Here is a 165,030-nt window from a genome sequence, read left to right on the forward strand (position 1 = left end):
GCCGGCCGTCACGGCAACAAGGGTGTTATCTCCAAGATCCTCCCGATCGAGGACATGCCCTTCCTTGCCGACGGCACCCCCGTTGACATCGTCCTGAACCCGCTGGGTGTTCCGGGCCGTATGAACGTGGGCCAGGTGCTCGAAACGCACCTCGGCTGGGTTGCCAAGACCGGTTGGAAGATCGAAGGCGAGCCCGAGTGGGTCAAGCAGCTGCCGAACCTGCCGCGCGAGAGTGGTCCCACCACTGTTGCCACGCCGGTGTTCGACGGTGCCCGCGAAGAAGAAATCACGGGCCTGCTCGATTCCACCAACGTGACCCGCGACGGTGACCGCCTGATCAACTCCTCGGGCAAGACCCGCCTGTTTGACGGCCGCTCCGGCGAGCCGTTCCCGGATCCGATCTCGGTCGGCTACATGTACATCCTGAAGCTCCACCACCTGGTGGACGACAAGATCCACGCCCGCTCCACCGGCCCGTACTCCATGATCACGCAGCAGCCGCTGGGTGGTAAGGCACAGTTCGGTGGCCAGCGGTTCGGTGAAATGGAAGTGTGGGCGCTCGAAGCTTACGGCGCCGCCTACACGCTCCAGGAACTCCTCACGATCAAGTCCGATGACATCCACGGCCGCGTGAAGGTCTACGAGGCGATCGTCAAGGGCGAGAACATCCCCGAGCCAGGCGTTCCCGAATCCTTCAAGGTCTTGATCAAGGAAATGCAGTCGCTGTGCCTGAACGTGGAAGTTCTTTCCACGGACGGAACCACAATTGAAATGCGTGACTCTGATGACGCAGTCTTCACGGCTGCGGAAGAACTGGGCATCGATCTGTCTCGCGCAGAGCCCAGCTCCGTAGAAGAGGTTTAGCAGGCGGGCGTACGACGACGGGTGACCACCCGCCGTCGTACCCCACCTCCCTCATCCCGCACCAAGACTTCAGAATTTAGAGAACAAGAGAGAACAGGGACCATATGTCCAGCGAATCCTCCTTCGGCCTCATGCAGATCGGCCTCGCCACCGCGGAAGACATCCGCGGCTGGTCGTACGGCGAGGTTAAGAAGCCGGAAACCATCAACTACCGCACGCTCAAGCCCGAGAAGGACGGCCTCTTCTGCGAGAAGATCTTCGGCCCGTCCCGCGACTGGGAATGCTACTGCGGCAAGTACAAGCGCGTGCGCTTCAAGGGCATCATCTGTGAGCGCTGTGGCGTTGAAGTCACCCGCGCCAAGGTCCGCCGTGAGCGCATGGGCCACATCGAACTGGCCGCCCCCGTCACGCACATCTGGTACTTCAAGGGTGTCCCGTCCCGCCTGGGCTACCTCCTTGACCTGGCCCCGAAGGACCTCGAAAAGGTCATCTACTTCGCTGCCTACATGATCACCAGCGTCGACGAGGCTGCACGCCACGAGGAACTGCCCAACCTGCAGGTTGAGCACGACATCGAGAAGAAGCAGCTGATCGACAACCGCGATGCCGACATCGCCGCGATCGCCCGCGACCTCGAAGGCGAAATCGCACGCCTTGAGGGCGAAGGCGCCAAGGCTGCCGACAAGAAGAAGGCCCGCGACTCCGCCGACCGCCAGATGGCCAACGTGCGCAAGCGTGCCGACGCCGACATCGAGCGCCTCGAGCAGGTCTGGGACCGCTTCAAGAACCTGAAGGTCGCTGACCTCGAAGGTGACGAAGGCCTGTACCGCGAACTGCGCGACCGCTACGGCATGTACTTCGAGGGCTCCATGGGTGCCGAGGCCATCAAGAAGCGCCTCGAGAACTTCGACATGCAGGCCGAGTCCGACCTGCTGCGCGACATCATTGCCAACGGCAAGGGCCAGCGCAAGACCCGTGCCCTGAAGCGCCTGAAGGTGGTCAACGCGTTCCTGACCACCAACAACAGCCCGCTCGGCATGGTCCTCGACGCCGTCCCGGTGATCCCGCCGGAACTGCGCCCCATGGTCCAGCTGGACGGTGGCCGCTTCGCGACCTCCGACCTCAACGACCTGTACCGCCGTGTGATCAACCGCAACAACCGCCTCAAGCGACTGCTTGACCTGGGTGCTCCGGAGATCATCGTCAACAACGAGAAGCGCATGCTTCAGGAAGCTGTTGACAGCCTCTTCGACAACGGCCGCCGCGGCCGCCCAGTCACCGGACCGGGCAACCGCCCGCTGAAGTCACTGAGCGACATGCTCAAGGGCAAGCAGGGCCGGTTCCGCCAGAACCTCCTCGGCAAGCGCGTCGACTACTCGGGCCGTTCGGTCATCGTCGTCGGCCCGCAGCTGAAGCTGCACCAGTGCGGCCTGCCCAAGCAGATGGCCCTGGAGCTCTTCAAGCCGTTCGTGATGAAGCGCCTGGTTGACCTCAACCACGCCCAGAACATCAAGTCCGCCAAGCGGATGGTGGAGCGCTACCGCCCGCAGGTCTGGGACGTGCTCGAAGAGATCATCACCGAACACCCGGTGCTGCTCAACCGTGCACCTACCCTGCACCGCCTGGGCATCCAGGCGTTCGAGCCGCAGCTCGTTGAAGGCAAGGCAATCCAGCTGCACCCGCTGGTTTGTGGCGCCTTCAACGCCGACTTCGACGGCGACCAGATGGCAGTCCACCTGCCGCTGAGCCCCGAAGCCCAGGCTGAGGCCCGCATCCTGATGCTGTCCTCGAACAACATCCTGAAGCCCTCTGACGGACGCCCGGTCACCCTGCCTTCGCAGGATATGATCATCGGCCTGTACCACCTGACCACCAAGCGGAAGGGTTCCGCCGGCGAAGGCAGGATCTTCTCCTCCGTCTCGGAAGCCATCATGGCGTTCGATGCACGCGAGCTGCACCTGAACTCGCAGGTCAAGATCCGGCTCGAAGGGTTCGTCCCCTACGCCGGTTGGGAAGCCCCGGAAGGCTGGGAGCCCGGTCAGCCGGCACTCGTCCAGACCTCCCTGGGCCAGGTTGTGTTCAACCAGACCCTCCCCGAGGACTACCCGTGGGTTGAAGCCGTTGCCGACAAGGGCGAACTCTCCCGGATCGTCAACGACCTCGCCGAGCGCTACCCCAAGGTTGTCACCGCGGCAACCCTGGACAACCTGAAGGATGCCGGTTTCTACTGGGCCACCCGCTCGGGCGTCACCGTCGCCATCTCCGACATTGAAGTTCCTGCTGCCAAGCCGGAAATCCTTGCCGGGTACGAGGAACGCGCCGCCAAGATCCAGGGCCAGTACGACAAGGGCCTGATCGACGACGACGAGCGCCGCCAGGAACTGATCGAGATCTGGAACAAGGCAACCAACGACATCGCTTCGGTGATGCGCGAAAGCCTGTCCCCGATGAACACCATCAACCGCATGGTGTCCTCCGGTGCACGTGGTAACTGGATGCAGGTCCGCCAGATCGCGGGTATCCGTGGCCTGGTGGCCAACCCGAAGGGTGAAATCATCCCGCGCCCCATCAAGTCTTCGTACCGCGAAGGCCTGTCGGTGCTGGAATACTTCATCGCTACGCACGGTGCCCGTAAGGGCCTGGCCGATACCGCTCTGCGTACCGCCAACTCGGGTTACCTGACCCGTCGTCTGGTGGACGTCTCGCAGGACGTCATCGTCCGTGAAGAGGACTGCGGCACTGAGCGTGGCCTGGTCACGCCCATCGCCGTCGCCGACTCCAACGGTGAACTGGTTCTGGACGAGAACGTCGAGAACAGCGCCTACGCACGGACGCTGGCCGTCGACGTCGTGGACTCCGAGGGCGACGTCCTCGCAGCCGCCGGCACCGACTGCGGCGACGTCGTCATCGACGAGCTCTTCAAGGCCGGCATCACCGAGGTCAAGGTCCGCTCCGTACTCACCTGTGAGTCCAGCGTCGGAACCTGTGCCCTGTGCTATGGCCGTTCACTGGCCACCGGCAAGACCGTGGACATCGGCGAGGCCGTGGGCATCATCGCCGCACAGTCCATCGGTGAGCCCGGTACCCAGCTGACCATGCGTACGTTCCACACCGGTGGTGCTGTTTCCGCCGGCGGTGGCGACGACATCACCCAGGGTCTGCCCCGTATCCAGGAGCTCTTCGAAGCCCGTACTCCGAAGGGTGTCGCACCGATTGCTGAAGCAGCCGGCCGCATCACCATCGAAGAGTCCGAGCGCCAGATGCGCCTGGTCATCACCCCCGATGACGGAACGGAAGAGATCGCCTACCCGGTCCTCCGCCGTTCACGCCTGCTGATCGAGGACGGCGACCACGTCGCTGTTGGCCAGAAGCTGATCAACGGGCCGGTCGACCCCAAGCAGGTCCTGCGCATCATGGGTCCGCGTGCGGCACAGAAGTTCCTCGTGGACGAAGTGCAGGGCGTGTACCGCAGCCAGGGCATCGGTATCCACGACAAGCACGTCGAGGTTATCGTCCGCCAGATGCTGCGCCGCGTCACGGTCATCGAGTCCGGCGAATCGGACCTGCTGCCCGGCGAGCTCGCCGAGCGCAGCCGCTTCGAGGATGCCAACCGCCGCGTTGTGTCCGAGGGCAAGACTCCGGCTTCCGGACGTCCTGAGCTCATGGGCATCACCAAGGCGTCGCTGGCCACCGAGTCCTGGCTGTCCGCAGCTTCCTTCCAGGAGACCACCCGCGTCCTGACGCAGGCGGCCATGGAAGGCAAGAGCGATCCGCTGCTCGGCCTCAAGGAGAACGTCATCATCGGTAAGCTGATCCCGGCCGGCACGGGCCTCCCGCGCTACACCGAGGTCACCGTGGAGCCCACTGAGGAAGCAAAGGCCAACCTGTTCACCGGCCCCAGCGCGTTCAGTGACTTCTCGTACGACACCCTGGGCGGTGACGGAGCTCCCGAGTTCCACGCCATCCCGCTGGATGACTACGACCTGGGCAGCGACTTCCGGTAACCAGCCCTGCGAAGGCCCCGTTTCTCTTCGGCAGTTTGCCGGGGAGGGGCGGGGCCTTTCGTATACACCCGATTAAGCCCCGGGATCAAGCCGTGCTAGACTTGTGTGTAATTGTTCTGAGTGGCAGTGGATGAAGGCCGCCGCAGCATCATTTTGGTTTTGTTCTCATGATGCTGGGTGTGAGCTTGTTTCCGGGTTGCGGGTAAGGTGCGCAACGAATGCCACCATTTTGCACGCCTAGGCAAGATTCAAGATCCCAGGGCTGCAGGGACAACGCCAAAACCGGAGCAGAGACGGCTGACGCCTGAATGTTCCGGTAGAGATCAAACCAACGGAGAACACGAGAGTGCCTACGATTAACCAGCTGGTCCGTAAGGGCCGCACGCCTAAGGTCTCAAAGACCAAGGCTCCCGCGCTTAAGGGCAGCCCCATGCGCCGCGGTGTTTGCACCCGCGTCTACACCACCACCCCGAAGAAGCCGAACTCGGCTCTGCGTAAGGTGGCGCGTGTGCGCCTCAACGGCGGCGTGGAAGTTACCGCCTACATCCCCGGTGTTGGCCACAACCTGCAGGAGCACTCCATTGTGCTCGTTCGCGGTGGTCGTGTTAAGGACCTTCCGGGTGTCCGCTACAAGATCGTCCGTGGCGCCCTTGATACCCAGGGTGTGAAGAACCGTAAGCAGGCCCGGAGCCGCTACGGCGCAAAGATGGAGAAGAAGTAATATGCCTCGCAAGGGTCCGGCCCCCAAGCGGCCGCTCGTCTCGGATCCGGTATACGGTTCCCCGCTGGTAACCCAGCTCATCAACAAGGTGCTTGTTGACGGCAAGAAGTCCACTGCAGAGCGCATCGTCTACGGTGCACTCGAAGGCGCACGCGCCAAGTCCGGTGGCGACCCCGTCGCAGCCCTGAAGAAGGCCATGGACAACGTCAAGCCTTCTCTCGAGGTCCGCTCACGCCGCGTTGGTGGCGCTACCTACCAGGTTCCGGTTGAGGTCAAGCCGGGCCGCTCCACCGCACTCGCCCTGCGGTGGCTGGTTGGCTACTCCAAGGCCCGCCGTGAGAAGACGATGACCGAACGCCTCCAGAACGAAATCCTGGACGCGTCCAACGGTCTCGGTGCCGCTGTGAAGCGTCGCGAAGACACCCACAAGATGGCCGAGTCCAACAAGGCCTTCGCACACTACCGCTGGTAATACTCCCGGGCGCCGCCGGCTCAACCGAGCCGGCGGCGAACGTGTAGTCCATCCCAAAAGGAGACCCCGTGGCACAGGACGTGCTTACCGACCTTAGTAAGGTCCGCAACATCGGCATCATGGCCCACATTGATGCCGGCAAGACCACCACCACCGAGCGCATCCTGTTCTACACGGGTGTGAACCACAAGATCGGCGAAACGCACGACGGCGCTTCGACCACCGACTGGATGGAACAGGAAAAGGAACGCGGCATCACCATCACGTCTGCCGCCGTGACCTGCTTCTGGGAAAACAACCAGATCAACATCATCGACACCCCCGGCCACGTGGACTTCACGGTTGAGGTTGAGCGCTCCCTGCGCGTCCTCGACGGTGCAGTTGCCGTCTTCGATGGCAAGGAAGGCGTTGAGCCGCAGTCCGAGACTGTTTGGCGCCAGGCGGACAAGTACAACGTTCCGCGTATCTGCTTCGTCAACAAGATGGACAAGCTCGGTGCTGACTTCTACTTCACCGTAGACACCATCATCAGCCGCCTCGGTGCCAAGCCGCTGGTCATGCAGCTGCCCATCGGCGCTGAGAACGACTTCATCGGCGTCGTGGACCTGCTCTACATGCGTGCACTGGTGTGGCCCGGCGACGCCAAGGGCGACGTGACCATGGGTGCCAAGTACGAGATCCGCGAGATCCCGGCTGACCTCCAGGAAAAGGCCGAGGAGTACCGCGCGAACCTCGTTGAGACGGTCGCCGAGTCCTCCGAGGAACTCATGGAGAAGTACCTCGAGGGCGAAGAGATCTCGATCGACGAGCTCAAGGCCGGCATCCGCAAGATGACCATCAACTCCGAGCTCTACCCGATCTTCTGCGGTTCCGCCTTCAAGAACCGTGGCGTTCAGCCGATGCTCGACGCTGTTGTGGACTACCTGCCGAACCCGCTGGACGTTCCCCCGATGGTGGGCCACGATCCCCGCGACGAGGAGAAGGAACTGACCCGCAAGCCTTCCGCTGAAGAGCCGTTCTCGGCCCTGGCGTTCAAGATTGCGGCACACCCCTTCTTCGGCCAGCTCACCTTCATCCGCGTGTACTCCGGTCACGTGGAAGCAGGCGCCCAGGTGGTCAACTCCACCAAGGGCAAGAAGGAGCGCATCGGCAAGCTGTTCCAGATGCACGCCAACAAGGAAATGCCCGTTGAGGGCGCTACCGCCGGCCACATCTACGCAGCCATCGGTCTGAAGGACACCACCACGGGCGACACGCTGTGCGATGCCAACAACCAGATCGTGCTCGAGTCCATGAGCTTCCCGGAGCCCGTGATCTCGGTTGCCATCGAGCCGAACACCAAGGGTGACCAGGAGAAGCTCTCCACGGCCATCCAGAAGCTCTCCGCTGAGGACCCCACCTTCCAGGTGTCCCTCAACGAAGACACCGGCCAGACCATCATCGCCGGCATGGGCGAGCTCCACCTGGACATCCTGGTGGACCGCATGCGCCGCGAATTCAAGGTCGAGGCAAACGTGGGCAAGCCCCAGGTTGCGTACCGCGAAACCATCAAGCGCGCCGTGGAACGCCACGACTACACGCACAAGAAGCAGACCGGTGGTTCGGGTCAGTTCGCAAAGATCCAGATTGCCATCGAGCCGCTGGACACCGCCGAGGGCGAGCTGTACGAGTTCGAGAACAAGGTCACTGGTGGCCGCGTTCCGCGCGAGTACATCCCGTCTGTTGACGCGGGCATCCAGGATGCACTGAACGACGGCGTCCTGGCCGGTTACCCGGTTGTCGGCATCAAGGCCACGCTGATCGACGGCGCGTACCACGATGTTGACTCTTCGGAAATGGCGTTCAAGATCGCCGGCCGTATGGCTTTCAAGGAAGCTGCACGCAAGGCGAACCCGGTTCTGCTCGAACCGCTGATGGATGTCGAGGTCCGCACCCCTGAGGAATACATGGGTGAAGTTATCGGTGACCTCAACTCCCGCCGTGGCCAGATGCAGTCCATGGAAGATGCCCAGGGCGTCAAGGTCATCCGTGCGCACGTTCCGCTGTCCGGCATGTTCGGCTACATCGGTGACCTGCGTTCCAAGACCCAGGGCCGCGCTGTGTACTCCATGACGTTCAACAGCTACGCCGAGGTCCCGAAGGCAGTTGCCGACGAGATCATCCAGAAGTCCCGCGGCGAGTAGTCCTTCCGGACTTTCGAAGCGAACACCTCGGTCGCACCGTCCGCCAGCGGACAGCGTGGCCGGTGCAGGTGGCCGGTCCGGCCGGAGTTGATCCGGCCGGACCGGCGCCTGCACGAACAGGCTCAGGGGATTAGTATTAGTTCCTGAATCTGCAAATTTCACCAATCCAAAGCCCCCAAGTAGACTTGCCTGAGTTCTACCGCGATAAGCGCGGCTGGAGGGCAAGCTATTTGAAAACGTTCTAGGAGGAACCTGTGGCAAAGGCAAAGTTCGAGCGGACTAAGCCGCACGTCAACATCGGCACCATTGGTCACGTTGACCACGGTAAGACGACGCTGACGGCCGCCATTTCCAAGGTGCTGTACGACAAGTACCCGGATCTCAACGAGAAGCGTGACTTCGCGTCGATTGACTCTGCACCCGAAGAGCGTCAGCGCGGTATTACCATCAACATCTCCCACGTGGAGTACCAGACCGAGAAGCGTCACTACGCACACGTTGACGCCCCCGGCCACGCTGACTACATCAAGAACATGATCACCGGTGCTGCTCAGATGGACGGCGCAATCCTCGTGGTTGCCGCTACTGACGGCCCGATGGCTCAGACCCGTGAGCACGTTCTGCTCGCCCGCCAGGTTGGTGTTCCCTACCTGCTGGTCGCGCTGAACAAGGCTGACATGGTCGATGACGAGGAACTCCTCGACCTGGTCGAAATGGAAGTTCGTGAGCTCCTCAGCTCGCAGGGCTTCGATGGCGACAACGCTCCGGTTGTCCGCGTTTCCGGCCTGAAGGCCCTGGAAGGCGACCCCGAGTGGGTCAAGTCCGTTGAGGACCTGATGGCTGCTGTCGACGAGTCCGTTCCGGACCCCGTACGTGACCGCGACAAGCCGTTCCTGATGCCGATCGAAGACGTCTTCACGATCACCGGCCGTGGCACCGTTGTTACGGGCCGCGCCGAGCGTGGAACCCTCGCCATCAACTCCGAGGTCGAGATCGTCGGCATCCGCCCGGTCCAGAAGACCACGGTTACCGGTATCGAGATGTTCCACAAGCAGCTCGACGAAGCATGGGCCGGCGAGAACTGTGGCCTCCTGCTCCGCGGTCTGAAGCGCGACGATGTCGAGCGTGGCCAGGTTGTCGTCAAGCCGGGTTCCATCACCCCGCACACCGACTTCGAGGCCAACGTCTACATCCTCTCCAAGGACGAAGGCGGACGTCACAACCCGTTCTACTCCAACTACCGCCCGCAGTTCTACTTCCGTACCACGGACGTAACCGGCGTTATCACCCTGCCCGAGGGCACGGAAATGGTTATGCCTGGCGACAACACTGAGATGACCGTTGCGCTCATCCAGCCCATCGCTATGGAAGAGGGCCTCGGCTTCGCTATCCGCGAAGGCGGCCGCACCGTTGGTTCGGGACGCGTTACCAAGATCATCAAGTAGTACTTGCTGATCATGGATCCAGCCGGCCCCGGCCGGCAATGAATCCGAAGAAAGCCCCGCTGCCCCAGGCAGCGGGGCTTTCTTTTTGCCCTTTTATGCCCTGCCCTGCCAAGGATGCCGGCACGGGCCGCTGGTACTGTTGCAGGACTGAAAGGAGATCACCATGGGGTGGCTTATTTTCCTGATCATCGCGGTGGCCGTCGTGGCCGGGGTGTTCTGGGTGAGACGGAACTTCCGGCATGAAATTGACCGGGCCAAGCGGATCAACAGGGCTAACAAAAACCAGTAGGGGAGCGGGCCCCCGGTTTTGCTGGTGGTCCTTATTCCTACTTTTCGGTATACCTAAATTCGCGCTATCCTCGTCTTACTGACGCCGCAACGACGAGGACACAACATGGCTGCTTCAACCATGGCCGTAGAGGCCGGCTCCGCCAGGATGTGGTCCCGCCTGCTGCTGCTCGGGCCGGCGTTTGTAGCAGCCATCGCGTACGTGGATCCGGGAAACGTGGCGGCGAACCTGACTGCAGGCGCAAACTTCGGATACCTGCTCGTCTGGGTACTGGTTGCCGCGAATGCCATGGCCGTGCTGATCCAGTACCAGTCAGCAAAGCTCGGACTCGCCACCGGAATGAGCCTGCCGGAAATCCTCGGCGCACGCCTGGGCACCCGCCGGCGGCGTGCCTACTGGGTCCAGGCTGAGGTCGTAGCCGGAGCTACGGATATGGCTGAAGTCATCGGTGGTGCTGTTGCCCTCAACCTGCTCTTCGGCCTTCCGCTGTTGACGGGTGGAGTTATCATCGGGCTGGCGTCCATGCTGCTGCTGACGCTCCAGTCACGCCGGAGCCAGAAGTCCTTCGAGGCGGCCATCCTGGCCCTGCTTGGCGTCATCGCCGTCGGATTTGTCTCCGGCCTGTTCGTGGCACCGCCGGATGCCGGTGGTGCACTGGCAGGCCTGGTGCCACGGTTCGAAGGAACCGACACCGTCCTGCTGGCCGCCAGCATGCTCGGGGCCACGGTGATGCCCCATGCGATCTACCTGCACTCCGCCCTGGCCCGGGACCGGCATGGCTTCTCCGAAGATCCGGCCGTCAGGACGCGGCTGATCCGCGCCACCCGCGTGGATGTGGCCGGAGCCTTGCTCCTGGCCGGAATCGTCAACATCGCCATGCTGCTCCTTGCGGCCACAAGTCTCCGGGGCGTGGAGGGTACGGACACCATCGCCGGGGCCCACGCGGCGGTGACGTCGGCTCTGGGGCCGGTCATCGGCGTCGCCTTCGCTGTGGGGCTCCTGGCCTCAGGCCTGGCGTCCACGTCGGTGGGCTGCTACGCGGGGGCCACCATCATGGGCGGCCTGCTGAAGGTGAGGATTCCACTGCTGGTCCGGCGGACACTGACGCTGGTACCCGCCCTGCTGGTCCTTGGTGCCGGAATTGAACCGACGCTGGCCCTGGTCCTCAGCCAGGTGCTCCTGAGTTTTGGCATCCCGTTCGCGCTTATTCCCCTGATCCGGCTCACCGGCAGCCGGAAAGTAATGGGCATCCATGCGGATTCAACGGCACTTCGCATCGCCGGATGGACCAGTGCCACCCTGATCGTGGGACTGAACTGCGTGCTGATCTTCCTCACGGTGCTGGGGCACCAATGACCTGCCGCCGGTGGGCCGCCGTCGTGCCCGCCGCTTAGTCCTGCCGCTGGTCCCGCGCCCGGGACAGTCCCTGGTACCAGTAGAAGGACCGCTTGGGGGTGCGCTCCAGCGAATCGAAGTCCACATGCACCAGTCCGAACCGCTGGGAGTAGCCCGCTGCCCACTCGAAGTTGTCCATGAGTGTCCACACGTAGTAGCCGCGCAGGTCCACACCCTCCGCAATGCCTCCCGGCGCGGTCGCATCAAGGGCAGCCCCCAGATGGCCTGCAAGGTAGTCCACCCGGTCAGCATCTTCCAGGGTGTCTGAAACCTTGTCAGGTTCAGGGAAGCTGGCGCCGCCCTCAGTGATGTAGACGGGCGGAAGCGCCTCTCCGTAGCGGTCCCGCATTTCCCTCAGCACGACGCCCAGATGCTCCGGCGCCACGGGCCACCCGAAGCCGGTGCTGCCGTACTCCGGGTAGCCCACTTCGTGGAAGGGAAGCTTGGCCAGCTCTTGGTGCATATCCGCGGGCAAGGGGGTGATGCCCGGTCCCAGTGCCACCTTGACCGGGAAGTAGTAATTCAGCCCGTAGAAGTCCAGTGGCTGGTGGATGGTCTTGAGGTCGGCGTCGGAGATCCGGCCAATGGAGCGCAGCCAGGGCTTGGCGTAAAGGGGAAGCGTGGGGTACCGGCCCAGCAGCACGGGATCGGCGTAGAGCCTGTTCATCAGCAGGTCGTACAGGTGTGCGACCAGCCGGTCACCGATCTTCCGGCTGGCGGGCCTGACCGGGGAGTGCAGGTTGGTCAGGCCAATGCCGCCCTTGACACCGGCGGCCCGCAGCGTCTGCACGCCAAGCCCATGCGCCAGGAGCTGGTTGTGGATGGCGGGGAGCGCGTCGAACATAAGACGGCGCCCCGGGGCATGCACTCCCAGTGCGTAGCCGTTGAGGGTGACGGAGACCGGTTCGTTGAGGGTCACCCACTGGTCCACGCGGTCGCCGAACCGGTCACCGGCAGCGCGGGCGTATTCCCCGAACCGTTCGGCAGTGTCGCGGTTGAGCCAGCCGCCACGCTGCTCCAGCGGCAGGGGAGTGTCCCAGTGGTACAGCGTGGCCATGGGGGAGATCCCGGCGTCCAGGAGCTGGTCGATCAGGCGGTCATAGAAGTCCAGGCCCTCGGCATTGAAACCGCCCCGGCCGTCGGGTTGGATGCGGGGCCAGGAAAGCGAGAACCGGTAGGAGTCCACACCGAGTTCCTTCAGCAGCGCAACGTCCTCCGGCAGCCGGTTGTAGTGGTCGCATGCCACCGAGGGGGAGTGGCCATCCATGATGGCACCCGGTTTCTCCGCGAAGGCATCCCACCCGGATGGTCCGCGGCCCCCGGCCTTGAGTGCGCCTTCGATCTGGAACGCCGCGGCAGCAACACCCAGGGTGAACGACGGCGGTACGCGCCCGGCCAGGTCCGTCACCGATTCAGTACCTTCCAAGGTCATTCCCCTATCATCCAACCGGTTTCTTTTCGCTGCAACGGCCGCCCGGAGGCCTGAAAGGATGCCAATTCGCATCTGCCAGGCTTTTCCGGCATACTAGATGAGTTGTTCAAGCGCTTCTTCGCGTCCCGATCCGGATAATGCCGGGTGCAGGGTCCAAGTTGAAGACCAAACATAACCCACCCCAATGGAATTGCGGATTTGTATGCGTGTTCAGCGCGACACGCCCGACCGCGGGGGTCGGTTGCGCCGGCAAGGTGAGGAACCCGGATTTATCCGGATTCAGTTTGTGCGGCGGATGGTGGTTACGACCTCAAATGCTTCGGCAGCCATACAACGAGTAAGTGAACAGGGCAGCCCTAAACCGGGGAAGCACAGACTGAAAGAGAGTCAGGCGACATGGCGGGACAAAAAATCCGCATCCGGCTGAAGTCATACGACCACGAGGTCATTGACGTTTCAGCACGGAAGATCGTTGAGACGGTCACGCGCGCAGGCGCAACGGTAGTTGGCCCCGTGCCGCTGCCTACGGAGAAGAACGTGTACTGCGTTATCCGCTCTCCGCACAAGTACAAGGACAGCCGCGAGCACTTTGAAATGCGCACGCACAAGCGTCTTATCGACATCATCGATCCCACGCCGAAGGCTGTTGATTCGCTCATGCGTCTCGACCTGCCGGCTGACGTGAACATCGAAATCAAGCTGTAGGGAGGTGCTGAGAGACTATGACCGCAACCCGTAACGTAAAGGGCCTGCTGGGCACGAAGCTCGGCATGACCCAGGTCTGGGACGAGAACAACAAGCTCATCCCCGTCACTGTGGTCCAGGCAGATTCGAACGTCATCACCCAGCTGCGCAACGCAGATGTTGATGGCTACGTCGCCGTTCAGATCGGCTACGGCCAGATCGATCCCCGCAAGGTCACCAAGCCGCTGGCTGGTCACTTTGAAAAGGCAGGCGTCACGCCTCGCCGCCACGTCGTCGAACTTCGTACCGCAGATGCTGCAGAGTACGAGCTGGGCCAGGAGCTCTCCGTAGAGGTCTTCGAAGCCGGCCAGAAGATCGACGTCGTCGGGACCACCAAGGGTAAGGGCTTCGCCGGTGTTATGAAGCGTCACGGCTTCCACGGCGTTGGCGCTTCCCACGGTGCCCACAAAAACCACCGTAAGCCCGGTTCAATCGGTGGCGCATCCACCCCGAGCCGCGTCTTCAAGGGCATGAAAATGGCCGGCCGCATGGGCGCCGTTCGTCACACCACGCTGAACCTCACGGTCCACGCGGTTGACGTCGAGAAGTCGCTGCTCCTGATCAAGGGTGCCGTCCCCGGCGCCCGCGGCCAGGTCGTCTTCGTACGCACCGCCGTGAAGGGAGCCTAGTTCAATGGCTAACACTGTCCAGGTTGACCTGCCTGCAGAGATCTTCGACGTTCAGACCAACGTGCCGCTGCTGCACCAGGTCGTCGTTGCCCAGCTCGCTGCTGCACGCCAGGGTACCCACAAGACCAAGACCCGCGCTGAAGTTTCCGGTGCAGGACGCAAGCCGTTCAAGCAGAAGGGCACCGGCCGCGCCCGTCAGGGTTCAATCCGTGCTCCCCACATGACCGGCGGTGGCGTTGTCCACGGTCCCACCCCGCGTGACTACAGCCAGCGCACCCCCAAGAAGATGATTGCTGCTGCACTGCGCGGCGCACTGTCTGACCGGGCCCGTAACGGTCGTATCCATGTTGTTGCCGATCTGGTTGAAGGCACCAAGCCCTCCGCCAAGAACGCTCTGGCAACGCTCCGCGGTGTTTCCGACCGCAAGAACCTGCTGGTAGTCATCGAGCGCGATAACGACGTTGCTGCACTGTCCGTGCGCAACCTCGCCGGCGTTCACGTTCTGTACGCAGACCAGCTGAACACCTACGACGTTCTCGTCTCTGATGACGTTGTCTTCACCAAGGCTGCCTACGACGCATTCGTTGCCGCTAAGGCAGCTAAGAACGAGGAGGATGCCAAGTGAGTGCAGCCACCATCAAGGATCCCCGCGACGTCGTGCTTGCACCCGTCGTGTCGGAAAAGAGCTACGGCCTGATCGACGAGGGCAAGTACACCTTCCTGGTGGACCCCCGTTCGAACAAGACCGAGATCAAGCTGGCCGTGGAGAAGATTTTCTCCGTCAAGGTCGAATCGATCAACACCATCAACCGTGCCGGTAAGCGCAAGCGCACCAAATTCGGATGGGGTACCCGCAAGAACACCAAGCGTGCGATTGTCACCCTCAAAGAAGGCACCATCGACATCTTCGGCGGTCCGCTCGCGTAGCGGAGACCACTTTAACGAGGAAATAAATTATGGGAATCCGTAAGTACAAGCCGACTACCCCGGGCCGTCGTGGCTCGAGCGTAGCGGACTTCACCGAAATTACGCGGTCGACGCCGGAAAAGTCGTTGGTACGTCCGCTGCCCAAAAAGGGCGGCCGTAACAACTCCGGTAAGATCACCACCCGTCACAAGGGTGGCGGACACAAGCGCCAGTACCGTCTGATCGACTTCCGTCGCCACGACAAGGACGGCGTTAACGCCCGCGTTGCCGAAATCGAGTACGATCCGAACCGCACGGCTCGCATCGCCCTCCTGCACTACGTTGATGGCACCAAGCGTTACATCATCGCTCCCAACAAGCTCTCCCAGGGTGACGTTGTCGAGGCAGGTGCCGGTGCTGACATCAAGCCCGGTAACAACCTGCCCCTGCTCAACATCCCGGTGGGTACTGTCATCCACGCAGTTGAACTGCGCCCGGGTGGCGGCGCCAAGATGGGCCGCTCCGCCGGCGCATCCATCCAGCTTGTTGCCAAGGAAGGCCGCTTCGCCCAGCTGCGTCTGCCTTCCGGCGAAATCCGCAACGTTGACGTGCGCTGCCGCGCAACCGTCGGCGAGGTCGGCAACGCCGAGCAGTCCAACATCAACTGGGGCAAGGCGGGCCGTATGCGGTGGAAGGGCGTTCGCCCGACTGTCCGTGGTGTCGCCATGAACCCGGTTGACCACCCGCACGGTGGTGGCGAGGGCAAGACGTCCGGTGGACGTAACCCCGTCAACCCGAACGGTAAGCGGGAAGGCCGCACCCGCCGCCCCAACAAAGAGAGCGACAAGCTTATTGTGCGTCGCCGTCGTACTGGCAAGAACAAGCGATAGGAGCCTGGACACATGCCACGCAGCCTGAAAAAAGGTCCTTTCGTTGACCAGCACCTCTTTGTGAAGGTAGCCAGGGAAAACGAAAAGGGCACCAAGAACGTCATCAAGACCTGGTCCCGCCGTTCGATGATCATCCCCGACATGCTCGGACACACGATCGCCGTACACGACGGACGCAAGCACATCCCGGTGTTTGTCACTGAGTCGATGGTCGGGCACAAGCTCGGCGAATTCGCTCCCACGCGGACATTCCGCGGCCATGTCAAGGACGACCGTAAGGGCAAGCGCCGCTAGGCGCCTGCGTTTACGTCAAAGACGAGAGAAGGAAAGCAATGGAAGCCAAGGCAATTGCGCGCCACATCCGCGTAACGCCTATGAAGGCCCGGCGCGTCGTCAACCTTGTTCGTGGATTGCAAGCGAATGAGGCTCTGGCAATTCTGAAGTTTGCCCCGCAGGCAGCTTCGGAGCCGGTATTCAAGGTAGTTCAGTCAGCAATCTCCAACGCCCGGGTCCTCGCGGACCGCGACGGCGTGGCGTTTGACGAAGGCGACCTCATCATCAGCGAAGCGTTTGTTGATGAAGGCCCGACCATGAAGCGGTTCCAGCCGCGTGCCCAGGGTCGTGCATTTCAGATCAAGAAGCGCACCAGCCACATCACCGTGGTAGTCGCTACCCCGGAGAAAGAGGAGGCTCGCTAAGTGGGACAGAAAGTAAACCCGCACGGGTTCCGACTCGGCATCACCACCGATCACGTATCGCACTGGTTCGCTGACAGCACCAAGGCCGGACAGCGGTACAAGGACTTCGTTCGCGAAGACATCCGCATCCGCCAGCTCATGTCCACGGGCATGGAGCGCGCCGGCATCGCCAAGGTCGAAATCGAGCGCACCCGTGACCGTGTCCGCGTGGACATCCACACGGCCCGCCCGGGTATCGTCATCGGCCGCCGTGGAGCAGAAGCAGACCGCATCCGCGGCGAGCTCGAAAAGCTCACCGGCAAGCAGGTCCAGCTGAACATCCTCGAGGTCAAGAACCCCGAGATGGAAGCACAGCTGGTTGCCCAGGGTGTTGCAGAGCAGCTGACCTCACGTGTGGCTTTCCGCCGCGCGATGAAGAAGGCCATGCAGTCCGCACAGCGTGCCGGTGCCAAGGGTATCCGTATCGCTTGCTCGGGCCGCCTGGGTGGCGCTGAAATGTCCCGCTCGGAGTTCTACCGCGAAGGCCGTGTGCCCCTGCACACCCTCCGCGCGAACATCGACTACGGCTTCTACGAAGCCAAGACCACCTTCGGCCGCATCGGCGTGAAGGTCTGGATCTACAAGGGCGACGTCACCGCCAAGGAACTGGCCGCACAGGCTGCTTCGGCACCGTCCCGCGGACCCCGTTCCGACCGTGGCGGACGTCCGGGTGGCGCTGACCGTGGTGACCGCCGTCGTCGCAACGACCGCCCGGCCGCTGACGCAGCTCCTGCTGCTGAGGCTCCGGCAGTTGAGGCTGCACCTGCAGCAGCAGAAGGAGGACAGGCTTAAATGCTTATCCCACGTCGAGTCAAGCACCGTAAGCAGCACCACCCGGGTCGCTCCGGCGCTGCTACGGGCGGCACCGAGGTCTCGTTCGGTGAGTGGGGTATCCAGGCTCTGAGCCCGGCATACGTCACCAACCGTCAGATCGAATCTGCCCGTATTGCGATGACCCGCCACATCAAGCGTGGCGGTAAGGTCTGGATCAACATTTACCCGGACCGTCCCCTGACCAAGAAGCCTGCCGAAACCCGCATGGGTTCCGGTAAGGGTTCACCGGAATGGTGGGTCGCCAACGTCAAGCCGGGCCGGGTTCTTTTCGAACTCTCCGGTGTCAATGAAGAGGTAGCTCGCGAGGCCCTGCGCCTGGCAATCCACAAGCTGCCGTTGAAGGCACGCATTGTGCGTCGCGAAGGTGGTGAGTAGAAATGGCAGTAGGATCCAAGGATCTGGCTCCCGCACAGCTGGACGGTTTCGACAACGAGCGTCTCGTTGAAGAACTCCGCAAGGCCAAGGAAGAGCTGTTCAACCTGCGTTTCCAGTCCGCCACCGGACAGCTGGAGAACCACGGCCGCCTGCGTGCAGTAAAGAAGGACATTGCACGCATCTACACCGTTCTCCGCGAACGCGAGCTGGGCATTCGTGCCGAGGTTGCCGCACCGGTTGTGGAAGCCAAGGAAGAGAAGAAGTCCAAGAAGGCTTCAACCAAGAAGGCCGACAAGGCTGAAAAGGCTGAGACCGAGGAGGACGCCAAGTGAGTGAAAAGGACCAGAACGTGACCGAAACTGCTACCGAAGCCAAGGCTGGGCAGCGCGGTTACCGCAAGACCCGCCGCGGTTACGTGGTCTCCGACAAGATGGAAAAGACCATCGTTGTCGAGGTTGAGGACCGCGTGAAGCACGCACTGTACGGCAAGGTCATCCGCCGTACCTCCAAGGTCAAGGCACACGACGAAGAGAACACCGCCGGCATCGGCGACCTCGTTGTCATCGCCGAGACCCGTCCACTGTCCGCCACCAAGAACTGGCGGCTCGTGGAAATCCTCGAAAAGGCCAAGTAGCCCCTGCTGCTTCGCTGGAGGCCCCTGTTCCCGTTCCGGGAGCGGGGGCTTCCTCGTTTAACGCACACGTCCCACCAGGCTGCTTCCGGCCGCAGCGGACGACGGCGTCGCCAGGCCCGCGGGGGAGCGGCACCCCAGGTGGGCCAACAGGCTGCCGTGCCCCACGCCGTCGTCCGTCTTGCGGGCAGGGGGAGGCGGTGATATGGGTACAGGCGGAAAACGTGCTAGGATATTGAGTTTGTATGGCGCCTTTCGCGCGCCATCATCAACCTCGTAAACAAGCGTGCCACAGCATAGTGCCCCTGTGCGCCCGGGATTCGTCCCGGACCGGGTGGGAGCAACTGCTTCTGGCACGGGCGTTTAGGCCTGGTCTGGCAAAATCCAGGCAGGTCAAGAGACACCCCGATCAACCGTTCCGCAAGGCTCATTCCGTAGCAACACCACGGCCTGAGAACCGGCGCGACGCAAGGAGTAAATAGTGATTCAGCAGGAGTCGCGACTCAAGGTCGCCGACAACACGGGTGCTAAGGAAATCCTTACCATTCGCGTTCTCGGTGGATCTGGCCGTCGCTACGCAGGCATCGGTGACGTCATTGTCGCCACCGTCAAGGATGCAATCCCGGGCGGCAACGTAAAGAAGGGCGATGTGGTCAAGGCCGTCATCGTCCGTACCAAGAAGGAACGCCGCCGTGCGGATGGTTCCTACATCAAGTTTGACGAGAACGCAGCTGTGATCCTGAAGAACGACGGTGACCCCCGCGGTACCCGTATCTTCGGACCGGTTGGTCGTGAACTGCGTGACAAGAAGTTCATGAAGATCGTTTCTCTGGCTCCGGAGGTGCTCTAGTCCATGGCTGCAAAGATCAAGAAGGGTGACCTGGTTCAGGTCATCACTGGCGCCAAGGCTGAGCGCGGCGGCGACCGTGGCAAGCAGGGCAAGGTTCTGCGCGTCTTCACCGACACCAACCGCGTGCTGGTTGAAGGTATCAACCGCGTCACCAAGCACACCCGTGTTGGACAGTCGCAGCGCGGCACCAAGACCGGCGGTATTGAGGTCGTAGAGGCCCCGATCCACATTTCCAACGTGGCCCTGGTTGACCCGTCGACCAAGAAGCCGACCCGTGTGGGCTTCCGCCTCGACACTGTGGAGAAGAACGGTGTCAAGAAGACCGTCCGTATCCGCGTGTCCAAGAGCTCCGGGAAGGACATCTAATGACTGAGACTCTCGAGACTCCGGCAACGAAGATCGTTCCTCGTCTGAAGACCAAGTACGCCGAATCCATCAAGGCAACGCTCCAGGATGAATTCAAGTACGAGAACGTGAACCAGGTACCCCGTCTGGTGAAGGTTGTTGTGAACATGGGTGTTGGAGATGCCGCCAAGGACTCCAAGCTGATCGACGGCGCTGTCCGCGACCTCACCCAGATCACCGGCCAGAAGCCGCAGGTTACCAAGGCCCGCAAGTCGATCGCACAGTTCAAGCTGCGCGAAGGCATGCCCATCGGTGCACACGCTACCCTGCGTGGCGACCGCATGTGGGAATTCGTGGACCGCCTGGTCACCCTGGCACTGCCCCGTATCCGCGACTTCCGCGGCCTCAGTGGCAAGCAGTTCGATGGCAACGGCAACTACACCTTCGGTCTGACCGAGCAGGTTATGTTCCACGAAATCGACCAGGACAAGATCGACCGCGTCCGCGGTATGGACATCACGGTTGTGACCACTGCCAAGACCGATGACGAAGGCCGCGCGCTGCTCAAGGCGCTTGGTTTCCCGTTCAAAACCGAAGCTTAATTAACTACGTAAAAGGTCCGGCCGCTCCGCTCCATCAGGGACGGGACGGCGGAAACCGTTATGAGGAAGGGCATGAGCCCACATGACAATGACAGATCCTGTCGCAGATATGCTTACGCGCCTGCGTAACGCAAACTCGGCATACCACGACTCCGTGTCTATGCCTTACAGCAAGCTCAAGGCACGCGTTGCCGACATCCTCAAGGCCGAAGGTTTCATCGCCGGCTGGAAGGAAGAGGACGCCGAGGTTGGCAAGAAGCTGACCCTGGACCTCAAGTTCGGTCCGAACCGCGAGCGTTCCATCGCCGGTGTACGCCGCATCTCCAAGCCGGGTCTCCGCGTTTACGCGAAGTCCACCAACCTCCCGCACGTGCTCGGTGGCCTGGGTATCGCTATCCTGTCCACCTCTTCCGGCCTCCTGACTGATAAGCAGGCCGGCAAGAAGGGCGTGGGCGGCGAAGTCCTCGCGTACGTCTGGTAACGGGAAAGGAAGAGAATAATGTCACGTATTGGACGTCTCCCCATCACCGTTCCTGCCGGCGTTGAGGTCAAGGTTGACGGCTCTGTCGTCAGCGTCAAGGGTTCCAAGGGGGAGCTGACCCACACTGTGGCCAGCCCCATCGAGGTTGCCCTGGACGAGAACACCCTGACCGTCAGCCGCCCGAACGACGAGCGCGCCTCCCGTTCGCTCCACGGCCTGACCCGCACCCTGATCGCCAACATGATCCAGGGCGTCACCGCAGGCTACGAGAAGAAGCTTGAAATCGTCGGTACCGGTTACCGCGTTCAGGCCAAGGGATCTGACCTTGAGTTCGCTCTCGGCTACAGCCACCCGGTCAACGTTTCGGCTCCGGCCGGCATCACCTTTGCAGTAGAGGGACCGACCAAGCTCTCTGTCTCAGGTATCAACAAGCAGCAGGTCGGCGAGGTTGCTGCCAACATTCGCAAGCTGCGGAAGCCTGACCCGTACAAGGGCAAGGGCATCCGTTACGCCGGCGAAGTCATCCGCCGCAAGGTCGGAAAGGCTGGTAAGTAACCATGGCCATCTCCATTAACAAGAAGCGTACGAACAAGAGCAAGGCTGCTGGTCGCAGCCGCCGCCAGCTTCGTATCCGCAAGCGCATTTCCGGCACGGCTGTCCGCCCCCGTCTGGTGGTCAACCGCTCCGCACGCCACGTATTTGTCCAGGTTGTCGACGACACCATTGGCCAGACCGTAGCAAGCGCGTCCACCCTGGAAGCTGACCTCCGTGCATTCGACGGTGACAAGACTGCCAAGGCCAAGCGCGTCGGCGAGCTCGTTGCCGAACGTGCCAAGGCTGCCGGCGTCGAGGCTGTTGTCTTCGACCGTGGTGGTAACAAGTACCACGGCCGGATTGCCGCCGTCGCTGACGGTGCACGCGAAGGTGGGCTGTCACTGTGACCGAAGCAAACAAGGAAAAGGACACTGTGTCTGCAGATCAGAAGGCCCCCGAAGCCGCAGCTGCTGAGACCACTGCCCCCGCTGCCGACGACCGCCGTGGTGGCGCCCGTCGTGGCGAGCGTGGCGACCGTGGCCAGGGCCGCGGCGACCGCGGTGGCCGTGGCGGCCGCGACGGTGGCCGTGAAGCCGAAAAGAACCAGTTCGTAGAGCGCGTTGTCACCATCAACCGCGTTTCCAAGGTCGTCAAGGGTGGTCGTCGCTTCAGCTTCACCGCACTGGTCGTCGTTGGTGACGGTAACGGCATGGTCGGCGTGGGCTATGGCAAGGCCAAGGAAGTTCCCGCTGCGATCGCCAAGGGCGTTGAAGAGGCCAAGAAGTCCTTCTTCCGCGTTCCCCGCGTTGGCAGCACCATCCCTCACCGCGTTCAGGGTGAAGCCGCTGCCGGCGTCGTAATGCTGCGTCCGGCTTCCGCCGGTACCGGTGTTATCGCCGGTGGTCCGGTCCGTGCAGTACTGGAGTGCGTGGGCATCCACGACATCCTCTCCAAGTCGCTCGGTTCCTCCAACGCCATCAACATCGTTCACGCGACCGTTGATGCCCTGAAGCGCCTCGAAGAGCCGGCATCCGTGGCAGCACGCCGCGGCCTGCCGCTGGACGAGGTTGCCCCGGCGGCACTGGTGAAGGCTCTCCTCAGCCCGAAGGCAGGTGCCTAGTCATGGCTAAGAACCTGGTCCCCTCCGACGCTCAGTTGGAGATCACTCAGATCAAGTCCGCCATTGGCGGCAAGCAGAACCAGCGCGACACCCTGCGGTCCCTCGGCCTGAAGCGGATCGGACACACCGTTGTCCGCACCGCCGACGCCGTGACCGTTGGAATGCTCAACACGGTTCCGCACCTGGTAAAGGTAGAGGAGGCGAAGTAAATGGCAGAGAACACTGCTGATAAGGCTCAGGCTGCTGAGAAGCAGAACGCCCTGAAGGTTCACCACCTGCGTCCCGCTCCGGGTGCCAAGACCGCCAAGACCCGTGTGGGTCGTGGTGAGGCATCCAAGGGTAAGACCGCCGGTCGCGGTACCAAGGGTACTGCTGCCCGCTACCAGGTAAAGGCTGGCTTTGCCGGCGGCCAGCTGCCGCTGCACATGCGCCTGCCCAAGCTGCGTGGCTTCAAGAACCCGTTCCGGGTTGAGTTCCAGGTGGTAAACCTGGACAAGCTCAACGAGCTGTTCCCGGAAGGTGGCGCAGTCACCGTGGAGAACCTGGTCGAAAAGGGTGCCGTTCGCAAGAACCAGCCTGTCAAGGTGCTGGGCACCGGCGACATCACCGTCAAGGTTGACGTCACCGCCCACGCATTCTCGGCCAGCGCCGCTGAAAAGATTGCTGCAGCAGGCGGAAGCACCACCGCCCTGTAAGGGACGGCGCCAGCTGTTGAACTCCCGGTATCCGAGGGCATTCGCCCCGGATACCGGGAGTTTTTCTTATCCGCTAGGCGAAGAAATCGGGCCATCCGGCGCACGCGGACCCGCCAGGATTGTTCGCTCGGCACATAGAACCGTTAGACTCGGTTGTCGGGATTTATCAAATTCCATCACCCCACCCTTATTGACACCACAGGAGGACGCTTGCTTAGCGCATTTGGCCGGGCCTTTCGCACGCCTGATCTGCGACGCAAGTTGTTGTTCACGCTGGGAATCATCACCATCTTCCGCTTGGGTGCTTTCATTCCCTCGCCCGGTGTGAACTACCAGAATGTCCAGCAATGCTTGCAGAACGGTCAGACCGCCGGCGGGCTGTACCAGCTCGTTAACCTCTTCAGCGGCGGCGCGTTGCTCCAGGTGTCCATTTTTGCCCTGGGCATCATGCCCTACATCACGGCCAGCATCATCGTGCAGCTGCTCCGGGTGGTCATTCCCCGGTTCCAGCAGCTGTACGAAGAGGGCGCGTCGGGACAGTCCAAGCTGACCCAGTACACCCGCTACCTCACCATCGCGCTGGGCCTGCTCAACGCGACCACCCTGGTATCCCTGGCCCGCTCCGGGCAGCTGCTCCCCGGCTGCCAGCTGCCGGTGATCCCCGATGCCAGCATTATCACCACCATCCTGATCATCATCACCCTCACGGCCGGCACCGGCCTGATCATGTGGATGGGCGAGCTCGTCACGGAGAAGGGCGTGGGCAACGGCATGTCGCTGCTCATCTTCACGTCCATTGCCGCCCAGTTCCCCACCTCGCTCGGCGCCATCTGGACCTCCCAGGGACCGGGGACCTTCTTCCTCGTCCTGGTGGTCGGCCTGCTGACCGTGGCCCTGGTGGTCTTCGTGGAGCAGTCACAGCGCCGCATTCCGGTGCAGTACGCCAAACGGATGATCGGACGCCGCACTGTCGGCGGAACCAGCACTTACATTCCCATCAAGGTGAACATGGCCGGTGTCATTCCGGTGATCTTCGCTTCCTCCATGCTCTACATTCCCGGGCTGATCGCACAGTTCAACCAGCCCCGGAACGGCGAGCCACTGCAACCGTGGGTTGAATGGATCAACAACAACCTGACCCGCGGTGACCACCCGATCTACATGGCGGTTTATTTCCTCCTGATCGTGTTCTTCACCTACTTCTATGTCGCGATCACCTTCAACCCTGAAGAGGTCTCGGACAACATGAAGAAGTACGGCGGCTTCATCCCAGGTATCCGCGCCGGCCGGCCGACCGCGGATTACCTGCAGTACGTGCTCTCTCGGATCACCCTGCCCGGCGCCCTCTACCTGGGCTTCGTGGCACTGATTCCGCTGGTGGCACTCGTGCTGATCAACGCAAACCAGAACTTCCCGTTCGGTGGCACCTCGATCCTGATCATGGTGGGCGTTGGGTTGGAGACCGTAAAGCAGATTGATGCGCAGCTACAACAACGTCACTACGAAGGGCTTTTGCGATGACGAGAATGCTGATTATTGGACCTCCCGGTTCCGGAAAAGGAACGCAGGCGGAGCGGATTTCAGAACGCCTCGGCGTTGTGGCCATCTCCACCGGCGACATCTTCCGTGCCAACGTAAAGGGCGAAACTCCGCTGGGGGTCGAAGCCAAGAAGTACATGGACAACGGTGACTTCGTTCCGGACAGCGTGACCAACAAGATGGTCCGCGACCGCCTGAACGAGTCCGACGTCGAGAACGGCTTCCTGCTGGACGGCTACCCGCGCACCACCGCGCAGGTGGACTACCTTGACGAGATCCTCGCCGACGGCGACGAGAAGCTCGACGTGGTGCTCCAGTTGACCGCCGACGACGAGGAACTGGTGCACCGCCTCCTGGGCCGCGCCAAGGAGACGGGCCGGAGTGACGACAACGAAGCCGTCATCCGCCACCGCCTCGACCTTTACCACGAGCAGACCGAAGCGGTGGTGGCCAAGTACGCCGACCGTGGCATCCTCACCAAGGTTGACGGCATCGGACCCATTGACGAAGTCACCAACCGCGTCATGGAGGCCATCAAGGCCGCACAGGCAGCCTGACCCCAGGCGCCCGGTTTTATCGAGGCTCCTCCCGGCATCCGGGAGGAGCCTCAGCCATTTGAAAGGACACACCATGGCCTTCGGCCAGCCCCGCATCGAATTCAAGAACAATGCCCAGATGCGCACCATGCAGGAGGCAGGCCTGGTCCTCAGCCGAGCGCTGGATGCCGCCGTCGCAGCTGCGGTGCCCGGCGTCACCACCAAGCACCTGGACGATGTCTTCGCCGCCGTCCTGAACGGTGCCGGCGCCAAATCCAACTTCCTGGGCTACCACGGTTTTCCTGCCACCATCTGCACGTCCGTCAATGAAGAAGTGGTGCACGGAATCCCCGGCAGCCGGGTTCTCCAGGACGGCGACATTATTTCCATCGACGGCGGCGCTATCGTCAACGGCTGGCACTCGGACTCCGCGCGCACGGTCATCGTCGGGACGGCGGACCCAGAGGACCAGAGGCTGTCCGACGTCACGGAGGCTGCCATGTGGCGGGGAATCGCCGCCCTGGCCACCGGCACGCACGTCGGGGACATCGGGGCCGCCATCGATGACTACGTCTCCTCGGTCCCCGGCAAGCCCCTGGGCATCCTGGAGGACTACGTGGGCCACGGCATCGGCTCCGAGATGCACATGGCGCCGGATGTCCTGAACTACCGGACCAACCACCGCGGCCCCAAGATCAAGCCGGGCCTGTGCCTTGCCATTGAGCCCATGCTGGTGCGGGGCGGCATCGAGACAGCAGTCCTGGAGGACGACTGGACCGTTGTGACCACCGACGGCAAGCGGTCCTGCCAGTGGGAGCACTCCGTGGCAGTCCACGAAAAGGGCATCTGGGTTCTTTCAGCGCCCGACGGCGGGGCGGAGCACCTGGAGCCCCTCGGCGTCACCCCGGTGCCGGTCCCGTAGGGGACGCACCGACGCCGGCGACATGCAAAAGCCCTGGCGACTCCTGCAATCAGGAGTCGCCAGGGCTTTTGCGCGTCCGAAACCGCTAGGACTTCAGCTTCGGCTTCACGTCCCGGTCGTAGATGCCCTGCAGCGTGGACTTCAGGTCCGTCATAGTGGATTTGACGTCGCCCTGCTGGGTGAGGATCTTCGCGGCTGCCTTGGCCATTTCCTGGTCGGCGCCCGGCAGGAACACCCGGGCGTTGTCCTGGACCTTGGTCACGGCCAGCTGGTCCACGGCGGTCTGGATCTGCGGAGTCTTGGCCAGCACCGCCTTCATGTCCGCCGACTTCCGGGTGGGCATGTAGCCGGTGGCCGCCGAGAATTCCGCGGTGCTCTCGGGCTGCGTGACGAAGTCCAGGAACATCCCTGCGGCCAGCTGTTCTTCCTTGGTGATGCCGCTGGGGATGCCCAGGCCCGCGCCGCCCGTGGGGCATACGTTGGTCGTTGCCTTGGGACCGCCCGGCAGGAAACCAACGCCCACGTTGAACTTTGCCGACTTGAGGATCCCCAGCAGGGAGCCCGTGGAAGCGATGGTCGCGGAGGTCAGCCCTGCGGAGAAGTCGTCGGCGGCTTCCTTGGATGACACGCCCGCCCACTTGTCCTTGTAGATCGAATCCTGGGCCCACTGCAGGGCCGCGACGGATTCGGCGGAGTCGCAGGTGATGTCCCATTCGTTGGACCAGCCACCGCCCCAGCCCCATAGCATGTTCTGCAGGGTCCAGCCTGCGTAGCCGGCCAGTGCCGGGTAGATGTAGGCGTACTGCGCACCGGAACTGGCCTTGAGCTTGGGGGCCCAGTCACCGAACTCCTGCCAGGTCTTGGGCGCGCGGTCCGGAACCCCTGCGGCCGCGAAGTGGTCCTTGTTGTAGTAGAACAGCGGGGTTGAGCGGCCGTAGGGGAGCGCCCACTGTTTGCCGTCGTACTTGTAGTCATTGACCAGGGATTGCTGGAAGTCGTCCATTTTCATGTCCAGCTGCTTGGTCAGGCTGTCCACCGGGATGATGCTGCCGTTGGTGTAGTAGCGGAACCACCATACGTCGGACAGGACAACGACGCCGGGGAGGCCGGACTTGGCTGCCTGGGCCGTCTGGAACTTCTGCGCGATCTCCTCATAGTTCGCTCCGGCCGTGACGAGGTTGACGGTGATGCCCGGGTTCTTGGCCTCGAATTTCTCGATCAGGCTCTTTTCCACGTCCTGCGACTGGCCGGGGTGGCTGGACCAGAAATCGATCTTGGCCGCCGGCTTCACGCCGCTGAAGTCGATATCGGCCGCCTGGGAGGTGGCCTGCCCGCCGCCGGTTGTTGAGGGTCCGCCGCATGCGGCCAGGGCAGCGGCAGAGGCGGTAACCCCTGCCAGGCCCAGGAAGTGCCTCCGGTCCAGGTGAAGTGTCATGACAGTTCCTTTCGGTTGTTGCCTGCGGAAGAGTAGGAGTACTGGAAGGTGGAGAAGTACGACGGCGGCCGGCGGCTTAGCCGGTCACGCTGCCTTGGGTGAGGCCTGCCACGATGTAGCGCTGCAGGGCGGCGAAGATGATCAGGATGGGAACAATGACCAGGACTGCGCCGGCCATGAGGACGCCCCACCCGGCGGCGTTGCTCTCGTTGTTCTGCAGCAGGGTCAGCCCTACCGGCAGGGTCATGGTTTCCGGCCGGTCGGTGATGATCAGCGGCCAGATGTAGTCGTTCCATTCGGTCACGATGGTCACCAGGGCCACGGTGGCGATGGAGGGCACGGATACGGGGACCACGATCTGCCATAGCCGGCGCCAGTGACCGGCACCGTCCATCTCTGCCGATTCGAGGATGGACGCGGGCAGGGTACGGAAGTGCTGCCGCAGCAGGAACGTGCCGAACGCGGTGCCCAGGCCGGGCAGGATGATGCCCCACAGGGTGTTCTTCCCGCCGATCCCCGCGATCAAAATGAAGTTGGGCAGGATGGACACCTGCGGCGGCACCATCAGGGCCACCAGGATCAGCAGGAAAATGAAGTTCCGGAACGGGAAGCGGACAAAGACCAGGGCGTACGCCGTCAGGATGGCCAGGAGGACCTTGACGGTGGCACCTGCCAGGGTGACGATGGTGCTGTTCAGGAAGAACTGGCCGAACGGGACCGTGGTCATTGCCGTCCGGTAGTTCTCCAGGTTCAGGCTTTCCGGAAGGATCTTCAGGTCCGTGGTGACGATTTCGCCTGACTGTTTGAAGGAGCTGAGCACCATCCACAGCAGGGGCAGGAACACCACCAGCGTGGCCACCAGCAGCGGCAGGTAACCGCCCACCACGGTCTTGAGCAGGTTCCGGCGGGAAAACGGCCGGTCGCGGCGGAGGCCGGGATCAGGCTCGGCGATGGCGGGGTCCGGACTCACCGGTGAGAGGGAGGTCACGAGTAATGCACCTTTCGTTCCACGAACCGCAGCTGGAGCACGGTGATCACCAGGAGGATGGCGAAGAGGACCACGGAGATGGCCGCCGAGTAGCCAGCCCTGTTGTAGGCGCCGAATGCCTGGAGGTATGCCTCGTAAATCAGGGTGCTGGTGCCGGTGCCCAGCGGCGTCATGATCCTGATCAGGTCGAAGGCCTGCAGTGAGCTGAGCAGGGTGGTGATCAGGAGGAAGAACGTGGTGGGTGAGAGCAGCGGCAGCGAGATACTGAGGAAGCGCCGGAATCCGTTGGCACCGTCCAGGGACGCCGCTTCCATGACTTCCTGCGGCAGGGACTGGAGCCCGGCGAGGTAGACCACCGCGCAGTAACCCAGGTTCTTCCAGACATAGACCAGGATCACCATGACCAGTGACAGCTGCGGATCATTGATCCATTGCGGGCTCTGCTGCCCGATGCCGCGGAGCAGCCAGGCCAGGACGCCGTAGCCGGGATCGAAGATGAACAGCCAGACCAGTCCCACGCCGACGCCGGAGAGGATGTAGGGGGCGAAGACGGCGGACCGGGCGAAGGTGGTGCCGCGGACCTTGGCATTCAATGCCAGCGCCACCAGCAGCCCCAGGATCATGGAGCCGCCCACGGTGACCAGGGTGAACACGGCCGTGGTGCCCAGGACTTTCGGGGCATCGTTGCTGGTAAAGAACGTGACGTAGTTGGCGAGGCCAACCACGGAAGCGGTGGGGGAGCCCAGCGTCCAGTCCAGGGTGGAGTAGTACATGTTGCTGAACAGCGGACGGTACGTGAAGACGGCGATCAGCACCAGGTTGGGCAACGCCATGGCGAGGAAGACAAAGAAGTCACGGCGCGTGCGCGCGGTCCACCGGCGTCGTGGGACTTTTGCCGAACGCCCCGGCGGCCGCTTTGGTTTTGCGGAGGGGTGCGGGGCGAGTTGACGGGTCATGCGTGTCTCTCCCGGGTTTGGGAGCCTGCTCGTGGCCGGCCCTGGCTTGATCTAGGGACTACTACACCAGACCGTCAGGGGGCTGAAACCCGCATATGCCCTTGTCAGGGGACTGTTATCCAAGGCTTCGTTGCCCGTTAACGCTGTGTTGATTGCAGTCTCGCATAAAGTTTGCCGATGCGGCAGGGGCGCGCCAGCGGAGGGGACAATAGGGGTATGGGAAGCATTGTTGATGTGACAGGCATCCGTGTAGGCCACGTCCAGAAGGACACGGATGGCTGGCTGTCGGGTGTCACCGTTGTCCTGCCGCCGCCGGGCACGGTGGGTTCGGTGGATGTCCAGGGCGGCGGGCCGGCCACGCACGAAACGGACGCCCTCGATCCCACCACCCTGGTCAGCAGCGTGGATGCGGTGGTCCTTACGGGCGGCAGCGCGTACGGGCTGGCGTCCGCTGCGGGCGCGCAACGCTGGTGCGAGGAGAACGGCCGCGGCTTCGCCGTTCCCGGGGGAGTGGTGCCGATCGTCCCCGCCGCCGCCATTTTCGACCTGGGCCGGGGAGGGAATTTCTCGGCACGGCCGACGCCGGAGATGGGCTACCAGGCTGCCGCCGCAGCGGCAGCACACAAGGATGGGCACGACGTCGAACGCGGCAACGTCGGGGCCGGCACCGGGGCGCTCATCGGCAGGGGACAGTTCAAGGGCGGCGTAGGCACGGCCTCCATCACGCTGGACAACGGGGTGGTAGTCGGCGCGCTGGCCATAGTCAACGCACTCGGTCTCCCGTTTGGCACGACGGCCCAGCTGGCGGAGCCCGGCAGCGTGCGTCTAAGCGAGGAACGAGCGAGCACGCCGAGGGCTTCGGCTGGTGGGCCGGAAGCCAGCCACGGCGAGCCCCTCAACACCACCCTCGTGGTGGTGGCCACCAACGCCGTCCTTGACGTGGCCGAATGTAAACGGACAGCCTCCGCTTCGCATGCCGGGCTTGCCCGGGCCCTGAATCCTTCCCACACCCTGGCCGACGGGGATACTGTTTTCTGCCTGGCAACCGGTGCGGTGGCACTGGACCGTTCGGACGATGGTGCCCGGCAGACCAGCCTCATCATGCTCCAAAGCGCGGCAGCCGACGTCGTCCGTTTGGCCATTCTCGACGGCGTGGCCGCAGCGGGTCCCGTGAGCACTCCTGCCGGCGAATATGGTGCGTACCGCACCGCGTAGGCTACGATGGCCGATTTAACTTTTACCGGCCAACGGGGTAGTGTTGTTTGTTGGTTGTCTGGACTGCCACGCCCTTTTGGGTCTGGAGGCGGCAATCGATCCAACAAAAACGTTCGTAGTCATGCCCGGTGCTATCCGGCGGGGCTGCGGCAACAACAGTTAGCGGAGGGTATGGCCAAGAAGGACGGGGTCATTGAGATCGAAGGCGTTGTGACCGAGGCGCTGCCTAACGCGATGTTTCGCGTTGAGCTCACCAACAAGCACATCGTTCTGGCACACATCTCTGGAAAGATGCGTCAGCACTACATCCGAATCCTCCCTGAGGACCGCGTAGTGGTGGAGCTGAGCCCGTACGACCTCACCCGTGGTCGTATCGTCTACCGCTACAAGTAAATTGCTGGGCAGCGCAGCGCAAGCTGACTGCTGCTCCAGTTGACCAAACTGCTACGCAAAGGAACGCCATGAAGGTCAAGCCGAGCGTCAAGCAGATCTGCGAAAAGTGCAAAGTGATCCGCCGTAATGGCCGGGTCATGGTGATCTGCGAGAACCCGCGCCACAAGCAGCGCCAGGGCTAATTTCCTTCCCTGAAGGAAATCCTGGGTTGCTAACCCACGCAAGTAAATAAAGGCAGCACAAGCTGATCTGGAACATTGAGCTCGAAAGAGTCCGGACAGCTAACCCCCGGTCGGAGGCTGGGGCCGCACGGAACGTGCGGGTGTACTGCCTACGACCTCCGGTTTATCAAGGAGTACTGCCACTATGGCTCGTCTCGCTGGCGTAGACATTCCCCGCGAAAAGCGGCTGGAAATTGCGCTTACTTACATCTACGGCGTGGGCAAGACCCGTGCACACGAAACCCTGGCTGCCACTGGCATCAGCGCTGACGTCCGCGTCAAGGACCTGACTGATGCCCAGCTGGTTGAGCTGCGTGACTACATTGAAGGCAACTACAAGGTTGAGGGTGACCTTCGCCGCGAAGTAGCAGCAGATATCCGCCGCAAGGTTGAAATCGGCAGCTACGAAGGCCTGCGCCACCGCAAGGGCCTGCCCGTACGCGGTCAGCGTACGAAGACCAACGCACGTACCCGCAAGGGCCCGAAGCGTACCGTCGCCGGCAAGAAGAAGGCCCGTTAAAATTCCCGCCCGGGATTTACGGACTTTCCCCAATAACTTTCTGTAGGAGAAAAAATGCCCCCGAAGACTCGTGGCGCGGTTCGCAAGCCGCGTAAGAAGGACAAGAAGAATATCGCGCTTGGCCAGGCGCACATCAAGAGCACCTTTAACAACACCATCGTTTCCATCACGGATCCGACCGGCGCTGTTATCTCTTGGGCTTCCTCCGGTGAGGTTGGCTTCAAGGGCTCGCGCAAGTCCACCCCGTTCGCTGCCCAGATGGCTGCCGAAGCCGCTGCCAAGCGTGCGCAGGAGCACGGCATGCGCAAGGTAGACGTTTTCGTCAAGGGACCGGGTTCCGGACGCGAAACCGCCATCCGTTCGCTGCAGGCCGCTGGCCTCGAGGTTGGCTCCATCCAGGACGTCACCCCCGCAGCACACAACGGCTGCCGCCCGCCGAAGCGCCGCCGCGTCTAATTCTTTTCCGCAGCAGGAGCTTGCCCGGACCAGTGATGGTCCGGGCAAGCCCAGCGCGTTAAGTCTTCAGACCGAATTTCCACCACCTGTGTTGCGTCATATAGCGGATGCTCGCCGAAAGGAAACCTAAGTGCTCATTGCACAGCGCCCCACCCTCTCCGAAGAGGTAGTCTCCGAAAACCGTTCGCGTTTCATCATTGAACCGCTGGAACCGGGCTTCGGCTACACCCTCGGAAACTCCCTCCGCCGTACCCTGCTCTCCTCCATCCCCGGTGCTGCCGTAACCAGCATCCGGATCGATGGTGTGCTGCACGAGTTCACCACGGTTCCGGGTGTCAAGGAAGATGTCACCGAGATCATCCTTAACATCAAGAGCCTGTCGGTTTCCTCCGAGCACGACGAGCCTGTCGTGGCTTACCTGCGCAAGCAGGGCCCCGGAGTCGTCACCGCCGCGGACATCGCTCCGCCGGCCGGCGTCGAATTCCACAACCCGGATCTGCACATCGCCACGCTGAACTCGAAGGGCAAGTTCGAACTGGAACTGACCATCGAGCGCGGCCGTGGCTACGTTTCGGCAGCTCAGAACAAGTCCGGCGATGCAGAGATCGGCCGTATCCCGGTCGATTCCATCTACTCGCCGGTGCTGAAGGTTACTTTCCGCGTGGAAGCAACCCGTGTTGAGCAGCGCACTGACTTCGACAAGCTTATTGTCGACGTCGAGACCAAGCAGGCCATCGCCCCGCGCGATGCTGTTGCTTCCGCAGGCACCACCCTGGTGGAACTGTTCGGTCTGGCCCGTGAGCTGAACACCGCAGCTGAAGGTATCGAGATCGGCCCGTCGCCCACCGACGCTGCCCTGGCAGCCGACATGGCACTGCCGATCGAGGATCTGGACCTCACCGTCCGTTCCTACAACTGCCTCAAGCGTGAGGGCATCCACACCGTGGGTGAACTCGTTGCCCGCTCCGAGGCTGACCTGATGGACATCCGCAACTTCGGTGCCAAGTCCATTGACGAGGTCAAGGCAAAGCTGGTTGAACTGGGCCTGTCCCTCAAGGACTCGCCTCCCGGTTTTGACCTCGCAGCACGCGCCGCAGCAATCGAAGAGGACGACGCCGCTTTCGGCGACGACGAACTCTAAACCAGACCTTGGCCGGCGGGCAGCACCATGGTGTGCCGCCCTCGGCTTCCACATGAGGAGAAACAATTATGCCTACCCCCACTAAGGGTCCGCGCCTCGGCGGCGGCCCGGCTCACGAGCGCCTGATGCTCGCGAACCTGGCCTCATCCCTGTTCGAGCACAAGCGGATCACCACCACGGTGACCAAGGCCAAGCGCCTGAAGCCGTACGCAGAGCGCCTGGTGACCTTCGCCAAGCGCGGTGACCTCGCGTCCCGCCGCCGCGTTCTCGGCCTGATCAGCAACAAGGGCATCGTCCACGAGCTGTTCACCGATATCGCGCAGGCTGTGGAGAACCGCGACGGCGGCTACACCCGCATCACCAAGATCGGCAACCGCAAGGGCGACAACGCTCCCATGGCTGTCATTGAACTGGTTCTCGAGCCGGTTTCCGCCAAGCAGGCTGTCGTAGCCGAGGCTACCCAGGCTGCTGCCAAGGCTGCTCCGGCCGCCGAGGAAGCTCCCGCTGAAGAGGCTCCGGCCGCTGAGGATGCTGCCGCAACCGAAGAGGCACCTGCTGCTGAGGAAGCTGCAACCGAAGAGGCTCCGGCCGCTGAGGAAGCTGCCGAGGCTCCCGCAGCCGAGGAGAAGGACGCGAAGTAATTCGCTGATTCTCTTCGCATAGACTTAGGTCTGTGAACCACCAAAAACCCGCGGCCCCCGTTTCAGGGGGCGGCGGGTTTTTGCGTATCCGGCTTGATCTTTCGTACGACGGCGGCCCGTTCAGCGGGTGGGCGCTTCAGCCCGGGCGGCGGACCGTCCAGGGCGTCCTGGAGGAAGCGATTGCCCTCCTGGTCCGGCGCCAGGTGCGGGTCACCGTCGCAGGACGGACCGACGCCGGCGTCCACGCCCGCGGCCAGGTGGTCCACCTGGACCTCACCGAAGCCGAGTGGCTGGGACTGCCGCGGGGGCACGAGCTGGATCCCGCCGTCGCCATGCTGCGCCGCCTCCGCGGGGCCCTGAGCCGTGCGCTCGGGGACCTGACCGGTGCCGTGGAGGTCCACCGCATCACCCTGGCACCGGAGGGCTTCGACGCGCGCTTCTCAGCGTTGTGGCGGCGCTACAGTTACCGGATTGCGGACGGTCCGGAGCGCTGGGATCCGCTGGAACGGTATTTCACGCTGTGGCACAAGCAGGCGCTGGACGTGGAACTGCTCAACCAGGGCGCATCCCGGCTTCTGGGCCTGCAGAACTTCATGTCGTTCTGCAAGCCGCGCGAAGGCGCCACCACCATCCGCGAACTGCAGCGGTTCGAGTTCCGGCGTGGTGCGGACGGCGTCATCGTGGCCACTGTCCAAGCCGATGCGTTCTGCCACAACATGGTGCGGGCCCTGATCGGCTCAGCCCTGTATGTGGGGGAGGGCGTCCAGGAGCCGGGCTGGCTGCATGAGCGGCTGCTCCTGCAAAAGCGGGACGCCAAATCAGTCCTTGCGGCCCCGCACCCCCTGGTACTGGAGGAAGTGTCCTACCCTTCCGACAGCGAACTGCTGGCCCGCGCTGAACAGACCCGGGCTGTGCGGGAGCACTGACCTGGTGGTTGCTAGAACGCCGGTGGCGGGCCCTCTGCAGGGAGCGTCATGGTGAACGTGCTGCCCTGGCCTTCCCCGCTCTCGCACACGATGCTCCCGCCGTGCCGCTCCACGATCATCCGCGTGATGGACAGGCCCAGCCCCGCCCCGGGGATGGCAGCCTGTTGGGCCGACTCGGCACGGAAGAAGCGGTTGAAGACCTTAGCGGCATCGTCGGGGGACATGCCCATGCCGGTGTCCGTGACGCTCAGCCGGATCCACTGCCGGTCCGCCGTCGCACTGATCCGGATAGACCCGCCGTCCGGGGAGTACTTGATGGCGTTGGACACCAGGTTGTCCAGGACCTGCCCAATCCGGAGCGGGTCCGCGTAAGCCCAGAGCGGCGAGGGGACATCGGTGGCGATCTCCACATGGGACCGCTGTGCGGAGGCCTGGGCCGAACTGAGGCTCGTTTCCACCAGGCTGGCCAGGTCGGTCCGCTTGGGGTGGACATTCAGGGTGGTGGAGGCGGACGCCGTGAGGTCAGCCACCAGGTCCAGCAGCCGCTCCGCGTTCCGCTGGACCACTTGGAGGCGCTGGGCTAGATGGGGTGGCAGCATGTCCACGTCGTCCAGCACCAGGTCCACGTTGCCGATGATCGAATTCAGCGGGTTCTTGAATTCGTGCGAGACGTTGGAGACCAGTTCGTGGTTAGCGGCTACGGATTCCACCCAGCCGGTCACGTCGGTGTAGACCACCACGGCCCCGGTGAGGCGGCCGTCGTCGCTGACCAACGGACGCGCCGCCGTGGACACTGCACGCTGCTCAGGGCCTTCGCCGGCCCACACCAGATAGTCGGCAAAGGATTCGCCTGCCATGGCGCGGCTGATGGGCCTGCGGTCCGGAGGGAGCAGGGTGTGCCTGTCCTGGCCGTAGATGAGCTGGTGACCCTGGCCGGGGACGGCTTCGTCAGCGCCCGTGGCCCGGCGGAAATTGCGCTGGCGGCTGTTCGATACCAGGAAGTGGCCGGAGCTGTCGACGGCGGCAATTCCGACGTCCGTAGCGTCCAGGACGGTTTCCAGCAGCTTTTCCCTATCAGTACTCGCTGCCAGCAGCTCACGGAGCTCGCGGTCTTTCTCCGCCAGCTCACGTTGTTGCAGCCGGAGGTTCACACTGGCGAAACGGATAGCCAGTGACACGGCCAGCATCATGACGGGAAAGAGCACCACCGTGGTGAGGTCCGAGGAGGTCATGGCGGCCAGGTGGTCCATGGATGAAGGGACCATGACGAAGAATGGACCCAGGAAGCTGAGTGCCAGGCTGCTGCGCGAAAGCATTCCGGAGGCGGAGATCCAAATGACGGGAAAGACTGCCAGGACGGCCAAACCCGGCAGCAACGGTGCTGCGCCGTTCCGGAGAAGTCCAATGGCGGCGAAGTCCAGTACGGGAACCAACAGGTAGGCCCTGTGGGGCAGGCGCTCCCACGGGACCAGCAAGCATGCAACGAAAAGGACGCCGTGGAGGACAAGGCCGGCCCCGTACAACGGCCTCTGGAGGAGGGCGGGCCAAGCGAACGGAGTGATCACGGCAAGCGCCGCCACCAGGACGGCCAGGGGGGCACAGGGCCACCTGGGTGCGGGGTCCCAGGCGGCGGAAGATCCGGCCGGCCCCGCGGTGGAACAATGGCTCAGCCATGATTCTGACTCGCACCTTTCACAACTGGATTAGCGGCCCCCCGTGGTCCTCGAATTGCTTTCCGTGCCCCGTTAACTACCCATTTCCGATCGTAGTTCACATGTATTGTCATAATAATTGAATTTTCAATTTTTAGGTCAATACAGCTGTGATCAGCGGGGCTTACTAGTAGCGTATAAATGGTTGGAGCGGGAATGGCATTGGCGCTGGGCCAATGGGGGGCCATCTCCGCCTGGCGCAGGGATAGCAATGGACGATCTTGGTGTGGCTGTAGTAATCGAAGATGACGTGGACGTACGCAACCTCCTCGAAGGTGTGCTGACCCAAGCGGGCTTCGAAGTGCATACGGCTGTTGATGGGCGGGCCGGCGTTGAGGCGGTTCGCAGCAGGCAGGCCAATGTTGTGACGCTCGATATCGGCCTGCCGGATATTGACGGGTTCGAAGTTTTGCGCCGCATCCGGAACTTCAGCAATGCCTATGTGGTGATGCTGACGGGCCGGACTGATGAACCCGACCTGCTGTCCGCACTGCATGCAGGTGCTGACGACTACATCGCCAAACCGTTCCGGCCACGGGAGCTCCGGGCCCGGGTTGCCGCAATGATGCGCAGGCCCAGGCACGGGGCTGACGGGGAAGCGCCGTCAGCTGCCCTATGGGGACAGGTTGCGGTGCAGGCGGGCGACGGCGGTGGGGAGGTTTTTCGGCATAACGGCCTTTTGCTGGACCACAGGACACGCACCGTGGAAGTCAGGGGCGAGCCGCTGGGATTGACCCGCAGTGAATTCGACCTGCTGCACGTGCTGTTGAAGGGTGGCGGTGCCGTCTGTACCAGGGCTGACCTGGTGCGGGCCGTGCGCGGCGATTTTTATGACCGGGATGCGTACATCAGTGAAGCTGACGAACGGGCCGTTGAGGTCCATGTAGGAAACCTGCGGCGCAAGCTCAAGGAAGACCAACTGGCACCACGCTGGCTGCAAACGGTCCGCGGTGTTGGGTACCGGTTGGCGCCCCGGCGGCCCGACGACGCTTGAGCGTCAGCCCGTTTCCAGGATGTAGGTTGTCTGCAGCGCGGAGACGGTGCGCGCGCCGTCCTCCGCCACGCCTGGCATCATGGCCTGGCCCCGGACAAAGTCCCCGCGCCGGATGAGCGCTTCCAGGAGTTCTGCGAGCTTGGCCAACCGGATGCCGCCCACCATGGCGGAGCTGATCTTCAAGCTGATAACTGCGTCCAGGGCGGAGGCCCTGTCCTGGCTGTCAACGGCTGTTCCCAGCCGGGTCAGGCGAAGCTCCCACATGGCGGCGTAGTCGCGGGCAAAGCGCTGGGCAAGTCCCGATCCGGCCAGCTCATCGTCCAGTTCGTCCAGCACTGCTGTGTCAATTAAAGGCAAGAGGGCCGCCGCTTCCAGGGAGGGGGGTGCTGCCGCGGCTGGACCGGGTGCTGCAGGCGCCGCAACCCCGGCCGGCGGGGAGTCCGCAGCGGGGCTCTCTCCGCTGGAACCGGGCTCTTGACTCTGCATTGTCCAAGGCTACTTCCTGCAGTTCTGTCGGGGTCCTATTTCTTAGTATTCTGTGTAAACCTTGAGGCAACCTTGCCGCCGCCCTGAGTTTCGTTTATTGCCCGCTGAAGGTCATCACCGTGTTGATGACAGCCGGTCCCAGGATGGCGATGAAAAGAACCGGGAAGATAAAGAACAGCAGGGGGAAAAGAATCATGACCGGCAGCTTCATGGCCTTTTCCTCCGCCCGCTGGCGGCGTTTGACCCGCATGACCTTGGCCTGGACGCGCAACACCCGGCTGATGGCGATGCCGTATGTGTCAGCCTGGACGACGGCCTGCACGAAGCTGCGAAGTTCGGGGATGCTGGTCCGCTCCGCCAGCGCGATGTAGGACTCGCGCCGGCTGCGTCCCACCTGCATGTCCTGCAGGGTGCGGACCAGTTCCTCGGCCAGCGGTCCTTTTCCGTTTTCTCCTGCCCGTGCCATGGCGCCTTCGAACCCCAGCCCGGCCTCCACGGAGATCAGCATTTGGTCCAGGGTGTTGGCCAGTTCCAGCTGCATCGCCTTCTGCCGCTCCTGTCCCTTGCTGTAGAGGAGGAGGTCCGGGATGAAATACCCAAGGAACAGGACGAAGATCCCGGCGAGCTTCATCAACGGGCTGCTTCCGATTCCCGCCAGGTAGCCGCCCATTGCCACGCCGGCCAGGCCCAGGGCGAGCTTGGAGCCCAGCACCTTTCCCAGCGGCATGGCGGCGGGCCGCCCGGCGAGGGACAGGAGGCGGTCCAAGAATGCGACGTAGGCCGGGGGAGTGAGGCGCCGGCCCAGGGCTTCGAGCCGTGCCGGCGCCCCCGGCGCCACCGCGGCGGTGGCCGGTGCGCCGCGGGAGAGCAGGTCGCTGACTGCGGCGCGGCCCTGCTTGTCCACGGCCAGGACGGACCACGCCAGCGCCGCCATGGGGACACAGACCAGCACTATGGCGAGGGGAATGATAAGGCTCATGGGTCCTCAGAACTTCAGGTCGATGATCTTGCGCATCCACAGCGCACCGATGGTCACCAGGACAAAGGACGCACCGATCATCACCCAGCCCAGGGGGTTGGTGAACATGGAGTTCATGTAGCTGGGGCTGACCGCCAGCAGCATGGCCACGATGCCGAACGGCATGGCAATCAGGATGTAGGCGGAGAACTTCCCTTCCGCGGCCAAGGCCTTGATGTGGCCCTTGATCTCAGCGCGCTCGCGGATGGTTTCGTTGACCTGGTCCAGGACCTCCGCCAGGTTGCCGCCCACCTCGCGGTTGATCTGGATAGCCTGCGAAATCCAGACGAAGTCCTCGTTCTTCATCCGGTCCGCGGTGTCATTGAGGGCGGCGAGCAGGTCACGGCCCAGGCTGGTTTCTGTGATCACCCGCCGCATCTCCTCGGAGGTGGGTTTCTGTGATTCGGCAGCGGCGGCGTCGATGGCGCGCAGGATGCTGTGCCCTGCGCGCAGCCCGCCGGAGAGCAGCTGCAGGGTGTCGCCCAGCTGGCTGTCGAAGGCGGTGCGGCGCTTGCCGGCCAGGAATCCGAGGAACAATTTGCCCACGAAGGGCGATAGCAGGGCGAGCAGCAGTCCCATGAAGGGGCCAACGGTGACCAGGCCCACCAGCATGCCGACGCACGCCCCGATCCCCACGAGCAGGAAGAACTCCGCCTGGCTGAGCCGCAGGCCTGCATTCTCCAGTTCCGCCCTGGAGAAGAGCTTGACGTTGCGGCCGGCGAGCAGCTTCTCGAAGGACTTCACTCCGGAGAGTGCCACACGGGACAGCGAAGACGGCGGCTCGGGTTCAAACGGACGACGCCGGTCCAGCGGCACGGGGGGCGTGCCCGGCAGGAGCACGGCTACGCCGAGCAGGCAGATGGCTGCGAACAGGATGGCACTTCCCATGGCGATGATCATGGCTGCCCGCCTACTTTGCGCCCGGCCCCAGCGGCGTGGCGAACACCGCGGGGGACACATGGATGCCCAGGTCTTCGAACCGGTCAATGAAGCGGGGCCGGATGCCGGTGGCCACCGGCCGGCCCAGGAACCGGCCGTGGGCGTCCACGCCTGCGGAGTAGTCGAAGACAAACGCGTCCTGGAGGGTGACGATGTCCCCTTCCATGCCCTGGACCTCCGTGACGTGGGTGATCCGCCGGGAGCCGTCCCGCAGACGCGAGATCTGGACGATGAGGTTCACGGCGGATGCGATCTGTTCGCGGATGGCGCGCAGCGGCAGGTCCATCCCGGCCATGAGCACCAGGGTTTCCAGGCGGGCCACGGCATCGCGGGGCGAGTTGGAGTGCACGGTGGAGAGGGAGCCGTCGTGGCCGGTGTTCATGGCCTGGAGCATGTCCAGTGATTCACCGCCGCGGACCTCGCCCACCACGATCCGGTCCGGGCGCATGCGGAGGGAGTTGCGGAGGAGCTCGCGGATGGTGACTTCGCCCTTGCCCTCGGTGTTGGGCGGGCGGCTTTCCAGCCGGACCACGTGGTCCTGCTGGATCTGCAGTTCCACGGCGTCCTCGATGGTGACGATCCGCTCGTCGTGGGGCAGGAACGAGGACAGGACGTTCAGGAGCGTGGTCTTGCCCGTGCCGGTACCGCCGGAGACGATGATGTTCAGCTTGGCCTTGACGCAGGCGTTCAGCAGCTCGGCCATCTCGGGAGTCAGGGTGCCGTAGTCGATGAGGTTACGGACGGTCAGCGGGGTTTTGCTGAACTTTCGGATGGTGAGCGATGAGCCGCCCACGGCCAGCGGCGGAATGACCGCGTTTACACGGGAACCGTCCTCCAGGCGGGCATCCACCAGCGGGGAGGACTCATCGATGCGGCGGCCTACCTTGGACACGATCCGTTCGATGACCTTGCGCAGGTGCTCCTCGGAGCTGAAGCGCGACTCGGTGAGCGTCAGCTTGCCCTTCCGTTCCACGTAGATCTGGTCCATGCGGTTGACCATGATTTCGGTAACGGCGGGATCGTCCAGGAGGCGCTGCAGGGGGCCGTAACCCAGCACGTCGTCGGCCACGTCCTGGACCAGGCGGGTGCGTTCCTCCGGGGTCAACGGCACCTGCTCGGCGTCGACGATGCGGGTGAGTTCCTCCTTGGCGGTGGTCCGCAGTTCCCGTTCACTTACGGCTGCGTCGTTGAAGCGCGTCCCCATCCGTTCGAACAGAGCGGTGGCCGCCCTGTCCTTCATGGCTGCGAAGACATCCACCCGCGGTGCCGTGGGCACCAAGGAGGTGCCGGCGTCGTGCGTTGAATGCACGACGGCGGCGTGCGCCGGCTGGTGCCGCTCCGTGCTTTCCGAGGGGGAAGGCGAAGGCGCGGGGGCCGGGCGGGGCGGCTCCAGCAGCGCGGTGCCCGACGCCTGGTTGCGCGACTGGACCGCGTTGATGCGTTCGGAGAGTTTCATCAGATGACCACCCTTCGGTGAAGTTTCCGCTGGGCCTGCGTGCGCCATGCCGGGTTGAAGCGCTCCACCAGCTGGCGGAGGCTCTTGACGGCGGGGTCCTTCTTGGATTCCTGGAGGACGGGGATGCCGCGGTTGGTGGACAGGGCCACGGCGCGGGAGCGGGGGACGCTGACGTCCACGGGCGCGCCGATGGTGGATTCGACGTCCCGGACGTTCAGGCCGGATTTCGCATCGGCCATGTTCAGGACCACGTGGCGGGATTCGGGCATGATGTCCAGTTGGCGCAGGACCTCAAGGCCGGAGCGGAGGCCGCGGAGGCTGGGGATGTCCATGGCGCTGACCCAGACCACGTCGGTGCACTGTTCCATGGCGGCGAGGCCGATTTCGGGCATCCCGGGGGCGGTGTCGATGACCACATACTGGAATTCCTGGGCAAGCTGTTCGAGCAGGTGGCCGATCTGTTCCGGGGTGATGTGGTCCGCGTCCACGGGGTTGGGCGGGGCGCACAGGGCGTAGATGCCTGCCGGGTGGACCGTGAGGAAGGCCTTCAGGACCAGGGAGTCCTGGGCGGCGGCAGGGGAGACGGCGTCAGTGACGGTGTGCTGCGGATTGAGGTAGAGGCCGGAGGCGACGTCCCCGAACTGCAGGTCAAGGTCCACGATGACCACGCTCATGGGCGCGATCTGGCCAAGGCCGATGGCGATGTTGGTGGCCAGCGTGGTCTTGCCGACGCCGCCCTTGGGGGAGAAGACGCCGATGACCAGGCCGCTGCCGCTCTCCGCCTGCTGTGCCTCCGGGCCGCGGTGGCGCGTGGTGAAGGATTGGCAGGCGCGCTCCAGCAGCACCCTGATTTCCGCGGCGTCGGCCTGCGGGCTGAGGATGTCGCGGATGCCGGCGCGCATGGCGTGGAGGAGGTAATCGGGGTCCACGTCACTGACCAGGACCAGGCTGAGGCCTGGCAGTTGGACGTCGAATACCTTGGCGAACCGCAGGGCCTCTTCATACGGGACGTCCGGTCCGATGATGAGGACCTCGGGCTGTTCCTGGTTGAGGAGGGCGAACAGCTCCGCGGGACCTGCGGGGAGGATGTCGCTGGCGATGGTCTGGACGGTGCCGCGCAGCCCGTTGGCGACGGCGGCGCGCAGCTTCTGGTCGAAGTCGCCGTTGGGGGAGAGGAGGACGAAGCGGCTCATTTGTACACGTTGTCCTTCCTGGCGATGAAGCCGCCGTTGTCCTGCGCGTCGAGGGGTTCCTTGGTGAGCCAAAGGCTGCCGTTGAGGTTCGTGTAGATGATCTTGCTTGCATCCACGTCACTCACCGCCACGGTCACCATGAAAGAGCCTTGGGGAAGGGTGGTGTCCTGCGGGTTTGTGCCGTCGGTGGGCTTGGCAGTTGGTTGCGCGGCGCGCTGGACGGCGGTGACAAGGACTTTACGCAGGGAGAGCTGCGTGGTGGGCTCACCGGGCTTGTTCTTGTCCGCGCCGCCCGCAAAGCTGAATCCGATGGCCACATGGTCCCCGGCTTCAAGCCGGCCACCGACAACCATCTTGGGTTCCAGCTCGAAGGTCACTTCCTGCAAGCCGTCGGGCACTTTGGCGGCACTGCTGCTCTTGGCGTCTTGAGGGGCGATGAGGCGTTCGGCGAGGAGCTGTTCGCCGGGGACCAGATCGACGGCGGCCACGGTCCCGCCCTTGCCATCCAGCGAGGTGAGCGCAGTGGCGGCTACACCGGCTGCGGGCACGTCCTCGATGACGAGCGAAGCCGTCATGTCATTCACCGGGGTTCCGGCGGGGATGGCCTTTTGGACGACCAGCACTTTCTTGGGGTTCGTGGTGGCCATCGCCCGTGCGTCGGCGCCGTTCGCGTAAACGATGATGAGAAGGGCTCCCACAAGCGCCAGGGCTACGGCGGCCGCGCCAGCGAGCATGCGAGATTTCACTTTTTCTCCTGATGGGATAGCGCTAGAGGGTCGGGCGGACGATGGTTGCACCGTAAGGGCTGACGGGGCCCAGGGTGTAGCCGTCCGCGAGGGAAACGTAGGTGACGAACTTGCCGATGATGCCGCGGCAGTTTCCGGTACATTGGGTAGCCGTGGTAACCCCTGTAGCTGTGGACTTGGTGCTTTGGAATTCATAGGGCAGGCCTGTGCCGCCGCTGAACTTCCAGCCGGTGACGTCGAAGGCTGCAAAGGAGACCAGGCTGTAGATCGCTCCCGATCCAGTGCCGGTGATTTTGTTGAAGACGGGAAGCAGCACGATGACCTTCTTGCCGGCTGCGATGTCTGCACCCCAGCCGTTAAGCGTGGCATCGCAGTTGCCAGGCGCGTTGTTGCCCGGGTCGCTGCCGCCCTCGCTCACTGCCAGGTCGATGGTGCCGCCGCATTTTCCGGCATCCTGGACAAGCCATCCGTAGCCGCCGGACACCGCCGCTCCTGAGGGCCCATAATTGCACGAGGCATTGGCATTCTGGCCATGGTCCTGGAGAAGCTGCAGGCCGCCGTCGACATAGCCCTTGACCTGGCAGATGGAAAAGGCAAGCGGGAAAGCAGTGCGTCCGGCTTTGGGGCTGCCCCAAACAGCCGACGCCTTCGCACCAACCTCTTTGGATGGGATGCCCAGCACTCCGGCAAAGAAGAGGGAGACCGAATTGTCCGGAGCTCCCTTTTCCCTGGATGTGGTGGTGACCGAAACAGTCCTGGCCGTTGTGTCTAACTGGATGTTGTTGACGTTGCTCATGCCGTCCAGCGCGTTTTGGTTCGCCAGGCTGCCGGCGAGCGTGGACGTCGTCGAACACAGCGGGTCTGCTGCATTGCGCGCGCACTTTTGTGCGACGGCGATTGCGGAAGCGTCCGCACCGTTCTGCAGCTGCGCACGCTCGGAATAGATCACCCCGACGTCGACTGCGATGGCCACGAAGCCGAGGAGGGTCACCAGGAGGATGGCAACGATGACGCTGATGGCGCCGCGCTCGCCGTGCTCAGTGGCGCGGTTGTTCCTACTCAGCCGCCGCACAGCATTACCCCTTTGCCTGTCATCGGGAACGGGCCGGCGATGCCGGTGATGGTTGAGAGCGTGTACTTGATGGTCAGCGTTATCTGGTTCCCCGTGCTGCAGGTGGTGCTGCTGAGCGTGATGTCTGAGACGGGAATGGTGCTGCTGACGGATGCGGCCGCGTTTTGCGCTGCTTTCTTGGCGGCGGTGGGATCGTTGTTGATCGCCATGACCCGCACCCCGTCGCGGGCTGCGTTGGTCAGGGTGATCTGGGCGTTGTACGCCCGGCCGAATTCGATAGTTCCCAGCACAAGCATCAAGAGGAGGGGCAGCAGGATCGCGAATTCGACGGCGGCCGCGCCGCGCTCCGAATCACGTTTCACCTGCTGCACCTCCTCTTATTTTGCTTGTTTCCGCCGGGCAGAGTGCCGCCGTTCCAATATGGGGTCCGGAACGGTTGGCGGGGGGTGCTACGGGGAGGGGATGGCGGTGGAGGTGGGGTGCGCAATGTCCTTGGTAACACCGCTGAAGAGGGTGCCGAGCTGGCCGCCGAGCGTGCTGACCGCGACGATGATGACGACTGCGATGAGGGCGACCATGATGCCGTATTCAACGGCGGTTGCGCCCTTTTCGCTGCGAAGACGGATCATGATGTTGGTGTAGAGAGAAAGCATCTGAGACTCCTGTGCGAGACGGATTGGCTGGCCCTGCACCAGCACTGGATCGAAGTTAGCAACGCTTGATCCGGTGTTGACCCGATCTTGCAACATCCTGCGCAAAGCCTTTACGCAGGGCCTTTTTCCTGCGCTTTTGGTGGGTTTTTCCTGCGTCAGCGGTGGGCTACCGGACCTTGGCACGCAAAAGGACCCCCTCGGTTCTGGGTGCCGAGGGGGTCCGGTTCTTGGAGCGCCGCAAAGTGCGATGGGCGGGCGTCCCCTAGGGGAGGCCGAGCGCGGCCTTGAGCCCGGTGGTGAGGTGGTCGAAGAAACCGTTGAGCGATAGCCCGAACAGGCCCACTCCGGCCACGATCACAATGGCAATAAAACCGACCGTGATTCCATATTCCGTGGCGGTTGCGCCGTCTTCCTCAGCCCTTAGGCGTTGCGTAAAACTTCGGATCAGCCACAAGGCCTGTACTAGTTGCGTCATGGTTCCTCCTAGGAGAACGCAGCGATGATGTTCATGACTGCCGGCCCCAGCAAGATGATGAAGAGGGTCGGGAAGATAAAGAAGATCAGCGGGAAGAGAATCTTCACCGGAATCTTCATGGCGTGTTCCTCGGCACGCTGGCGGCGCTTCATCCGCATTTCGTGGGCTTGGACTTTCAGTACCTTGGCGATCGCGATTCCGTATGCATCCGCTTGAACAATGGCCCGGATGAATGAGCGTAGGTCGGGAACGTCAACACGGTCGGACATGGCCAGATAGGCTTCCTTGCGGGAGCGGCCGACCTGCATGTCTTGCAGAGTTCGCATCATCTCATCAGCTAAGGGGCCGCCTCCGTTTTGCGCTGTGCGGGCCATAGCGGCTTCAAATCCGAGACCCGCTTGGACAGAGATCAACATCTGGTCCAGAGTGTTCGGCAGTTCCTGTCGGATTTTGTCCCGCCGCTTCTCAGCATTACTGCGGATTAAGAGGTCCGGTGCAAAATAGCCAAATGCAAGAGCGGCAATGAGAATCGCGAAACGTGCTGGCTCTGGCGAAGCGAGAAAATAAAACAGCGCCATAAGTCCGGCACCGAGAGCGAGCAGCGGTTTCACCACCAATAGTCGCTCAAGGGGCCACTCCTTGGGTCGTCCCAGGGCAGCGAGCTGCTTGTCCAGCCAAGCGACATAGCGAACTGGCGTGACCTTGCGAGCAGCGGCGCTGCATTCGAGGGTCAAGCTTTGCGGAGCAGCGTTCCTGGCTCGTTGTCCTAGGTTCGCCTGAATGTTGCGAAGGGCAACTCTATCTGTGGCTGTAACTGACCACACAAGATAGGTTATGGGCAGAATGATGGCGAATATGGCTCCGAGAGCAGTGGGTGACATGTCGCGCTCCTAGTACTTCGGCTTAATCAGCCGGCTAAGCCAAAAGCCGCCGGCAGTGAGCATTACGGCCGCAGCGCCTAGCATCAGGAACCCGGGAACTGTAGTCGTGAACGTTTTCGCATATTGACCGTTGATCAAGATCAGTGCGAAGAACAAAACCACCGGCAGTCCCATGAGAACAGCAGCTGACATCTTTCCTTCGGCACTTAGCGCCTTCACCTGACGGCGAATCTGGTTGCGGTCGCGGATAGTTTCGCCGACATGATCAAGTACTTCCGCCAAATCTCCGCCCACCTCCCGGTGGATCTCGATGGCCTGGGAGATCCAGCTGAAGTCTTCGCTTCCCGTGCGGATAGACACTTCTGTCATTGATTCCCCCAAGTCGCGGCCGATCCTGGTTTCATTGACGATCCTGCTCAGTTCTTCCGACATTGGCGCGTCACTTTCACGTGCTGACGCGTCGATAGCCCGCAAGAGGGAATGACCGGCTCGCATGCTTCCCGTAAGCATTTGCAGGGTGTCGGGCAGTTGCTCGTCGAACTTACTCTTGCGCCTGGCGATAAGGACCGAAAGATAGGCGAGCATCCCGGCGGGAACAACTGCAAGCAGAACGATCGCGAAGAAGAGTCCCCCAAGGAGGAAACCGAATACGCTACCTGCCAGCGCTCCTGCGCCCATCATGAGCAGAAAGTCCGCGGGCTGGGCCTTCAGCCCGGCCCGTTCCAGCTTCTCGCGAGTAATCAGGAAGTTGTTCTTTCCCTTAAGTCGCTTGTTGATGGCGCCAACGGCGGTGTCGGTCAGCACGGTAAGCCTGGAAGCGCTTGCGGGCACATCAGGGCGGCGGCGTGAGAGCGGGATTGTATTTCCGGGTTTCAGAACGACTACGAAAGTGACGATGATCGATGTGAAGATCATTAACACCCCCGCCACCAGGATCATGATCGGGGCTTCTGGAGTTTCCATCTACCGGCTCCTCGGCCCTTGGGCTCCGAATACGGAGGGAGAAATCCTGATTCCCAGTTCTTCGAACCTGTCCGTAAACCGCGGACGAACCCCCGTCGGAACGGGCTTCCCAAGGAACCTTCCGTTCGCGTCAATGCCGGCGGAGTAGTCGAAGACGAAAGCGTCCTGAAGCGTGACGATGTCGCCCTCCATCCCCTGGACTTCAGTTATGTGTGTCACCCTCCGGGTTCCGTCGCGGAGCCGGGAGATATGGACAATCAGGTTGACCGCGGATGCAATTTGCTCGCGGATTGCCCTGAGTGGGAGGTCCATCCCTGCCATAAGGACGAGGGTCTCCAGTCGGGCCACGGCGTCACGAGGTGAGTTTGCGTGGACCGTTGATATCGAGCCGTCGTGACCGGTGTTCATCGCCTGGAGCATATCTAGCGATTCGCCCCCACGGACCTCGCCGACAACGATGCGGTCAGGCCTCATCCGGAGGGAGTTGCGAACCAGGTCACGTATGGAGACTTCACCTTTGCCCTCAATATTCGCTGGCCGGCTCTCCAACCTGACCACGTGGTCTTGTTGGAGCTGCAGTTCGACGGCATCCTCAATGGTGACAATGCGGTCTGTGGCAGGGATGAATGACGAAAGGACATTCAGCATCGTCGTTTTTCCCGTGCCCGTACCGCCGGAAACGATGATGTTCATTCGGGCCAGGACACAAGCCTGGAGCAGTTCGGCCATTTCGGGAGACAGGCTTCCAAAGCTGATCAGTTTCTGTACCGTCAGCGCCTCCCGCCCGAACTTTCGGATTGTCAGAGAGGCACCGTTGACGGCCAACGGAGGGATGATGGCGTTTACGCGCGATCCATCAGCCAGGCGCGCATCCACGAGGGGGGAGGATTCGTCGATCCGTCGACCTATCCGGGTGACGATCCGTTCGATTACTCTACGCAGCGCCTCCTCGTTGCTGAACTTAGTGTCAGTGAGAAACAGGTGGCCGTTGCGCTCCACGTAGATCTGGTCTGCCCTGTTGACCATGATCTCTGTGACTGACGGGTCATCGAGGTACCGCTGCAGCGGCCCATGTCCCAGGACATCGTCGATGATCTCCCGTGTCAGTCGTTGCCGCTCACCCTGTGACAGAGGGACCTGTTCCTCATCAACCACGGCCTTCAGCTCGTCCTTCACGAACTGATGGAGTTCGGCCTCCTCAAGGGATGAGTCTGTAATTCGGGAGCCAAGCCTCTCGTAGAGTGCCTGGCTGGCACGTTCCTTGAGCCCTGTGAGTGCCTCACTCGCAGTCCCACCGGTAACTTCAACTGTCACGGGGATTTGGGCTTGCTCTGCTGCCTGGGCCTGCTGGATAGCGCCCAGAGTCGAGGCGGCATGTGGGGAGATTGCGGGTGCAACGGGATCGGACTCGCCACGCATCTTCGCAAAACGGTTAGAGAGACTCACTGCACTACCGCCCTTCTGTGGACCTTCTTCCGCGGCGCTTCCCAGTTAGGTTTGAAACGCTCGACCAACTTCCGCAGCCCCTTGGCTGCTCCGTCCCGGCTCCCGTCCTGAAGCAGGGGGACTCCCTTGTTTGTTGAGAACGGCACCGCACGGGATTTGGGAAGAACTACATCAACGGGAGCGCCGATGGTGGCCTCCACGTCCTGGACCGTAAGACCTGTTCGCCGATCAGCCATGTTGAGGACAACGTGCCGGTTATCGGGTAGCAGGTCGAGCTCGGACAAGATCTGGAAGCCGGTTCGCAATCCACGAATGCTGGGCACATCCATGCCGCACACCCAGACGGCGTCCGTGGCTTGCTCAAGCGTGGCGAGCACGTGCTCGCCCAGACCGGGTGCGGTGTCGACCACCACATATTGGAACTCGGCTCGCAGCTGGCGCAGCAGGTGGCTGATATTTTCCCCGGTTATACGGTCCATATCGATGGGATTGCGGGGCGCACAGAGGACGTAAATGTTGCTGGGGTGCAGCGACAAATATGTCTTGAGCACCATTGCGTCCTGGCTAGCGGCGCCAACAACAGCCTCTGTGATCGTGAATTCAGGTTCAAGCATCAGCCCGCTTGCAATGTCGCCAAACTGGAGATCCAGATCGACGACCACCACGCTCATTGGTGAGACCTGTCCCAAGCCGATCGCAAGGTTGCTTGCCACCGTCGTCTTGCCGACGCCGCCTTTGGGAGACATGACAGCGATGACCCGCCCCCCTTCAGCGGCTGGACGCTCAGCAGTGTTAGGAGCCAAACCACGCCGACGTCCGGCGGCGGCAAGGCTGGCCCGTTCCACCAATGCCCGGACCTGGTCCATATCTGCTGCCGGCGGGATGAGGTCGCGAATACCGGAACGCATGGCGTTCAAAGCAAGCTCGCCGTCGTCTTCCGCGGCCAGAACGATGCTAATTTCCGGGTACTGGAGGTCCATTACCGCTGCGAACTTGAGAGCTTCGTCCTGCGGAAGGCCAGGTCCGAGAATCAGTACCTCAGGAGGTTCGCCCGCTTGTTGCCGAAGGATATCGTCAGGGGATTCGGGGAGATAGGCGGCTTGAAAGAACTGCAATGAGCCACTGAGGGGTGCTACAGACGCCCGGACTTTTCGTTCGTAGTCGGTGGACGGCGAGATCAGAATGAAGCGGCTCATTTGAATACCTTTGTCTGGTTGACGACACCTTGGGTGCCTTCGGTGGCGTCGGCCGGCTCTTTCGAGAGGTAGACCTTTCCAAACTCAGCGGCGTAGACCAGCTTTTCGGTATCAACGGCGTCTCTGGCAAATGTAATCAGGTAAGAGTCGCTGGTTGCCGGCTTGTTCTCGCTGGCGGCGTTGAGGGCACTCGAAGAGCTGCCTTGAGTTGATTGCGCCTGCGTCTGCGCCGCGGCCCCTGAGCTAAACTGAACAGCCGTGACCAGAACCTTGTGGAACGTCAGTTGGGTTCCGTTTCCACCGCCCGCGGAGTCGGCCATGGAGATAAAGACGCCTACTGTGTCGCCGGCTTGGATCTTGCCGCCGACCACCCGCTCAATCCCCAAGCGAAGAGTGATCTCCTGGAGCCCGGCAGGAACTGCCACTCGGGAGGGCCCGAGGTAGGCATTTGCATCCACAAGGCGGCTGCTGAGGAGCTGCTCGCCGGGCACCAATGCTACTGACGTGACCGTTGATCCCAACGAGCCCAGATCGTGGACCCCATCGGCTGCGACGGCAGTACGTGGCACGGCTTTGGTAGTCACGTATTGGGCGAGTTGACTAGCCGGCGTTCCGGCAGGGATGTTCTGTTTTACAACTAATACGTCTTCTGTTTCCGTGTTCGCCAATGCGCGTCGGTCCGCGCCTTGGACGTAGTTGAAAAGAAGGACCGTGCCAATGACTGCAACAACCAGCGCGGCGATGCCTCCCAGTAGGCGTGCTTTCATTACTTTCCCCTTAGATTTTTACTTGACCAGATGTGGCGGCAGATCGACCCCGCCACCGTCATAGCCGCCGCCACCGTAAAGCGTCGGGTCGGCTACCCATTCGACGAACTTGCCTCGGACGCCGCGATTGCTACCACCAAGGCCTGTCAAATCGCCGCCCTCAGCTCCGGGGAAGCTGTATCCGAGGAGAAGGAACGCGGCATAGCCCTTGATGTAGTACTTGCCACCCGCGCCAGTGCCACTGGCAGGCGTGAAGACCGGAAACAGAACCACCTTGTTCAAATAGGTGGGAATGAGTGGTTTACAGTCCGATGGGATGCTCAATCCGGTATTCGTCTTGGCATATGGGTCCGTAACGCCAGCCGTTGTTGGGTCGTCCGGATATACGGTGGCTTGGCACTTGCCCGGGTCCGGCATTAACCATTCAAATCCGCCAGGTATTACCGCACCCGAAGGGCTGTCACTCGTACAGGTTTCACTGCCGTGAGTCAGGATCGTGTGAACCGATCCATCGACATCGAACTGGCATGGAGCGAACGTGATAGGCAACGTAGCAGGGCCCGACCCTGGCGACCCCCAGGCAGCCGTTGAGGTAGCACCTACTGTGACCGGTCCTGAGTTCAGCGCGCTTGCAAACATTTTTGCCAAGAAACTGTTGGAGCCGTTCCGTGTGGATGTCGTCACCGTGACCTGCCCGGCGACACTCAGGTCCACTGCCGCGTCGCTGGCACCGTCGTTGGAGTTTGCGTTCGCAAGAGGGCCAGCGAGTGTGGCCACACACGGTCCCGGAGAGCAGCTCTTGGCCACGGCAAGTGCACCGGCGTCCGCGCCGTTCTGCAGTTGTGCGCGCTCCGCGTAGATCTGTCCGACGTCAACAGCCATGGCGCCGGCACCGATGAGGACCAGCATCATGACGGCCACCATGACGCCGGCCACACCGCTTTCACGGGATCCTGGATCATCCTGGATTCTGGTTAGCCACCGCATTGCATGGCTCCTTTGCCTTGAAGAACCAATGAGGACCCGAAAAAGCCTGTGAGGGAAGTACCGGAGTACGTAACGGTTACGGACGCAGTTGGCGTTGGAGTCACCGCCGGGCACATAGCTGCCGAATAATCGAAACTCAGCAGGGCGGTGTTTATGGAGGGTGCGCCTGTCTTTCCGGCCGCAGTTGCCTTCGCGGCATCGTGGGTGATCGCCATGGTTCGTGCCGCCTCGCGAGATGCCTGCGTGACAGACACCTGGATGTTGTATGCGTTCGAGAACTCGACAATGGCGATAATCAGTGCAATTAGAATCGGGGCGACGAGCGCGAATTCGACTGCAACGGCACCCCGCTCACCGTTATCTGGAGTCCTGTGGCTGCGTTTCAAAGGGTCCCCCTGGACGGTTGCAGCGTGAAAATGATGTGGTGTGCCGCGCTGATGAGCGCGGCACACCGGGTGCATCTCGAACTACCAACCGCCGACCGTGGTCGCGAGACTGCTGAAGAAGGTCTGAAGGTTCGTTCCAAAGAGCGTTACCCCAGCGACGATGACGAGAGCAATGAGGCCAACCAAAAGCGAATATTCGGTTGCCGTCGCGCCCTTCTCCGTGGTGAGAACAGCGCGAAACGCGGTTATCACTTGTCGGACGTATGCATTGAGATTGCGCATCGCTTTTGTTCCCTTCAATTTGGGGCTGTTACCAGCCGCCAACCTTCGTAGCAAGGCTGCTGAAGAAGGTCTGAAGGTTGGTACCGAAGAGCGTGACGCCGGCGACGATCACCAGTGCGATGAGCCCTACAAGAAGCGAGTACTCGGTAGCTGTTGCACCCTTTTCCGAAGAGAATCGATCCTTGACGCCGGCGATGAACGCAGTCATTGAGACCATAAGAGAAGTCATTGTATTTTCCTTTAATTCGGTGAAATGGGTTCTTTTTTATTCCAACGAATTTCCAGCTGCCCCCATAAATATTTAGCGGCTGGACTTCGCTAAGAAGAGATTGTCACTGGGGGGTATGGGGCAACAATGCGTAGTGGTACTCGACTTTTGGGGCAGACACCAAAAGTACGTACTCGAATACGGGGTCGAGTACTCAGTCGCCGTTCATATGTATCAGGCTGGCTACTTGCTGTTGTTGATGAAGCGGCCGGGGTGCGGCCGGATAATCGGCTGGGTTTGCTAGCCGATGAAGAACGTGACTGCGGCGACGGCTCCGAGCATCGAGGGGCCGTGGGGTACTTCGGTGGCCTTATTCCGGCCTTTTCGACTGAGCACAAGCACTGTGACGATGCCATTCAAGACGAAGCCAATGAGGCCGCCGTAGAGCAGTTGGCTCCAACCTAGGTACCCCAGGTAAAGGCCGACAGGCGCGGCGAGCTTCACGTCGCCCATCCCGATGCCGCCGGGGGAAACGAGTCCCAAAATCAGGTAGGCAGCGAACAAAATAACCGCTCCCAGGGATGCGCGGAGCAGATCGTCAGATTGCTTACCAAATAGTCCCGGCAATAAAAGCAGTGAAAGACCGCCGGCCAGCAGTATTAACACGAGGGGATTTGGCAGCAAATGGAGCGCCATGTCTATCCGTGCCAGCTGGGTGCCCAATACGGAAAGTAAAAGGAAGGCTGGAAGGCTCAATGCGTTGCCGAAATGCGCGGCAAAGGCCGCACATGCGATGCCGGTGAGCGTCGCCGTCGTAATTCTTGCCTGCAGTCCCGGCGTCTCGCCGAGCCTCGGAAGAAGCTTCGCAATCAGGAGTTCGGCGATGGGGGAGAGGATGCCTCCCAGAATCCCGGCGCCAACGACTAGCAGTGTGCTGGTGGGATCCCCATTCGCCGCTGACAGCACTGCATCCCCCTGCGTTGATTGGGCCGGCGTGGCCCCAGCGGCCTCCGGCTACCTCATTTTGACCCCGAACCACCTGACGCGCTAATCTTGGTAGTCGTTGTGCGTGTCCTATTCCGATGGTGCGTGCCCGCTTGAGGATCCGGTTGCAGGATAACTACTCAACGTGCACATTCGGAACTTCAGGATGACTGGTTACATGGAGCCCTCACCTCTGTTCCGGTAGCGCGCAGACAGTAGGTGCGCGAGCTAGCGACACCTAAACAAGAACGCCAGAACAAGAACGAGGCAAACACCGTGCGTACGTACACCCCGAAGCCCGGCGATATCAACCGCCAGTGGCACGTCATTGACGCCACCGACGTTGTCCTTGGTCGTCTTGCAAGCCAGACCGCAATCCTGCTGCGCGGCAAGCACAAGGCCACTTTCGCATCCCACATGGACATGGGCGACTTTGTCATCATCATCAACGCTGAAAAGGTAGCCCTGACCGGCGCCAAGCTGGAGCAGAAGCGGGCATACCGCCACTCCGGCTACCCGGGCGGCCTGACCTCCGTCAACTACGCGGAACTGTTGGAATCCAACCCGGTGCGCGCCGTTGAGAAGGCCATCAAGGGCATGCTCCCCAAGAACTCCCTCGCTGCCCAGCAGCTCGGCAAGCTGAAGGTGTACCGCGGTGCTGAGCACCCGCACGCTGCCCAGCAGCCCAAGACTTTCGAAATCACCCAGGTCGCCCAGTAGTCCTGGCCACCAAACAACTTATCTATACAAGGAGAACCGTGGCTCAGAACGAAGAGACCACCGAGGCTGTCGAAGCCGAGGAAAACCTGACCAGCTACACCTCTGAGAGCTCCGCTGCTGAAGCTGCTCCCAAGAAGGAACGCCCGGCCCTGACCGTTGCCGGCGCAGCTGTTGGCCGCCGCAAGGAAGCCGTTGCACGCGTCCGCGTGGTGCCCGGCTCCGGCAAGTGGACCATCAACGGCCGCGAGCTGGCGAACTACTTCCCGAACAAGCTGCACCAGCAGGACGTCAACGAGCCTTTCAAGATCCTCGATCTCGAAGGCGCCTACGACGTCATCGCCCGCATCCACGGCGGCGGCATCTCCGGCCAGGCCGGTGCCCTGCGCCTCGGCATCGCCCGGTCGCTGAACGAGATCGACGTCGAGAACAACCGCCCGACCCTGAAGAAGGCCGGTTACCTGTCCCGCGACGCCCGTGTCATCGAGCGTAAGAAGGCCGGTCTCAAGAAGGCCCGTAAGGCTCAGCAGTACTCCAAGCGCTAAATCCGCTTGCACAGAAGCCCGTCTCGCCATTGGCGGGGCGGGCTTCTTGCGTTACTGGTTACATGAACAATTTGAGAGGCGGGCATTACCGTCCTCCAGCCTTCATCTGTATGCCTTCTGCTGCGCCTTCAGGTCGTAGACGGTCGCACCGTCTATTAGGGTGGATGAAAACCTGGATTTGACCCAGCGAGATATTTCGAGAAGGTCAGAGCTCCGGCCGGGAAGGTCCAAATGGTCCTGGTGCCAGACGAGTAGGCATATCCTTCCCTCTTGGACGAGCAATTGAAATTGCTCCAGTGTCGGTGCAGGGTCTGTGCCGTTGAAACCGCCAAGCGGTAGCACCGCCTTGGAGCTAGCCAGCTGAAGCTTCGCTGCTGATTGTGACGGGTACGTAGCCGCTCCCCAATCGCATGAAGAAGTATCACGAGTTAGCGCAGTCAATGCCGGTGATGGATCAAACCCGAAACCCAGATCGTAGGACCACCCTGCTCCCTTAGCTTCTACATTTGCCAGGAATCGACTAATCGAGGTGCTGCTTTTGGTGAGTGGGCCCGAAACTGGGTTTGAACCTTGGTGAGCCACTGACGTCGTGTACACAGACGTTGCTACGGGACCGGCTATTAAACCGCCAGCCGCACAGGCACACGCGACGACGTTTATCCACTTTGCGGGCGGCCTGATTGCCAGGAGCGCGGCACCCACAAGGCCCAAGACCAGTGACGCACTGATGAAAGCAGCATGCCAGCCTTCGACTCCACTCAGGAGTGCCCACTCCACCAGGGACCCAATTAGTACGCTACATGAGGCTAGGATCCGGCCGAGTGTCCTAGACTTCATAGCCAAGATTGACTCGAGGCCCATGCCAATCATGAGTGCCATGGGAGGGGCCAATGTCGCAGTGTAATACGTGTGAATGCCATCTCCCATGAACGACAGCATGATGTAAGCGGTCAGGAACCAGACCAGAGAGATAACAGCGGTAGCCCGACGTGCCGGAGTGTTGGCCACACCCCGCCATGCGAGCAGCAGCCATACGCACGAGAACAATCCGACGACGAGCAGCCAGCCTATCTCCTGTGAAAAGTTGCCGTTGAGCAACCGCAGAAAACCAGCGTCGCTTTCCGCAGATTTGAAAGCCTCCGGAATCAAACCAACGGTTGGGTCCTTCTGCGTCGGAAAGAGTCGACCTAGGCCGTTATAAGCGAGTGTGAGTTCAACTGCACTGTTATTAGTCGAACCCCCGACAAATGGTCTGCTGTTGGGCGGTATCAGTTCAACTGCTGCTGTCCACAACCCACCAAGAAGCACCAGGGAGACGGCCCCACACGTGTAGGCTCGAAGTTTCTTTGTCCATACACAAGTGGCCGAAACCATGAAGGCTACCCCGAGTGCGGGCACATTAAGGAGTGCCTGGAGCTGCTTAGTCATGAAGGCAAGCCCCAGCAGGGCGCCTGCAAACGCAAAAGGTATACAGTTTCCGGATTCTACCGCCCGTATCACAAAATAGGTCGCCGCGACCATAAGCAGCAACATCAAAGGGTCAGGATTGTTGTATCGGGAGAGAAGGGTGATGATTGGGGTCGTGAAGAATGTCGTTGCTGCCACTAAAGCGGTAACAGCCGAAAAGTTACGGCGGACAATCACGTAGATCAAAAGCGTTGTTGTAACTCCCATGACTGCTTGGGGGATCAGTATGCTTGTGGGCGATAATCCAAACAATCTGGCCGATGCCCCCATTATCCATAAGCTAAGAGGGGGTTTGTCCACCGTGATTGCGTTTCCCCAATCGGACGAGCCAAAGAAAAATGCTTTCCAATTCATTGTCCCGGATTGGACTGCTGCTGAATAAAAAGAGTTGGCCCACCCATTTATGCCGATGTTGGTGAAATAGAGGCCCGTATTCGTGAGGAGCAGTAGAAGAAGAGCAGGTCGCTCCCAAGCCGAGCCTTCCCTGGTGCCTCGAAAGAGTTGCCGTGCAAAGGAAGCCCAACGTTTTGCCCCACTTCTATATTTCGGTCGCGATGACAACTTTTCGCCGTTAGGAACCGAGGTCAAAGATCGTGACGCCATCAACGTTCTGCTCCCTAAAGTTTTCCTGCACCCATCGTGAGATATCAATCGTGTTCTGGCTCAGTTCGCCCCGGTCCAGAAGGTCCTGTTGCCAGATGAAGTAGCCAACTCTTCTTTCAGCCACAAGTGCCTCGAACTGAGCTAGAGTCGGAGCCGGGTCCGTTCCGAGCCAACCGCCCACAGCGATCACAGGCTGGCCTGATTCAAGTTGGTACAGGGCTGCATTCTGGGCTGAGAAAGTGGCTGCGGCCCAGGTGCTTTTGCCTCTGGTCAGGCTAAGCATTTCTGTTATGGATTCAACTGGTGTCGAACCGTAGGCGGTTTGTAGAGCCCAAGCTGGGGATCCGGCCTTTGCCATCAACAGGAGCCGGGACATGGCCATTGGATCGTTGGCTATGGGGCCGGACTGGGGGTTGGTGCCGTTTTGCGTAGTGGAAATGGTGTAGACATCAGCTCCAAAGGGGGGTATCACTAGGGCCGCTGCGACGGCAGTGGAGGCGATTAGTGCTTGTTTTTGGTCTTTACTCACTAACCATCCACCCGCGGCGGCGATCCCCGTTATGACAACGAGCACCCGGAACCACGTTGGCCACTGATCGCTGTAATTGAGAACTCTGACGCACATATACGTGGACGAACCAACAACCAGAGCGCCAATCATCCGAAGGGCGAACCTGTCCCGCTGTTGCCAGAGAACGGCGAGTCCGACTGGAATCACCAGAGCGACCGGCGCGGCTAGTGAGTAGGTGTAGTAGGTGTGGATCATGGATCCCATGAAACAGAGCAAAAGGAACGTGATCGCAAACCAACTGGTGGATACCACGACCAGGCACTTTTGCAGTCGTGCAAGTCTCAAGGTTCGATACAAAACCACCAGTACGATCGTCAAAGCTATTGCCGTGAACGTAAGCCACGCTATCTCAGGGGCGAAGTTGCCATCGAAGATTCGCGTGAAGCCGCCGTTGTAGGGTGCAAGTTCATCCTTCGAAGTAGCTCGATTCCCGCTTATTTGGGTCGGGATGCGAATAAATCTAGCGAGGCCGTTGTAGTCGAGAGTGAGTTCCAGGATGCTGTTCGTTGCTGATCCTCCGACGAATGGTCGATTTGCCGCCGGCGTAAGTTCGACGAGGGCCATCCACCAGCCGCCACTGATGACCAAAGCGACAAACGATCCGACGAGCCGGAGGAGTCGTGATGAGATGGTCCCTGCGCCGAAAATCAGGACCACGAGCACTAGAGCCGGGATGGGGAGAAGTGCTTGGATTTGCTTGGCCATGAAGCCCAGGCCCAGTGATACACCTGCGATCAGGTACCAGTGCCAGAGGTTGCTTTCGACGGCCCGGAGCATGAAATAGACCGCTGCAACAGTCAGCAGCCCCATGAGCGGTTCCGGATTGTTGTACCGGGACATGAGGACGACCACGGGTGTGGTTGCGTAGATAAGGCCGCCCAGAAGTGCCGGTGCAGCGGTGTGGCTTCTGCGGATGATTCTATAAATCAGCCAGGTAGTGGTGACGCCCATGAGCGCCTGGGGGACCAGCAATGCCCAGGAGTTTAGTCCGAATAGTCGGACTGAGAGGGACATGATCCAGATGCTGAGAGGCGGTTTGTCCACCGTAATAAGATTTCCGGCGTCTAGGGAACCGTAAAGAAAGGCCTTCCAGTCTTGTGAGCCGGCTTGTGCAGCCGCCGAATAGTACGGGTTAGCCCACCCGTTGCGGTCCAGCCCCCAAAGGAACATTGCAGCCGTGGCGGTTAGGAGGACGGCAAGCCCAACTTTCTCCCAAGGCCAAGGTCCGCGACCGTCAACGCCTAGTGGGGAAGCCGCGCCGCGGCTCATCTCTGCCACACTCATTGTGCGGATTCCGCAAAGGGCTGCAGCGCAACCAGGCCTGACCGTTGATCATTACCGCGGGCCCGGAAGACCCAGAGGCGCAGCAATACGAACCGCATTAAGGTCGCAAGGACATTGGCGCCTGTTAGCGTCAGTAGTTCCATGCTCGGCAGTGCATCCGGGTTGGCGGCATGGAGGATGAGCAGGGCCGAAGAAGTGATGCCCCATGCGAGCAGGAAGACAATCAGTCCTTGAATCTGCTGGGTTACTAGTCTCGAAGGCCCGATGATCCCGAAAGTGAAGCGCCGGTTCGCTGCGGTGTTGCCAACAGCGGTCAGAAGTAAGGCCAGAAAATTAGCCTCTTGAGAACTGAACGGACCCTGAAGCAACAAATAAAGCACGGCGAACGCCACGGTGGAGGCAATCCCCACAAGCCCGAACCGGAGCACTTGACCAAAGAAGCTTGGACGGCCCAGGGGCACGATCGGTCGACGCCCCAGCTCCGCGTAAAGAGCCTGAACGGGAATCACACCATTTACCAGCGAGCCCGCTACGCGCACCATCCCTCTGAGGTCATCTAGAGCCGTCTGCTTGATGTCCACCCGGCTGTCCGGATCGTCCACCCAGTCGACAGGAATCTCGTGAATGCGAAGCCCTGAACGCTCAGCGATAATCAAAAGCTCCGTGTCAAAAAACCAACCGTTGTCCTCAACGTGGGGAAGCAACCGTTTTGCCACGTCGGTTCGAATGGCTTTGAACCCGCACTGGGCGTCGGAAAACCTGACCTGCATCGTGCGCCGCAGCAGGAAATTGTAGGACCTGGAAATAAACTCCCTTTTGGGACCGCGGCTCACCCTGGAACTCTGGCCCAAACGGGTGCCGATGGAAATATCAGAATGCCCGGACAGCAGGGGGGCCACCAAAGGTGGAAGCGCTGCAAGATCCGTGGAGAGGTCGACGTCCAGGTAGGCCAGCACTTTTGCATCGGAGGCAGACCAGGCGTCCCTTAGCGCGTACCCGCGTCCTTTGACCTCGAGACGCCGATACTCAACGTTTGGCAGGTGCTCGCTAAGTCGAGCGGCAATCACCGGTGTCCGGTCAGTGCTTGCATTATCGGCGATGGTGATTTTCCACGTCGACGGCATTTCATTCGTCAGATATTCGGCGAGCCTTGTGATGCTTCGTTCCAGTACCGCTTCTTCGTTGTAGACCGGTACTACAATTTCGAGCGCCAAGCCCCCATAGCTAGGTGTCATGCATGGATCGTAGGGGCCGCCAAATAGGCGTGGCGAGGGTTTCGAGTAAAGACAGGTAGCAGGCAAAAAAACCAAGTAGTCCCAGTAATGCGCCCAGACCGTCAGCAGGTACTCGACAGGTAGGGCCAGCTGCGGAACGCCGACTACGCAGATCTTGGCAGCACCCATCCTCTACACTTGACCGGTGTCTAGATTATTTGGAACTGATGGTGTCCGGGGGCTGGCCAATGGCCTGCTGACAGCAGAGCTGGCCCTGCAGCTGGCCCAGGCGGCCGCCGTCGTGCTTGGTCACGACCGCAACTCCAACGGCTCCCGGCCCCGCGCTGTGCTGGCCCGGGACCCGCGCGCCAGCGGTGAATTCATCGCCGCTGCCGTGGAAGCCGGGCTCTCCAGCTCCGGCATCGACGTCTATGACGCCGGCGTCCTGCCGACCCCCGCCGCCGCCTACCTGGTCGCGGACCTGGACGCCGACTTCGGCGTCATGATCTCCGCCTCCCACAACCCGGCGCCGGACAACGGCATCAAATTCTTCGCCCGCGGCGGCCAGAAGCTGCCGGACGACGTCGAGGACGCCATCGAGGCCCAGATGACCAAGGAAGCCGTCCGCCCCACCGGGCCCGACGTCGGCCGCATCCAGCGCTTCTCCGACGCAGAGGACCGCTACATCGTCCACCTGCTCCGCACCCTCCCGCACCGCCTGGACGGCCTCACCGTCGTCCTGGACTGCGCCAACGGTGCCGCCAGCGGCTGCTCACCCCAGCTCTTCAAGGACGCCGGCGCCGACGTCATCGTCATCGGCGCCGACCCTGACGGCCTGAACATCAACGACGGCGTGGGCTCCACCCACCTGGGCCCCCTCAAGGAGGCCGTGGTCAAGTACGGCGCGAACCTGGGCATCGCCCACGACGGCGACGCCGACCGCTGCCTGGCCGTGGACCACGAGGGCAACGAGGTGGACGGTGACCAGATCATGGCTATCCTCGCCATCGCGCTCAAGCAGTCCGGCAAGCTCAAGGACGACGTCCTGGTGGCCACCGTCATGAGCAACCTCGGCCTGAAGCTCGCCCTCCGCGACGCCGGCATCACCATTATGGAAACAGCCGTGGGGGACCGGTACGTCCTGGAAGGCATGCGCGACGGCGGCTACAACCTGGGCGGCGAACAGTCCGGCCACGTGATCTTCTCCGACCACGCCACCACCGGCGACGGCCTCCTCACCGGGCTTCAGCTCGCCGCACAGGTGGCCCTGACCGGGAAGCCGCTCAAGGAGCTCGCCACGGTCATGACCAAGCTCCCGCAGGTACTCATCAACGTCAAGGGTGTTGACCGCAGCAGGGTGGGCAGCAGCGAGGTACTGGCCCAGGCCGTGGCGGCAGCGGAAGCCGATCTGGGTGACACCGGACGCGTCCTGCTCCGCCCCTCCGGCACCGAGCCCGTGGTCCGTGTCATGGTGGAGGCGGCGGACGAAGAAACCGCCCAGTCCATCGCCGAACACCTCGCACAGGTGGTCCGGACGGAGCTCGCCCTGGAGCTCGCCTCCAACTAGAAATTAAAGAAATGTGGCCCGCCTCCATCAGGAGACGGGCCACAGTTGTGGGGCGGATACGGGGTCAGATATTCCGGCTCTGGAGGGAGTCACGGATTTCGGTCAGCAGGGCGATCTGCGGGTCCTCGGCAGATTCTTCCTTGACGTCCTGGTTGATGCCGAGACGGCGGTTGCGGCGCTCGATCATGTGGTTCATGGGCATGACCACCACAAAGTAGATGGCGGCGGCAATCAGCAGGAAGTTGACTATCGCGGTTAGCAGGACGCCAAACTCCACGGCGTTGCCGTTGAAGTCCACCTTGGCGAAGCTGTCAAAGTTCGGCGATCCCACAAGCCCTGCAATGAACGGCATGAGCACCTTGTTCACCAGCGCGGTTACAACCGCGCCGAAGGCAGTACCCATGACAACAGCGACGGCAAGGTCGACGACGTTGCCCTTCATAATGAAATTCTTGAATCCTGTCAGCATGGGACCCACGCTAGCCCACGGAGGTACTGCTTCAGATAACGCGGCGGTAAATATTTATCGCGTCTTGGGAACCGGATTGGCGTGCGGAACGTTCAGGAGTAGCCCGGTGCCGCTTCCAGTCCGAAGTATTCCTCCAGCGTCCCGATGCCGCGGTTCAGCATGTCCGTTGCCGCCTCAACCCCTACGTACCGCAGGTGCCACGGCTCGTAGTAGTACCCCGTGATGGGGTGCAGCATCCACTGGTACCGGACCACGAAGCCGAAGCGGTGCCCGTTGGCCTTCACCCAGGTGGCCGCCGGCTGCTCCGCGAAGCACGGCTGGAAGCTGCAGGCGCCCCCGCCATCGCCGATGTCGAACGCCCACCCGGTCTGGTGCTCGGAATGGCCGGGCCGCGCACTGGCGGTGTCGGCGTCGGCCTGTCCACGCGCCGCCACGTACCCGTTGTAGGTGGTCACCTGCGTGTTGTATGAGCGGTAGCCGCTGGCCAGGACCACGGCCACGCCGTCCCGGGCGGCGGCCGCGAACATCTCTTCGGCGGCTGCCGCGGTGGTGCTGTTGAGCAGCGCGGCTTCACCTGCAGCGGAGATAGCGACGGCGGGGCGCACCAGATCGGCCGGCACATAGTCCGCCGGGTTCAGGGCGCGGTGCTTGTTGACGATGACCCAGGGGCCGGCCGGATCATCGAGCGAGAACTGCCGCGCCAAAGCGGCCGACGCCGACGGCGCGGGGGACGGCGCCTCCGGTGACGGGGCCGCCGTGGTGGCGTCCGCCGTCGGGCTTGCTGCCGCAGTGGCGGCTGCGGGGGAGGGGGACGGAGCAGCGGACGACGGCGACACAGGATTGGGTGCCTCCGGTGTGCAGGCTGCCAGGACAGTCAGCCCGGCCCCCGCCGCGAGGAAGCGCGTGAAGCTGCGCCGGCTGGCGGAACCGCATTGGTAGCACACCTGTGCTACACCTTCCGGAGCAGCATGCGGCGGATGGAGTGGTCCGCCTCTTTGGTCAGCACCAGCTGCGCCCGGCCGCGGGTAGGCAGCACGTTCTCCTCCAGGTTGGGTTCGTTGATCCGCTTCCAGATGTCCCGGGCCGTATTCTCGGCTTCCTCATCGGACAGTGTGGCGTACCGGTGGAAGTAGGACTCCGGCTGCGCGAACGCGGTGCTCCGCAGCTTCCGGAACCGGTCCACGTACCACTCTTCAATGTAGGAGGTCTTGGCGTCCACATAGATGGAGAAGTCAAAGAAATCGCTCAGGGCCAGGCCCTGGCGGCCGTCATGCCGGGGACGGGCCGGGGCCAGCACGTTCAGGCCTTCCACGATCAGCACGTCCGGGCGGCGGACCACCACTTCCTTGCCGGGCACAATGTCGTACGTGACGTGGGAGTACCAGGGCGCCCGGACTTCCTCGGCGCCGCCCTTGATTTCACTCACGAAGCGCAGCAGCGCCCGCCGGTCGTAGGACTCAGGGAAGCCCTTCCGGTCCAGCAGCTGCCGGCGCTTGAGCTCGGCCAGGGGGTAGAGGAAGCCGTCAGTGGTGATGAGCTCAACGTTGGGGGTGCCCGGCCAGCGGCGAAGCATCTCGCGCAGCACGCGGGCAATGGTGGACTTGCCGACCGCGACGGAGCCGGCCACGCCGATCACAAACGGGGTGCGCTGCGTCTGTTCACCCAGGAACGTGGTGGTGGCCGCGTGCAGCTGCCCGGCAGCCTCCACGTAGAGGTGCAGCAGCCGGGACAACGGCAGGTAGACGTCCCGGACTTCGTTCATGTCCAGGGGGTCGCCAAGCCCGCGAAGGCGCAGCACGTCCTCTTCGTTAAGGGGCTGTTCCATCTGGGCTGCGAGCCGGGACCAGGTATGCCTGTCCAGCTCCACGAACGGCGAGGCACCCTCCCCGTTCGCTTCATTGCGTTGCGAAGTCACGCTAAAGATTCTGCCCCGCGCCCGGCCCATCGCGAAATGACGCCCCTGCTCAGCGCGGCGGCACCCGCCACGGAGGCTCCACCCGGCAGCCGTCCGGTTTAGAGCAAGGGGCACGCTGCCGATAGTCTTGTGCCTATGTGTGGAATCGTGGGTTACGTAGGCCGTTCGGTTGACGGTGCAATTAATGGTCACAGTGCGTTGGATGTGGTCCTGGAGGGGCTGCGGCGCCTGGAGTACCGCGGTTATGACTCTGCCGGTGTGGCTGTGGTGTCCGGAGGGGCTATCGAGTCGCGGAAGAAGTCCGGGAAGCTGAGCAACCTGATTGGTGAGCTGGAGGCCCGGCCGTTGCCGGAGGCCCTGACCGGTATTGGCCACACGCGGTGGGCCACGCACGGCGGCCCGACGGACCGTAACGCGCACCCGCACCTGGCTGATGGCGGCAAGCTCGCCGTGATCCATAACGGCATTATCGAAAACTTCGCCGAACTCAAGGTCGAGCTGCTGGAAAAGGGTGTGACCTTCCTGTCCGAGACGGACACCGAGGTCGCTGCCGCGCTGCTGGCGGACATCCTGCGCAACCAGTTGGGCGGGGACACCGCCAACGGTGGCCTGACCAAGGCCATGGAGCTGGCCTGCCAGCGCCTTGAGGGTGCTTTCACCCTGCTGGCCGTGCACGCGGACCAGCCCGACGTCGTCGTGGCCGCCCGCCGCAACTCACCGCTGGTGGTGGGCCTGGGCGAGGGCGAGAACTTCCTGGGCTCGGACGTGTCCGGGTTCATCGATTACACCCGCCGCGCGGTGGAGCTGGGCCAGGACCAGATCGTCACGATCACCGCCGACTCCGTGGAAATCACCGATTTCTACGGCAACCCGGCCCAGGGCAAGGAATACCACGTGGACTGGGATCCGGCCTCGGCGGAAAAGGGCGGCTTCTCCTCGTTCATGGAGAAGGAAATCAATGACCAGCCCGACGCCGTCGCCCAGACGCTGCTGGGCCGCTCGGACATCAAGGGCAACCTGACCCTGGATGAGCTGCGGATCGACCCGGAGCTGCTCAAGCAGGTCAACAAGATCATCGTCCTGGCCTGCGGCACCGCCGCGTATGCGGGCATGGTGGCGAAGTACGCGATCGAGAACTGGTGCCGGATCCCCACCGAGGTGGAACTCGCCCACGAGTTCCGTTACCGGGACCCGATCCTGGACGAGAAGACCCTGGTGGTCTCCATCTCCCAGTCAGGGGAGACCATGGACACCCTGATGGCTGTCCGGTACGCCCGGGAACAGGGTGCGAAGACCATCTCGATCTGCAACACCAACGGCTCCACCATCCCGCGTGAGTCCGACGCTGTGCTGTACACGCACGCCGGCCCGGAGATCGCGGTGGCCTCCACCAAGGCGTTCCTGGCCCAGATCACGGCCGCGTACCTGCTGGGCCTGTACCTGGCGCAGCTGCGCGGGAACATCTTCTCGGGCCAGATCAAGGACGTCCTGGCGGACCTGAACAAGATCCCCGCCAAGATCCAGACCATCCTGGACAACGCCGGCCCGCTGCGTGAGCTGGCCCGGTCCATGGCCCAGGAGAAGTCCGTCCTGTTCCTGGGCCGGCACGTGGGCTACCCCGTGGCCCTTGAAGGCGCGCTCAAGCTCAAGGAAATCGCGTACATCCACGCTGAAGGGTTCGCCGCCGGTGAGCTCAAGCACGGCCCGATCGCCCTGATCGATGAAGGCCAGCCGGTGTTCGTGGTGGTCCCGTCCCCGCGCGGACGCGATTCCCTCCACGCCAAGGTGGTTTCCAACATCCAGGAAGTCCGTGCCCGCGGCGCCCGGACCCTGGTCATCGCCGAGGAAGGCGACGAGGCCGTGAAGGCCTACGCCGAGTATGTCTTCTACGTCCCCGAGACCCCCACCCTGCTGATGCCCCTGCTGACCACCGTCCCGCTGCAGATCTTCGCCGCGGAACTCGCAGCAGCCAAGGGCTATGACGTGGACCAGCCCCGCAACCTCGCCAAGAGCGTCACCGTCGAATAAGCGGCACACTGCAGGACACTGAAGCCCCGGGCCCCACGGCCCGGGGCTTTTGCGTTATTGCCTCCGGCCGAACAGGTTTGCGTCACTTTTGTGCCGCCTCGGGTACAGAAGTCCCGGGGTATCGGGGTGCGCTCCGCCCGGCCAGCCTGAAAACCGCGCATTTCCGCTGTTGGCGGACAGCGTGGGTGACCGGCGCGCGGCGGCTTCCCGGCGGGGACCGCAACCGTAGAATTGCACCCATGATCGTTGGCATTGGGGTAGACGTAGTAGACATTGAGCGCTTCGGCCGCCAGCTGGAACGGACGCCGGGCCTGAGGGACCGCCTGTTCGTGCCTGCGGAACGTGAGCTGAACACCCGCTCGCTGGCCGCCCGGTTCGCCGCCAAGGAGGCGGTGGCCAAGGTCCTCGGCGCGCCCGCCGGCATGAACTGGCAGGACTGCTGGATCGGCCTCGACCGGAACGGGCCCACCGTCCAGGTCAAGGGAACCGTCCTTGCCGTTGCCGAAGCCAAGGGCGTCAAGCGCTGGCACCTGTCCATCAGCCACGACGGCGGCATTGCCACCGCCACGGTCGTGGCCGAGGGCTGACCAGGCCTCCGCCGCATGATCAGCGCCTACACCGGAACACAGGTCCGGGCCGCCGAGGAGCCACTCCTGGCGGCCGGGCAGGGGGACGTGCTGATGCAGCGCGCCGCGCACGGGCTGGCCACCGCCGTCGTCAATGAACTCAAGTCCCGTGGCAGGCGCCTGAACGGTTCGCACGTGGTGGTGCTGGCCGGCAAAGGCAACAACGGCGGGGACGGCCTGTTCGCCGGCGCCTTCCTGGCGGCCCGTGGAATGCGGACGACGGCGGTCCTCACCGGAGAGGCGGCCCACCCTGCAGGCCTCGCCGCCTTTGAGCGCGCCGGCGGGCGGGTGCAGCGGCTCACCGGCGACTCCCTTCCGGGACTGGCGGCGGAAGCTGCCGGTGCCGACGTCGTCATCGATGCGCTGCTGGGAACCGGCGCCAGGGGAGGGCTGCGGGGGAGTGCCGCGGACCTGGTCCGGGCTCTGGCTGATGCACACCGCTTTGGGCTTGTGGTGGCCTGCGACCTCCCCAGCGGCGTGGACGCAGATACCGGCGCGGCTGCCTTGCCGGTCCTGCCCGCCGACGTGACCGTCACCTTCGGAGGCGTCAAGAGCGGGCTGCTGGCCGACCCCGGCGCGGACTTCGCCGGCCGCGTGCACGTGGTGCCTATTGGCATCGAGGAACATCTGCCGCAGCCATCCCTGCGCCGGCTCGAAGGAGCTGACATGGCGCACCTCCTGCCGCACCCGGCCCGGCGGGCGCACAAGTACTCCCGCGGTGTCCTGGGCGTGGTGGCAGGCTCGGAAGACTACCCCGGCGCAGCCGTCCTTGCATGCCGCGGAGCGCTTGCCGCCGGCGTCGGCATGGTCAGGTACCTGGGCCCGCCGTCCGTGGCCGGCCTGGTCCGCCAGTTCTGCCCGGAAGTTGTCTGCAGCACCGGAACAGTCGCTGAAAACCGCGTTCAGGCATGGCTGGTGGGCTCGGGCATAGGGCCCCATGACCACGAGCAGCTGACCCGGGCGCGTGACGCTGTCGCATCGGACCTTCCGGTTGTAGCTGATGCCGGCGCGCTGCCGGCCCTGCCGGCCATCCTTGCCCCCCACATGGTGCTGACGCCGCACGCAGGGGAGCTCGCCTCGCTGTTCCACCGCCTGGGCCGCGGGGAAGACCGGGAGGCTGTTGAGGCCGGCACCCTGGCCGCCGTCCGCCATGCCGCCGAGCGCACCGGCGCCACGGTCCTGCTCAAGGGGGCAACGACGCTCGTGGCCGCCCCCTGGGGCACCACCTTCACCCAGGCGGACGGCACGCCCTGGCTCGCCACCGCCGGCAGCGGGGACGTCCTGGCCGGCGTCATCGGTGCGCTGCTCGCGCAGGCGGGGCCCGACGTCGGACGCTTCAGTGAGCTCGGAATCGCTCCGGAGGGGCGGTGGGCCGCCCTCGCCGCGCTGGGTGCTGCGCTGCACGGCCAGGCCGGGAAGGCGGCGTCGGAGGCAGCATCCGGAGGCCCGGTCACCGCAGGACGCGTGGCGGAAGCCATACCCGAAATTTGGGGTAAAGTCAGCATGCTTAGTAACTATGGAGCCTGGAAACGTAATAGTCACAGCCAACCACTACGGTAGGCATTAGTTCGCACCAGCAGCAGGGGCGTTCCAATGCCGTCTGCTGCTGACAAAATAATGAGGAGCACGATGGAAGTCTGGCCTGGAAATGCCTACCCGCTGGGAGCTACCTTTGACGGCACCGGCACCAATTTCGCCCTGTTCAGCGAACGGGCGGAGCGGGTCGAACTCTGCCTCCTGGCCGACGACTTGACCGAAACCCGGATCGAGCTGACCGAGGTGGATGGCTACGTGTGGCACTGCTACCTGCCGCACATCCAGCCCGGCCAGAAGTACGGCTACCGGGTGCACGGCCCGTACGACCCCGCCGCCGGCAACCGCTTCAACGCGAACAAGCTGCTGATGGACCCCTACGCCAAGGCCATCCAGGGCCAGATCGACTGGGACCCGGCCCTGTTCTCCTACGAATTCGGGGACCCCGATTCCCGCAATGACGCCGACTCGGCCCCGCACACCATGCACGGCGTGGTCATCAACCCGTTCTTCGAATGGGACGGCGACCGCCAGCTGAAGATTCCCTACCACGAATCGGTGATTTACGAAGCCCACGTGAAGGGCCTCACCGAGCTGCACCCGGAGATCCCCGAAGAGCAGCGCGGCACGTATGCCGGCGTGGCACACCCCGCGGTCATCGACCACATGAAGAAGCTCGGCGTCACCGCCATTGAGCTGATGCCCGTCCACCAGTTCGTCAACGACGGCACCCTGGAAGAGAAGGGCCTCAACAACTACTGGGGCTACAACACCATCGGCTTCTTCGCCCCGCAGAACAGCTACAGCTCCACGGGCGATGTGGGACACCAGGTCCAGGAATTCAAGGCGATGGTCCGCGACCTGCACCGCGCCGGCATCGAAGTGATCCTGGACGTCGTGTACAACCACACCGCAGAGGGCAACCACCTGGGCCCCACGCTGTCCTTCAAGGGCATCGACAACCAGGCCTACTACCGCCTGGTGGACAATGACCTCAAGCACTACATGGACTACACCGGCACCGGCAACTCGCTGAACGTGCGCCACCCGCACTCCCTGCAGCTGCTCATGGATTCCCTGCGCTACTGGGTCACCGAGATGCACGTGGACGGGTTCCGCTTCGACCTCGCCTCCACCCTGGCCCGCGAGTTCTACGACGTGGACAAGCTGTCCACCTTCTTCGAACTCATCCAGCAGGACCCGGTAGTCTCCCAGGTCAAACTGATCGCCGAGCCGTGGGACGTTGGCCCCGGCGGCTACCAGGTGGGCAACTTCCCGCCGCAGTGGACGGAATGGAACGGCAAGTACCGCGACACGGTCCGCGACTTCTGGCGCGGCGAGCCCTCCACCCTGGGCGAGTTCGCGTCCCGCCTGACCGGCTCCGCGGACCTGTACGAAAGCTCCGCCAGGCGCCCGGTGGCGTCCATCAACTTCGTCACCGCCCACGACGGCTTCACCATGCGGGACCTGGTCTCCTACAACGAGAAGCACAACGATGCCAACGGTGAAGGCAACAACGACGGCGAATCCCACAACCGCTCCTGGAACTGCGGCGTGGAAGGGGACACCGACGACGCGAAGGTCCTGACCCTCCGTGCCCGCCAGCAACGGAACTTCATCGCCACGCTGCTGCTCTCCCAGGGCGTTCCCATGCTGCTCCACGGTGACGAGCTGGGCCGCACACAGCAGGGCAACAACAACACATACTGCCAGGACTCCGAACTGAGCTGGGTGCACTGGGAAGCCATGGACCAGCCGCTGGTCGAGTTCACGGCTTTCGTCAACAAGCTCCGGCACGACCACCCCACGTTCCGCCGCAGCCGCTTCTTCGACGGCCGCCCCGTGCGCCGTGGCGAAGGCGAGAAGCTGCCCGACATCGTGTGGCTGAAGACCGACGGCACCGAAATGCTGCCGGAAGACTGGGGCAGCGGCTTCGGCCGGACCATCGGTGTGTTCTACAACGGCGACGGCATCCAGGAACAGGACTCCCGTGGCCGCCGGATCACCGATGACAGCTTCCTCATGGCCTTCAACGCCCACGACGACGCCGTGGACTTCTGCGTCCCCTCCGACGAGTACTCGCAGTACTGGGAGGTCCTGATCGACACCGCAGCCCAGGCTGACGCCTACGAGCCGCTCCAGGCCGGCGCCACGCTGACGCTGGACGCCAAGTCCATGGTGGTTCTGCGCGCCTACTCCGGCCCCGAAGCCGAAGTGGACACCTCCGCAGCCGCGTCCCTGGCCTCCATGGCCGAGCATGAGGAAGCCCAGGAGGAGATGGTGGAGGCCCAGACCAAGGCCGCAGAAGCCAGCGAAGCACGGGCAACCGGCGCCGACGAGGAAGCCACGGCATGAGGACTCCTGTCTCCACCTACCGGCTGCAGATCCGCAGCAGCTTCACCCTGTTCGACGCCGCCGAGAAGGTCCCCTACCTGAAGGACCTCGGTGTGGACTGGGTCTACCTCTCGCCCATCCTCACCGCTGAGAAGGGCTCGGACCACGGTTACGACGTGACCGATCCTTCCGCCGTGGACCCGGACCGTGGCGGCCCCGAAGGCCTGCTGGCCCTGTCCAAGGCGGCCCGCGAGCACGGCATGGGCGTCCTGGTGGACATTGTGCCCAACCACGTGGGCGTGGCCACCCCGGCGCAGAACCCGTGGTGGTGGTCCCTGCTCAAGGAAGGCCGCGGCTCACCGTACGCCGAAGCGTTCGACGTCGACTGGGACCTTGGCGGAGGAAAGGTCCGGCTGCCCATGCTGGGCTCGGATGACGACCTGGACAAGCTCGAAGTCAAGGATGGCGAACTCCACTACTACGACCACCGGTTCCCGCTGGCCGAAGGAACGTACAGCGAGGGAGACTCCCCGCAGGACGTGCACAGCCGCCAGCACTACCAGCTGATGGATTGGCGCCGCGCGGACGCCGAGCTGAACTACCGGCGCTTCTTTGCGGTCACCACCCTGGCGGGCATCCGGGTGGAGGAAGCCTCCGTTTTCGAGAAGGCCCATGCCGAGGTGGGCCGCTGGTTCACCGATGGCCTGGTGGACGGGCTCCGGGTGGACCACCCGGACGGGCTGGCCGACCCGGCCGGCTACCTTCGCTGGCTCAAGGACCTCAGCGGCGGCGCGTACGTCCTGGTGGAGAAGATCCTGGAGCCGGGCGAAGTCCTGCCCCAGGACTTCGCCTGCGAAGGAACCACCGGCTACGACGCACTTGCTGACGTGGACCGGGTGTTTGTTGACCCTGCCGGGCAGCAGGCCCTGGACGCCCTGGATGCTTCCCTGCGGGGAACGTCCGGACCAGCCGATTACGCGGAGATGATCCGCGGCACCAAGCGCATGATCGCCGACGGCATCCTGCGCTCCGAGGTGCTGCGCCTGGCCAGGCTTGTCCCGGAGTCCCACGGCATCACCGTGGACCAGGCGGCCGACGCCATCGCCGAGATCATTGCGTCCTTCCCGGTCTACCGGTCCTACCTGCCGGTGGGAGCGGACGTCCTCAAGGAAGCCTGCGAATCCGCTGCCGCGCACCGGCCGGACCTGGACGTCGCGGTGGGAACCCTCCTGCCGCTGCTGCTGGATCCGGCCAATCCGATCGCCATCCGTTTCCAGCAGACCTCCGGCATGGTCATGGCCAAGGGCGTGGAAGACACCGCGTTCTACCGCTACACCCGCCTGGGCACCTTGACCGAAGTGGGTGCCGAGCCCACCGAGTTCGCGGTGGCACCGGAGGAATTCCACCAGCGCATGCAGCGGCGCCAGCAGGACCTCCCGCTGTCCATGACCACCCTCTCCACCCACGACACCAAGCGCAGCGAGGATGCCCGGGCCCGGATCTCGGTCATCGCCGAACTGCCGCAGGAGTGGGCAAAAACGCTGGAGACGCTCCGCGGACTGGCGCCGATTCCGGACGGTCCGTACGAGAACCTGCTGTGGCAGGCCATCGTGGGCGCCTGGCCGGCAAGCCGGGAGCGGCTGCAGGGCTATGCGGAAAAGGCGGCCCGGGAGGCCGGCAACTCCACCATGTGGACCGATCCCAACGAGGACTTCGAAGCCAAGGTCAAGGCTGCCGTTGACGCAGTGTTCGACGACGCCGAGGTGGCCAAGGTGGTTGGCGATTTCGTGGCCCGCATCGATGCCTTCTCCGCCGCGAACTCGGTGTCCGCCAAGCTGGTCCAGCTGACCATGCCGGGCGTTCCGGACGTGTACCAGGGCAGCGAGTTCTGGGAACGGTCGCTCACGGACCCGGACAACCGCCGCCCCGTGGACTTCGCCGCACGGCAGGCAGAACTGGCAAAGCTCGACGCCGGATCGTTGCCGGAGGCGGGCACAGAGGCCAGCAAGCTGCTGGTCACCTCACGGGCACTGCGCCTGCGCCGGGACCGGCCGGAACTGTTCGAGGGCTACACCCCGGTGGCAGCCACCGGGGCCGCGGCAGGTCACCTGCTCGCGTTTTCCCGCGGCACCTCGGCGTCGACCGGCGCGGTGACCCTTGCTACCCGGCTCCCCGCCGGACTGGAAGCCGCAGGCGGGTGGCGGGACACCGCCGTCGAACTTTCCACGGCCATGCGGGACGAACTGACCGGAGCCGGCTTCGGTCCGGGCCGGGTTTCGGTCGCAGAGGTGCTGGGTACCTACCCCGTGGCTTTGCTGGTACCTGTGGATGGAGAAAAAGCATGACCCTGGTCAACGTTGGATCCGAGCGCTTCGATGTGTGGGCGCCGGACGCTGCATCGGTGGTGCTGCTGGCCGGCGGCAGGCAGTACCCCATGCAGAAGAAGGACACGGCGCCCGGATCCGAAGGCTGGTGGAATGCCCCCGACGCCCCCGCTGAAGGGGACGTGGACTACGGCTACCTGCTGGACGGGGACACCACCCCGGTTCCGGATCCCCGGTCCCGCCGGCTCCCTGCCGGCGTCCACGAACAGTCGCGGACCTACGACCCCGCCTCCTACGCGTGGCAGGATTCCGGCTGGGGCGGCAAGGACCTGCAGGGTGCTGTCATCTACGAACTGCACGTGGGCACCTTCACCCCCGACGGCACCCTGGACGCGGCCGCGGAGAAGCTGGACTACCTGGCGGACCTGGGCGTCGACTTCGTGGAACTGCTGCCGGTCAACGGCTTCAACGGCACCCACAACTGGGGCTACGACGGCGTCCAGTGGTACGCCGTGCACGAAGGCTACGGCGGCCCTGCTGCCTACCAACGGTTCGTTGATGCCGCCCACGCGGCAGGACTCGGGGTCATCCAGGACGTGGTCTACAACCACCTGGGACCCAGCGGCAACTACCTGCCCAAGTTCGGCCCCTACATGAAACAGGGCGACGCGAACACCTGGGGTGACTCCGTGAACCTCGATGGGCCCGGCTCGGACGTGGTGCGCGAATACATCCTGGACAACGCTGCACTGTGGCTGCGTGACTACCACGTGGACGGGTTGCGCCTGGATGCGGTGCACGCGCTGCGGGACGAGCGGGCCGTGCACATCCTGGAGGAGCTCGGGGCTTTGTGTGACGCCATTGCGGCTGAATCCGGGCTGCCCAAGACCCTCGTCGCCGAATCGGACCTCAACAATCCGCGCCTTATCTACCCTCGGAATACCAACGGATACGGTCTGGCCGGGCAGTGGAGCGACGACTTTCACCACGCGGTCCACGTGAACGTCAGCGGCGAAACCACCGGCTACTACTCCGACTTCGAATCCCTGGCCGTGCTGGCCAAGGTCCTCAAGGACGGGTTCCTCCACGACGGCAGCTACTCCAGCTTCCGCGGACGGCACCACGGGCGCCCCATCAACGCCTCGCTGGCGCACCCGGCGGCGCTGGTGGTCTGCAACCAGAACCACGACCAGATCGGCAACCGGGCAACGGGGGACAGGCTCTCCCAATCGCTGTCCCACGGGCAGCTGGCCGTGGCCGCGGTGCTCACGCTGACCTCGCCGTTCACGCCCATGTTGTTCATGGGGGAGGAATACGGCGCCACCACACCGTGGCAGTTCTTCACCTCCCACCCCGAACCCGAGCTCGGGAAGGCCACCGCGGAAGGACGCATCAAGGAGTTTGAGCGCATGGGGTGGGATCCCGCCGTCGTGCCCGATCCCCAGGACCCCGAAACCTTCCGTCGGTCCAAGCTGGACTGGGCCGAAGCTGCTACGGGCGACCATGCGCGGCTCCTGGACCTGTACCGGTCCCTGACGGCGCTGCGCCGCTCCCATCCGGACCTGGCTTCGCTTGGTTTCGGTGAGACCGAGGTTTCCTTCGACGACGACGCCGGGTGGCTGCGCTTCCGACGCGGCTCCGTGGAGGTACTGGTCAACTTCTCCGACGCTAAAGTCCGGCTGGACGGCGCCACCGGCAGCGTCCTGCTGGCCACTGACGACGGCACCGGGCTGGACGGCGACGCCCTGTCCATGGCGCCCTGGAGCGCCGCAATCATCGCAACCCAACAGGAGGGACAGAACGCATGACGTATGCAGCAGCGGACAACCGCTACGAAACGATGCCCTACCGCCGGGTGGGCCGCAGCGGGCTCAAGCTCCCGGCCATCTCCCTGGGTCTCTGGCACAACTTCGGCGACGACAAGCGCTTCGAGGAACAGCGGGACATCCTCCGCCGTGCCTTCGACCTTGGCGTGAACCACTTCGACCTCGCCAACAACTACGGCCCGCCGGACGGATCCGCGGAAACGAACTTCGGCCGGCACCTGCGGGACGACTTCAGGCCCTACCGTGACGAGCTGGTCATCTCCACCAAGGCCGGCTACTACATGTGGCCCGGCCCGTACGGCGAATGGGGTTCGCGCAAGTACCTGATCTCCAGCCTGGACCAGTCGCTGCAGCGGATGGGCCTGGACTACGTGGACATCTTCTACAGCCACCGCCCGGATCCCGAAACACCCATGGAGGAAACCATGGGCGCCCTGGATCATGCCGTCCGGTCCGGCAAGGCACTCTACGCCGGGATTTCCTCCTACACCCCCGAACAGACCCTCGAGGCTGCCCGCATCCTCAAGGAACTCGGCACCCCGCTCCTGATCCACCAGCCCAGCTACTCCATGCTGAACCGCTGGACCGAGGACGGCTCGCCGAACCTGTACGAGGTGCTGGACCAGGTAGGTGCCGGGTCCATCGCCTTCTCGCCCCTGGCGCAGGGCATGCTCACGGACCGCTACCTCCACGGCATCCCGGAAGACTCCCGGGCGGCCAAAGCACGGTTCCTCTCCGAGGACTCCATCACGGACGAGAAGCTGGACCGGGTCCGCGGACTGCGGAAGATCGCCGAAGGCCGCGGGCAGTCCCTCGCGCAGATGGCCATCGCCTGGATCCTGCGCGACCAGCCCAAGGGCTCACCCGTCACCTCGGCCCTGGTGGGCGCCTCCAGCGTCCGGCAGCTGGAGGACACCCTGTCCGCCATCAACAACCTCGACTTCTCCGGCGAGGAACTGACCGCCATCGACGAGTTCGCCGTCGAGTCCGATATCAACCTCTGGAAACAGGACGCCTAAGGCACCTTGTTTTCATTACACAGCGGGACCGGCGGAACAACGGCCGGTCCCGCTGTGTTGGGTAGTATGAAATGGCGCCGTGCGGCGCCAAGCCAGCCGGCCGTCGTCGTCCATTCCCTGGAGGCTTACCGGGCCGGCTGACGTTTGTCCCCAAAGGAGTTCTGTGTCTTCACATCCCATCCGTGTTGCAATCGTTGGCGTGGGCAACTGCGCCGCCTCGCTGGTGCAGGGCGTCCACTATTACAAGGATGCCGACCCTGCAGAGACCATTCCCGGCCTGATGCACGTTGAGTTCGGCCAGTACCACGTGGGTGACGTTGAGTTCGTCGCCGCGTTCGATGTGGACGGCAAGAAGGTCGGCGTTGACCTCTCCGATGCCATCCTTGCCAGCGAAAACAACACCATCAAGATCGCCGACGTACCGCCCACCGGCGTCACCGTCCAGCGCGGCCACACCCTGGACGGCCTGGGCAAGTACTACCTCGAGACCATCGAGCAGTCCACCGAAGAGCCCGTCGACGTGGTCCAGGCCCTCAAGAACGCCAAAGCCGACGTCCTGGTCTGCTACCTGCCCGTCGGCTCGCAGCAGGCTGCCGAGTTTTACGCCCAGGCTGCGATCGACGCCGGCGTGGCCTTCGTCAACGCGCTGCCCGTGTTCATCGCCGGCACCAAGGAGTGGGCTGACAAGTTCACCGCCGCCGGTGTCCCGATCGTTGGCGACGACATCAAGAGCCAGATCGGCGCCACCATCACCCACCGCGTCATGGCCAAGCTGTTCGAGGACCGCGGCGTGACCCTGGACCGGACCTACCAGCTGAACGTCGGCGGCAACATGGACTTCAAGAACATGCTGGAGCGTGACCGGCTGGAGTCCAAGAAGATCTCCAAGACCCAGGCCGTGACCTCCAACGTGGAAGCCGAACTGGCCGCCAAGGACGTGCACATCGGCCCGTCCGACTACGTCCAGTGGCTGGATGACCGCAAGTGGGCGTTCGTGCGCCTCGAAGGCCGCAACTTTGGTGACGCCCCGGTGTCCCTGGAGTACAAGCTGGAGGTCTGGGATTCCCCCAACTCCGCCGGCGTGATCATCGATGCGATCCGTGCCGCCAAGATCGGCCTGGACCGCGGCATCGGCGGCCCGCTGCTCTCCGCGTCCAGCTACTTCATGAAGTCCCCGCCGGAGCAGTTCAACGACGACCTCGCCCGCGAGAAGGTCGAAGCCTTCATCCGCGGCGACCTGGAGCGCTAAACGCGTCTCTTAGGTACCTGAACGCTCCCTCACCTTCGTCGGGTGGGGGAGCGTTTCCCTTAAACACGCCCGCTCACTTTTGACTGTTGTCTCCCAACGCCCGCTCACTTTTGGCGTGTTTTTCTTGACCCCTCGCTCGCTTTTGACGAATAGGCATCAGTCCCGTTCGGGCTAAGCTTCTTCCGCGAAGCCGGCGGCGACCGTTGAGTCGCTCACCGAGGCCCTGAGGGCTTTTTTGATTTTCTTGATCGCGGCAGTGAAACCATCTTCCATATCTGTCTTATCGACAATGATGACTGCCCATCCGGCCGCTTCGAAAGCCTTGTCGCGGCGATGGTCACTTAGCCGCTGCGGTTCGAAAAGATGATGGCCGCCGTCGTACTGGACAGCAACTTTTCGCTGTCTGAAGCCCAGATCGGCGGACGGTGGTCGCGGATCCGCGGGTCGAAGTCCAACCTGCAATTCGGGCTCGGGAAGGCCGGCATCCAGAATGGACAGTCGGAGGAAAGTCTCTGGCGCAGAGTCAGATCCAACCCGCATCAGGTCCAGTGCTTGCCTGGCACGCACAACGCCCTGAAGGTTGGGATGCCGGCCGACCAGCCCCCGCAAATCCTCTACGGTTGAGTACGCGCGCTCCCGGCCCTCAAGTTCTGGGCGGGGTACACGGATGATTTGGTCTCCCATAGCTACCAGGTCGTTCAAAGGCAGTTACCGTGCCAGATCCAGCCACGTTCGTTCCCAGGTGCTCAGCCACATTCCCTCGACGAACTCAACCTCGCCGGGCTTCACAATGACCCGATGGCCATGAATTCCTTTTCTCCGAGCGCCGGGAAAAGCAGTGGGTTTGCTGAGATGCAGCTCGTTGGAGTCGGAGAGCCACGGAGGCAGGATCGAACCTCGAAGCCTGGCTGCGGTTACGTGCGAAATCCACGCACCCGGCGTGGCCTCCGACAAAGCCCTGGCGGCGTCCTCCAAACAGAAGTCCCAGCCAGCGGGCCGGTATAGTCCCCGGCTGATGTGCTGGACGTCCTTAAGCCGCAAACGATTGCGGTGGATCCCGGCGCTCCTCGAAGTCTCGAGCGTGAAAGGCCTGTTGGCTAAGTGACCGGGTAAAGGCGGGCGGGATTGCATAATGCATTCTCATACAAGCACGTGAGGTTCGTCCGAACTTATCCACAGCGCCGTGCCGGTGGCTGCCCGGCAAGCAGGATCTCTTCGAAATGTGCTGCAGGAGGTGAGCGGGGGTTGGGTGAAGTGCTGCAGGAGGTGAGCGGGGGTTGGGAGAAGTGCTGCAGGAGGTGAGCGGGGGTGTTAGGTGAGGCCCACGGGGTTGCCGTCCGCGTCCACATCCATCCGCAGCGCAGCCGGGACGGCCGGAAGGCCGGGCATGGTCATCACGGCACCGGTCAGCGCCACGATGAAGCCCGCACCGGTCTTGGGCAGCAGTTCCCGGACGTGGATGGTGAAGCCCTTGGGCGCGCCGAGCCGGGAGGCATCGTCCGTGAACGAGTACTGCGTCTTGGCCATGCACACCGGCAATGAACCCCAGCCGTTCCGCTCGATATCGGCAAGCCGTTTCAGGGCGGGCACGGAGAAATCCACGCCATCGGCACCGTAGATCTCCTGGGCGATGGTGCGGATCTTCTCCTCCACAGACAGCTCCAGGGGATAGAGGTGCCGGAAGTTGCTGGGTGCCTCCACCGCCTGTGCCACCAGGGCCGCGAGTTCATCACCGCCGTCGCCCCCGCCGCCCCGGCCCCAGACATCGGCGACGGCGGCGCGCACGCCCTCCGCAGCGCACCACGCCAGCAGCCAGTCGAGTTCTTCCGGCACGTCGGCGGAGAACCTGTTGATGGCCACCACGGGGGTGACCCCGAACTTCTCCACGTTGTGGATGTGCCGGCGCAGGTTGGCCACACCGGCCTCCAGCGCCGCCATGTCAGGCCGTCCCAGCTGGTCTTTCGCCACCCCGCCCTGCATTTTCAGGGCGCGGACCGTAGCCACCACCACGACGGCGGACGGTGCAATGCCGCCGTACCGTGCCTTGATGTCCATGAATTTTTCGGCCCCCAGGTCGGCCCCGAAACCGGCTTCCGTCACCACGATGTCCGCCAACCGGCGGGCGGTCTGCGTGGCAATGAGCGAATTGCAGCCGTGGGCGATATTCGCGAACGGACCGCCGTGGACCAGCGCCGGGGTGCCGGCGATGGTCTGCACCAGGTTGGGTTTGACCGCTTCCTTCAGCAGCAGCGTCAAGGCCCCTTCCACCCCGAGGTCCGCCACAGTCACGGGAGTCCGGTCGTAGGTGTAGCCGAACGTCATCCGGCCAAGCCGCGAACGGAGGTCTGCCAAGTCGGTCGCAAGGCAGAAAACCGCCATGATCTCGGACGCCACGGTGATGTCGAAGCCGTCCTGGCGCGGCACGCCCTGCGTGGGGCCACCCAGTCCGATGACCACCTCCCGCAGGGCCCGGTCGTTCATGTCCAGGACGCGTTTGAAGGTCATCCTGCGCGGATCGATGTTCAGCGCGTTGCCCTGGTAAATGTGATTGTCCACCAGCGCCATCAGCGCGTTGTTGGCCGAGGTGATGGCATGGAAGTCGCCGGTGAAGTGCAGGTTGATCTCGTCCATCGGCAGCACCTGCGAATAGCCGCCGCCGGTGGCACCCCCCTTCATGCCCAGCACGGGGCCCAGGGACGGTTCCCGCAGGGCAATCATCACCTTGTGGCCGGCGCGGGCCAGCGAGTCCGCCAGGCCAACGGTGGTGGTGGATTTGCCCTCGCCCGCCGGGGTGGGGGACATGGCCGAGACCAGCACCACCTTGCCGTGTGGAGCCGGGGCCGCGAGCCGGGCAGGATCGATCTTCGCCTTGTACCGACCGTACTGTTCCAGCGCATCGGGATTGATCCCGGCAGCGGCCGCGATCTCCCCAATGGGACGGATCCGGGCTGCGCGGGCTATCTCAAGATCAGAGGGAAGCGAAGACATCCTTGTCCTTTCCGGCTCAGTGTTCCCCGCACCGTCATCCGGCGCGGAGACCTGCCCCTAAGCTAACAGCCCCGACCCCAACGGCACGCCATTCCAGAGGCACGCGGGCGCGCCCATGCGAAGGACAATCAGGACGCCGGCACCACCGGGGCCAGGCGGCGGACCACGAAACTGTCTACGGCGGCGTGGTAGCTCTCCAGCGTGATGGCGGCAGTGCGCTGCCAGCCGGAGTTCTGGGCCCGGATGGCGGCGGCGCGGCCAAGGTCCTCCCGGGTTGCGGGGTCGTCGTACAGGGCCTCGAGGGCGTCGGCCCAGTCCGCAGCATGGTGCCCGTCCACCAGGAGGCCGGTCCGGCCGTGGAAAATGGCGCGGGACAGCCCGCCCACCCGCGTGGCGACCACCGGGGTCCCGCAGGCCTGCGCCTCCAGCGCCACCAGTCCGAAGGACTCGCTGAAGGAAGGCATCACCACGACGTCCGCCGCGCGGAACCAGGAGGCAAGCTCAGATGCCTTCACCGGCGGAAGCTGCGTGACGACGTCGTCCATGCCCAATTCCGCCACCAGGCAGCGGAGGTTGAATTCCTTGTTGCCGCTCAACGCGCCCAGGATGGTGACGCGCAGGTCGATGTCCGGGCGGCGTTTGCGCAGCAGCGCGGCAGCCTTGACCAGCACCTGCGGGCCCTTCAGCCGCTGGATCCGGCCCGCGAACACCAGGTGGAACGTCTCCGGGCTGACGCCGTGCTCCGCCCTGGACCGTGCGCGGAACGCGGGGGTGAAGGTTGCCAGGTCCACGCCGGGCGGTGCGATGTCGATGCGGTCAAAGGTGGCGCCGTAGTGGGAAACCAGTTCGGCGGCTTCGGAGCTGGTGTTGGCGATGAGCCGGGATGCGCCCTCGACGATGCGGTGCTCGCCCAGTTCGCGGCGCCGGGGCTCCGGCTGTTCACCGGATTCCAGCAGCAGGTTCTTGACCTTGGCCATGGTGTGCATGGTGTGCACCAGCGGAACACCCCATAGCCGGGACAATTCCAGCCCGGCGATCCCGGACACCCAGTAATGGGAATGGATGACGTCGTACCGGCCGTGGGGCTGGCGGCGGCGGATCTGCTCGATCTCGGCGACCATGGCGTGCAGGAGTCCGGGAAGCTCCTCTTTCGGGATCTTCCGGGGCGGCCCGGCCAGGACGTTGTGCACGCACACGCCCGGGTCCGGATGTTCGACGGCGGGCTGGTCGGCTGAGGTGGCGCGGGTGAAGATCTCCACCTCTACACCTGCCTCGGCCAGCGCCGACGCCAGTTCCCGGATGTAGACGTTCATGCCACCGGCATCACCGGAACCCGGCTGTTCCATGGGGGAGGTGTGGAGGGAAAGCAAAGCGACCCTGCGGATCAGTGCCACGGGACCTCCTTCCGGCGGCCGGCATGTCAGGGAGCCGGCTCAGAGCGCATTCGATAAAACACTACTCCTTCCCCTAACGCCCACCGCCCTCCCACATCTTCCCCAGGTGCGGGAACGCCTGCTCATAGCCGGCCATGAGCCTCGCACCGAGCTCCGCCGAATCCACGAGCGGGTGCCGCGCAAAGGCCTCGACGGCGGCCTGCCGGTTGCCGGTGCCCGCGGCCAGGACAACGAGCCGTTCCACCTCCTTGACCCGCCGGAGCAGGTCCAGCTGTGGTTCCCCGGGGGCCTGCTGGGGCAGCGGAACAGCGCCGGCCGGGGTGACAGTGCAGGGGACCTCGACGACGGCGTCCGCCGGCAGGCCGGGAATGGCGGGTTGGGGAGGGGCAGGGGGAGCACCGGTGGGCCCCGGTGCCCGGGCTGCCGGCAATGCGTTGACAGTATTGAGGACCAGTTGGGTGGCCCCGCCGCCGGACAGCGCCTGCATGGCCGCCAGCGCCACGCGCTCGTAGCCGCCGCCTGCCAGGTCCTCCTCATCCCGGCTCCCGCCATCGCGCCGGGCCTCGGCCAGGTACCCCTCTTCGCGGGAGCGCCGTGCCTCCTCCCACAGCCGGTAAGCGTCCGGTCCGGCAGCGGCCAGCCGGGGGTACAGGTCCTGCTGCTGGTGGTGGATGGTCTGCCCACGGGTGCGTTCCATGGCCCGCATTGCCTGCCGGGCCGAATCGGCCTGGTAGTAGTAATACAAGTATTCGTTGGGTAGCAGGCCCAGGCCGGTGAGGAATTCCTGCGGGAAGAGCCTGCCTTCCTCGAAAGACTGGAGCGCCCCGGTGTCGGCAAGCAGGCCGGGCAGCACGTCCTGTCCGCCGGACTCCAGCCGGTACAGCCAGCCCAGGTGGTTCAGCCCGTAGTATCCCACGTCGTCGAGCCGTCCCTCGGACAAAGGCACGCCTGCCGCACGCGCCGCCCGCTGCACCAGCCCGCCCGCGGAGTCGCAGATCCCGACGACGCGGTGCCCCAGGACGGGGAGCAGGGCCTCGGTCACCATGCCGGCCGGATTGGTGAAGTTGATCAGCCACGCGTCCGGGCAGCGCTCGCGCATCAGCCGGGCAAGGCCCACCATGTGCGGGATGGTCCGCAGCGCGTAGGAGATGCCGCCGGCCCCGGTGGTTTCCTGTCCCAGCAGCCCGAGGTTCTGCGCCACGGTCTCGTCCACCACCCGGCCCGCGGTGCCGCCGGGCCGGATGGCGGCGAAGACCATGGCGGTGCCGGCCAGGGCTGCGGAAAGATCCGTGGTGGCCTGCACCGGAAGATGCGCGTTCCCGGGGGCGGGCATACTGCGCAGTACGGCGGTGACAGCGTCAAGGCGGGCAGGATCGACGTCGTGCAGCACCAGCTCGGTCACCAACCCGGAGAACCGGCCGGACACCAGCGCCCGGTAGATGAGCGGCACCCGGAAACCCCCGCCGCCGGCAATCAGAAGCCGCATGGTTGCAGTCTAGGACCAGCCTCCGACACGTTGTCCAGACCGGATCCAAAGCCCCTACCGGAGCATTGCGGCGCGGCGTATCCTGCGCACTATGGACGCGATGCCAGCCCGCCCCTTCGATCCGCTGGCTGCCGTCCGCCCGCCGGGGGGACCTGGTTTAGACCTCCTGCTGGCCGGCACTGTTTTCCAGGACATTATCTTTACCGGCCTCCCGCACGGGCCCGAACCCGGCACGGAAATCTGGAGTGACGGCATGGGCAGCTGCCCGGGCGGCGTGGCCAACCAGGCCATCGCCGCCGCGAGGCTGGGTCTGCGCACGGGACTGGCGGCGGCCTTCGGCGATGACGGCTACGGCGACTTCAACTGGAAAATCCTCTCCAGCCAGGAACATGTGGACCTCAGCCTCTCCCGCCGTGTCCCGGGCTGGCACTCCCCGGTGACCGTGTCCCTCTGCGTGGACCAGGACCGCTCCATGGTCACCCACGGTCACTCCGCGCCGGTGACCAATTCCGAACTGATCGGAGATCCGCCCAGAACACTCGCCGGCATCGCGGAGGTGGGCCTGGAAATGGAACCGTGGGCCCGGGCCGCTTATGCGGCCGGCGTCAAGCTGTTCGGCGACGTGGGGTGGGACCCCAGCGGGGAATGGGCGCCGGTGCGGCTCGAGAACCTGAAATATTTCTACGCTTTCCTGCCCAACCAGCGCGAGGCCATGGCGTTCACCGGCAAGGACAATCCGTGGAGTGCGCTCTATGCCCTGGCTGACCGGGTGCCGGTGGCCGTGGTGACGTTGGGGCCGCAGGGCGCCATGGCCGTCGATTCGGAAACCGGGGAGGAAGAATGGGTGCCGTCGCTTCCGGTCAAGGCGCACGACCCTACCGGCGCCGGTGACTGTTTCGACGCGGCGTTTATCGTGGGCACCCTGGCCGGGTGGCCGCTGGGGGACAGGCTGCGGTTCGCCAACCTGTGCGCCTCCCTGGCCGTGCAGGAAGTGGGTGGTTCCCTGGCCGCCCCCGGATGGGGAGACATCGCGGACTGGTGGAAACGCGCCAACGCCCGCCCGGAACGGCAGATGAGCCAGTGGCTGCGGCGCTTCGGATTCCTTGCCGACATCATCGACGACGTCCCGCTTGCGGCCCAGCGACGGGCGGCCGCCACCATCGCGCATCTGTCCGACGCCTGACCGTCCCCGATTATCCGGCGCGAAGTGCCCGCACTAGAATCGGTTAGGTGACCTACCCCGACGCAACCGGTGAATTCAGTGCTGCCCCCGGGCCGGACCCGCGCAATGAGCGGTCTGCCGTGATCGACCTGGAAGCGATCCGGCACAACGTCCGCCGGCTTGCCTCCGCCGCTTCGCCCGCGAAAGTCATGGCCGTGGTCAAGGCCGATGCGTACGGACACGGTGCCGTTCCCGTAGCCCGCGCTGCCTTGCAGGCCGGCGCATCCTGGCTGGGCGTGGCGCACATTTCCGAGGCACTCGCGCTCCGTGCCGCCGGCATCGATGCGCCCCTTCTCGCCTGGCTGCACACCACCGACAGCAACTTCGGCGCCGCCGTGGCTGCCGGCGTCGACATCGGCTGTTCCGGCTGGGAGCTGGAACGCATCGTCGCCGCCGCCCGCGAACAGGAACGTCCGGCGCGGGTGCACCTCAAGGTGGACACCGGGCTGGGCCGCAATGGCGCGACCCCCGCGGCCTGGGACCGCCTGGTGGGGGAGGCCATGGAGTACCAGGACCAGGGACTGCTGCGCGTGGTGGGCATCTTCTCCCACCTGGCCGTCGCGGACGAACCGGAGCGGCCCGAAACGGATGAGCAGGTAGCCGCCTTCCGTGAAGCCCTGGCCATTGCCGAAGACGCCGGCGTGGACCCTGAGGTCCGGCACCTGGCCAACACCCCTGCCACCCTGTCCCGGCCGGACACCCACTTTGACATGGTCCGCGCCGGCCTGGGCATCTACGGTCTTTCGCCGTTCGACGGGACCACATCCGCCGAACTGGGCCTCCGCCCGGCCATGACGCTGCGCACCCTGGTGTCCCAGTGCAAGGAAGTTCCCGCGGGGCAGGGCGTCTCCTATGGGCTGCACTACCGCACCAGGACCGCGAGCACCCTGGCGCTGATCCCGATGGGCTATGCCGACGGCGTTCCGCGCGTGGCCACGGGAGGTCCCGTCCGCGTTGCCGGAAAGACCTACCCCGTGGTGGGGCGGATCGCCATGGACCAGATGGTCATCGACCTCGGTCCGGAGGCATCCGGCGCGGCGCTGCAGGGCGTGGAAGCCGAGCTCTTCGGGGAAGGTTCCGACGGCGGGCCCACGGTTGACGACTGGGCGCACGCCGCCGGCACCATCAACTACGAGGTAGTGACCAGGATCAGCCCCCGCGTACCCCGCCGCTTCATCAACGAAGACGAACCGGCGCGCAGCAGCCATCCACTTGTGGGCGTGCCCGGCAAGGCGGGAGCCGCATGAGCACGCCCCAAGAGCTGCCCGCCAACTGGGAAAAGACCTTCACGGCGACGACGGCGGAACAGACCCACGCGTTCGGCGCCCGGCTGGCGGAGGTGCTGCAGGCCGGGGACCTGCTGGTGCTGTCCGGCGAGCTGGGTGCCGGGAAAACCACCTTCACCCAGGGCCTGGGCGAAGGCCTGGGTGTCCGTCCGGGCATCATCTCACCCACATTCGTCCTGGTCCGGATCCATCCCAACCTGCCGGATGGTCCGCGGCCGGGCGGCCCGGACCTGGTGCACGTGGACGCCTACCGGCTGGGATCGGCGGCGGAAATTGATGACATCGACCTCGAAAACACCATGGATTCAGCAGTGACGGTCGTGGAGTGGGGGCATGAACGGGTGGAACACCTGAGCGACAGCCGGCTGGAGATCGACCTGCACCGCGCGATCGGCCTGGACGGCTCCGCGGAAGCCTCCCGGGACGCCCTGGACTTCGACGCCGAAGACACCGACGAGCCACGCACCATCGCGATGCGCGGCTACGGCCCCCGCTGGGCGAACCTTCCCGCGCTGGCCGGGCCGGACGGGGGAGCGGCATGCTGATCCTCGCCATCGACACCTCGGCGGTGGCCAGCGCAGCCCTGGTCACCGATGATGCCCCGGAGAGCGTGCTGGCCAGCTTTGCCACGGAGGACACCCGCAGCCATGCCGAGGTGCTGGCCCCCGGTATCCACGCCATGCTGGCCGAGGCGGGAGTGACCGGCCAGGACGTGGACGCCCTGGTGGTGGGTGTTGGTCCCGGCCCGTTCACCGGGCTCCGCTCCGGCATCGCGACAGCGCGCACCCTGGCCTACGTCTGGGGCAAACCGCTGCACGGACTGGTGAGCCTCGACGCAATGGCGCTGGAAGTCGCCGAGTCCACCGCCGCCGTCGCCGAATTCCTGGTGGTGACGGACGCCCGGCGCAAGGAGGTTTACTGGGCCAGGTACACCCTGGACGATGGCCAGCTGCCCGCGCTGGCGGACGGCCCGCACGTCAGCTTCGCATCGGACCTCCCGGACCTGCCTGCGTTCGGCGCCGGCGCGGGACTCTACGCCGACGTGCTCCAGGCCCACCCGGACTTCACCGGGGAGCAGCCGGATGCCCTCTACCTTGGCAAGTTCGCCCTGGCACGGTTGGCAGCAGGAGATACCCTGCTGGACTCCACCCCCCTCTACCTGCGCGAATCCGACGCCCAGGTTCCCGGACCACGGAAGCGGGCATTGTGAGCAGCACTCCGGACCCACGCACGGCGGACGTCACCGTCCGCGACATGACGCTGGACGATGTGCCCGCCGTCGGCGCCCTGGAACATCAGCTCTTCCCCATTGACGCGTGGCCCGTGCAAATGTTCCTGGACGAACTCTCCCAGCCGGAGACCCGCCGCTACCTGGTGGCGGAGACCAGCGAAGGCATCGTGGGCTACGCCGGCCTGATGTGCATCGAGCCCATTGCCGACGTCCAGACCATCGCCGTGGTCCCTGGGCACGAGGGGCGGGGCATCGGCAGTACGCTGCTCACGCAGCTGATCGACGAGGCCCGGCACCGCGGCGCCGCTGATGTCCTGCTCGAGGTCCGGGCGGACAACCCCCGGGCGCAGCAGCTCTACGTGCGGTTTGGCTTCGAACAGATCCACGTCCGCCCGCGCTACTACCGCGACGGCGTGGACGCCCTCATCATGCGCCTCCATCTGCCGGCCGCGCACCCTGACGGACACGAAGCAACGGAAGCAGGCCAGGTATGAACCGTACGCAGCCCCTGGTGCTGGGCATCGAATCATCCTGCGACGAAACCGGCGTGGGCATCGTCCGCGGCAGCACCCTCCTGGCCAACACGGTCTCGTCCTCCATGGACGAGCACGTCCGCTTCGGCGGAGTGATCCCCGAGATCGCCTCCCGTGCACACCTCGATGCGTTCGTCCCCACCCTGGACCAGGCCCTTGCCGACGCCGGCGTGACCCTGGACCAGGTGGACGCCATCGCCGTCACCTCCGGGCCCGGGCTTGCCGGCGCGCTGATGGTGGGGGTGTGCGCCGCCAAGGCGCTCGCCGTGGCCACCGGAAAGCCGCTGTACGCCATCAACCACCTGGTGGCGCATGTGGGCGTAGGGCTCCTGGACGACCTTGCCACCGGCCGCAGGCAGGAACTGCCGGAGAACCTCGGAGCCCTGCTGGTCTCCGGCGGCCACACCGAGATCCTGCGGATCAACAGCATCACCAGCGACGTGGAGCTCCTAGGCTCCACCATCGACGACGCCGCGGGCGAGGCCTACGACAAAGTGGCCCGGATCCTGGGGCTCGGCTACCCGGGCGGCCCCGCCATCGACAGGATGGCCCGCACCGGCAACCCCAAGGCTATCCGCTTCCCCCGTGGCCTCAGCCAGCCCAAATACATGGGCACAGCCGATGAACCCGGCCCGCACCGTTACGACTGGTCCTTCAGCGGACTGAAGACGGCGGTGGCCCGGTGCGTGGAGCAGTTCGAGGCCCGCGGCGAAGAGATCCCCGTGGCCGACATTGCCGCGGCCTTCCAGGAGGCTGTGGTGGACGTGATCTCTTCGAAGGCGGTGTTGGCCTGCCGTGAGCACGGCATCAAGGATGTCCTGCTGGGTGGCGGCGTGGCGGCAAACTCCCGCCTGCGCGAGTTGACCGGGCAACGCTGCGCCTCGGCCGGCATCCGCCTGCACGTTCCGCCGCTGGACCTGTGCACGGACAACGGCGCCATGGTGGCCGCCCTCGGTGCGCAACTGGTCATGGCCGGAGCCAGCCCCAGCGGCATCGGCTTCGCCCCGGACTCCTCCATGCCCGTCACCTCGGTGTCGCTCCCGGCCTGAAAGCCCTGACACCCGGCACACCCTGTGGTGCCCTATCAGATATGGCTCCTAAACCACCGGTTTAGGAGCCATATCTGATTGAGCAAGGAGGGGGCAGGTCAGGCGGTGGGGCCGTTCCGCATCTGCTTGACCAGATCCAGCACCACGGCCTGCAGGTTTCCGCCGTTCTCCGCAGCCACCCGGCGCTGCCGCTGGTAGCCGGCACCGCGGCGGATGATCTTTTCCACGTCGGCCAGTTCGTCGGAGCAGCGCAGCTTCGCCGCCACTGGTTCCAGCCGGTTCAGGGTGTCCAGCAGGTGGTCGGTGACCAGCTGTTCCTTGCCAGCGGCGTCGAGGATGATGATGGCGTCCAGGCCGTACCGGGCGGCGCGCCACTTGTTCTCCTGGACGTGCCACGGCGGCATGGTGGGGATGGTGCCGCCGTTGTCCAGGGTGGTGGAGAACTCGTCCACCAGGCACTGGGTGAGTGCTGCAATGGCCCCCACTTCCTCCAGGGTGGCCAACCCGTCGCAGATCCGCATCTCGATGGTGCCCAGGGCCGGCACGGGCCGGATGTCCCACCGGATCTCGGAAATGGTGTCGATCACACCCGTGGTGAACATGTCCTGGACGTACGACTCGTACTCCGCCCAGGACTTGAACTGGAAAGGCAGCCCCGCGGTGGGGAGCTGCTGGAACATGAGGGCACGCTGCGAGGCGTACCCGGTGTCCTCGCCGCCCCAGAACGGGCTGGATGCGGAGAGCGCCTGGAAGTGCGGGAAGTAGTTGACCAGCCCGTCCAGGACGGGGAGCGCTTTGTCCCGGCTGTCCAGTCCCACATGGACATGGACGCCGTAGATGACCATTTGCCGCCCCCACCACTGGGTCCGGTCGATGAGCTTTGCGTAGCGCTCCTTGTCCGTCACGGGCTGCAGCTGCGGCGGACTGAACGGGTGGCTGCCGGCGCAGAACAGCTCCACGCCCATGGGATCGGTGATTTCGCGGACCGCGGCGACGGACCGGCTGAGGTCCTCCTTGGCTTCGGCGGCCGTTTCGCAGATCCCGGTCACCAGTTCCACCGTATTCAGCAGCAGTTCCTGCTTGATGTGTGGATGTTCGTCGTCTTCGTTGAGCTCGGGATGGCGTGCCGCAACACCCCGGAGCACCTGGTTGGCCACGGAAGCGAGTTCGCCCGTCTTCCCGTCCACCAGGGCGAGCTCCCACTCAACTCCGAGGGTCGATTGCCTCGATGACGCGAAGTCGATCTTCACACGTTTCCTTACTGTCCGGTTTGCCGCTGGCTGATGCCGCTCACAGGCTGCTGCCGGCAGGCGAACGGGTGGTTCAAGTCTAGTGCAGGGGTAGCATCGTAGTGATGGCACCGTTCCCCCTGCGTCACACCCCTGCCAAATCTCTTCCCCTCCTACTGGTCCTGTCCGGAATGGCCCTGGCCTCCTGTTCGGCGTCCCCAAGCGCACCCCCGCCGTCGTCCTCCACGCCGCCCGCGGAAGCGTCCCCCTCCGCCCCGGAAACTACGACGCCAGCACCTCCGCCGGCGTCTCCGTCACCTGACCCTGGCTCCCGGGCGTTGGGGTGGGGTCCGGAGCAGCGGGACCAGGACGCCGCCGCCGCGGCCGTTGCGGCCATGTCGCCGGAGCAGAAGGCCGGGCAGGTCCTGCTCCCGTTCTTCAAGGGCAACCAGGTGGAAGCCCAGGCCGCGCTGATCCAGCGCCTCCACCTGGCCGGGTCCATCATCATGGGTGACAACGTGCCGCGCGATCCGCAGGGCGGTGTGGACGTGGCGGCCATGGGTGCGGTGAACCAGCGCCTGCAGCAGGCTGTTGCCGCGGACGGCCGGCCCTGGCCCGGAATCATGAGCGTGGACCAGGAAGGGGGCGCGGTGGCGCGCCTTGGGGCGCCCCTCACCGAGTGGCCCACCCCCATGAGTTACGGCGCCGCCGGCAACCTGGAGCTCACCCGCAGCGCCGGCAAAGGCGTGGCAGGGGAGCTGGTGCCCCTGGGCTTCGACCTCGATTTCGCTCCGGACACGGATGTCACCATGGGCCCGGCGGACCCCACCATCGGTGCGCGTTCCATGTCCGGAGACCCCGCCGCGGCGGCAGCCCAGGGGGTTGCATTCTCCCGGGGCATGCTGGACGCCGGCGTTCTCCCCACTGTCAAGCACTTTCCTGGGCACGGCTCGGTGAGCACGGATTCCCACCTCAGCCTCCCCGTCCAGCCGGCATCCATTGACGTTCTCAGGGGCCGGGACTGGAAACCCTTCGAGGCTGCCATCGCGGCAGGCCTCCCGATGATCATGACGGGGCACATTGCCGTTCCCGCACTGCAACCCGGGGTGCCGGCGTCGCTTTCCGCCCAGAGCTACGCGGCGCTGAGGGGTTTGGGCTTCAAGGGCGTGGCCGTGACGGATGCCCTCAACATGGGTGCCGTGGACAATCAGTACCCGGCCGGCGCGGCTGCGGTGAAGGCGCTGTCCGCCGGCGCCGACCTGCTGTTGATGCCGGCGGATGTGGAGCAGGCGCACGCGGCCATCGTCCAGGCCGCGGCCTCCGGCGCGCTTCCGGCCGCCCGCCTGGATGAGGCAGCGCAGCGCGTGGCCACCATGATGGTCTGGCATGCCCGGACCGCGCCGGCCGCCGCAGCCGCGGGAACGCCGGCCGGTAGCGGGGCAGCGCTGTCGGCCCAGGTGTCGGCGTCGGCCGTGACCATTGTCTCCGGCCCCTGCAGCGGGCCATTGGTACCCGGTTCGGTGCGGGTTGCCGGCGGTGGACCGGGGGACCGGGAACGCTTCGAAGCCGCCGCTGCCCGCGCCGGCCTCGCGGTGGGATCCGGGCCGCTGGTCACCCTGATCGGCTTCGGCGGGAAGCCCGTGGGCGGGGACATCGCCGTGGCCCTCGACGCTCCCTGGCCGCTCCAGGGCTCCAGCGCACCGGTGAAGGTAGCGCTCTACGGCCGCACCGACGCTGCCTTCGACGCCCTGGCCGCCGTCCTGGCCGGCAAGGCGCCGGCTCCGGGAAAGCTGCCCGCCGACGTCGGGCCGTTCCCAGCGGGCACCGGCTGCCCCTGAGTCCCTGGACGCCCACGCAGGCGGGAACGCGTTTAATGGTCTGGTGCCCATTCTGAATAAAGACATGACCCTCTGCATCTCGCTCTCGGCCCGCCCCAGCAACAACGGGACCCGGTTCCACAACCACCTTTACGGGCAGCTGGACCTGAACTGGATCTACAAGGCCTTCGCGCCCACCAACCTGGAACAGGCCATCGCGGGTGTCCGCGGGCTGGGCATCAGGGGCTGTGCCATCTCCATGCCGTACAAGGAAGACGTCATTGCGCTGGTGGACGAGATGGACCCGTCCGCCAAGGCCATCGACTCCGTGAACACCATCGTGAACACGGACGGGCACCTCAAGGCGTACAACACCGACTACACCGCCATCGAACAGCTCCTGGCCAGCAACTCAGTCCGCACGGACTACTCGGTGCTGGTGCAGGGCGCCGGCGGCATGGCCAAGGCCACCGTCGCCGCGCTCCGTGATGCCGGCTTCAAGGACGTCACCGTCATCGCCCGCAACGAGGCCGCCGGGCGTGCGCTCGCGGACCAGTACGGTTTCCAGTGGCGGGCAGCGCTCGACGGCGGCACAGCGGACCTGATCATCAACGTCACCCCCATCGGCATGGCGGGCGGCGCCGAAGCGGACAGCCTGTCCTACCCTGCGGAAACCATCGACGCCGCACGCCTGGTCTTCGATGTGGTGGCGCTGCCCGCCGAGACGCCGCTGATCCGTGCGGCCCGTGCCGCGGGCAAGCCGGTCATCACCGGCGCCGAGGTTGCCACCATCCAGGCGCTGGAGCAGTTCGTCCTGTACACGGGAGTGCGTCCCACCCCGGACCAGGTGCGGGCGGCCGAGGAGTTCATGCGCGCCCAGTAGGGGCAGCTAGGCAGGTTCCACCACGATGGCCACCCGGTCCGCGCCGATGCGCGTCAGGACCAAGGTGGCCGTCTTGCCGCCTTTTTTCGCGTTCTTTCCGCCGGGCAGCAACTGCTTCCGCAGCTCCTCCGGGGTGACTGCGGTGCCGCGCTTCTTGATGTCCAGCACGGTGATGCCTTCGCTTTTCACCCAGGCCTTGAGCGCCTTGACGTTGTACGGCATGACGTCCACAACCCGGTAGGCCCTGGCAAACGGGGTGTCCAGGAGTTCCGGTGCGCAGATATAGGCGATGTGTTCATCAACCAGGTGGCCGCCGAGCTGCAGCGCCACGTCCGCCACGAGTCCGGCGCGGATCACGGCGCCGTCGGGTTCGTAGAGGTACCCCTCCACCGGTCCCACCGGGGCAGCCGGGCCGGCGCCGAAGTCCTCGGCGCTGGTCAGCTCCGCCGGTGCCTGTGGACCCAGGACCAGCGCGGCGCGGCGCACTCCCGGCCTGCGGACGGCGTTGAACCACAGGGTCACTTCCGTAACGTCACCGGCCACCGACACCCACTGCGCCTCACAGCCCGCCGGGACCGATTCATGCGGCATGCCGGGGCCCATTTTCACGCCCACTGCCTTGCCCTGGGCGGCCAATGATTCCACGAAGGACAACGGCGGGGAGAACGCCTCAGGATCCCAGATCCGCTTGGTGCCGGAGGTTGAGGTGACCCGCCGGGCGGGGTCCAACCAGACGCCGTCCACTTCATCCAGCGGAACGGAGGCGGCGTCAGCGTGGACCACCTTGGCATTGGGGAAGGGAATGAGGTTCACGGTGGCGCAGGCCGCCGTGGTTTCGTCCATCTCGACCGCGGTGACGTTGAGGTCGAGGGAGGCCAGGGCCAGGGAGTCCGCGCCGAGGCCGCAACCAAGGTCCGCCACCTGGCTGATCCCGGCAGCGGCGAACCGCTGGGCGTGGTGTGCGGCGACGTTCAGGCGCGTTGCCTGTTCCAGTCCGGCCTGGGTAAAGAGCATCTGGCTGGCGAACTCGCCGAATTTTGCCTGCGCCCTGGTGCGCAGGCGGGACTGCGTCAGCACGGCGGCCACGAGCCCGGCGGGGTGGCCGGCTTTCCGCAGGTTGGCGTTGAGCTCGAACGAGTCCTCATCCCGGTAGGGGCCCAGGGACGCCAGCAGCTTCCAGCCTTCCGGGGTCAGCAGCGGGGCGATCTGGTCCTGCGCAGCCTGGTCCTGTGGTGTCCGGTCCTGCGAAGTCTGGTCCTGGGGAGCGTGAGCCATGGGTTCCAGCCTAGTGGAGGAGCGCACGGCCGGGATGCGGATACTGTTGAATCCATGGATGAGACCGCAGCACCCAGCGAGACCGGCGGCCGCGGGCCCGGGCACCACGGCCCGGCCAGGTACGCCCGGCCCGTCCTGATCACGGCGGCCGTGGTGGCCGTGGTCTGCATCGCGCTGCTGGTGATCATCTTCCTGCTGGACACGTTCAACGCCACCGTTTATTCGGTGGGCGGCAACGACATCCAGGACAACACCCAGGAAGCCCGGGATATCCGCGGGCTTTACGACGGCGCGCGGGCAGGCAGCATCGCCTTCCTGGTTGCAGCGCTGCTCGCCGCCGCCGGGTCCGGCTGGGTGCTTTTCAGGGCACACCGGCAGGCCGGCGACGTCGACCCCGACGGCGGCGAGGATGTCGACTTCGAGGACCTCGGGCTGTAAGCAGCGGGCCGCATGAAGCAGGGCTTCCGCAGCAGCCCCGGCCGCCCGCCGTCGTGAGGTCCAGGTGTACGCCCACGACGAAACGTTGGCACTCGCCTTGACCGAGTGCTAACTCATACATAGAGTCTTCATTAGCACTCTCCATAGGAGGGTGCTAACACATGAAGAGCTGCCAGCCAGGCTGCTGCCGGCACCGCGACGACGGTTTGCCAGCTACGGCGGAAAGCTTTCCAGTCCACGAATTTGCTGACGAAAAGGAGAGGTCCGAGTGTCGGTCTCTATTAAGCCTCTTGAGGATCGTATTGTTGTCCGCCCGCTCGAAGCCGAGCAGACCACGGCTTCCGGCCTGGTTATCCCGGACTCCGCACAGGAGAAGCCGCAGGAAGGCGAAGTTGTCGCAGTTGGCCCCGGCCGCTTCGAAGATGGCAACCGCGTTCCCGTTGACGTAGCAGTTGGCGACGTCGTCATCTACTCCAAGTACGGTGGAACCGAAGTCAAGACCGGCGGCACCGAGTACCTCGTGCTGTCCGCCCGCGACGTCCTGGCCATCGTCGTAAAGTAACTCTTCCGGATCCCCGTGCCGCCGGCCATGCTCACGCTGGCCGGCAGCGCGGGGTTCTGTCTTTGAAAGGACACAACCATGGCAAAGCAGCTTGCGTTTAACGACGCTGCCCGCCGGTCCCTTGAGGCCGGCATCGATAAGCTCGCGAACACCGTCAAGGTGACGCTCGGCCCCCGCGGCCGCAACGTCGTCCTGGACAAGAAGTGGGGTGCCCCCACCATCACGAACGACGGCGTCACCATCGCCCGCGAAGTCGAGCTGGACGACCCCTACGAGAACCTTGGCGCACAGCTGGCCAAGGAAGTAGCCACCAAGACCAACGACGTTGCCGGCGACGGCACCACCACCGCCACGGTCCTGGCACAGGCACTGGTCAAGGAAGGCCTGCGCAACGTTGCAGCCGGCGCTGCCCCGGGCCAGATCAAGCGTGGCATCGAGGTTGCGGTTGAGGCCGTGGCCGCCCGCCTGCTGGAGAACGCCCGCCCGGTCGAAGGCACCCAGGTTGCCAACGTTGCCGCCATCTCGGCGCAGAGCGACGAAATTGGCGAACTCCTCGCCGAGGCTTTCGGCAAGGTGGGCAAGGATGGCGTTATCACCATCGAAGAGTCCTCCACCACCCAGACCGAACTGGTCCTCACCGAGGGCATGCAGTTCGACAAGGGCTACCTGTCCCCATACTTCGTCACCGACGCGGAGCGCCAGGAAGCAGTCCTTGAGGACGCACTCATCCTGATCAACCAGGGCAAGATCTCCTCGATCCAGGAATTCCTGCCGCTGCTGGAAAAGGCGCTGCAGAGCTCCAAGCCGCTGTTCGTCATCGCCGAGGACGTTGACGGCGAGGCCCTGTCCACGCTGATCGTCAACCGTATCCGCGGCACCCTGAACGTCGTGGCCGTCAAGGCTCCCGGCTTCGGCGACCGCCGCAAGGCCATGCTGCAGGACATCGCCACCCTCACCGGTGCGCAGGTTGTCTCCCCGGAACTGGGCCTCAGCCTGGACTCCGTGGGCCTGGAGGTGCTGGGTACTGCCCGCCGCATCACCGTCACCAAGGACAACACCACCATCGTGGACGGCGCCGGTTCGGCCGAGGACGTCGCTGCCCGCGTGGCCCAGCTGCGTGCCGAGCTGACCCGCACCGACTCCGACTGGGACCGCGAAAAGCTCCAGGAACGCCTGGCCAAGCTGGCCGGCGGCATCGGTGTCATCAAGGTTGGCGCTGCCACCGAGGTTGAGCTCAAGGAAAAGAAGCACCGCATCGAGGACGCCGTGTCCTCCACCCGCGCTGCCCTCGAAGAAGGCATCGTGGCCGGTGGCGGCACCGCCCTCATCCACGCCCTCAAGGCACTGGACGAGGACGCCTCCGTCAAGGCCCTCGAAGGCGACGCCGCCGCAGCGGTGGGCATCGTCCGCCGCGCGCTGGTGCAGCCGCTGCGCTGGATCGCCCAGAACGCCGGCTTCGACGGCTACGTTGTGACCTCCAAGGTTGCCGACCTGGAGATCAACAACGGCTTCAACGCCAAGTCCGGCGAGTACGAGGACCTGATCGCCGCGGGCGTCATCGACCCCGTCAAGGTCACCCGTGCGGCCCTCCGCAACGCGGCCTCCATCGCCGCCCTGGTTCTCACCACCGAGACCCTGGTCGTGGAGAAGCCGGCCGAAGAGGACGAGCACGCAGGCCACAGCCACTGATCCCACAGGATCCACGTGGGCCCACTGACGGCCGCAACAGGAAACCGGTCCAGCATCCGCTGGGCCGGTTTTTTGTATGCAAGGAGACGGTGGGGACTAAGTGGCCGCCATCTCTTGGGTCACGACGCCGCCTGCAGGCTCATAAACGAGTGACACCGCGCCCTTGGGGAAGCTGCGCACCGGCTCTGCGAGGCGGAACGTTGAAGGCTGCGTTCCGGCGTCGAACAGGCGCTTTCCCTGGCCCAGGACCACGGGGTACAACCAGAGGTGCAGGCGGTCCAGCGTTCCTGCTGCAAGCAGTGACCGGATCAGGGCCCCGCTGCCGAACAGGTGCACCTGGCCGTACTCGTCCCGGAGCCTGCCCGCCGCCAAGGCATCCGGCAGCACCGTGGTTCCGGCCCAGCCAGGGTCCGTTAGGGAGCCGGACACGACGAATTTGGGAACACGGTTCAGGGCGTTGGCAATGTCACCGCTCTGGTGCGGCCAGTAGGACGCGAAGATGTCATACGTCTTCCGGCCGAGCAGCAGGGCATCCATCCGGCTGATCTCGGCCGCAATCGAGGCCCCGGATTCGTCGTCGGACACGGGTGCCTGCCAGCCGCCGAAGTCGAATGCGCCCTCGGGGTCCTCCTCCCGGCCGCCCGGTGCCTGGTAAACGCCGTCGAGGGTGATGAACAGGTTCGCCTTGATGATTCCCACGCGCCCATTCTGGGACGGCGCCGGGACCGTGTCCAGAGCCATGGCAGGATGGTGCCATGCTGCTCCTTGAGCTTGTGGACACCGCCAAAGCCGTCGCCTCAACCCGCTCCCGGCTGGCAAAGGTGGATGCCCTCGCCGGCCTGCTGCGCCGGCTGGAACCGGCGGAGATCCCGACGGCGGTGGGCCTGCTCAGTGCCAAGCCCCGCCAAGGCCGGGTGGGGGTGGGGTGGAGCGCCGTGGCCGCGGCCAAGGAAGAGCCGGCCGCGGAGCCCACCCTCACCGTGGCCGATGTGGATGCCGCGCTGGACCGGCTCCTCGCCACAGCGGGCAGCGGCTCGGGCGCGGAACGGGCTGCCATCCTCCGGACGCTCCTGGCGGCCGGCACCGAACCGGAGCAGTCATTCATCGCCGGCGTCCTGCTCGGGGAACTGCGCACGGGTGCCCTGGAAGGGGTGCTGACGGACGCCGTCGCCCGCGCCGCCGACCGGCCCGTCGATGCCGTCCGGCGTGCGGCCATGCTGTCCGGAGACCTTGGTGCGACCGCAGTCCTGGCGCTCACGGGCACCCCGGCGGAGCTTGACGCCGTCGGTCTGGTGGTGGGCCGTCCCGTGCAGCCCATGCTCGCGGCAACCGCCGGGAGCGCCGCGGCCGCCCTGGAAGCCACGGGGAAGGCTTCGGTGGAATACAAGCTCGACGGCGCCCGTATCCAGGTGCACCGCTCCGGCGACGACGTCCGCATCTACACCCGGAACCTTGCGGACGTGACGCACCGCCTGCCAGAGGTGGCGGAGCTGGTGCGCGGGCTGCCGGTGCAGGAGGTGATCCTCGATGGCGAGACCCTTGCCCTGGATGAAGAGGGCGCTCCGCGGCCCTTCCAGGAGACCATGTCCCGCTTTGGCGCCGATGCGGTCCGGGAAACCCTGCTCCACCCCTGGTTCTTCGACGTGCTTCACCTCGACGGCCGTGACCTGCTGGACGAACCGCTGGCCACCCGCATCGACATCCTGGAGCGCGTGGCCCCGGCCCACCGGATCCCGGGGGAGATCACCGCCGACCCGGCCGTGGCCGAACGCGTGTCCCAGGACGCCCTCGCCGCGGGCCACGAGGGCGTGGTGGTGAAGGCGATCGACTCGGTCTATGCAGCCGGCCGGCGCGGCTCCAATTGGGTGAAGGTGAAACCGGTACACACGTATGACCTGGTGGTCCTCGCGTGCGAATGGGGATCCGGGCGCCGCACCGGAATGCTCTCCAACCTGCACCTGGGGGCACTGGATCCCGCCGGCGAGTTTGGCGAACCCGGCGGTTACGTCATGGTGGGCAAGACCTTCAAGGGGCTCACCGATGAATTGCTGCGCTGGCAGACAGCACGGTTCCAGGAGCTTGAGGTGCGGCGCACGGCCGCTACCGTGTGGGTTGAGCCGGTCACCGTCGTTGAGATAGCGATCGACGGCGTCCAGCAGTCCCCGCGCTACCCGGGCGGGATCGCGCTGAGGTTTGCCCGCGTCAAGCGCTACCGGGACGATAAGGGCCCGGCGGAAGCGGACACCATCCAGACACTGCGCGCACTCCTGCGGCCATAACGCAGTGGGGCGGGTCAGGCGCGGCCGCGGGTCCGCTGGCGTGTCAGGCTCCGCGCCACTCCGGCCGGCAGGCTCCTGGTCACCATTCGGTAGAAGAGCAGCACCGCCACGGCGGCCACCACGATTCCCACCAGGTTGAGCAGCAGTTGGAGGGCCGAGCCGGCTGCTTTCTGGTATTCGCCCAGCACCAGGGCCACCGCCACGTACCCAGCGGCGGGCACGGTAGTGACGGAGATGAACACCCCGATCAGCGCCGCCGAACGCCGGCCAATGATGGACAGCATCCCGGCGATTCCGGCCAACACGGCAACAATCAGCGAATATGGGCCGGGGTGGTAGATGAACTCCACCGCCGAGCCCTTGTCCAGGGCATCGCGCGGGAAAAGGCCAAGGGGCACCGAAAGCCATGCCGTGAGCGCCGCCAGCAGCATGGCCACGGGGAAGCCAACGCCCAGCGCAACCGCGGCCCGGCGGCCAAGCGTCCACTTCCTGGTGGCCAGCGAGACGGCGAGGGCCGCCAGTGGACCGAACTCGGGTCCCACGGCCATGGCGCCCACAATGGCGATGGGGGAGTCCGTCACGATTCCTATCCCGGCCAGCTGGGTTGCCAGCACCAGGAAGGCGAGGAAGTTCCAGGTCAGCCGCGAGTCCTCCCCGGTTTGCCGGGTCACGTCCTCCCAGATCACCGCGTCGGCACCGTCGCCGGGCGCGGCACGCTCCGCCCGGTCGGCGTTCCTGGACAGCACCAGTTCCGGGGTGGCCATGGAAATGGACCCCACGTCCGGAACCTTCAGGACTTCGAGTTTTTCGAGAAGTTCCTCCACAGCCTCGCGTGCCACCAGGACGTCGATGACATCGCCCTGCGGCATCACGGCTGCGCCCCGGGCCACGGCAACTTCCGCCGTTCCCTGCTGGTCGCGGCAGGTCTTCACGGTGACGGCTGACAGCTCTTCAGGCACGCATATCCGCAGCTGGACAACCACGGCCCCTCCCTTCCACGACTTGGGCCAGCATAGTCCGGCCGGGACCGTTGATTAGCCGATGCAGACGCCGTTGGCTAGGCTTAATGCTTTGGCTGGCCGGCGTCCTGAGAGGTTCTTGTGTCGAAAACGGATACCCGGAAGGCACCGGAACCCGGCACCCAGACCGTGCCCCGCCACAGGAAACCCACCTTCCGCCCGGAGGTCCAGGGCCTCCGCGCGTTGGCCGTCCTGATGGTGGTGGCCTACCACGTATGGCTGGGCCGGGTCTCCGGTGGCGTGGACATTTTCCTGCTGATCTCCGCTTTCCTGCTCACCTTGTCGTTTGTCCGCAAAGCAGAATCAGGCCAGCCCTTCGGGCTGTTGGCGCACTGGCTGCACCTGTTCAAGCGCCTGCTGCCCGCCGCCGTCGTGGTGATCCTCGGAGTGCTGGCCGGCACCTGGCTGATCCTGCCGCAGGGACGCTGGCCACAGGTGCTTGACCAGGCCTGGGCGTCCCTGCTGTACAGCCAGAACTGGCTCCTGGCAGACCTGTCCGTGGACTACTACGCCCAGGACCACGCCGGAGCCAGCCCCCTGCAGCACTTCTGGTCCCTGTCCATCCAGGGGCAGGTCTTCATCCTGTGGCCCCTGGTCTTTGCCGGCGCGGCTGCCGTGCTGGCCGGGCTCCGCAGGATTCCCCGCCTGCGCTGGCTGACATACCGCGCCCTGCTGGCGGTGGTATTCGGCACGGTATTCGCAGTGTCCCTGGCCTACTCCATTGACCAGACCGCCACCAACCAGGCGTACGCCTACTTCGACACCCGCGCGCGGCTGTGGGAGTTCGCGCTGGGCTCCCTGCTGGCACTGGCGCTGCCCTATCTGCGCCCCGGGCGCGTCCTGCGCGTAGCCCTCGGCTGGGCCGGGCTGGCAGCGATGATCTCCTGTGGGCTGGTCCTGACCGTTGACCGTTCCTTCCCGGGCTACGTCGCACTGTGGCCCACGCTCGCCGCAGCCGCGATCATCGTGGCCGGACAAACCGGGAGCCGGTTCGGCGTGGACCGGCTCCTCAGCAGCCGGCCCGCCGTCGCCCTGGGAGACAACTCCTACGCCCTGTACCTGTGGCACTGGCCCGTCCTGGTGCTGGCGCTCGCCGCCACCGGCGTGGAAACACCGAACCTCAAGCAGGGTCTGGGCATCGTCGCAGCCTCCGTGGTGCTCGCTGTCCTGACCACGCGTTTCGTCGAAAAGCCGTTGCGTGACTGGCGCTGGCCCAAGCTCCGTGCCTGGCGTACCGCCGTCGTCATCATTGCCTGCGGCGCCGTCCTGGCCGGGCCCGTCGCGGTCTGGCAGACGACGCTCACCGCGGAGGAAAGCGCGACGGCGGCTCAGCCGCGCGAGCTGACGCCCGGGGCGTTGGCGCTCACGCCCGAGAATGAGAATTCACCGGCGCCGCGGGCCCGCACCATCCCCGGACCCACCGCGCTGGACAACGACTGGGCGGGAATCGACACGCCGTGCTCCGGTGCCAACGCCACCAGCGATCCCATCCTGGAGGGCTGCCGGCAGGCACTGCCGGAGGAACCGTCCACCAGGCGCATCGTGGTCCTGGGGGACTCGCATGCCCAGCAGTACCTTGCCGCCCTTGCCCCGGTAGCCGCTGCCCGCGGCTGGGAAATCGTCACGCTGCTGATGCCCGCCTGCCGGTTTGGCGCCGAATCAGACACGCGGAACGCCGAATGCAACGCCTACAACCGGGCCAGTTCCGCCTATGTCCTGGAACACCGGCCGGACGCTGTCTTCACCGTGGCATCGCTGACCCACGAGGAAGACCCCTACGAGACCGAAGTGCCCGGATACCTCGACGGCGTGCGGCTGTTCGCGGATGCGGGAATCGAAATCGTGGGGATCCGGGACAATCCGCGGTTCACCTTCAACATGCCGCAGTGCGCCCAGCGGAACGGAGCCGACGCACCGGCCTGCAACCCGTCGCTGGCCGAGTCCCTGGTGGACCCGTCGCCGCTGGAGAACTACCGCGGCAAGCTGCCTGGGCTGCATCTGATGGACATGAGCGACTTCATTTGCGCGCGCGGTGTCTGCCCTGCCGTGGTGGGAAACGTCTACGTCTATAAGGACGACAACCACCTCACCAGGACCTATGTGGAAACCATGATTCCCATGTTTGAACAGCGGCTGCTGGCCGCCACCGGCTGGAGCTGAGCCGCACCACCGGCGCGGCCGTGGGTTTGCTCACATTGCCCGCACGGAATAGGGGGATTGGCGCCGAGGTTCTAATATTTACTCAATACTTTCTGCCCCCGGAGCGCCGACCTGCGCGGTGCTCCTGCAGGATCATCTGCACAGGCCAGTTCCGTAATTACGGGCTGGTCATCGGCTGCAACCCCTACCCGTGACCCAGCAACCAAGGTAAGAGGCGCACTCATGACCGAGCCCGAACACAACCCCTTTGGCCTGATCGGCCTGACCTATGACGACGTCCTGCTCCTGCCGGGCCACACCGACGTCATTCCCTCGGAAGCCGACACGTCTTCGCGGATCTCCAAGCGCATTTCCGTGCAGACCCCGCTGCTCTCTGCCGCCATGGACACCGTGACGGAGTCCCGCATGGCCATCGCCATGGCCCGCCAAGGCGGCCTGGGCGTGGTGCACCGTAACCTGTCCATCGCTGACCAGGCCGACCAGGTGGACCGGGTCAAGCGCAGCGAGTCCGGAATGATCACCAACCCCCTGACCATCCGCCCCGAGGCAACGCTGCGCGAACTGGATGATCTTTGCGCGCATTACCGCGTCTCCGGCCTCCCCGTGGTGGATGAGGACAACCGGCTGCTGGGCATTGTCACCAACCGCGACACCCGGTTTGTGCCGGAGGCTGACTTCCCGCTGCGGCTTGTCAGCGACGTCATGACCAAGATGCCCCTGGTTACCGGGCACGTGGGCATCAGCCGCGAGGAAGCCTCGCACAAACTGGCCACGAACAAGATCGAAAAGCTTCCGCTCGTGGACGAGCAGGGCCGGCTCAAGGGCCTGATCACCACCAAGGACTTCACCAAGGCCGAGCAGTACCCACTGGCCACCAAGGACGATGAGGGCCGGCTCCGCGTGGGTGCCGCCATCGGCTTCTTCGGTGACGGCTGGGAACGCGCCATGACCCTGATCGACGCCGGTGTGGACGCACTGTTCGTGGACACCGCCAACGGCCACTCCCAGGGCGTGCTGGACATGATCCGCAGGCTGAAGTCCGATCCCGTTGCCGCCCACGTGGACATCATCGGCGGCCAGGCTGCCACCCGCGAAGGCGCCCAGGCACTGATCGACGCCGGCGCCGACGGCATCAAGGTGGGCGTTGGCCCGGGATCCATCTGCACCACCCGCGTGGTGGCCGGCGTTGGCGTCCCGCAGATCACGGCCATCTACGAATCGGCCAAGGCTGCCATCCCGGCCGGCGTGCCGCTGATCGCCGACGGCGGCCTCCAGTACTCGGGCGACATCGGCAAGGCCCTGGTGGCCGGCGCCGACACCGTCATGCTGGGCTCGCTCCTGGCCGGCTGCGACGAGTCCCCGGGCGACCTCATCTTCGTCAACGGCAAGCAGTTCAAGTCCTACCGCGGCATGGGCTCCCTGGGCGCCATGCAGTCCCGCGGCAAGAACACCTCCTACTCCAAGGACCGCTACTTCCAGGCGGACGTCTCCGGTGACGACAAGCTGATCCCCGAAGGCATCGAAGGCCGCGTGGCGTACCGTGGCCCGCTGTCCTCCGTGGCATACCAGCTGGTGGGTGGCCTGCGCCAGACCATGTTCTACACCGGCGCCCCCACCATCCCGGAACTGAAGGTCCGCGGCAAGTTCGTCCGGATCACCTCCGCCGGCCTGAAGGAATCGCACCCGCACGACATCCAGATGACCGTCGAGGCGCCGAACTACGGCTCTCGCTAGCCGGTAGCCAACACAGGCGTGCATGAAGAGGAGGCGGGGTCACCCCGCCTCCTCTTGTTTTAAACCTCCGGAGGGTGGGCACAGGCCTGAACGTCGGTGCCCACCCACACGACGCCACTGCAACCCCGAACACCACTAGAACCAACGCACTGGCCGGCGGGGCCAGGTCCGGCTACATCAGCGCCACCCAGCATTAGGCTGATTCCATGTCCCAACCGCGCCATCCGGCGGAACTGACCCCCAAACGCGACCCGCAGAAGCGCCTCGCCCTGCGCCCCTATGCCAAGGCGGTTGCGCAGGTGCTCAGGGTGAGCTTCCGTGCCTCCCCGGGCGCCGTGGTCATGAAGGTGCTCGGGTCCCTGATCTCCGCTGTGTTGCCGCTGGTCACCACTTTCTACGCGTCCCTGACCACGACGGCATTGGCGGCAGCCTATGCGGGGGACGCCGAGGCGGGGCGCCTTGCCATCCTTTACGTCATCGTTACGGCCGCGCTGGGCCTGTTCTGGGGCGCCTTCAACAGCGTGGACCGCTACATCCAGCAGCTGATGAGTTTCAAAGTAGGCGCCATCGTGGGGGACCAGATGTATGAGCGCTTCCTGTCCCTGGAATTCTGGCGCTACGACGACAAAGAAACCGTGGACCTCTATGACCGCGCCAAACGGTTCTCCGACTCCTATGCCCGCGTGCTGGACAGGATTGCCGCGATTTTTACCCAGCTGGTCTCGGTCGTCCTGGCTGTGGGCGCGCTGCTGCTGGTCAGCTGGTGGATCGCCGTCATCGTCCTGGTGGCCATCGTGCCCAGCGTCTACCTGCAGTTCAAGCTGTCGAGGGAACAGATTGCGCACTGGAACACGCAGGTGGACTCCCGCCGCCAGCGCCGCATGATTGAAACCAACCTCCTCCGCCCCCAGCACATCGCCGAGATGCGGCTGTACGGCATCGTTGGCTTCCTGATGGATTTGCGGTCCCGCCTCCGGGACGCCGACGAACGGCGGCGGCTTGATTACCAGCGCCGATACATCCCCAAGCAGCTCGCCGCAGACGCACTGCAGTACGGCGCGGAAGTGGTGTCATTGATCTGGGTGGTGGGCCAGATCATCGCCCGGGCGGCCCCGGTGGGCCAGTTCCTCTACGTCCAGCAGATCGTCAGCCGTGCCCTCTCCACGGCCAACAACCTGGTGTCCTCGCTCAGTTCCATTGATGAAGACCTGGCCAACCTGAAGGACTACGAGCTGTTCATGGCCATGCCCGTGCACTCCGAGCATGCCCCACCCCTCCAGGAGGCCCCACGGGAAGTGGAACTGAAAGACATCCGCTTCACGTACACCGGCAGCGACATCGAAGTCATCAGGGGCATCAGCCTGACCATCCGACAGGGACAGCACATCGCCATCGTGGGGGAAAACGGCGCAGGCAAGTCCACGCTGATCCGGATCCTCGCCGGGCTGTACCGGCCTGATTCGGGACAGGTGCTGCTCGACGGCGTGGACCTCGCCGCCGTCGACGTCACCTCATGGCACCGACACCTGGCCGTGCTCAGCCAGGAATTCCTGAAGTACGAGTTCGCCACGGCGGCCGAGAACATCTACTTCGGTGACGTCGACTCACCTCGGGACGATTCCCGCGTCCGCAAGGCTGCCGCCGACGCCGAGGCGCTCGACTTCATCAACAAACTGCCCAACGGCCTGGACAACCACGTCAGCAACTGGATGGAAGATCCACGCGGCCGGAAGGGCAGCGGTTTGTCCGGTGGCCAGTGGCAGCGCCTGGCCATGGCAAGAAACTTCTACCGGGACGCGTCCTTCATGGTGATGGATGAACCCACGTCCGCCATTGATGCCCTCGCCGAGCACCGCATCTTCACCCGCCTGTTCGCGGACCGCAGCAGCACCATCATCGCCATCAGCCACCGGCTCGCCACCATCGAGAAGGCGGATGTTGTCTACATGCTGGAGGACGGCCGCATCGTGGAGCAGGGCACGCACAAGGAACTGGTTGCCCTGCGCGGCAGGTACTACCGGATGTTCGAGTCGCAGCTGACCGTGGAGGAGCCGTCGGAAACCTAGGTTTCCCTCACCGTGGTGCGCACCTTCGCCACGCTGGGCCGTGGCGGGACGCTGCTGAACCCGAACGTCACGGCGGGTTGGATCGGGGCCAGGGTGCCGGCGTCGGAGCCTTCCCAGCTGACGACGGCGGAGGTTATGTGGTGGAGGTCGGTCACCCCGTAAAACTCCGCCCTTCCACTTCCGGCAGTTCCATACGTTTGGGCACCGGGTGCTGCGAGGGAAGCGACTGGATTGACCGCAGCGAGCCACCGGGGATGGACGGCGACGCGCCGGGGCACTGCCCGCAGCGCTGTTCCCAGCAAGGTCCTGGCTCCCGTGACCGCCCGGACTGCCAGCGGGCCGGCGTCGACATGCAACAGCCCGTCCGCCAACCGTGCCCGGACATCCGCCACGCGCACCTCGTCGAAGCTGTACGTGGCTGCGATGAAACCGGCGACGTCGGCTGTGGGTGCCAGCAGCACGCGATGCCCGGACGGTTGCTGCACCATCACGTCGGCGAACGATCCAAAGGGGGACTCCTGCCACACGCCCACCACGGCGCGCAGCCCGGAGGCAGTGCCGATGCCGGCGATGTGCCCGTCGAAAATCCAGTCTCTGCCCATCACGCCACTGTAGCGGGGAGCGTCCGCCTCACAGCGGCCCGTACGCCGCGTTGCCATGGGGGTCGCGCCAGCCGGCCAGGTCCTCCTCGACTGCCCTCCGAAGCCCTGGGTTGTTCTGCACCCGCAGGCGGAACGACTGCCGGGCCCGGCCCATGACCGTGGCCGGGACGATGATGCACGCGGTCAGGAGGGCCAGCGTCAGTACGTAGCTACCCACCAGGACGGTGACCTCACCGGCGCCCTTCGAAGCGGCAGAGGGCAGGGTGGGAAAAAGGAACGCGCCGACAATGGCCGCCAGGAACGACACCATGCCGATGCCTCCGCGGGCAGATCCGGGGCCACGGGTGATCAGGACCTTGTCGGTCTTGGGCAGGATGGATCGGACCCGATTCCACCCGAAGAGGCCCAACAGCGTGAGGACGGCACCCAGCGGGACAAGGATGAGCGCTGTCGCGGGGTTCCCCGACAAGACGGAGAAGAACGCGCCCGCCAGGGCCAGGACCGGTCCGCCGGCGATCGCCCCGCTCCAGCCGGCAGCCAGGGCGCCTTGGTCATCCGCCAGCTGGCGCAGCCGGGACGGGGCCTCCGGTGGGCTGACCCGGGCCAGTTCGGGGGAAAGCCAATGGTCCAGCGGGTGGACAGGTGCGTCGGCGGGAAAAGGAATGGAATGCGTCATAAGGGAGGGAAACCCAATCGTGAAGTCCGGTCACGGGAGCAATCACGTAAATGCCCCTGGCCAAGGCTACGCGCCAGCTTCGCACCGCCGCCACGGGCAGGGCTGCATGTCGGGACCCGGCCCAGGCAAAGCCACCGAAGCCACTGGGATAACCTAGAGCAGTGACTTATGAGATCGAGATCGGCCGTGGCAAGCGTGGGCGTCGTGCCTACTCCCTGGATGACATTGCAATCGTCCCCAACCGTCGTACCCGCGACCCCAAGGACGTCTCCGTCTCGTGGCAGATTGACGCCTACCAGTTCGACATGCCCGTGATCGCAGCTCCGATGGACTCGGCCATGTCTCCAGCCACCGCCATTGCCCTTGGCAAGCTGGGCGGCCTTGGCGTCCTGGACCTGGAAGGCCTCTGGACCCGGTATGAGGATCCGCAGGCAGTCCTTGACGAAATTGCGGCCCTGGAGGACGAGACCAACAGCCCCGCCGTGACCGGACGGATGCAGGAGCTGTACCGGGCACCCATCCAGCCTGAACTCATCACCTCCCGCCTGGCGGAAATCCGCGAGGCCGGGGTCACCGTGGCCGGGTCCCTGACCCCGCAGCGCACCCAGGAGCACTACAAAACGGTGCTGGCGGCCGGCGTCGACATCTTCGTCATCCGCGGCACCACTGTCTCTGCCGAGCACGTTTCCAAGGACCACGAACCGCTGAACCTCAAGCAGTTCATCTACGAACTCGACGTCCCCGTCATCGTCGGCGGTGCGGCCGGCTACACCCCCGCCCTGCACCTCATGCGCACCGGCGCGGCCGGCGTCCTGGTGGGCTTCGGCGGCGGCGCCACCACCACCACCCGCCGCGCACTGGGCATCCACTCGCCCATGGCCTCCGCCATTTCCGACGTCGCCGCGGCCCGCCGCGACTACATGGACGAGTCCGGCGGCCGGTACGTCCACGTGATTGCCGACGGCGGCATGGGAACCTCCGGTGACATCGTCAAGGCGATCGCCATGGGCGCCGACGCCGTCATGCTGGGCAGCGCCCTGGCCAGGGCAGAAGAAGCACCCGGCAAGGGCTGGCACTGGGGCCAGGAGGCCCACCACACGGAACTGCCGCGCGGCGACCGCGCCAATGTTGGCACCGTCGGCCCGCTGGAGGAAGTCCTCTTCGGACCAGGCCACCACACCAACGGCACATCCAACCTCATTGGCGCCCTGCGCCGTTCCATGGCCACCACGGGTTATTCGGACCTGAAGGAATTCCAGCGGGTCGACGTCGTGGTTTCGCCGTACGCGGGTAACTGACCTGCCGGGGCAGGGCGGGACGGCCGGCGCCGGCCCGCCCTGCCCAAAGCACGCCACGAGCAAGTAGTGTGGGTTTACTACCGGCACTAGAGGCACTGGAGGCGTTCAATGAAGAGTGTTCCTGTAAACGGCGGGGTCCTTGGCCCCGAGGCCAGGGAAGCATCCATCCAGCGGCTGCGCGCCACGACGGAACCCGGCCAGGAACTGGACATCCTGATTGTGGGCGGCGGCATCGTCGGCACGGGGGCGGCGCTTGACGCCGTGACCCGGGGCTTGAGCGTTGGCATCGTCGAGGCCAGCGACTGGGCGGCAGGCACGTCGTCACGCTCTTCCAAACTCATCCACGGCGGCTTGCGCTACCTGGAAATGCTCGACTTCGCCCTGGTCAAGGAGGCACTGCAGGAACGCGGTCTGCTCCTCTCCGAGATTGCCCCCCACCTGGCCCGGCCGGTGCCATTCCTGTATCCGCTCACCAAGCCGTTTATCGAACGCCCCTACGTGGGCGCCGGCATCGCCCTCTATGACGCCATGTCAGTCTCCGCCGGCCACAGCCGCGGCGTCCCGTTCCACAAGCACCTCAGCCGCCGGGGAACCCTCCGGGCCGCCCCCAGCCTCAAGAACGACGCCTTCGTAGGGTCCATCCGGTACTACGACGGCCAGGTGGATGACGCCAAGTACTGCGCCAACCTGATTCGCACCGCCGCGTACTACGGCGCCCATGCCCTGAACCAGATGAAGGTGGTGGATTTCCTCCGCGAAGGCGAACGCGTGGTGGGCGCCAAGGTGGAAAACCGCGAGGACGGGACGCAGTTCAACGTCCGCGCCAAGCAGGTCATCAACGCCACCGGAGTGTGGACCGACGAAACCCAGGCCATGGTGACCGACCGCGGCCAGCTCAAGGTCCGCGCCTCCAAGGGCATCCACCTGGTGGTTCCCCGCGACCGCTTCCAGTCCACGGTGGGCCTGATCCTGCGCACCGAGAAGTCAGTGCTGTTCGTCATCCCCTGGGGACGGCACTGGATCATCGGCACCACCGATACCGACTGGCACCTGGACAAAGCCCACCCCGCCGCTTCCAGCAAGGACATCGACTACGTCCTGGAACACGTCAACCAGGTGCTCAAGCGGCCCCTCACCCGGGAAGACGTCGAAGGCGTCTACGCGGGGCTCCGCCCGCTGCTGGCAGGCGAAAACGACTCCACCGCAAAGCTGTCCCGCGAGCACGTGGTGGCGCATCCCGTCCCCGGGCTGGTGGTCGTGGCAGGGGGGAAGTGGACCACCTACCGGGTCATGGCCAAGGACGCCGTGGATGAGGCCACCCGCACCATGGACGAACGCGTCCCGCCAAGCTGCACCGAAACCATCCCGCTCCTGGGTGCCAGCGGCTTCCGGGCCGCCTGGAACCGCCGCAACCGCACCGCCGAGGAATCCGGGGTCCACGTGGCACGGATCGAGCACCTGCTCAACCGGTACGGATCCATGACTCCCGAGGTCCTGGACATCATCAAGCAGAACCCGGAGCTGGCAGAGCCGCTTCCCGGCGCGGACGACTACCTGCAGGCCGAAGCCGTCTACGCCGCAAGCCATGAGGGTGCCCGCCATGTCCAGGACGTCCTGACCCGGCGCACAAGGATTTCCATCGAAGCCTGGGACCGCGGCGTGTCCGCCGCCCCGGTTGTCGCTAAACTAATGGGTGACGTCCTTGGCTGGAGTGACACGCAGCGTGAAAACGAAGTCCGCCACTACCTTGCCCGCGTGGAGGCCGAACGCCTTAGCCAGCAACAGCCGGACGACGAATCCGCAGACGCCGCCCGCCTGGGCGCGGAAGATATCGTGCCCTTGCGTTGAGGGGCCGTTTGCCCCACTGCTGACCGAAGGGAAACGCCTTGGCGGAACCACTGGACCCGTATGACGCCCACCTGACCACCGCTGACATGGTGATCCTGGAAATGGAGGCGAAGGACAAGACCGACGCCACCAACCAGTTGGCAGAGCGGCTCCACGCTGCCGGGCGCATCTCGGATCTTGACGGGTTCATGAAGAACGTGAACGCCCGGGAGCACCAGCTGGCCACAGGTCTCCCGGGCGGCGTCGGGCTGCCGCACGCGCGCAGCGAATTCGTCTCCCAGACCTCCATCGCGGTCGGTATCACCAAATATGGCCACGCCCTGGACTTTGGGGCCGCCGACGGGCCGGCCACCGTCATCCTGCTGATCGCCACCCCGGCGAGCTCTTTCTCCGACCACCTTGAGGTCCTGGCTACCCTGGCCCGGTCGCTGTCCAAGGAATCATTCCGGGAATCGCTGCGGCGCGCCTACGACGCCGAAGTGATTGCCGAGCTCATCAACTCTAGCCTGGTGTTCTTCGACCACTAGTCAGGTACCCGGGATGGACTCCATGACCGGGAACCACGGCGTTTAGTTGTTCTACAGAAGTACGAAGTACGGTTAAGACGTGTGGAAAACAGCCCTTAAGCCCCGATGGATCGCAGGCTTTATTTTTGCGATCGCGCTCTCCGGGGTCTTCGTGCTGCTAAGCCAGTGGCAGTTCGGCCGCTCCACCCAACCCGAGGTTCCGGTCAATCCCGCCACCGAACAGGTCCAGCCGCTCACCAGTACGCTGCAGCCGGGCGAATTCTTCCGCGGCAGTGTCGCGGACCAGATGGTCACGGCCCGGGGAACATACAGTCCCGACAAGCAGGTCCTGGTTCCGCGCAGGCTCCATGACGGAAAAGCCGGCTACTGGGTCGTTTCTGCCTTCGCGGTGGACGGTGCGCCGGTTCTGGCCGGAGCAGGCGCCTCACCCCAGACCTGGATCCCCGTGGCCCGCGGCTGGGTGTCGCAGCCCGGCGATGCGGCAGCACCGCCGTCGGGCCCTGTGGAACTGACCGGGCGGCTGCTGCCGTCCGAAGCGCCGGTAGCCGGCAAGGCAGCCAAAGCCGGTGAGGCTACGGCCGTCTCAGTGGCGGAACTCATCAACTACTGGGAAGTCAGCAGCTACCCCGGCTTCGTATCCGCCACTGCGGAAGTGGTGGGCGGCCAGGACGTCAGTGCCGCAGCCATACCCGGCAAGCTCCTGCCCCTGGACATCGGCCCGCAGCCGCCGGCGCAGCAGATCAACTGGCTCAACCTGTTCTATTCCATCGAGTGGGTTGTCTTCGCCGGGTTCGCCCTCTTCATCTGGTGGCGGTTGGTCAAGGACGACTACCACCGGGACCTCGAGGAGGCGCTTGACGACGCCGACAGTGACGGCGGCGACGGCCATGACGGACAGCCCCAGCCTCCACAGCAGGCCGAACACGAGCACACTGACCAGCACCAGCAGCCTGACCAGCACCAGCAGCCTGACCAGCACCAGCAGAAGGTACAGCCATGATTGATCCGAAACCGGCCACCCCCTCACAGGCATCGGGCAAGACCTCCGGGAAGAAACGGCGCTTCGGCGGCACTGAGGCCCAGATCCGGTCTGCCTTGAAGTTTTACAAGGTGATGGCGTACCTCACCGGCACCATGCTCCTTCTGTTGTGCGCTGAACTCGTGGCACGGTACGGCTTCGGGCAGTACCTGTTCGCCGGCGGGACCAACGCAGTGACCGGCCAGCCGTTCGGCCTGGGCTTCGCCGACGCGGAACCGCCGGGCGTGCTCAACGGCATGAACGTCTCCGTAACGGTCCTGATCGTGCACGGCTGGATGTACGTGGTCTACCTGATTTCCAACTTCCGGCTGTGGTCCCTGATGCGCTGGCCGTTCCTGAAACTCGTGCTGCTGGCACTGGGCGGGGTGGTGCCGTTCCTGTCCTTCATCGTCGAGAAGAAATTCCACGCCGAGGTTGAGGCCGAGCTGGTCGCCAACCCGCAGGCCCCCCAGCGCTACTGAACGCTGGGCCGGGCCTGGTGCCGGCGCGGCCACCCGCCGTCGAACGTCTGGTGCGTCACAGCGCGGCGTCTCAAGGTGCGCCGGTGCAAGGGCTCAAAGTAGGCTAGTGGGGTGACTACTCCCACTGCATCCCAGACTTCCCAGAAGCCGGTGCTGGTTGTTGACTATGGAGCCCAGTACGCGCAGCTGATTGCCCGCCGCGTGAGGGAAGCGAATGTGTATTCGGAAGTGGTTCCGCATACGTACTCCACCGAGCAGCTCCTGGCCAAGAACCCCGCCGCGATCATCCTGTCCGGCGGACCTTCCAGCGTTTATGCCGACGGCGCCCCCAGCGTGGGTGCCGACCTCTTCGAGGCAGGCGTCCCCGTCTTTGGCATTTGCTACGGGTTCCAGGCCATGGCCAACGCCCTGGGCGGCAAGGTGGACAAGACCGGCCTGCGGGAGTACGGATCCACGGAAACCACCATCCTCGGTGACGGCCGCTCGGTGCTTGAAGGCATGCCCCAGCACCAGAAGACCTGGATGAGCCACGGCGACTCCGTGCACGAAGCACCTGCCGGGTTCGACGTCCTCGCCACCACGGCGGGCGCCGAGGTGGCGGCATTCGCCAACGAGGAAAAGGGCCTCTTCGGCGTGCAGTGGCACCCCGAAGTCAAGCACTCCGCCTACGGCCAGCAGGTACTGGAAAATTTCCTGTTCAAGGGCGCCAAGCTGGAACCCAATTGGACCACCGGCAACATCCTCGAAGAGCAGGTGGAACGCATCCGCCAGCAGGTGGGGGATGCCCGCGTCATCTGCGGCCTCTCCGGCGGCGTGGATTCCGCCGTGGCGGCAGCACTGGTCCAGCGCGCCGTGGGCGATCAGCTCACCTGCGTGTTCGTTGACCACGGACTGCTGCGTGAAGGCGAAGCCGAGCAGGTTGAACGTGATTTCGTGGCGGCCACCGGCGTGAAGCTGTACGTTGCCAACGAACAGGAGCGCTTCCTGTCCGCTCTGGCCGGCGTCAGTGACCCCGAGACCAAGCGCAAGATCATCGGCCGGGAATTCATCCGCGCCTTCGAAGAAGCCGAGCTGGCCATCATTGCCGAGGCCGCAGCCCACGGTGAGAAGATCAAGTTCCTGGTCCAGGGCACCCTCTACCCGGACGTCGTCGAATCCGGCGGCGGCGAAGGTGCGGCCAACATCAAGAGCCACCACAACGTGGGCGGCCTCCCGGAGGACCTGCAGTTTGAGCTTGTTGAGCCGCTGCGGGCACTGTTCAAGGACGAGGTCCGTGCCGTGGGCGCCCAGCTGGGCCTGCCCCAGGAAATCGTCGGCCGGCAGCCGTTCCCGGGCCCCGGCCTGGGCATCCGGATCGTTGGCGAGGTCACCAAGGAGCGGCTGGACCTGCTGCGCAAGGCAGATGCCATCGCCCGTGCAGAGCTGACAGCCGCCGGCCTGGACAACGAGGTGTGGCAGATGCCCGTGGTCCTGCTCGCGGACGTTCGCAGCGTCGGCGTCATGGGCGATGGCCGCACCTACGGCCACCCCATCGTGCTCCGCCCGGTGTCCTCGGAAGACGCCATGACGGCCGACTGGTCGCGGTTGCCCTACGACCTGCTGGCACGGATTTCCAACCGGATTACCAACGAGGTGGACGGCGTCAACCGGGTGGTGCTGGACGTCACCAGCAAGCCGCCGGGAACCATCGAGTGGGAATAGCATCCTAGTGGCCGGCCTCCTTCAACGGGGGCCGGCCGCTGCTTTTTCCCAGCCAATTACTCCGCAATTTCGGGTGCCCCAGTGTTGCGGTCGCTCAAGTCCGGCGCCGAAGCAGCTACTCTCGAAAGTATGCCGGTTTGGTCCAGGACGTCACGTGCAAGCGCAGAAAAGAAGGCAGAAGTGTCAGTTGGTCAAGGCCACCCGGAAGGCTCGGAAGAGCTTCGTAAATGGCTGTCCGGGCTCAAACCCGTCACCGGCGCGGACACCATGCTGCGCTTCACCAAGACGCCCGAAGGTTCCATCGACCTCACCTCGGCGCACCCCTCGGGCCTGGCCCAGCTCATGGCTGGGCGCCGCACACGGCTGTCCACGCTGATCCGTGACCGCCAGCAATATGTGGTGGCTGCCAGGGCGTCGCGCAACATCCGCTCCAAGATCTTCGAGCTCGCCAACGACCGTGGCATCGACGCCGGGTACCTGTCAGCGGGCACCGTGGTGTGGACATCTGCTGTTGGCGGCAAGCCCCAGCGCGTATCCGCGCCGGTCATGCTCACCGCCATTTCCCTCACGGTGCGCCCGGGGGAGGACGACTTCGAACTGCAGCTCACCGAGCAGGCGCAAATCAACCCCGCCCTGGTGCGGCACCTGAAGAACATCCACGGAATCGTCTTCGACGTCAACGCCGTCACCCGCCTGGCCTACAGCACCGCCCGGTTCGATCCGCAGCCCGTCCTGGACCGCCTGGCCACCCTGATCCGGCCCATCCATGGCGCTGAAACCCAGCACAACCTGCTGGTCTCCACCTTTGCAGACCTTTCCGGGAACCTTGACGATCCCTGGATCAACGACTCCCACCCCATCGTCTCCGCGCTGGCCACAGCCGCCGGCGGCGAGGTGGTGGAGGTCCAGGATCCGGACCCGGCCCGCTTCCCGCACCTGGATGAGAGGGACCCCAAGGACGAGCTGCTGCTGCTGGACGCTGACACGGACCAGCAGTACGTGGTCGATGCCGCCCGGGCCGGGGACTCGCTGGTGGTCAGCAGCCCGCCGGGTACCGGCCAGACCCAGACCGCCATCAACACCATCGGCGCCTTGGTGGATGCCGGCAAGACCGTCCTGGTGGTGGGCGATCGCCGCGCCAGCCTGAACGAGGTGTCCGGCCACCTGGAGTCGCTGGGGCTTGAGTCCATCCTTTTCCAGCTGACGGGCAACGTCACAGCGCAGCAGCTGAAGGGCCAGCTGGTCCGGGCAATCGTGCGCAATGAGAAGTCCCTGGAACCGCAGTTGGGGAACCTCCACACCACCCTGACCGAACACCGGCACGCCCTCATGGACCACGTGGCATCGCTGCACAACGTCCGTGAACGCTGGGGCTGCTCGCCGTACCAGGCCATGCAGTCGCTGGCCGAACTCACCTCCATCCACCCCGCCCCGGCCACCACCGTCCGGCTCAAGCGGAGCGTCCTGGACAATATCCGGGACCGGGAAGAGCTGGCCGGGAGGCTCCGGCGGGCCGCCGAACTGGGCAGCTTCAGCCAGGCCGCCACCACCAGCCCCTGGCACGGCGCCAGGCTGCTGACGCGCAAGGAGACGGAGGAAGCCCAGGACCTGGTCCGCTCCGTGGCGAAGAGCCTTCCCGCCCTGCGCGCCCGGATGGACGCTGTTGCCGAACATGCCGAAATCCGCTTGGGCGGATCCTTCGCTGAGTGGGGTGAGCAGCTGGAGTTGCTGGTTGCCGTCCGCGGCAGCCTGGACAAGTTCACCCCGGACATCTTCGACCGGCCCGTGACGGACCTGATCTCAGCCACCGCGCCGTCGTCCTGGCGGCGTGAGCGCGGCATTGAGCTGACCGCCATGCAGCGCTCCAGGCTGCGCCGGGTGGCCAAGGAATACGTCCGCCCGGGCGTCCACATCGCGGACCTGCACTCGTCCCTGGTGCTGGTCCAGGAACAGCGCGCCCTGTGGGCTGGCTATGCCACCACCCAGCGCCATCCCGCCGTGCCCTCCGGGCTGGCCGAGATGAACGCCATGTACCGGTCCCTGGACCAGGAGCTGGCACAGCTGGGAGAAGCGCTGCGGCATACCGCGGACGGCGGGGATCTCGCCACCGTTCCGTACGCTCAGCTGATGGACCGGCTGGAACGCCTGGTGGCGGACACCGACACGCTCAAGACCCTGCCCGAGCGCACGCTGCTCATCGAGAACATGCGCGAACACGGCCTGGGTGAGCTCCTGGCCGACCTCGCCGACCGGGAGGTTCCGGAAGGATCCGTCGCCGCGGAGCTGGACCTGGCGTGGTGGCAGTCCGCGCTGGAGGCGATGATCAGCGGCGACGATTACCTGGCCATGTCCGACGGTGACGCCCTTCGCCAGCTGGAGGCCGAGTACCGGCTGGCGGACAATGCACACATCGCCAGCGGCGCCGCCCGCCTGCGGTGGGATCTCGCCGAGCGGTGGCGCACGGCCATTGCAGCCCAGCCACGCCAGGCTGACCTCCTGCGCAGCCTGCTCAAGGACGGCCGGGTCTCATTGGCTTCCCTCACCGCGCAGGCGCCCGAGCTGATCGGCACTCTGGTTCCCGTCTGGTCGGTCAGCCCCTACCTGATGACGGGCCTGCTTCCCGCCGAACAGCACTTTGACGCCGTGGTCATCCTTGATGCCGAGGCCACATCCCTGCAGGCCGTCCTGCCGTCGATTGCCCGCGCGCGCCAGGTCATTGCCTTCGGTGACCCGCGCATTGCCACCCCCCGGACCTTCACTGTGGGAGTTGAACGGCTTGCACCCGGTGAGTCGGCACACCACCGCGTCGAGAGTGCATACACCGCACTGTCCGCCGTGCTGCCCGTATGGCGGCTCAACGTGGTGTACCGCGCGGTGGACGAGGACCTGGTACTGCAGCTCAGCAAGAACTTCTACGACGGCGGACTGCGCCGGCTGCCGGAGGGCCAGTCCGCGACAGGCCTGGACCGGTCCCTGCTGGTGGAGTACTTGCCGGACGGCACCGGCCTGCCCAGTGCCGATCACGAGGGCGTCGAGTCTGTGGTGGCCGAGGTCAACCGGGTGGTGGAGCTGGTGTTTGAGCACGCCCGCCTGCGTCCCCGGACCTCCTTGGCGGTGGTCACTGCCAGCCTTCGGCACGCCGCCAGGATCGGTGAGTCCATCAGGCTGCAGCTCTCCAACCAGCCAGGGCTGGCCGGCTTCTTTGGCGCCGGCCCGGAGTCCTTCCGCGTGGTGGACCTGGAACGCGCCCAGGGCCTGGTCCGTGATCACGTCATCTTCTCGCCTGGATTCGGACGGACCCCGCACGGCCGTGCGCTGCACAACTTCGGGCCGCTGTCTGCTGACGGCGGCCGGGAGAAGTTCGCCCTGGCCATGACCCGTGCCCGCCGCTCCCTGCACGTGCTCACGTGCTTCCGCCCCGAGGACCTGGACCACACCCGCCTCACCCATGGGGCCGTGGACCTCTACGCTCTGCTGGACCGGGAGCTCTCCGGCAACACGGATCTGGGTACCCCCGCGTCCCGGGCCGCTGCCAGCGAACAGGCTCTCGGAGCGGACCCTCTGGTGGCTGACCTCGGGGACAGGCTGCGTGCCCGCGGCGCCAGGGTCTGGCACCAATACGACGGCGCCATCGATGTGGTTGCTGCTGCCGATCCGTTGAACACCATGGGCCAGGACGACTCCGACATTCCACGGCCCGTCGCCATCGAGTCCGATGGCACTGCGCAATACCGCACCATGAGCGTGCGGGAACGCAGCAGGCTGCGGCCGCAACTGCTGGAACGCCTGGGCTGGCGGTACATGCCGCTGTGGACCATCGAAGTGTTCACGGATCCCTCCTCCTGCGCAGACCGCATTGCCGGTTACCTGGGCCTGGAGAAGATGGTGCTGCCCGGCAGGTCCAGCCACTCCGCCGGCTTCCTTGACGACGACGTTGACCAGGCGCTCAATGGAATCGGCGCCGCACCCGCTGCCGGGGCTTCCTACCAGCACGGTACCTCCGGCACGGAAAAGGACGCTGACGGTGAAAGCCAGGAGGCGGAGCCCGTGACCCAGGATGAGGAGCCTGCAGAAGACAGGCGCGAGGATGAAGCCCACGAGGAAGACATGACCCAGGACGAGACCAAGAGCGGCCCGACGGAGACTGCCGGTGGCAGCGATGTGTCCGAAGCGGCTCCGACATCTGCTTCGGCATCCCGAACGGCTGCCGCCGGCGCCGGTGGCATCCTGCCGAGCAAGGCCGCCGAGGATGATGCCCGCACCTGGGGTGACCGGGAAGACGACCACGATGCGTGGCTGAAGGAACAGAAGCCCCCGCACTGGGGCTGACCGGCGGCTGGTCATTGAGGTCCCACCAGGACGAAGAAGAGCTTGCCCTGGGTGGAGGCTCCGGCCAGGCGCGCTGACTGTTCAGCGGTGGCCGCCACCACGATCAGGCCGTCGGTCTCCGTGGTACCGAGCCACTGTCCGCCTTGTCCGCCTTTGTGGGAGGTCCACAACACGGGGACGGCTGATGCCAGTACCTGGGAGGGGGCCTGCTGGTCGAACCCGTTGGCCGAGGTGAGCACCACGTTGACCAGCTGTCCGGGGGAGACCAGCTGGATGGACGAGGCGTCAGCCATGCGCAGCGGAACCGCCGCAGAACCGGGCGGTGCACCCGCCAGGAGCCCCGGACCCACCAGCTGGGCGTCGGTGAGGAGCTGGCCCTTGCGCATGGGTGCGGCCAGTTGCTTGCCCGTGGCAGCGCCATGGTTTCTGAGGAAGCCGTCGGCCAGCATGCCAGGGGGCACTTCGACGCGGACCACGTCCGCTTCAGCCAAGGCGGCCCCGGCAGGGAGATCCCGGGCCGCGGCCAGGGCCTGGGCCGTAGCGGGCGGGGCGGGCGTGAGTTGGTGGACGGCCACGGCGGCGGCCGCGCACAACAGCAGGGCAGCGGCGAGCCGGCGGTTGCGGCTCAGCCAGCCGGCAACGCGGGCGTGCAGGGGGCGGCTGCTGTGGTTGCGGCCGGTGCCTGGACGGCGCCGGCGTTGAAGTAGGGGCATGCCCCCACGCTAAATTCGGACCGCCCCACAGCGGAGCCGGAAAATGCCCTATGTGGACAAAAGCGGCCGGACGCTGGAACGCGCCGGCCGCCGTCGTGAAGACTGGCCTGTTTCAGCCCGCGGCGGGCGCCGAAGCGGCAGGTGCTGCAGCAGGGGCAGCCGGTGCGGCAGCGGGTGTGGCCGGGGCGGGGGAGACGGAGCTGCCCTTGGAGTCGCGGGAGTCCGTGCGGTAGAAGCCCGAGCCCTTGAAGACGACGCCGACGCTGTTGAACTTCTTGCGCAGCGTGCCCTGGCATTCAGGGCAGGATGTCAGGCTGCTGTCCGAGAACGACTGGACGATGTCGAAGGCGTGGCCGCAATCCTTGCAGGCGTAAGCATATGTGGGCACTGGTGCTCCTCCTCATGGGCAAACGAGAGGTCCCGCGCTGCCACCTGGTAAACCATTAGCAGTCACAGGGCCTGAGTGCTAATTCTATCACTGCGCCCGGGGTGCCCCGGAGTCAGGCGCCACCCGCGAGCGGCAGGTATCCGGACGGCGCAAGGACCGCCGGAACCGGCCGGTCGAATTCCTCCGCGGGAATCCGGCCCGCGGGCAGCAATTCATCGTCGTAGATAACAGCGGCCAACGGAATTTCCTTCCCGGCGGCAGCAAGGTGTCGCAGGAATTTGTCGTAATAGCCGCCCCCTTGGCCGATCCTGTTGCCGGCGCGGTCCACCGCCGTGGCGGGAATGAACAGCACGGCAGCGTCGCCGGCTGTTTCGGGACCATACCGGCGCCCCGCCGGCTCCAGGATGGGGGCGTACTTACTGGGCTCGAAGCCGGTGTCCGGAGTCCAGAACACCCAGCTCAACTCCCTGCCGGGTTCGCACACCGGAAGCAGGACCTGGTGCCCACTGTGGTGGAGGGCATGGATAAGCGGGAGGGTAGGAGGTTCCTTTCCCACGCCCAGGTAGACGCAGGCTATCCCGGGACGGCCTTCGGTTACCGATTCCGCCCAGGCGGCGCCATGGGTTGCCAGGGCCACGCCCGCAGCGTCCAGCTGGTCCGGTGCCAGGACCGCCCGCCGGGCCCGGTGTGTACTCCGGATATGGTCCTTGGCGGCGATTGCCTCTGGCAGCATGTTGTCCTTTCCGGGGCGCTCCTGCGCTACACCTTGGACACCGGAGCAGTCCTTCCGCCGCGGTGGTTACTGAATACTTGACGCTGACGTTAGATTAGTCCGGTGAGCACCAGTAAACCCAGAGTCCGCAAAGCCGTCATTCCCGCAGCGGGCCTGGGCACCAGGTTCCTTCCTGCCACCAAGGCCATGCCCAAGGAAATGTTGCCCGTCGTGGACAAGCCTGCCATCCAGTACGTGGTGGAGGAAGCCGTCCATGTGGGCCTCAACGACGTGCTGATGATTACCGGCCGTAACAAGCGGGCCCTCGAGGACCACTTCGACCGGGTGCCGTCCCTCGAATCAACCCTTGAAGACAAGGGCGACACCGAGAAGCTAGCCTCCATCCAGGCGGCCAGCCAGCTCGGTGACATCCACTATGTCCGGCAGGGCGACCCCCATGGCCTGGGGCATGCCGTGCTGCGGGCCAAGCAGCACGTAGGCAATGAAGCCTTCGCGGTCCTGCTGGGCGACGACCTCATCGATGCCCGCGACGAACTGCTCAGCATCATGATCGACGTGCAGGCGAAAACCGGCGGGTCCGTCGTCGCCCTCATTGAAGTGGATCCGTCCCAGATCAGCGCCTACGGCTGCGCTGACGTGGAGGCGATCGACGGCGAGGAGTACGTCCGCGTCAACCGGCTGGTCGAGAAGCCCTCGCCTGAGGAAGCCCCGTCAAACCTGGCCCTGATCGGGCGTTACGTCCTGCACCCCGCAGTCTTCGAGGTCCTCGAGCACACCGCACCTGGCCGTGGCGGCGAAATCCAGCTGACCGATGCCCTGCAGGAACTCGCCTCCGGTGACGGCGAAGGACACGGCGTGTACGGCGTCGTGTTCCGCGGCCGCCGGTACGACACCGGGGACAAGCTCAGCTACCTCAAGGCCTGCGTGCAGCTGGCCATCGACAGTGATGACCTGGGCCCGGGCCTGCGGGAATGGCTGCCGGGCTTCACCGCCGGCCTCTCCCGGTAGCGCCGTGCGCACTGGTCCCATCTGGCCAGCCACCCTTGAGTGCGGCGACCTGGTCCTGCGGCCCATCAGGTACCGCGACAAGAACGAATGGACGGAAGTCCGCTCGCGGAACAGCGAGTGGCTGGCGCCGTGGGAGGCCTCCAACCCGGATCCGGCCGGCGGGCTTCCCAGCTACCGGCACATGGTCCGCTCGCTCAATAGGCAGGCCGCGCAGGCCACCGCACTGCCTTTCCTCATTACCGAATGGCGGCCAGGCCTGCGGAACCCCGCCATTGTGGGCCAGCTGACGGTGTCCTCCATAGTCTGGGGCTCTGCCATGATGGCCACCCTGGGCTACTGGGTGGACCAATCCCGTGCCGGCCACGGGATCGCCCCCACCTCCGTGGCACTGGTGACGGACCACTGCTTCCGGACGCTTGGCCTGCACCGGATGGAAATCAACATCAGGCCCCAAAACGGACCCAGCCTGCGGGTAGTGGAAAAGCTGGGGTTCCGCGACGAAGGGTACCGCCCCCGCTACCTGCACATTAACGGCCAATGGGCGGACCACCGGTCATTCGCGTTGACATCGGAAGAGGTGCCGGAAGGCCTGCTGGGCCCGTGGCTGGCGGCTCGCCGGTCATAAATCCATCGGTTTGCCAGAGGGGACACGACACACCGCACCTAATGCGGCCTGAGCAGGCATGATGCTCATACGGTTTTGAGTGTGGACTTCCCCCTTAGCAGCTCAGTGATCCTTGTGGTTGCCGTCGCGCTCTGGATTGTATGGGTTGCCCCCTACGTCCTCCGGAACCGCAGGCGCCAGTTCCGGCCCGCCGGCGACTTCCTGGCAGACGCCCCCGCCGATGAGGGGCCGGATGCACATGCCGGCCAGGTCCTGAACATCGCCGCCCAGCAGGAGAACGCCATGGAACCCAGGAAGAGTGCGGCACCCACCGCCGGCACTGCAAACACCCCACCGGCGGCGCCGTTCCGCATCCGGTACAGCCGAACCGCCTTGGCCCTCGTGGGACTTCTCTCCCTGGTGACCGCGTTCATCTCCGGCGTCCTGGTTCCTTTCGGTATCGGATCCGCTGCCCTTCCGCTTACCTGCACTCTGGTGACCGTCGCGTCGGTGGCATTGCTGCGCTGGCTCGCCCTCCGCGACCGCAAAGCGAAGGTAGACGCCGCCTTCCGCTCGGCCATGAGCGCTCCGGCGCGCCGCCCGGAATATGCCGCCGCCACGCCGTCAGCACCTGACGCCGCCCCGGCGCGCCCGGACAACCCTCTTTTCGATGCCGAAGCAACCGAACCAAAGGCGAAGCCGCTGACGGTCATGGAGCTCCGTGAAGCAGCGCTCGCCGTCGCTGCAGCCGCCGGTGACACCAGCGCAGCCGCAGCCGCCCCGGTCGTCCCCGCCGGAACCCCCTGGGAACCGGTGGAGGTCCCCAAGCCCGTTTATGTGGAAGCTCCCAAGGCTGAGCGCCCCGAGCCGCAGCCATTGGAACTTCCCGAAGCGCCGAAAGCTGCCGGCAAGCCTTCCCTGAAGCAGGGCGCGTCGGCGCCGGCGGCAGGTTCGGCTGCTGCCGCCGAGGCGCAGCAGCTGTCCAAGGCACAAAGCGCACTCAGCAACCTCGACGACGTCCTGCAGCGCCGCCGCGCGTAAGGGGCACCCGCCCAGGCCGCAGGGGGCGCCCGGAAGCCCCCGCGCGCCAATTGGCGTTAGGCCGGGAAAATTTGTAGCCTAAGGGCACCGGTTCCGCGCCGGCGGGCACCAGCCCGGCAGACCGCGGGATATCCGGGGCTATAGCTCAGTTGGTAGAGCGCTTCGTTCGCATCGAAGAGGTCAGGAGTTCGAATCTCCTTAGCTCCACAGAAGTTGGTCGGCGAATCGCTGGCGAATGCCCAATCCATTCCACGGGGGCAGGCCTAGAGTTGGGCCCATGGGAATCATCATCGGCCTTCTGGTCATCTGGCTCATCCTGTCCATCGTCGGCTTCGTGGTGAAGGGCCTCCTCTGGCTCGCCATCATCGGCCTGGTCCTCTTCGTCGCCACCGGCGTCTGGGGCTGGCTGAAGCGTAAAACCAACGCCTGACACCATCCGCGCCGGCCTGCCCAACCTTATGTTGGGCAGGCCGGCGCTGTTTTCCCAGCTGCCAAAGGACCCTGTCCTGCCGGGATCCGCGGATCCATGCTGTCTGCATGAGCCTCACAGAGCCGGCCGCCGGTCCCACCCCGCTGGTCCCGCCGGTCCGCCGGAACAATGCCGCCAACCGCGTACTGCATCCGGACCGGCCCTGGATTCGGACCGTCCGGATCCTCGCCGGGCTTTACATGCTCGCGGCGCTCGTCCAGAAGACCGTGGACGCCACCCTTCCCGGCAACGATGTGGACATTCCCCAGCTGTACTCAGAGTTCACTGTCCAGGCAAACCTTGCCCTGGCGCTTGTCTGGATTGTTTCGGGGAGCCGCCGGCGGAACCTGTTGCCGCGCTGGTGGGACCATCTCTTCGGCGCCCTGGTCCCTGGTCATGACGGGATTGATCTATGTGGTGCTGGTGGCTCCGCCGGGGGAGCCGTGGTGGAGCTGGGATCTGTACTGGCCACAGATGGTCCACCACCGCCTCGCCCCGCTGCTGGTGGCCCTCGACTGGCTCCTGGTGACGCGGACGGTGCAGGGTACCTGGGGACGCCCCTTGGCTTGGCTGGTCTACCCGGGGGCCTTCCTGGCGTTTTCCTGGGGCCGCGGCGCCCTGGATGGATGGTACGTCTACGACTTCCTGGATCCCACGCTCGACGGCGGCTGGGCGAGGGTCTTTGTTGCCACCGCCCAGGTGCTGGTTGCGTTCCTGGTTGTCTCGGTGCTTGTCCACGCAGCGGGAAACGCCCGGTCAGCGCTGGCGGCCGGCAAGGGCGGCCGGGTGCGAGACCCCTAGAGCCAGCCCTTCTTCTTGAAGATTCCATACATCAGGGCCCCGGCAGCAACCATGAGAATCAAGGCGTAGGGATAACCGAGGGCCCAGTGGAGCTCGGGCATGCTGTCGAAGTTCATTCCGTAGATGCCGGCCACGAACGACGGCGCGAACAGGATGGCTGCCCAGGACGAGATCTTCTTGACCTGCTCGTTCTGCTCGGCGCTGGCCTCATTCTGCCGGTTGGCTGTCAGGGTGCCATCCAGGGTCAGGGCGTTCTGCAGCAAATCCCGGAACGAGTCAGCCCGGGAAATGACCCGTTCCACGTGGTCCTCCACGTCGCGCAGGTTGTGGCGCAGTTCGGTTTCCACCTGGTACTTCTCGAAACCCCGCTTCAGCTGGTCCAGCATTTCGGGCAGCGGGTGGATGGCGCGCTGGAACTGGATCACTTCACGGGCCAGTTCATAGATACGCCGCGAGACTGAAGAATCGCCGCTGAAGAGCTGATCCTCGATTTCGTCGATGTCGTTCTCCAGGCCGGCCACCACAGGCGCATAATCATCCACCACGCGGTCCAACAGGGCGTACAGAACCGCCTCGGGTCCGTGCTGGAGGAGGTCCGGGCGTGCTTCCAGCCGCTGCCTGACCCGGGCGACGCCGGCCGTTTCCGCGTGCCGTACCGTCACCACAAAGTTCTTCCCGGTAAAGACGTGGAGTTCACCGAACTCCACGGTCTCATCCACGTCCAGGTACCGGGCCGGCCGCAGGACGGTGAACAGGTTGTCGTCATAACGCTCCAGCTTGGGCCGCTGGTGGGCCGAGACGGCGTCCTCCACGGCCAGGGCATGGAGCCCGAATTCGTTGGCTACTGCCGCCATTTCCTGTTCGGTGGGGCGGTAGAGCCCAATCCATGCCATGCCGCCGTGCCGGGCCAGCGTCTCGAAGGTCTGCTCAAGGCTGTCCGGCTCGGCGTGGCGGACGCCGTTGACGTAGACGGCGTTATCGATGATGGTCATTCAGGAAATCTTATCCGGGTCGGCAGTACCGCTAAGGCCACTGATGAGCGGCTCGGTGCGGTAGGGGATATGCGTGTGCAGGGCCAGGACGGTCTCTGTCCGGATAACCCCCTTGATCCTCAGGACCTTCCGAAGGGACGACTGGAGGTTGTGGGTGTCGGTGGCCACCACGCGGCACCACACGTCGCCGCGGCCGGAAATCTCGTGGACTTCGAGGACCTGCGGGATGAGCCGCAGGGCCGCCACCACGCCGTCGAGTTCGCGGTGGGAGACCTCAATGGTCACAAACGCCACCACGTCGTAGCCCACTGCCTCAAGGTCGACTTCACGGCCGCCAGGGCTCAGGACGCCTGTGCGGAGCAGGCGGCGCACCCTTGACTGGGCCGTGTTGCGGGCGATGCCCAGGGAGTCGCTGAGCTCTCCGATCTGGATCCGGGGATCCCTGATGAGGGCCAGGAGAATCTTCAGGTCCAGTGGGTCCAAGGTGTTCAAGATCGTCACTTTCCATCACGCGAGCATCCGCAAATTGATGATTTTGCGCAATTACCCGCCGGATAAATGTTGGATCGCGCAGCCGTGCCGCACTCTTGAATCATCATAGTTATATCCGCGCCGGGCTCCCACAAGGACCACCCGCCGCGGCAACCCTAAGGCGGCACGATGACGGTCTTCAGCGAACTGCGCATGCGCCCGGCAATGGCCACGCCCCGCGGGTGGAATGCTTCCACCACCGCGCGGCTGGTAATTTCCGGGGCGGTGATCTTCATGCTGCTGGTGGGTGCCAACCTGGCCACGCCGCTCTACCCGCTGCTGCAGGCAAACCTGGGACTGTCCAGCCTGGAAGTGACCGCGGCCTTTGCCAGCTACGTCCTGGCGCTGGTGGGGACGCTGCTCCTGGCGGGCCACTGGTCCGACCATATCGGCAGGCGCGCAGCGCTCCTGGTCGCGGTGCTGACCGGGCTGGCGGGTGGCGGAATCTTTGCCGAAGCCCATTCGCTCGCCGGCCTCTGCGCCGGACGGGCCCTGCAGGGCATCGCTGTTGCGCTTGCCACCGGAGCCAGTGCAGCCGCCCTGCGTGAGCTGCTTCCCTCCCGGCCGGAATGGGCATCGCGCTTCACCCTGCTGGCATCCTCAGGCGGAGTGGCGGCCGGCCCGGTCATCGGCGGCCTCCTGTCCCTACTTCCCGGTGCCACGACAGCCCCGTATGCCGTCCATTCCCTGCTGCTCGCCGGCCTCCTGCTCCCGCTGTACCTGATCCGTGCCCGCCCGGCCATCATGGTGCCCGCCGCGTCCCGGCCCCTGCATGCCCTTGCCCCGCGGCGGCCTTCCGTGTCACGCCAGGCGCGGGGCCCCTTCTGGCTCGCATCCGGCGTCGGCTTCCTCAGCTTTGCCGTGTTTGGCTTCTCCCTGTCACTCGCTCCGGGCTACTTCGCCCAGGTGCTGGGCACGGACTCCCGGCCGCTGATCGGCGTCCTTGCGGGACTGCCGCTGGGCGCATCGGCATTGAGCCAGCTGGTGACTGTGCGCGGGCGCCTGACCGTGCCGGCCGGCTTGGCGGTCCTGGGCGTCTCCGTCCTGCTGCTGGGGGCCGCAGGGGCATGGCACAGCCCCGTAATGCTGGTCAGCGCGGCCATCGCCGCCGGGGTTGGCCAGGGGCTGGCGTTCAGGACCGTCTTCAACGATGTGGCAGCCAGGGTGGAACCAGCCCGGCACGCGCAAATCATCAGCACCGTCTACGTCATCACGTATCTGGGAAGCGCGGTGCCGGTCCTGGGCCTGGGCTGGGCCGGCGCGGCTTTCGGCATGGCGGCGGCTGTGCAGGGCTTCGTCCTGGTGTGCGGCGCAGCGGCGCTCCTGCTGGCAGCCGCGACCATGGTGCAGGCGGCACGGCGGCAGTCCGCCGCCTAATCAGTTCCCCGGACGCCAAGCCCCTGGCCGGGGACTGGAAGCGGCCTTGGAAGCGGCCCTGGACGCCCGCCCTGTCCTAGTCCGGAAGCGGGCCGTGATTGCCTTGGATGTGTTCGAAGACGAGGGTGGTTTCGGTGTGGCCCACCACGGGGTCGGTGGCCAGGTTGTCCAGCACCCAGTCCCGCAGGTCCTCGGTGCTTCCGACGGCGATGTGCAGCAGATAGTCCACCGAACCCGAGGTGTGGAACGTGGAGAGCACGGCAGGCAGGTGCGGCACGCGCGCGGTGAAACGGTCGATCTGGTCCCTGTCGTGGGCGCGGAGCCGGACGGCCACCAGTGCCTGCACGGACCTCCCGATGGCTGACAGGCTCAGCTTCGCTTCATAGCCCTGGACAATGCCGCGCTCCGACAGGGCACGGGTCCGCATGAGGGCTGTGGATGGCGCGATGCCCACCATTTCGGCAAGCTGTTTGTTGGAGATCCGCGCATCCGCCACCAAGGCCGCCAGCAGGCGCTCGTCGATGGCGTCCAGCGGCTCCACATGCCCTCCGGGGCGGGCGTTCCTTGCGTTCGTGCTCACTGCGGTTCCTTCCAAATGGTCTTGGTTCATCCTAGACCGCAGAATCATTGCGGCACGGTCAGTAGGCGCCCGTTTTGCCGAACATCCACACGCTGGAGGCCGCGGAGGAAGCCGGTTAATTCGCCACGGAGACGATTCAGGGGGCGTGCTCTCTTGTGGGATGGACGACGGCGACAGTTGCGGCGGTCAGGCATGCCAAGACCATGACGGCTCCCGCAAGTGCGTTCCAGCCCCAGGCCTGGAAGACCAGGCCGCCGGCCCAGCCCAGCAGGCTGGAACCCAGGTAGTAGGCGAGGTTGTACAGGGACGCGGCCTGTGCCCGGCCCTGCCTGGCGATGGCACCCGTCCAGCCGGAACCGATGCTGTGGGCGGCGAAGAAGCCGCCTGTGAAGACCACCAGCCCGGCGAGAATCAGGACCAAGGACGGGGTGAGGGTCAGGGCCAGGCCGGCGAGGGCCAAAGCAAGTCCTGCCAGGAGCACGTTCCGGCGGCCGTACCGCGTGGTCATCCCCGCGGCCCAGCGGGAGGAGAAGGTGCCGGACAGGTAGGCCAGGAAGATCAGGCTGATCACCGTTGCCGGAAGGCCGAAGGGCTCGCCGGACAGCCGGAAGCCCAAGTAGTTGTACACGGCCACGAACCCGCCCATCATCAGGAACGCCTGGGCGTACAGGGCCAGCAGCCTGACATTGCGCAGGTGGGCGCCAAGCGTCCGGACCGCGCTGCGGAGGCCGGCGGCCGGGGCAGGGATGAAGCCCCGTGCGCGGGGAACAAGGGCAAGGAAGGCGACGGCGGCAGCGGTCGCCAGCAGTGACACGGCCAGCGCTGCCGACCGCCATCCCCAGAGCTCGCCCACCGGGCCCGCCACCAGCCGCCCGGACAGTCCCCCCAGGGTGGTGCCGGCAACGTAGCTTCCCGCGGCGATGGCGGCGTGGGCTTTGCTGACCTCCTCATTCAAGTAGGCAATGGCGACGGCGGGTATGCCGCCCAGGGCCATTCCTTCCAGCAGGCGCAGGACCAGGAGCATGGTGAAGCTGGTGGACATCGGGACCAGCAGCCCCAGGAGGGTTGCCGCGGTGATGCCCCACATCATGGCCTTCACCCGGCCAATCCGGTCCGCCAGGAAGGACCAGGGGATCACCGTGGCGGCAAGGCCCATGGTGGCGAGGGAGATCGTGAGTGCTGCCTCGGCTGCAGAGATGCGCAGGTCTGCCGCCAGGAGGGGGAGGACCGCCTGGGTGGAGTAGAGCTGGGCGAAGGTGGCCACGCCCGCGCAGGACAGCCCGGCCAGGATGCGTCCATAGGCCCTGGATCCCTTGGCATGGCCGGTCCAGAGGTGCGGCGCGTCCGTTCCGGCGCTTGCGTGCTGAGGCATCGTGTCAGCGTAGTGCGGCCCTGATGAATGCTTCCAATGCATGCCTCATGCGAAACTGATAGCAAAAATGGATCCTTGGCACAGGGAGGCCACCATGGAACCGGACCGTAAACAGCTGGCCCAGCTGCTGCCCCTGCTGCCGGTGCTTGCCGAGCTGGGCCGGACGGAGCACGTCACGGAAACGGCGGAACTGCTCGGAGTACCCCAGTCGACGGTGAGCCGGGCGTTGGCGAGGGCCAGCACCGCCGTCGGTACCGAACTCCTGGTCCGGGACGGCCGGGGAGTGCGCCTGACTCCCGCCGCCCGCACCCTGTTGCCCTACATCGAACAGGCGCTCGCGGAGTTCCAGGCCGGCCTGGACCTGGTGCGCAGTGAGTCCGAGGTGGTCCGGGGCACCGTGGCCGTGTCCTTCCAGCACACTTTCGGTGAGGCCACGCTCCCTTTGCTGATCAGTGCCTTCCGTGCCCGGCATCCGGGAACCGGCTTCCGGCTCAGCCAGGGCGCCCGGAATTCCTGCCTCGAGGAGCTGTCTGCGGGGGAAGCGGACCTGGCCCTCACGGCACCGGTGGCCCCGCCCGGCAAGAACCTCGACTCGGCGCCGCTGTACCGCGAACCGCTGCGCCTTGTGGTGCATCATTCCCATCCGCTCGCGCGGCAGCGGCTGGCCCGGGTGGCTGACATCCGGACGGAGCCCGTGGTGGTCCTGGGGCCTGGCTACGGGCTGCGTTCCCTGACCGACGCGCTGTTCCGCGAAGCCGGGTACCGCCCGCGGATAGCCTTCGAAAGCCAGGATTCGCACACCGTCCGTGGCCTGGTCTCTGCGGGCCTGGGCGTCAGCATCCTTCCCCCCGGTGGCGACGCTCCCGGCCGGACTCCGCGTCCTGAGACCGGAGACCTTGGGTGGGTGGAGGTCCCGCTGGATTCAGAACTCGCCTTCCGGGAAGTCGGGGTCAGCTGGCGGCGCCGGAAACCGGAAAGCGAGCCGGTTCCTGCCAGGCTGTTCCGTGAGCTGGTGGTGGGGCAAGGTCCGCGACTCCTCGCCGGGCTGGTCACCGGGGCCGGGCGCTGACTACAGGACAACGTCCGACGGGGGGGCTGCCGCGCTTCCGGTGCGGCGTCAACCATCGCGCGGCAAGTACCCTTGTGACGTGGCAAACACCCAGAACCCTTCAGTCGCCCCTCCCGCCCACGCAGCAGGCCCAGGCCATCCCCTGCACGGCATCACCATCGGGCTGGACATCGGCGGAACCAAGACGCACGGCATCCGGTTCGAAAACGGCCTCCCCGTGGCTGACGAGTCTGCCGGAAGCTCCAACGTCCAGAACGTCAGCCGTGAGCAGGCGGCACACAACCTGGCGGACCTGTTCGCCAGGATCGGCGGAGGGCACGTGGACCGGGTGTACGCGGGGTCCGGCGGCATCGACACCGACGAGGACGCCGCCGCCCTGGCCGCACTGATCCAGCCCCTGGCTCCCGAAGCACGCATCACCGTTGTCCATGACTCCCGCCTCCTGCTGGCCGCCGGCCGTGCCGCCACGGGAGTGGCGGTCATTGCGGGCACCGGCTCGGCCGCCTGGGGACGCAATGCCGACGGCGGCGAGGCCAGGGCCGGTGGCTGGGGCTACCTGCTGGGGGATGAAGGCAGCGGCTACTGGCTGGGCAGGGAAGCGGTGCGGCACAGCCTGCGCAGGATGAACCAGGGCCTGCCCGTCGACCAGCTCACGGCTGCCCTCCTGGTGTCCTGCGGGCTGGACCACCCCAACAAGCTCATCGCCTTGTTCCACTCCCCGGACACCGGGAGGCGCTTCTGGGCACAGCAGGCCAGGCACGTCGTGGAAGCCGCCGCCTCCGGGCACGGGGACAGCGCAGCACTGCTGGACCAGGCGGGGAAGGACTTGGCTGACCTGGCCGGCCAGGTGCTGGGCCAGCTGAAGATCGCCGGTCCGGTGATCCTGGGTGGCGGCCTTGGCATGAACGTGGCGCCCCTGCAGGAGTCCTTCCGCCGGAACCTTGCCGAAACCGGTGTCACGGACGTCCGGGTGCTGGACCAGGAGCCGGTGTTCGGCGTACTGCAGTTGGTGGCAGAACCCGCTTAGCCCGCGGAACGTTTCCGCGGCGTCAGCCGGACGCCCGGGAGGGGGGGAGCCGGGATGCGGCCGGCTTCCGCCCCCGCGTCCGGGCCGTGGCCCGACACCAGGCCGTAGCGGGCTGCCGCCGCATGAGCATTTGGAAGGCCGGCCTGCGCTTCCCAGTCCTCCCGGGCCTGCTCCACCTCGTCATGGGTGCGGCCCACAAAGTTCCACCACATCAGCAGCTCCTCACCAAACGGTTCTCCGCCGATCAGCAGGAACCTGGTGCCAGGGAGGGCCTCAACCCTGAGTTCGCTGCGGCCCGTGCCCAGGTAGCCCAGCGGCCCCGCCGGCAGGTCCAGCCCGTCCACCGCCAGGCCGCCGTCGAGCACCAGGATGCCGTGCTCAAAGCCGGGGTTCAACGGCAGCAACGCCTCCCCTGCGCAGGAAATGTCCGCGCCAACGATGGGTGAAAACATGGTTGCGGGGGACACTACCCCTGCCAGCTCTCCCACCATGACCGTTGCTGTGAAGCCCGGACCGGAGGCGTGCGGCAGTTCTCGGTGCTGTTCGAATGCCGGTTCCCGGTGGCGGTCACCGTCAGGAAGGGCCACCCACAGCTGCAGGCCCCGTTGCAGCGGCAGCTCCCCGCCGTCGGCAGGAAGCACGGCGAATTCGGAGTGCGAGACGCCGCGGCCCGCTGTCATGATGTTCAGCTCCCCAGGGCGTACCACCACGTCGCTGCCCACGCTGTCCCGGTGGTGGATGTGCCCCGCCAGCGGCCAGGTCACCGTCTGCAGGCCGATGTGGGGATGCGGAAGGACGGACATGGCAGTGCGGTCCGGGCCAAAACTGTCCAGGAAACACCAGGCCCCGATCGTGGGCAGGCCACGCTGCGGCAGCGTCCGCTTGACGTTCATGGCGCGCACCCCGCCCAGCGGCACCTCACGTTCAGGCCACAGCTGCAGGCAGGGGCCGGACGTCCCTCCTGCGGGGGCGGGTGGGCAAACTTCCTGCTGCGGCGAAACTTCCAAGTTGGTCACGCCTCCACTGTAGGCCCGGCCGCGGCGGCCCTGCAGGAGAAGTTGTAGGTCCGGATGCAGGAAAACCCATCCACCCAGGCCGGGGTTCCGAATGGTTACAGTAGGGATTCCTTTGCGCGGATTAGGGCCTCACCTGCTGAAGCCCGCCACGGTTTGGGCTACCGTAACTATCAGCGTGCTTATGGCAGTGTCGCGGTGCTGGGAACAGCCCGTCCAAGAGAACAGGTAAGTCCGCACCATGGACCAGGCGATGATCGAGTTCCAGAGCGTTACCAAGCAGTATCCGGGTGGCCAGCCGGCTGTGGACGGGTTGTCCATGTCCATCGCCAAGGGAAGCGTGACCGTCTTCGTGGGTCCGTCCGGCTGTGGCAAGACGACGTCCCTGCGGATGATCAACCGCATGGTGGAGCCGACGTCCGGGACCATCACGGTGGACGGCCGGGACGTGACCTCCGTTCCAGCGGCGGAACTGCGCCGGTCCATGGGCTACGTGATGCAGTCGGCCGGCCTGCTGCCGCACCGCTCGGTCCTGGACAACGTCGCCACCGTCCCTCGGCTGAACGGCGTGTCAAAGGCCGAGTCCCGCAAGCGCGCCCGGGAACTCCTGGACGTGGTGGGCCTGGCGGCGTCCCTGGCCGGGCGATACCCATCGCAGCTTTCCGGCGGCCAGCAGCAGCGCGTCGGCGTGGCGCGCGCCCTCGCGGCAGACCCGCCCGTGCTCCTCATGGACGAGCCGTTCAGTGCAGTGGACCCCGTGGTCCGCGACGAACTGCAGCAGGAGCTGCTGCGGCTGCAAAAGGACCTGGCGAAAACCATTGTGTTCGTGACCCACGATATTGACGAAGCCACCATCCTGGGTGACAAGGTGGCCGTCTTCGCTACCGGAGGAAAGCTGGCCCAGTACGCCTCGCCGGAGGAGATCCTGCGGGCCCCGGCCAACAACTTCGTGGCCTCCTTCGTGGGCCGGGACCGCGGCTTCCGCCACCTGGGTTTTTCCCCGTCCGACGGCGTGGCGATCCATCCGGTGCCCACGATTGTCCGGGCGTCCGGAGGGTACGAATCGGATTCCAGCGCCGCCGGCGGCTGGCAGCTGGTGGTGGACGCGGACAAGCGCCCGCTGGGCTGGTCCGCGCCGGGCACCGAAACCGAACTCGTTCCCGGCGGTTCGCTGTTCCGCCCGGGGGAGAGCCTGCGCCGCGCCCTGGACTCTGCGCTCTCCTCGCCCTCCGGCCTGGGCGTCGCCGTGGATGCCGACGGCGTGGTTCTCGGCGTGGTCCGCGGCGGCGAGGTCCTGGCACTGATCGAAGAAGCACGCCAGGTACGGCAGGCTGCCCTCTGATGGAATGGTTTCTGGCCAACACCGGCATGATCCTGGAGCGCGGCGGGCAGCACCTGGTGCTGGCACTCGTTCCCATGGTCCTGGGGCTGATCATTGCCATTCCGCTGGCGCAGTTGGCCCGTCGGAACAATGCCCTCCGCTCCGTGGTGCTGACAGCATCCTCCCTGCTGTACACCATCCCGTCGCTGGCGTTGTTCATCATCCTCCCCACCATCCTGGGGACGCGGATCCTGGACCCGCTCAATGTGGTGGTGGCATTGACCATTTATGCCGTTGCCCTGCTGGTACGGGCGGCCCTGGACGCTTTCGACTCCGTGGACAAGGACGTCAGCCAGGCAGCCCAGGCCATGGGGTTCAAGGCCCTGGCCCGGTTCCTGCAGGTGGACCTCCCGCTCTCGCTGCCCGTCATGTTCGCCGGCCTGCGGGTGGTGTCCGTCAGCAACATTTCGCTGGTCAGCGTCGCGGCACTCCTGGGCGTCGGCAACCTGGGCATGCTTTTCACCGACGGGCTCCAGCGCGACTTCATCACCGAGGTGATAGTGGGCATCATCGCCATCCTGGTCCTCGCACTGCTGATGGACGCCATCCTCGTCCTCCTGGAGCGCCTCCTCACCCCGTGGGAACGGGCCGGCAAACTTCCGGCCCGCGGAGCGCAGGGCGCCGGCGCCGCGACGCCTGGCCCTGGCATGCGGGCCTCGAAAGTGGGAGACGCCGTATGAGCAACGTCTTCGCAGACACCTTCGCCTGGCTCGCCGACCCGGTGCATTGGTCCGGCAGCATGGGCATCCCCGTCCGGCTGGTGGAGCACCTGCAGTACACAGGACTGGTCATGCTGATCGCCACCGCCATCGCTGTGCCGGTGGGGCTGTTCGTGGGCCATACGGGGAAAGGCCGGGTTGCCGTGGTGGCACTGGCCGGTGCCCTGCGCGCGCTGCCGACGCTGGGCCTGCTGATCCTGTTCGTGCTGCTGGCGGGCATTGGGTTAATGCCCCCTGTCTGGGCCCTGGTGATCCTGACAGTGCCCCCACTCCTCGCGGGAACCTATGCGGGCATCTCAAGCGTGGACCGGAACGTGGTAGACGCCGCCCGCGCCATGGGCATGACGGAACTGCAGGTCCTGTTCCGCGCCGAGCTGCCCAACGCGCTCACCGTCATGTTCGGGGGTTTCCGGACCGGCGTGCTGCAGGTGATCGCCACCGTGTCCGTGGTGGCGTACATCAACCTGGGCGGACTGGGCCGCTACCTGTTCGACGGACTGGTCCTCAGCGACTTCCCCCAGATGCTGGGAGGTTCCCTCCTCATCGCGGTGCTCGCCATCGCCGTGGACCTTGTCCTGTCCCTGTTCCAGAGGCTGTTCCTGACCCCAGGGGCCTCGAAGCTGTCCTTCCGCAGCCAGGAGGCTGCGGTTGATCTCACAGACCCCGCTGTTGCGGAGACTGTTGTCCAAGGAGGTAAGTCATGAAAGATAGCCGTCCCCAGCGCCTTGGCAGGCGGGCGTTCAGCGGCCTTGCCGCCGGGCTTGGCCTGGCAGTGGCGCTGTCAGCGTGCGGCGGATCATCCGATCCCCTGAAGAACCCGCCGGCGTCAAGCGCCGGCGCATCCGGGGGATCCGCATCCCTGGTGGTGGGTTCTGCCGATTTCCCGGAGAGCCAGATCATTGCCGAGCTCTATGCCGGTGCCCTCAACGCCAACGGAATCACCGCTACAACTAAGCCGAACATCGGTTCCCGCGAGGTCTACTACAAGGCCGTCGAAGACGGTTCAGTGGACGTAGTGCCGGACTACAGCGGCAATCTGTTGCTGTACGTGGACAAGGAAGCCAAGGAGGTCTCTGCAGCGGACATCGTCAAGGCGCTGCCGGGCAAGCTGCCGGACACCCTTGCCGTCGGCGACGCCTCCAAGGCCGAAGACAAGGACGCCATGGTGGTCACCAAGGCAACCGCGGAGAAGTACCAGCTGAAGTCCATCGAGGACCTGGCCAAGGTGTGCAGCGAGATCGTCGTGGGGGCCCCGGCCACCTTCGCCGAGCGTGCCTACGGCCTTCCCGGTCTGAAGAAGAACTACAACTGCGAGCCCAAGAAGCTGGAACCGTTCAGCGACGGCGGTGGTCCGGTGACGCTCAAGGCGCTGCTGGAGGACCAGGTGCAGGTGGCTGACATCTACACCACCACGCCGTCCATCGCGGACAACGACCTCGTGGTGCTGGAGGATCCGAAGAACAACTTCATCGCCCAGCAGGTCCTGCCGCTGTACAACAAGGCCAAGGTGACGGACCAGGCCAAGCAGGCGCTGAACTCGGTGTCCAGCATCCTCACCACTGATGACCTGATCAACCTGAACCGCGCAGTCAGCGGCAGCCAGAAGCAGGATGCCAAGACGGCGGCAAGCAACTGGCTCAAGGAAAAGGGGATCGTCAAGTAACCCTCCCCGTCCCGCCCAACCGGGCAGGACCACGCTGGTGACAACGACGGCGGCTGCCGGACTTTCCAAGGTCCGGCAGCCGCCGTCGGCCATGTGGCGGACGTCTCAACGGCCATTCATCCTTCCTGTGGCATATTTGAGGAATGGCAAAATTCAGGCAGTCCACGAAGCTCAACAACGTCCTTTATGACATCCGTGGACCGATCCTCGAAGCCGCCCAGCAGATGGAGGCGGAGGGCCACCGGATCCTGAAGCTGAACATCGGAAACCCGGCGCCTTTTGGCTTTGAAGCACCGGACGCCATCCTGGTGGACATGATCCGCCACCTGCCCCACGCCCAGGGCTACAGCGACTCCCGCGGCATCTTCTCGGCGCGCACCGCCGTCTCGCAGTACTACCAGACCCGTGGCATCCAGAACATCCATGTCGACGACATCTACCTGGGCAACGGCGTCAGCGAGCTCATCACCATGTCCCTGATGGCGCTGCTGGATTCAGGGGACGAAGTACTCATCCCCACTCCTGACTACCCGCTGTGGACGGCATCCGTGGCGCTCGCCGGCGGCAATCCGGTGCATTACCTTTGCGATGAAGAGTCCGGCTGGCAGCCCGACCTGGATGACATGGAAGCCAAGATCACGCCCCGGACCAAGGGCATCGTGGTCATTAACCCGAACAACCCCACGGGCGCGGTGTACCCGGAAGAGACCCTGAAGCGCATCGTGGCGCTGGCTGAAAAGCATGGTTTGGTGGTCTTCGCCGACGAAATCTACGAGAAAATCCTTTACGAGGACGCGGTCCACGTGAACCTCGCAGGCCTCACCGGCGACGACGTCCTGTGCCTGACCTTCAGCGGCCTGTCCAAGGCCTACCGGGTCTGCGGCTACCGGGCCGGCTGGATGGCCATCTCAGGGCCCAAAAAGGATGCCGCCGACTATCTCGAAGGCATCAACCTCCTGGCCAACATGCGCCTGTGCGCCAATGTGCCGGCCCAGCACGCCATCCAGACGGCGTTGGGCGGTTACCAAAGCATCAACGACCTCATCCTCCCGGGGGGCCGGCTGCTGGAGCAGCGCAACAAGGCCTACGACATGCTGAACTCCATTCCCGGCGTCAGCACACAGCAGGCCAGAGGCGCCCTTTACCTCTTTCCCAAGCTCGACCCTGAGGTTTACCACATCCGGGATGACGAGAAGTTCGTCCTGGACCTTCTGCGGGAGCAGAAAATCCTGGTCTCGCACGGGCGTGCCTTCAACTGGGTGCGGCCGGACCACTTCCGAATGGTGACGCTGCCCAACGTCAAGGACATCGAGGAAGCCATCGGGCGCATGGGGGACTTCCTAAGCAGGTACCAGGGGAACTAGCCTGTGCACACGGGCCACCAGGGCCCGTGTATCCCCTGCGGAGAGGAACCCCATGGCCCGCGTCGTTGGCTTCGACCAGCATCCCTCTGAAACGTTGCGTGTTGGAAAGGGATTTTCCCTGGCGTCTGTTGACCCTGATGCCACCCCGGGCTACAGCGGCAACAAGGCAGACGGTGAAGCCCTGCTGGCGGAAATGGACGGAACACTCTCCGGTCTCCAGGAGCAGTTGTTCGCCGAATCACGGGCCGGCGGAAAGAAACGGATCCTCCTGGTCCTGCAGGCCATGGACACGGCGGGCAAAGGCGGAATCGTCAACCACGTCATGGCCACCATGGATCCCCAGGGCGTCCAGTTCAAGGCGTTCAAGGCCCCCACAGAGCAGGAGAAATCCTACGACTTCCTGTGGCGCATCGAGAAAGAGGTCCCCGCAGCCGGCATGGTGGGGATCTTCGACCGCTCACACTACGAGGACGTCCTCATCCACCGCGTCCACAACTGGGCCACGCCGGAAGAAATCAGCCGGCGCTACCGGGCCATCAACGAATTCGAGGCCCGCCAAACCGACGCCGGCACCAGGATCATCAAGGTGATGCTCAACATCAGCAAGGATGAGCAGAAATCCCGGCTCCTGGCCCGTCTCGATAACCCGGCCAAGCACTGGAAATACAGCAACGGCGACCTGAAGGAGCGCGCTTTCTGGGATGACTACATGTCGGCCTATCAAGCCGCTTTCGACGAGACCAGCTCAGCCGCTGCGCCCTGGTATGTGGTCCCGGCCAACAAGAAATGGTTTGCCCGCATCGCCGTGCAGCAGCTGGTGATGTCGGCGCTGTCCGATCTCCGGCTGGAGTGGCCCAAGGCTGAATTCGACGTAGACATCGAACGGGAGCTCGTCGCCCGTTCGTAACTCCCGGGTCCTGCGCCGGCGCAGCATGCCCAGGTTATGCAGCCCGGTTAGAGCGGCTGGTCGCGGGCAGCGGCCAGCCGCTTCCGTGCTCCCTCGAGCCACTCCTCGCACCGTGCGGCCAATGCCTCGCCACGCTCCCACAGCGCCAGCGATTCCTCCAGGCTTGCCCCGCCTGCTTCGAGCCTGCCCACCACTGCGATGAGCTGCTCCCTGGCGTCCTCGTAGCTCAGGGCTGCGACGTCTGATTCAGGCTTCTGTTCGGTCATGCGTTGTGTTCCATTTCCTGGTGCTGGTCTGGGTTTCCCGGGTGCTGCGCCCCGGTGGCTGGCGGGGTCCCGGGCAATTGCGCAGGACCGGTGGAGGTGGCGCCGAAGCGGCCCTCTGCCACCCGGATGGACAGGGCGGCACCGGCAGGCGCCTCGGAGGGCCTGCGCACCACCGCGTGGCCCGCCTCTGCGATCCGTGCGGCCTGGTCTCCGGAGAGTTCGACGACGGCGTACCCCCGGTCCAAGGTTTTCTGCGGTGACAGCGCGCGCACCTGGGCCTTCAAGTGTTCCAGCTGGTCCGCTGCCCTGACCACCGTGGAGCTCACCGCAGCCGAAGAGCGGCGCAGCAGCCGCTCGATCTCCTCGCCGCGGACGGAAACCATACCCTCGGGCGCAGCCATGACGGGCCGCGAATGCAGTGCCGCCAGCCGGTCCGACTCCCGGTCCACCAGCCGCTCCACGCAGCGCCGCAGCTGCTCCCGCGCCTGACGGACACCGGCGAGTTCCTCGGATACCTCCGGAACAATCCGTTTGGCGGCATCAGTGGGGGTGGAGGCCCGCAGATCAGCGACGTCATCAAGCAGCGGACGGTCCGCCTCGTGGCCGATGGCGCTCACCACCGGAGTGCTGGCGGCCGCCACGGCACGGACCAGTTCCTCACTGTTGAACGGCAGCAGGTCTTCCAGTGCGCCGCCGCCCCGGGCAAACACGATCACATCCACTTCTGGGCGGGCGTCCAGCTCGCGGAGGGCGCGCACCATCTGGGACACGGCCGTGTTTCCTTGGACGGCAACCTCGCGGACCTCGAACTCCACCGCCGGCCACCGCAGGGCGGCGTTGCGCAGGACGTCCTTCTTGGCGTCCGAGTCCCGGCCCGTGATCAGGCCGATGCGGTGCGGCAACAGTGGCAGCCGCTTCTTGCGGGAGTCGGCGAACAGCCCTTCAGACGCAAGGGCCTGGCGCAGCCGCTCAATCCGGGCCAGGAGGTCGCCCAGGCCAACCGGCCGGATATCCCGGACCTGCATGTTCAGCCTGCCGGTCTTCATCCAGAATTCAGGTTTCAGCAGCGCCACCACCCGGGAACCTCGCTCCAGCGGGAGGTTCTGCCGCTCCAGGACCTTGGTCCAGACCGAAGCCGGCAGCGACACCTCCGCATCCACGTCGCGAAGAGTGATGTAGGCGTTGGTGCCCCGGCGGTTCAATTCAATGACCTGGCCTTCAACCCACGCCGACGGTGTGCGGTCGATATGGGCCTTCAGTTTCTGGGACAGCAGCTGCAACGGCCACGGGTTGTCCGGACTGGTCTCCGCTGCGGTGGCCGGCAGGGTGGTGGGCGCTGTACCCGGAAGCGACGCCTGGTCAGACATGGGAACGCCGATGGGAGGCTGGTGCTGCGGGCATACGGTCCTTTATCAGTGGCGGGCGGTCAATCAACCTTATCCATAAGGTGTAGCACCGGGCACTGACAGGAAGGGGCCATCAAGCCTGCCTAGGATGGATGGAGGCCCCCAACCCCGAAGGACCTGTTGTGCGAACTTTTGTCTCTGCCATCGCCACCGTGCTGGCCATCCTCCTCGCCGCCGTTGCGGTACCCGCCATCTGGGTGGACCGGAACATCGTCCAGGAAGACGGATTCGTCCGCTTGGCGGCGCCGCTTGGCAAAGACCCCGAGTTCCAACGCAAGCTGGCCGCGGCGGCCGTGGGAACCATCGATACCGGTTCGGTTCCCGGGTTCCTGTCAGATTTGGTGGAGCCCATGCTTGAGAAGGCGGCGGAATCGCTGACCGGGCTGCCAGGGTATCCGGCAGCCTGGGAGGAAACCCTCCGCAGAAGCCACCGCCTCAGCTTCGCCGATCCTGCCGCAGCCTCCCAGGGAGGAGCGCCGGCGTCGTCGCTGACCCTCGACGTTGCCCCCTTGGTTGCACTGGGCGCGGAAGAGATCTCCCGCGCCACCCAGCTTCCCCTCGATCCGCCGGAGCAGACACTGATCAATGTGGGCCAGCCCGCGCAGAGGGAATGGACTGAACGGCTGGCCACGTACGCGCCCATGGGCTACATCCTGGCGATCAGTTCCGCCGTCGCACTCCTGCTGGCCCTGGTGGCCGCACGCCGCCGGGGGACTGTGCTGCTGGCCGCCGGCCTGGGCGGCCTGGCCCTTGCCGGGCTGTGGGCCCTGGGCTTGCAGCTGGGCTCATCCCGCGCCCAGGCCACGGACACCGGCAACGCCGTGGCCAATATGTTCCGTGACCAGTTCCTGGCCGCCGCGGGCAGCGACTTCCAGGGATGGATCGCGACAGCCGCGGCCACCGGCGGCGTCCTGGTGGCTGCGGGCATTGTGACGTTGTTCGCATCCCGGAAACGCGTCGGGGCCAGCCGGTAACATGGAGGGATGACCACCTCGGCTGTATCCCTTTCGATGCCAACCATTCCCCGCAGGCGCCGCTCGCCTGAGGAGGTGGCAGCTGCAGCCCCCGTGAACGGCGACAAGAAGGTGTTGTTGGCCGCACCGCGTGGTTACTGTGCCGGTGTTGACCGTGCCGTGATCGCCGTCGAAAAGGCGCTGGAACACTACGGGCCGCCCGTGTACGTCCGCAAGCAGATCGTGCACAACGTCCACGTGGTGAGCTCGCTGGAGGAAAAAGGCGCCATCTTCGTGGACGAAACGGATGAAGTGCCCGAAGGCGCCCTGGTGATCTTTTCCGCCCACGGTGTTTCCCCGGCAGTTGTCGAATCCGCTGAGAGCCGGGGCCTGCGCACCATCGACGCCACGTGTCCATTGGTCACCAAGGTTCACAAGGAAGCTGTCCGCTTCGCCAAGGATGACTTCGATATCCTCCTGATCGGCCATGACGGCCATGAGGAAGTGGAAGGTACCTCCGGGGAAGCGCCGGAGCACATCCAGATCATCAACGGCCCGCACGAAGTGGACCAGGTTACCGTCCGCGATCCTGAAAAAGTCATTTGGCTGTCCCAGACCACCCTGAGCGTTGACGAAACCATGGAGACCGTCCGGCTGCTCAAGGAACGCTTCCCCACCCTGCAGGACCCGCCCAGCGACGACATTTGCTACGCCACCACCAACCGCCAGGTGGCCATCAAGAAGATCGCTCCGAAGGCGGACCTGGTGATCGTGGTGGGTTCGGCCAACTCGTCCAACTCCGTCCGGCTGGTGGAGGTGGCGCTCGAATACGGTGCCAAAGCCTCCTACCGGGTTGACTTCGCCAACGAGGTTGACGAAGCCTGGTTCGAAGGCGTCGCCACGGTGGGCGTTACGTCCGGGGCCTCCGTTCCGGAGGTATTGGTGCAGGATGTTCTGCGGCTGCTGGCCGATTACGGCTACGGTGCCGTGGAGGAAGTCGTGACCGCGGAGGAAGACCTCCTTTTCTCGCTTCCCAAGGAGCTTCGGGCCACGCTCAAGGAAGCCGGGGATGTCAGTCGGGCCCTGGGCGGCCGGCGCCCCCGCGACTAGGACCGGCACTTCAATCCATACGGAAGGGGCCGGGCAGCCTGAACTGGTCCCCTAAAGCTGGACTCGTTAATGTGCGGGTTCCACTTTAGCGGCCAGAGATCGGCCCTTCGAAGAAGTCCCCGTCCCATTTGGGACGGGGACTTCTGTCGTTGCTGAAAACGTCCGAACAAGGTTCCCGGATAGGGCTTCCCCGCTAATAGCCAGGGCCCCGGTGCTAACAAGGTTGAAAACAACTCGGTGTCGTTCTACCAACTTCGATGTACGTTGGGTCTGTGTCTTAGTCTTCATCCGACCTCAAGGGTGTGCACGTGTGGAATGAGTTTTCAGCCAAGCCCCCGCAAGCCGGCTTCGTATTACTTCCTGAGAATGGGTGGGAAGCGCTCGTACTTGCCGTCGCTGGCCCTGGCCATGGTGCCCGTAGTTCCAAACACAGCGTTCAGAAGGAGATCCCGGTTGTTACGACAACTGCAGGCTCCACAACGGTCAAGAACGTCCCTTTCACGGACCAGGACCAAGAGATAATCGACGATTTCCTGGATGAGTACCTTGTGGCAGCAGGGTTTGAGCCTCGGCCAAGGGGCTATGACTGGTACTTGCGGTTGCCCAATGGAATCACGTCATTCGACGAACTAAGCGTTCTCCTCAACGCCGCCCTAGCTGAGGAAGATGCTGGCGGGCACCCAGCCAAATTACGTCCTGTATTTGAACGAGTAATCGCAAAACTTTATACGGACTGATCGGGCCTGGGCGAAGCTCTCATTCAGCGTTGGCTGAGAGGGACCTATGCCGCAAGCATCTGAGCACGATACTGCACCGGGCTCAAACCCTTGAGCTTGGTGGAAATTCTTTCGGTGTTGTACCAGCACATGTACTCATGCAGCGCTGATGCGAGTGCATCGGTGTTGAGGAACCGGACGCGGTGAAAGAGCTCTTCCTTCAGGTGTCCGAAGAAGTTCTCCATGACGGCGTTGTCGTAGCAGTTGGCTTTGCGGGACATCGATTGGACCGCGCCGGCGTTCGCCAAGAGTGTGCGCCACGAGTTGTGCTGATATTGGAATCCCTGGTCGGAGTGCACGAGGGGTTTCTGGCCGTTCTCCAGCGTGGCCAAGGCGCCGCGCAGCGAGGCGTTCGCCAGCTCCAGATTGGGTGAGGTGCCAATTGCATAGGAGATGATCTGCCGGTCAAAAAGGTCCATGACCGGGGAGAGGTAGAGCTTCCGGTCACCGACGCTGAACTCGGTCACATCGGTGACCCACTTCTGATTTGGCGCATCCGCTTCGAACTGTCGCTTCAGCAGGTTCGGAGCAACAACTCCCTGCTCGCCCTGGTAGGAGCTGTACCGCTTCCTGCTCCGGACCTTACAGACCAGCTGCAGGGAACGCATCAGCTTCAGCACGGTCTTCTTGGCGACCGTCCAACCTTGCTTGAGCAGTTCAATATGGATCCGGCGGTGCCCGTACCGGCCGTGGTTCTTCTTGAAAATCTCCGTGACAGCTGCCTTTAGGGAAGCCCGCGGATCAGGGCCTTTAAGACGGGCCTGGTGGTAGAAGAACGTGGACCGGGGTAGCCCGGCTACGTCCAGGAGAACTTCCAACCTGTGCTCAGCCTTGAGAGCGATGACAGCGCGGACCTTTAGCGCTGTTCCTCGTCCCTCAAGGCGTTTACTTTTCCCAGGAAGGCCACCTCTGCCCGCAGGCGTTCGTTCTCACGGCGCAGCCGCTCCACCTCAGACTCAGGTTTCCTTGCCGTCCCGGGATTCGTCTTAGGACGGCCCTTCGGCTTGGGTCGCAGCCCGTCCTCGCCCTCAGTCCGGTACTGACGCGCCCACTTCTCGAGCAACAGTGGAGAGGACAACCCAAGCTCTTTCGCCAGGGCGACTTTGGCCTCACCCGCGCGGTATCGCTGCACAGCATCAAGTTTAAACTCAAACGAGAACACCGGTCGTATTGGCTTCGCCACCAGCGTCGTACCTCCGCGTGTCCGCCATCGACCATACAAACGTTTGATGGCACCTCTACCTACCCCGAGTCGGGTCGCTACCGCCCAGGCACCCCAACCCGTTTCAAACAACGCTACCGCGGCCTCGCGCTGCTCCTCGGACAACGAACTTCTTCCATGCATAAAACTGCTCCCCGAAAGTCAGAACTGATTTCGCAGTCCAACTTTCGGGGAGCAGTTCAGCCACTGGCTGCCCGGCCCCTTCCGTATCTTCCGCAGGTCTCAGGCTGCTTCGTCGTTGCCCTGCAACTCGGGTGCCACCAGCGCCCGCGGGGTCGCCTCCACCATCGGAGGCGCGGCCAGGCCGGATTCCTCCAGGCTGTTGAGCTTCCGGGCCGTCGGCAGCACCCTTGCTTCCAGGGTGCCCACCATGGCGTTGTAGCGGTCCACGGAGGTCTTCAAAGAGGATCCCAGTTTGGTGACGTTCTCGCCCAGGGTGCCCATCCGGTCGTACAGCTGCCGTGCAAGTTCAAAGAGCTCGCGTGCGCTGTCCGTCAGGACGTCCTGGCGCCAGGTGAACGCCACGGATTTCAGCACGGCCAGCAGGGTGCTCGGTGACGCAAGGACAACGTTGCGCGACAACGCGTGGTCCAGGAGCCCGGCGTCAGCTGTGAGGGCCGCAGCCAGGATGGATTCGGCGGGGATGAAGCAGACCACCAGTTCCGGTGAGTTGCCCGGGATGTCCCAGTACTTCTTGGTGCCCAGCGCATCGACGTGTGCCCGCAAGGCCTTGGCGTGTGCCGCCAGGAGGGCCTGCTTGTTGCGCCCGTCATTGACCGACTGCGGTCCAGCCTGGCCCAGGCGGGGGTCTACCGCGCCCAGTTCCTGCGCCTCAAGGTAGGACGACAGCGGAACCTTGGCGTCCACCACCAGCTGCTTTTCGCCCGGCAGCTGCACCACCAGGTCCGGCCGCACCGCTGAGTCGTGGCCCGCGCTATGGACCTGCTCCACGAAGTCGACGTGGCGGAGCATGCCGGCGGCCTCCACCACGCGCCGGAGCTGCACCTCGCCCCACTGGCCCCTGGCGCTGTTGGAACGCAGCGCCGATTCCAGCGCATGCGTGGAGCGGATGAGCTGCTCATCGGAGAGCCGGGCCTCCTGCAGCTGCTGGGCCAGCTGGCCGTACTGCTCCACCCTGTCCCGCTCCAGCAACGCCACCTGCTGCTGGACGGCGGACAGTTTCTCGGCCACGGGCCCCAGGGCTCGCAGCACGCTGCCGTCCTGTGTCCTGGCCTCGCCCAGCTCGCGGTTCTGTGCAGCCAATAGCCGCCGCTCGGCGTCGGCCGCTGCCAGCTGTGCCGTGACCTCGGAAAGACGTGAGGACACGTGGTCAAAGTCCGTTTCCAGGGCCTGCGCGTTCCGGCGCAGGGAGAAAAAGGTGGCCGCGGCGCCGGCGAGGGCACCAAGCAGCAGCATGAAGAGGGCCAGAATCAAGGCAAAAGCATCCATGGCTTCACTGTTGCACGGGGCTCTGACAATCACGGGCAGTGACATTCCCGGGTACTGGCCGGCGGGGTCCGGCGGGTAGAATCAATGCTCGTGGCTCTTACTATTGGCATCGTCGGACTGCCCAACGTCGGCAAATCAACCCTCTTCAACGCGCTCACCCGCAACCAGGTCCTGGCCGCGAACTACCCGTTCGCCACCATCGAACCCAATGTCGGCGTCGTGAACCTCCCGGATCCCAGGCTCCAGAAGCTCGCCGGGATCTTCGGTTCGCAGCGCGTGCTGCCCGCGGCGGTGTCCTTCGTGGACATTGCGGGCATCGTCAAGGGAGCGTCCGAGGGGGAGGGGCTGGGAAACCAGTTCCTGGCCAACATCCGCGAGGCTGAGGCCATCGCCCAGGTCGTCCGGGTCTTTGACGACCCCGATGTCATCCACGTTGACGGCAAGGTGGATCCCCGTTCGGACATGGAGACCATCAACACCGAGCTGATCCTCGCTGACCTGCAGACCATCGAAAAAGCCATCCCGCGAATCGAAAAAGAAGTTAAGATCAAGAAGCGGGAAGCCGCGGAGCTCGCCGCCATCAAGGCCGCCCAGGCGGTGCTGGAGCGGGGCGACACCATCTACTCCTCCATCAAGAGCGACAAACTCGAAATGGGGCACCTGAAGGAGCTGGGCCTGCTCACCGCCAAGCCCTTCATCTATGTGTTCAATGCCGACGAAGGCATCCTGGGCAGTCCGGAAAAGCAGGAAGAACTGCGCGCCATGGTGGCCCCCGCTGACTGCATCTTCCTTGACGCCAAACTCGAAGCCGACCTCGTGGAGCTGGACGAGGAAGAAGCGCGCGAAATGCTCGAAATGAACGGCCAGGAGGAATCCGGCCTGGACCAGCTGGCACGCGTGGGCTTCCACACCCTGGGGCTGCAGACCTACCTCACGGCGGGCCCCAAGGAAGCACGCGCCTGGACCATCCGTCAGGGCGACACGGCACCACAGGCCGCCGGCGTGATCCACTCCGACTTCCAGCGCGGATTCATCAAGGCCGAGGTAGTGTCCTTCGACGACCTCGTGGATGCCGGTTCCATGGCCGAGGCGAAGTCCCGCGGCAAGGTCCGGATCGAAGGCAAGGAATACGTCATGGCCGACGGCGACGTGGTGGAGTTCCGCTTCAACGTCTAGGGACGTCCCCTTCAACGCCAGCGATGGCCGCCAGGAGCTCATGCACCTGGCGGCCATCGCTTTTTTCGGCCTGGCGGCCGGCGCTGGAGAGGGCCCTAACCTTCGCCGGTTCCGGCCGTGTGGCGCTCGGTGACGAACGGACCGAGCAGCGCCTTGAGATGGGCGTGTACCTGGTCCCGGGTCTGACCTGATTCGAGCATCCGCGTGCCGGCATGGACCATGGCATTGATCATCTCCGCGACCGATCCGGGATCGTCAACCCCCAGCCCCGCAAGCGTCTCGATCAGCGGCTCCTGAAGCTGGCGGTGCATCCGGGTGGCCTGCTCGTCAAGTTCTGCGCCGGGGGCCAAAGCGGCCAGCGCCGCCCCCACGGCGTGCGCTCCTTCGGCGACAAGGTCAACGTTGGCCGTGGCATAGGCCAGGACGCGGTCCGCCTGGGTCGGGGCCTCCGCCATCGCTCCGGTAACGCGCTCGGTCCAGCGTGGGAAGATGTCGCGGACCAGTGCCTGAAGCAGGTCCTGCCGGGAGTCGAAATACTGGTAGACGCTGGGCCTTGACAGGCCTGCCCGGACGGCCACCTCGGCCATAGTGGGTGCTTCCGAGGTTTCCTGCAGGAGTTCGTGGGCGGCGTCCAGCAGTGCGCGCTCCTGCGCGGCGCGGTGTTCCGCGACCGTGGCGGCACTGATTCGGGGCATGGCGGGATCCTTTGACACTGACAGGCTTACGCATCAAGGGTACGACGACGGCGGCCCGGTTGAGTGGGCCGCCGCCGTCATGCCCGGAGCAGCCTTCCCTACCGGACCGGGGCGGGAGCCCCCAGGCGCCCGTCCACCATCTCGGCGACGCTGTCGCAGTAGCCGAGGACGTCGTGGTCGTGGGTCACCATGACAGTTGCCACGCCATGCTCGCGGCTTTGCCGGGCCAGCAGTTCCACAACTTCGCGGCTGCGCGCCCGGTCCAGGGCGGCGGTGGGCTCATCCACGAGGAGGAGTTTCGCCCCGGTGACGAGTGCCCGCGCGATGCCGACGCGCTGCCGCTCGCCACCGGAAAGCTCTGCGGGGCGGTTTCCGGCACGGTGGGCCATGCCCACGGATTCGAGCAGTGTGGCCGGGTCGAAGCTCTTGGGGCCTCCTGCAAGCCTGTTGACCAGGCGAAGCTGGTCGGCCGCGGTCAGTGCCGGGATGAGGTTGCCGGACTGGAAAACAAAGCCAATGTTTGCCAGCCGGAATGCAGCACGTTTGCCTTGGCTCAACCGGGAAAGGTCCTGGCCGTTGACGCTGACGGTCCCCGAATCAGGGGAGGCCAGGGCGCCGGCTACGGCAAGCAGTGATGATTTGCCGGAACCGGACGGCCCCACGATGGCCAGGAATTCCCCGGCGGCAACGTCCAGGTTCACCTCATCCAGGGCCGTGACCTTTGTGTCGCCGTCGCCGAGTTCCATGACCGCATGGCGGATGGACAGGCCGGCGGCCAGGGGTGCGTCGCCGCGGCGTTCTGCTGCAGCAGCGGGTGCGGGGTTGGTCATCGCTGTCCTCCAAGGGCGTTGAGCGGGTCGATGCGGGAAATGCGGATCACGGCCACGGCGGCGCCCATCAGGCCCAGGCCGATGGTGAGCGCCGTGGCAGCAGCGATCGGTTCGGCCTCCAGGGCGAAGGGCATGGCGTCCGGCATGGCGGCGCCCAGTCCCAGGCCGGCGGCCACCCCGAGGGCGGTGAATCCCACCAGCAGGATGGCGGCCTGGGCCAAACCGTCCCGCAGCAGGTAGCCGGTGGAGGCGCCGATGGCCCGCAGCACGGAGATCTCGTGTTTGCGCTGGATGGTCCAGACGGTGAAGAACGCTCCCACCACCAGGGCGCAGATCGCGTAGAGGAACACCTGGATCATGCTTAGGGTCATGGTCTCGGCCTCGTAGCCGGGTGAGGCGTTGAAGGCGGCGGACAAAGACTTGCTGGAGGTGCCGGCGGCGGCGTCACCTGCGGCGAGGTCCAGCGTGGCACCGGGGTCCGCCTGGATTGCCACGACACTCGCGGTATCGAAGCTGAGCGCGGACAGTTGCGCGTCGTTTGGCGCTCCGGGGCTTGCCTGGCCTGAGGCGATCAGCTGCCATGTTTTCAGCGGCAGGTAAGCCACGTCGACGTGCCCGAACGTGGATTGGCCTTCCGTGAAGCCCACAACCTTGAGCTTGGTTCCGATCCGGTCCAGCGTCACCACGGTGCCGAGGTCGATTCCTTCCGCTTTGGCGGTCGACGACACCACGATGCCGTCCTTGTCTCCGAGCGGCGCGCCTGCGGAGCGGGCGGGTTCCAGGAAGGACCCTGGCTCGACGCCGAACAGCGTGAGGTCGATCTGCTTTCCAGACCCGGTGGTGGCGTTTGCCATGCCGACGCCCATCTTCTCCGCAGCAGCCACGCCCTGGATGCCCTGCCAGGCGGTGAGCTGCTGGTCGTCGATCACTGACCGGGAGAAGGCGTTGTCCGTTTTGGTGCCGTGGTCAAAGGCGAACGCGGTCACGGGCATCGATTTGAGGCCGGACACGCCGTCGTTGACGAGGCCCGAAGACAGGCCGGAGAGCATCACCATCAACACGGCGATGAGGGCAATGACACCGCCCATCAGGCTGAAGCGGCCACGCGCGAACATCAGTTCGCGGAGTGCAAGAAACATGGTGTGGTTCCTAGTGTGGGGGTTAGTGGGACAGATCCTGACATGCTGTCGGCATGATTCTGACAGCATGTCAGGAAGAGTGGGATGTTTCAAATTACGTTCCTGGATTCCGGCGCAGGGCCGCGGGGCCTCCCTTAGGGTGGCGGTATGACTGCCGGCCAACCCTTGCGCCTCGTTCTGCCCCACCAGCTCTTCGAGCAGCAGTGGGAAGGGGCTGACCAGGGAACGGTCTATGTGCTCATAGAGCACGACCTTTACTTCCGGCAATACTCGTTCCACGCCCACAAGCTGGTCCTGCACCGGGCATCCATGGCCGGATTTGCCCGCCGCCTGCGTGGCCTGGGCCACGACGTGGTTGTGCTTCCCAGCGACCGGACCCGGGCGTCGAGGGTCCAGTTGGCGGACCTCGTCCGGCAGCGCCGCCCCCGGAAGGTGACCTGGTTCGACGTCGTCGATGACTGGCTTGAGCGCGACCTGACCGCAGGGCTGGCCGATGCAGGCTATGCGATGCAGGGCGGGGACGTATTGGAAAGTCCGAACTTCCTCACATCCCGTGCGCAAATCCAGGATTGGTTCGCGAACAATCCCGCCCGGATGCATGACTTCTACGTATGGCAGCGCCGGCGGCTGGATGTCCTGATGGACGGGGGCGGTCCGGTGGGTGGAAAGTGGTCCTTCGACGCCGACAACCGAAAGAAGTTGCCCCGCGGCTACGCCCCTCCCACCGTCAGCAGGTTCAGGGGGCACCATGCCCTTCGGCAGGACGGGATGTTCCAGCTGGATGGACTGGGGGAGGCGTCGGGGCCAAACGGACGTGAAACCTCCGAAGATGCCGCGCGAGACGTTGAATCCGCAATCTCCTGGGTTGCGGCGGAGTTTCCGGATGCCCCCGGTGACCCCCACCTTTTCGCATGGCCGACCACCCCCGAAGAGGCGCGCCAACACCTCCAGGAGTTCGTGGATGAAAGGCTCGATGGTTTTGGTCCCTATGAGGACGCCATTTCGGCCGCGCATCCATTCATCAACCATGGACTGCTGACGCCGGCGCTGAACATTGGCCTGCTGAATCCGGCGGAAGTTGTGCATGCCGTCCTGGACAGCGCGGATGAGGGCACTCCGCTGGCCTCCCTCGAAGGCTTCGTGCGGCAGGTCATTGGCTGGCGGGAGTACATGCGCGCCACGTACCTGCTGCGCGGCCGCCGGATGCGCACCGCCAACCTGCTTAACCACCGGAACCAGCTGGGTGCAGGCTGGTGGGATGCAACGACTGGTCTGGCGCCGGTGGACCTGGTGGTCTCCCGGGTGCTTACCACCGGCTACGCGCACCATATCGAACGGCTCATGGTGCTGGGCAACGCCATGTCCCTGCTGCGGATCCATCCTGATGACGTCTACGAGTGGTTCATGGAGATGTTCATCGACGCCTACGACTGGGTGATGGTTCCCAACGTCTACGCCATGAGCCAGTTCGCTGCCGGGGCTGACATCACCACCAAGCCGTACGTGTCCGGCAGCAACTACCTGCGGAAGATGTCCGACCTGCCGGCGGGGGAGTGGACCGCCGACTGGGACGGGCTGTACTGGACCTATGTTGAGGACCACCGCCCGGTCTTCGAGCGGAACCCGCGCTCGCGGATGATTGCGTCCCTGGTGGACCGGATGGATCCCGGAGTGCGGGACGGGCATCGGCGCAGGGCCCGCGACCTGCTCAGCCGTCCTGGGGCGCACCGCCTGGCGCAGGCTCCCCCCTGCGACCCGGAGGGGGACCCGGATTCGGCTGCCGGGCAGCGGCACCAAGTATCCTGAATTTGTAGGGCGTGATCGAAGCGGCCCCAGTCCCCTCCGGAGAGGGAAAACCACAAGGAGGCGGCATGCCGGTCCGGCGTCTGATGCAATTGATCATCGCCGCGTTGGCGGCTGCCCTGGTTCTTTCCGGCTGTTCGGGTGGCAGTGCCCCGTCCGTGGTGGTGGGGGAGGCGAAGCGCGGAGGCAGCGTTACCGTGGCCGAAGTCAACGCCTTCTCCTCCCTCAATCCCTACAGTGCCAATGGCAATACCGACATCAATTCGAAAATCGGCGCCATCACGCACTCGGGATTCTTTTATCTTGACGACAGTTCCAGGGTTGTCCGCAACGACAAGTTCGGCCGCTTCGAGAAGGTCTCGGACCAGCCCCTCAAGGTCAAATACACCGTCAACGAGGGCGTGAAGTGGTCCGATGGAGCGCCGATCGGAGCTGCCGACCTGCTGCTCAGCTGGGCGGCCGGATCGGGCTACTTCGACGACATCGACCCGGCGAAGGAAACGGGGACCAAGTATTTCTCGGTTGCCTCCGACACCACCGGCCTGGCGGGCACCCTGTTCCCGGAACTCGGCTCGGACGGCCGTTCCATCACCATTGAGTACGCAGCGCCATACGCTGACTGGGAAGTGGCGTTCGACGTCGGACTGCCGGCCCATGTCGTCGCCGCCAAAACCGGACTCAACGATGAGGAAGACCTCGTCAAGCTACTCCAGGACACGCCGCGCGGGAACGCGGACAAGCCGGCGCCGCACCCGGCCCTCAAAAAGGTCAGCGACTTCTGGAACACCGGATTCGACACGAAAACCGTTCCCGATGATCCAGCGCTTTACCTGTCCAGCGGACCCTACATTATCCGGGACATCGTTCCGGAAGTCTCGATGAAACTGGTCCGGAACCGGGATTACGTCTGGGGTCCGGAACCATGGCTGGACGAAATCAATGTCAGGTTTACAGGTTCGGTGCCGGCGGCTGTTGATGCCCTTCGCAGCGGCCAGGCGGACATCATTTCACCTCAGCCCTCGGCCGCCACGGACAACCTCCTCACCGGCCTGTCAGCCCAGGGAATCACCGTTGAACGGTTCAAACAGTCCGGCTACGACCACCTGGACCTGAGCTTCACCGGGACGTTCGCCGACAAGGACGTCAGGGAAGCGTTCCTCAAAACCGTTCCGCGGCAGGCCATTGTGGATGCCGTCGTGGGAAGCCAGGCGACGGACAGCAAGCCCCTGGACTCCCAGGTGTTCCTGCCGGGACAGCCAAAGTACGACGAGACCGTGAAAAACAACGGATCCTCGGACTACGCCAAAGTGGACATCGACGGCGCAAAGAAGCTCCTCAAGAACGCCACCCCCAGCGTCCGCATCCTGTACAACCGGGACAACCCCAACAGGGCCAAAGCCTTCAACCTGATCCGCGACTCGGCAGCGCTGGCCGGATTCCGTGTCACCGACGGCGGGCAGGGCAGCGCGGACTGGGCCGCAGCCTTGAGCCGTGGTGGCTATGACGCCTCCCTGTCAGGGTGGATCGGGACTGAGGCCGGCGTCAGCAGGGTGCCGCAGATCTTCCGCACCGGGGCCGGCAGCAACTTCACGGGATATTCCAACGGCGACGCAGACAAGATCATGGAGCAGCTGGCAGTAACCACTGACCTGGGCAAACAGGATGAGCTCCTGGCCGAGATCGACAAGCACATCTGGGAGGACGCCTACGGCCTTCCGCTCTATCAAACCCCGGGAACAACGGCCTTCACCTCCAGGGTGGCCGGCGTGAAGACCAGCCCTGGTCCGCTCGGCGTGTGGTGGAACGTTGCGCAGTGGCGGCTGTCCTAGCTGCAGCCGGGCAGCGTTTCGGGCCGATGAGCCTTGGCGGCCCCGATTCGCCGAACAGCTTACCGGCGAGTAGCATGTGACGTGCCTAACTACCGCCTCCGTCCGGGGCATTGAAAAGCTGCCGGTCACGGTTTGGCAACGGAGTACCAATATCTGGACTTCGTGCGGTTAGGCTAACTCGTATTGTGTAGGTCTCGTCACAGCAGTGCGCTGCGTCCGGCCTGCGGGGAAGCACAAGATTCCCCTATACATCTCTCCCACAACTCATAGGAGGCGGAATGCGTTTTACGCGCACTTCCAAAGCATTGGGCATCGTGGCAATCGCCGCGCTTGCCCTGACCGGGTGCGGCGCCGGCGGCGGCGGCAACACTGACGGGGCCAGCAACGCTGCCGGCGATCCGAACAAGGTCATCACCGCCTACAGCAACGAACCACAAAACCCGTTGCTGCCGGCAAACACCAACGAAGTGTATGGCGGCCGCGTGGTCGAGCTTCTCTTCGAAGGCCTGCGCACGTACGACGCCAGCGGCAAGCCGGTCAACGCCCTCGCCGAGTCCATCGATTCCTCTGACGCCCAGAACTGGACCATCAAGGTCAAGCAGGGCCAGAAGTTCACCAACGGTGAAGCAATCACGGCCAAGACCTTCGTCGATTCCTGGAACTTCGCCGCCAACTCCAAGAACCTGCAGAACAACGGATTCTTCTTCGAGTCCATCGACGGTTACGAAGACGTCTCGGCAGTGAACTCGGAAAAGGGTGCTGACGGCAAGACCACCACCACCCCCGCCCCCAAGGCCGAGACCATGTCCGGCCTGAAGGCAACCGATGACTCCACCATCACGGTCAAGCTTGCACAGCCTGAGGCCGACTGGTCCCTGCGCCTTGGCTACTCCGCCTTCTTCCCGCTTCCGTCCGCAGCGCTGACCGATCCCAAGACCTTCGGTGAGAACCCCGTCGGCAACGGTCCGTACAAGTTCGAGAAGCAGGGCTCCTGGGTCCACGACCAGTCCATCTCCCTGGTGAAGAACGCCGATTACAAGGGACCGCGCGAGGCCAAGAATGGCGGCGTGACCTTCAAGTTCTACACTGACCCGGGCCCCGCATACACGGACCTGCAGTCGGACAACCTGGACATCACCGACGTCCTGCCGTCCAACGCCCTGAAGACCTACGTCTCCGACTTCCCGGACCGCAACTCCACCAAGCCGGTTGCCACCAACTCCACGCTGAACATCCCGCCGTACAACCCCAACTTCCAGGGTGAAGCCGGCAAGCTCCGCCGCCAGGCACTGTCCTACGCCATCAACCGCGAGGAAATCGCCAAGGTGGTCTTCAACGGCACCCGTACGCCGGCCAAGGCATTCGTTCCGCCGGTCATCGACGGGTTCAAGGAAGGCCTCAAGGGCAGCGAAGTCCTGAAGTTCGACGCCGCCAAGGCCAAGGACCTCTGGGCACAGGCTGAAAAGATCCAGCCGTACGACGGCTCCAAGCCGCTCCAGATCGCCTCCAACACTGACGGCGGCAACAAGGAATGGATCGACGCCGTAGCCAACGGCTTCAAGAACAACCTCGGCATCCAGGCTGAAATCCAGCCCTTCGCCAAGTTCGCTGAAGTCCTGAACCTCCGCAAGTCCCAGCAGCTGCCCGGCCTGACCCGCGCGGGCTGGCAGGGTGACTACCCGTCCCTCTACAACTTCCTGGGACCGGTCTGGGCCACCAACGCCTCCTCCAACTACGAGAAGTACTCGAACCCCGAGTTCGACAAGCTCCTCAAGGACGGCCTGGCTGCCAAGAGCACGGACGAGGCCAACGACAAGTTCAACCAGGCACAGGAAGTCCTGTTCCAGGACCTGCCCGGCCTGCCGCTCTGGGATCAGGCACGACCGATCGTCTGGAGCAACAACATCGTCAAGGCCGAGACCGGCTGGAACGGTGGCATCCTGTACTACGGCATCACCGCCAAGTAGTCACCAGATCTAACTTGCCGTAAGGCTGATGGGGGTTCCGGTTCCGTCCGGGCCCCCATTGGCCTGCAAGCGGCAGGAAGGCAATCATGAACGCGTTTTCCCCTTTACCGGAAGGCAGGTGATCCTGTGACCCGGTTTATCCTGCGCCGACTTCTCCAGGTGATCCCTGTTTTCCTCGGCACGACCCTGTTGGTGTACTACATGGTGTTCGCCCTGCCCGGCGATCCCATCGCCGCACTGTTCGGCGACCGCCAGCCCCCGCAAGCCGTCATTGACACCCTGCGGAGCCAGTACCACCTGGACCAGCCCTTCTGGGTCCAGTACGGCCTCTTCCTCAAGAACCTCTTCACCTTCAACCTGGGCAACGACTTCACCGGCCAGCCCATCGCGGCCAGCCTTGCCCGCGTCTTCCCGGTAACTGCGATGCTGGCCATCGAGGCGCTGGCCATCCAGGCTGTCTTCGGTGTCGCATTCGGCGTCTTCGCCGGCCTGCGGCGCGGTGGCTGGTTCGATTCCACCGTCCTGGTGGCCTCCCTGGTGGTCATCGCCGTCCCTACCTTCGTCCTGGGCTTCGTCTTCCAGCTCGTTTTCGGCGTACAGCTTGGCTGGGCCAAACCCACCGTCGGCGCGAACGCCAACTGGGGCACCCTGCTGTTGCCGGCAGTAGTCCTGGGCCTGGTTTCCTTCGCCTACGTCCTCCGCCTGACCCGGGCCTCGGTCAGCGAAAACATGAACGCGGACTATGTCCGGACCGCTACCGCCAAGGGCCTTTCCCGGCCGCGGGTGGTCATGGCCCACATCCTGCGAAATTCGCTGATCCCCGTGGTGACCTACCTCGGCGCCAACCTTGGCGGCCTGATGGGTGGCGCCATTGTCACAGAGGGCATCTTCAACGTTCCCGGCGTGGGCAACAAGCTCTACCAGGCTGTCCTCCGCAGTGAAGGACCCACCATCGTCTCCATCGTCAGCGTGCTGGTGCTGGTGTTCGTGGTGGCCAACCTGCTTGTCGATCTCCTGTACGCCTGGCTTGACCCGAGGATCCGCTATGACCAGTAATAACAGCCACTTCGTGGCCCCCATCGACGAGACACCGCTGCAGGCGACGGACTCCGTCAAGACTGACCAGGCCCCCCTCAGCCTGTGGGCAGATGCATGGCGCAAGCTCCGCCGTCGTCCGCTCTTCATCATTTCGGCACTGCTGATCCTTGCCCTGATCGTGATCGCGCTGTTCCCGGGCCTGTTCACGTCCACGCCGCCCAACGACGGCTGCGATCTTGCCAACTCCGAAGGTTCCCCCACGGCCGGACACCCGTTCGGCTTCACATTCCAGGGCTGCGACATCTACTCCAGGGTCATCCACGGTACCCAGGCGTCCCTCTCCGTGGGCCTGCTTTCGGTGCTGTGCGTGCTGGTCATCGGCGTGACCCTCGGTGCCCTCGCCGGGTACTACGGCGGTTGGATCGATGCCGTCCTGGCCCGCCTGGGCGATATCTTCTTTGCCCTGCCGCTGGTCCTGGGCGCCCTGGTGATCACGCAGCTTCCCCTGTTCCGGGAGAACAAAAGCGTGTGGACGGTGGTGTTTGTCATCTCGCTCCTGGCGTGGCCGCAGATGGCCCGCATCACCCGTGGCGCGGTCATCGAGGTACGGAACGCTGACTTCGTCACCGCCGCCCGTGCCCTGGGCGTGTCCAAGTTCGGCGCGTTGATCCGCCACGTCCTTCCGAACGCCCTCGCCCCGATCATCGTCCTGGCGACGCTGGAGCTGGGCGTGTTCATCGTGGCCGAGGCCACCTTGTCCTTCCTGGGCATCGGCCTGCCGCAGAGCATCATGTCCTGGGGCAATGACATTGCCGGGGCGCAGGCATCCATCAGGACCCGGCCGGAAATCATGCTCTACCCGGCCGCGGCGCTGTCCATTACGGTGCTGAGCTTCATCATGCTGGGCGACGCCGTGCGCGACGCCCTGGACCCGAAGAGCCGTCAGCGATGAGAGATAACGAGATGACCAGTCCAGACGTCCGTATTGACGAGTCCGGTGCAACCGGTGTCAGGCCGCTGCTCGAAATCCGCGACCTCGCCATCACCTTCAAGACCGGCGGCGGTGAGGTCCAGGCGGTGCGGAACGCACACCTGACCATCATGCCCGGCGAAACCGTAGCCATCGTGGGTGAGTCGGGCTCCGGCAAGTCGACCACCGCCCTGGCCGCCATCGGCCTGCTGCCCAACAACGGCAAGGTGTCAGGCGGCCAGATCCTGCTGGACGGCGAGGACATCGCCCATGCCAGCGAGCAGCGCATGATCGAGCTGCGCGGCAACACCATCGGCATGGTCCCGCAGGACCCCATGTCCAACCTGAACCCCGTGTGGAAGATCGGTTACCAGGTCCGGGAAACGCTGAAGGCGAACGGCAGGCCCAGCGGTCCGGACGACATCGCCAAGGTGCTGTCACAGGCAGGCCTGCCGGACGCCAAGCGCCGGGCCGGCCAGTACCCGCACGAGTTCTCCGGCGGCATGCGCCAGCGCGCGCTGATCGCCATTGGCCTCTCCTGCCAGCCGCGCCTGCTGATTGCGGACGAGCCGACGTCGGCCCTCGACGTCACCGTCCAGCGGCAGATCCTGGACCACCTGGAGACCATGACCAAAGAGCTGGGCACCTCGGTGTTGCTTATCACCCACGACCTTGGCCTCGCTGCCGAGCGTGCGGACAAAGTGGTGGTCATGTACCAGGGCCGCGTCGTTGAAGCGGGCCCGTCGCTGGAACTCTTGCGCAATCCCCAGCACCCGTACACCAAGCGGCTCGTCGAGTCCGCGCCCTCCCTTGCCAGCCGCCGCATCCAGGTGGCCAAGGAACAGGGCGTGGAAACCACGGACCTGCTCGCACCTGCTGCTGAAACGGTAAAGCCGGAGACGTTCCTGCAGATCCAGGACCTGCGGAAGGTCTACAAGCTCCGCTCAGGGCTGGGCAAGGCCACGGACTTCGCGGCCGTTGACGGCGTAAGCTTCGACGTCCGGCGGGGAACCACGACGGCGATCGTGGGGGAGTCGGGCTCCGGCAAGTCCACGGTGGCCAAGATGGTCCTCCAGCTTGAGAAGCCAACCGACGGCAGGATCCTTTTCGACGGCGTCGATACCTCTGCCCTGAAGCCGGCCGAACTGTTCAAGTTCCGCCGGCGCGTGCAGCCGATCTTCCAGGACCCGTACGGCTCCCTCGATCCGATGTACAACATCTACCGCACCATCGAGGAGCCGCTGCGGGTCCACAAGATCGGTGACCAGGCCAGCCGGGAGAAGAAGGTCCGGACCCTCCTGGACCAGGTGGCCCTGCCCCAGTCCGCCATGCAGCGGTACCCCAACGAGCTGTCCGGCGGCCAGCGGCAGCGCGTCGCCATTGCGCGGGCGCTGGCGCTGGATCCGGAGGTCATCATCTGTGATGAGGCCGTTTCCGCGCTGGATGTGCTGGTGCAGGCACAGGTGCTGAACCTGCTTGCCGACCTGCAGGCCAACCTGGGCCTGACGTACTTGTTCATCACGCACGACCTTGCCGTAGTGCGGCAGATCGCCGACCACGTGTGCGTGATGGAGAAGGGCCGCCTGGTGGAGACCGGCTCCACGGACGAGGTCTTCGAAGCGCCCAAGCAGGAGTACACCAAGGCCCTGCTCAACGCCATCCCCGGCGCGAAGCTCATGCTTCCGCCCGAGGTGGCGTAGCGGGAGTAGTCCATATATAGAAGGCTGGGGCCGGGATCTCTGGATCCCGGCTCCAGCCTTTTGGTTTGCCTGCGGCATTCTCCGGGCGGCGTTGCCATCCGGGTCCGCCGGTCAGTCCTGGAAGGTGTCTCCGCCGGCAGGTACGGCAGCGAGGACGCCCCGCTCCGCTGCAGGTTTCCTGTCCAGTCCAAGTTCGCGCAGCCTGCGTCCAAGAATTTCGCCGAGGGCCGCGCGGCCCCCTGGGTTCATGTGCACCGCATCGGCAAGGTCCTTTGCCAGCCCGTACTTGGTTAGCCAATCACCGGTGGAGATGAATGGCAGTCCCTTGGCTGACGCCACTGCACCGAGCAGGGCGTCCACTTCGCTCCGGCGGCCGCCGCCGTCGTTCGCCCCCCGGGCCAGGGTGCCGATCATCGCCAGCCGGGTGCCCGGATACCGGCTCCGCAGTTCAGTGATCAGCCGTTCGGCGTTGTGCGCGATCAGTGCGTTGCTTGCGCCACTCCCGGCGTCGTTGCCGCCGCCTTCCACCACAATCAGGGCGGGAGTACCGGCGGGGAGCAGCCAGTCACCCCGCTGCAGGGCGTCCACATAATTGCCCGTGGCGCCGTTCGCGGCAACGTATCCTGTGCCGCCCCGGCCGCAGAAGTACACGTTGTATCCGGCGGCGGCGAGGCCCAGGCGGGGCCAGCCGTCCAAGGGTTCCGACTGCGAATCGCCGATCAGCAGCACTGTCCTGCCCACATCCGGCAGGACAGCTTCAAGCCGTCCGTTGGCGGGATTCAGGGTCTGGGCAGTGGCCGCCACCGCCAGTTTCGCACCACTTGGAGTAACGGCAGCCTGCGCGCCGGCGGCCTGGCCGGAGGCCGCCCGTGACAAGGTGCTGCCGGCGGCACCTGCGGAAAGTCCGTGCCCTGCTGAGTCCACGACACCCGGTACCAGCACCAGCCCGGCCACCACTGCGGCCACCGCCCACGCGGCACCGCGCGTAGTTCCGGCCTTGGCAGGGGGCATCGTTGTCTCCGGCGTGTTTAAGCGATGGGCGGTATGTCACAGACATCATGCCACGCACGCGCCGCTTGCCGTGAACTTGGTCACATTCCGTGCCGGTGATCCCTGATGGCGGCCTATCCAGCGGCCGTCCCCTCCGCCGGAATTTAGGCCAACAAATGGCTCAGCGGCTAGAATAGAGGAAGGAGCCCTGTGCCAAGGGCCTTGTCCGTCGTGCGTTCCGGTTGGAAATGTCGCGATACCTCAGCTGACTTCACCACTGAATCGAGCAATAACGCATGTCTGAAACCTCCACCAACACTGCGGTAGCCACTGCATCGCGCAGTGACCTGCGCAACGTAGCGATCGTGGCCCACGTTGACCACGGCAAGACCACCCTGGTCGACGCCATGCTCAAGCAGACCCATTCCTTTGCCGAGCACAACCACGTAGAAGACCGCGTCATGGACTCCGGCGACCTGGAGCGCGAAAAGGGCATCACCATCCTGGCGAAGAACACCACCGTCGCCTACAACGGTCCGTCCTCCAATGGCGAGACCATCACCATCAACGTCATCGACACCCCCGGCCACGCCGACTTCGGTGGCGAGGTCGAGCGCGGCCTGTCCATGGTCGACGGCGTCGTCCTGCTCGTCGATGCCTCTGAGGGCCCGCTGCCCCAGACCCGCTTCGTGCTGCGCAAGGCCCTCGCCGCGCACCTGCCCGTGATCCTGCTGGTCAACAAGACCGACCGCCCCGACGCGCGGATCGAAGAGGTCGTGCACGAGTCCATGGACCTGCTCCTCGGCCTCGCCTCCGACCTGGCCGACGAGGTCCCCGACCTTGACCTGGACAAGATCCTCGAGGTCCCCGTGGTGTACGCCGCCGCGAAGGTCGGCCGCGCCTCCCTTGAGCAGCCCGCTGACGGCACCGCTCCGGAGAACGAGGACCTTGAGCCGCTGTTCAAGACCATCATCGAGCACATCCCGGCTCCGACGTACAATCCGGAGGGTGTGCTCCAGGCGCACGTCACCAACCTCGACGCCTCCCCGTTCCTTGGCCGCCTGGCCCTGCTGCGTATCTACAACGGCACCCTGCGCAAGGGCCAGACCGTGGCCTGGGCCCGCGCCAACGGCGAACTGAAGAACGTCAAGATCACCGAACTGCTCGCCACCAAGGCCCTTGAGCGCGTCTCGGCCGAGTCCGCTGGCCCCGGCGAGATTGTCGCCGTCGCCGGCATCGAGGAGATCACCATCGGTGAAACCCTGACCGACGCCGAAAACCCGCAGCCGCTGCCGCTGATCACCGTGGACGATCCCGCGATCTCCATGACCATCGGTATCAACACCTCTCCGCTGGCCGGCAAGGTCAAGGGCGCCAAGGTTACTGCCCGCCAGGTCAAGGACCGCCTTGACAAGGAACTGATCGGTAACGTCTCCATCAAGGTCCTGCCCACCGAGCGTCCCGACGCCTGGGAAGTCCAGGGCCGCGGCGAGCTCGCCCTCGCCATCCTGGTGGAGCAGATGCGCCGCGAAGGCTTCGAGCTGACCGTGGGCAAGCCGCAGGTTGTCACCAAGACCGTCGACGGCAAGATCCACGAGCCCATGGAGCACATGACCATTGACGTACCCGAGGAGTACCTCGGCGCCGTCACCCAGCTCATGGCTGCCCGCAAGGGCCGCATGACCAACATGGCCAACCACGGTACCGGCTGGTGCCGCATGGAATTCATCGTTCCGGCCCGTGGCCTGATCGGTTTCCGTACGCGGTTCCTCACCGACACCCGCGGTGCCGGCATCGCAGCCTCCATCTCCGAAGGCTATGAGCCGTGGGCCGGCCCCATCGAGTACCGCACCAACGGTTCGATGATCGCCGACCGTGCCGGTGTTGTGACCCCGTTCGCCATGATCAACCTGCAGGAACGCGGCTCCTTCTTCGTGAAGCCCACGTCCGAGGTTTACGAGGGCATGATCGTGGGCGAGAACTCCCGCGCCGACGACATGGACGTCAACATCACCAAGGAAAAGAAGCTCACCAACATGCGTGCCGCTTCCTCGGACACCTTCGAGAACCTGACCCCGCCGCGCGACCTCACGCTTGAAGAGTCGCTGGAATTCGCCCGTGAGGACGAGTGCGTGGAGGTCACGCCGGAGGCCATCCGCATCCGCAAGGTCATCCTGGACACCAACGAGCGCGCCAAGGCCAACCGCGCCCGCGCCAAGGCCTAGTAACTCCACAGGTCAACAGAACGCCACCGGTATTTACCGGTGGCGTTCTGCGTTAAGGAGCATGCGGCGCACGTGCGCGGTGGCTTGTGATGCAGGGGCAGTTACAGCGAAGCGGGAGCTGCCATCAGTGCGTGGCGGGGCTGCGGCGTGGGGGAGCGGGCGGTACTTCCTTGGCGGCCACCACCAGGTCCAAGGGAATGACGACGTCGGCCCGGCGGGTGCGGACGGTACAGGAACCGGCGTCGCACGCCAGCAGGTGGCCCAGGGCGTCCGTGAGGCCGCCGTCGATCCGGTACCGCACCACTACCCGGATCCCGGGCTCAGCCTGGGCAAGGAATCGGGCGGGGGCAGGCGCTGGCAGACTCACCAGTTCATACTAGGCCGCCGGCTAGGTTAGCGGGAACGGGCTGGGAGATAATAGGCTCAGATGTCAATAGTCCGGCCTCGCTGCCGGATGCAAGAGCCGGCGGGGAAGCCGGAACCCAACGTGGAGAGGCCAGGGACGTGACGTACGTAATCGCGCAGCCGTGTGTGGATGTTAAGGACAAGGCATGCATTGAGGAGTGCCCGGTCGACTGCATCTATGAGGGCGAGCGTTCGCTGTACATCCATCCGGACGAGTGCGTCGACTGCGGCGCCTGCGAGCCGGTGTGCCCGGTGGAGGCCATCTACTACGAGGATGACACCCCGGAGGAGTGGGCCGACTACTACAAGGCCAACGTCGAGTTCTTCGACGACCTCGGCTCCCCGGGTGGCGCGGCGAAGATCGGCAACACGGGCAAGGACCACCCGATGATCGCCGCCCTGCCGCCGCAGAACCAAGACCACTGACGCGGACGGAAGACGTGACCGCTGCAGTGAACTCGTTTGGCCTGAACCTGCCCGACTACCCGTGGGAGGCCATGGCACCCTACGTGGCCAAGGCATCGGAGTACCCCGGCGGGGCAGTCAACCTCTCCATCGGCACACCCGTGGATCCCACCCCCCAGTTGGTCCAGGACGCCCTGAAGGCCGCCGCCAACGCCCCCGGCTATCCCACCGTCCACGGCACCCCGGAGCTGCGGGAATCCATCGCCGGCTGGTTTGAACGCCGGCGCGGAGTAGCGGGCCTGGACCCGAGGAACATCATGCCGACTGTGGGCTCCAAGGAGCTCGTTGCGTGGCTGCCGCTGCTGCTGGGCCTGAAGCCCGGAGACGTCGTCGTACGCCCCAAGGTGGCGTACCCCACGTACGACATCGGCGCCACCCTTGCCGGGGCTACCTCGGTGGCCACGGACAACCTGGACGAACTCGACGACGCCACGCGGTCACGCGTGCGCCTCATCTGGGTCAACTCACCCGGCAACCCGACGGGCAGCGTCCGTGACGCGGAATCGCTGCGGGGCCTGGTGGTCCAGGCGCGTGAAATCGGCGCCGTGGTGGCATCGGACGAATGCTACGCGGAACTCGGCTGGGGCGATTGGGACATCCAGCGCGGCGGCCGGCGCGTTCCCAGCATCCTCGACCCCCACGTGGCCGGCGGCTCGCACCAGGGCCTGCTCGCCGTGTACTCGCTCAGCAAGCAGTCCAACCTGGCCGGGTACCGCGCAGCCTTCGTTGCCGGCGATCCGGACTTGATGCCCAACCTGGTCAACAGCCGCAAGCACGCGGGCATGATCGTTCCCTACCCGGTCCAGGAGGCCATGCGGGTTGCGATGGGTGATGACACCCACGTCGAGGCCCAGAAGGACCTGTACCGGGGCCGGCGCGAGCGGCTGGTTCCGGCGCTGCGGGACTTCGGCCTGGAGATCAAAGACTCCGACGCCGGCCTGTATCTGTGGTCGACGGCGGGGGAGGACACGTGGACCACGGTGGCCCGCCTTGCGGACCGCGGCATCGTGGTGGGCCCGGGGGTCTTCTACGGCGATGCCGGAAACGGCTACGTGCGCGTGGCCCTGACCGGTTCGGACGAACGGATCGATGCGGCTGTGGAACGTTTGGCCGGAACCAAGCCCTGACGGCAGGTAATATTCGTGTGACTCGCCCCACATCCAGCGCGTTTTGGGCGGGATCGGAAGCCTGCGAATTAGTGACACCCGCCAAGGAGCGGTACTTTTTAAGCTGACGATCAATGGTGGCTTTCTACAAGAAGGCAGCCCGGGTGTTGGAACCTGTCTTCTCAGGCTCGAGTGCGCGGCTCACCTGATGTTGGATCAAGCTTTCGACAGAGGCCGAAGACGCCTCATGAAGGGGACTCCATGACTGAGACCAACAATGCTGCGACCCTGCTCCACGCAGGCGGGGAGCTGAAGCTCCCGCGCATCCAGGTTGTTGAAGGGAACGAAGGTTACGACGTCTCCAAGCTGCTGAAGCAGACCGGTGCCGTCACCTTCGACCCCGGCTTCATGAACACCGCAGCAACCACGTCCGCCATCACCTACATCGATGGCGATGCCGGCATCCTGCGCTACCGCGGATACCCCATCGAGCAGCTGGCGCAGCATTCCAGCTTCCTCGAGGTTTCCTACCTGCTGATCTACGGCAACCTGCCCACGCCCACTGAGCTGGACGAGTTCGACCAGAAGATCCGGCGCCACACCCTGCTGCACGAGGAGCTCAAGGGCTTCTTCGGCGGCTTCCCCCGCGATGCGCACCCCATGCCGGTGCTGTCCTCGGCCGTGTCCGCGCTGTCCACGTTCTACCAGGACTCGCTGGACCCCTTCAACGCCGAGCAGGTGGAGGTTTCCACCATCCGCCTGATGGCCAAGCTGCCGGTCATTGCCGCCTACGCGCATAAGAAGTCCATCGGCCAGCCCATGCTGTACCCGGACAACTCCATGAACCTGGTGGAGAACTTCCTGCGCCTCAGCTTCGGTTTGCCCGCCGAGCAGTACGAGATGGACCCGGTCATCGTCAAGGCCCTGGACCTGCTCCTCATCCTGCACGCGGACCACGAGCAGAACTGCTCCACCTCCACGGTGCGCCTGGTGGGCTCCTCCAACGCGAACCTCTTCGCCTCCGTGTCGGCCGGCATCAACGCCCTGTTCGGTCCTGCCCACGGCGGTGCCAACGAGGCCGTGCTGAAGATGCTCCGCCAGATCCAGGCCGAGGGCCTCAAGCCCGAGGACTACATGGAGAAGGTCAAGAACAAGGAAGACGGCGTCCGCCTCATGGGCTTCGGGCACCGCGTCTACAAGAATTACGACCCGCGCGCCAAGATCGTCAAGGCCACGGCCCACGAGATCCTGAGCAAGCTCGGCGGCAATGACGAACTGCTGGACATCGCCATGCGCCTGGAGGAGAAGGCGCTGAGCGATGACTACTTCATCCAGCGCAAGCTCTACCCGAACGTGGACTTCTACACCGGCCTGATCTACAAGGCCATGGGTTTCCCCGAGAAGATGTTCACCGTGCTGTTCGCCATCGGTCGCCTCCCCGGCTGGATTGCCCAGTGGCGCGAAATGATCAGCGACCCGAACACCAAGATCGGCCGCCCGCGCCAGCTGTACATCGGTGAGCCGGAACGGGATTACCCCGCCCGCTGATTCCCCGCCCGCCAGGGACAGCACCAGCACTGACGACGACGGCCGCCCACCTTCCACAGGTGGGCGGCCGTTTCGCCTTAATCACCATCGATTGCTGCGTACTTGTCGTTTCGGGGCGGCGGATTCATACGATCATTGCAACGAAACCATGAAGGGGTGTTGCGATGCCGGCGGGGCACGTATTTGG

160 protein-coding genes and 1 tRNA gene (1 of these 161 cut by a window edge) are annotated in these 165,030 nt (G+C 64.8%); 102 read left to right on the forward strand and 59 right to left on the reverse strand.

Annotated elements, in window-relative coordinates; all coding sequences use genetic code 11:
• From rpoB to HNO81_RS01115, 8 genes are all read left to right on the forward strand, one after another.
• Positions 1 to 864, forward strand: the end of a protein-coding gene (gene rpoB / locus HNO81_RS01085) for a DNA-directed RNA polymerase subunit beta (protein WP_175316311.1). Its footprint begins 2,646 nt before the window's first position; the window shows 864 of its 3,510 coding nt (coding positions 2,647–3,510); its start codon lies off the left edge, out of view; it ends in the stop codon at positions 862 to 864.
• A gap of 104 nt (positions 865 to 968) precedes the next feature.
• A complete protein-coding gene (locus HNO81_RS01090) occupies positions 969 to 4,868 on the forward strand; it encodes a DNA-directed RNA polymerase subunit beta' (RefSeq protein WP_175316312.1) in 3,900 nt (1,299 codons plus the stop codon).
• 346 nt (positions 4,869 to 5,214) lie between these two features.
• Positions 5,215 to 5,589 (forward strand): 30S ribosomal protein S12, encoded by a 375-nt coding sequence (gene rpsL, locus HNO81_RS01095; RefSeq protein ID WP_009358312.1) that lies wholly within the window; start codon positions 5,215 to 5,217, stop codon positions 5,587 to 5,589.
• A 1-nt stretch (position 5,590) separates the two neighbouring features.
• Entirely contained in the window at positions 5,591 to 6,061 is a 471-nt protein-coding gene (gene rpsG, locus HNO81_RS01100) for a 30S ribosomal protein S7 (RefSeq protein WP_003803829.1), read from the forward strand.
• Positions 6,062 to 6,129: 68 nt separating this feature from the next.
• Positions 6,130 to 8,244 (forward strand): elongation factor G, encoded by a 2,115-nt coding sequence (gene fusA, locus HNO81_RS01105; RefSeq protein WP_110541331.1) that lies wholly within the window; start codon positions 6,130 to 6,132, stop codon positions 8,242 to 8,244.
• Between the two features lie 254 nt (positions 8,245 to 8,498).
• A complete protein-coding gene (gene tuf / locus HNO81_RS01110; protein ID WP_141159762.1) occupies positions 8,499 to 9,689 on the forward strand; it encodes an elongation factor Tu in 1,191 nt (396 codons plus the stop codon).
• Between the two features lie 163 nt (positions 9,690 to 9,852).
• Positions 9,853 to 9,978 carry a hypothetical protein gene (locus tag HNO81_RS20270; RefSeq protein WP_256398176.1) on the forward strand — a complete coding sequence of 42 codons (126 nt, stop codon included), beginning with the start codon at positions 9,853 to 9,855 and terminating at the stop codon, positions 9,976 to 9,978.
• A gap of 105 nt (positions 9,979 to 10,083) precedes the next feature.
• The gene (locus tag HNO81_RS01115; RefSeq protein ID WP_175316313.1) at positions 10,084 to 11,334 is read left to right on the forward strand and encodes an Nramp family divalent metal transporter; all 1,251 of its coding nucleotides are present in this window, start codon (positions 10,084 to 10,086) and stop codon (positions 11,332 to 11,334) included.
• 34 nt (positions 11,335 to 11,368) lie between these two features.
• Here HNO81_RS01115 and HNO81_RS01120 read toward each other — a convergent pair whose 3' ends face one another.
• Positions 11,369 to 12,805, reverse strand: a complete 1,437-nt coding sequence (locus HNO81_RS01120; protein ID WP_175316314.1) for a GH1 family beta-glucosidase — start codon at positions 12,803 to 12,805, stop codon at positions 11,369 to 11,371.
• A 396-nt stretch (positions 12,806 to 13,201) separates the two neighbouring features.
• Between HNO81_RS01120 and rpsJ the strand changes: the two genes are divergently transcribed.
• The 23 genes from rpsJ to map all read left to right on the forward strand — a co-directional run bounded on the left by rpsJ (position 13,202) and on the right by map (position 26,175).
• The gene (gene rpsJ, locus HNO81_RS01125) at positions 13,202 to 13,510 is read left to right on the forward strand and encodes a 30S ribosomal protein S10 (protein ID WP_003803825.1); all 309 of its coding nucleotides are present in this window, start codon (positions 13,202 to 13,204) and stop codon (positions 13,508 to 13,510) included.
• Between the two features lie 17 nt (positions 13,511 to 13,527).
• A complete protein-coding gene (rplC, locus tag HNO81_RS01130) occupies positions 13,528 to 14,178 on the forward strand; it encodes a 50S ribosomal protein L3 (protein WP_175316315.1) in 651 nt (216 codons plus the stop codon).
• A 4-nt stretch (positions 14,179 to 14,182) separates the two neighbouring features.
• Positions 14,183 to 14,803: a 50S ribosomal protein L4 gene (gene rplD, locus HNO81_RS01135; RefSeq protein ID WP_175316316.1), complete on the forward strand. Its 621-nt coding sequence runs from the start codon at positions 14,183 to 14,185 to the stop codon at positions 14,801 to 14,803.
• Positions 14,800 to 15,105, forward strand: coding sequence for a 50S ribosomal protein L23 (gene rplW / locus HNO81_RS01140; protein ID WP_011692807.1), 306 nt, complete (start codon positions 14,800 to 14,802; stop codon positions 15,103 to 15,105). The genes rplD and rplW overlap by 4 nt, the downstream gene beginning before the upstream one ends.
• A 29-nt stretch (positions 15,106 to 15,134) precedes the next feature.
• Positions 15,135 to 15,974, forward strand: coding sequence for a 50S ribosomal protein L2 (gene rplB, locus HNO81_RS01145; RefSeq protein ID WP_159631363.1), 840 nt, complete (start codon positions 15,135 to 15,137; stop codon positions 15,972 to 15,974).
• Positions 15,975 to 15,986: 12 nt separating this feature from the next.
• Entirely contained in the window at positions 15,987 to 16,268 is a 282-nt protein-coding gene (rpsS, locus tag HNO81_RS01150) for a 30S ribosomal protein S19 (RefSeq protein WP_003803803.1), read from the forward strand.
• A 38-nt stretch (positions 16,269 to 16,306) separates the two neighbouring features.
• Entirely contained in the window at positions 16,307 to 16,672 is a 366-nt protein-coding gene (rplV, locus tag HNO81_RS01155; RefSeq protein WP_009358304.1) for a 50S ribosomal protein L22, read from the forward strand.
• A complete protein-coding gene (gene rpsC, locus HNO81_RS01160; protein WP_056075369.1) occupies positions 16,673 to 17,503 on the forward strand; it encodes a 30S ribosomal protein S3 in 831 nt (276 codons plus the stop codon).
• Entirely contained in the window at positions 17,504 to 17,920 is a 417-nt protein-coding gene (gene rplP / locus HNO81_RS01165) for a 50S ribosomal protein L16 (protein WP_015937848.1), read from the forward strand.
• Positions 17,921 to 17,922: 2 nt separating this feature from the next.
• Positions 17,923 to 18,252, forward strand: a complete 330-nt coding sequence (rpmC, locus tag HNO81_RS20315; protein WP_018769136.1) for a 50S ribosomal protein L29 — start codon at positions 17,923 to 17,925, stop codon at positions 18,250 to 18,252.
• Positions 18,249 to 18,554, forward strand: coding sequence for a 30S ribosomal protein S17 (gene rpsQ, locus HNO81_RS01175; RefSeq protein WP_043454607.1), 306 nt, complete (start codon positions 18,249 to 18,251; stop codon positions 18,552 to 18,554). The genes rpmC and rpsQ overlap by 4 nt, the downstream gene beginning before the upstream one ends.
• A gap of 478 nt (positions 18,555 to 19,032) precedes the next feature.
• Positions 19,033 to 19,401, forward strand: coding sequence for a 50S ribosomal protein L14 (rplN, locus tag HNO81_RS01180; protein WP_003803789.1), 369 nt, complete (start codon positions 19,033 to 19,035; stop codon positions 19,399 to 19,401).
• Positions 19,402 to 19,404: 3 nt separating this feature from the next.
• Positions 19,405 to 19,767, forward strand: a complete 363-nt coding sequence (gene rplX, locus HNO81_RS01185; protein WP_015937845.1) for a 50S ribosomal protein L24 — start codon at positions 19,405 to 19,407, stop codon at positions 19,765 to 19,767.
• A complete protein-coding gene (gene rplE, locus HNO81_RS01190) occupies positions 19,767 to 20,348 on the forward strand; it encodes a 50S ribosomal protein L5 (RefSeq protein ID WP_018769138.1) in 582 nt (193 codons plus the stop codon). The genes rplX and rplE overlap by 1 nt, the downstream gene beginning before the upstream one ends.
• A gap of 82 nt (positions 20,349 to 20,430) precedes the next feature.
• Positions 20,431 to 20,829 carry a 30S ribosomal protein S8 gene (rpsH, locus tag HNO81_RS01195; protein WP_015937843.1) on the forward strand — a complete coding sequence of 133 codons (399 nt, stop codon included), beginning with the start codon at positions 20,431 to 20,433 and terminating at the stop codon, positions 20,827 to 20,829.
• 18 nt (positions 20,830 to 20,847) lie between these two features.
• A complete protein-coding gene (gene rplF, locus HNO81_RS01200; RefSeq protein ID WP_159631365.1) occupies positions 20,848 to 21,384 on the forward strand; it encodes a 50S ribosomal protein L6 in 537 nt (178 codons plus the stop codon).
• Between the two features lie 2 nt (positions 21,385 to 21,386).
• Entirely contained in the window at positions 21,387 to 21,770 is a 384-nt protein-coding gene (gene rplR, locus HNO81_RS01205; protein ID WP_159631366.1) for a 50S ribosomal protein L18, read from the forward strand.
• On the forward strand, positions 21,767 to 22,483 hold the full coding sequence (rpsE, locus tag HNO81_RS01210) for a 30S ribosomal protein S5 (RefSeq protein WP_175316317.1): 717 nt from the start codon (positions 21,767 to 21,769) through the stop codon (positions 22,481 to 22,483). Before rplR ends, rpsE begins: the two co-directional genes overlap by 4 nt.
• Positions 22,484 to 22,485: 2 nt before the next feature.
• The gene (gene rpmD, locus HNO81_RS01215) at positions 22,486 to 22,692 is read left to right on the forward strand and encodes a 50S ribosomal protein L30 (protein WP_009358731.1); all 207 of its coding nucleotides are present in this window, start codon (positions 22,486 to 22,488) and stop codon (positions 22,690 to 22,692) included.
• Positions 22,693 to 23,178 carry a 50S ribosomal protein L15 gene (gene rplO / locus HNO81_RS01220; protein WP_013601817.1) on the forward strand — a complete coding sequence of 162 codons (486 nt, stop codon included), beginning with the start codon at positions 22,693 to 22,695 and terminating at the stop codon, positions 23,176 to 23,178.
• Positions 23,179 to 23,388: 210 nt separating this feature from the next.
• On the forward strand, positions 23,389 to 24,699 hold the full coding sequence (secY, locus tag HNO81_RS01225) for a preprotein translocase subunit SecY (protein WP_175316318.1): 1,311 nt from the start codon (positions 23,389 to 23,391) through the stop codon (positions 24,697 to 24,699).
• 5 nt (positions 24,700 to 24,704) lie between these two features.
• Positions 24,705 to 25,274 (forward strand): adenylate kinase, encoded by a 570-nt coding sequence (locus HNO81_RS01230; protein WP_175316439.1) that lies wholly within the window; start codon positions 24,705 to 24,707, stop codon positions 25,272 to 25,274.
• 73 nt (positions 25,275 to 25,347) lie between these two features.
• Positions 25,348 to 26,175, forward strand: a complete 828-nt coding sequence (gene map / locus HNO81_RS01235) for a type I methionyl aminopeptidase (protein ID WP_175316319.1) — start codon at positions 25,348 to 25,350, stop codon at positions 26,173 to 26,175.
• A gap of 85 nt (positions 26,176 to 26,260) precedes the next feature.
• Here the strand turns inward: map and HNO81_RS01240 are convergent, their stop codons facing one another.
• The 3 genes from HNO81_RS01240 to HNO81_RS01250 all read right to left on the reverse strand — a co-directional run bounded on the left by HNO81_RS01240 (position 26,261) and on the right by HNO81_RS01250 (position 29,554).
• On the reverse strand, positions 26,261 to 27,610 hold the full coding sequence (locus HNO81_RS01240) for an ABC transporter substrate-binding protein (RefSeq protein ID WP_175316320.1): 1,350 nt from the start codon (positions 27,608 to 27,610) through the stop codon (positions 26,261 to 26,263).
• 76 nt (positions 27,611 to 27,686) lie between these two features.
• On the reverse strand, positions 27,687 to 28,598 hold the full coding sequence (locus HNO81_RS01245; protein ID WP_175316321.1) for a carbohydrate ABC transporter permease: 912 nt from the start codon (positions 28,596 to 28,598) through the stop codon (positions 27,687 to 27,689).
• Entirely contained in the window at positions 28,595 to 29,554 is a 960-nt protein-coding gene (locus HNO81_RS01250) for a carbohydrate ABC transporter permease (protein WP_217508949.1), read from the reverse strand. The genes HNO81_RS01245 and HNO81_RS01250 overlap by 4 nt, the downstream gene beginning before the upstream one ends.
• Positions 29,555 to 29,770: 216 nt before the next feature.
• Here HNO81_RS01250 and HNO81_RS01255 point away from each other — a divergent pair, with 216 nt between their 5' ends.
• From HNO81_RS01255 to HNO81_RS01290, 8 genes are all read left to right on the forward strand, one after another.
• A complete protein-coding gene (locus HNO81_RS01255) occupies positions 29,771 to 30,769 on the forward strand; it encodes a P1 family peptidase (RefSeq protein WP_175316322.1) in 999 nt (332 codons plus the stop codon).
• A gap of 171 nt (positions 30,770 to 30,940) precedes the next feature.
• Positions 30,941 to 31,162, forward strand: coding sequence for a translation initiation factor IF-1 (gene infA, locus HNO81_RS01260; protein WP_009358723.1), 222 nt, complete (start codon positions 30,941 to 30,943; stop codon positions 31,160 to 31,162).
• A gap of 68 nt (positions 31,163 to 31,230) precedes the next feature.
• Positions 31,231 to 31,344, forward strand: a complete 114-nt coding sequence (gene rpmJ / locus HNO81_RS01265; RefSeq protein ID WP_009358722.1) for a 50S ribosomal protein L36 — start codon at positions 31,231 to 31,233, stop codon at positions 31,342 to 31,344.
• Positions 31,345 to 31,528: 184 nt separating this feature from the next.
• Positions 31,529 to 31,903, forward strand: coding sequence for a 30S ribosomal protein S13 (gene rpsM, locus HNO81_RS01270; RefSeq protein ID WP_003803743.1), 375 nt, complete (start codon positions 31,529 to 31,531; stop codon positions 31,901 to 31,903).
• 54 nt (positions 31,904 to 31,957) lie between these two features.
• Positions 31,958 to 32,359, forward strand: a complete 402-nt coding sequence (gene rpsK, locus HNO81_RS01275; RefSeq protein ID WP_009358720.1) for a 30S ribosomal protein S11 — start codon at positions 31,958 to 31,960, stop codon at positions 32,357 to 32,359.
• A 130-nt stretch (positions 32,360 to 32,489) separates the two neighbouring features.
• Entirely contained in the window at positions 32,490 to 33,500 is a 1,011-nt protein-coding gene (locus HNO81_RS01280; RefSeq protein WP_013601812.1) for a DNA-directed RNA polymerase subunit alpha, read from the forward strand.
• Between the two features lie 68 nt (positions 33,501 to 33,568).
• Positions 33,569 to 34,141 (forward strand): 50S ribosomal protein L17, encoded by a 573-nt coding sequence (gene rplQ / locus HNO81_RS01285; protein ID WP_175316323.1) that lies wholly within the window; start codon positions 33,569 to 33,571, stop codon positions 34,139 to 34,141.
• A gap of 32 nt (positions 34,142 to 34,173) precedes the next feature.
• The gene (locus tag HNO81_RS01290; protein WP_175316324.1) at positions 34,174 to 35,067 is read left to right on the forward strand and encodes a tRNA pseudouridine synthase A; all 894 of its coding nucleotides are present in this window, start codon (positions 34,174 to 34,176) and stop codon (positions 35,065 to 35,067) included.
• Between the two features lie 11 nt (positions 35,068 to 35,078).
• Here HNO81_RS01290 and HNO81_RS01295 read toward each other — a convergent pair whose 3' ends face one another.
• Positions 35,079 to 36,500, reverse strand: a complete 1,422-nt coding sequence (locus HNO81_RS01295; RefSeq protein ID WP_254703243.1) for a cell wall metabolism sensor histidine kinase WalK — start codon at positions 36,498 to 36,500, stop codon at positions 35,079 to 35,081.
• Between the two features lie 490 nt (positions 36,501 to 36,990).
• On the opposite strand from HNO81_RS01295, the gene HNO81_RS01300 reads away from it, so the two are divergent.
• On the forward strand, positions 36,991 to 37,773 hold the full coding sequence (locus HNO81_RS01300) for a response regulator transcription factor (RefSeq protein ID WP_175316325.1): 783 nt from the start codon (positions 36,991 to 36,993) through the stop codon (positions 37,771 to 37,773).
• Positions 37,774 to 37,776: 3 nt separating this feature from the next.
• Here the strand turns inward: HNO81_RS01300 and HNO81_RS01305 are convergent, their stop codons facing one another.
• The 20 genes from HNO81_RS01305 to HNO81_RS01400 form a co-directional block, all read right to left on the reverse strand.
• Positions 37,777 to 38,259: an Hpt domain-containing protein gene (locus HNO81_RS01305; RefSeq protein ID WP_175316326.1), complete on the reverse strand. Its 483-nt coding sequence runs from the start codon at positions 38,257 to 38,259 to the stop codon at positions 37,777 to 37,779.
• A 94-nt stretch (positions 38,260 to 38,353) separates the two neighbouring features.
• Positions 38,354 to 39,238 carry a type II secretion system F family protein gene (locus HNO81_RS01310; protein WP_175316327.1) on the reverse strand — a complete coding sequence of 295 codons (885 nt, stop codon included), beginning with the start codon at positions 39,236 to 39,238 and terminating at the stop codon, positions 38,354 to 38,356.
• Between the two features lie 6 nt (positions 39,239 to 39,244).
• Positions 39,245 to 40,177: a type II secretion system F family protein gene (locus HNO81_RS01315; protein WP_175316328.1), complete on the reverse strand. Its 933-nt coding sequence runs from the start codon at positions 40,175 to 40,177 to the stop codon at positions 39,245 to 39,247.
• A gap of 10 nt (positions 40,178 to 40,187) precedes the next feature.
• The gene (locus HNO81_RS01320) at positions 40,188 to 41,672 is read right to left on the reverse strand and encodes a CpaF family protein (protein WP_175316329.1); all 1,485 of its coding nucleotides are present in this window, start codon (positions 41,670 to 41,672) and stop codon (positions 40,188 to 40,190) included.
• On the reverse strand, positions 41,672 to 42,865 hold the full coding sequence (locus HNO81_RS01325; RefSeq protein WP_175316330.1) for an AAA family ATPase: 1,194 nt from the start codon (positions 42,863 to 42,865) through the stop codon (positions 41,672 to 41,674). Before HNO81_RS01325 ends, HNO81_RS01320 begins: the two co-directional genes overlap by 1 nt.
• A complete protein-coding gene (locus HNO81_RS01330; RefSeq protein ID WP_307362582.1) occupies positions 42,862 to 43,611 on the reverse strand; it encodes a Flp pilus assembly protein CpaB in 750 nt (249 codons plus the stop codon). The genes HNO81_RS01325 and HNO81_RS01330 overlap by 4 nt, the downstream gene beginning before the upstream one ends.
• A gap of 22 nt (positions 43,612 to 43,633) precedes the next feature.
• Positions 43,634 to 44,683 (reverse strand): TadE/TadG family type IV pilus assembly protein, encoded by a 1,050-nt coding sequence (locus tag HNO81_RS01335; protein ID WP_307362580.1) that lies wholly within the window; start codon positions 44,681 to 44,683, stop codon positions 43,634 to 43,636.
• Positions 44,671 to 45,045 carry a TadE/TadG family type IV pilus assembly protein gene (locus HNO81_RS01340; protein WP_175316331.1) on the reverse strand — a complete coding sequence of 125 codons (375 nt, stop codon included), beginning with the start codon at positions 45,043 to 45,045 and terminating at the stop codon, positions 44,671 to 44,673. The genes HNO81_RS01335 and HNO81_RS01340 overlap by 13 nt, the downstream gene beginning before the upstream one ends.
• Positions 45,046 to 45,132: 87 nt before the next feature.
• Positions 45,133 to 45,336, reverse strand: a complete 204-nt coding sequence (locus HNO81_RS01345; RefSeq protein WP_175316332.1) for a Flp family type IVb pilin — start codon at positions 45,334 to 45,336, stop codon at positions 45,133 to 45,135.
• A 262-nt stretch (positions 45,337 to 45,598) separates the two neighbouring features.
• Positions 45,599 to 45,811, reverse strand: a complete 213-nt coding sequence (locus tag HNO81_RS01350; protein ID WP_175316333.1) for a Flp family type IVb pilin — start codon at positions 45,809 to 45,811, stop codon at positions 45,599 to 45,601.
• An 8-nt stretch (positions 45,812 to 45,819) separates the two neighbouring features.
• Positions 45,820 to 46,692 carry a type II secretion system F family protein gene (locus tag HNO81_RS01355; protein ID WP_175316334.1) on the reverse strand — a complete coding sequence of 291 codons (873 nt, stop codon included), beginning with the start codon at positions 46,690 to 46,692 and terminating at the stop codon, positions 45,820 to 45,822.
• Between the two features lie 9 nt (positions 46,693 to 46,701).
• Positions 46,702 to 47,655, reverse strand: a complete 954-nt coding sequence (locus tag HNO81_RS01360; RefSeq protein WP_175316335.1) for a type II secretion system F family protein — start codon at positions 47,653 to 47,655, stop codon at positions 46,702 to 46,704.
• Positions 47,656 to 49,101, reverse strand: a complete 1,446-nt coding sequence (locus HNO81_RS01365; RefSeq protein WP_370871470.1) for a CpaF family protein — start codon at positions 49,099 to 49,101, stop codon at positions 47,656 to 47,658.
• The gene (locus tag HNO81_RS01370; protein ID WP_175316336.1) at positions 49,098 to 50,297 is read right to left on the reverse strand and encodes an AAA family ATPase; all 1,200 of its coding nucleotides are present in this window, start codon (positions 50,295 to 50,297) and stop codon (positions 49,098 to 49,100) included. The genes HNO81_RS01365 and HNO81_RS01370 overlap by 4 nt, the downstream gene beginning before the upstream one ends.
• On the reverse strand, positions 50,294 to 51,064 hold the full coding sequence (locus HNO81_RS01375; protein ID WP_175316337.1) for a Flp pilus assembly protein CpaB: 771 nt from the start codon (positions 51,062 to 51,064) through the stop codon (positions 50,294 to 50,296). Before HNO81_RS01375 ends, HNO81_RS01370 begins: the two co-directional genes overlap by 4 nt.
• Before the next feature lie 18 nt (positions 51,065 to 51,082).
• The gene (locus tag HNO81_RS01380) at positions 51,083 to 52,051 is read right to left on the reverse strand and encodes a TadE/TadG family type IV pilus assembly protein (protein WP_175316338.1); all 969 of its coding nucleotides are present in this window, start codon (positions 52,049 to 52,051) and stop codon (positions 51,083 to 51,085) included.
• Positions 52,039 to 52,437, reverse strand: a complete 399-nt coding sequence (locus tag HNO81_RS01385; protein WP_254703244.1) for a TadE/TadG family type IV pilus assembly protein — start codon at positions 52,435 to 52,437, stop codon at positions 52,039 to 52,041. Before HNO81_RS01385 ends, HNO81_RS01380 begins: the two co-directional genes overlap by 13 nt.
• An 81-nt stretch (positions 52,438 to 52,518) precedes the next feature.
• Positions 52,519 to 52,719, reverse strand: coding sequence for a Flp family type IVb pilin (locus HNO81_RS01390; RefSeq protein WP_175316340.1), 201 nt, complete (start codon positions 52,717 to 52,719; stop codon positions 52,519 to 52,521).
• 28 nt (positions 52,720 to 52,747) lie between these two features.
• Positions 52,748 to 52,948 (reverse strand): Flp family type IVb pilin, encoded by a 201-nt coding sequence (locus HNO81_RS01395; RefSeq protein ID WP_175316341.1) that lies wholly within the window; start codon positions 52,946 to 52,948, stop codon positions 52,748 to 52,750.
• Between the two features lie 279 nt (positions 52,949 to 53,227).
• On the reverse strand, positions 53,228 to 53,893 hold the full coding sequence (locus HNO81_RS01400) for a prepilin peptidase (protein WP_371818136.1): 666 nt from the start codon (positions 53,891 to 53,893) through the stop codon (positions 53,228 to 53,230).
• 294 nt (positions 53,894 to 54,187) lie between these two features.
• On the opposite strand from HNO81_RS01400, the gene rplM reads away from it, so the two are divergent.
• A complete protein-coding gene (rplM, locus tag HNO81_RS01405) occupies positions 54,188 to 54,631 on the forward strand; it encodes a 50S ribosomal protein L13 (RefSeq protein ID WP_015937805.1) in 444 nt (147 codons plus the stop codon).
• A gap of 38 nt (positions 54,632 to 54,669) precedes the next feature.
• Positions 54,670 to 55,173: a 30S ribosomal protein S9 gene (gene rpsI, locus HNO81_RS01410; protein ID WP_175316342.1), complete on the forward strand. Its 504-nt coding sequence runs from the start codon at positions 54,670 to 54,672 to the stop codon at positions 55,171 to 55,173.
• Between the two features lie 102 nt (positions 55,174 to 55,275).
• On the opposite strand, the gene HNO81_RS01415 is transcribed toward rpsI, so the two are convergent.
• The 3 genes from HNO81_RS01415 to HNO81_RS01425 all read right to left on the reverse strand — a co-directional run bounded on the left by HNO81_RS01415 (position 55,276) and on the right by HNO81_RS01425 (position 60,333).
• Positions 55,276 to 56,994, reverse strand: a complete 1,719-nt coding sequence (locus HNO81_RS01415; protein ID WP_175316343.1) for a glycosyltransferase family 39 protein — start codon at positions 56,992 to 56,994, stop codon at positions 55,276 to 55,278.
• A gap of 217 nt (positions 56,995 to 57,211) precedes the next feature.
• On the reverse strand, positions 57,212 to 58,984 hold the full coding sequence (locus HNO81_RS01420) for a glycosyltransferase family 39 protein (protein ID WP_175316445.1): 1,773 nt from the start codon (positions 58,982 to 58,984) through the stop codon (positions 57,212 to 57,214).
• A 110-nt stretch (positions 58,985 to 59,094) separates the two neighbouring features.
• Positions 59,095 to 60,333, reverse strand: a complete 1,239-nt coding sequence (locus tag HNO81_RS01425; RefSeq protein ID WP_175316446.1) for a bifunctional glycosyltransferase family 2/GtrA family protein — start codon at positions 60,331 to 60,333, stop codon at positions 59,095 to 59,097.
• 184 nt (positions 60,334 to 60,517) lie between these two features.
• On the opposite strand from HNO81_RS01425, the gene glmM reads away from it, so the two are divergent.
• A complete protein-coding gene (gene glmM / locus HNO81_RS01430) occupies positions 60,518 to 61,879 on the forward strand; it encodes a phosphoglucosamine mutase (protein ID WP_175316344.1) in 1,362 nt (453 codons plus the stop codon).
• 64 nt (positions 61,880 to 61,943) lie between these two features.
• Here glmM and mscL read toward each other — a convergent pair whose 3' ends face one another.
• The 3 genes from mscL to coaA all read right to left on the reverse strand — a co-directional run bounded on the left by mscL (position 61,944) and on the right by coaA (position 64,293).
• Complete coding sequence (mscL, locus tag HNO81_RS01435) at positions 61,944 to 62,348, reverse strand: large conductance mechanosensitive channel protein MscL (RefSeq protein ID WP_141159804.1); 405 nt, start codon at positions 62,346 to 62,348, stop codon at positions 61,944 to 61,946.
• Between the two features lie 92 nt (positions 62,349 to 62,440).
• Entirely contained in the window at positions 62,441 to 63,292 is an 852-nt protein-coding gene (locus HNO81_RS01440; RefSeq protein WP_175316345.1) for a M15 family metallopeptidase, read from the reverse strand.
• Positions 63,293 to 63,297: 5 nt separating this feature from the next.
• Positions 63,298 to 64,293: a type I pantothenate kinase gene (gene coaA / locus HNO81_RS01445; RefSeq protein ID WP_175316447.1), complete on the reverse strand. Its 996-nt coding sequence runs from the start codon at positions 64,291 to 64,293 to the stop codon at positions 63,298 to 63,300.
• Between the two features lie 105 nt (positions 64,294 to 64,398).
• Between coaA and glmS the strand changes: the two genes are divergently transcribed.
• From glmS to HNO81_RS01485, 8 genes are all read left to right on the forward strand, one after another.
• Complete coding sequence (gene glmS / locus HNO81_RS01450) at positions 64,399 to 66,291, forward strand: glutamine--fructose-6-phosphate transaminase (isomerizing) (protein WP_175316346.1); 1,893 nt, start codon at positions 64,399 to 64,401, stop codon at positions 66,289 to 66,291.
• Positions 66,292 to 66,530: 239 nt separating this feature from the next.
• Positions 66,531 to 66,878 (forward strand): holo-ACP synthase, encoded by a 348-nt coding sequence (locus HNO81_RS01455; RefSeq protein ID WP_175316347.1) that lies wholly within the window; start codon positions 66,531 to 66,533, stop codon positions 66,876 to 66,878.
• A 15-nt stretch (positions 66,879 to 66,893) separates the two neighbouring features.
• On the forward strand, positions 66,894 to 68,477 hold the full coding sequence (locus HNO81_RS01460) for an NAD(P)H-hydrate dehydratase (RefSeq protein WP_175316348.1): 1,584 nt from the start codon (positions 66,894 to 66,896) through the stop codon (positions 68,475 to 68,477).
• Positions 68,478 to 68,546: 69 nt separating this feature from the next.
• Positions 68,547 to 70,805, forward strand: coding sequence for a glycogen debranching protein GlgX (gene glgX / locus HNO81_RS01465; RefSeq protein ID WP_175316349.1), 2,259 nt, complete (start codon positions 68,547 to 68,549; stop codon positions 70,803 to 70,805).
• On the forward strand, positions 70,802 to 73,129 hold the full coding sequence (gene treY, locus HNO81_RS01470) for a malto-oligosyltrehalose synthase (protein WP_175316350.1): 2,328 nt from the start codon (positions 70,802 to 70,804) through the stop codon (positions 73,127 to 73,129). The genes glgX and treY overlap by 4 nt, the downstream gene beginning before the upstream one ends.
• Complete coding sequence (gene treZ, locus HNO81_RS01475) at positions 73,126 to 74,916, forward strand: malto-oligosyltrehalose trehalohydrolase (protein ID WP_175316351.1); 1,791 nt, start codon at positions 73,126 to 73,128, stop codon at positions 74,914 to 74,916. Before treY ends, treZ begins: the two co-directional genes overlap by 4 nt.
• Entirely contained in the window at positions 74,913 to 75,953 is a 1,041-nt protein-coding gene (mgrA, locus tag HNO81_RS01480) for an L-glyceraldehyde 3-phosphate reductase (RefSeq protein ID WP_175316352.1), read from the forward strand. The genes treZ and mgrA overlap by 4 nt, the downstream gene beginning before the upstream one ends.
• A gap of 163 nt (positions 75,954 to 76,116) precedes the next feature.
• Positions 76,117 to 77,202 carry an inositol-3-phosphate synthase gene (locus tag HNO81_RS01485; RefSeq protein ID WP_175316353.1) on the forward strand — a complete coding sequence of 362 codons (1,086 nt, stop codon included), beginning with the start codon at positions 76,117 to 76,119 and terminating at the stop codon, positions 77,200 to 77,202.
• Between the two features lie 171 nt (positions 77,203 to 77,373).
• On the opposite strand, the gene HNO81_RS20345 is transcribed toward HNO81_RS01485, so the two are convergent.
• From HNO81_RS20345 to HNO81_RS01505, 4 genes are all read right to left on the reverse strand, one after another.
• On the reverse strand, positions 77,374 to 77,904 hold the full coding sequence (locus HNO81_RS20345) for a hypothetical protein (RefSeq protein ID WP_371818137.1): 531 nt from the start codon (positions 77,902 to 77,904) through the stop codon (positions 77,374 to 77,376).
• A gap of 609 nt (positions 77,905 to 78,513) precedes the next feature.
• Positions 78,514 to 80,190 carry a formate--tetrahydrofolate ligase gene (locus HNO81_RS01495; RefSeq protein ID WP_175316354.1) on the reverse strand — a complete coding sequence of 559 codons (1,677 nt, stop codon included), beginning with the start codon at positions 80,188 to 80,190 and terminating at the stop codon, positions 78,514 to 78,516.
• Positions 80,191 to 80,318: 128 nt separating this feature from the next.
• Positions 80,319 to 81,584 (reverse strand): D-inositol-3-phosphate glycosyltransferase, encoded by a 1,266-nt coding sequence (mshA, locus tag HNO81_RS01500; protein ID WP_175316355.1) that lies wholly within the window; start codon positions 81,582 to 81,584, stop codon positions 80,319 to 80,321.
• Positions 81,585 to 81,657: 73 nt separating this feature from the next.
• On the reverse strand, positions 81,658 to 83,070 hold the full coding sequence (locus HNO81_RS01505; protein ID WP_175316356.1) for a 6-phospho-beta-glucosidase: 1,413 nt from the start codon (positions 83,068 to 83,070) through the stop codon (positions 81,658 to 81,660).
• Between the two features lie 91 nt (positions 83,071 to 83,161).
• Between HNO81_RS01505 and HNO81_RS01510 the strand changes: the two genes are divergently transcribed.
• Genes HNO81_RS01510 through tsaD form a run of 6 tightly spaced genes read left to right on the forward strand, consistent with a single transcriptional unit; the run spans position 83,162 to position 88,391 of the window.
• Positions 83,162 to 84,253, forward strand: coding sequence for a carbohydrate kinase family protein (locus tag HNO81_RS01510; protein ID WP_175316357.1), 1,092 nt, complete (start codon positions 83,162 to 83,164; stop codon positions 84,251 to 84,253).
• A 47-nt stretch (positions 84,254 to 84,300) separates the two neighbouring features.
• Positions 84,301 to 85,539 (forward strand): alanine racemase, encoded by a 1,239-nt coding sequence (gene alr / locus HNO81_RS01515; protein WP_175316358.1) that lies wholly within the window; start codon positions 84,301 to 84,303, stop codon positions 85,537 to 85,539.
• Positions 85,536 to 86,123 carry a tRNA (adenosine(37)-N6)-threonylcarbamoyltransferase complex ATPase subunit type 1 TsaE gene (gene tsaE / locus HNO81_RS01520; RefSeq protein ID WP_175316359.1) on the forward strand — a complete coding sequence of 196 codons (588 nt, stop codon included), beginning with the start codon at positions 85,536 to 85,538 and terminating at the stop codon, positions 86,121 to 86,123. The genes alr and tsaE overlap by 4 nt, the downstream gene beginning before the upstream one ends.
• Positions 86,117 to 86,788: a tRNA (adenosine(37)-N6)-threonylcarbamoyltransferase complex dimerization subunit type 1 TsaB gene (tsaB, locus tag HNO81_RS01525; RefSeq protein WP_175316360.1), complete on the forward strand. Its 672-nt coding sequence runs from the start codon at positions 86,117 to 86,119 to the stop codon at positions 86,786 to 86,788. Before tsaE ends, tsaB begins: the two co-directional genes overlap by 7 nt.
• 44 nt (positions 86,789 to 86,832) lie before the next feature.
• Positions 86,833 to 87,303 (forward strand): ribosomal protein S18-alanine N-acetyltransferase, encoded by a 471-nt coding sequence (rimI, locus tag HNO81_RS01530; RefSeq protein ID WP_175316448.1) that lies wholly within the window; start codon positions 86,833 to 86,835, stop codon positions 87,301 to 87,303.
• The gene (gene tsaD, locus HNO81_RS01535; protein ID WP_175316361.1) at positions 87,300 to 88,391 is read left to right on the forward strand and encodes a tRNA (adenosine(37)-N6)-threonylcarbamoyltransferase complex transferase subunit TsaD; all 1,092 of its coding nucleotides are present in this window, start codon (positions 87,300 to 87,302) and stop codon (positions 88,389 to 88,391) included. The genes rimI and tsaD overlap by 4 nt, the downstream gene beginning before the upstream one ends.
• 98 nt (positions 88,392 to 88,489) lie before the next feature.
• Here tsaD and HNO81_RS01540 read toward each other — a convergent pair whose 3' ends face one another.
• Positions 88,490 to 89,641, reverse strand: coding sequence for a glutamate--cysteine ligase (locus HNO81_RS01540; protein ID WP_175316362.1), 1,152 nt, complete (start codon positions 89,639 to 89,641; stop codon positions 88,490 to 88,492).
• Positions 89,642 to 90,015: 374 nt separating this feature from the next.
• Here HNO81_RS01540 and HNO81_RS01545 point away from each other — a divergent pair, with 374 nt between their 5' ends.
• Both HNO81_RS01545 and HNO81_RS01550 read left to right on the forward strand, forming a co-directional pair.
• A complete protein-coding gene (locus HNO81_RS01545) occupies positions 90,016 to 91,458 on the forward strand; it encodes a glycoside hydrolase family 3 N-terminal domain-containing protein (RefSeq protein ID WP_175316449.1) in 1,443 nt (480 codons plus the stop codon).
• 43 nt (positions 91,459 to 91,501) lie between these two features.
• Positions 91,502 to 92,320: a shikimate 5-dehydrogenase gene (locus HNO81_RS01550; protein WP_371818138.1), complete on the forward strand. Its 819-nt coding sequence runs from the start codon at positions 91,502 to 91,504 to the stop codon at positions 92,318 to 92,320.
• A gap of 6 nt (positions 92,321 to 92,326) precedes the next feature.
• On the opposite strand, the gene HNO81_RS01555 is transcribed toward HNO81_RS01550, so the two are convergent.
• Positions 92,327 to 93,595 carry a class I SAM-dependent methyltransferase gene (locus HNO81_RS01555; RefSeq protein WP_175316363.1) on the reverse strand — a complete coding sequence of 423 codons (1,269 nt, stop codon included), beginning with the start codon at positions 93,593 to 93,595 and terminating at the stop codon, positions 92,327 to 92,329.
• A 54-nt stretch (positions 93,596 to 93,649) separates the two neighbouring features.
• Between HNO81_RS01555 and HNO81_RS01560 the strand changes: the two genes are divergently transcribed.
• The 3 genes from HNO81_RS01560 (at position 93,650) to groL (ending at position 96,284) form a co-directional block, all read left to right on the forward strand.
• Complete coding sequence (locus HNO81_RS01560; RefSeq protein WP_175316364.1) at positions 93,650 to 94,033, forward strand: hypothetical protein; 384 nt, start codon at positions 93,650 to 93,652, stop codon at positions 94,031 to 94,033.
• A 268-nt stretch (positions 94,034 to 94,301) separates the two neighbouring features.
• The gene (groES, locus tag HNO81_RS01565; RefSeq protein WP_003805290.1) at positions 94,302 to 94,595 is read left to right on the forward strand and encodes a co-chaperone GroES; all 294 of its coding nucleotides are present in this window, start codon (positions 94,302 to 94,304) and stop codon (positions 94,593 to 94,595) included.
• A 78-nt stretch (positions 94,596 to 94,673) separates the two neighbouring features.
• Positions 94,674 to 96,284, forward strand: coding sequence for a chaperonin GroEL (gene groL, locus HNO81_RS01570; protein ID WP_175316365.1), 1,611 nt, complete (start codon positions 94,674 to 94,676; stop codon positions 96,282 to 96,284).
• 96 nt (positions 96,285 to 96,380) lie between these two features.
• On the opposite strand, the gene HNO81_RS01575 is transcribed toward groL, so the two are convergent.
• The gene (locus HNO81_RS01575; RefSeq protein WP_175316366.1) at positions 96,381 to 96,983 is read right to left on the reverse strand and encodes a dihydrofolate reductase family protein; all 603 of its coding nucleotides are present in this window, start codon (positions 96,981 to 96,983) and stop codon (positions 96,381 to 96,383) included.
• A 56-nt stretch (positions 96,984 to 97,039) separates the two neighbouring features.
• Between HNO81_RS01575 and HNO81_RS01580 the strand changes: the two genes are divergently transcribed.
• Positions 97,040 to 98,563 (forward strand): ATP-dependent DNA ligase, encoded by a 1,524-nt coding sequence (locus HNO81_RS01580; RefSeq protein WP_175316367.1) that lies wholly within the window; start codon positions 97,040 to 97,042, stop codon positions 98,561 to 98,563.
• 14 nt (positions 98,564 to 98,577) lie between these two features.
• Here HNO81_RS01580 and HNO81_RS01585 read toward each other — a convergent pair whose 3' ends face one another.
• The gene (locus HNO81_RS01585) at positions 98,578 to 99,546 is read right to left on the reverse strand and encodes a DUF389 domain-containing protein (RefSeq protein ID WP_175316368.1); all 969 of its coding nucleotides are present in this window, start codon (positions 99,544 to 99,546) and stop codon (positions 98,578 to 98,580) included.
• A 165-nt stretch (positions 99,547 to 99,711) separates the two neighbouring features.
• Here HNO81_RS01585 and HNO81_RS01590 point away from each other — a divergent pair, with 165 nt between their 5' ends.
• The 3 genes from HNO81_RS01590 (at position 99,712) to HNO81_RS01600 (ending at position 105,542) form a co-directional block, all read left to right on the forward strand.
• A complete protein-coding gene (locus HNO81_RS01590) occupies positions 99,712 to 101,742 on the forward strand; it encodes an SGNH hydrolase domain-containing protein (protein ID WP_175316451.1) in 2,031 nt (676 codons plus the stop codon).
• Positions 101,743 to 101,964: 222 nt separating this feature from the next.
• A complete protein-coding gene (gene guaB / locus HNO81_RS01595; RefSeq protein WP_175316369.1) occupies positions 101,965 to 103,476 on the forward strand; it encodes an IMP dehydrogenase in 1,512 nt (503 codons plus the stop codon).
• A gap of 206 nt (positions 103,477 to 103,682) precedes the next feature.
• The gene (locus HNO81_RS01600) at positions 103,683 to 105,542 is read left to right on the forward strand and encodes an ABC transporter ATP-binding protein (RefSeq protein WP_175316370.1); all 1,860 of its coding nucleotides are present in this window, start codon (positions 103,683 to 103,685) and stop codon (positions 105,540 to 105,542) included.
• Here HNO81_RS01600 and HNO81_RS01605 read toward each other — a convergent pair.
• Both HNO81_RS01605 and HNO81_RS01610 read right to left on the reverse strand, forming a co-directional pair.
• Positions 105,539 to 106,144 (reverse strand): hypothetical protein, encoded by a 606-nt coding sequence (locus HNO81_RS01605; protein WP_175316371.1) that lies wholly within the window; start codon positions 106,142 to 106,144, stop codon positions 105,539 to 105,541. The genes HNO81_RS01600 and HNO81_RS01605 overlap by 4 nt on opposite strands.
• 28 nt (positions 106,145 to 106,172) lie before the next feature.
• Entirely contained in the window at positions 106,173 to 106,820 is a 648-nt protein-coding gene (locus HNO81_RS01610; protein WP_175316372.1) for a hypothetical protein, read from the reverse strand.
• Between the two features lie 161 nt (positions 106,821 to 106,981).
• Between HNO81_RS01610 and HNO81_RS01615 the strand changes: the two genes are divergently transcribed.
• The 7 genes from HNO81_RS01615 (at position 106,982) to HNO81_RS01645 (ending at position 118,023) form a co-directional block, all read left to right on the forward strand.
• Positions 106,982 to 108,118, forward strand: coding sequence for a GuaB3 family IMP dehydrogenase-related protein (locus HNO81_RS01615; RefSeq protein ID WP_175316373.1), 1,137 nt, complete (start codon positions 106,982 to 106,984; stop codon positions 108,116 to 108,118).
• Between the two features lie 108 nt (positions 108,119 to 108,226).
• Entirely contained in the window at positions 108,227 to 109,966 is a 1,740-nt protein-coding gene (locus tag HNO81_RS01620) for a glycerol-3-phosphate dehydrogenase/oxidase (protein ID WP_175316374.1), read from the forward strand.
• Between the two features lie 38 nt (positions 109,967 to 110,004).
• Positions 110,005 to 110,493: a PTS sugar transporter subunit IIA gene (locus HNO81_RS01625; RefSeq protein ID WP_175316375.1), complete on the forward strand. Its 489-nt coding sequence runs from the start codon at positions 110,005 to 110,007 to the stop codon at positions 110,491 to 110,493.
• Between the two features lie 79 nt (positions 110,494 to 110,572).
• A complete protein-coding gene (locus HNO81_RS01630; RefSeq protein ID WP_175316376.1) occupies positions 110,573 to 111,493 on the forward strand; it encodes an SURF1 family protein in 921 nt (306 codons plus the stop codon).
• Entirely contained in the window at positions 111,490 to 111,993 is a 504-nt protein-coding gene (locus tag HNO81_RS01635; protein ID WP_175316377.1) for a DUF3817 domain-containing protein, read from the forward strand. Before HNO81_RS01630 ends, HNO81_RS01635 begins: the two co-directional genes overlap by 4 nt.
• A gap of 111 nt (positions 111,994 to 112,104) precedes the next feature.
• Positions 112,105 to 113,694 carry a glutamine-hydrolyzing GMP synthase gene (guaA, locus tag HNO81_RS01640; RefSeq protein ID WP_175316378.1) on the forward strand — a complete coding sequence of 530 codons (1,590 nt, stop codon included), beginning with the start codon at positions 112,105 to 112,107 and terminating at the stop codon, positions 113,692 to 113,694.
• A 129-nt stretch (positions 113,695 to 113,823) separates the two neighbouring features.
• The gene (locus HNO81_RS01645; protein WP_175316379.1) at positions 113,824 to 118,023 is read left to right on the forward strand and encodes a DUF4011 domain-containing protein; all 4,200 of its coding nucleotides are present in this window, start codon (positions 113,824 to 113,826) and stop codon (positions 118,021 to 118,023) included.
• An 11-nt stretch (positions 118,024 to 118,034) separates the two neighbouring features.
• Here HNO81_RS01645 and HNO81_RS01650 read toward each other — a convergent pair whose 3' ends face one another.
• The 3 genes from HNO81_RS01650 to HNO81_RS01660 form a co-directional block, all read right to left on the reverse strand.
• Positions 118,035 to 118,736, reverse strand: coding sequence for an RcpC/CpaB family pilus assembly protein (locus HNO81_RS01650; protein ID WP_175316380.1), 702 nt, complete (start codon positions 118,734 to 118,736; stop codon positions 118,035 to 118,037).
• A gap of 112 nt (positions 118,737 to 118,848) precedes the next feature.
• Positions 118,849 to 119,124 (reverse strand): FmdB family zinc ribbon protein, encoded by a 276-nt coding sequence (locus HNO81_RS01655; RefSeq protein ID WP_175316381.1) that lies wholly within the window; start codon positions 119,122 to 119,124, stop codon positions 118,849 to 118,851.
• Positions 119,125 to 119,236: 112 nt separating this feature from the next.
• Complete coding sequence (locus HNO81_RS01660) at positions 119,237 to 119,857, reverse strand: 5-formyltetrahydrofolate cyclo-ligase (protein ID WP_175316382.1); 621 nt, start codon at positions 119,855 to 119,857, stop codon at positions 119,237 to 119,239.
• 102 nt (positions 119,858 to 119,959) lie between these two features.
• Between HNO81_RS01660 and galU the strand changes: the two genes are divergently transcribed.
• The 6 genes from galU to HNO81_RS20065 all read left to right on the forward strand — a co-directional run bounded on the left by galU (position 119,960) and on the right by HNO81_RS20065 (position 123,780).
• Positions 119,960 to 120,865: a UTP--glucose-1-phosphate uridylyltransferase GalU gene (gene galU / locus HNO81_RS01665; RefSeq protein WP_175316383.1), complete on the forward strand. Its 906-nt coding sequence runs from the start codon at positions 119,960 to 119,962 to the stop codon at positions 120,863 to 120,865.
• 4 nt (positions 120,866 to 120,869) lie between these two features.
• Positions 120,870 to 121,490, forward strand: coding sequence for a GNAT family N-acetyltransferase (locus HNO81_RS01670; RefSeq protein WP_175316384.1), 621 nt, complete (start codon positions 120,870 to 120,872; stop codon positions 121,488 to 121,490).
• 81 nt (positions 121,491 to 121,571) lie between these two features.
• Positions 121,572 to 122,510, forward strand: coding sequence for a hypothetical protein (locus HNO81_RS01675; protein ID WP_371818139.1), 939 nt, complete (start codon positions 121,572 to 121,574; stop codon positions 122,508 to 122,510).
• A 134-nt stretch (positions 122,511 to 122,644) separates the two neighbouring features.
• A tRNA-Ala gene (locus HNO81_RS01680) sits at positions 122,645 to 122,717 on the forward strand.
• Positions 122,718 to 122,787: 70 nt separating this feature from the next.
• On the forward strand, positions 122,788 to 122,940 hold the full coding sequence (locus HNO81_RS01685) for a hypothetical protein (RefSeq protein WP_175316385.1): 153 nt from the start codon (positions 122,788 to 122,790) through the stop codon (positions 122,938 to 122,940).
• A 435-nt stretch (positions 122,941 to 123,375) separates the two neighbouring features.
• Positions 123,376 to 123,780, forward strand: coding sequence for a Pr6Pr family membrane protein (locus tag HNO81_RS20065; protein ID WP_254703246.1), 405 nt, complete (start codon positions 123,376 to 123,378; stop codon positions 123,778 to 123,780).
• Here HNO81_RS20065 and corA read toward each other — a convergent pair.
• Both corA and HNO81_RS01700 read right to left on the reverse strand, forming a co-directional pair.
• The gene (gene corA, locus HNO81_RS01695; RefSeq protein ID WP_175316386.1) at positions 123,777 to 124,772 is read right to left on the reverse strand and encodes a magnesium/cobalt transporter CorA; all 996 of its coding nucleotides are present in this window, start codon (positions 124,770 to 124,772) and stop codon (positions 123,777 to 123,779) included. The genes HNO81_RS20065 and corA overlap by 4 nt on opposite strands.
• Positions 124,773 to 125,264: an Lrp/AsnC family transcriptional regulator gene (locus HNO81_RS01700; protein WP_175316387.1), complete on the reverse strand. Its 492-nt coding sequence runs from the start codon at positions 125,262 to 125,264 to the stop codon at positions 124,773 to 124,775.
• Between the two features lie 168 nt (positions 125,265 to 125,432).
• Between HNO81_RS01700 and HNO81_RS01705 the strand changes: the two genes are divergently transcribed.
• A complete protein-coding gene (locus HNO81_RS01705) occupies positions 125,433 to 126,680 on the forward strand; it encodes an MFS transporter (RefSeq protein WP_175316388.1) in 1,248 nt (415 codons plus the stop codon).
• A 76-nt stretch (positions 126,681 to 126,756) separates the two neighbouring features.
• On the opposite strand, the gene HNO81_RS01710 is transcribed toward HNO81_RS01705, so the two are convergent.
• Together HNO81_RS01710 and HNO81_RS01715 are read right to left on the reverse strand one after the other, a co-directional pair.
• Positions 126,757 to 127,260, reverse strand: a complete 504-nt coding sequence (locus HNO81_RS01710) for an Lrp/AsnC family transcriptional regulator (RefSeq protein ID WP_175316389.1) — start codon at positions 127,258 to 127,260, stop codon at positions 126,757 to 126,759.
• 136 nt (positions 127,261 to 127,396) lie between these two features.
• Positions 127,397 to 128,632 (reverse strand): MFS transporter, encoded by a 1,236-nt coding sequence (locus HNO81_RS01715; RefSeq protein ID WP_175316390.1) that lies wholly within the window; start codon positions 128,630 to 128,632, stop codon positions 127,397 to 127,399.
• A gap of 94 nt (positions 128,633 to 128,726) precedes the next feature.
• Here HNO81_RS01715 and HNO81_RS01720 point away from each other — a divergent pair, with 94 nt between their 5' ends.
• Together HNO81_RS01720 and HNO81_RS01725 are read left to right on the forward strand one after the other, a co-directional pair.
• Positions 128,727 to 129,701 (forward strand): LysR family transcriptional regulator, encoded by a 975-nt coding sequence (locus HNO81_RS01720; RefSeq protein ID WP_175316391.1) that lies wholly within the window; start codon positions 128,727 to 128,729, stop codon positions 129,699 to 129,701.
• A 79-nt stretch (positions 129,702 to 129,780) separates the two neighbouring features.
• Positions 129,781 to 130,728, forward strand: a complete 948-nt coding sequence (locus tag HNO81_RS01725) for a BadF/BadG/BcrA/BcrD ATPase family protein (RefSeq protein WP_175316392.1) — start codon at positions 129,781 to 129,783, stop codon at positions 130,726 to 130,728.
• On the opposite strand, the gene HNO81_RS01730 is transcribed toward HNO81_RS01725, so the two are convergent.
• Entirely contained in the window at positions 130,725 to 131,744 is a 1,020-nt protein-coding gene (locus tag HNO81_RS01730; RefSeq protein ID WP_175316393.1) for a pirin family protein, read from the reverse strand. The genes HNO81_RS01725 and HNO81_RS01730 overlap by 4 nt on opposite strands.
• A 238-nt stretch (positions 131,745 to 131,982) precedes the next feature.
• Here HNO81_RS01730 and HNO81_RS01735 point away from each other — a divergent pair, with 238 nt between their 5' ends.
• The 6 genes from HNO81_RS01735 to HNO81_RS01760 all read left to right on the forward strand — a co-directional run bounded on the left by HNO81_RS01735 (position 131,983) and on the right by HNO81_RS01760 (position 137,775).
• Complete coding sequence (locus HNO81_RS01735) at positions 131,983 to 133,083, forward strand: ABC transporter ATP-binding protein (protein ID WP_305791415.1); 1,101 nt, start codon at positions 131,983 to 131,985, stop codon at positions 133,081 to 133,083.
• Positions 133,083 to 133,802, forward strand: a complete 720-nt coding sequence (locus HNO81_RS01740) for an ABC transporter permease (protein WP_254703248.1) — start codon at positions 133,083 to 133,085, stop codon at positions 133,800 to 133,802. The genes HNO81_RS01735 and HNO81_RS01740 overlap by 1 nt, the downstream gene beginning before the upstream one ends.
• Positions 133,799 to 134,545 carry an ABC transporter permease gene (locus HNO81_RS01745; protein WP_175316394.1) on the forward strand — a complete coding sequence of 249 codons (747 nt, stop codon included), beginning with the start codon at positions 133,799 to 133,801 and terminating at the stop codon, positions 134,543 to 134,545. The genes HNO81_RS01740 and HNO81_RS01745 overlap by 4 nt, the downstream gene beginning before the upstream one ends.
• Positions 134,542 to 135,504, forward strand: a complete 963-nt coding sequence (locus HNO81_RS01750) for an ABC transporter substrate-binding protein (protein WP_175316395.1) — start codon at positions 134,542 to 134,544, stop codon at positions 135,502 to 135,504. The genes HNO81_RS01745 and HNO81_RS01750 overlap by 4 nt, the downstream gene beginning before the upstream one ends.
• 143 nt (positions 135,505 to 135,647) lie before the next feature.
• Positions 135,648 to 136,868 carry a pyridoxal phosphate-dependent aminotransferase gene (locus HNO81_RS01755; RefSeq protein ID WP_175316396.1) on the forward strand — a complete coding sequence of 407 codons (1,221 nt, stop codon included), beginning with the start codon at positions 135,648 to 135,650 and terminating at the stop codon, positions 136,866 to 136,868.
• A gap of 52 nt (positions 136,869 to 136,920) precedes the next feature.
• Positions 136,921 to 137,775, forward strand: a complete 855-nt coding sequence (locus tag HNO81_RS01760; RefSeq protein ID WP_175316397.1) for a polyphosphate kinase 2 family protein — start codon at positions 136,921 to 136,923, stop codon at positions 137,773 to 137,775.
• A gap of 47 nt (positions 137,776 to 137,822) precedes the next feature.
• On the opposite strand, the gene HNO81_RS01765 is transcribed toward HNO81_RS01760, so the two are convergent.
• The gene (locus HNO81_RS01765) at positions 137,823 to 138,041 is read right to left on the reverse strand and encodes an exodeoxyribonuclease VII small subunit (RefSeq protein ID WP_141159866.1); all 219 of its coding nucleotides are present in this window, start codon (positions 138,039 to 138,041) and stop codon (positions 137,823 to 137,825) included.
• Positions 138,038 to 139,408 (reverse strand): exodeoxyribonuclease VII large subunit, encoded by a 1,371-nt coding sequence (xseA, locus tag HNO81_RS01770; protein ID WP_254703249.1) that lies wholly within the window; start codon positions 139,406 to 139,408, stop codon positions 138,038 to 138,040. The genes HNO81_RS01765 and xseA overlap by 4 nt, the downstream gene beginning before the upstream one ends.
• Positions 139,409 to 139,569: 161 nt before the next feature.
• Between xseA and HNO81_RS01775 the strand changes: the two genes are divergently transcribed.
• From HNO81_RS01775 to HNO81_RS20350, 3 genes are all read left to right on the forward strand, one after another.
• Positions 139,570 to 140,421, forward strand: a complete 852-nt coding sequence (locus HNO81_RS01775) for a hypothetical protein (RefSeq protein WP_175316398.1) — start codon at positions 139,570 to 139,572, stop codon at positions 140,419 to 140,421.
• 9 nt (positions 140,422 to 140,430) lie between these two features.
• Positions 140,431 to 141,510 (forward strand): 4-hydroxy-3-methylbut-2-enyl diphosphate reductase, encoded by a 1,080-nt coding sequence (locus tag HNO81_RS01780; protein ID WP_175316399.1) that lies wholly within the window; start codon positions 140,431 to 140,433, stop codon positions 141,508 to 141,510.
• Positions 141,511 to 141,818: 308 nt separating this feature from the next.
• A complete protein-coding gene (locus HNO81_RS20350) occupies positions 141,819 to 142,247 on the forward strand; it encodes a DUF5956 family protein (RefSeq protein WP_371818140.1) in 429 nt (142 codons plus the stop codon).
• A gap of 44 nt (positions 142,248 to 142,291) precedes the next feature.
• Here HNO81_RS20350 and HNO81_RS19945 read toward each other — a convergent pair whose 3' ends face one another.
• From HNO81_RS19945 to HNO81_RS01790, 3 genes are all read right to left on the reverse strand, one after another.
• Positions 142,292 to 143,104, reverse strand: coding sequence for an IS3 family transposase (locus HNO81_RS19945; protein ID WP_254703250.1), 813 nt, complete (start codon positions 143,102 to 143,104; stop codon positions 142,292 to 142,294).
• A 38-nt stretch (positions 143,105 to 143,142) separates the two neighbouring features.
• Positions 143,143 to 143,418, reverse strand: a complete 276-nt coding sequence (locus tag HNO81_RS20355; protein WP_217508955.1) for a helix-turn-helix domain-containing protein — start codon at positions 143,416 to 143,418, stop codon at positions 143,143 to 143,145.
• Positions 143,419 to 143,730: 312 nt separating this feature from the next.
• The gene (locus HNO81_RS01790) at positions 143,731 to 144,957 is read right to left on the reverse strand and encodes a DNA recombination protein RmuC (protein ID WP_175316400.1); all 1,227 of its coding nucleotides are present in this window, start codon (positions 144,955 to 144,957) and stop codon (positions 143,731 to 143,733) included.
• A 90-nt stretch (positions 144,958 to 145,047) separates the two neighbouring features.
• Here HNO81_RS01790 and ychF point away from each other — a divergent pair, with 90 nt between their 5' ends.
• A complete protein-coding gene (gene ychF, locus HNO81_RS01795; RefSeq protein WP_371818141.1) occupies positions 145,048 to 146,133 on the forward strand; it encodes a redox-regulated ATPase YchF in 1,086 nt (361 codons plus the stop codon).
• Positions 146,134 to 146,228: 95 nt separating this feature from the next.
• On the opposite strand, the gene HNO81_RS01800 is transcribed toward ychF, so the two are convergent.
• The 3 genes from HNO81_RS01800 to HNO81_RS01810 form a co-directional block, all read right to left on the reverse strand.
• Complete coding sequence (locus HNO81_RS01800; RefSeq protein WP_175316402.1) at positions 146,229 to 146,828, reverse strand: TetR/AcrR family transcriptional regulator; 600 nt, start codon at positions 146,826 to 146,828, stop codon at positions 146,229 to 146,231.
• 98 nt (positions 146,829 to 146,926) lie between these two features.
• Complete coding sequence (locus tag HNO81_RS01805) at positions 146,927 to 147,658, reverse strand: ABC transporter ATP-binding protein (protein ID WP_175316403.1); 732 nt, start codon at positions 147,656 to 147,658, stop codon at positions 146,927 to 146,929.
• A complete protein-coding gene (locus HNO81_RS01810; protein ID WP_175316404.1) occupies positions 147,655 to 148,797 on the reverse strand; it encodes an ABC transporter permease in 1,143 nt (380 codons plus the stop codon). The genes HNO81_RS01805 and HNO81_RS01810 overlap by 4 nt, the downstream gene beginning before the upstream one ends.
• 147 nt (positions 148,798 to 148,944) lie before the next feature.
• On the opposite strand from HNO81_RS01810, the gene HNO81_RS01815 reads away from it, so the two are divergent.
• The 6 genes from HNO81_RS01815 (at position 148,945) to HNO81_RS01840 (ending at position 158,104) form a co-directional block, all read left to right on the forward strand.
• A complete protein-coding gene (locus HNO81_RS01815; protein WP_175316405.1) occupies positions 148,945 to 150,603 on the forward strand; it encodes a cryptochrome/photolyase family protein in 1,659 nt (552 codons plus the stop codon).
• 65 nt (positions 150,604 to 150,668) lie between these two features.
• Positions 150,669 to 152,429, forward strand: coding sequence for an ABC transporter family substrate-binding protein (locus tag HNO81_RS01820; RefSeq protein ID WP_175316406.1), 1,761 nt, complete (start codon positions 150,669 to 150,671; stop codon positions 152,427 to 152,429).
• A gap of 278 nt (positions 152,430 to 152,707) precedes the next feature.
• Positions 152,708 to 154,396: an ABC transporter substrate-binding protein gene (locus HNO81_RS01825; RefSeq protein ID WP_175316407.1), complete on the forward strand. Its 1,689-nt coding sequence runs from the start codon at positions 152,708 to 152,710 to the stop codon at positions 154,394 to 154,396.
• A 126-nt stretch (positions 154,397 to 154,522) separates the two neighbouring features.
• Entirely contained in the window at positions 154,523 to 155,452 is a 930-nt protein-coding gene (locus HNO81_RS01830) for an ABC transporter permease (protein WP_175316408.1), read from the forward strand.
• Positions 155,442 to 156,386: an ABC transporter permease gene (locus HNO81_RS01835; RefSeq protein WP_175316409.1), complete on the forward strand. Its 945-nt coding sequence runs from the start codon at positions 155,442 to 155,444 to the stop codon at positions 156,384 to 156,386. The genes HNO81_RS01830 and HNO81_RS01835 overlap by 11 nt, the downstream gene beginning before the upstream one ends.
• An 11-nt stretch (positions 156,387 to 156,397) precedes the next feature.
• Positions 156,398 to 158,104, forward strand: a complete 1,707-nt coding sequence (locus HNO81_RS01840; RefSeq protein WP_175316410.1) for an ABC transporter ATP-binding protein — start codon at positions 156,398 to 156,400, stop codon at positions 158,102 to 158,104.
• 111 nt (positions 158,105 to 158,215) lie between these two features.
• On the opposite strand, the gene HNO81_RS01845 is transcribed toward HNO81_RS01840, so the two are convergent.
• Complete coding sequence (locus HNO81_RS01845; RefSeq protein WP_175316411.1) at positions 158,216 to 159,115, reverse strand: SGNH/GDSL hydrolase family protein; 900 nt, start codon at positions 159,113 to 159,115, stop codon at positions 158,216 to 158,218.
• A 275-nt stretch (positions 159,116 to 159,390) separates the two neighbouring features.
• Here HNO81_RS01845 and typA point away from each other — a divergent pair, with 275 nt between their 5' ends.
• Positions 159,391 to 161,319 carry a translational GTPase TypA gene (gene typA / locus HNO81_RS01850; protein ID WP_175316412.1) on the forward strand — a complete coding sequence of 643 codons (1,929 nt, stop codon included), beginning with the start codon at positions 159,391 to 159,393 and terminating at the stop codon, positions 161,317 to 161,319.
• A gap of 124 nt (positions 161,320 to 161,443) precedes the next feature.
• Here the strand turns inward: typA and HNO81_RS01855 are convergent, their stop codons facing one another.
• Positions 161,444 to 161,686: a hypothetical protein gene (locus tag HNO81_RS01855; RefSeq protein ID WP_175316413.1), complete on the reverse strand. Its 243-nt coding sequence runs from the start codon at positions 161,684 to 161,686 to the stop codon at positions 161,444 to 161,446.
• Positions 161,687 to 161,823: 137 nt separating this feature from the next.
• Here HNO81_RS01855 and fdxA point away from each other — a divergent pair, with 137 nt between their 5' ends.
• The 3 genes from fdxA (at position 161,824) to HNO81_RS01870 (ending at position 164,843) form a co-directional block, all read left to right on the forward strand.
• Positions 161,824 to 162,150, forward strand: coding sequence for a ferredoxin (gene fdxA, locus HNO81_RS01860; protein ID WP_013601705.1), 327 nt, complete (start codon positions 161,824 to 161,826; stop codon positions 162,148 to 162,150).
• Positions 162,151 to 162,164: 14 nt separating this feature from the next.
• Positions 162,165 to 163,316 (forward strand): succinyldiaminopimelate transaminase, encoded by a 1,152-nt coding sequence (dapC, locus tag HNO81_RS01865; protein WP_175316414.1) that lies wholly within the window; start codon positions 162,165 to 162,167, stop codon positions 163,314 to 163,316.
• A 240-nt stretch (positions 163,317 to 163,556) separates the two neighbouring features.
• Positions 163,557 to 164,843, forward strand: coding sequence for a citrate synthase (locus HNO81_RS01870; protein ID WP_175316415.1), 1,287 nt, complete (start codon positions 163,557 to 163,559; stop codon positions 164,841 to 164,843).
• Positions 164,844 to 165,030: the final 187 nt, after the last annotated feature.

It is taken from the genome of Pseudarthrobacter sp. C4D7, assembly GCF_013359725.1.
Classification (GTDB): Bacteria; Actinomycetota; Actinomycetes; order Actinomycetales; family Micrococcaceae; genus Arthrobacter.

Bases quoted from the DNA above. Each gene is read 5' to 3' on its own strand.
- HNO81_RS01115 (WP_175316313.1), top strand. From the start codon at position 10,084: ATGGCTGCTTCAACCATGGCCGTAGAGGCCGGCTCCGCCAGGATGTGG.
- HNO81_RS01845 (WP_175316411.1), bottom strand. From the start codon at position 159,115: ATGCCCCCTGCCAAGGCCGGAACTACGCGCGGTGCCGCGTGGGCGGTG.
- xseA (WP_254703249.1), bottom strand. From the start codon at position 139,408: ATGTCTGACCAGGCGTCGCTTCCGGGTACAGCGCCCACCACCCTGCCG.
- HNO81_RS01755 (WP_175316396.1), top strand. From the start codon at position 135,648: ATGGCAAAATTCAGGCAGTCCACGAAGCTCAACAACGTCCTTTATGAC.
- HNO81_RS01740 (WP_254703248.1), top strand. From the start codon at position 133,083: ATGGAATGGTTTCTGGCCAACACCGGCATGATCCTGGAGCGCGGCGGG.
- rplB (WP_159631363.1), top strand. From the start codon at position 15,135: ATGGGAATCCGTAAGTACAAGCCGACTACCCCGGGCCGTCGTGGCTCG.
- HNO81_RS01320 (WP_175316329.1), bottom strand. From the start codon at position 41,672: ATGAAACTCTCCGAACGCATCAACGCGGTCCAGTCGCGCAACCAGGCG.
- HNO81_RS01510 (WP_175316357.1), top strand. From the start codon at position 83,162: ATGGACGCGATGCCAGCCCGCCCCTTCGATCCGCTGGCTGCCGTCCGC.
- HNO81_RS01765 (WP_141159866.1), bottom strand. From the start codon at position 138,041: ATGACCGAACAGAAGCCTGAATCAGACGTCGCAGCCCTGAGCTACGAG.
- mgrA (WP_175316352.1), top strand. From the start codon at position 74,913: ATGACGTATGCAGCAGCGGACAACCGCTACGAAACGATGCCCTACCGC.
- rplD (WP_175316316.1), top strand. From the start codon at position 14,183: ATGGCTAACACTGTCCAGGTTGACCTGCCTGCAGAGATCTTCGACGTT.
- HNO81_RS01600 (WP_175316370.1), top strand. From the start codon at position 103,683: ATGTCCCAACCGCGCCATCCGGCGGAACTGACCCCCAAACGCGACCCG.
- HNO81_RS01555 (WP_175316363.1), bottom strand. From the start codon at position 93,595: ATGGCTCACGCTCCCCAGGACCAGACTTCGCAGGACCGGACACCACAG.
- rplO (WP_013601817.1), top strand. From the start codon at position 22,693: ATGGCAGAGAACACTGCTGATAAGGCTCAGGCTGCTGAGAAGCAGAAC.
- HNO81_RS01420 (WP_175316445.1), bottom strand. From the start codon at position 58,984: ATGTTCCTTTGGGGGCTGGACCGCAACGGGTGGGCTAACCCGTACTAT.
- treY (WP_175316350.1), top strand. From the start codon at position 70,802: ATGAGGACTCCTGTCTCCACCTACCGGCTGCAGATCCGCAGCAGCTTC.
- HNO81_RS20065 (WP_254703246.1), top strand. From the start codon at position 123,376: ATGACGGGATTGATCTATGTGGTGCTGGTGGCTCCGCCGGGGGAGCCG.
- tsaB (WP_175316360.1), top strand. From the start codon at position 86,117: ATGCTGATCCTCGCCATCGACACCTCGGCGGTGGCCAGCGCAGCCCTG.
- treZ (WP_175316351.1), top strand. From the start codon at position 73,126: ATGACCCTGGTCAACGTTGGATCCGAGCGCTTCGATGTGTGGGCGCCG.
- HNO81_RS01815 (WP_175316405.1), top strand. From the start codon at position 148,945: ATGACTGCCGGCCAACCCTTGCGCCTCGTTCTGCCCCACCAGCTCTTC.
- HNO81_RS01715 (WP_175316390.1), bottom strand. From the start codon at position 128,632: ATGCCTCAGCACGCAAGCGCCGGAACGGACGCGCCGCACCTCTGGACC.
- HNO81_RS01425 (WP_175316446.1), bottom strand. From the start codon at position 60,333: ATGACACCTAGCTATGGGGGCTTGGCGCTCGAAATTGTAGTACCGGTC.
- HNO81_RS01820 (WP_175316406.1), top strand. From the start codon at position 150,669: ATGCCGGTCCGGCGTCTGATGCAATTGATCATCGCCGCGTTGGCGGCT.
- HNO81_RS01620 (WP_175316374.1), top strand. From the start codon at position 108,227: ATGAAGAGTGTTCCTGTAAACGGCGGGGTCCTTGGCCCCGAGGCCAGG.
- rplC (WP_175316315.1), top strand. From the start codon at position 13,528: ATGACCGCAACCCGTAACGTAAAGGGCCTGCTGGGCACGAAGCTCGGC.
- HNO81_RS01780 (WP_175316399.1), top strand. From the start codon at position 140,431: ATGACCACCTCGGCTGTATCCCTTTCGATGCCAACCATTCCCCGCAGG.
- HNO81_RS01810 (WP_175316404.1), bottom strand. From the start codon at position 148,797: ATGTTTCTTGCACTCCGCGAACTGATGTTCGCGCGTGGCCGCTTCAGC.
- HNO81_RS01760 (WP_175316397.1), top strand. From the start codon at position 136,921: ATGGCCCGCGTCGTTGGCTTCGACCAGCATCCCTCTGAAACGTTGCGT.
- HNO81_RS01745 (WP_175316394.1), top strand. From the start codon at position 133,799: ATGAGCAACGTCTTCGCAGACACCTTCGCCTGGCTCGCCGACCCGGTG.
- groL (WP_175316365.1), top strand. From the start codon at position 94,674: ATGGCAAAGCAGCTTGCGTTTAACGACGCTGCCCGCCGGTCCCTTGAG.
- HNO81_RS01705 (WP_175316388.1), top strand. From the start codon at position 125,433: ATGACGGTCTTCAGCGAACTGCGCATGCGCCCGGCAATGGCCACGCCC.
- rimI (WP_175316448.1), top strand. From the start codon at position 86,833: ATGACGCTGGACGATGTGCCCGCCGTCGGCGCCCTGGAACATCAGCTC.
- HNO81_RS01840 (WP_175316410.1), top strand. From the start codon at position 156,398: ATGACCAGTCCAGACGTCCGTATTGACGAGTCCGGTGCAACCGGTGTC.
- guaB (WP_175316369.1), top strand. From the start codon at position 101,965: ATGACCGAGCCCGAACACAACCCCTTTGGCCTGATCGGCCTGACCTAT.
- HNO81_RS01560 (WP_175316364.1), top strand. From the start codon at position 93,650: ATGGATGAGACCGCAGCACCCAGCGAGACCGGCGGCCGCGGGCCCGGG.
- rplF (WP_159631365.1), top strand. From the start codon at position 20,848: ATGTCACGTATTGGACGTCTCCCCATCACCGTTCCTGCCGGCGTTGAG.
- HNO81_RS01805 (WP_175316403.1), bottom strand. From the start codon at position 147,658: ATGACCAACCCCGCACCCGCTGCTGCAGCAGAACGCCGCGGCGACGCA.
- rpsJ (WP_003803825.1), top strand. From the start codon at position 13,202: ATGGCGGGACAAAAAATCCGCATCCGGCTGAAGTCATACGACCACGAG.
- HNO81_RS01650 (WP_175316380.1), bottom strand. From the start codon at position 118,736: ATGCCCCTACTTCAACGCCGGCGCCGTCCAGGCACCGGCCGCAACCAC.
- rpsG (WP_003803829.1), top strand. From the start codon at position 5,591: ATGCCTCGCAAGGGTCCGGCCCCCAAGCGGCCGCTCGTCTCGGATCCG.
- HNO81_RS01310 (WP_175316327.1), bottom strand. From the start codon at position 39,238: ATGAGCCTTATCATTCCCCTCGCCATAGTGCTGGTCTGTGTCCCCATG.
- HNO81_RS01580 (WP_175316367.1), top strand. From the start codon at position 97,040: ATGCTGCTCCTTGAGCTTGTGGACACCGCCAAAGCCGTCGCCTCAACC.
- rpmJ (WP_009358722.1), top strand. From the start codon at position 31,231: ATGAAGGTCAAGCCGAGCGTCAAGCAGATCTGCGAAAAGTGCAAAGTG.
- HNO81_RS01360 (WP_175316335.1), bottom strand. From the start codon at position 47,655: ATGGAAACTCCAGAAGCCCCGATCATGATCCTGGTGGCGGGGGTGTTA.
- HNO81_RS01090 (WP_175316312.1), top strand. From the start codon at position 969: ATGTCCAGCGAATCCTCCTTCGGCCTCATGCAGATCGGCCTCGCCACC.
- HNO81_RS01870 (WP_175316415.1), top strand. From the start codon at position 163,557: ATGACTGAGACCAACAATGCTGCGACCCTGCTCCACGCAGGCGGGGAG.
- glmS (WP_175316346.1), top strand. From the start codon at position 64,399: ATGTGTGGAATCGTGGGTTACGTAGGCCGTTCGGTTGACGGTGCAATT.
- HNO81_RS01455 (WP_175316347.1), top strand. From the start codon at position 66,531: ATGATCGTTGGCATTGGGGTAGACGTAGTAGACATTGAGCGCTTCGGC.
- rpsH (WP_015937843.1), top strand. From the start codon at position 20,431: ATGACAATGACAGATCCTGTCGCAGATATGCTTACGCGCCTGCGTAAC.
- HNO81_RS01230 (WP_175316439.1), top strand. From the start codon at position 24,705: ATGCTGATTATTGGACCTCCCGGTTCCGGAAAAGGAACGCAGGCGGAG.
- HNO81_RS01370 (WP_175316336.1), bottom strand. From the start codon at position 50,297: ATGAGCCGCTTCATTCTGATCTCGCCGTCCACCGACTACGAACGAAAA.
- HNO81_RS01610 (WP_175316372.1), bottom strand. From the start codon at position 106,820: ATGACGCATTCCATTCCTTTTCCCGCCGACGCACCTGTCCACCCGCTG.
- HNO81_RS01660 (WP_175316382.1), bottom strand. From the start codon at position 119,857: ATGCTGCCAGAGGCAATCGCCGCCAAGGACCATATCCGGAGTACACAC.
- rplV (WP_009358304.1), top strand. From the start codon at position 16,307: ATGGAAGCCAAGGCAATTGCGCGCCACATCCGCGTAACGCCTATGAAG.
- HNO81_RS01240 (WP_175316320.1), bottom strand. From the start codon at position 27,610: ATGACACTTCACCTGGACCGGAGGCACTTCCTGGGCCTGGCAGGGGTT.
- rplQ (WP_175316323.1), top strand. From the start codon at position 33,569: ATGCCTACCCCCACTAAGGGTCCGCGCCTCGGCGGCGGCCCGGCTCAC.
- rpsM (WP_003803743.1), top strand. From the start codon at position 31,529: ATGGCTCGTCTCGCTGGCGTAGACATTCCCCGCGAAAAGCGGCTGGAA.
- HNO81_RS01345 (WP_175316332.1), bottom strand. From the start codon at position 45,336: ATGCTTTCTCTCTACACCAACATCATGATCCGTCTTCGCAGCGAAAAG.
- HNO81_RS01255 (WP_175316322.1), top strand. From the start codon at position 29,771: ATGGGAAGCATTGTTGATGTGACAGGCATCCGTGTAGGCCACGTCCAG.
- rplX (WP_015937845.1), top strand. From the start codon at position 19,405: ATGGCTGCAAAGATCAAGAAGGGTGACCTGGTTCAGGTCATCACTGGC.
- HNO81_RS01390 (WP_175316340.1), bottom strand. From the start codon at position 52,719: ATGCGCAATCTCAATGCATACGTCCGACAAGTGATAACCGCGTTTCGC.
- HNO81_RS01735 (WP_305791415.1), top strand. From the start codon at position 131,983: ATGGACCAGGCGATGATCGAGTTCCAGAGCGTTACCAAGCAGTATCCG.
- HNO81_RS01395 (WP_175316341.1), bottom strand. From the start codon at position 52,948: ATGACTTCTCTTATGGTCTCAATGACTGCGTTCATCGCCGGCGTCAAG.
- rplR (WP_159631366.1), top strand. From the start codon at position 21,387: ATGGCCATCTCCATTAACAAGAAGCGTACGAACAAGAGCAAGGCTGCT.
- HNO81_RS01380 (WP_175316338.1), bottom strand. From the start codon at position 52,051: ATGCGGTGGCTAACCAGAATCCAGGATGATCCAGGATCCCGTGAAAGC.
- HNO81_RS01645 (WP_175316379.1), top strand. From the start codon at position 113,824: ATGCCGGTTTGGTCCAGGACGTCACGTGCAAGCGCAGAAAAGAAGGCA.
- HNO81_RS01300 (WP_175316325.1), top strand. From the start codon at position 36,991: ATGGACGATCTTGGTGTGGCTGTAGTAATCGAAGATGACGTGGACGTA.
- HNO81_RS01800 (WP_175316402.1), bottom strand. From the start codon at position 146,828: ATGCCCCGAATCAGTGCCGCCACGGTCGCGGAACACCGCGCCGCGCAG.
- HNO81_RS01350 (WP_175316333.1), bottom strand. From the start codon at position 45,811: ATGACGCAACTAGTACAGGCCTTGTGGCTGATCCGAAGTTTTACGCAA.
- map (WP_175316319.1), top strand. From the start codon at position 25,348: ATGGCCTTCGGCCAGCCCCGCATCGAATTCAAGAACAATGCCCAGATG.
- HNO81_RS01315 (WP_175316328.1), bottom strand. From the start codon at position 40,177: ATGATCATCGCCATGGGAAGTGCCATCCTGTTCGCAGCCATCTGCCTG.
- rplE (WP_018769138.1), top strand. From the start codon at position 19,767: ATGACTGAGACTCTCGAGACTCCGGCAACGAAGATCGTTCCTCGTCTG.
- HNO81_RS01495 (WP_175316354.1), bottom strand. From the start codon at position 80,190: ATGTCTTCGCTTCCCTCTGATCTTGAGATAGCCCGCGCAGCCCGGATC.
- corA (WP_175316386.1), bottom strand. From the start codon at position 124,772: ATGACCATCATCGATAACGCCGTCTACGTCAACGGCGTCCGCCACGCC.
- HNO81_RS01545 (WP_175316449.1), top strand. From the start codon at position 90,016: ATGTCGCCGGAGCAGAAGGCCGGGCAGGTCCTGCTCCCGTTCTTCAAG.
- rpmC (WP_018769136.1), top strand. From the start codon at position 17,923: ATGGCAGTAGGATCCAAGGATCTGGCTCCCGCACAGCTGGACGGTTTC.
- HNO81_RS01835 (WP_175316409.1), top strand. From the start codon at position 155,442: ATGACCAGTAATAACAGCCACTTCGTGGCCCCCATCGACGAGACACCG.
- rplP (WP_015937848.1), top strand. From the start codon at position 17,504: ATGCTTATCCCACGTCGAGTCAAGCACCGTAAGCAGCACCACCCGGGT.
- HNO81_RS01325 (WP_175316330.1), bottom strand. From the start codon at position 42,865: ATGAGCCGCTTCGTCCTCCTCTCCCCCAACGGCGACTTCGACCAGAAG.
- HNO81_RS01750 (WP_175316395.1), top strand. From the start codon at position 134,542: ATGAAAGATAGCCGTCCCCAGCGCCTTGGCAGGCGGGCGTTCAGCGGC.
- rpsS (WP_003803803.1), top strand. From the start codon at position 15,987: ATGCCACGCAGCCTGAAAAAAGGTCCTTTCGTTGACCAGCACCTCTTT.
- HNO81_RS01635 (WP_175316377.1), top strand. From the start codon at position 111,490: ATGATTGATCCGAAACCGGCCACCCCCTCACAGGCATCGGGCAAGACC.
- HNO81_RS01120 (WP_175316314.1), bottom strand. From the start codon at position 12,805: ATGACCTTGGAAGGTACTGAATCGGTGACGGACCTGGCCGGGCGCGTA.
- HNO81_RS01720 (WP_175316391.1), top strand. From the start codon at position 128,727: ATGGAACCGGACCGTAAACAGCTGGCCCAGCTGCTGCCCCTGCTGCCG.
- tsaD (WP_175316361.1), top strand. From the start codon at position 87,300: ATGAACCGTACGCAGCCCCTGGTGCTGGGCATCGAATCATCCTGCGAC.
- HNO81_RS01415 (WP_175316343.1), bottom strand. From the start codon at position 56,994: ATGAATTGGAAAGCATTTTTCTTTGGCTCGTCCGATTGGGGAAACGCA.
- HNO81_RS01460 (WP_175316348.1), top strand. From the start codon at position 66,894: ATGATCAGCGCCTACACCGGAACACAGGTCCGGGCCGCCGAGGAGCCA.
- typA (WP_175316412.1), top strand. From the start codon at position 159,391: ATGTCTGAAACCTCCACCAACACTGCGGTAGCCACTGCATCGCGCAGT.
- HNO81_RS01355 (WP_175316334.1), bottom strand. From the start codon at position 46,692: ATGTCACCCACTGCTCTCGGAGCCATATTCGCCATCATTCTGCCCATA.
- HNO81_RS01790 (WP_175316400.1), bottom strand. From the start codon at position 144,957: ATGGATGCTTTTGCCTTGATTCTGGCCCTCTTCATGCTGCTGCTTGGT.
- HNO81_RS01305 (WP_175316326.1), bottom strand. From the start codon at position 38,259: ATGCAGAGTCAAGAGCCCGGTTCCAGCGGAGAGAGCCCCGCTGCGGAC.
- tsaE (WP_175316359.1), top strand. From the start codon at position 85,536: ATGAGCACGCCCCAAGAGCTGCCCGCCAACTGGGAAAAGACCTTCACG.
- HNO81_RS20270 (WP_256398176.1), top strand. From the start codon at position 9,853: ATGGGGTGGCTTATTTTCCTGATCATCGCGGTGGCCGTCGTGGCCGGG.
- HNO81_RS01375 (WP_175316337.1), bottom strand. From the start codon at position 51,064: ATGAAAGCACGCCTACTGGGAGGCATCGCCGCGCTGGTTGTTGCAGTC.
- glgX (WP_175316349.1), top strand. From the start codon at position 68,547: ATGGAAGTCTGGCCTGGAAATGCCTACCCGCTGGGAGCTACCTTTGAC.
- HNO81_RS01250 (WP_217508949.1), bottom strand. From the start codon at position 29,554: ATGACCCGTCAACTCGCCCCGCACCCCTCCGCAAAACCAAAGCGGCCG.
- HNO81_RS01505 (WP_175316356.1), bottom strand. From the start codon at position 83,070: ATGCGGCTTCTGATTGCCGGCGGCGGGGGTTTCCGGGTGCCGCTCATC.
- HNO81_RS01685 (WP_175316385.1), top strand. From the start codon at position 122,788: ATGGGAATCATCATCGGCCTTCTGGTCATCTGGCTCATCCTGTCCATC.
- infA (WP_009358723.1), top strand. From the start codon at position 30,941: ATGGCCAAGAAGGACGGGGTCATTGAGATCGAAGGCGTTGTGACCGAG.
- HNO81_RS01605 (WP_175316371.1), bottom strand. From the start codon at position 106,144: ATGGGCAGAGACTGGATTTTCGACGGGCACATCGCCGGCATCGGCACT.
- HNO81_RS01825 (WP_175316407.1), top strand. From the start codon at position 152,708: ATGCGTTTTACGCGCACTTCCAAAGCATTGGGCATCGTGGCAATCGCC.
- coaA (WP_175316447.1), bottom strand. From the start codon at position 64,293: ATGGGCCGGGCGCGGGGCAGAATCTTTAGCGTGACTTCGCAACGCAAT.
- mscL (WP_141159804.1), bottom strand. From the start codon at position 62,348: ATGCTGACAGGATTCAAGAATTTCATTATGAAGGGCAACGTCGTCGAC.
- rpmD (WP_009358731.1), top strand. From the start codon at position 22,486: ATGGCTAAGAACCTGGTCCCCTCCGACGCTCAGTTGGAGATCACTCAG.
- rpsK (WP_009358720.1), top strand. From the start codon at position 31,958: ATGCCCCCGAAGACTCGTGGCGCGGTTCGCAAGCCGCGTAAGAAGGAC.